The organism is Paraburkholderia lebeckiae (genome assembly GCF_050436225.1).
In the GTDB taxonomy this organism is placed as follows: domain Bacteria; phylum Pseudomonadota; class Gammaproteobacteria; order Burkholderiales; family Burkholderiaceae; genus Paraburkholderia; species Paraburkholderia tuberum.
Map to the genome: position 1 here is coordinate 518,413 of NZ_JBNDLU010000001.1, position 230,686 is coordinate 749,098.

A 230,686-nucleotide genomic window follows, 5' to 3' on the forward strand; every position below is an offset into this window, starting at 1 on the left:
GCGGTCGCGCGGATAGCGCGCGTTTTGCGTGTTTACACCGAGCGCCACGGAGAACCGTCGCGGGGAAGATGTGGACGAACCCACGCAGCGCGCAGCGTGCTACCGTGAAAGTAATCTTAAAAACAACAGGTATTGATATACTACATACGGAATATTGAAAAATGCGGCGTTGCAGCATATGATTGAGGGATCAATCTTCTCAATCATCCGGAGTTACACGTGGAATTCGTGCCTCTTGCGCTGTTCGCCATGGCCGTCGTTGGGTTGGGCTGTGCCGCCACCGTTCTGCTGACCGACTGGATTCCCGAATCGGTCGCTGCACCTGCATCGCAACATGGCCGCTTCGTGGGTCTGGGCGAGCGGCGCGGCAAAACGGCGGCGCCGAATCGCGCGCGTGTTCAAGCAGAGGCGATGAATGTCGTCAGAACTTCCAACTGAAACAGTGGCCACCCCGTTGACCCTGTCGTTGCAGCCAATCGGCGCGAGCGCGAGCTTGCGCGATCAGGCCTATGCGATGCTGCGTCAGGCAATCGCCGACGCGGATATCTACCAGAATCGCGAAGAAATCCGTCTCGACGAGCGCGTGCTCAGCGAATCGCTCGGCGTGAGCCGCACGCCGGTGCGCGAAGCAATGACGCTGCTCGAGCAGGAAGGCTTCCTGCGCATGGTGCCGCGGCGTGGCATCTACATCGTGCGCAAGAGCAAACGCGAAATCGTCGAGATGATCCAGATGTGGGCCGCGCTCGAAAGCATGGCCGCGCGGCTCGCCACGCTGCACGCGACCGACGAGGAAATCGGCCGCTTGCGCCATATGTTCGACAATTTCCGCGACACGACGCCGGCCGAGCATATCGCCGAGTATTCGGACGCGAACATCGCGTTTCATCAAGCGATCGTCGAGCTGTCGAAGTCGCAGATCATTCTCGACACGATCAAGAACATCTTCATCCACGTGCGCGCGATCCGGCGCATGACCATCTCGCAGAGCGACCGGGCCGCGCGCTCCATCGTCGATCATCTGCGCATCATCGAGGCGCTCGAAAAGCGCGATACCGAACTCGCCGAGCGGCTCACGCGCCAGCATTCGCTCGATCTCGCGGCGTTCGTCGAAGCCAATTGCGATTTCCTCGATTGATGGCGTCGTAGACGCTGCCTGGCTGCTGATTGCGAAAAGCCCGCGTGTGCAAGCACCGCGGGCTTTTTTGCGTGCGCGCACTTCGAACGATGCGCAGCTCGCGCGGCGGCGAACGGCAAACAAAACGAGGTCGCCGCCGCGCTGCGGGATAACCTTGCTTGACGGTCGTGAAAATATGGTATGTGATATATCAACGGTGACCGGTATAACGCATGACCTAGTGTTTTCCCTTGAAGTGACTGCCGCAGAGCCCTTGTAGATTCGGCGCAAAGCTGCGGCTAGCAAGCACGAGCAGCCCAAACTTCGCGCCGTCTATGTCTCGAAATTGGCCTTGAAGGAATGTGATATATCACATACGGTATCTTCGAAGCCGTGAGACGTCGGTGCAACCGGACGTATATCGAAGCGGACGCGTCCGTCGATAACCGTTGCACATCCGATTGATGAGGAGATGACCATGTCTGAAGTTGTTTCATCCCTGAGTCCAGCCACGGCCACCACGACCGCCGACGACACGCTCAAACAGAAGACCCGCGAAGCGGGCGTCGTGTCGGGCGGCCATCTGGTCGCAAAGGCGCTGAAAAACGAGGGGGTCGACACGATCTTCACGCTGTGCGGCGGCCACATCATCGATATCTACGACGGCTGCGTCGACGAAGGCATCCGCATCATCGACGTGCGCCACGAGCAGGTCGCCGCGCACGCGGCCGACGGCTACGCGCGCCAGACCGGCAAGCTCGGCTGCGTGGTGACGACCGCCGGCCCCGGTTGCACGAACGCGGTGACCGGCATCGCGACCGCGTTCCGCTCGGAAAGCCCGATCCTGCACATCGGCGGGCAGGGTGCACTGACGCAGCACAAGATGGGCTCGCTGCAGGACCTGCCGCACGTCGACATCATGGCGCCGATCACGAAGTTCGCCGCGAGCGTGTCGAGTACCGAGCGCGTCGCGGACATGATCTCGATGGCCGCGCGCGAATGCTTCAACGGCGCGCCCGGTCCCGCCTACCTGGAAATTCCGCGCGACGTGCTCGACCGCGAAGTCGACGCGACGCGCGCGGTCGTGCCGCAGCCGGGCCGCTATCGCGCGTCGACGAAATCGATCGGTGACCCGCGCGACATCGAGAAACTGGCGGACATTCTCGTCGATGCGGAACGCCCCGCGATCCTGTATGGCCAGCAGGTGTGGACCGCGCGCGGTCACGAGGAAGCGATCGCGCTGCTGCGCGGCATCGAGATTCCGGGCTATTTCAACGGAGCGAGCCGCGGGCTGCTGCCGCCGGGCGATCCGCATCATTTCGATCGCACGCGTTCGCAGGCGTTCGCGAACGCCGATGTGCTGATCGTGGTCGGCACGCCGTTCGATTTCCGCATGGGTTACGGCCGACGCATCAGCAAGGAATTGACGCTGGTGCAGATCGATATGGACTATCGAACCGTCGGCAAGAATCGCGATATCGATCTGGGCCTGGTCGGCGATCCGGGCGCGATCCTCGCCGCGGTACTGCAGGCCGCGAGCGGTCGCATCAAGGACGACAAGCGTCAGGCGCGCCGCAAATGGATGGCGCAGTTGCGCGACGCCGAAGCGAGCGCGACCGAAAAGCTGATGCCGCTGTTCCGCTCGAACAGCACGCCGATTCATCCGTATCGCGTCGCGTACGAACTCAACGAGTTCCTGTCCGACGACACCGTCTATATCGGCGACGGCGGCGACGTCGTGACGATCTCCGCGCAAGCGGTGCGCCCACGCCGCCCCGGACAGTGGATGGACCCCGGCGCGCTCGGCTCGCTCGGCGTCGGCACCGGCTTCGCGCTCGCGGCGAAGCTCGCCCATCCGCACAAGGAAGTGCTCTGCTATTACGGCGACGGCTCGTTCGGCATGACCGCGTTCGACATGGAAACCGCGAACCGCTTCGGCGCACCGTATCTCGCGGTGATCGGCAACAACTCGGCGATGAACCAGATCCGCTACGGCCAGCTTGCCAAATACGGCGAAGAACGCGGCAACGTCGGCAATCTGCTCGGCGACGTGCCGTTCAGCAAATTCGCCGAAATGCTCGGCGGCTATGGCGAGGAAGTGCGCGATCCCGCGCAGATCGCGAGCGCGCTACAGCGTGCGCGCGAAGCGATTCATCGCACCGGCCGCTCGGCGGTGGTCAACATCTGGGTCGACCCGCGCGAGTACGCACCGGGCACGAAGAACCAGACCATGTACAAATAACCCTCATCGTTCAGGAGATACGACATGGCCAAGGCACTCGACGGTGTGCGCATCCTCGATTTCACGCATGTGCAATCGGGGCCGACCTGCACGCAATTGCTCGCATGGTTCGGCGCGGACGTGATCAAGGTGGAACGGGCAGGCGCGGGCGACATCACGCGCGAGCAGCTGCGCGATATTCCCGACGTGGATAGCCTGTACTTCACGATGCTCAATCACAACAAGCGCTCGGTCACGATCGACACCAAGCATCCGGAAGGCAAGCAGGTGCTCGAATCGCTGATCCAAAAATGCGACGTACTGGTCGAAAACTTCGCACCGGGCGCGCTCGACCGGATGGGCTTTACGTGGGAGCGGATTCAGGAATTGAATCCGCGCATGATCGTCGCATCGGTGAAGGGTTTCGGCCCGGGACCTTACGAGGACTGCAAAGTCTATGAGAACGTCGCGCAATGCGCGGGCGGCGCGGCCTCGACCACCGGCTTCGACGACGGCCCGCCGGTCGTGACCGGCGCGCAGATCGGCGATAGCGGCACGGGGCTGCATCTCGCGCTCGGCATCGTCACTGCGCTCTATCAACGCACGCATACCGGACGCGGCCAGCGCGTGCTGGCGGCCATGCAGGACGGCGTGCTCAATCTGTGCCGCGTCAAACTGCGAGACCAGCAGCGGCTCGACCGTACGGGCGTGATGAAGGAGTATCCGCAATATCCGAACGGCACATTCGGCGAAGCGGTGCCGCGCGCGGGCAATGCGTCGGGCGGCGGCCAGCCGGGCTGGATTCTGAAATGCAAAGGGTGGGAGACCGACCCCAACGCCTATATCTACTTCATCACGCAGGCGCCCGTGTGGGCGAAGATCTGCAACGTGATCGGCAAGGAGGAGTGGGCCACGGACCCCGACTACGCGACGGCGCCCGCGCGCCTGCCGCGATTGAAGGAGATCTTCGCCGAAATCGAACGCTGGACGATGACGAAGACCAAGTTCGAGGCGATGCAGATCCTGAACGAATACGACATTCCGTGCGGCCCGATCCTGTCAATGAAGGAAATTGCCGAGGAGCCGTCGCTGCGCAAAACCGGCACGATCGTCGAAGTCGATCATCCGAAGCGCGGCAAGTATCTGACAGTGGGCAATCCCATCAAGATGTCCGACAGCCCGACCGACGTCAAACGCTCGCCGCTGCTTGGCGAACATACCGATGAAGTGATGGCCGAGCTCGGTTATTCGGCCGAGCAGATCACGGCGCTGCGCACGGCGGGCGCAATCTAGGAGCGAGGCATGCAGACGTGGATGCGGTTCATGTCGGGCGACGGCGGCATCGTGTTCGGCCGTGTCGAAGGCGCCTATCTGCACGAGTACGAAAGTCTCGCGCAGCCGGTGCCGACCGGCGCAGTGCTGTCGCTGCGCGCATTGACGCCGTTGGCGCCGTGCGCGCCCGGCAAGATCGTCGCGCTCTGGAATAACTATCACGCGCTCGCGGCGAAGCTCGACAAACCCGTGCCCACGCATCCGCTGTTTCTGCTGAAGCCGGCGGCGTCGGTGATCGGCGCGGGCGAGCCGATCCGCCGGCCGCGTCACTACGCGGGCAAGATCGTCTACGAAGGCGAACTCGGCATCGTGATCGGCCAGCGTTGCCGCGACGTGGATGCGCAGCAGGCGGAGGCGGCGATCTTCGGCTACACGCTCGTCAACGACGTCACCGCCGCCGATCTGCTTAACGAGAATCCGCATTTTCCGCAGTGGTGTCGCGCGAAGAGCTTCGATACCTTCTGTTGCCTGGGGCCGGCCATCGTCTCCGGTTTCGACTGGCGGGCGGCGCGCCTCCTGACCACGCTCGACGGCGCCGAGCGTCAGAACTATCCGCTCGCCGATATGGTCTTTTCGCCGGCCGAGCAGGTGAGTCTGATATCGCAGGATCTGACGCTCGAACCCGGCGACGTGATTGCGTGCGGCACCTCGGTGGGCGTGGGGTCGATCAAGGACGGTGCAACGGTCTCGATCACGATCGATGGGATAGGCACGCTGACCAATACCTTGAGCGCGGCGCAGCGCGACGAGCCGCGACGATCGGGCGATACCGCGAACGTCGGTTGACGAGGGCCGGGCCTCGCGGCTCTTGCTTTTCATCGCATCACGGAGGATCACGCATGCTGCAAGCCTGTGGGAGTGCCGTGTGGATGGACCTGTTGTTGCTGCTCGCCGTGGCTGTCACCGCTGCGTTGGTTGCGGGGCTGATGGTGGCGTTGGCCGCGCTTTCGCGAGGACAGTTCGGCCGACGTTCGGCGCAGCGGCATTCATGCGTGCGCGAACGCGATCTGACACGCAGGCCCCGGATGCTTGCATTGCTTGGCAGCGGCATCGGTTTGGCGGTCGCGTCGATAGGCTTTACGCGCTACCTGTTGGCAGCGGCGCGCGAGAACGCCGAACGCATCGAACTGTTTGCAGCCGTGTTGATCGGCGCGCTGCTCTTTGCGATCTCGGCGATTGCGTTCTGCAAGCTGCGCGGCGCATTGCAACTCAAGGCGGTCGCGCGGCCGGGACATCACGTCGTCAATCTGTTTGCGCTGTTTTTATGCGGATGGCTTGGTTACGGTTTCGTCACTGAACAGGCACAGCCATTCGGACTCGCCGCATTGCTCGCGACGGGCGCGCTGGCGTTGGCAATGGGCGTGCATCTGATGCTGAGCCGCGAGTACTCGGCCGATCCCGCTCACGCGGCGAATCGCGTCAGTTGCGCAGCGCGCATGTGTGCCTTCGCCGCGCGTAGCGATGGCCTGGCGATCGGCAAGCCGGGCCTGCTCGCGAACATCGAGTGGCATGACGGGGAAGAGCAGACGTGGGCGCTTCGCGATGTCACGCCGGCGATGATGCGCGTGCGTGCCTCTGCAGATAGTCGGGATGGACGTGACGGTAGACGCGGCAACGGCCGCCAGCGCGACTGTGCACGCCAATGCGCGCACAAGCGGCCGGTTCATTTCACTACACGTCGCTGATCAATGATGCATGCGCCGCGAGGAGACCAGATTGCCAATAGCAAAGACGGCGGGACGATGATCCCGCCGCCCGAGTCTTTTTCAATGCTTCTATTCGCCCGCGGCCGCGGCGAATTCGCTGTAGTACTGCGTCTTCCTATGCAGAATCAGTTGCGCGAGAAAGTCGGCATCGTACGCCCGATGCAGATGGCTGTGATAGCGCTCGATATAAGCGGTGATTCGCGCCAACTCGCCATTGAACTCTTTCAGCATGTCGAACGTCGCACGGTCCCAGCGAAACCGCAGCCCAAGTTCGCTGAACGCGGCATTGTAGGCGCTCAGATGCGCATCGTCGGATTGGTCTTCGTGATCCGCCGCCGCTGTGCGAGCGTTGCGTGTACTGATACGGGATTCAACCGGAGCGTGGTTCATGATCGGCCTCCTCGGCTCGCAAGTGAAAGAACTCGCTTGCAGCATAGAAGTCGCGATCGATCTGCAATAGTTAAAGTTTTATTGGCTTTCCATAGCCTACGGCTTATGTACGCTCAGTTCCTTCACGCGGGTGATCTTTTCGATCAGATTGGCGCCTTCCTCCATCAGGAAGCGTTTGAAGGCGACGGCAACCGGCGGCAGACGCTTGTTCTTCCGATGCACGACATACCAATTGAGCATGACCGGAAAGGTTTCGACGTCGAGCACGACCAGATGACCCAGTTGCAATTCGAGGCTGATCGTATGGGCGGACAGAAACGCGATGCCCATGCCGGCGATGACCGCCTGCTTGATCGTCTCGGTGCTCTTGATCTCCATCGCAATCTTCAGATTGGACAGCCGGCCGGCAAAACCTTCTTCCATCGAATTCCACGTGTCCGAGCCGCGTTCGCGCACGATGAACGCTTCGTTCGCGAGTTGACTGAAGCGGATATTGCGCTTGTGCGCAAGCGGATGAGTGGGCGCCGCGACGATCACGTACGGGTGCGGAGCGAACGGTTCATTGGTCGCGTCGGTTTCATGCGGCGGACGCACCATGACCGCGAGGTCGGTCTGATTGGTCGCCAGTTGATGAAGCAGTTCTTCGCGGTTGTGTACCGCGAGATTGAGATCCACACCCGAATAGCGACGCGTGAATTCGGCGAGAAGGCGCGGAAAGAAATAGTCGCCCGCGCTAATCACCGCAACATTCAGTTTGCCGCCGGAGACGCCCTTCAACTGGCTCATCGCTTCGTCGACTTCATGGAACTGCTGCATGATCGCGCGGCTGTAGTGGAGCATTTCCGTGCCGGCCGGCGTCAGATAGATCTTCTTGCCGAGTTGCTCGAACAGAGGCAGCCCCGCATGTTCCTCGAGTTGCCGGACCTGGGTGGAAACGGCCGGCTGAGTCAGATGCAATTCTTCCGCGGCGCGCGAAAAACTCAGGTGGCGCGCTACCGTTTCAAAGACCTTCAGTTGCCGCAGAGTTGCATTGCGCATCGTCATGGTCGATGTATAAGGAAACGTGAATCAACATAATAACAAACTTTAATTATGAGTAATTCAGCAATGACCCTAGCATGAAACCTATAAGAAGCCGAATAGCCGCTGTAATACGCGGGTTAACGCATAGATATGTGGTGTGGCGGACTCAATAGCGGGGAATAACCCGTAATGCTTACCGGCTGAAGCGTGGTTCTGGTCGGAATAAAGCAAGAATTTTATAGAAGACGAGTTCGGGGATCTGCGGAAACGCAAAAGCGTCAATTGAGATTTATCCCGAATAGCGAAAGTTCTCGGGCCATAACGATAAGGCGGGACACATCCAGCGCGGCGCGTAAGCCGGCTGCACTAAATAAATAGTGGAGACAAGGCTCATGAACGATATCACCCAGCAATCGACGACCCGTATGTCCTGGCGTAACCGATGGTGGCAACTCGTCATCGGCATGGTATGCATGGCGCTGGTGGCGAATCTGCAATATGCGTGGACGTTATTCGTGGCTCCTATGCATGCGCGGCATCACTGGAGCGAGGCGTCGATCCAGCTCGCGTTCTCGATCTTCATTCTGACCGAGACGTGGCTCGTGCCGTTCGAGGGCTGGCTCGTCGATCGATTCGGGCCGCGCCCGGTGGTGGCAGCCGGCGCGGTATGCGCGGGTTTGTCGTGGATTCTCAATTCGCATGCGACCACGCTCGGCATGTTGTATTTCGCCGCGGTGATTGGCGGGATAGGCGCGGGCGGTGTGTATGGAACATGCGTCGGCAACGCGCTCAAATGGTTTCCCGACCGGCGCGGTCTCGCCGCGGGTTTGACGGCCGCGGGCTTTGGCGCAGGCGCGGCGCTGACGGTGATTCCGATTGCGAACATGATTACGCGCCGCGGCTATGAAGAGACGTTCCTGTTCTTCGGCATCGTGCAAGGCGTCAGCATTCTGCTGCTCGCGCTGCTCCTGACGCGGCCGATCTTGCGTCAGCCAGGGGTACGCAAGAGCCGCTTCGCGGTGTCGAAGGTCGATTTCACCTCGCGCCAGATGATCAGAACGCCAGTGTTCTGGGTGATCTACGCGTCGTTCGTCGCGGTCGCGGCGGGCGGCTTGATGGCGACCGCGCAAATCGGCCCGATCGCGAAAGACTGGGGCATAGCGCGCATTCCGATGACGGTCTTCGGCGCGACGTTGCCGCTGCTGACCCTCACGCTGTCGATCGACAATATCTTCAACGGCTTGACGCGTCCGCTGTGCGGCTTCATCTCCGACAAGATCGGCCGTGAAAACACGATGTTCGTGATCTTCATCGGCGAGGGGCTCGCGTTGCTCGGCATGATGCAGTTCGGCAGCAATCCGTATGCGTTCATGGTCTTTGCCGCGCTGATCTTCCTGTTCTGGGGCGAGATCTTCTCGATCTTCCCGGCGACTTGCGCCGATACGTTCGGCAGCAAGTACGCGGCCGCCAATGCCGGCACGTTGTACACCGCGAAGGGCACGGCCTCGTTGCTGGTTCCGATCGCGTCCATACTCGCGGCGACGGGCGGCTGGAGCCTTGTCTTCGTCTTTGCCGCCGTCATCACGATCGCAGCCGGCATTTCGGCGAAGTTCATCCTCGAGCCGATGCGCGCGCGTTGGATCGAATCGCACAACGAACCTCAGGGCGCGCTGGCCGTCGCGGGTCCTGGCAATGGCAATGGCAATGGCAATGCGTCGCGAATGAGTCACTGGCCCGGACAGTCTGGCGAATAACGTGAGCGTCGCGCGCCCGGAACCGACGCCATGAATGTTTCGCTGCAGCAGCTCAAGGTGTTCGTCGCGGTCGCGCGCGAGCGGAGTTTCACGCGCGCGGCGCGCGAGTTCGATCTGACGCAGTCGGCCGTGAGCCGTTGCGTGCGTGAACTGGAAGATGCGGTCGAATTGAAGCTGTTCGATCGCACGACACGCCAGGTCGAACTGACGAATGCGGGCGCGAGTCTCGAGAGAAGAATTGGCCGGCTGCTCGACGAAATCGAGTTGACGCTGCTCGAAGAGCGCGCTGCTTTCGACGGACACACGGGCGTCGTCTTATTCGCGAGTAATCCGGTGTTGTCCTCGGGCTGGGTGCCGCAGGCTTTGGCGCAGTGCGCGTCGGTTTTTCCCGAGCTGGTCGTATCGGTCAAGGATCAGCCTCAAAGCAGCGTACTGGCCAGTGTCGAGCAGGGCGAGGTGGATTTCGGCGCGGTCTGCGTGACTGCACCTGTCGATAGTCCTCTACTGCACGCTCAGGTACTTTTCACTACGCCACTGCATGCGGTGTTTCCGTCCGCGCATCCGCTGGCGCGGCAAGACAGCATCGGATGGCACGCGTTGCGCGAATGTCCGCTGATAACGCTGAATGCCGATACTGGCGTGCGCGCCGCGCTCGCACCGGTACTCGCCGCGAACGGATCGAAGCGCCTGCCGTTGCAGGAACTCGGACACGTCGCGGCCGTAGCGCGCATGGTCGAATTGGGACTGGGTGTCGGCGTATTGCCTGTCGATGCGCATTGGCCTTCGCCGGGCGCTTCGTTGGTGAGTCGTCCGCTGGTCCCCGAAACGGCATTGACGACGGTACTCGTGCACCGTAGAAATCGCTCGCTGCGTCCCAATGCGGCTGTTGCGTGGGGGCAGTTTGTCGCGTCGACGACTGATCATTCGCCGATCGCGAACGAAGTGCCTGCCGCAGCCGCGACGCCAAGCTTCAACTGGCGGTCCGTGCGGCAAAGCCTGTTGCCGGAACCTTAGACAGGGGCCGACCGAAAAGCTTGCGCGACGCGCGGCATTCGATCGATGCGCCGTCAGTCAACCACATAACGTCCTACTCAAGGAGTTTCATGATGGAAATCCAGACCGATCTCAGGCACCATGATCTGCTGATCGACGGCAAGCGCATGCCGCCAGGCACCGGGGAATATTCCGTCGACATCAACCCCGCGACCGAGGAGCCGATCGCACTGGTGGCGCAAGGCAGCGCCGCCGACGTCGATGCCGCGGTGCGCGCCGCGCGCGGCGCATTGAAAGTATGGAATTCGATTCGGGCCGCCGAACGCGGGCGCATCCTGCAACGTCTCGCGGGCCTGATGCGCGAGAACATGGAAGAACTCGCCGCGCTCGAAAGTCTCGACGGCGGCAAGCCGATTGGCGCGGTGATGCGTCAGGACGTGCCCGCCGCGATCGATACCGTCGAATACTACGCAGGCTGGTGCGACAAGATCAACGGCCAGGTGGTGCCGACGCGTCCCGATGCATTGACCTATACGTTGCGCGAACCTGTCGGCGTGGTCGCCGCAATCGTGCCGTGGAATTTTCCGCTGATGATCGGCATGTGGAAGATCGCGCCCGCGCTCGCATGCGGTTGCACGCTGATCGTCAAGCCCGCCGAGATCACGCCGCTCACCGCGTTGCGCATCGGCGAGCTGGCGCTCGAAGCGGGCGTGCCGCCGGGCGTGCTCAACATCGTCACCGGCAAAGGCAGCGTGGTGGGCGACGCGATGGTCTCGCATCCCGGTATCGACAAGGTCACGTTCACCGGTTCGCCTTCGGTCGGACGAGGCATCCTGCAGGGCGCGGCGGGCAATTTCAAACGCGTGACGCTGGAACTCGGCGGCAAGTCGGCCAACGTGATTTTTGCCGACGCGAATCTCGACAATGCGGTGCGAGCCGCGGCGTCGGGCGTGTTCTTCAATACGGGGCAAGTGTGCTCCGCCGGGTCGCGGATACTCGCGCATCGCGACGTGTATGACGAAGTGGTCGAGCGTCTGGCCACGCGCGCGAAGTCGATCAAGGTCGGCGATCCCGCGCTGCGCGAAACGTCGATGGGACCGCTGATTTCGGCCGCGCAGATGAAGACCGTATTGAGCTATGTCGACACGGGACGCTCGGAAGGCGCATCGCTCGTGACGGGTGGCGCGCGCGTCGGCAATCGCGGCTTTTTCGTCGAGCCAACCGTGTTCGCGAATGTCGAGCACGAAATGCGCATTTCGCAGGAAGAAATCTTCGGGCCCGTGGCGAGCGTGATCCGTTTCAACGACGAAGCGGACGCGATCCGAATCGCCAATGGCACGTCGTACAGTCTCGCGGCAGGCGTGTGGAGCGCTGACTTGAGCCGCGTGCATCGCATGGCGCGCGACCTGAGGGCGGGCACGGTGTGGATCAACACCTACGGCTATACGGACGTGCGTTTGCCGTGGGGCGGTGCTGGCGACTCGGGCTTCGGTCGCGAGCATGGCGATGTCGCGATCGAGAACTTCACGGAACCGAAAGCGGTGTGGGTGGCGATAGATCAATAACGTCCAATATGAAAAAAGGATCGGATGCATCGCATCCGATCCTTCAGGTCGTGTTGCAAGACGAAAAGGAATTGACGAGTACCCGGTCAATTGCCCTGTAAAGCCATCTTCTCGCGCAATTTGATCAGTGCGAGCACGACGTCGATAGTGGGTGTCGGTTCGGCAACGAGTCGCCCCATTTCCTGCACGACGGTCAATAAAGGATCGATTTCCATCGGCCTGCGGTGCTCGAGATCGACGAGCGTCGATGTCTTGTGCGCACCGACCGCACCCGCGCCATCAATACGCCTTTCCACATCGACGCGAAAGTGCACGCCGAACTGATCCGCGATTCGCTTCGCTTCGAGCATCATCGTGCGTGAGACCGCGCGCGTGCCCGGGTCACTCGTGAGCACATCGAGCGTTGCATGCGTCAATGCGCTAATCGGGTTGAAGCACAGATTACCCCATAGCTTGAGCCAGATCTCGTCGCGAATGTTGTCGCGAATCGGCGCTTCGAAGCCGGCCGCCTGCATGATCTCGTGCAGTTGCTGAATGCGCGGGGTGCGCTCGCCACTGGGTTCGCCGATGGGAAACTTCTTGCCGTACACGTGCTTGATCACCCCCGGTTCGACGATCTCCGCCGCCGGATAGAGTACGCAGCCAATCGCGCGCTCGGGTCCGAGCTTGGTCCATTGCGAACCGTCGGGGTCGACGCTCGTCAGCCGAGTGCCGGCAAAGCGCCCGCCGTGCTGATAGAAGTACCAATATGGAATGCCGTTGACGCCGGTAACGATCGCGGTGTGCTTGCCGAGTAGCGGTTGCATGGAATCGACCACGCCAGGCAGCGAATGCGCCTTCAGCGTCACGATGACGAAGTCCTGGACGCCGAGTTCGCGTGGATCGGACGTGCAGCGCACCGGCGCGCTGAACGTTTCGCCATCCATGATGAGGCGCGCGCCGTGTTCACGCATCGCGGCCAGATGCGGGCCGCGCGCAATGAAGCTGACGTCCGCGCCGGCGCGTGCCAATTGCACGCCCATTAAACCGCCAATCGCTCCCGCTCCGAAGATGCAGATCTTCATGATGTCGCTCCGTGACGATGAAAAAGCCGTTCGCCCAATGCCGCATTGCAGTAATCCGCGGCCGGTCACGGTTCGAGCATAAGGTGGCGCGACGAATGCTGATAGTTAAAGTTTCTCCGTCGATGTATTAGTTATTCGTTATGACAAGACCGGCGACGTGAATGCTGCTTCGACTGTCGGAGAGCCTAGGGCCTGTTCACGCTAATAACGGGCTTGCGAATGTGCCTTTCCGCGCGCGTGAACAGGCCCTAGATACCTCAGCCGCGCCGAACCAGCAGAAAACTCACGCCGATTGCCGCGAGAAATCCCCCGCAGCAGCGATTGAACCAGCGGCGGATCTGCGCGCGCATCAGCCATTTGCCGAGATACATGCCGGCCCACGAATACAATGCAATCGCCACCCATTCGAGTACCAGAAAGCTCGCGCCGAGCGCGGCGAATTGCGGCAGTATCGGCTGCGCGACGTCGACGAATTGCGGCAGGAACGCGGTAAAGACCAGAATCGCCTTCGGATTGCCCGCCGCCACGAAAAACTCGTGTCGTGCGATGCGCGAGAGCGCAGCCTCCTGTGGTTGCGACGTATCGATTGCGGGTGCGTCGCTGCGCCACAACTGGATCGCGAGCCAGATCAGATAAGCGGCGCCCGCGAGTTTGATCGCCAGAAAGATCCACTCGGACGCATGCAGCACGACGGCGAGACCGGTCGCGGCGAGCGCGAGCATCATCGCGAAGGCGAGCAGCCGGCCGCTGCCGCCGACGAACGCTTTCATGAAGCCATGACGCGCGGCCACGTTGATCGAAAGCAGGTTGTTGGGCCCGGGTGCGAGGTTGATGGCAAAGCAGGCGGGTAAAAAGAATAGCCAGGCGGTAAGGGACATGACGGCTTGCATTCCGAACGGGAGATCACGATGCATCGCGCGGAGAATCGCGCGCGATGCGTTACCGGGATTGTAGCGAAACCGCGCCGCGCGTCGGCTGGCCGCGTGCTCAGTTCACCGCCTTGATAAAGCCTGGATCGCCAATCAATGTATCGACGCTGAGGTTGACCGTGTCTTCGATCGCGATCGTGTTGCTGGTGAATTTCGGCGACTTCTGCTTCACGGTGCGCGTGGTCGTGTACATGACTTTTTGGGTCGCCGCATCGATAACCACGTAATGCATCTTCAGCGTCCACAGCGCCGGCGAGCGCCTATCGTCCACCGTGAAGGTTTCGATGCTGCCGCTGAGCACGCGTTTGTTGTCGTCGATACGAAAACCGGCCACTCGCAGACTATTCGCGACGCCATTGCGCACCACGAGGCTGACGTCGTCCTTCAGCACGAGCCCGGTCATCCCGGTATTTTCGATGCGGTTCGGCGAGATATGACCGTCGCGCGCGGGCAGATACGCGAAGTCGCGTGCAGGGGCGACGCTGAGCGAGCCAGTGCCGTGGGTCTTCGTGTGCGTCGCGCTGGCGCTGCTGTTCAGGCCGAACCATGACCACGAGCACGCGGACAGCAGCGTGGGCAGCAGTACGGCGCTGCAGCCCTTGAGCACGACGGATCTCAACGGCGAACGCGCAGCAGCCATGCGGGAGAAAGCGGCGGTCGAAGTCAGAGGAGTTGCCCTTTTCAGTGGAGTCATCCCGGTGAAGAACAGCATGGTAGCAGCGAACTGGACCGTCGAACTTTCAAACGGGCTCCGGGCGCTCCCTGCCGATTCGGGCAGCAAGCCTCGCGTCGGGGTGGCAGCCCATCATAACGGGCCGCGCTAGCGATGGACACCGAGGCCGCGCCCGAAGGGTTTTCGCGATGTTTTCGGAATTGCCCGCGCCAGGCCCGGACCTGAGCCGTTCAAAAAAAGCCCGCCTTTCCTTGCGTGATATCGATCAGCGTCGCCTTGGCGTCGTCGAGTGCGTTGGCGGGCACGCGCATCGTCATTTTCACCAGCATGCCGTAGGCGCTGTCCACGAGCGCATAGCCTTCGGCGTCCATCCATCGACGGACTTTGGCTTCGTCGGCATAACTCACTTCGACGCCCAGCAACACCTGGGCAATCCTCTCGACGCGCGGCGCGTCGAGCAGCGCGGACGCGATCGCATCGGTGTACGCGCGCACCAGACCGCCCGCGCCGAGCTTCACTCCGCCGTAATAGCGCACGACGGCCGCAAGGACGCCATCCAGATCGTGATGCCGCAGCACTTCGAGAATCGGCCGACCGGCGGTGCCGGACGGTTCGCCGTCGTCGGACATGCCGGACTGGCCGCCCGCGAGCAGCGCCCAGCACACATGCGTCGCGGCAGGATGTTCGTCGCGCAGACGCTGCAATTCGGCCATCGCGGCATCGCGATCGGCGACCGGAATCGCATGCGCGATGAAGCGGCTCTTGCGAATCTCGAGTTCCGCGCTTAGTGGCGCGGGCAGGGTATAGGTGGGCAAGGCGGAAACGTCGGTGGATGAAACGAAGCACGCGGTAGGCGGCGCGATGTCCGTCATGGTAACGGATCGTCGGTGCCAGCGAGGCGCAAGGGCCGCTTCGCGGGTTCGTCTACAATGGTTCGCTGAGCACGCGCCCATCATTTAGACCCCGCGCGTCGCAAGGAGACGACATGCTTGACCTATCCACGTTGGGGACGTTCGTTGCCGTCGTGCTCGGGCTCTTTCTGATTCCAGGCCCGGCCGTGCTTCTAGTTTTGACGCGCACCATGCACGGCGGACGTAAAGCCGGGATTCTGACCGGTCTCGGTATCGCAGCTGGCGATTTCGTGCATACGCTGGGCGCCGCGGTTGGCCTCTCCGCGCTGCTGATGACGTCCGCGCTGACCTTCAATGCGGTGAAATTCGTCGGCGCCGCGTATCTCGTCTATCTGGGCATTCGTGCATTGCGCGAAAAGCAGGCGAGTGCGCACCTGCCGGTCGTCGCGCCGGTGTCGGGTTCGAAGGCGTTCTTGCAGGCGATCCCCGCCGAAGTGCTGAACCCGAAGACCGCGCTGTTTTTCCTTGCGTTTCTTCCGCAATTCGTGCGCCCCGAACATGGCTCGACGTTTCTGCAGTTCGCGACACTCGGGCTTATTTTCGTTGCCATGAGCGCGCTTTACACGACGCTGATCGTCCTGACGATGCGGCCGCTGGGCAAACTCGTGAAGCGTTTGACGTGGTTGACGCGCTGGCAGAACAAGCTCATCGGTGTGCTGTTCATTTCGCTCGGCCTGCGCGTGGCAGTGCAAACACGCTGAGTCCCGAAGCGCGAGTTCAGGACGACGCCAGCGGGATCAGCGACCCAACGACGCGACTATTAAGCATTGCAAGACCACGATGCCATGGCACGCGCGATTCAGGAGACAGCGATGAATGAAGACGCAACTTCGACGGCGCGCGCAATCGAGTTCTGGTTCGACTTCGGCAGCAACTACAGCTATCTCAGCATGATGCGGATCGAAGCGTTGGCGGCCGCGCGCAACGTGACGATCCTCTGGCGGCCGTTTCTGCTCGGTCCGGTATTTCGCCAGCTCGGTTTCGACAACTCGCCCTTCGTACTGCAGAAAGAAAAAGGCGCGTACGTGTGGAAAGACATGGAGCGTCAATGCCGCAAATACGGCATTGCGCTCACGCGCCCCAGCACGTTTCCGCGCGCGGCGCTTCTCGCGATGCGTGTCGCGCTGCTGGGTGCGAACGAGCCGTGGATCGGTGCCTGGTGCCGCAAGATCATGCAGTTGAATTTCGTCGACGACCGCGACATCGGTTCAATCGATGTCGTGAGTCACGCGCTCGACTCGCTTGGCTTACCGGCGCAGAGCGTGATCGACGCCGCGCAAAGCGACGCGAACAAGCTCCGCTTGCGCGAGCAGACCGAACGGGCCATCAACAAGGGGATTTTCGGTGCGCCGACGTTCTTTGTCGGCGAGGAGATGTTCTGGGGCAATGACAGGCTGGAGGACGCGTTGGACCACTGCGACGCGATCGCGGCGCGTCATTGAACGTCAGCGGGAGCGCTTAGTCAGCCTGCTGACAGAAGCGCCGACCCGGCACGTGAGAGACCACGGCCTGGGCGATTTCGAGCGGAGTACTTTCGGCGGGAACGACGCGACGGCTCGATTCGGGCGCGTGCTTCATCGTCCATTCGACGAGTCGGTATGAACGGCCCCAGGGCGGTTGCAGCGGATCGGAGACCTTGCAGGAATGAATCTGGCGAGTCCATTCATGGCCGGGCATCGCACGCAGGTGTTCGACTACCATCTCTTCAACCATGATTTACCTCCTTCTTCTTGCGCGTAACCGTTTTCGGTCGCGCTTCTGGCACCCCTCAAGAAAAAGCGCCGCCGATGTTCTGGCGGCTCAACAGGGGATGTGCCACATACTTGCAGGGAACAATTAAGCGAAACTTAAGAACCGCAATCATTACGCAAACGGATCTCACTGCGTGTAAGCGAGGGTAAGTGAATGCAAGCGAGAGCTGACAACAGTGGGCATGAACGCTCGCAAGCCGGCCGACAGGTCGCGAGCCTGCCCTCAAGACCTCGGCGGATCGGCCGTTATCAGTAGGGTTGGGGCGTCGACCCCGCTTAGCCTTCAGGGCCGCCTTGCTGATACCGTGACGAATCTCGCCCAAACGCCGCTTTCCGAGCGCCTTCGCGCGCTCGTCGACACCGTGCAGCACAATGAGCGCACGTTGCGCCGCTTCCAGAACGTCGAGTTGCGGTTGATCGGCGCGCAGGATTTCGCATCGTTTCTCGATACGTTGTTCAGCCATCTGCCGTAGGAGTTCTCGCTCGCGAACGTGGTGCTGTGGCTCGACGAGCGCGCGCCAATGCTGCTCGAACTGCTCGAGCCGGGCAACCTGCGCGCGCTCGATAATGCGCAGCTGAAGACGTCGCGCGAGGGCGGTCTCGTCGCGCAATCCTTGTGCGAAGACGATCGGCCGTGGCTTGGCCGCCCTGGCGAACTCGACGACGACACGCGCCACGCGTTCTTCGGTGCCGCGCCAGCTCACGTGCCGGCCAGCGCGATCCTGCTGCCGCTCGTCTCGGGCACGAGCGTCAGCGGCTACCTATGCCTCGGCAGCGACGACCCCGCGCGCTTCGGCGCCGGCATGGCCACCGACATTCTCGAGCGCTTCGCGAGCATCGTCACCGCGAGTCTCGACAACGTCGCGCATCGCGAGCGGCTCAAGCAGCTCGGCATGACCGACTCGCTGACCGGCCTCGCGAATCGCCGCTATTTCGACGAACGGCTGCGCGAGGAGTTGATGCGCGCGGCCCGTTATCGCGTGCCGGTCGCGTGTCTTTTCATCGATATCGACGGTTTCAAGCGCATCAACGATAGCCACGGCCATCAGGCCGGCGACCGCGCGCTCGCGGCGGTGGCCGCCTGCGTGCGACAGCAGGTGCGGCTTGGCGACACCGTCGCGCGCTATGGCGGCGAGGAGTTCGCCGCGCTGCTGCAAGGCGATCGCAGCGACGCGTTGACCGTCGCGGAACGCGTGCGGCGTGCGGTCGAGAATCTGGACGTGCGCGACGAGCACGGCGAGCTCATTGCATTGACCGTGTCGATCGGCGTGGCCGGGCGCGTGGTCGCCGGCAGCCCGGCCGAGGCGATGTCGCTCGGTCAGGCGATGATGGATGAGGCCGATCGCGCGATGTATCAGGCCAAGCGCAACGGCCGCAATCGTATCGAGGCGCAGGTCGATGCGTTCGATGGGCAGGGTTGATCGACCGTAACTAACACTAACTACGCGTCACACTCCTGCCGCATCCGGCGGCACCCCGAGCAGCTGCAACGCGCCGCCCATCACGCCGCTGAACACCGGTCCAGCGACCGTGCCGCCATAGAACGCCCTGCCAGCCGGATCGTCGATCATCACGGCGACGATCAGGCGCGGATCGCTCATCGGCGCCATGCCGACGAACAGCGCGCGGTAGCGGTTCTTCACGTAGCCCGCGCCGATCTGCTTGCGCGCCGTGCCGGTCTTGCCGCCGACGCGATAACCCGCCACGGTCGCGGCGCGTCCGGTGCCGCCGTTGCCCGTGGCCATTTCGAGCATGTTGCGGATCGCCCGCGCGGTGCCGGGCGTCGTGACCGATTCGCCGCGGTCGGCGAACGACGCGGGACCGTCCGCGTCGAGCGGCTCGCGCAGCAGGCTCACGCGCCTCAGCGCGCCGTCGCCCGCATAGGCGGTGTAGACCTGCGCGATTTGCAGCAGCGATACCGACAGCCCGTAGCCATACGCCATCGTGGCCTGTTCGATCGGGCGCCAGCGTTTATATGGCCGCAGCTTGCCGGCGGCCACGCCAGGGAAGGGCAGCTCGGGCTTCAGACCGAGCCCGTATTGCCGATACTTGGTCCAGATCGTCTCGGCCGGCAGATTCAGCGCGAGCTTTGCCAGCGCGATATTGCTCGACTTCTGCACCGCCTCGGCGACCGTCATCGCGCCGTGATTCGACGTGTCGTGAATTACGGCCGGGCCGATCCGATACCAGCCGGGCGCGGTATCGATGATGCTCTGCGGCCGCACCTTGCCTTCGTCGATCGACAGTGCGACGACCAGCGGCTTGATCGTCGAACCCGGTTCGAACGTGTCGATCACCGCGCGGTTGCGCAACTGCCGGCCGGACAGGCGCGTGCGGTCGTTCGGATCGAAGCTCGGGTAGTTGGCGAGCGCGAGGATCTCGCCGTTGCGCGCATCGAGCACGACCACGCTGCCCGCTTCGGCGCGGTGCTGCGCGATCGCGGCTTTGAGTTGTGTGTACGCGAGTTGCTGGATGCGCCGGTCGATCGTCAGCTGGATCGTGGCGCCGTTGCGCGCGGGCACGAGCGGCCGCGTCTCCGAGATCACGCGGCCGAGCCGGTCGCGGATCACCTCGCGGTGGCCGGGCGCGCCTTGCAACTGCGCGTTGGCGGCGAGTTCGACGCCTTCCTGGCCGTTGTCCTCGATGTCGGTGAAGCCGACCACGTGTGCGGCCGACTCGCCCTCGGGATAAAAGCGTTTGGTGTCTGCGATCTGCGTGATCCCGGCGAGCCCGAGGCGCGACAGATGCCCGGCAGTGTCGGCATCGACCTGGCGCTTGAGCAGCACGAAGCTGCGCTCGCCGTTCAGACGCCGACGCAGTTCCGCGAGCGGCAGATCGAGCAGCTTTGCCAGCGGCGCGAACGCGCTTTCGTCGACGAGCTTCGGCGTGGCCCAGATCTCGTAGGTCGCGAGACTGACCGCGAGCATCGAACCATTGCGATCGACGATCCGGCCGCGCGTCGCGTCGAGTTCGAGCAGGCGCTGATAGCGCTTCTGCCCTTGGTCGACGTAGAAGTCCTGATTCACGACCTGCACCCAGAACGCGCGGAGCGCGAGCGTCGCGAACGCGCCGAACACGAGCAGCACGACGAACTTCGAGCGCCACGCGGGTAGTCGCGCATCGAGCAGCGGGTTCTTCGCGGCTAAGGCATAGGGATCGGACGATGGCGGTTTTTTCTGGCGGATCATGGCGGCGGGCAGCGGACCTCACGTACTTTCGATTGAACGAGGCCGCCAAAGGCACGAGGCCCGGCGGCAAGGACTGTCGCCGGGCCGATTGTAAATAAAACGTAATTTAAATGCGAGGAATGTGAAAGGAGGTGCGTTCGAGCTGGAGCAAAGGCGAGCCGAGCCGAAGCTTGATAACGAAAAGCCGCGCGGACTTGCAAAATCCGCGCGGCTGATTCGTTCGATTGATGCGTCGACTCCGACGCGGCGTGTTGAATAGGCGCTCCCTGCCTGTGGGGCGCCTTCTTTTTTCGCGCCCGTTGCGGGCGCGGCGGGGCAAGCTCAGGCCGGCAACGCGAAACTCGCAATCGCGTCGCGCAACACGCCGACCTGGTCCTTCAGCGAATGCGCGGCGGCCGCGGCCTGTTCGACCAGTGCCGCATTCTGCTGCGTGACCTGATCCATCTCGCCGACCGCGCGGTTGACCTGTTCGATGCCCGCGCTCTGCTCGCGCGACGCGTGGCTGATTTCTTCGAGGATCTCGTTGACCCGCCGCACCGACTGCACGATCTCGCCCATCGTCGCGCCCGCGTTGGCGACCAGTGACGCGCCGGTCTCGACGGTATCGGTCGAGGTCTCGATCAGCGCCTTGATCTCCTTGGCGGCCGTCGCCGAGCGCTGCGCGAGGCTGCGCACTTCGGCCGCGACCACCGCGAAGCCACGACCCTGTTCGCCGGCGCGAGCCGCCTCGACGGCGGCATTCAGCGCGAGGATATTGGTTTGGAACGCGATGCCGTCGATCACGCCGATGATGTCGCCGATCTGCCGCGAGCTCGCGGTGATCTCGCTCATCGTGCGCACCACGTCGTCGACCACGCGGCTGCCGCGCGTCGCGACGTTCGCTGCGTCGCTCGCGAGTTGCGCGGCCTGGGTCGCGCTGTCCGCGTTCTGCTTCACGTTCACGGTCATCTGATCCATGCTCGACGCGGTTTGCACGAGCGCCGCCGCCTGCTCCTCGGTACGCTGCGACAGGTCGGTGTTGCCCGCCGCGATTTCGTTCGCGCCGACGTTGATGTTCTCAGTGCCCTTGCGCACGCGCGAGACCGTGTCGACGAGTCCCGCCTGCATCGTGCGCAGCGCATGCAGCAGGCTGCCGTTGTCGTGCGGCTCGATCGGCACCGGCGTCGCGAGGTTGCCTTGCGCCATCAACCGCGCGTGCTCGACGGCCACTTCGAGATCGCCGCCGAGCGAGCGGCGGATGCTGCGCAGCACGACCAGCATCACGACCGTAGAGAGCGCACCGAGCGTGATGGTGATCGCGAGCCAGCGCAGCAGGTTGCGGTAGAACGCGCTTTGCACGTCGTCCATGTACATGCCGGTCACGAGGTACCAGTCCCACGGCGCGAAGTGCATCGAGTAGCTGGTCTTCGCGACGGGATGCTCGCTGCCGGGCTTGGCCCACAAATAATCGACGAAGCCGCCGCCGTCGTGATTGCCCGCGTTGACGATATCGACGAACAGATGATTGCCGGCCGGATCGGTGAACTGCGCGAGGTTCTTGCCGATCAGTTCGGGCTTGATCGGATGCATCAACATGACCGGCTGCGAGTCGTTGATCGACAAGTAGCCGTCCTTGCCGTAGCGCATCGCGCCGAGCGTCGCGAGCGCCTGCTTTTTCGCGTCGTCCTCGGACAGCGCATGCTGCTGGGAGAGCGAGTAGTAGTGGCCGACGACGTGGTTTGCCTCTTCGATCAACGAGCGCAATTGCTCGCGTCGGTCCGAGATCATCGATGCGCGGTTCTGCCACGCGCCGAACGCGCCAATCAGGATCAGGCCGACCCACAGAACGGCGATCATGGACGCCAGTTTTCGGTTCAGAGTCATAGCGATGGGAATAGGCGTTTTGGCCAGTAGGGTCCATTGAATTGCGGTGGGATGCCGCTCGCTGTGTTTACGGCGCGAAATGGCGTTGATCGAGGCAGGGAAAACCCGCTGTTCGAAATCGCTATTCATCTGATTAATAGGCGGATTTATTGAGCGTTTTAAGCGGATTTCATGCGCCAATTCGAAAAAGACTTTTGTGCATGATTCGCGGATCTGAATTAACTGGCGATTATCGGTAAATCGCAGCAATTGAAAAAATGCGCGCGAAAATCGACATGAAAAATGCCGGTTCTGGTCTGCGTAAAATCTGCCGAGCCCAATCCAGGAAGGCTTGTACCAACATTCCACAAAACGCCAATCAAATCCAAAAATCCCGTTAAATGGTCACGCATGCAAAAAACAACACATTTTTCCACTTAAGCGCAACCACGAAAGACCGCTGAGACCTTCAAAGACTCGTCATAAAAAATTCCGCTATAGTCGCCCTTTTCCGATTGCCAGCCTGGCATCGAAGAACGCCAATAAGCCCGCCACCAGGAGTCCCGAAGAGTGAATGCACGCGATCCCGCTTTCGTTTCCCAGTCCCGCAGTGCGCGCCTGCGCCAGATGCTCGTCAGCAGCGAACTCGAATTCATGATGGAGGCGCATAACGGCCTGTCCGCGCGCATCGTTCGCGAAGCGGGGTTCAATGCGATCTGGGGCTCTGGCCTCGCGATCTCCGCGCAGTTCGGCGTGCGCGACAACAACGAGGCGAGCTGGACGCAGGTGGTCGATACGCTCGAATTCATGGCCGACGCGAGCGATCTGCCGATCCTGCTCGACGGCGACACCGGCTACGGCAACTTCAACAACGTGCGCCGCCTCGTGCGCAAGCTCGAACAGCGCGGCATCGCCGGCGTGTGCATCGAGGACAAGCAGTTTCCGAAGACCAACAGCTTCATCAACGGCGAGGCGCAGCCGCTTGCCGATATCGACGAATTCTGCGGCAAGATCAAGGCGGGCAAGGACTCGCAGAACGACGAGCATTTCTCGATCGTCGCGCGCGTCGAGGCGCTGATCGCGGGCTGGGGCATGGACGAGGCGCTGCGCCGCGCGCAAGCGTACGCGCAAGCTGGTGCCGATGCGATCCTGATTCACAGCAAGCTGTCGCGCCCCGACGAGATTCTCGAATTCGCGCGCGAATGGGCCGGGCGCGCGCCGCTCGTGATCGTGCCGACCAAGTACTACAGCACGCCGACCGAGGTGTTCCGCGAAGCGGGCATCAGCACCGTGATCTGGGCGAACCATCTGATCCGCGCGGCGACCTCGGCGATGCAGGCCGTCGCGAAGGAAATCCATTCGAGCGAGACGCTCGTCAACGTCGAGGACAGCATCGCGGCCGTCAACGAAATCTTCCGTTTGCAGGACGCCGACGAATATTCGGAAGCCGAAGACCGCTATCTGTCGAGCGGCCGCGCGGCCGGCTCGGCCGTCGTGCTCGCCGCGAGCCGCGGCAAAGGCCTTGAAGCGGTGACCGGGGACCGTCCGAAGGTGATGCTGCCGATCGCCGGCAAACCGCTGCTGCGCTGGCTCGTCGACGCGTTCAAGAAGCAGGGCGTCAACGACATCACCGTGGTCGGCGGCTATCGCGCCGACGCGATCGATACCGCGGGCATCCGCCTCGTGGTCAACGAGCAGCATGCGCAGACCGGCGAGCTTGCCTCGCTCGCGTGCGCACTCGACCACCTGACCGGCGACACGGTCATTTCGTACGGCGACCTGCTGTTTCGCAGCTACATCCTGCGCGATCTGGTGGAAAGCGGGGCCGCGTTCAACGTGGTCGTCGATTCGTCGCTAACCGATGCGGAGAACGCGAGCGTGCGCGATTTCGCGTGGTGCTCGGCCGCCGACGACCGCGGTCTGTTCGGCAACAAGATCGTGCTGCGGCATGTCGCGAGCGGGCGGGAGCAGTCGTCGGCGGCGGGCGTCGCCCCAGTGCCGCATGGCCGCTGGATGGGTCTGCTGAACGTGCGCGGCGCGGGTCGCGAGCGCCTGCGGGCGGTCATGCGCGAGTTGCGGACGCGCGACGATTTTGCGTCGCTCGACATGCCCGCGCTGCTGAACGCGTTGATCGAAGCGGGCGAGTCGATCGAGGTGCAATACGTGCACGGCCACTGGCGCGGCGTCAACGATCTCGACGATTTCCGCCGCGCGGGCGACTTCGCGCACGCGCAGGCGCCGTTCGCGACGGCCGTCGGCGGCGGGGCGACGACGAACGATGCGCACGGAGGCGCGCAATGATCGAAGCAGCACAGTTCGTCGAGGCGGCGCGCGAGCGCGGTTTCGACTGGTACGCGGGCGTGCCGTGCTCCTATCTGACGCCGTTCATCAACTACGTGCTGCAGGACGAATCGCTGCACTACGTGTCGGCGGCCAACGAGGGCGACGCGGTCGCGCTGATCGCCGGCGTTACGCTCGGCGCGAAAAACGGCCGGCGCGGCATCACGATGATGCAGAACTCCGGGCTCGGCAACGCGGTCAGCCCGCTGACGTCGCTGACGTGGACCTTCCGCCTGCCGCAACTGCTGATCGTCACGTGGCGCGGCCAGCCCGGCGTTGCCGACGAGCCGCAGCATGCGCTGATGGGCCCGATCACGCCGGCGATGCTCGACACGATGGAAATTCCGTGGGAGACATTCCCGACCGAGGCCGACGCGATCGGTCCGGCGCTCGATCGCGCGATCGCGCACATGGACGCAACCGGCCGTCCATACGCGCTCGTGATGCAGAAGGGCAGCGTTGCGCCGTATGAACTGAAGGACGGCGGCGCGCCCAGGCGGCGCACGCCGGTCGAGCCTCGCGCGCGGTTCCGCGACAGCGCCGCGGACGAACTCGCGACGCGCCACGACGCGCTGCAAAAGGTGATCGCGCATACGCCGCTCGACTCGACGGTGGTGCTCGCGTCGACCGGCTTTTGCGGCCGCGAACTCTATGCGATCGACGATCGCGCGAATCAGCTATACATGGTCGGCTCGATGGGCTGCGTGACGCCGTTCGCGCTCGGCCTAGCGCTCGCGCGCCCCGATCTGCGCGTGGTCGCGCTCGACGGTGACGGCGCCGCACTGATGCGCATGGGCGTGTTCGCGACACTTGGCGCGTACGGCCCGTCGAACCTCGCGCACGTGCTGCTCGATAACGGCGCGCACGACTCGACCGGTGGCCAGGCGACGGTATCGTCGCAGGTGTCGTTCGCGGGCGTGGCGGCCGCGTGCGGTTACGCGTCGGCGCTCGAGAGCGACGATCCTGCGATCATCGACGAGCTGTTCGCGGCGCCGCCGCTCGACGGGCCGCGCTTCGCGCGCCTGACGATCCGCCGCGGCACGCCCGGCGGCCTGCCGCGCCCGACCATTACGCCGCCCGATGTGAAGACGCGCCTGATGCGCCACATCGGCGCGATCTGAACCCGACGCCAACAGGAGCGCCCATGCTGCTGCTCAACCCCGGCCCGGTGACGCTCACCGAACGTGTCCGCAACAGCCTGTTGCAGACGGATCTGTGCCATCGCGAGAGCGAGTTTTTCGATCTCCAGGAAGAGGCGCGCACGCGTCTCGTCGACGTGTACGGGCTCGACCCGAACGAATGGCAGGCAGTGCTGATGACCGGTTCCGGAACGGCTGCCGTCGAAAGCATGACGGCCGCGCTGGTGCCGCACAACGGCAAACTGCTGGTCGTCGAAAACGGTGTGTACGGCGAGCGTATCGCGCAGATCGCCGCGCAATACGGCATCGCGCACGAAGCGCTGAAGCACGACTGGATGGACGCACCCGATCTGGCGAAGATCGCCGACCGTCTCGACGCCGACAAGTCGTTCACGCACGTCGCGGTGATTCATCACGAAACGACCACGGGCCGTCTGAACGACATCGCGGCGCTCGGCGCCTTGTGTCGCGAGCGCGGCCTGCGTCTGCTGGTGGACGGTGTCAGCAGCTTCGGCGCCGAAACGATCGATTTCGCGGACGCGAACCTCGACGCGCTCGCCGCGACCGCCAACAAGTGCCTGCATGGCGTGCCGGGCGCGTCGTTCGTGCTGGTGCGGCGCGCGGCGCTCGCGCGCGCGGCGAGCCGCACGTACTACCTCGATCTCGCGCGGCTCGCGCGTTTGCAGGATCAGCGCAACACGCCGTTTACGCCGTCGGTGCACGCGTATTACGCGCTGGTCGAGGCGTTGCGTGAGCTCGCCGAGGAAGGCGGCTGGCGCGCGCGTCACGCGCGCTATGCGGCGCTTGCCGAGCAGGTGCGCGCTGGGCTGGCGGCGCGCGGCATCGACAGTGTGTTGCCGGCCGGGCAGTCGTCGGTGGTGTTGCGCGCGTACCGCTTGCCCAACGGTATCGCGTATCCGCAACTGCACGACGCGCTGAAAGCGCGCGGCTTCGTGATCTATGCGGGGCAGGGCGGGCTGTCGGCGGAGCTGTTCCGCATCTCGACGATGGGCAACATTCACGCGGCCGATATCGACCGCCTGCTGCAGGGCTTCAGCGACTTGATGTGCTGACGCTGCGCCGAGCGGCGCGCCGCGACCGCGCCGCTCGCGGCTCCCTTACACCGGATCCTTGTCCGGCGGCCCGTCAGGCCGCTGCGGCTCCTCGACATGATGCCCCGGCGACGGCGGCACGAGCGGGTCGGCTTCCGGGTCGCGGTTCGGATCGGCGTTCGGGTCGGGAATCGGGCTGGTGTGCATTTCGTAGCTCATTGCGTCACCCTGCGGTTGAAATGCGCGGGTCCGGCGTAAGCGGCTTGATACCGTCGATGTGTGCCGCCACGTCGTCTATCTGTCTTCAAGCGTAGGCGCTCGCCGCGCTTCCTGCTCGCTCCTTTTAGCTATTTCTTCGCGCGTTTGCGGCCGGCGCTGAGCTGCCAGTAGCGCTCGATCGCGAACACGTCGTCGTAATTGCCGGCGCCGAACGCCCGCAACTGGCTGGCGTACGCGTTGACCGCTTCGCGTTTCAGATGCGCGCGGCGCTGTACGTCGATCGTGTGGCCCGCGCTCGGCGTTGCCGGCGTCGCGACGATGCCGCGCTGCGCGAGATCGGCGAGCCGCGCCTGCACCGCGCCCGGTGTGAGCCGGTGAATCGCTTCCTCGTAACCGAACCAGTCCAGATGCGTGAGCCGCGGCAGGATCTCGCAGCACGCTTCGAATACCCGCGCGTGATCGTCGTGATGCAGGCCAAGCGGCATCAGCAGCGTGTTCGCGGTCGTGCGGTAAATCGTTTCCTCCAGCGCCGCGGCCATCTGGCTGATCGACGGCGAGTCGGCGTACTGGCTGTCGCGAAACGGCATGCGCAGCGGGATCGCGTCGAGCACTTCGAGCGCGCGGTTGTCTTCGATCGTGCGTTCGCGGACCGCTTCATGGGCGTTCGTGAAGCCCGCTTTTTCGTCCCACTCCGTGTGCATGTCGTGTTCGGGCGGAGCGGCGAACACGGTGCAGACGGCGGCGTCGGGATGGGCGGCGAGCAAGGCGCCGCAACTGAAGACGGCGTCGTCGAAATGGGGCGAGACGATGAAAAGGCGTGGAGTGGTTTCGCTCATGGGCTTGCGTATGGGGATTCGAGGCGGGACGGATGAGGTATCGAGGCTACCGGTCGTCAAGGCGCCGCGTGCGCAAAAAACGTGGCGTCACCTCAGCTTAGGCGCAATTGGCGCGGCTTGCGCGCGAAACTTCCAGCGCGCAAAGCGCGTGCCTGACAGGCCGCGGATCGAACTCTCGATCCGTCCATCCAGTGACGGCCGTGGCTTTCCGGCTTGTCGCGCGCCGCTGTCAGGGGCCCTTGAAGCGCACGTTTTTTGTGTACTTTGCGAATTCTCCGAACACTGTCCTCCCGCCTCCCACGTTCAGGGGATGGTCCCTCCGTGCGACCGCGCCGATCATTTTCCCGATTCGGAAGACACCGCGGGACGAGCCGGGGAGTGAGTCGCGATCTCGACGGCTCAAGTACAACAAGGTTGAGATCGAAACGCGTCAGATCCCGGCTAGAGCGTGCGCAAATCGTCCGGCGTGTCCACGTCGCGCAGAATGCCGGGATCGTCAACGTCGATGCGCGTCAGCGCTTGTGACGTGAGCAGCGCTTTAGCGCCGGTGTCGCCGTCCAGCGCGAGTAGCGCGTCGCGATGCTCGCTGCCGAAGCCGACCGGATGGCCGCGCTGGCCGTCGTAGAACGGCGCGACGAGCGGCGCGCCGTTGTCGAGCGCGCGGGCTACCGCTTCGATCGTCGGAACCGCAATGCGCGGCATATCGGCAAGCGCGACGATCCAGCCCTCGGCGTCATCGCTCGCTTCGATACCGGCGGCGAGGCTCGCGCCCATGCCGCGCTCGGCGCTCGCCGCAAACACGACATCACAGCCGGCATCGTTCAGCGCGCGGGCGAGCGCGTCGGAGCCCGGCCGCACGACAGCGAGCACCCGCGTCACGACCCGCAGCAGCCGATGCGCGGCTTCATGCGCAACCGGCGTGCCGTCGGGCATACGTGCGAGCAGTTTGTTGTGCAGCCCGTGCGGATCGAAGCGCGAGCCGAAACCGGCGGCGAGCAACACGCCAGTGGCGAGCGAGGCGTAGGCCATCGGCGGATACCGGTAGACAGGAATGACCCCGATTGTGCGATGCAACGGGGCGCGAAGCAAGCGGCAAGCAAGCAATATGCAAGCCGGCCGCCGCTTTCGCTTTCACTCCAATTCCGGCACTGCCGCCGGTTCAGGTCCGCACCACCTTGTCCAGCGTGATCGGCAGATCGCGCACCCGCACGCCGGTCGCGTTGTACACCGCGTTCGCGATCGCGGCTACCACAGCCGTGATGCCGATCTCGCCGATACCGCGCACGCCGAGCGAGTTGATATAAGGATCGGGCCGGTCGATGAAAGTGATGTCGAGCGTGCCGATATCGGCATTCACCGGCACGTGATACTCGGCGAGGTTCGCGTTCGTGAAGCGTCCAAAGCGCGCATCGAGCGTGCTTTCCTCTTGCAGCGCCGCGCCGATGCCCCATACGATGCCGCCCATCATCTGGCTGCGCGCGGTCTTTTGGTTCAGCACGCGGCCGACGTCGTACACCGCGACCACGCGCGGCACGCGGATCGTGCCGAGCTCGGCATCGACGTGGACCTCGACGAACACCGCGCCGAACGAGTGGAACGAGTACTTCTGCTTCTCGTCGCCGGGCTTCACGGTCGCGCTCGCCTCGATCGGCTTGCCGCCCGCGCGCGCGATGATCGCCGCGGCCGGATCGCGCTTGCCCGGTTGCGAGCGGCTCACGACCCAGCCGCTTGCGACGGTGATGTCATCGAGCGGCAGGCCATGCACGGGCGACGCCGCATCGGCAAGCGCCAGCGCGATCAACTGGCTGCGCGCCTGGCTCGCCGCGTCGCGCACCGCGGGCGACACGCTGGCCGCCGACTGCGAGCCGCCCGAGACCGGCGCGCGCGGCAGCGACGAATCGCCGAGCGCGAAGTGGATCTGCTCGGGCGTGAAGCCGAGCGCATCGGCGGCGACCTGGGTCATCACCGTGTAGGTGCCGGTGCCGATGTCCTGGGTGCCCGATGCGACCATCGCGGTGCCGTCCGGCAGAATCTGCGCAAGCGCCGACGCCTCGCTTCGGTTGGCCGGATAGGTTGCGGTCGCCATGCCCATGCCGATCAGCGTGTTGCCGTCGCGTCTCGAACGTGGCGCGTGCGGGCGGCGCGACCAGCCGAACTTCTCGGCGCCGATCTGATAGCACTCGCGCAGCGACTTGCCCGACCACGGCTTGTGCTCCTGCGGATCGCTGTCCGCATAGTTCTTCAGGCGCAGCGCGAGCGGGTCCATCTTCAGCGCGACGGCGAGTTCGTCCATCGCCGATTCGAGCGCGAACGAGCCGGTGGTTTCTCCGGGTGCGCGCATGAAGGTCGGCGTGCCGACATTGAGTTGCACGAGCCGGTGCGTCGTTATCTGGTTGGGCACCGCGTACAGCATGCGCGTGACCATGCAGCAGGTCTCGGTCCAGTCTTCGATCATCGACGTGTTCGAGATGCTGTCGTGACGCATCGCGGTCAGGGTGCCGTCGTGCCGCGCGGCGATCACGAAGTGCTGCTCGGTGCGCGGACGTGCGCCGACCGGGCCGAACATCTGCGGGCGTTCGAGCGCGAGGCGGACGGGCCGCCCGGTTTGCCGCGCGGCCATCGCGCACAGCGACACGTGCGACCACGACGAGCCCTTGCAACCGAAGCCGCCGCCGATCAGCGGCGAGATCACGCGCACGTCGGACACAGGGATGGCGAACGTCTTCGAGAGCACCTGCGCGGCGCCGCTCACGCCCTGCGTCGAGTCGTAGACCGTCAACTGCGGGCCGTCCCATTGCGCCATCGTCGCGTGGGGCTCCATCGGGTTGTGGTGCTCGATCGGCGTCGTATAGGTCGCTTCGATATGCACGTCGCCGCTTTGCATGCCGTCCTCGAAGCTGCCGCGCTGCGTGTCGGTCTGACGGCCCTGCGGCTTGTCCGGCGCATGCGCGTGCGCCTTCGCCTGCTCGAAGTCGAGCGCCGCGGCGCCCGGCTGATAGGCGATGCGTAGCTGGCGAGCGGCATCGGCCGCCTGTTCGAGCGTATCGGCGACGACCACCGCGACCGGCTCGTTGCTGTAGTGCACTTCGTTATCCTGCAGAAGCGACAGATGCCGGCCGGCCGGCGGCGCGAGCGCGGGCCGGCCGCCATTCGGCAGGCGCGGCGCGTTCTGGTAGGTCATCACGAGCAGCACGCCGGGCACGGCCTCGGCGCGGCTCGCATCGATCGAGGCGATCGTGCCGGCCGCGATCGTGCTCGTCACGAGCACCGCATGCGCGAGGCGCGCCCCGGGGAATTCGGCTGCATAACGCGCGTCGCCGGTCACCTTGAGCAGACCGTCGACGCGATCGAGCGGTTGTCCGATCAGATTCATGCGACACCTCCCGCCTTACCGGCGGCCTGGTTGACCGCGCGCACGATCGCGCGTTGCGCGAGTTGCACCTTGAACGCGTTGTCGTGGCGCGGCTGCGCGCCACTCAACGCGGCCGCGGCGGCGTTCTTCAGCGTGGCCTGGCTGAGCGGCTGGCCGCTCAGCATCTGCTCGGCCACGTTCGCGCGCCATGGTTTGTGCGCGACACCGCCGAGCGCGATGCGCGCGCTCTGAACACGCTCGCCGTCCATCTGCAACGCGGCCGCGACCGATACGAGCGCGAACGCGTAGCTCGCGCGGTCACGCACCTTCAGATAGTGCGAATGCGCGCTGAAGAGCGGCGGCGGCAGATCGACCGCGGTGATCAGCTCGCCGGGCTGCAAGGTGGTATCGACATCGGGCCGGTCGCCCGGCAGCCGATGGAAATCGGCGAACGCGATCGTGCGCTCGCCCTTGGGACCGCTCACGCGCACCAGCGCATCGAGCGCGGCCAGCGCGACGCTCATATCCGACGGGTTGACCGCAATGCATTGCGGGCTCGCGCCGAGGATCGCATGCGCGCGGTTATGGCCGTCGAGCGCCGCGCAGCCGCTGCCGGGCAGGCGCTTGTTGCACTGTGTGAACGCGGTGTCGTAGAAATAGCCGCAGCGGGTGCGTTGCAGCAGGTTGCCGCCGACCGTCGCCATGTTGCGCAACTGCGCCGACGCGCCCGCGAGCAGCGCTTGCGACAGCAGCGGGTACTGCTCGCGCACTAGCGCGTGATTGGCCGCGTCGCTGTTGCGCACCAGCGCGCCGATGCGGATGCCGCCGCCGGGCAGCGTCGTCACCGAGTCGAGGCCGCCGATGTGCGTGATATCGATGAGCCGCACCGGCCGCGCGACGCCGCCCTTCATCAGATCGAGCAGATTCGTGCCGCCGCCGATGAATACCGCGCCCGGCTGTTGCGCGGCGCGCACCGCGCTGGCGACGTCGCCGGCGAATTCGTAGGAGATCGCATCCATGTCGGTCTCCGTCAGGCGATGTCGTGCGCGGCGCGGACCGCGGCGACAATGTTCACGTACGCGCCGCAGCGGCAGATGTTGCCGCTCATGCGTTCGCGGATTTCGTCGTCGGTGAGCGCGGCGGGACGCGCGCGCACGTCGGCGGTCACGGTGCTCGCCGTGCCGTTGCGGAATTCGCTGAGCAGGGCGGTCGCCGAGCACAACTGCCCGGGCGTACAGTAGCCGCACTGGAACGCATCGTGTTCGATGAACGCGGCCTGCACCGGACTCAACGCGCCGTTGCTCGCGAGTCCTTCGACGGTCGTGATGTTCTCGCCTTCATGCATGACCGCGAGCGTCAGACACGAGTTGATGCGGCGGCCGTCGACGAGCACCGTGCAGGCGCCGCATTGACCGCGGTCGCAGCCTTTCTTCGTGCCCATCAGTCCCGCGTATTCGCGCAACGCGTCGAGCAGCGTTACGCGCGGTTCGAGCTGCAGCGTGTACGCGCGGCCGTTGACGGTCAACGTGACGGGGCGCGGCGGCACCACGGGGTTGCTTTGCGGCGCGGGTGAGGCGGGCGCCGGCGCTTGCGTTTGCGCGCGCAGATGCGGCGCCGCACCGATCGTCGCGGCGGCCGCCGCGGATTGCAGGAAGCGGCGTCGCGACGGTTGGGAAGGCGTGCTGGTGGGCTCGGCGGTGGACTCTGACGCGGAGGTGTCCCCGCAATGCTGACATTCTGTAGGCGTAGCCATGACGATCTGTTGACTCCACTGAAAGGTCAATGCAGGCCGACGACGCGTCGATGTCCAACGCATCGCGCTGAAGCAAAACTATTGCGCAGCAATTTGAATGCCGTTGCAGCTACCACGGTATTAAAAACTCGCTGCAAGCGCAAAGCCGATCTGTGCAATAAACGCAGGCCAATACGCGCAATGATCGGGATGGAGCCCGGCTGGAGCCGCGCAAACACGGGCAAAAGTTGCACATTGCAACGGGGAAATGCGAGATCGACCTCCGGGCTCAACGCGCCCGGCAGGCGGCCAGGATGCCTCGCAGCAAATCGATCGGCGGCGGCGGACATCCGGGGATCGTCAGGCTCACGGGTAGCTTCGCTGCGGATGTCGACAGGTTTGAACTGGATGGGTAATGTCCGCTTTGCGGGTGATAAATTTGGAACGGGCCAACCGGGTCAAAATGGAGTCGGTGCTATGAGCAAAACCGATCGGGGATAACACCTGATTGCCGCGCGCATTCGCGGGCGACCGAGTATTGCGACGTCGCGGAGCAATAGGCGAGGGAGGTTGATCATGGCGAAGCTGCGCATTGCGACGTTCAACATCAACGGTATCCGCTCGCGGCAGGCGGCGCTATTGCAATGGCTCGAGCGCGAGGCGCCGGACGTCGTCTGCCTGCAGGAACTGAAGGCGGTGGATAACGCATTTCCAGTCGACGCATTGCGCGACGCCGGTTATGGCGCCGTGTGGCAAGGCCAGAGCGCATGGAACGGTGTGGCGATTCTGGCCAAAGGCGACGCACCGCTCGAACGTCGGCGCGGTCTACCCGGTCTCGAAGACGACACGCATAGCCGTTACATCGAGGCCGCGGTCGGCGGCGTGCTGATCGTGTGTCTGTACCTGCCGAACGGCAATCCGCAGCCCGGCCCCAAGTTCGACTACAAGCTCGCGTGGTTCGATCATCTGATCGCGCATGCGGCGCAGCTCTACCAGAGCGGCCACCCGGTCGTGATCGCTGGGGACTTCAACGTTGTGCCGACCGACGAAGACATCTACAACCCGCGCTCGTGGCTAAAGGACGCGCTGCTGCAGCCGGAGAGCCGCGAGCGTTATCGCAGGCTGCTCGCGCAAGGCTGGACCGATGCGCTGCGCACGCATTTCGGCGACGAACGCGTGTACACGTTCTGGGACTATTTCCGCCGTCATTGGGATACGAATTCGGGGCTGCGCATCGATCATCTGCTGCTGAGCGCCGACCTCGCGCCGCGCCTGCGCGATGCGGGCGTCGACCGTTGGGTGCGTGGCGAACCGCATGCCAGCGACCACGCGCCGACGTGGATCGAACTGGAAATGGGCGCCGGCCGCAAGAAGAAGAGCCGCTAGTGAAGCGGCGGGCGATCCGCTTGCGGCGGATCGCCCGCTTTGGCGCGACTGCTTCGCGCTGTTGATCGGCGCCTATGATCCGGCGCCGTGCCTGCTTCAGTCGTAGTCGCGACCGCCGCGCGACCACAGCGCGCCCATCACGAACCCGGCGAGAGCAACCACGGCCAGCGTCGTGAACGGGTTTTCGGCCGTCGCATCGCGCACGAGGCTCGTGGTATTCGCGCATAACTGCTGCGCCTTGCCGCTCAATTCGCGCGCCTTGCCCGCCACCTGCGCGCTGGTGTCGCCGACTGCATCGCCGACCGCGCTTTGCACCTTGCCCGCGACTTCCTTTACCGCGCCTGCCGCTGAATTCGTATCCATATGCATCGCTCCTGTTGTCATATTTACGTGCGGGTCCGCTGCAATTGCAACGCGCTCGCACAAGGGCGCCGCGCAAGCCGTGCCAGTGCGGCGTGGGCCTGCGTCAGTGACGAAAGGGGCGCAAGAAGTGCGCCCGGCGACGGGACGCCATGCATCCGGCCAAACGGGACGTGCTGGAACATCATCGTCGGCGCCCGAAATTGATGCCGACGAACACGGCCAGCAGCATCAGAAAACCGCCGAATAGCAGCGCGGCATTGACGAGCACCTGGTGCAGCCCGAGCGTTTCGACGTCGATGAACGGATACGGATAAAAATCCGACAGGCTGCCGCGCCAGAACGTGATGCCGAGATAGGCGAGCGGATAGACGAGCCATAGCGGAGCGTGGCGCAACCGCAGATGAAAACGCGGCACGAACAGCACCCAGTAGAGCGCGGCGAGCATCGGCAGCACGCTGTGCAGCGACTCGTTGAGCAGGCGGCGGTAGGGCGACAGCGGCCACAGTCCGCGCAACAGCAGGTTGTACGCGATGCCGACGAACACGATGTACGCGACCACCGCGGTCACGACGGTGGGCTGCCGGAAAAAGCGCACGAGCGGCGAGCGGTGCTTCCACAGCACGATGCAGGTGAAGCAGAGCGCACTGGCGAGCACCGTCAGATTGGTCAGGTAGCTGCTCATGCGCGCGAGCGCGTCGAACACGGTGAGCCCGCGCGCGAGCGATCGATCGATCGTCAGGTCGGCTTGCGCGAGGATCGCCATCCACGCGATCAGCGCAATGACCGCCGCCAACGTCAGCGACGACACACTGGGCGTATGCAGCGGCAGCTCGGGTTCGCGCTGCGGAACGAGGGTAGGGCGCATGCGCTCGATTCTACGCGCGGTGCGCGCGCGGCTGCATGGGCTTTCGCGTCCACGCGAGCCGGCGTTGGCAAAATACTACGGCGTACTACGCGAGCTACTGGCTGGCTGTAAAGCGGGTTGCAAAGCGGATTGCAAGCTCGCCGCCACGGCTGCAAGCGCCGCACTCACTGGCGGCGATTCATCGTGTGTTTCGACCCGTTATGATCGCGACTGCAGTCCTCGATGTTAACGACGCCGTGCGCGGCAAGCAGTCTCTGTCAGCGCCGGTTCAAGACTCGCAAAACGGAGAGAAAGCATGAAAGCCAGCACCGTTGCCGAACGGGAAGCGCGCGGCCGCGCCGCGCGCGAGCATTCGAAACGCTCGAGTCACCGGGCGGTCGGCGAGTTGCACCGCGATCCGATCGAGCTGCTGAAACAAAGCAGCGCGGAGCGCGTCGAGAGTCTGGTGCCGCTGCGCTATGGGCGCATGGCTGCCTCGCCGTTCTCGTTCTTTCGAGGCAGCGCGATTCTGCAGGCGCACGATCTGAGCAAGGTGCACGACACCGGCCTCACCATGCCGATCTGCGGCAACGGCCATCTGATGAATTTCGGCGGCTTCGCAACGCCCGAGCGGCAACTGGTCTTCGACCTGAGCGACTTCGACGAAGTCTCGATCGGCCCGTTCGAATGGGACCTGAAACGCTTGTGCGCGAGCCTCGTCGTGGCCGCGCGCCAGATGCGCCTGAGCCGCGGCACCGCCGAGAGTCTCGTGATGACCGCGGTCGGCTCGTATCGCGATCGCGTCGCGCAATACGCGCAGTTCGGCGCGCTCGACCTGTGGTACGACCGCATCACATTCGACCGCATGGCCGAGATCGCACTGACGCCCGAGCGCCGGCGCGCGGTGCGGCGCGGCATGGAGAAGGCCGCGAGCCGCACGCATGAAAGCCTGCTCGAAAAAATGGCCTCGTTCGACGGCAATCGCTGGACCATCCACGATGCGCCGCCCGCGCTGTTTCACGTGCATGGTGCGAACACGTTGTTGACGGCCGAGGAAACCGAAGCCTACCGGACCGGCAACGTCGACAAGATGGTCGAGCAGGTGTGGGACGAGTACCGCAAGACGATGTCGCACGATCGGCGCGAACTGCTGGATCACTTCACGAGGCACGACGTCGTGTTCAAGGCGGTCGGCGTCGGCAGCGTCGGCACGCGTTGTCTGGTCGTGCTGCTCGTCGATCACATGGGCAAGCCGTTGTTCCTGCAATTGAAGGAGGCGCGGCCGTCGGTCATTGCGCAGTTCTACAAGTCGCCGGCCGTCAAGCATCAGGGCGAGCGCGTCGTGCAAGGACAGCGGCTGCTGCAGGCCGCGAGCGACGTCTTCCTCGGCTGGGGGACCGGGCCGCTCGGGCGGCATTTCTATTTCCGCCAGCTGCGCGATATGAAGCTGTCCGCGAATATCGAGCTGTTCGACAGCGATCTGCTCGACGGCTATGCGCGGCTATGCGGCTGGATCATGGCGCGCGCGCATGCGAAGGCGAGCGGCCAGGCGATCGAGCTCAGCGCGTACATCGGCCGCGGCGATCAGTTCGGCGAAGCGCTGAGCGGCTACGCGAGCGCCTACGCGGATCAGGTCGAGCGCGACTACGACGTGTTCATCAAAGCGTGCCGCGGCGGCAAGCTCGAAGCGCGCACCGAAGAGGATATGGCGGCGGATTTCCGTGTGTAGCGCTGCGTGCGCGTGATGTCACTTCACGCGCACCGTCACGCATCGGCGCGCGCTTCGCGCAGCGTGACGAAACGCAGATGGCGCTCGCGTGCCGCTTCGATCACGCTCGGCAGCACCGCGAGAATCAGCGGCTGGCCTTCGATCGTCAGCGCGGCGTTGCCATCGTGCAGCAACAGGATGTCGCGCGCGGCGAGACCATCGAGCAGCCGCCGCGCAACCATGTGAGGGTCACGCTCGCGCGTATCGTAGCCACGCCGCGTCCAGGCCGCGAGACGCAGGTCGAGCTTGCGCAGCACCGGCTCCAGGAAGAGGTTGCGCAGGCCGGCGGGCGCGCGGAAAAACATCGGCCGCGCGCCGCTGACGGTTTCGAGCGTGCGTTGCGCGGCGGCGATCTCGCGCGTCAACGCGCGCGGAAACGCGACCGAAAACGTATGCACGTGCATCTGCGAGTGATTTTCGAGCCCATGCCCACGCGCGACGATCTCGCGCGCGAGTTGCGGATAACGCTCGACCTTCGCGCCGATGCAGAAGAACGTCGCGCGCACGTCGAACGCATCGAGCAGATCGAGCACTTGCGGCGTGACGACGGGATCGGGACCGTCGTCGATGGTCAGCGCGATTGCATCCGCGTTGCGCGGGTTCGCGGGCAGGCGGGTCCAGTTGGGCCCGAGCAGGGTGGTGCGCGGCAATAGTCCGGCGATCGTGAACAGCGCGTGATTCGCGCCGATCGCGGCGAGCCACCATGGCCACGCGGCCGGGGCGACAGCCACGCCGATCAGCACGATCACGTGCCAGCCGATCGTGCCGTTCAGCAGTGCGGAGTTGCGGCTACGCGGCCAGCGGCGAGGCGGGTTCGGGCATTCATTCATCGAACGTGTTTGCAGTACGCCTTCCTCCGTCCCGGGAAGGCCGTGAATCTTGCGCGATGCGCAACCGCGAACGATACCACTGTTGCGCTCGTCGACGTGCCGTTCGGCGGCCACGTATGCGGTGAAAGCGCGCTGAAAGACGTCGCGCGGTTTGCGATCGCCGATTCGCTGTTGTATGGTGCGGGGCGAAAAGCGCCGCGCGTGTCGATGGCGATCGGACCGATCGCCGCAACAAGCTCGCGTCGCTACCCAACACAACAGGAGATGCGTGATGTCGGAAACAGGAAACGGAAAAGTGGCGCTGGTGACGGGCGCGGGCAGCGGCATCGGTCGCGCGTGCGCACTGACGCTCGCGCAGCACGGCTATAGCGTGGTGCTCGCGGGACGCCGCCAGGCCGCGCTCGATGCGGTCGCGCAGGAAGCGCGGGCGCTGCCCGGCGACGCGCTCGCGGTATCGTGCGACGTGACCGACGCCGATAGCGTCGCCGCGCTTTTCGACACGATCCGCGCGCGCTTCGGCCGGCTCGACGTGCTGTTCAACAACGCGGGACGCAACGGCTCGCCCGTCGATCTCGACGAAGTCAGCATCGACGAATGGCGTTCCATCGTCGATACCAATCTGAACGGCGTGTTCCTGTGCACGCGCGCGGCGTTCGGCCTGATGAAGACGCAGAACCCGCGCGGTGGCCGCATCATCAACAACGGCTCGATCTCCGCGCATGCGCCGCGTCCGAACAGCGCCGCGTACACGGCGACCAAACACGCGATTACCGGACTCACGAAGGCGGTGTCGCTCGACGGCCGCAAATACGACATCGTGTGTGGTCAGATCGACATCGGCAACGCAGGGACCGAGATGGCCGCGCGAATGGCGCGCGGCGTGCCGCAAGCGAACGGCGAGATCGCGGTCGAGCCGCTGATGGACGTGCAGCACGTCGCCGACGCGGTGCTGCATATGGCGAGCCTGCCGCTGTCGGCGAACGTGCAGTTCATGACGATCATGGCGAGCAAGATGCCGTTCGTCGGGCGCGGCTGAGCGGCGCGCGGCACCAGCTCACAACGCCGGGGCGGGGAGCGGGGCGCGCGCGTTCAACTTATACTGGGCGCTCCGCCGTCTTTCCACGCAAAGCAAGCCGCCGTGCCCCGCGCCACATCCAGCGACGATCCGCCGCCGCAGCCGCCCGTGCGGCCCGATCTCGACGACTGCTGTCATAGCGGCTGCACGCAGTGTGTGTTCGATCTCTACGACGAAGCGCTAGAGCGCTACGAGCTCGCGCTGGCTGCGTGGCACAAGCGGCAGGCGCAGAAAGCGCGGCCAGCGCGGCGACCGGACACGCAGGGCGCGAAGCCGAAACCGCAAGCCGACGCGCGTCGCTCGACACCCACGCGCGGCAAACCGAGCCCTCGTCGCTGATTCGCGCACGATCGTCCACCGTCCCCGTTATGACCGACCTTCAGCTCACGCCGACCGAATCTCTCACCGATCCGCACACGCTCGACGATCTGCATCGTTTCGTGCAGCGTCATCCGCGCCTGTTCGTGCTGACCGGCGCGGGCATCAGCACTGACTCCGGCATCCCCGGCTACCGGGACGACAACGGCGCATGGAAGCGCTCGCCGCCGATCACGCTGCAGGAGTTCCTTGGCACGCTGGCGATGCGTCAGCGCTACTGGGCACGCAGCATGGTCGGCTGGCCGCTCGTCGCGCGCGCGCAGCCGAATGCCGCGCATGTCGCGCTCGCGCGGCTCGAAGCGGCCGGTCACGTGCCGACGCTGGTCACGCAGAACGTCGACGGCTTGCATCAGCGCGCGGGCAGCCGCGACGTGATCGAGCTGCATGGCGGCATCGACGGCGTCAGTTGTCTCGACTGCGGCATGGAGCACTCGCGCGCGGCGATCCAGCAGACGCTCGAAGCCGACAACCCCGCTCTGCTCGACGTCACGGCCGAAGCCGCCGCCGATGGCGACGCGCATCTCGAGTGGCACGATCTCGGCGGTTTTCGCGTGCCGGCATGCGCGAACTGCGGGGGGCTGCTGAAGCCGTCGGTGGTGTTCTTCGGCGAGAATGTGCCGAAGGCGCGCGTCGAAGCGGCGTCGCATGCGCTCGATGCGGCCGACGCGGTGCTCGTGGCCGGCTCGTCGCTGATGGTGTATTCCGGCTACCGCTTCTGCGTGTGGGCGCAGCGCCAGGCCAAGCCGATCGCGGCGATCAACCTCGGCCGCACGCGCGCCGATCCGCTGCTGTCGCTGAAGGTGGCCGCGCCGTGCGGCGATACCTTGAGCGCGCTTGCCGGTCTGCTGGCTGGCGATTGAGAATGAGTAGATCCCGCGGATCACCGTCAAAACCTGAGGAACACCCAGAGCCGATCATGACCGACTTCCGGCAACATTCGCCATCCGCCGAACGCAATCGCGAACCGATCCTCGCCGTGCTGCGCGAGGCGCTGCCGGCGAGCGGCCGCGTGCTCGAAATCGCGAGCGGCACCGGTGAGCACGCGATCTGCTTCGCCGGCGCGCTGCCCGGTCTAGACTGGCAGCCGAGCGATGCCGACGAAGAAGCACGCGAGTCGATTGCCGCGTGGACCGCGCACGCGGGGCTCGCGAACGTGCGCGCGCCGCTCGCGCTCGACGTGCATCAGTCGGACTGGGGCGTCGATGCGCTCGACGCCGTCGTCTGCATCAACATGATCCACATCTCGCCGTGGAGCGCGGCGCAGGCACTTTTCGACGGCGCGGGGCGGCGCCTCGTCGACGGCGGCGTGCTCTATCTATACGGTCCTTACCGGCGCGGCGGAGCGCACACGGCACCGAGCAACGAAGCGTTCGATCAATGGTTGAAGAGTCGCGATCCCGAATGGGGCGTGCGCGATATGGAAGCGGTCGTCGCACTCGGCGACACGGCGGGGCTCACCTGCGAGCGGGTGGTCCCGATGCCCGCGAACAACTTCAGCCTTGTGTTCACGAAGCGGGCAGGGTAGCGGGTGCACCGACAGGCCGCGCATTCGTCCACGCCTTCCGCCAAACCTCAGTGCGATCCCAAAGCGAACCCGCCGCGCAAACGCCGACGCGCGCACAATACCTTTCGTCACGCGCAAGCAGGAGCACGGCAGGAGCACGGGCAACTGGCGTGCTTGCCCCCTCCCAAGCGGCAAGCGCGCATTTCTTTTATCCTTTCACCCTCGACGCTGCGCCGCCGTTTTCATGGCGCGGCGCCACGACATTTTTTGGACTCTGGAGAATTCAAATGGGCAAACAGGCAATCGGCGTGGTGGGGCTGGCGGTCATGGGCCGCAATCTGGCGCTCAACATCGAGAGCCGCGGCCACGCGGTGTCGGTCTACAACCGTAGCCGCGCGAAAACCGACGAACTCATCGCCGAATTTCCGGACCGCAAACTGGTGCCGGCTTTCACGCTGGAAGAGTTCGTCGACTCGCTCGAAAAGCCGCGCCGCATTCTGATGATGGTCAAGGCCGGCGAGCCGACCGACGCAACCATTGCCTCGCTCAAGCCGCTGCTCGAAAAAGGCGACATCCTGATCGACGGCGGCAACACGCCTTTCACCGACACGATCCGCCGCAATCAGGAACTCGCAAAGGCCGGTCTGCATTTCATCGGCACCGGCGTCTCGGGCGGCGAGGAAGGCGCGCTGAAAGGCCCGTCGATCATGCCGGGCGGCCCGCGCGACGCGTACGACCTCGTCGCGCCGATCCTCACCGAGATCGCCGCGAAGGCGCCGGACGGCGAGCCCTGCGTCGCGTACATGGGACCGGACGGTGCGGGCCACTTCGTGAAGATGGTGCACAACGGCATCGAGTACGGCGACATGCAGCTGATCGCCGAAAGCTACGCGGTGCTCAAGCAGGTGGTCGGTTTGTCGAACGAGGAACTCGGCAAGGTCTATACCGAGTGGAACCAGGGCGAGCTCGACAGCTACCTGATCGAAATCACGTCGAAGATCTTCGGCAAGAAGGACGACGAAACCGGCAAGGACCTCGTCGACGTGATTCTCGACCGGGCCGCGCAGAAGGGGACCGGCAAGTGGACCAGCCAGAACGCGCTCGACCTCGGCGCGCCGCTGCCGCTGATCACCGAGGCGGTGTTTGCGCGCGTGCTGTCGTCGCTGAAGACGCAGCGCGTGGCCGCGAGCAAGGTGCTGGAAGGTCCGCAGGCCAGGCCGCCCGAAGGCGCGAAGGACGCGTTCATCGAATCGGTACGCCGCGCGTTGTATTTCAGCAAGGTGATCTCGTACGCGCAAGGCTTCGCGCAGTTGCGCGCCGCGTCGGAAGAGTACAAGTGGGATCTCGACTACGGAACGATCGCGAAGATTTTCCGCGCGGGCTGCATCATCCGCGCGCGCTTCCTGCAGAAGATCACCGACGCCTATTCGAAGGACAAGGCGCTCGCGAACCTGCTGCTCGACCCGTACTTCCGCGACATCGCGAAGAACTACCAGGCGGCGCTGCGCGAAGTCGTGGTGGCCGCGGTCAACGCGGGTGTGCCGGTGCCGGCATTCGCGTCGGCGATCGCGTATTTCGACGCCTACCGCTCGGAGCGTCTGCCCGCGAACCTCGTGCAAGCGCAGCGCGACTTCTTCGGCGCGCATACGTTCGAACGCATCGACAAGCCGGGCAGCTTCCACGCGCAGTGGAGCTGAGCGGTTGAAAAAAATGGCCCGGCGGCCCATGGCGATAGGGCGCGCCGGGCCGTTGCTCCGTTTGGATCGGCAACGAAACACCGCATTATTACCAGATATCTCGCGGGCTAAACGCTGACTCAAATGATTATTGCGGCGGCAGCAATATAGTTTCACTGGTTTAAGGGTTTACCCTAGATCGAGACACCTCTAAACTTGTTTTCAATCGCTGAGGGATAAGCAGAAACCCCGAAGCGCACCACAACAAGTCCTTTGGAGGTTAATCATGAAGACCCTGATTTCCGCAGTTGCTATCGCCGCCGCCCTCTTTGTTCCGGTCGCGTCGTTCGCTCAAGCGAATCAGCCGGTGACCCGTGCTCAGGTTCGCGCTGAACTGATTCAACTCGAAAAGGCCGGCTACAGCCCGAGCGCCAACGACGTGAACTACCCGTCCGACATCCAGGCAGCGCAAGCACGCGTCGATGCGCAACGCGGCACGGCCATCGCGGCCAACCCCGCAGACACCAGCGGCTACGGCGCTCCGGCTGCCGGCACGTCGCAAGCTGGCCACGCTGTCATCCCGGCGAAGGCCAACCGTGACTCGGTGTACTTCGGCAACTGATCGCAGTAGAAGTCCGCAGGTGTAGTGGGTAGTTGTAGTGCGCTGTAGACGCCGCTTCGTGGAATAGCGCGAACGCGGCGGGCAAGAAAAAACGCCATCCAGTTCGATCGGATGGCGTTTTGTCGTTTACGGCGCCGTGCTGCGACGGTTCCCGTCAATGCAGCGTTCGCTGTCGCCGGCCGATGTCATCGAACAGCGCGCGGCTCGGCTCCAGCGCTAGCAGCCACGATTCGTCGTAGTCGCTGAGGTTGTCGAGCGCCTCGCGCAGCCGTTCGAGCGCCACCGCCGGCAGCTCGACGCTCGCCTCGACCCCGCTCGATAGCCTCGCGATGCTCGCCAGTTGCACGAGCGCATCGGCGGCCTCGGCGACGTCGGCGGCGAAGATCAGATGCGTGTTCAGCAGTTCGACGAGGCCGGCAGACGCCCCCACATCGTCGACGTTGAGTTGCACGGCCAGAAAGGTGGCTTTGTTCATCCTCGATTCCTCCCAGAATCCCAACGTTGTCGTGAGCTGCTCCGCGCGGCTTGACTGAGTATAGGCGATGGTCGATCACCTGCAATTATCGGACGGAACGGCCGTGGCGGCTTGCTCGCCCAGACGCGCGGGCCACGCGACCTATAATAGGGCCAGCCGCGCGAGCGCCGTCGCCGTGGGCGGACGGCGCCGCCCGCCGGGCTTGCGCGCTTGCCAATTGCTCATCGACCATGAAGATCATCCGCAGCAGAAGCTTCACCGCGTCGCGTGCCTGGGGCGCGCTCGACATCGCGAACATGAACGGCATCACCACGCGTCTGCATTGGACCGACCAGCCGTACAAGTGGCACGTGAACGACGGCGAGGAGGTATTCGCCGTGCTCGACGGCCGCGTCGAAATGCGCTATCGCGAAGACGGCGTCGAACGCACGACAGTTCTCGAAACCGGCGACGTGTTCCATGCGTCGGTCGGCACCGAGCACGTCGCGCATCCGCTCGGCGCGGCACGCGTGCTCGTCGTCGAAGCGCAGGGCAGCGTCTGAAGAACACGGCAGTTGGATGGCGCACGCTTGCGCGGCGCGCGTGTGGCGGTCGCGCATAATATCCAGGCGGCAGCGGACAGCCGCGAGCTTGTGCAAGCGTGACGGCACGGCAATTGCTACGGCGTCGATTGAACCGGATTGAGACACACGTCGAGGAAAATCAGATGACACAAGAATGGCAACCGACGGCGATCCGCCTGCTGACGGCGGCAGCGCTCGGCGTGGCGATCGCCGGCTGCACGACGATGCCGTGGGAAAGCACGCCGTTCTACAGCAACGCGCCGTCGAGCACGACCAGCCTCGCGACCGTCCAGGTGCCCGCCGGCTACTATCGCGTCAATCCGGGCGATACGCTGTCCGGCATCGCTTCGGCCTATGGACGAAGGCCACAGGAAATCGCGGCCTGGAACGGCTTGCCGGTCAACGCGGCGGTCGCGCCCGGCCAGGTGCTGCGCGTTTCGCCGCCGCTGGCCTCGGGCAGCGTGGTCACGCCGCCGGTCGCGGTGGCGCCGGGTGCGCCGGGCGCGACGGCGAACCTGCCGCCGGGCGCCGTACCCGGTGCGCCGGCGCTTGCCGCCGTGCCGCAGCAGGGCGTGCTGCAATGGCCGTTGCGCGGACCGATCCTGCGCGCGTTCGCGCCGGGCAAATCCAACGGCATCGTCATCGGCGGCCAAGCCGGTGATCCGGTCAAGGCCGCGGCGACCGGCCGCGTGGTGTACGCGGGCACCGGCATCGAAGCCTACGGCCCACTCATCATCATCAAGCACAACGATTCGCTGATCACCGCGTACGGCCAGAACAGCCAGCTACTCGTCAAGGAAGGCGACGCGGTGGCGCAAGGGCAGACGATCGGCGAGGTCGGTGTCGATAGCCGCGGCGTCGCGTCGATCCAGTTCGAAGTGCGCGAGAACGGCCAGCCGGTCGATCCGCTCCAGTGGTTGCCGAAGCCTGGCGGCTGAGTGTCCCCGTCGCGTCTGTTGGATCATCGCAGCGGGATCGGCGCGCTTCTCCGGAATGCGCCGATTTTCAGCGTCGTCTGAATTGAATACACTGTATGGCTCGTTTGCCGGCGCGCGCGTTCCTCCCGGAATGCACGGGCGGCCGGTTGCCGTAGCCTGTCATTCATGGACACACAGGAACACACAATGATCGATTTGCGCAGCGATACCGTTACCCGTCCGACTCCGCCGATGCTCGCGGCGATGTCGGCGGCTGAAGTCGGCGACGACGTCTGGGGCGACGACCCCACCGTGCTGCGGCTGCAGGCCACGCTGGCCGAGCGCACCGGCAAGGAAGCGGGGCTGTTCTTCCCGAGCGGCACGCAAAGCAACCTCGCCGCGTTGATGGCGCACTGCGCGCGCGGCGACGAGTACATCGTCGGCCAGCTCGCGCACACCTACAAATATGAGGGCGGCGGCGCGGCCGTGCTCGGCAGCATCCAGCCCCAACCGCTCGAAAACGCCGCCGACGGTTCGATCCCGCTCGACAAGATCGCCGCCGCGATCAAGCCGATCGACGATCACTTCGCGCGTACGCGGTTGCTCGCGTTGGAAAACACGATCGGTGGCAAGGTGCTGCCGGCGCAGTACGTCGCCGACGCGACGCGGCTCGCGCGCGAGCGCGGCCTCGCGACCCACCTCGACGGCGCGCGCGTGTTCAACGCGGCGGTCGCGGCGGGCAAGCCGGTCGCGGCGCTGGCCGAGCCGTTCGATTCGGTGTCGATATGCTTTTCGAAGGGGCTGGGCGCGCCGGTCGGCTCGGTGCTGGTCGGCAGCCGCGCGCTGATCGACGTCGCGCATCGCTGGCGCAAGGTGCTCGGCGGCGGCATGCGCCAGGTTGGCGTGCTCGCGGCGGCGTGCCTGTACGCGCTCGATCACAACGTCGAGCGGCTCGCCGACGACCACGCGAACGCCGCGCATCTGGCGGCGGGGCTGGAGACGATCGAGCAGGTGAAGATGCAGTCGGTCGCGACGAACATGGTGTTCGCGCAGTTTCCGCAGCAGCATTGCGCGCCGCTCGAGGCGTGGCTCAAGGAGCGCGGCATCCTCACGCAGATGCTGTATGCGTCGCGCTTCGTCACGCACATGGATGTGTCGCGCGACGATATCGACACGTTCGTTGCCGCGGTGAAGGGGTATTTCGCGGCACGTTGATCGCGCCGCATGGGTCGTAAGCGAGGCGGCTCGCGTGGTTGCCGCCTCGTCTTCCCGCACAGGCTTCAACTCGTGCGCGCTCGTTCGAGGCGCGCTTCATTCAGGCTTCATCCCTGCCTCTCGCGTCGTCCGGCGCATATCTCACTTGACCGCTGCCTTCGCCTGCACGCCCGCGCGATGCGACGGCGCGAGCAGCCGCAAGCCGCTCGCCAGGCTCGCCGCGCCGGCGAAGAACGCGCCGAGGCCGAGCGCGAGCGTCGGCCCATGCTGGCGGCCGGCAATGCCGAAGCACAGCGCAACCAACGCCGCGCCGGTCGCCTGTCCGAGCAGCCGCGCGGTCGCCACGATGCCGCTCGCGCCGCCGCTGCGCTCCGGCGGCGCGCTCGCCATCAGCGCCTTCAGGTTCGGCGACTGGAAAAAGCCGAAACCCGCGCCGCAGATCGCCATACGGATGCCGATGTCGAGCACGTGCGGATGGGCGGGCAGCATCGCCAGCGAGGCCATCCCCGCCGACAGCACCGCGAGCCCGATCGCGCCGAGCAGCCCCGGCGGGTAGCGGTCCGACAGGCCGCCCGCGAGCGGCGCGGCGAGCGCGACCACGACGGGCCACGGCGTCATCAGGAAGCCGGTTTCGACCTGGCTGCGCAGCAGCACGTCCTCGAAATAGAACGGCAGCGACACGAACGCGAGGCCCTGCGCGGCGAACGAGCACACGGCCGTCACCGCCGACAGCGCGAACACCGGCCGCTTGAACAGATCGACAGGCAGCATCGGCGCGGGGTGGCCGGCCTCGCGGCGGATCAGCAGCAGCCCGAACACGCCGGCGATCGCCGCGGCGCTGAGCACGATCTGCAGCGACGCGCGTTGCGCCGCCTCGCCGAGCGCGAAGATCAGCGCGGCGAACGTGACCACGTTGAGCAGCGCCGCCACCGGATCGAGCGGGTGCCGGCTCTGCGCGGTATGCGGCAGCGCCGGCATCGCGAAACTCAGCGCGAGTACACCGAGCGGCACGTTGACCGCGAACAGCCACGGCCACGTCGCGACCGACAGAATCAGCGACGCCACCGTCGGTCCGACCGCGAACGACACGCCGACGATCAGCGCATTGGTGCCAAGCCCGCGACCGAGCCGATGCGGCGGGTACAGATAGCGGATCAGCGCGGTGTTGACGCTCATGATCGCGCTGGCGCCCAAGCCCTGTACGATGCGCGCGGCGGCGAGCAGCGGCAGCGTCGGCGCCATCGCGCAGCCGAGCGAACTCAGCGTGAACAGCGCGATGCCGCCGATATAGATGCGCCGATGTCCGACGATATCGCCGAGCGCGGCGAGCGGCAGCAGCGTCGCGACCATCGCGAGCTGATATGCGTTGATGATCCAGACCGAGGCGGCCGGCGCCGCGTGCAGGTCGCCGGCGATCGCGGGCAGCGCGGTGTTGGCGATCGCGGTATCCAGCGTGGCGAGCGCGACGGCGAGCATGATCGCGGCCATCGCGCGGCGGTTGGCGGCCGACATCGGGCCGTCGGCGGGGAGAGTCGGCGTGGGGACGCCGACGGCGGGGCTGAGCTTATCGGACAAGGCGTGGCTCGCGGGGTTGGGCATGCCGGTGTCGGTCGCTTCCGGGGAGGCGACGCGCTCGGGCGGCGGTTTCGTCGTGGGTGAGGCGCGCGCGGTCGGTCCACGGCGGATCAGTGTGGCGGCTTGTGCGGCGCAACCTCGCGATTGTTGCAGAGACGGCACGATCGTGCAGGGAGGCGGGCAGGGACCGGGAGGCGGCTTGAAGATGAGGCGCTTTGATCTCAACGAAACGCAACTAACCGTCAGTCCCGCCCGCCACCTCCAAATCGGCGCGCGCACACCGCGTCAAATCCAACACGCATACGACAGAACCGCCCGGCAAAACGGGCCGCCCGATTCGATCACAAAATCAGGGTATTCGGGGTTTCATCCGCCCGTCACGCATCGGAAAAATAATCGATGTGCGGCTCGCAGATGCTTCGGGCGTACGCCTAACCTGCTTTCGTCACCCGACTCACGCGCGCCGATGCCCACCCAGAGTGCCGCTGCCATGCAGCTTTGCACCGCGTCCGGGCGCCCGCCGCGGCTCGGTCGCGCGGCAGCGGGCGCGCACGCCGGGCACGCCGTATGCGTCATCGTCCTCTCGCGCGCCAGTGTGCGCGATCCCCAAAATGTCCTACTCTGTTTTTTTAAACCGCTCCGACAGGCACGCGCCTCCCGTCCGTCTCCCGTGCGGTTCGCGTTTGCCATGTCGACCTTCCCGGAGGCTTCGATGACAGCCGTCGATCTGGAATTCGACCAGCTCAACAGTACCGTCGACGCGCTACGGCGCTCAATTTCGAATCGCATGATGTACGGCGTCGGCAAGGACGCTGTCACCGCTCACCCGCACGACTGGCTGCACGCGGCCGCGCTGGCCGTGCGCGACCGGCTCGTCGCACGCTGGATGAAGACCACGCGCCTGCAATACGAGCAGGACGTGAAGCGGGTCTACTACCTGTCGATGGAGTTTCTGATCGGCAGGACCTTTACCAACGCGCTACTCGCGCTCGGCATTCACGATCAGATGAAGGAGGCGCTCGCGAGCCTCGGCGTCGACATGGACGCACTGATCGATCTCGAACCCGACGCAGCGCTCGGCAACGGCGGCCTCGGCCGGCTCGCGGCGTGCTTTCTCGACTCGATGGCGACGCTCGGCATTCCGGGCTTCGGCTACGGCATCCGTTACCAGTACGGCATGTTCCGTCAGGAAATCGTCAACGGCGAGCAGGTCGAGGCGCCCGACTATTGGCTGCGTGCCGGCAATCCATGGGAGTTTCCGCGACCCGAAATCAAGTACATGGTGCACTTCGGCGGCCGCACCGTGCAGCGCGGCGACAAGACCGAATGGATCGACACCGAGCATGTGAACGCGACCGCGTACGACACCGTGATCCCCGGCTACGCGACCGACGCGACCAACACGCTGCGCCTGTGGTCCGCGCGCGCGACCGAGGAACTCGACCTCGGCGCTTTCAACCGCGGCGACTACCGCAACGCGGTCGACACCAAGAACATGTCGGAAAACGTGTCGCGGCTGCTCTATCCGGACGACTCGACGCCGGCTGGCCGCGAGTTGCGGCTGCGCCAGGAGTACTTCTTCGTGTCGGCGACGATGCAGGATCTGATCCGCCGTTATCAGCGCACGCACAGCACGTTCGGGCGCTTCTCGGAGAAGGTCGCGGTGCATCTGAACGACACGCACCCGGTGCTCGCGATTCCCGAGCTGATGCGCCTGCTCGTCGACGAGCATCATGTGCCGTGGGACAAGGCGTGGAAACACGTGACGCAGATCTTCTCGTACACGAATCACACGCTGATGCCCGAGGCGCTCGAAACCTGGGATGTCGAAATGTTGTCACGCCTGCTGCCGCGGCATCTCGAGATCATCTTCGAAATCAACGCGCAGTTTCTGAAACACGTCAGCGAGCACTCGGGCCACGACGCCGAGATGATCCGCCGAATTTCGCTCGTCGATGAATATGGGCAGCGGCGCGTGCGCATGGCGTATCTGGCGATCGTCGCGAGTCACAAGGTGAACGGCGTGTCGAAGCTGCATTCGCAGCTGATGACGCGCGACATCTTCGCCGACTTCGCGCGCATCTATCCGGACCGCTTCACCAACGTGACCAACGGCATTACGCCGCGCCGCTGGCTCGCGCAGGCGAGTCCGTCGCTGTCGTCGCTGATCGACGCGCGCATCGGCACACACTGGCGCAGCAATCTGTTCGAGCTCGAGCAGCTGCGTAATCTGCGCAAAGACGACGAGTTCGTCGAAGCGTTCCGCGAGGCCAAACGACAGAGCAAGCTGCGGCTCGTGCACCGGCTCGCGCATCACACGAAGCTGCACTTCGATCCGGACGCGCTGTTCGATCTGCAGGTCAAGCGCATTCACGAATATAAGCGCCAGTTGCTGAACTTGCTGCACGTGATCGTACGCTACAACGAGATTCGCGCGAATCCGGAGCGCGACTGGGTGCCGCGCGTGGTGCTATTCGCGGGCAAAGCCGCGTCCGCGTACCGGATGGCCAAGACGATCATCAAGCTGATCGGCGACGTCAGCGAGAAGGTCAATCTTGATCCGCTGATCGGCGACAGGCTGAAGGTCGTGTTCGTGCCGAACTACGGCGTCAGCGTGGCCGAGCTGATCATTCCGGCGGCCGATCTGTCGGAGCAGATCTCGATGGCCGGCACCGAGGCGTCGGGCACCGGCAACATGAAGCTCGCGCTCAATGGCGCATTGACGATCGGCACGATGGACGGCGCGAACATCGAGATCTGCGACGCGGTGGGGCGCGAGAACATCTTCATCTTCGGTCACTCCGCCGACGAGGTGGACGACCTGCGCGCAAGCGGCTATCGGCCGCGGCGGATTTACGAGGAAAACGAAGCACTGCGCACCGCGCTCGATCAGATTCGCACGGGCTTCTTTTCGCCGGACGATCCGCTGCGCTTCTCGGATATCTTTCACACGCTGGTCGACTGGGGCGATCACTATATGGTGCTCGCCGATTTCGACGCGTTCGCGAAGGCGCAAAACGAAGTGGATGCGCGTTTCGTCGACAAGCACGCGTGGGCCAAAAGCGCGATCGAGAACGTCGCGGGGATGGGGCAGTTCTCGTCGGATCGAACGATCGGCGAGTATGCGCGCAATATCTGGCGCGTGAGTCCGCTCAGTCTCGGCTGAGCGCGAGATGACGGCAACGTAGTCGTTGCTTGCGGGAAAGCGGATCGAAAGCCGTGCGAGGCTGGTGCTGATCAGTCGCGCACGGCTTCGTCATGTTCGATCGTCGCTCCGCGTCAAGCCTTCGGCGCGGCAGCCGCGGCCTTCGTCCGATGCACTGCCTCACCGACACGTTCGACGAACTCGCGATCCGTACTCATCAGCGCTTCGCGCTCGCCGTCGGCCGTCTTGACCATCAGCCGATGCGTGATGTCCTGGGTCACCCAGGTAAGCCAACCGACCACGATCAGCATCGCCCCGCATACGAGTCCCGGCGCCGAGTGCAGCACGCCCCCGACGATTGCGCCGATCAGCCCGGCCACCGAGATCACGAGCGGCACGACCTTGTTCTTCTGCACGGTCACGACCCGCACGTCGACGATATCGCGCAGCGGGAAGACCTGACCTGCGGATGAGAGGGCGTTGCGCGTGACCGACACGCCGCGATCGTTGAAAGGCGTTTCCATCGTTTCAATGCGAGGGTGGTGTAGCGCGCAGCGTAGCAGACTTCCTTCAAATTCCTAAAGTTACGGACTTTTACATCCTCTCTCGGGCGCTTGCAGCAAGGAAGCACGACATCGATGACTAAAAAAATCAGTTGCGGGATTTTCTGACTAATTTATGGTGGAGCGCTTCAAAGACATGTTGCGGTAGCCTGCCTAGCATACCCGTTAAGCAACTGAGCAGGTCGTTGTTTGCAGCTGGTTTGCATTGTATGGCCGTCAATCCCGTCGGTGTGACGTCTACGTTAGCATCAGGCGGGTCCTCGGCCATTGCAGACGCTCAGCTACCGACCCTCATCGGGCGGCTGCACGGTATTAACCGGCCGTTCGCCCGAGCCGGCTCCGGAGCGACGACTCTCACATCGGCGAACGCGTACTTACGACCCCTTGCAGACCTTCGGGTCTTCGTGCCCCCAACGTCCGTTCTAAAAGTCCAGCCGCCATTCGTTGACGCCTAACGCCTTCCGCTCAAAGTCTGCCGCTCTGCCGCGAGCCCCTTCTTGCCTTCGTCAAACTTGATTTGGCCATCGATGCAGTCCAGATAGCGAGTACCGATTCGGCCATGCTGAAGCGGACGTAGCGGATGCACCTGTCGTGATTTGCCATTGGACTCTCCAGATGCCCCAGTATAGGTCCACGTGACCGCTTGCTCTGTCGGGTAGGGACGCGGCATCAAACCCAACCGGTGGCTGGGCTTCATTAAATCAGGCTGTGGAGAGATGGCGGTCCGTCGCAAGCGGCCCGCCGGATCCAATGTGGACGTCCCGATCTCCGTCATCGTTCACTGCGTGCAAGGCGACCTGCACGCGTCTTGCGTAACGTACGGATTACAGCGCCGGAATCCCGCTCGGGAACTCCAGATGGCTCTCCACGCGCCTGACGCCAGGCACGCCCTCGGCCGCAACGCGGATCGCGCTCTTTTCCTCCTCGGATTCGATCACGCCCCAAAGATGCGCGACGCCGTCCTTGACGAGCACGCCCTGTTTTGACAGCCCCCAGCGCTTTCCGTGCATTTCCAGAACGATCGCGTCGCGCAAGCTCGCATCGTCGTGTGGAGAGGAGTCCGCCGCCGGCGCGACGCTCGCGAGTGCGCGCATCAGATTCGACCGGCTCACGATGCCGACCAGCTTGCCGTCTTTCAGCACCGGCACGCGTTTCAGATGCCGGCGCTCCATGAGGTCCGCGACCGCCTGGAGCGGCATGTCTTCGGAAATTGAAATCACCTTTTCGCACATCACGTCGCCGACAACGTGTCCGTGCTCCCTCACGTACCTCGCGGCCTGCTCGCGGGGCGACGACAATAGGAATTCGAGCCACCACGAACGCTTCCCGTGGCTGGTTTCGTTCTCCACGCGGTGAAGCAGGTCGCTGTCGCTGATCATACCGACGACCTGTCCGTTTGCGTCGACGACCGGCATGCCGCTGATCTGATTGTTGACGAACAGTCTTGCCGCGTCGTGGATGGTCATATCCGGCGTGGCGGTGACGACGGATGGAGTCATGATGTCGAGTGCGCGCATGGTCGCCCCTCAGCGTAAAGCGATGGGTCCCCATCTGCTGCACCCCTCGCAGAATTTCGGCAGACGCACCGGCAGCAATCCGCGCGGTGCTGAGACGACTGAATCCTGTACTCCAAAAACGCTCGCGCCCTCAGCGATTCACGCGCATGGCGGACGAAGCTCTCTTCGCTGCGCAAGGCGATGGTGGCGGCAAATCCGCGCCCGCCGTGCCTCGACAACGTCTGAAATCCGCATGAACATGCCCCTCGGGGACACGGCCGATCTTGTTGCGAAATGCGTTACGCACTGAGTTTAGGTTAACTCTGCCGAAGGTGCGCTAGGTGCGCAGTGCTCCGAGAGAGATGCAATTCGCCACCAATGAGTCCACCATCTTCTACGGCAGGCGGCGAATGAAAGTTCACAATTGCGTCACCTCCGGCTTGCGAATGAACGTCAAATGTCCGAGGCATGACGCAGTGTCCGAAAACCCAGTAGAAGGATGAATATGGGGTCGAGCCGTCGGACTAGTGCCCAGAGGCTTAGGCCGCGGCCGTCGGCACCGATCGCGGGTCGAGAGAGTATCCGACCCGGTTCAATGCAGGCATTAGCCGAGCCGCTTGCGTAGCTCGTCCGGCAGGTTCCAGAGTAATGCAGCCGTTCTAATGGCAGCATCTCCTGCTCGGCGAACGGCGGGTGGTGGCCGAACCCGGTCCGATGTTCCGCGCAGAAACAACTACATCGCATAGTCAGAATTGTCGCGGCAAGCACTGACCCATGCCACCGGCCGAGATGCGCAACATGTCGGCCGTCGGTCGCGGTACTGCCGGAGCTGTCGCTGGTCCTGCTACGGCCTTGTTGTTTCGCTAGCCGTTGGTCTCGATCGAGCGCATGCGGCGTTCCAAGTCGCATATATCGACCGAGGACTCGAGGTATGCGTCACGGCGGCTATGTTCAGCGCGTTCAAGCAAGTTGCGGAACGTCTTGGCAAGGAATGCAAGCATGGTCTACTCCAGTAGCTCGGTTCCGGTCTCGGTGGCGGCTGCCGCAGACTTCGGGTAACTACACAATTTGACCGCCGAACTTCCGCATCGACCATGCGGCTCTTTTCAAAACCTTAGCTGATGGCCGTGTTGGCCTTTTCTGACGATGCGAGGGAAAAGTGTCGTCTGTTCACTCACGCTTTTTAGCAATAGTTCGGGCACCACAGACAGAACGTGTCGCCTGTTTGCGTGGCCGATCGGCGCCGTTAATCCCGTTCGGAGCCATTCGAACGGTCGGCACATACGGTAAGGCCGTTCGCGACGACAGCGCGGCATCACTTCCGGTCGATCACCACCTCGAGGTACTCGCTCGGCAGCACCAACGTACCGTCGCCCGAACGATTGTGGCTTTCCATGAGAGTCAGCAAGTCCTGGGTGAAGCCAGCTTGCCTCTCGGCATCGAGCGCGCCGAATGTCTTGTTCAACGGGCCGTAGTAGGCGCGGAACACTTCGCTCCAGTGTGCCGGCGAGAGGTAGCGAAAGGCGAACTCGCGGCGGGTCGTGCGGATTTCCTGCGCGGTTTCGCCGAAGAGTTCTTCGAGTCTTGCCTTCGTGCCCCACAGTGCCGGCGATTTGACGCCCGGCGCGGGGGGCACGTACTTGCCGATCGTCTTGAACAGTTGTCCGATGAAGCTCTCCGGCGTCCAGTTCGCAAGGCCGATCCTGCCACCGGGCTTGCACACGCGCGCGAGTTCGCCGGCGGCTTTGTCCTGGTCCGGAGTGAACATCACACCGAAGGTGGACATCACGACATTGAACGACGCGTCGGGAAACGGCAAGTTTTCGGCGTCAGCCTCCTGGAACTGGATCGTGTGGCCTTCGGCCTCCGCGCGCATCCGCCCGGATTCGAGCAGTGAGGACACGTAGTCGGTGGAGGTCACGTCGCACCAGCGACGCGCGGCGGCGAGGGTGGCATTGCCGTTACCGGCCGCGACATCGAGCACGCGGCTGCCTGCGCGCAGATCGAGTGCTTCGCACAACTGCTCACCGACGATCTGCAGGGTGGTTCCCACGACAGCATAGTTGCCTGTGGACCAGGCGGCTTGCTGGCGGGTCTTGACTGCGGCGAGATCGACAGCGGGTGAGGAAATGGATGCGAGTGCGGACATGACTGTACTCCTGGTGGTTTTGGACGGGAACCTGCTTTTCGTACGGCAGCGCGGTACCTTTGTCTGTCTTGCTGGCTATGGCCTGCAAAGAAGAGCCGGCAGGACGGCGACTGAGGCCGCTCGGATAATGGCGCTTGATGCGTCAAATGGGCTATTCGGCTGCCGTGACGCGAGCCACCCATTTCTTTCGAAACGTCCTTCATCTTCGGCAGGCCGTCCTTCATTCGAAGTTTCGTCTGCTGATAGTGGACATGGACGCCGGCGTCGTAAGGGAAGTCTGGAATAGCCGCTGCATAGATGTCCGTTGACAGGTCCCGCCGTCCAGCTCCGATATGAACCGCAATGGCAATAGCCCAGTGGGGCTGGCTCACCAATGACCGTGAATCGAACCGCGCCAGAAAAGCAACCGCCTTTGTAAGTGCTCTCGTTACTCATGATGTGTCGTCTTGGTGGTTTGCACTGAATCTTCCGCTTCCGTCGTCGAAACCCTGAAAGGCGTTTGTTATGCGATCACGTGGGTGCTAGTATCAGCTCGTAGGTCATATCGATGAATGACCAGGCGTCCAGATCTCTTGTGTAGGACGCCGGGATTAGCGGACGCTGTTAATGGATGCCCTTTCCGACGTCCTTCGGGTTGTGCGGCTAAGCGGTGCCGTGTACCTCAACGGAGACTTCACTACACCTTGGTGCCTGTTTGGCCAGGCGGATGCGGCCCTCTGCGCCGCCTTCCTGCCAGGATCAGAACGCGTGGTTTCGTACCATCTGATCACCGAAGGCAGTTGTTCAGCACGACTGGCAGACGACCCCGGCTCGGCTATTCACCTCAATGCTGGCGAACTGCTGGTGGTGCCACAGGGCGAACCACATATTTTCGGAAGCGCATTACACCTTTCTCCTACGCTCGCGGGCCCACTTCTGGCCATTCAGTTGGAGACGGCACCAGGCCAGGTGATGACACTCTCCTATGGCGGGGGCGGGCCACCAACGCGTGTGGTGTGCGGCTTTCTTGCCTGCGACGGTACGTTGGGGAACCCGTTGCTGTCCTCGCTGCCGCGGCTCTTCAAGATCGATATGCGCAACGATCCTCAATCGGCATGGCTTGAATCATCACTTCGATTTGCTGTCGCCGAAGCGGCGCAGCGGCGCGCTGGCAGTGCGATTGTCCTTGCCAGGTTATCCGAACTACTCTTTGTCGAGGCGGTGCGCCGCTGTATCGATACGTTGCCCGCAGACCGGAAGGGATGGCTAGCGGGCGTGCGCGATCGCTTTGTCGGGCCTGCGCTATCGATGCTTCACGCTCAGCCAGCACACTCCTGGACCGTTGATGAACTCGCGCGAAAAGTGGGGTTATCACGCTCGGCGTTAGCGAAACGGTTCACTGACCTGTTAGGACAGCCCCCAATGCAGTACGTGGCGCGGTGGCGCCTGCAACTCGCCTCGCATGAACTCCTGATCGGAAGCAAGTCGCTTGCCGCGCTAGCGGAGCAGGTCGGCTACGAGTCGGAGCCGGCGTTCAATCGGGCATTCAAGCGCGAATTCGGGATGCCGCCGGCTGCATGGCGAAAGAGTCATATGGCGCAAATCGATACCGCGTCCGCGAATACGGCGGGACCCATTGGCGAGATGACGTCTGTTTAGCTCACGAAAATTCGGGCCATTCGTGTGCGCTGGCAGCCGTCAACGCGTGAGAGAGAATAGGCGATATGCGCCAATGACCGCTTCGCTCGCCTTAAGACTTACATTCCGCACGTCGAGGACACAATTTGGCGCGAATTTCGCCGCTAGATCATACCGACGCGAACGTCCGTTACCTGGAGAGTATCGACGTTCGAATGACTAGACCCAATCGCACGCCAGTGGCCGCAGTTGGCCGATGGACTAAACCGCTCGCGCGGTAGGGGCTACGGTCAGACGCCGGTGGTCAGAGAGAGGCCGGCATCGCGGTTCCGTATGTTGGCGAATGAGGCAATCCGCCTCGTTCTCCAGCCGGAGCCGAATCATGACCTCCTCACAGTCAAACGTCAGTCCGCTGCGCCAGCGCATGAGCGACGACATGCGCATGCGCCAGCTTGCCCCCAAGACGCAGGACATCTATCTGCACATCGTGCGTGAGTTCGCCCGGTTTCTCGGGCGCTCACCTGACACGGCCACCGTCGAGGACCTGCGGCGCTACCAGCTCTATCTGGTCGACCACGGCACATCGGCCGTGTCGCTGAACCATGCGATCACCGGCCTGAAGTTCTTCTTCACAGTCACGCTCGACCGGCCCGAGCTGATGGTCAGGATGCAACCCGTGCGCGTGCCCCGCGTATTACCCGTCGTGCTCAGCCCCGATGAAGTGCGGCGGCTCATCGAGGCCGCCGGCAACCTGAAGCACCAGACCGCGCTGTCGGTCGCGTACGGCGCGGGGCTACGCGCCAGCGAAGTGGTGGCGCTGAAGGTCACCGACGTCGACAGCGAACGCATGACACTGCGTATCGAGCAGGGCAAGGGCCGCCGTGACCGCTACGCCATGCTCTCGCCGGTGCTGCTCGAGCGTCTGCGTGTGTGGTGGCGCGTGGCCCGTGCGCAGGGCAGGATGCTCGATGGTGGGTGGCTGTTTCCCGGGCTCGATCCGCTCGATCCGTTAAGCACGCGACAGTTGAACCGTGCCATTCATGCCGCCGCCGAGGCTGCGAACATCGACAAGCGCGTGTCCATGCACACGCTACGGCATAGCTTCGCGACACACCTCCTTGAACAGAAGGTGGACATCCGCGTGATCCAGGTGCTGCTCGGCCATGCGAAGCTGGAGAACACCGCGCTCTATGTCCAGGTGGCCACCGACCTGCTGCACGAGGTCACCAGTCCGCTGGACCGGCTGCCCTCCGAGTAGGCCCGCGCGCCGTAGCGCCTCAATGCTGGAGGTTGCGGACATCTTCCGCAGTCACGGGCCAGCGTGGCGAGCCACGACACACCTGAGCCTGGGGCAGCTGAAGGTCATGTCGGCCATCGAACGGTGCCGCACGGCGGCACTGGGCGGACATGTGCTGCGCTGTTCAGGCTGCGCAAGGACAGAGGTGTCCTTCAACTCGTGCCGGGACCGGCATTGCCCGAAGTGCCAGGCCAGCGCCGCACACCGCTGGCTGGAAGCACGCCAGGCCGATCTGCTACCCGTCGAATACTTCCACGTCGTCTTCACGCTCCCCGCGCCCGTCAGTGCGATCGCCTGGTACAACAAACGGATCATCTACGGCCTGCTGCTCGACATCGCCGCCGACACGCTGCGCACGATCGCCGCAGATCCCCGACACCTCGGCGCCCAGATCGGCGCCACGCTCGTGCTGCACACCTGGGGCTCAGCGCTCACGCATCATCCACACGTGCACGGCATCGTCCCCGGCGGTGGCCTGTCACCTGACGGTGAGCGCTGGATCGCCTGCCGGCCCGGCTTCTTCCTGCCGGTGCGCGTGCTCTCACGCCTGTTCCGCCGGCGCTTCCTCGACGCACTCGAAGTGACCCACCAGCATGGCCAGTTGCAGTTCTTCGGCGAGTACACCGAACTCGCTGATCCCGCCACCTTTGCCCGGTGGCTTGCGCCGCTGCGTACCTGCGAATGGGTGGTCTACGCCAAGCGCCCGTTCGCCGGACCAAAGGCAGTGCTCGAGTACCTCTCACGCTACACGCACCGCGTTGCCATCTCCAACCAGCGCCTCGTCGCCTTCGATGAGCGTGGCGTGACGTTCCGCTGGAAGGATTACCGGGCGAAGGGACGCACCCGCTACAAGACCATGACGCTGGAGGCTGGCGAATTCATGCGCCGCTTCCTGCTCCATGTGCTGCCCGGTGGTTTCCACCGGATCCGTCACTACGGCCTGCTCGCCAACCCGGTACGCCGCGCCAGTCTCGCGAAGGTGCGCGATCTGCTGCACGTCGCACCCGGAATCAGCCCGTCACCGGACGAGGCCATCGTCGCAACCCGCCCCGTCTTCATCTGCCGGCACTGCGGCGCACCGATGATCGTCGTCGACATCCTCGCGCGCAGCGCCCCGATCCGCGCACCGCCGATGTGCCGGGCTCAGACATGAGCACAACGTTTCCCCGATATCTGAACCGACCGTCGGCTTTGCGGCAACGCGGCCCACGAGCGGACGTTCGCGCCTGGCGCTTCGAAAGGCGCCTCCCGCGTGCGCATCACCATCGTCATTGCACGACAGCGCCGCTTCGCTACGGCGTCAGCGCCCGTCCGGCATCCCGCCTGGCCGCACCGCATCCGACATCGCTGAACATCCCGACCTATCAATCGCCATAGCGGCGAGTTCCGACCACAGCGGAGCACTCCGCGGTTTCCTCCATCGGGCTTATTCGACGCCTGCCGGCACGCGCGGAGGCATTCACATTCCTGCGGGCGACGGCAGGCATCGAATAAGCCTTAACGAACTGTGACGGTCGCAGCTGGTGGGATGGTCCGAAGTAGCCTGCTGGCCAGCAGGCTGCCTTCGTCTGTTCCGCATCCGGCGCAGGCGCGCACGCGATCATCTGCTGCGCGCGCAATAGTGGCGTAGCGCAAGCGGTGTCACCACCACCATGGAAGCAACGCACCGCCATCTTTGCGATCGGTGCGATCACCGGGGCGCCCCGCATCGCCGCCGTCGCGGTCCTCATCACGTTCTTCGCAGCGGCGCCCGGCTTTCGGCAGGCCGCTTACCTTGCGAATGTACCCGGAGCCAGCGAAGAACAGATCGCCCTCGGGTCCAAACGCGAGCCCCCTGGGACCGCCTATGCTAGCTTGAGTGGCAAGGCCGCCGTCGCCGCCGTAGGAGTCCTGCCCGTTGCCGGCAATGGTTGTGACGATGCCGGTTTGCCTATTCACCTGACGCACACGGGCGTTGAAGGTATCGCTGATCGTCAGATTACCCGCGCAGTCAAACGCAATGTGCGTTGGGATGTTCAAGAAAGCATCGGTCGCCGCAATGCCATCTCCGTTATAGCACCCGGACGCCATCAAGCCCGCCCCCGAGCAAAGGGGCGACTTCCCGGCTACCGTGGTGATAGTGCCTGTTCTTTTGTCCACCCGGACGACCGTTGCCGGAGAGGGATCGACTATGTAGAGGTCGCCGTGCGGGCCAAAGGCGATAGCCAGGATGTAACTGGACGCAAGCTTGACGGCGGTCGTGATGATTCCCGTTTCGTGGTCCACGCGCCGGATGCGTGCTGCCGCCGAATCGGCGATGTACAGATCACCTTCCCGGTTCAGGGCCACGTCGGTTGGGAACAGCGCGGCCTGAGTGGCCGGCCCCCCGTCGCCGCGGTTGGCGCTGCCAACGCCCGGACCTGCAACAGAAGTAATGATCCCCGTTTTTCGATCCACCCTTCGCACGACTCCGATGTATGGATCCGCAACGAACACATTGCCTGCTCGGTCAACCACCACCCCTGACGGATAGTCGAGACTGGCGTTCGTCGCTGGGCCGCCGTCGCCGCTGTAGCCTTCTTGCCCGTTGCCGGCAACGGTCGTGACAATTCCGCTCTCGTGATCGATGCGGCGAACGACGCGAAATGACGGTTCGGCAGTGTATATGTTTCCCCATCGGTCCAGCGCGATGGCTTCTGCGGCGATTCCGGCCGCACCTACGCCGCCCTGACCGGGGCCCGCGACGGTGCTGATGATCTGCGCGGCGGCGGGGTTTGCCGTCGCAATTAGCAGCAGTGCGTAAAGGGCCCGCAACATGACAGCGATGCTCGGACAGAGCTGTGTTCCGTGCGACATACATCCTCCTGTTCGGAGTCACCGAATTGTCACGACTATTCAAGGAAAAGTCGTTGTCGCGGAACGCAGGATGTTGTGACCAGGGAAAGCAAGCCCGAAAGCCCCCAAACCGCCCAACACTTCATCTTAGTAGTGCGTTTCGAAAAGCAAATAAATTTTTAGGCTCCTCCCTTCGGGACGGACGCAATTTGCCGTGCTGTTGGGAAACGGAAATAGCTGGGCTCCGGCAAGCTCAGCCAGAGCCGAACGCACGGAACACGCTGGACTGCGCCGCCGAGATGCGTTCTTATGGCGGCTGGTTTGAGCATTGAAGATTCGGTGGCCAAAAGTGCTGAACCATCAGGCTTCGCGCCGTGCCATGGCGCTGCCTGACGACCGCGACCGGCTGCACTCGACCCACTGCCGTCCTTCGAACCGGAGCGGCCCAGACGGCCGCTTGTAAGGTAGAACAGGATTCCAAATGCACGTGTGAATTGCCGGTCGAGCGTCTCAACCTGCCCCAATCTATCCGGGGTAGACCCATTACGACTGTTGACGCCGACACGATATCGACCCACATTCCGACATCGGACTGACCAGGTCTGTTAATTAGATAAAGGTTTCAGCAGCAACGCGATTCGCGGCCCACTCTGGGGGGCAGCCGAATTTCCACATCCCTACTGCATCAGGAGCTCCGCGCACGTAGGTCGCCGTCCAGCACGACCAGATCAGGCATAGATCCGCGCTCGAGACCAATCGGGGCGTAGTCGGCGCATCGCGCCTCGGCGGTGGTAGCCAGGTCGGCAAGACGACGCGCGACACCATCGCGAAACATACCCAAACCAGTCGGAGCGACGAAAAGGACAAGCGTAAGTTCAGGTTGTTTTCCCACGAACGTTTGATCGATCGTATCCGCGACTCACCTGGCCCTTGTGTCGTCGGATGGCTTGGTCGCAGTCTTGACATACCCACATCCCGCTCATTACGCACGTAGATCGAGGGCAAACCCGATCGCCTCCAGTAGCGTCATGGATCTCCCCTGCCTATTCGCGTCCGCGATGGCTTCGGCTTTGAGGCCCGAGCCTGCCTGCTGCAACGTGCGGTCGAGCTCGGCGCGCCAAGCCGGCGGCGCGGGGGCACCTATCTGCTCGCGCACGGCCTGCGCTGCAGCGGCAATGGTGATGGCGCACACGGCCCAGCCCTGCGCGGCAGCCAGATTCGCGAATCCCTCCAGGACGAAGGCGATCCCGCGCCGATCCCCCATTTCGCGGAGGATCGCCAGACTATCGTGCAACAGGGCAGCCGCGCGGTCGAACTCGCCGGCGTCGCGCGCGAGCGCCGCCAGCGTCCCCAGCACGTTGGCCTGGTTCTGTCTGTCGCCAATCTCGCGCCATACCGCGAGCGCTTGGTCAAGACGCGAGCGGGCAAGGTCGCGCTGCCCGCCGGAGCGAGCCACGATCCCCAAGGCCGTGAGCGCCCACCCTTTCCCAATGGGATCACCCAGCTTCTGCCACAACTCAAGGCTCGCCTGGAGCTGCACCTCGGCGGCACCCGCATCGCCTTCATCCCGCGCGATAAGCCCCAGGTTACCGAGCGCCACCGCCACACCTTCACTGTCGCCCGCCTGCCGAAGCTGCGGCAGGCTCTCGTCGAGGAGCTTGCAGGCGCGGACGTAGTCGGCCTGGTAGCGGGCGACAAAGGCCAGATCAACGAGCGCCCAGCCGATTCCGCGCGGGTCAGCGAGCGCACGATACATGTCGAGGCTTTCATCAAAGAGGGTGCGGGCCTCGGCGTAGTCGCCTTGTTCGCGGGCGAGCCAGCCCGCCGCGTGCAGCGCCTTGGCGCGCGACTTGTTGCGACGTCCCGCGGTGGGTAGCGCCAGCAGCGTGGCGAGCCGCTGACGCGCCTCGGTGACGTAGCTGTGGGCGCGCCAGAAACGCGCCAGCGCCGCCGCCAGCCGCAGCCCATGCTCGGCCGGCCCGTGCTCGACGAACCATCGCAAGGCAGCGCGCAGGTTGTCGTGCTCCTGTTGCAGACGGTCGAGCCAGACGCCCTGCCGCGGTCCGATGAGGCCGGGCTCCGCCTGTTCCGCCAGCGTTAGGTACCAGTCGGCGTGTCGCACGCGGAGCGTGTCGCTCTCGCCGGCCTCAGCGAGACGCTCCAGCGCATACTCACGAAGGGTTTCGAGCATGGCGAAACGCGGCTCGTCGTCCTCACCCCGCTCGTCCTGCCGCAGGAGACTCTTATCGATGAGGGAGGCCAAGCCCGTAAGCACGTCGGCAACCGATCCGCAGGCGCAATCCGCCGAGCCGACCACGACCTCAGCCGCGGTCAGCGTACAACCTCCGACGAACACAGCCAAGCGACGGAACAGCCGCTGCTCCTCTGTGCTCAGGAGCTCATGGCTCCAGGTGATCGCCTGCCGCAGCGTTTGTTGGCGCAGCGCCACATCCCTTGGACCGCCCGTGAGCACCGCCATGCGCTGGCCCAGCCGCGCGAGGATTGCAGCGGGCGAAAACATCTTCACGCGGGCGGCGGCCAACTCGATAGCCAGGGGCAGGCCGTCGAGGCGATGGCAGATTTCCGCCACGGTGCTCGCGTTCGCCGCGCAGAGTTCGAAGTTGGGCTTTACGGTCTTTGCCCGCTCCACGATTAGCCGGATGGATTCATAGCGCGACATCTCGTCGACGGACTGCGAGCGCAACAGATCAGGCAGGGCCAGGGGTGGAACGCACAATTGCTGCTCGCCGCTCAGGTGCAGGACCTCGCGGCTCGTGACGAGCGCCTTCACTCGTGGGCACCCCGCAAGCAGGTCAGCCACGTGGGGAGCAGCCGCCAGAAGGTGCTCGAAGTTGTCTAGCACGAGGAGCAGTTGCTTGTCACAAAGGTATTCCTGCAAGGCCTCGGCGAGCGGCCGGCTGGGGGTCTCGTGCAAGCCGAGAACCTTTGCCAAGGTCGGCACCACGAGTTCGGGGGACGGCACGGGCGCGAACTCTACGAAGAAAACGCCGTCGACGTACTCGTCGAGCGCGTCTGCCGCAACGTGCAGGCTCAGCCGCGTTTTCCCGACCCCGCCGGGCCCGGTCAAGGTGAGGAGCCGCGTATATGGCCGTCGGAGCAGATCACGGGCGGCTGCGATCTCCCGCTCACGCCCGATGAACGTTGTTGGCTCCACGGGCAGGTTGTTGCGACGCTCTCCGAGAGTGCGGAGCGGCGGGAAGTCGGCGGCGAGGCCGCAGGCCATGAGCTGGAAGATTCGCTCCGGCCGCAGCAGGTCCTTGAGTCGATACTCTCCGAGGTCGAGGAGAACTGCGCCGGCCGGCAAGCCGTCGCGCACGAGCGCCGCGGTCGCAGAGGAGACCACCGTCTGCCCCCCGTGAGCAGTGCTGGTGAGGCGAGCGCAGCGGTGCAGCGGAGCACCGAAGTATTGATCCCCCTGTAGCTCAACCTCGCCCGTATGCAGGCCCATCCGAACCTTCAGCGCGCCCAGCACTCCCCAGTCCGACGCTTGGAGGTCGTGCTGCCCGCGCAGCGCAGCCGCCACCGCGTCGGTTGCCGCCGGGAACGCCGCGCAGACGGCATCGCCGACTGTCTCGAACACGCACCCGCCGTGAGCCTCCACGACCTCACGGAGCATGGCGTAGTGGCGGGCTATAGCGGTCACGTACACCTCGGGATATCGCTCGAGGAGGCGCGTCGAGCCCTCGACGTCGGTGAAGAGGAAAGTGACTGTGCCAGCAGGTAACCCGGCCATGTCCCGCTCCACTCGCTCCCTCACCCGATTCGCCGCATGCGTTCGTCGACTTCCGCCCAGATGTCTTCGGGTAGTGGGAACGTTGCGGCGCTGACGTTCTCCTCGATCTCCCGCGGCGAACTGGCGCCAACGAGAACGCTGCTCACGCCCATGTGACGTATGGCAAATTGCAGCGCCACGGCCTGCAGCGACACGCCGCGCTCCTGCGCCCATCGCCACCAGTCCAGCGCTGCGGCTGCGTCAGGATGGGCGGCTAGGCGCGCGCTCACCATGGGATTAGGACCGGCAAGAAGACCGGTCATCAGCGCTCGCCCCACGAGCACTCCCATGCCCGCGGCGGCGGCCTCCGCGATCACGCAGGCATCGCTGCTTCGGATCAACGAGAAATCGTCGTGGATGAGAATGGCATCGAAGCGGCCAGAAGCGATTGCCTGGCGATGATAGCTGGCTCCCCGGATCGCGAAGGCGATGGCGCGGACTTTACCTTCGTCGCGCATGCGTTCGAGTTCGCCGACGGCGCCGTGTGGCCCCAGAACGGCGGCCATGTCGATGGCATCGGTCGCATGCACCTGCACGAGATCAACTGAATCGAGGCCGAGGATCTTGAGGCTCTCCTCTACAGACCAGCGGGTGGCGCCCGCCGAGTAATCGCCGTGTCGGGCGGGGTGCATGCCGACCTTTGTGCACACGTGGAGCCCGCTGGGGCGCCCGCCGATCGCGGCTAGCGCTTTGGCAAACCGCTGCTCGCACACGCCGTAGAAAGGGGAGCCTTCAATGTAGTTGACACCGAGGTCAATCGCGCGAAGCACCGTCTGGACCGCCGCGTCCTCCGGCACGGGGCCGTAGCGGCCGCCGAGGCCGGCTCCGCCAAGCGTCAGCGTGGTCACCTCGAACCCGGCGCGCCCCAGCGGCCGGCGGGTCAGGATGGGAAGGAACGCGTGTGGCATTTTTGTCTCCGATCCCTCTTCGTCTTCACATAAGGCTCGGGTGCCAGATGAGACGAAAAAACATCAATCTTTCATCAATAACTCACCCGATAGCGGCAAGGTCGTTGAATACCGTGCGCGGGTGTCTTTGTGGTTCAAGTACGAAGGCTGAACCGATGACAAACGCAAAGGGTATCTGCTTCCCGCCTGTTGTAATTGTTTTTGCTCAACGCTTGCCTGGCGACTCCAAGCGGTGCACCATCCGCACTCCGGTTCAGACGCCGTACCTTGCCCAATCCGCTCTGTGGGATCTTCCTGATTAACGTGCTCAGGCCGGTCTGGACGAACCTGGCAAGCAGTGTGTGCGTGAGGAGCAGCCGCTGAGGCCGGTTACGTACCTGCCAATCCGGTCGCTGAACTCACGCGCTGCCAGTCGCCAGCCGAAGTTACTTACTTCAGGTGAATGAGGACTGATCCCTCCGATACTTCCGGCCCGGTCGCGCCGGTGTCTCCGGCGTTTTTAGCGATCCAGTCCTTCGCCTTTTGCACGCTTTCATCAATGCCTGCCTTGTCCTGGCAAACAGTCACCGAGAATCCGCCATCGCCGCTGCGTGCAAGGGTGTAGCCGACAAAGCCTTTGACCGAACGCATCAGTTCTTCGACGTCAGTCGTTCGCTTCTCCAGCAGATCGAATAACTCCTTTGCACCCTTTCCGGAATACCGCCTTATAACAGTCTGCATGATTGGGTCCTCCTGTTGATGGACCAACGAGACGAGTTACGCCGCACAAACAATGTGCGCAGGCTCTAACTGCTCTTTCCGAAAGCGTGGAGTGCGCGCAACTCATTGAGAAGACCGCGCACCGGATATCCGCGACCTTACCAACCTTACCAAGTGTAGTAACTTTGCCGTCGTAGTAAACCGGGCAAGCCGTGCAAAATCCTGGTGCCTTCAGCCAACGTCCGTGTCGAAAACACCCGCCGCGAAGCTCACCCGGATGCTGATGACGGTGTTGACGGCCTCCACCCATGAGCGAGCGGCGGCTATAAAGGCCAATGAAGCAACGATCAACATCGCGAATTGAATGGCCGCTTCCTAGGTGGAACCGACGCCTGAATGTCCGTGCGATCGAGCCGGCGAATGACGCTTCGTGGCCGCTATCTGTCAACGGTTGATTCCTGCAAGCGTCGATGCAATTTCTCGGTCTAGGAAAGACCACTCGTCCCCCGTACTAAGCACCTGAAACCTGGGCCAACCGGTTGACCCGCCCGGGAAAGCGCGCGCCTTGCAGGTTGCCTCGGCGTTCGAACGGACTCGACGAACACTGCAAGGCTTTACCCGACTTGGCGGCGCAACAGCGCACGTCGCAGCGGATGCTGGCCGATGCGTTGCTCGCCAAACATGGCTGGAAGACGATGGACACGACGCAGGGCGCTACATCGGCCGACTAGGCCACGTCTGTGGCGACGCCGCGCCTGCGTCAAATGGAAAAGGCCGTCGCGGCCCTTAGGGAAACACTGATTTATCAGGCTCGGCCGTCATCGCTGAGGTGTCCGAGTGCGTTGTAGAAGGAAGCTCACGGAACGGACCCATAGTGATGAAGCGGCAGATCAGCTTTGCAGAAGCGGAAAGTGCGGGCAAGAAGCGGGTGACCAGGCGTCAGCGCTTCCTGACAGAGATGGAGAGGGTCGTCCCATGGCCGCGGTTGCTGTCGGCGATCGAGCCGTACTACCCGAAGGGTGAGCGTGGCCGTCCGCCGATTGGTCTGGAGCGGATGCTTCGAATCTACTTTCTGCAGCAGTGGTACGGCCTGTCGGACGAAGGTCTGGAAGACGCGATGTACGACAGCATCGCGATGCGAGCCTTCGCCGGCATCGATCTGGCGGTCGAGGACGTTCCGGACGCGACCACGCTGTTGAAGTTCCGGCGCCTGCTGGTCGAATATGACCTGACGCGGAAGCTGTTCGACGAGATCGGCATTTCGCTGTGCGAACGCGGATTGATGATGAAGGAAGGCACGCTGGTCGACGCGACGATCATCGAAGCGCCGTCGTCGACCAAGAACGCCGGGAAGAGTCGCGATCCGGAAATGCATCAAACGAAGAAAGGTAACGAGTGGCACTTCGGCATGAAGGCGCACATCGGCGTCGATGCCGATTCGGGACTGGTTCACAGCGTGGTCGGCACGTCCGCCAACGTGTCGGATGTCTCGCAAGCCTATGCGCTGCTGCACGGGCATGAAGAGGAAGCGTTCGGCGACGCGGGCTACATCGGCGTAGACAAACGCGACGAAATGAAGGGCAAGTCGGTGAAGTGGCGCGTGGCGGCCAAGCGCGGAAAGATCAAGGCGATGCAGGACGGTCCGCTGAAGGACCTGGTGGTTGCGGTCGAGCGAACCAAGGCGCAGATTCGCGCACGGGTCGAGCATCCGTTTCATATCGTCAAGAACCTGTTCCGTCATCGCAAGGTGCGCTACAAGGGACTGGCCAAGAACACGGCGCAACTGTTCAGTCTGTTCGCCCTGGCGAACCTGGTGATCGCGCGAAACCGGTTGCGGTCGGTTCATGGGAGCAGTCCGTCATGCGTGTGAAAAATGCGAGAAATGAGGCGCATCCTCAGGTCAAAACTCACCAGAATTGCCAACGCTTCATTTCGGCATCCGGAAATTCCGAACCAGCGCCGCCGACAACCTCGCGGGATGGCCTATTAATCAGCGATTCCTTAGTTCATCGAGTTTGTCCTCTCATCGTTGTGACAGGACGGTATAGGTCTGAACCAGGAGGCCAGACGAGCGACACTTTAAGCTTTTTGCGCACCGTACGTGACCGAGGCTGGATTTTCGAGACTCGGTCTATCTCGTCGTCGAGCGGCGCAACAAGCGTGGGCGCCTGCCAACATCAACAAGCGATGTGTCTGACTCAAACCACCATCCCATTCTTTTCTCCTCGGCGCGGCGCAAGCTCGGAACAGAACAACCTCCGCACGCAAAGCCCGCAAATTCAGTCGGTTAGCCTAGAACTCGCCGGTGCACCGCGCGATTGGCCCGATCTGTGCATTTAGCCGCTACGGAGAGTCAGTCGCTGTCTGCTCTTGGCTGCGAAGACGGGCATCGTATAGCTCACGCGAGTAGCCGAAGCGCATGGCCGGACTTGAGGCGGTAAAGCTGGTGCCTCCTGTACGGTCGGGGCAATGCGAGGCACTGCTCGTCACTCAAGTTATCGAAGGAGGCCGTGATGAATATTAAACCGGTGCTGTGTGCTGTCGCTCTTGCGGCGATTGCGAATGTCGGATACACCGAGTGGAGGTATCCACATGCCGACGCGGCGAACACCGGCTTCGTCAAGGTCATCACGGCCCCCGCTACCGAGATGCTACGCGCGGCGACGATTGGCCCTCTGGCATCAGGCGCGGGTCCAGTCGTAGGTCCGGACGGGACGGTCTACATCGGCAATCTCAACGGACAGGTGCTCGCATTCCATGCCGATGGAACACCCTCATGGAGCCGTCAGCTTCCCACCGGGCAATGGGTGACGTCCTCGCCCGTGGTCGGTGTGGATGGATCGGTGTATGTAGTCGCCGAGACACGCGTTCTCGTCGCGGGAGAGACGAGCGTCTATCGATACGAGTCCACGCTGCACAAATTCTCTGCAGGTGGCGGATGGCTTTATCAAGCGCCATTTCCACAGCGCTGGGGCAATACCAAATACAGCAGCCGTGGTGACGCCAACGCTGCGCCGAACATCTGGAGCAGCAACGGCGTCGAAACCATCATCGTGCCGGCGGTCTACAGCATACCGGCGTACACCTCTCTGCGACTGGTCGCGTTCGCCACCAGCGGCGCCGTGCTGGGCGACGTCCTGGTATCGGAACCGTCGCCCGGAACGGTGACAGGCGACTGGCTGCCGCCATGGTCGTTCGACGTTCCCTCGGAGCCTCCATCGTGCACGGACTTCTCCGTTTGCCTGCCCACCGACACGGGTTGGCCGCTATCCGACGTCGCAATCTGGCAGAGCGACAAGGGGGAGCCGCCGACCGTGATGGTCTCCGACGCACTGCAGGATGTAGTCGGCTACACATTCGAACCGGCACAGGGATTCACTGAGCGATTCCGCGTGCATGACGCGAATCGTCGAGTATCCTCGGGCCCGCTCATCCTGCCCGATGGTCATACGGTCGTAGCCGCAACCAGCGACAAATCGAACCGGCTCACGTTTGCCGGCCCGAATTTTACGCCGGCGGCCGATTCTACGGGCAATCTCGGCGTCGTAGCCGCCGTTCCAACGCGGTTGCCGGATGGCAGGCTAGTCGCCGTCGAATACAAAGGCGGCCTAGCAGGATTTTCCAATGCTAATGCGCTCAACAGCCATCTCGGCTTGCCCGGCCAGTCCATCGTTCCGGCCGCCGCATCATGCAACCTCGTGTATGTCGCAACAGCGGGCGCTTTGACCACGCTGAACATCGCAACATTGCAGCCCGTAGCGACGTTGAAGTGGCATGGCGGCGGACGCTCGGCACCGGTCATCAGTTCGTCGGGATATGTGTACGCGACGGCCGCAACCAGCAGCGACTCGACAAACTTCATGTTCGTCTTTCCGCCGCTCAGTCCGCCTGCGACCAGTTTTCATGGCACCGCGTGCGACACAAACAAGACGACGTCGGGTGGCCTTTCCGCGAGGTAGGACCGGTGACGCAGCTTTAGGAAGACGGCTGGCCGGCTTTACCCGGTCAGCTCGCCGATTTCGTGCACGCTCGACACCGGCCTTCGGTCCGGCCCAACCTGCATCACTTGATTGTCGCTGAGGTCGAATACTTACGCACTTCGTTTGTCAGCTTTCGGAGTGATGCAGGCCCCACATCGGCAGAGACTTCTACCCGTCGAATAACAGGTGATGACCGAACCCGGTCCGGCATAGAACGACCGGCGCGGTCGGCCGTCGGCCGGCCGAACCGGGCAGCAGTCGACCCCGAAGAGACATTCAGCTAGCTCGTAAGCGGTCGTTCACCTCGTACAAACGATGGGGTTACAGGCGTACAACCCGTCATATATCCGAAGAAGCACAAAGGGCGACGAGCGCTCGATTTGAGCCTTGCTACGGAACTGCCTCCAGCCAGCCCGGATGGCTTTAACCGTTCGCGATGTTGAACCGCACTCAGCCTGCAACCAGTCGAAAAGTGCGGCTCGAATAAGTGCACGTTGCATCTGTGCAAAGAGCCCAGGCGTCTCAGCGCTCTCGTCAAAGCGGAACCGTTGACGATGCAAGCGCCGCCTTGCGATGCCCACCGACTGTCCACGCAATCGCGGTCCCGATTGCGAGAGCTAACAGGCATGCAGTCGGAACAAGCATTGGTGCGACATGGCTATTACTAACTTTGCCGACGTACGGCATCAGGTTCTGTGCGAAGAACCCTCCGAGATTGCCGATGCAGTTGATGGCGGCGACACTTGCCGCGGCTCGAGCGCCGGAAAAGAAGCGCGGGGGAAGCGACCAGAAACAAGGGTACAGCAGAGGAATACAGGCGCCACCCACACACAGGGCGATGAAGCGCAACGAGACCGTCGGCAATACGAGACTGGAGGCAAAACATACAACGCCGATGCCTGCGACCACGACCATTGCTTTTAATACCACCTGTTCACGTTTGAGCTTCCCGGGAAGCCAAAGCAGAAGAAGTGTCGCGAGTGCCCACGGAATCATGTTAAGCAGGCCGTTGACGCTCGACGAAACGCCCCAGCTCTTAACCAACGTGGGCAGCCAGTACGTAACGCCGTAGAGCGACGTCGACATCAGCATGTAGGTTGCTGCGAACATGAGAACCTTCGGGTCAAGCAATGCCGCCCATGGCCGGGACTCCTTTGCTTCCGGGGACGCATCGCGCACAAGCGCTGCGACCACAATGTCCTTCTCGTCCTGGGAAAGGAAGTTCGCTTCCCTGACGGAGCTCGGTAGATATTTAAGCGCTACGAAGGCAATCAGTATTGCCGGAAGACCGGTGGCAAGGAAGACCCATTGCCAACCCGCCAGTCCCAGTGTTCCGCCCAAGGAAAGGAGCAGCCCTCCGACCAGCGCGCCAAGCATGTTTGCCAGCGAACTGCCGAGGGTAAACAGGCCAAGCACACGTGTCCGGTAGCTTTGAGGAAACCACTGCGTCAGGTAGTAAATGACGCCTGGATAAAAGCCGGCTTCAGCAACGCCCAGCGCAAACCGGAACGAGTAAAAAGCTGGCAGGGACTTGGTGAACGCCATTAGCACTGTAACGACGCCCCACGTAATCATGATGCGAGCGAGCCACGTCCGGGCTCCAAAACGATGAAGCGCCAGTGTGCTGGGCACCTCGAACAGCAGGTAGCCAATGAAAAACAGCGATGCTCCAAGGCCATACGCGGCTTCCGTCATGCCGAGTGCCTGAACCATTTCCAGTTTCGCGAAGCCGACGTTCTGCCGGTCGATGAATGCGATGAGAAACATGACAATCAGCAGCGGCATCAGCCGCCATGCCATTTTCTTCATTACCTGCTGCTCACGTGTTACGGACGTAGACATGTTCGCTCCAGTTCCATGCCCGCTGCCGCTCGACTGGCGTTTCGAAAACGGTCAGTCAGACGAAAACAAGCAGATTGATATAGTCATATATATGTTTGTATGTTTGAGGTCGGGCTGCAATGAGGTATAACCCGGACGAGCGCACGCAAGCGAGCTGCGGCCGCAGCTGGCGACCAGTGATGTATTCGGCGAACGAGGTGTAGAGCCTGAAAGTCGCGGGAAAATGCGACTTGCCGGGTGACAGAGAGTCAGTTCGCGTTGTCGGTCCCTATGACGGCACCGAACGCGGCGAGGGAGTCGCGTTGTCAGCGAATATCGACCTGATACTGGAACGCTGCAGCAGCACCACGCGTGGTGCGCCATTCAATAGGTGTCCCGGCGAAATCGGATGCCACACGGTGCACAAGGATTACCGGGCTGCCAACGTCGATATGCAAGAGCGCTGCATCAGCGTCCGTCGCCTGTTCGACGTTGAGAATCTCGGTTGCGGATGCGACGATCTGGCGGCAAAGCCGCTCATAGAGTGGATAAAGCAAATCCTCGAAGCCACCAAGGGGCAGAGTCGCCAGCGCGTCGAAACGGCTTCGAGGTAGCCATATTTCTTCCGACAAAACGGGTTGTCCCTCAATCAGTCGTACCCGCGAGAGATGAACAGCCTTCTCCGTCGCCTTCATCTGCAAGGTTGAGCGAATCGTCTCGTTTGGCTTGACGACCTCGCGGCTCAGCACCTTCGCCGTCGGTCGGACCGGCTTGCCGTCAGCTGACTTGAACCGGAAGAAGCGGAACAACGACGAATCAAAGCGCGGGCGCCGGACAAAGGTCCCCTTTCCCTGGGTGCGGGTGAGCACCCCGTCGGCCACCAGCAAATCAATGGCTTTCCGAAGGGTGCCGGTCGACACGTTATAAAACAGGCTGAGCTCCGCCTCTGTGTCGATTGCCTTTTCTGGCGCCCACTCGCCCTCCGCGATGCGACGCACCAGGTCGTCGCGCAGCTGCTGGTATCGGGGCAATCGACCGTCTGGCTTGGCCGAGAACGATTGCATATCCAGATTCATATAGTTGTTCACAGGAATAGTCACTGTACAACATCTGCACGAACAAGGGTAAATCCCCAATGACTTCTTCGCCGAGGCGCCTAAACTAAACATATAGTCATATACATGAATATATGAATTACCTGGAGACGGCGATGTTCACCTGGTACAAGCAAGGCACACCTCTCGAACGGAACACCTTCTGGGGATGTTTCGCGGGTTGGGGCCTCGATGCCCTCGATGTGCAGATGTTTACCCTGGCAATCCCCGCAATCATCGCAGCGTACGGCATCGACCACACGCAGGCGGGCGCAATCAGCGGCGTGACGCTGGTGTCATCGGCGATGGGCGGCTGGTTGGCGGGCGCCTTGTCCGACAGGGTTGGTCGGGTGCGGACGCTGCAGATCACGATTCTCTGGTTTGCAGGATTCACCTTCCTTTGTGCCTTCGCCCAGAGTTTTCCTCAACTACTGGTCCTGAAGGCCCTGCAAGGATTCGGGTTCGGCGGAGAGTGGGCTGCAGGCGCCGTGTTGATGGCTGAGACCATCCGGACGGAACACCGCGGCAAGGCCATGGGCGCGGTACAGAGCGCCTGGGCTGTCGGCTGGGCCGGCGCAGTGCTGTTGTATGCCGCAGCTTTTTCGTGGTTGCCGTCAGACACGGCGTGGCGTGTCATGTTCGGTGTCGGCCTGCTGCCCGCGCTTCTCGTCCTTTACGTCCGCCGCAATCTCCGCGAACCTGTGCGCGTTGAGCCGTCTCGCGCTGAACCAGCTGTTTCTGTGTGGGCGCAAATCGCGCAGGTGTTTCAGCCGCGCGTCATCAAGACCACCGTTATCGGCGCGGTTCTGGGCACAGGCGCACACGGTGGGTACTACGCCATCATGACCTGGCTGCCGACCTTCCTCTCCAAGGAAAGACATCTGTCGGTCCTCAACACCGGCGGGTATCTGGCGGTTGTTATCGCGGCTTTCTGGTGCGGCTGTATGGCGAGCGCTTACCTGCTCGACCGTATCGGACGCCGGCGCAACATCGCATTCTTTGCATTTTCTTGCATCGTCACCGTGCTCGCCTACGTGATGCTTCCATTGAGCAACACGCAGATGCTTGTTCTGGGCTTCCCGCTAGGCTTTTTCGCCGCCGGCATCCCGGCCAGCCTGGGCGCACTTTTCAACGAACTCTATCCTGCGGACATGCGCGGAACAGGCGTCGGCTTTTGCTACAACTTCGGTCGCATCGCCTCGGCGGGTTTCCCTGTGCTGGTCGGATATATGAGTCATTCGATGTCGCTGGGAGCAGCGATTGGTATCGATGCCGCAATTGCGTACGGGCTGGCGATGGTTGCCGTGTTGCTGCTTCCCGAAACGCGCGGCAAGCGCTTGCGGCCGGCCGGCGTCGAGCAGGCTTCACAACCGGTCGCCGACGCCGAATTAGCGCTTGACCATCCCCGGAGCCAGCGATGACCCAGGCACCATCCATCGCGCGGCCACGGCTGCCGCGCGTTGACACGCACGCGCACGTGTTTGCCAGGACGCTGCCGCTCGCCGACGGACGGCGCTACGCACCCGACTACGACGCAACCCTGAACGCCTACCGGAAGCTTCTGGACGAGAACGATATTGGCAATGCCGTCCTTGTCCAGCCCAGCTTTCTCGGCACCGATAACAGCCATCTTTTACAGGCGCTGACCAGAGACATAAGCCGGCTGCGCGGTGTGGCAGTCGTGTCCCCCGAAATTTCAGAAGACGACCTGGTGCGGCTGAACTGCCAGGGTGTGACGGGCGTGCGTCTGAACCTTGTCGGGCAGACGCTCCCCAAGCTGGGCTCGGCGCCATATGTAACGCTTTGGCGGCAGTTATCAAAACTAGGCTGGCATGTTGAGTTGCATAGGGAGGCGTCGGACCTGGCGCCGCTCGTCAGCACTTTGCTGGATGTGGGCTTGCCAGTCGTCGTTGACCATTTTGGCCGCCCTGACCCGGACAGCGGCACTCGCGACCCGGGGTTTCACGACCTGTTGGAGTTTGGCCCATCTGGCCGCGTGTGGGTCAAGCTTTCGGGTGCCTATCGGTGCTCGGAGCCGGACTCGAGTTTCATGCGCGATGCCACGGACCAGCTCATAGACGCATTTGGCGCCGAGCGTCTGATGTGGGGTAGCGACTGGCCACACACGCAGTTTGAACATGCGACGGCCTACAGCCAGACGCTTGGCGCGTTGCTGGACTTACATCTTGCGCCCGCGATTGTCGAGGCAATCCTGTGCTCAACCCCGCACTCGTTTTACGGGTTCGACAAAGACCCCGTGAGGGATATTGTCCCGACGACACCGACTTCCCAACTCACTTCCTGAGGTCATCATGCAAGTCACCGGTATGTTGCACGGCGCCAGATTGCTGCAGTTCGTGGGCTTTCCGACGCCCGAGATTCTGGGTCCGGACGCCAGCGAAGAGCAGATTCGAGCGATGCTGAAAAAGCACGGGATGATTTTCATCAAGCCGGTTTTCAAGGGCGGCGTTGGCAAAAAGGGCAAGGCCGGTCTGATTGGCCGTGCAACTGACCTGACGACCGCCTTGAAGGAGAAGGAGCGCCTTTACTTCGTCGAGCATCACGTCGCCAACACCGTTTCAAAAGCCAACGGCGTGACGTTTGAGGCGGGAGTGCCTGCCGAGTATGAGGTCTACTTCTCGATTACCGACTCGACACATTTCCGCGCGCCCACCATGACGCTTACGCACCACGGTGGCGTCGACATCGAGGAACTGGACAAGTCGCAAGTTGTGCAGATTCCGTTTGACCCGCTCACCGGGCTCAAGGCGTTCGTCGTGGCGAACGCGCTTTCGACGCTGGGCGCACCCAAACAGATTATCTCGCCGCTTGTACAGCACCTCCCCAAGTTGTGGGAGCTCTACCACGGGTTCGGAATGACGACCCTTGAACTCAATCCAATCCGGATGCGCGAGGATAGCAAGGGAAGGCTGACACCCATCGCCTGTGACTTCAAATGCGGTTTCGACCGTGACGACCCGCGCTGGCAGCGCCTTGACCTGCCCGCGCATCTCTTCGCAGTCGACTATTCAGACTTCGAACAGGAAATCAACCAGCTTCGCACGTATCAGGGGCAGAGCGACGTCTACGTCATTAACGCGAAGGGCAGCATTCTCGCTCCGACGTTCGGTGGCGGCGCGAACTCCCTTGTCACGCAAATGCTCGGAGACGACGCCATCATCTCGTCAGACTTCGGCGGCAACCCACCCTACGAAAAGATGAAGGAAGTCGCCCGCATCTGCTTCAAGCACTGGATTGAGCAGAGCAATGTGCTGTTCATCATTGGTGGAAAGTCGAACAACACGGATATTTTCGAAACATTTCGCGCAATGGCCGACGCGTTACGCGAGCACTTCAGTCTGCACGGCCCGACGCCGCTCTATGTGGTGGTCGGCCGTGGCGGTCCGAATCTGGTTCGCGGAATGGGAGCGTTGCGCGACACGCTCGATTCGCTGGGATTGCCGTACACCTTCTTCGGCTTTGACTCGGACATGAGCGAGGTGGTCCTGTACGCGAAAGAGGTGGACCAATGGATGAAAGCAGGCGGCCGTGAGCAGATTGCCGCGAAGCTGGGAATCTCGTTCAAACAGACTGCCTGAGCGTCTCATCGACTGAGGAGTATCACTATGTACAAGCAGGGCATTGGCGATTTTAAATACTTCGTAGGAATTAGTTCGTTATCCCAAGTTGCAACAAAGGACGACCGCGTTTGCGTGCTCAACATTCTGGGCGGCGAGTCGAGCGATGTCACGCCCGTCGGTCATGCCTATTCCGGTGGCAATGTGGTATTTGGCACGGCTCCGGGAAAGCGCGGCCAGGTACTGGAAACGGCACTTGGAAGCGTGCCGGTCTACAACAACGTTCTCGAAGGACTGAACGATGGCCACAGGTTCAACTGCGGCGTCATCTACCTCCCTCCTTCCGCTGCACGAGATGGCGTGGCCGAGCTTATCCGCGTCAACCCGGAACTGACGAAGATTTTCATCGTCACCGAAAAGCTGGCCGTCAGTGACTCCCGCGAAATCCGCGCGATGGGTCAGTCCAACGGCATCGACATTTTTGGCGGCAACAGCCTCGGCGTAGCTGACGCCTGGAACCAGGTGCGTATCGGCGGAGCGCTGGGCGGCGACAATCCTGAAGAGGCATTGCGACGCGGCTCAATTGCATTGTTCTCGAACTCGGGCAACTTCACAACGACCATTGCAACCTACCTGCGGATGGCCGGATGGGGTACGACAACAGCCATTTCAAGTGGCAAAGACGTCTACATTCAATTCGCGGCGCCCGAGTTCGCTGCGGCCCTGGCAAACGACGCGCGAAGCAAGGCGGCCGTTCTTTATGTCGAACCGGGCGGATACTATGAGCTCGACGCCAACTTCACAAAACCGGTGGTTGCGTGCGTCGTGGGGCGCTGGAAGGCGAAGCTGACCCGCGCAGTGGGACACGCGGGTGCCATGTCTGGTGGTGCAGACGACGCTGCATCAAAAGAACAGTGGTTTCTCGATAAATTCGGGGTATCGAGCGTGTTCACACCGGACAATCCGGTCGTGTCGGCAAAGGGCGCTCTTGTCACGAACATCGCGCACATACCCGCCGCTCTGACGGCTGTGATGCGTGAAAACGCCTGTCGGCCCGATTTCGAGCCTGAGGGCAACCTTGCTTTGAAGCCGTGGTTTAGCAGTCACCGCGGATTGAGCCTGCCGCAGGCGCTCGATTTGCCTGTCGTGCAGGCCACAGCCCCATACGATGCCCAGATTGCCGCGCTCGACAAACAGGTTGGAGCTGTACCACCGCGACAGTCGATGAAGGACGCTTCTGGCGCGTCGCAGATGGACCCGAAGTCGCAGGTGACCAGTCTGTACGGTGTTTCGATGCTTGATGCGGCGCAGTACCCCCTTGAGACAAACGTAAGCCTTGCGCTGCTGCACGAACCCGGCGGGATGAACGACCGCGCGCTAATCAATGTCGCTGTGAGTGTGTTCCTGAACCTGTATGGCCATCCTGCGCTCGCGGCGGCGCAGGCTGCACGGGATGCCGGTAATGCACCGAACACTGTTCTTGCCGCCGCTGCGAGCATTATCGGGCCGCGCGGGCAAGTCGGGCCCCGCCAGGCGGTCCGCGCTCTAATCGACGCCTTCGCTGCGGTGAGGCTTGAGAACGCGACGGACGAAAATTTCGACTTTTCTCGCGCCCAAGTCAGCGACTTAAGCCTGTTCGTCGGCAGCGAACCTGATTTGCGGGCTCGCGCAATCCTGGACGGACTCAACGCCCGCGACGTGAAGTCGACGTTCGTGCGATATATCGAAAGCCTGCCTGGCGAACCGACTACTGACGCCGTACTGGCGGCCATTTGCGCGACGCTCGCATGGGGACCGCTAATGCGCAAACGCATTTCGCGCCTTTCGGCCGAGAGCCTTCCCTGGTGGATACAGCTGTTCGGTTCTTTAATCGGAGCGTCGGTGCCGTCGGATCAGCACTGCCCGGACAGCTTCTGCGGCGTCGAAACGAAAGCAATCCTGGAGCAGCGGTCGCTTGGTGAAACCGCCTTCAGCGCGTTGTTTGGATTGTCGCCAGGCACGAGCGACTTGTTTTCCTTCCAATTGCTGGTCGGTCTGCTGCTGTCAAATGGACCCGGAACGATTTCCGCGCAGGGTGCAAAAGGTGCGGTCTCTGCTGACGGTCCCGAAGACCCCGAACGCGTCCAGCTCAACAAGGCGTTAATCGGCTTCCTGACGCACAGCGGTTATACACACGGCGGAAATGGATTCGAGGGAATTGCATTTTTGCTCGACCAGTTCAGGGATAGTGGACTGACTGACCCGGGCGACCCGGCTCACGGGCTCGATCTGAAAGCACTGGCGATGATGTACGTGGAAAGTTATGCCAAATACAAATCGAGCAAAAAAACGAGCGGCAGCCTCGACATTCAGAAGATTCCCGGCGTGAATCATCCGGTGTTTAAGGACAAGCCGGTCAACCACGATCCACGTGAAGTGTTCGTTCGGCAGTTGTTCGCCGAGCGTGACGAATATAACATCTTCCACGACTTCTATCGGACGTTGGTGCAAAGTCTGTTCGACGCCGGGGTTTCGCGAAACGTCTACTGCGTCAACGTCGACGCGGTGATTGCCGCGTTGCTGCTCAAGATGCTCTGGCAGCCATATCGTGACGGAACCTATTCCCGCAACGCCTTGGAGACGGCCGCCTTCACTATATTTCTATACCCCCGCATGCTCGGCTGCGCGGCTGAAATCGACGACCATATGAACCGCGGAAGGAACATGGATACGCGGACACCCGCGTCGGAGTGCCGTTTCGTCGCGTAGGGGGATGACCCGGCAGCGCTAGACGTCCTTCTACGCTGCCGGGCTTACGCTCACATCTGTCTGACGTCCCTAAGTTGCGGCGGTCAAACCGGTTCACTGCCTCTGATGTGTGCTGTACCCGGACCAAGGACATGCGCAAATCCGAACGGCAGGTTTAACGCGAACAGTCAGCAATTTCATCATTGACGTCTTCTGCCTGGCGGAAAGGAAGCAGCGTCAGGACCATCGTCTCGGCTCGTCGATTGTTGACGATCCAGGTCTTGTTAGCGAATGACCGAATGTGGCCGGCAGTACGCATTCGCGCAAGTCGCCGGAAAGCTGCCTTTGAGGATTCCGACGTCGGCTCTGTAAAACGTTCATCGAACAGGTCCTATCGGCCAAGAGGCGACGTTCGTCCGCGACTTCGCTCGGTCACTCAGATGTCTGCTCCGCCCAGACAAGAGACCTTCGTGTGCGCACTTTGTCAGTCGTGTCCTCGGCGGAACCAGCCTTCGCACGGCGGAGTTCCCCACAGCAGGTCGGCTGCCGCACTACGAAGTCGTACAATCGGGTACGCGCACGTGCTGGCCGCTCGCCCGCGTCTACCGCACATTTTCGCCGCTCTGCGTTCACCCGTACTGCGCGTCGGTCTGATTCCGGACCCCGTACGCGTTATTGTGGCCGGCGTATCGCGACTACGCCGTAGACTACGAGGAGCGGAGAGCGCGTGGAACCCTTTGTTCGAGATGCGGGGTGAAATGATGCAGACCACGAAGTATGTGAAATCTGAGGGCGTGTCGATCGCCTATCGCATTTCAGGCGAAGCGGGGCCCACGTTGCTGCACGTCCCTGGCGCCATCTCAAACCTTGCTCTCGAGGAGACGATCCCGAACCGCGTCCGATACATCGAGCAGATGTCGCGGTTCTGTCGCGCAGTCCGCTTCGACAAACGCGCAACCGGTCTTTCAGACCGCAGTGCGGCGCCGCCGACGTTTGCCCAGCAGGTGCCCGATGTGGAGGCGGTACGCCAGGCTTCGGGCGCTGAGCAACTGGCGCTCCTGGGGCTCTCGCAAGGCGCCGCCGTGGCAATCCTTTATGCGTTGAAGTTCCCGGAACGCGTGACCCATCTGATTCTAGTTGACGGTGTCTGTTGCGACGCGCGGGATCCATACCTTCCGATGTCTGACACCAACACGCTCGATGACTGGCCTCGATTCTTCGGTCTTATGCAGGACGACTTCGAAGCGTTCACGTTCAGGTTCGCGTCGATCTGCTTTCCCGGCGCAACAGCGGCCGCGCATAAGTCCTTCGCCGAGTTCCTTAAGGCGACGGCTAATCCGTCAGCCTTTGAAGCCCTGTGGCGAGGTGTCGTCGCGATCGATCTACGGCCGGTACTGAAGGAGATCGCGTGTCCGACGCTGGTGGTGCACGCCCGGGGCGACCAGCATCACCCCGTTGTGCACGGGCGATATCTTGCGGAGCACATCCGCCGAGCACGCTACCTCGAGCTCGACACGGCATTTCATGTACCCACCGTCGATCAGGCGATCTCCGATCAAGTGGCCACCGCCATTGAGGAGTTCCTCACTGGCGACATCCACCATACCGCAGAGCGTCGCTTTGCGACGCTGTTGTTCACGGACATCGTGGATTCGACCGCGCAGCAGCGCGCGCGTGGGGATCGAGAATGGCGCGCCACACTCGAGGCGCATGAGGCGACGACGCGCCGGCTGGTGGAGCAGTTCGGTGGACACGTGATCGCAGTCGAAGGAGACGGCGTGGTGGCGGAGTTTCCCGCCGCAGGGGAGTCGCTGCGAGCAGCCCGCCTGATTGTTGCCGCGGCTCGCGAGCAGAACGTCCCGATCCGCGCTGGTCTCCATGCAGGCGAGCTCTACGAGGCCGGCGGCCAGCGGTTCGGCATCTGTATCAGCATAGCCGCGCGAGTAGCGGCGCAAGCGGGCGCCGATGAGGTGCTCGCCACCGAACTGGTGCAGGGCCTCGTGGAGGGTTCCGATCTCTCGTTCACACCGCGCGGCGAATTCAACCTGAAGGGTGTTGGATTGCGCCGGCTTGTACAGCTCGTCTAGTGGTATCAGGTGGATTCGATTGCGTAGCGGCAGAGGCGACGGTGGCACTTGCTGTGCCGATGGCCGCTGATAAGAAGATTGAACAGTCGAGGTGTGGACAGGACATGAGTCATTTGCGTGAGGCTGCACGCGGCCGAGGCCGTGTGAAAACGCGCTCCGCACGAAGCCTTCTCAAAAGTCGACCCTTCAGATCGCCGCGTATCGGCCTGATGGCGACTCGGGAAGGGTAAAGCGACACCCGAAAACCGAGTACTTTTCCGTTTTCACACGGCCTCGGCCATTTTGAGACATTCGCGTCGACCGCTTACATTGGTGACAATCGTCGATCCCCGTTGACTGTAATCTTTTAGAGATGCAATATGTCTGCATGAACTCCGACACTCTCAAATCCATGATGTGCACCATGACTGCCGACGGCGAGTCGTGGGAATCGTGACGTTCATACATCACATATAGACTTCCTCAACGGCCCCGCCAGTCATGACGGGGCCGAGTCTTTTTAGTCGCTCCGAATGCATTGGCGCAGATAGGAGTGATTGCATGCATTACAAGATACGTGTTGCCGTCTATCAGGGCTACGCCCGCGTGTCGACTTGTTTGTTCGAGCCGAGGGGCGTGGCATGGTGACGATACGAAAAGCGAATTGCCATGACGTCTGCGACGCTTGGGATATCCGCAAAACCTCGGTGCATGCCGCGTGCGCCGAGTATTATCCCGAGGCGACCCTTTCTGAATGGGTCGATGGCACGCTCACCGATAAATGGGCCAGCGTTGTCGAAAACGACTTTTACGTTGCCGTCGATGAAGAAATAGTCGTTGGCACGGGAATGCTTACGGTCGCAAACGGGCAAGTCGACGCAATCTTTGTGAGGCCATCTCATATGGGACTTGGCATTGGACGCAAGATGCTGCAATTTCTCGAGGCGTTGGCCGGCGTTCATGGTGTTGCCTCAATGCGTCTCGATGCAACGCTAAACGCGGCAGCGTTCTATCGCCGTTGTGGTTGGGCCGGAAATTCGGTATCGACCTACCATAGCCCGCGTGGACTGGAATTGGCTTGCGTGCCAATGACGAAGCATCTGACCTTCGGAGCGTAGGTTGCTACGGCCGACGATTGCCAGCCCATCCGGCGATAGTCGGCCACGAGGAGCCGTCCGGTCGCCCCGTCGTCACGACGTTCAGGCGGCGGTTCCGCTCTGACAACGGCCGTTCGATTGTCAGTGATGCAAGTCGCATAATTGGCCATTCCGGCCCCTCGCGACCGATCAGAACGGCCATGACCGCGAGTCTCCCTTCGAGCCCCGCGCCGACGAAAGTCAACACGTTTGTGTCGCCGAAACGCGTGCGACGGAGCATTAAGCATTCGCTAAAGTTCTGATTTTCGGAGGCAGGATCGGGTAAACTGCAATTCTTCACGATACAACTACCGCTGCGCCCGATAAAAATGATTTTCGACACGAATATCAAAAGTTTTCTTGATGGGGCTGCAGCGTCTTCGTCGCTTCCGATCGTGGGAGTCTATTGCTTCCTGATAGGTATTGAGCTCACTTTGAAGCGGGCTCTGCAGAGCTATGGAGGCCATGACGTCCCGAGCCTCCTGACAAGTTTAGTAAATCGCCCTGGGGTTAGTAGTGCGGTCCGCGGAGCGGGAAAAACCCACGCGCAACGTCTAAGAACATGCCTTGGCTCAATCGCAACTCAGTCCCATTCTGGCACGCCGACGAAATGTCCGTCAGACAGTTACCCTTACATACGATACTCGCTCCTCGCGGTTGACGGCTGTGCTGCGCCAAATGTTTCGCGCGAACTTGCGACACTCTATGTTCAGGTCCGTGCCATCTTGCAGTTTTTCAAAGACAATCAAGTGGAGCTGTCATTGTGACGACTCTCTCAGGTTTTATCTCCGCAGTGAAGCAGCAGTATGGCGATAAGATGCGCGCCATATTTCTTCACCCCACTTTGTATCTTATCGTTCGTGATGAGCAGTTCAATGCGCTCTCCGATGTCGCGAGGAGAGAGGTTCTTTGCCAACGAGCAGGCGTCCCGCCTGTAGAACTTGATCGCCTACAGCGGCTGGTTTCGCTGTCGCTAAATCTTCTCGATGAAAACGATGCGGACAGCGTTGAGTTTTTGGGCTCCGGCAGCGGATCGCACTGGCTCCCGTGGTTCGGAAACGATACGCAGCCTAGTCTGGAGCATCAGCAACTAGCAGAACAAGAAGCGAACACCCCACGAGTCATTCACTTCTACGGATACAAGGGGGGGCAGGGGCGTTCTACGCTGTTGGCACTTCTTGCAAAAAGCCTCGCGAACGATGGGTATCGAGTTCTTGTCCTCGATGCAGATCTTGAGGCTCCCTCGCTCGACAGCCTGTTCGCTGTCGCCTGCGACAATCCTGAATCGACGTTCATGGGCCTCTGTGGATGGACAGAGACGTGGCAGCCGATCGCTGGCGTCTACGTGGGCACACCAAAGGGAGGCAGTGTTGATTTGGTCGCAGCCCGCCCAAGGTCGCCAGCGTATGACATGGACTACGCAGCGTTCTTGCTTGGTGCGTCTCTTGATTCGCAATCGCTTGAAAGCGGAGTAAGAAACCTACTTGGACTAGCACAGACGACGGGTGATGGATCTGGTTATGATGTAGTGCTCGTTGATCATCGAACAGGCCTGTCGACATCTGTTTTGCCAATTATGCAGTCCGCTCCGGGTCCGGTTGTAATCTTCGCGCGGCCTGATTCGATGACCAGTCGCATGGAGATGTCGTTGATCGACACTCTACTGACACAGGACTTAGAATGTCCCGGCGTATTTGTTAACTTTTCATTAGATCCGTCCTATGACGGTGAGTCCCGCAGCAGTTCTAGTAAATTCGCTCAGACCTTGCTTGAACGCCTGTCAATTGCACTCGGTCGCCTTGACCCAAGTGCTGACGCGATTGATCCAGTCGAGCTCGACGAATACTGGATTCATTGGTATCACGACTCGCTTCTTTTAAGGGACGTATTACCCAGTCCCAGCGAAATACATCCTCGAAACGCCCAGTCAATCCGTAGGTTGCGGGAACTTCTTGTCTTGGACGAAGCACGGCAAACCACAGTGGTAACCGCCACTCCGAAGCTAACGCTAAGCGGAGGAACGGATGAGGGCTGGTTTATCCTTACACCCGAGTTGGCGCGCCTTTTCAAGCCCGACAATCCGTATCTTTATATTTTTGGAAGAAAGGGAACCGGTAAGTCACGCTTGCTCAGGGAGTTGCATGCAAGAGGACTCGGTGAAGCCTTGTTCGTAGCCTCAGACTATCAAGGAGGCGGTGTAACTAGCAATGGCCTTACAGCGACCTCCTTATTAGCTGCATGCGGTAATGACGCAGAATGCTTTTGGTGGTCATTGCTGCATGCAGCCACTGACACGTCCATTTTGACAAACGTCCCTTTGAAGAAGCGAGTCGATTCGCTGATTGCAGACGGAGCTGACTTCAAGAGCTACGGCACTCCGTACGAACTGGCAAAATCATTGTCCGGGAATCCAACGAAAAGAGTGTTTTTGATCGACGGCATAGAGACTGCCGTCGGCGGTGTGCGCTTAAAACCCTTCGTTGAGGCGCTCTTTCGGGTACTCGGTACTATCCAGTTTGAGCCTGACCTCTCGCCGCTGACTGCGCGTCTTTTTTTGCGCTCTGATTTGGCTCAATCTGCTACGCAAAATGTTGAACAGCAAACCGAGGGACGAAGCTTCGAGCTGCGATGGGATCGCCGCGCCATCTTGAACTTCGCGGTGGCTCGGATAGCCAGTCTCGCATGGTTTGTAGACAACTTTTCAGAGACCTGCGAAGGTATTGAGGCCAAGCGTGATCAAATTTCGCAAGGGTTATTGTCTGAGGACGAAGCTGAGCAATTCTTGCTTCAAGTATTCCCTGCGTCATTAGAGCGCAATCGTCTAAGAGCACAAACGTTTTTCGCCACTTATTTCTCCGATGCTGGGGGTGACGACGAAAAGAGAGCATCCTTCTACCCACGCCTCTTTGACGCATTCCTGCGACTTGTAGCGGAAGACGCGATCAAACCGGCAGCGGCTGACAAACAAGAAATCATCGTGAATGGTCGATTGGCGAGTCGCTTCATTATGGACGCGTATGACCGCGCCTCGGGGACCTTCATCCGCGAAGTGCAAACAGAGCTGTACACTCTTTTGGATCTTGAGCAAAGCGACGTTGGGCGCTTACTGGATGCGTTCACTGGAGCAAAGACCCCGTTCGTGGTGGAGGAAATGATTGGTCTTCTCTCGGAGGGTACGGACCTTGAGGGAAAGAATATCCGCGAAAGCCTGCTTCGGATGAAGGCCTTAGGTATGTTCGAGGATAGACCAGGCTATGCCGGTCAATGGCGGACAGGGCGAGTTTACAAAGCTGGTCTTAAGATGAAATATGTCCGTTGATCATGCTACGGTTTGCCCTCGATCAAAACGATTCGAGGCGTCCGGCGTGAGTAACGTCTAAGCGAAGTTGCCTTGTTACGTTTTTCAATTGCTGGCGCTCGCTGTCGTTAGTGGGGCAGTTGCCTCAACGTTCGCAGTTTCCGATAAGCGGCATGTGACGTGGAGAGGACGAATGGCCCGTTCCGAGTTGAGAACGGCCGTTGCCAGCGCGGCTACCCGAACGACGGAAGTGGGTCGCAAGTACTCGTTCGCTTTCCGCGGGACGAGTCATTCGCGACCACCGACCTGTGAATGACAGGAAAGCGCCCCATACCCGTCTGACCGGCACCGATGCTCGAATGACGGCTCAGGCCGAGGAACGGACGGAGGCGGAAGTAGGGCGGCCACCTAGCGAGGGGCGTCCATCCAAGTCGCAAGACAGACGTTGCCCTGTCGTTTCAGCGACGGGTTAAGCTTTGTTCGGAAAACTCCCCTCGACGAACGCGCGCGCCTCGGCCTGACCGGTGCGCGCATAGGCCGCCGTCGTCTGCACCGACGCGTGGCCCAGCAGCGCCTGGGCGACCGGCAGCGGCACCCCATGGTCGACCACCAGCGTGCGCGCATAGCCGTGGCGCAGCCAGTGCGTCGAGGCCCGTTCGAGGGCCGCGCGCATCGCACGGTCTTCCGTCGGCGCGCGCATGGCGGCCAGCGCAAACACCGCCCGCACTTCGTCGTAGAGGCCGCTCGGGCCGAGCGCCGGGCCGCGCTCACTGTGGATCAGCGGCAGGCGTTCCTCGGCCGGCGGGTCGGCCGGCAGTCCGACGGCACGCCGGTATGCGCGCAGCGGGGGCAGGCAGGCGCTGGGTAGCGGGATCGCGCGCAGCCGCTGGCCCTTGCCCAGCACGTGCAGCGTCCACTGCCGGGCTTCGTCGACTTCAACGTGCGGCAGCGCGAGTGCCTCATTCCAGACGAGTTCCGCGAGCCGCACGCCGGCGAAGCGGTACAGCGTCCAGATCGCCCGGCGTCGGGCCCAGACCGTGGACGGTACGTTCGTCGGCGCGTCGCCGGCGGCGACCGCGTCGCAGTGGGCGAGCGCGGTGGCGGGCAGGAACCGCACCGGGGTCCAGGTCATGCGTGCGCGGCGTCCGGCGGCCAGTCCTTCGGCTGGATTGACGGTGAGGTAGCCCGTGCGGTGCCACCAGGCGAACAGGCTCGAGACCGCGGCGAGCGCCCGGGACACGCTCGCCGGCGACGCGCGCCGGACCTTGCCTGCGTCGTCGGTACCCGGCGCCTGCAGCGCGTCGCGGTACGCGATCAGGTCGCGGCGCGTCAGATCAGAAAACGGTCCCAGGCGTTCGCGTGTGCACCAGGCCGCGAGCCGCCGCAACTCCGTCACGTAGGCACGCAGCGTATGAGGCGAGTGCGAAGCCCGCTCGCGCAGAAAAAGCCGCACCGCCTGCGTATCATCGGCGACCCCGAGGGTGTTGGTTAGCGCCACCGGATTGGCAAAGCGGCCCGCGCGGGCGACCCACGTCGCCCCGACGTCGGCAGGCAGCAGCGCCGCGTCCGGCGTGATGACGGTGGAACCCCGCGCGCTGTCTGCCGCCGCGTCAGTCGCGGCCTGACGGAAGCGCCGCCGGTGCTGCCGCAGGACGCGTTCGAGCACGGTAGTCGCGGAGGGCGCCGCGGCTTCAGGAACGACGCGCAGGCGCCCGCGCTCCCAGTACTCGATCGCGGTGTCGTGCTCGAGCAGCAGCGCGAACACGGCGGGGTGCTCGCGCTTCGCGTCGGCCAGCGACGGGCAGCCGCGCTTGAGCGCCGTGAGCGTCCATCGGCAATACAGCGGGTGGCCGAGCGCGTGGGCCAGGTACCCGAGCGCGGCCTCGACGGAACCGGGCAGACGCTGTGGGGGACGGCAGCCCGTATCGTGCCAGTCGGAGGGATTCATCGCGCTCTCCTTGACGACGTGCTGGCGGCCGCCGGTGTCGTTCGGGTCGCGCCGCGCGCTGGCCGCCGGCCGCCGGCAGCTTGCTTCTTTGCCGTCGCCGTGCCGACGAGCGCCAGCGTCTGCCGCTGCTGCTCCACCACGGTGGCGAGTGCGGCCGCCTCCGCCGCGGCGTGCTGCCGCGAATTTCGCTCCTCCGCCAGTTCGTTGAGCAGCCGGTCGCGCAGCGACTCGAAGGCCGCGAGGCGCTCCGCCGCGCGAGCGAGTTCCGTTTCGAGGCGCACGCGTTCGGTCTGGAAGGTTTCGCGCTGGTGCGCCGTTTCCCGCAGCAACTGCTTCGAGAGGCCGTCATAGCGTGCCCGTTCGGCCGCCAGTCCGCTGGCATGCCGACGGGCGGACTCGGCCGTCGCTGTCTCAGCGTTCTTCAGCTGCGTCTGCAGCTGTCCCAGGGTGTTCTCGACAACAGCGGCACGTTTCTCGGCCGCCTCGAACGCGGCGCGGGCGACGGCCAGTTCCGCGTCGCGCGCACTGAGCTGGCTGCGCACGTCAGTGAGTTCGACCCGCAGCAGTTCGACCTTCAGCCCGGCGTTGCGCTGCGCCTCGGTGGCGGTTTCCACCATCGCTTCGGTCTCGCGGCGCAGCTGGACAATGCCCTCGAGTTGCGTCGCGACTGCGGCTTCCCACAGGGCACGCATCTGCGCAGCGATCGCCGGCGGCACGTCCGGCACGGCGAAGCCGGCGAGGCCTGCGTGGACGAGTTCGGCCTCGATGGCGTTCAGGTGCCGCGAAAGCGTGGCGGGGTCACCGGCGCCCAGGCGCGCGCGCAGCTTGCGGACCGACACGATCCGGCGGAAGCGGGCGTCGGACGCGGGGGCGGGGTCGCCCGCCTCGGCGAGCATCGCGAGCACGGTGGTACGGATCGCATCGGGGGTGACGGCGGCGGGGCGGGACATGGGGATCTCCGGCAGCGGAGTCCAGCGCGAGGCGGGAAGGTCGGAAAAAGCCGGCCGCGCGAAGCGCAGGGCGGGATTTCCCCATTAGATTACGCACAGATCTGACGCAAGACAACCCGGTTTGGCGCGGTTAAAAAAGCCGTCGCCGCGATAAACGCCCTTATCACCGGAAAACGCGGACGGGTCACCAAGCCGATGGACACGTTCGCGGCCCTGCGAAGGACGCCTGGTACCTAGCGGTGTGAGGATGGCGGAGCACACTGTCGAACTTCAGCGGCGCATGCCGCCGGCTGATATCGGGGAAGCGTCACTGCGTTGTGGAGCGCGAGGCTTTCCTCGGTGCGGTGGCGGTCTTTGACGTGGCAGCGCGCTGTCGTTTCGGCCTTGCCTTTCGGCGTCGGGCTTTTGCAATCCGACCTTCCAGATCGGCGAGCAGATCGCTGGGTGCACAACTGAGGGCAGTGGCGAGCGAGAACAGCATGGTGAGCGTGGGCTGGTGCTGGCCGAGTTCGAGCATGCTGACGTAGTTCCGGCGGATTGACGCCTCAAATGCAAGCTGTTCCTGCGTCAGTCCGGCCGCAAGACGTCGTTCCCGCAACAGCACGCCAAAAACTGCCCGTACCTCTTCCAAATCCTGCTCCCAGTGAAATGGGAGCACTCTCAGTTTCCCGCTATAATTTGTCTTCCCAGTACACTGGGAGTTAGGCGTCATCAATCGACCGGAAATGCTTGCGGGGCGAGGGAAGGACGGCTTTTTAAAACGTGTCGGTCATGGATTGCATATTCGTGGTACCGGGGTCTGCCGCACTTGGGTTGATGTGCGCTTTCCGCCGGGGTGTGTGCACTGGAGCGCTTGTTTGTGCGTCTGCAGGCTCCAGGAAATTCCGATTCGACTGGATGCCATTTCACGCGTGCCGATCCGTTGCTTCGAGCGGTGTGTTGGCAAGTTCGCTGTTTTGAGAGTGATCGTATGTTTTTGACTTCTGACCAGAATCGTCTGCCGGCATGGCCCGGAGTGACGTTGTCGGCCGTTGCCGAGATGGCGGGTTGTGGTGATGTGCTCATCCTGCAATTTGCCGCCAGCAAACGCGACCGGCCCCGGGTTGCCATGGTGGAATTCGCGTCGGGTGCCGCGAAGACGCTGCTGCAACTGGCGGCGGATGGCCAGACGGTGCGGGGCGCCGCAGTGCTGAGCGCGAAACCGGACAGGGACTCGGCACAATGGAATCTCGAGCCGCTGAGCGAGATTCACATCGGCGCAACCGCCGCCTATGACGAGAACCATCCGCTGGTGGCGTTTGCGCGATTCACGACAGCAGCGGGGGAGGAGTTCTCGATGCCGATCGGTATCGTGGAGAAACACTCTCCCGGAAAGCGCATTTACCCGTCCACGCCGGCGCGTTCGTCAAAGGCTGGCCGCCGGAAACCGGCGGTTGATGTCGCGGGTACGAGCTGACGGCATGCGTATCCAGATCGCCTCGGATCTGCATCTGGAGATCGTGCACCAGACTTTTCCGGGTCACAACCCCGTCAGGCTGACGAATGCGGACGTGCTGGTGCTCGCGGGTGACATCGCGAAAGGGGCCGATGCGGTTGAGCCGTTTGCGCGCTGGCCGGTGCCCGTCATCTACGTGCATGGCAACCATGAAGCGTATGGCACGGAGTACGACACGCTTGCCAACTCCATCCGTATGCGCGCGGCCGGTACTGCGGTTCATTACCTTGAGCGCGACACGTTTGTCATGGGTGATGTGCGGTTTCTCGGTTGTTGCCTCTGGACAGACTATGCGCTCAGTGGCGTGCGCGACCGGAGCATGGCGCTGGCCGGGCGGATGCTGCATGACCATCGTGTGATCCGCGTCGGCGACGGCACACGTTTTCGGCCGGAGCACGCGCTGGCGGAGCACGAAAAGACAGTGAGGTGGCTGCGCACCGAGCTGGCAAAGCCCTTCGACGGGCGCACGGTCGTCGTGACCCATCACGGCGTTGCTCCGCGGTCGGTTCATCCGCGCTATGCGAACGACCCGGTCAACGCTGCATTCGTGAGTGACCTGCGACCTGTGCTCGAGCTGGCCGACGTGTGGATTCACGGTCACGTGCATGACTCGTTCGATTATCGCGTTGGCCAGTCGCGGGTGATTGCCAACCCGCGCGGCTATGCGACGAACCGTCTGATGGCGGGTGCGCCGACCGACCTGGAATGGGAAAATCCGGCGTTTGATCCGGCGCTGGTGATCGAGTTGTGAGCAGCTGTGCCGTGGCGCGCTGAGGCGGCGCAAACGTTCTGGCGATGCGCATGGGCGCTGCCGCGAGGAGATCGCCTGCAAAAGAATGGTTGACCCCCAGGACTACGGACTCGAGGGAGCATCTCGACATGGAGCACGCTTGACCAGGGCGAACCGGCGAAAAAGGCGGCGACAATCATTGCCGCCTGACGGGAGCAGCGCACAGTTGCGCGCGCGCCTGAAGACCTTTGCGCTCGCCACGCGTAAAACAGGAACAGCGATGACTACAGCCCGCTACAGTCTTCAGGTTCAGCGGGAAGACACGATCCTGAAAATACTGGCCGAGGGCGAGTGGATCGGGGCAGACACCGTTCCCGCGGACGTAGCCGGATGGCAGCAACGCGGCTGGATCTTTGGCGTGGAAGCTGGAGGTCAGCGGTACTTTGCCCGATACCAGTTCGATGATCGTGATCAGCCGCTGCCGGTCATCCGGGAAATTCTGGCAGAGCTCGGACCCGCCACGGACCCGTGGACAATTGCCGCCTGGTTTCACTTTCCCAACGGCTGGATTGTGGAGGAGGGTTGTACCGCCCCGATCGCGCCCAAGGATGCGCTTGATCACCACGTTGCGGTCGTTGATGCCGCACGCCGGTTCCGCGGAACATTCGGAGCATAACGTCCAGTGACGTGATCATCTTCTTACCGAGTCAATCCTCGTTGTCGCCTGATTGCCGTAAACAAGGTCCCCGCCCACCTCCAGGCAATAGAAAGGAATTTTTCGATGCTGATGACAATTACAGCATGGGCCGATCCCACCCGACCGCCCCTGGCTGGGTCGCAACAGGCGTGGAAGTATGTTGCCTGGACCTGTGGGACGGTGAATTTCTGGGTGATCCGATCGGATGTCCGAACGCGCGACCGCCGCGTGGCAGAAAGAGGCTTATGTCATTGACGGCGCGGATTGCGTCCAGTATCTGAAGCGACTGCCCGTGACACGTGGCGCGTCGGCTAAACGCTCGGAAAAGGAACAGCGGTTGATGAGCAGCAGGGATCACATCCGGTATCAGGCGAAAGAGGGCGGTCAGCCCGGCTGGGATCTTTACGCCGAGATTTTTGAGCCAGAGGACGTCGTGTATCTGGAACTTGACGGTGTAGCCGCTGAAGTCACGATGCTCGGGAACCTGGAGCGCGGGCCGGGCACGGTGCTGTTGCGCCTGCCGGTCGCCACCGCGAAGCAGCTCGGTCTCGTGCCTCCGGGCTGGAAAAAGTCGGGCTGGGAAAGGGAGTAGGTCATGCGCGAATACCGTGACAGGATGGTGCAGGAGATCGCCGCTTGCACATGCGACCGCTGCAGCCAGCGCATGTCGCCCGATGATGACCAGGGGGAGTGGTATGAAAAAGTGTCGCTCGACTGGCGCGGCGGCTTTGGCTCGGTTTTTGGCGACGGTGCCCATCTGAGCATTGACCTTTGTCAGCAGTGTCTCCGCGATACGCTCGGGTCATGGCTGCGGGTCGATCCGCCGTCCGCAACGGATAACGTGATTGAAGCCTTGAAGGGCGTCGTTTCCCGACCGGACGTGCGGGTAACTGTGGACCAGATGAATCCACTGCTGTTCGGCGAGCAAGACGAGTCCCGTGGCACGTTACTCCTTGCGACACGTCTCGCGAAAATAGTCGCGCAGGCGATAGCCGTCTTCCGGGAGCAGGATCAGGCGATCCGGTGGCTGGTCATGCCGCACAAGCAGTTTGCCGGCCGAACTGCGCTCGAAATGGCGAAGACCGAGGATGACGCACGACTGGTTGAGGAAGCGCTGGTGCGGATTGACGAAGGGTACGGATAGCAGAAGGCCGGACTTTGGGGGCGCGACTGAAGAACTTGTTGTCCGATTGCGCATCCGCACATCGCCTAAAGCCGGCGATCATCCGATGCGATAACTTGTATGTTGTCGCTGGGCATCCCCTTGAGCAAGCCTTTTTGCCGCGCAGTTTCGGACGCAACCGGAAAAACGGTCTTGAGCCCCGACATCTGGCTGACCGGTGCGCTCGGGGTTGCGCTCACTGAGCTATCAAGCCACGAAGCGGCCGGTGGCATCGTGCGAGCCTGCGAATGGCGGATCAAGGTTCCGTCGCTGAACGCGTACAGTCGGCCAAGAGCCACCGGTCGCCATCGCCGTCACACGGCCATTCGAGCGGCTGCTCCACATCATGCAGCGGACCGTCATGCTCGGAACTGCGCGAAGGAAAGGCTTACCTTTCCAAATCAACCCGGCGAGGTAGCGAGCGTGGCGGGAGGGGGACGCCTGCCACGGACCGAATTGCAATGTTCGTTGGAGTAGCCGACTATCGCCTGATGCGCCCAGCGTTTGCCAGGCGCTGCTGCATGGTGAAGAAACGGACGTGTACGCGGACGCCGGATATCAGGGTATCGTCGCCGCAGGAGGCCACGGGGAAGGCCGAGATGCTCGCGTTGAGCATCGGGCGGGTTTCGGCTGCGGATTCAGAGTTAAAGTCAAATGTGGTGTACGGGCGGCTGGCATGATTAGGCGGCCAGCGGCTGCTGAGCCGGTGTGCTGTCGGTCACCGGTACGCCATCTTTAAAGGGGATTCCCTCAAGCAGCGAGGCGATCTTCTCCGGCGCGCGAATGCGCCGCCACGATTGCTCGGCCGACTCTATCAGCTTGAATGCCAGACCGAGGAAGCTCGCCCGCGAAACACAATTGCGCGAGCGCGTCGTGCGATGCCGGACGGTCGCGAACGTCGACTCTATGGGGTTGGTGGTCCGCAGGTGCTGCCAGTGCTCAGCAGGAAAGTCGTAGAAGGCCAACAATTCATCGCGATCGTTTGTCAACTTCCCGGCGGCCTTCGGATATTTGGCCGAATAGACGTCGACGAAACGGTTGAAGGCCACGAGCGCGTCGTCGCGTGTGGCAGCCTGCCAGATTTGCTGTAGTGCTTCTTTGGCCCGGCCGTGCTGCGATTTCGGCAAAGCGTTGGTACGTTGCCGGTCTTGTGAAACTTATTCCGACATCGGGATAAGTTCCACAAGATGGGCAACGTCCTGAACATGCTGCCGAAGTCGCAGCAAGGCAGGGCTAAAGCAGATCTGCAGGCGATCTGGACGGCCGCCACGCGCGCCGACGCGTATGCCGCGTTTGATCGTTTCGTGACGGTCTACGCGGCGAAATATCCGAAGGCAACGGAAACGTTGAAGAAGGACCGGGAAAGCCTGCTGGCGTTTTACGACTTCCCGGCCGAGCACTGGCAGCATTTGCGGACCACGAATGCGATTGAGTCGACGTTCGCGACGGTGCGACACCGTACGACGCGCACGCGCAACTGTGTGTCGCGACCAACCTTCCTTGGTCTGGCATTCAAGCTGATCGAGGAAGCCGAGAAAACCTGGCGCCGCGTCAACTGGCCCGAAAAGATCAAGCTGTTGCTGGAAGGCATTGCCTTCAGGGATGGCGAACCGGTGAAAGACGATGCCAACTGTCGTAATCTTCATGATGGGCGCTCCCCTCGTTCAGGTGGTGGCTTTGACACTTCCATTTGGCACATCGATGCCGTTTCGGGTGGGGGCGTCCATTCCATTAGTCTTGACGCTAGATGCGCGATTCCTTGGGGAACGACGATCCCGAACTCGCCGAGCAGACCGCGGATCTGGTTGGCCTGGGCCGTGCGGGCCCGCACGAAACCCTGGCGCACCGAAGCGACGAAACGAGCTGCAGGCTCGCGAGCGTGCCTGGCATAGGACCGCTTACCGCCAGCGCGCTTTGCCCGGCGCCATTACATGCCGCCGCATCGCCGGGGGGCCCGATGCGGTTAGCGATATCACGACGGACTGCAAGAGGAAAGCCTCAACTGAACTGCTTGGAGACTAACTGACTAAATTACGGCGTTGGCGCCGTCATCTGCCTCGTCTGACGCATCACTGCGTGGTGTGCAGTGTCACCGCATTCAACGCCATGCGCGCGGCCGCGGTACGGGTTTCTACACCAAGCTTTTCGAAAACGTGTTCCAGGTGTTTGTTGGCGGTGCGCGGGCTCATGCCCAGGATATCGGCGATATCGCGATTGGTTTTGCCCACCGCGACCCAATACAGCACATCGGCCTCGCGAGGCGTCAACGCAAATGCCTGCATCAACGCGGCGGGTCCGGGCGAGCCGGCCTTGCATTGGATCAGTAGCAATTCTTCACCCTGAGCGCCGCCACGCAGTCGGCTGACGATAAGTTGTTCACTCGCGGCCAGCAATTCGAACGCCCTGACCTCGCGAGCCTCGAGCGCGTCATGAAGCCAACTGCACAATGCCACCGGCAAGCGACCGTGGTCATCGAGCGAGCTGCGCAGCCACGATTGGGCAAGCGGCGTCAGCCACAGCACTTTGCCGCTGGGGTCGACTGCGACCACACCCTGGCCGGCGGCATCCATCGCCGCGCGGGTCTGCACTACCTGGCGCGAATTGCGCAGGTGGGAAGCGATGCGCGCTATCACTTCGGCGGGACGAATCGGCTTGGTGATGTAATCGACGCCGCCAGCCTGGAAGCCCTGCAGAACATGCTCAGTCTCGGCCAGACCGGTCATGAACATCACCGGTATCGGACGGGTCTGGAGATCGTCCTTGAGTCGTCGGCAGGTCTCAAAGCCGTCTATGCCGGGCATCACCGCATCGAGCAGGATCAGGTCCGGCGGCAAGCGGCGTGCGCGATCCAATGCTTCCGCGCCGTCGGTTGCCACCAGCACCGTATAGCCCGACTTGTCGAGCAGGGTATGCAGAATAGAGAGGTTTTCGGGTGTGTCGTCAACAATCAGGACGACATCGCGAAGCGGATCAGGACGTAGCATCGGAGTTGGCCTGCATGGTTCGGTCAAGGTATCGCGCATCATCCTGTCAGGCATTGAGACGATGCATATGATCAGGAAAGTCCAGATGAAGGACAGCGGCGTCCCCCGAACCGCCGCCGATCAGTTCTATTCGTTGGTGGCGTAAGGACTCCTTGTCATTGCAGAACTTTATTGCCTTGCCAATCTTATCGCGACACAACCCTGGCAATAGCCCCAGACGCAGGAGTTGCGCCAGATGGGCTGCATCGGTGAAGTCCGCCGCTGTATTTCAGGCCCTCGTACTGCCTGATTGCCGCTGGGTTCGCCAGATGGACCTGATAGCCATCCTCCATTAACTCATCCACCAGCCAGTACCAGTTGAACGTCGCTTCGATGATCACCCCGACCAGTTCGGGCCGGTACGGTGCCAGAGCGGCCCGAATCTGGAGCGCATCGTTCGGTAACCGCCGCTGGTAGACAACCCGGTCCGTTTCATCGCTGACCTCTCGAACGGCTGACGTAGAGTCGGAGGTGCGAACACCGACGTGACACACAGGAGGCCGGCATGAACAAGTTTAGTGGAATCGACCTGCACTCGAACAACAGTGTGGTCGTGGAACGGAGGGGGCCGGCTATATGATTACCAGTGTCATGAGAACAGAAGCTTCCCAATCAATGAACTGATTGACGCACATCAACCACGATCGTTGAAGGTCTGTGTAGTATTCATGCAGCTTCGTGAGCAACTGCGGGGTCGTGCGGCCGCTACCATGCGGTCCGACACGTCCACGGTTCCCGACCTATGTCGCTTGGAAGTCGGTGCGCGAGCCCCCACACAGTTTGCCTGTGGGTTTAACCAGAATGTTACTTTCTCGGTATCAGTAAGCGAGGAATGAATGACGTGAGTACTGGCTGCTAGAAAGCCTCCGAGCGGCGCGGACCGGAGGTTTCTGTCGCCATAACAATTGTAGGTGGAGCAAAGCACGGTATGAGTAGGATTGCTTACGCCTCCAACGAAAGAATCGGTCGGCGAATGTTTGTCGGGTGCCGATGCCCTTTAAACTGTCCCTTGGAGATCATGTGGGCCACCTCGATGCCGCCGAGTAGGATGCGTGCGCACCGGAAACTCTTGAACCGGAACATGGGACGGGTGCATCGCTTGATCACGCGGTGGTCCTGCTCAGTTATATTGTTCAGGTACGTAGCCTGCCGGACCTTCAGGCGCCGCTTCTGTCGATCCAGGTTCGCCATTCAGGAATATCTATTTTTCGAAATTCCGCCGTGCCGCAGTCTTGTCCCGATGGGCATGCAACAGAAAGTCGATCGTGTTGCCGGCCTTGTCGGCGGCGCGATACAGGTATTTCCATTGGCCGTTGACCACGATGTAGGTTTTGTCGACACGCAAGCTCTTGCCAACGGAGCGTTTGCGGGAAAACGCTTTTTCCAGCATCGGCAGCAGTTTGATGGCCCAACGATGTACGGTTGAATGTTCCGCTGAGACGCCTTGCTCCATCATTGTTTCTTTCAGGTGCCGAAGCCTCCACGGATAGGTGGCGTACCAACGCACAATAGGATCACATCAAATGGGTGGTGCAACCGTTTAGAAACTCGCATGAAGTTCGATTTCACTATTGGCATCGTCAATTACGTCATCGATCTTTACTCTTCTAATTTAGAATATAAGCCTTACTGCGACAGAACCCCAGGATGGCAAGAAGGACGGAGACACGAACCGTTGAGAGGAAGATTCGATGAGATTTGAAGGAGCGCAAATGCTTGAAGAGGAGCGCTCCGGTTCCGCTCGTTATCCGACGTAGACCCCCTATTTTTTACTGCAGTCTCCTAGCTTTGATCGGAAATTTTGGCATTGTCATGATTCGGGTGGCGAGACTCGATTAACCAATTCTGTCCAACCATACATTCGACATGTCCAGCAGATATTACGAGCCCACCACCATTATCCCGATCGGCTCACCAAGTGATCGAATTCCGAAGGCTTCACAAAATATCGCACTTTCGCAGGCGGAGCGCTTTATCGATGCATACCGGCGAATTGGCTATCGTATTGCAGGCATTGACCCACTTGGGCACCGTTCTCATCCGGACTTGTCGCAGTTGACGGCCAAGTTCCATGGACTCAGAGGAACTGACCTTCTAGGCGTACCCTATGTGGGATTCGAAGCGGATAAGACTGTTGGGGAACTTGAACAGCGCCTCAAAAGGATTTACTGCGGAGCGATCGGACTGGATTGCAGCGGTGTTCGCGATGGGACAAGACAGCGCTGGCTCTTTGAATATATGGAGTCACTGCCGGAGGACTTTGAGTTAGCCATCGAGCAGCGCCGTGCTGTGTTCTCTCGGCTCCTCTCTGCGGAGATGTGGGAACTACACGTTGCCGAAATCTTCGGTGACGCGAAACGATTTTCGCTAGAGGGATGTGAGAGCCTGATTCCTCTGCTTGATGCCTTGATTGAAAGTGCCGGTCGCCACGCAGTGAGCCAGGTGTTTTTCGGAATGTCCCACCGAGGCAGGCTGAATGCGTTCGTAAATGTAATGGACTTCCCGCCCGGAAAAGTCCTCACGTATCTAGACCCGGACTCTAATTTCGCTTTGCGGCAGACGGATCTACCGTACCATCAGGGCGCCATCGCCCTCAAAAAAACGCCGTACGGTGACGTGTCGGTGCAGCTTGCACCCAACCCTTCTCATCTGGAAAGCGTGTATCCGGTAGTCAGTGGGATGGCGCGTGCATATCAGGACGACCATCCAGAGAGTGGTTGCGTCCTGGTCGTCGTCCACGGTGACGCGGCTTTCGCGGGGCAGGGTGTCGTCATGGAAACGCTGATTCTCACGCGGAAAAAGGGATACTCGCTGAACGGGACGATCCACGTCATCGTTAATAATCAGATCGGCGGCACCACACCAAATCAGATCAACGTAGAGGCGAATGCGTATTGCACGGACGTCTCGAGAGTCGCCGATGTGCCTGTACTGCACGTCAACGCTGACCACCCCGATGCTGTCGTGACGGCTGCGAAGCTCGCGCTCGAATACCGGATGACATTCAATTCGGACATTGTCATCGACTTGATCGGCTACCGCCGGCTCGGCCACTTCGAGCAAGACATCCCGGCAATCACCCAGCCGGCTCGGCAGCGCGCTATCGACTCTCATCCGACAGTAACAGAGCTGTATCACGGATTGTTCGAGGAGATCCCGCCAATCGATCTCCTGCGCAAGGAAGCGCTTCATCAGTTTGGTCGTGGAAAGGAGGCAATCGATTCCAGCGTCGCACCTCGATTTGATCGGAACCTCGATGCGACGATTTCGATTCGGGGGCTTTCCCTCGAAAGGCTTCAGTCGCTAACCCAGGCGCTTACACGAGTACCACAAGGGGTTGCGATTCATAGGTTCGTGGACAAGCTGCTCTCGACGTGGGGCGATGCTCTATCAGGTGAGGGAAATCAGGTAAGCTGGATCCTCGCGGAGAATCTCGCATATGCTTCGCTGCTCGACGATGGATATAACGTCCGGATATCAGGAATGGATGTAGGGCGAGGTACCTTCATGCACCGGCACGCTGTATGGCACCTCCAGGGTGATCAGAAGGAGGCTGGTGGCGTTCACATCCCGCTGACCAGTGTCTCTGCAGGTCAGGGCAAGTTTGATATTGTTAACTCGCCCTTGACAGAGGAGGCGGTGCTCGGTTTCGAGTATGGATATAGCGTCGAATCCCCCTCGCGCCTAACGATATGGGAGGCGCAATTGGGTGACTTCGCAAACAGCGCGCAAGTCATCATCGATCAATATATCGCGGCTGGCGAATACAAATGGGGTTATCAGTCAAGGCTGGTCGTTCTGTTGCCGCACGGTCACGAAGGAGACGGTTCGGAGCACTCGAACGGGTTTCTGGGCCGGTTCCTTCAACTTTGTGCAAGCGACAATTTGCGCGTCGTTTGTCCGTCGACGTCTGCTCAGTGGTTCCATATCTTGCGCCAGCAGGCCACGGCACGGCATCCCAAGCCACTCATCGTGATGGCACCAAAAACGCAACTTTACTCCGATATTCGGTCGCACTCGGTAGTATCGACATTCCTCGGAGGGGCGTTCTCTCCGGTGATCCGGGATAGCTCGATCTCTGACGCGAACCGTGTGAGGAGAGTCGTACTGTCTAGTGGGAAGTTTCACTATGCACTGCAAGGGGTCAGAGGTGATGCCGTTGATTCGGCTACCGCTTTGATACGGGTCGAGCAGCTCTATCCGTTTCCCCAACTCGAGCTTGCCTGCATTCTGGCTGAATTTAGTAACCTGCGGGAGGTTGTCTGGGCACAGGAAGAGGACGCAAACCAGGGGGCCTGGCGGTTTGTTCGCGACGAACTCGAGACCATCTTGCCGTCCGGATCTGTTCTTACGCCAGTCTGTCGCACCTCTACGGCATCGGGTGCACATTCGTCAGTTCGCGCACATCTCACCGAACAGCATCGCCTGGTGACCGAGGCGTTGGGGTGAAGTGGACCTCCTGATTCTTCCAGTGTTAGCACTCATGGGGAAGATGGCGTATCGGACAAGCCGGAAGCATCTACCAAGTGACGAACTAAACGGCTCGCTCTGCACCGAACTCGGCCTGATGTCATCTATGGCCGGAACCTGTCCGGTGGCCATCGAACTCAACAACCTCGTAAGGCCGCGTAACTGCTGGCGTGGTCGCCCGTCGATACACGGCAGCCCTTTAAGGTGCGAGGCGCGGGCAGCGCCTGCTGCCGTGCCGAAGCCGCTCAAAAATTCCACCGTTACGCGCGCTGACACCGACCGGATAGCGCGGTTTGAGTTGACCCGGCTCGACGGATAGACTTGCAGTTGAGTTTAATGCGGTGCACGCCCGAACAGGTCACCTCGGTGAGCATTGACATGTCGCCGGCGTTCATCAAGGGCGTGGGCGTACATCTGCCCAATCCGCGGCTGACATTCGACAAGTTTCACGTCGTCGCCCACGCGTCCAAGGCGCTCGATACGGTCCGCCGCCAGCAGCAGAAAGCCGACACGGAACTCAAGGGGATGGGCTGGACGCTGCTCAAGGACGTGAACAAACTGAATCTGGGCAATTGACCGACCTCGAGGCGCTGGTCAGGCAGTGCGCCACCAAACGCACCGCCCGCGCCTGGCTGTATCGCGAGCAACTGCGCGAGATTCTCGAGCGCAAGCAAATCCATGTTGTTTCCGCGATGTTGCGGCAGTGGTGCACTAACGTCATGCGCTCGAAAGTCGAGCCGATGAAGGACGTGGCACGTCTGATTTGCCGGCACTTCGATGGCATCGTCGCCTGGACTCAGACCCGCCAGACCAACGGCTTCATCGAGGCCATCAACGGCTTGATTCAAGCTGCAAGCGCAAGGCTCGCGGTTACACGCGCTTCACGACGATGCGCACCGTCCTCTTTCTCATCGCCGGCAAGCTGGATTTCTCCAGCTTCAACCCGCACGCTCCGTGAGCCCCGTTACCCACAGCATTTTGAAGAAGATGCCAAGTTTCCGAGGATGGCATCGAGGTTCCGCGGGTCGATGAGCAACCTCCGCCCGGGATAAGTGCTTGCGAAAATCGAGGCAGGGGCGGCCTGCTGATCGTCTTCGGACCGTAGCTGCGATAGAGCGAGCTGCCGGGACAATTGACCGCGTCGTACTGACCACTGAGCTGCAACGTCAGCAATCTTCGAACGGCGACGTAGCGAAAAGTGTTTCGTCGACTGACGGCGACAGACCAGTCCTGGTCAGTAACAAACCATCGCACCACACACGTTCGACGCGTCCCCACGCACAGGCTGAAGCAGCGTCCGGGAAGAAACCTCGTCCGTGATAGTTGGCGCTCGTGTTGCAGAGCAACGGAATACCCGTCAGCTTTTCGTATTCGACCAGAAGTTGCGCCACCGGATGCTTGGAAGTTCTTGAAATGGTCTGCAATCGGGCAGATCCGTCGAGATGCACGACGGCAGGGATTTTTTCTCGCCATTCCGCGCGCGTCTGATGATCGAACAACATATAGGGATCAGGGCTCCCCGGGCTAAAAATAGTCGGCGCACAATCCTCAAGGCAAATTGGCGCCACGGGACGGAAGTGCTCTCGAAACTTGATGTCGTTGAGATGATCCTTCATTGTGGGCGAAGTCGCGGCGGCCAGAATGCTTCTGCCCCCCAATGCTCGTGGTCCGAGCTCGGCCCGGCCGGCAAGGAAAATGACGGGCTCACTATTGGCGAGTATGCTGGCGAGTTCTGCAATGGAGCAAGTAGACGCCGTCCATCCGGGCGGTACTTGGCAACCTTTTAAGGCCGGTCCGCTATATACCGACCACTCCAGCGGCACGAAGCCCTTCTCGACTGCCAGCGCGCAACAAGCGGCGCCAATCGCAGACCCGCTATCATTGGGAAACGGCGGCACCCAGATTGCGTCGAACAAACCGCTCGCGCGCAGGGCGCTGTTCCATTTGATATTGAGTCCGCATCCGCCAGCGATGCACAAATTTTTCGGCCCCGCAATCGAATGGCGCTGCAGCGCGATACCCATTTCATGAACGAGAAGACGCTCGAGGAATACATGGAACGAGGCGAGTACGTCTTCGGGCGGCTTGGCTTCCAGTCGCAGCGCGCTTGCTTCGAAGAACTCTCCTACAGCCGCTAGTGACGCGTCCGCGCTGTGGATGTTCTCGCGATAAGCTTGCGCACACTCCGTGTCGCCAGCAAAGCGTGCCTGATAAAGCTCGCGAAATACCTCAACGATATCTTCGTCAACGGAGCCCAGCGCGATGTAAGCCATCAGCTTGCCGGCCACACCCAGATCCCACCGGGCGCCGCCCGGCTTCTTATAAGGACCAAAGTGATGACCCGCCGCAGCGTAGATGTGACCTATCACGGGGAACAGGCAGTCAACATGGCGGGCGTGGTGGCGTTCTACATGGTAGAGGCGTGGGACGATGCCACCATCCCACACCAAACAGAATGCAGGTTGCCCGCTTTGGGCAAAGGGACTGGTGCAATACGCGGAGGCCACATGGCCTGACACGTGAGGATAGCTTTTATAAGGAAAGGACTGGCCGCCGACAAGCAGTCCGGAGCCGTCGAGCGAAGCGAGAAGATCATCGGCTCGGCGTTCGGCATAAGGAGCTCCTTTCAGGCTGACGGGAATCGACCCACTGAGGACGCGAAACTGCGACTCGACTACTCCGTCCCAGCCGTCGATGACAAACTGGTCGATATCGTGCGCATCGAAACCATGCTCGGCCAATGCGATCGCGATCGCGTCGAGGTCGTCGATCGCCTGATACCGCGGATTGTTGTCTCGCTTTTCCTGCTCCACGCAAAAAACCAGTTTTCCATCCTCGACAAGGGCGATCGCTCCGTCGTGCGTCAGTTTGATCCCACAGATGCGCATAATATCTCCCGGCCTAACGCTGATAAGTTGGTCCACACGAAGGCGAAGCGGCGTTTCGAAAACAGGCTAGCAGACAGTCTTCATTCAACGACTGACCGACGCACCTCAAACGATCGATTTCAACCAGCTCTTCTTCCAGGATGGCTATGACCGTCTCGGCTCCGGCAATGTGGCCCCATCGCCGGCAATTGGCGTCATGTGCCGATCCGAAAACCAGCTGTCCACCGGGCGCAAGCATCCGTGCTAAATTGCGGACAGCCGCACGCACCTCTGCGCTGCCGTCGAGGTAATAGAGAACCTCCGCCACCACGACCAGATCGAACTGTTGCTCAGTCGAAAAATGCTGGACATCGGAGACGATCCAATTGATGTGTGGTGGGTCCATCATCCGTTCGCGTGTCCTGGCAATTGCGCGTGGCACGATATCGATCACGGTGAGCCGTTGGCAGTGCGGTGCCAATTTTTCCGTGAAGGCTCCGCCTGCGCATCCGACTTCGAGCGCATTTGTGACGGATCCCTGCGAAAGTGCCATCCGAAGCATTTGCCTGTGGCGCTCGTGCTCAAAGGGATTGCTGTCGAGCCGCCATGGATCGTCTGCGTCCAATTCCCGGCGCAGCAATTCGAAGTTCGTTTGATGTGTCAATTCCGCCTACCTTTATGGTGCGCCGCTGCAAGTGTCCGGACCTTGGGCCGGGACTGGTGCTCCGTTGGACACCGGCGTGTTGGTACAAGAACTGCGCGGCGGCCAAACGCTATTGTTTAACGTTCTAGAAAAATAGCTCGCGAGCGCTGTTACCTAGTTTCAGATCTTCAGCCACTCATTGGAAGGGCGTCGTTACCGTGACAACGCCCGTGAGGGATGTAGCCGAACCCGACGCTGTTCCCACAATCCGCGGAGCTCATTGACGAGGGCTTCACGTCGAGTCTGCTCAGGCGTAATCGTATCGAGAAGATGTCCGAGCACGGCTTCGCCTTCGATCCGCATCAGCAGATCGAACAACTCATGTGAAATACGCACACTGTCACAGTTGGAGCCGCCGGTGCGAATTTCGCACACCGTCTCCTGACGATCCCGCGCTGTGTGAGCGCGGACTCGATAGAGCGATGCATAGGGCGGCAGTGAAACCGCGAGCGCAGTCCAATGTTCCTGCGTTGCGGGCCGCTTTTTGACGAGGAACGGCCCGACCACAAGTCCATCCAGCTCTGTCGTCAGAAATGTGGCAATCGCGTCTGCAACCGAATCTACGATCGGCTCAGCGTTGTTATTAAAGGAAGTATTGAGCAGAATTGGGATTCCTGTCCGCTTCTTGAACGCATTAATAACCTCCCAGTAGGCGGGATTGGTCTTGCGCGATACTGTTTGCAGCCGCGCTGTACCGTCAATGTGCGTGATGGCGCCGAGCAAGGCACGCTTGGAGTCGCGCACGCGAACTACAAAATTCATAAAAGGGAATTCGCGGGTGCCCTCTGGGAGGTCAAAAAATTCGCGCGCATCGTCCTCGAGCACTGATGGCGCGAACGGTCGGTAACCCTCGCGCTTCTTGACCATGGCGTTGATCCGGTCCTTGTTTGCGGCCGGCCGGGGATCGGCAAGAATGCTGCGGTTGCCAAGCGCGCGTGGCCCGAACTCCGAACGACCCTGCACCCAGCCGATCACGGCGCCATTGGCCATCCAGTCGGCTGCTCTGCCTGCCACGTCATCACTGCGTTCAACGTCGAGGTGTCCGGCCCACGCATTCAATTCTTGCTCCACGACTAGATCGCGCCCAATATCGGGCCCCCAATAAACCTCCTGCAATCGCTCACGCGGCGGGGGCCGACCGAAGTCGTTTGACATCATAAGGGCAGCGCCTAGTGCGCAACCGGCGTCGTGCGCTGCGGGCTGCACGAAGATGTCTTCGAAAAGTCCCGAATACAGCAGCTTACCGTTCATGGTGCAGTTATGAGCTACTCCTCCGGCTATACACAGCCGCTTCATACCGGTGACCTCGCGATGATGGCGGAGAATGTGAAACACGATGCGCTCAAGCGCTTCCTGCAATGAAGCACCCACATCTCGATGCTGCTGTGTGAATGGCATTCCCTTTCGCCGGACCTGGATGCTGCGGAGCAACGTCGGGCCGATGCGGTCCAGGTATACGCGGTACTCACCGTTGGCGGACAGTTGATAGAATTGCTCGAAGAGCCCGCGATAGGGAGCGGGATCCCCATAAGGTGCAAGCCCCATGACCTTGTATTCGTCGAACAAGCCGTAACCGAGATACCGGATTGTTTCGAGATAAAACAGCCCTAGAGAATTATGCTCTGCGAAAGTCGCGAGTTGCGTAATTTCGGTTCCAGATCCGAGCGCCAAGAGCCCCGAGAGGAAATCACCGCCGCCATCGACCGCGAGGATCAGACTTTGCTCGAATCCAGACATCGCAAACGCGCTCACGGCATGCGCCAGATGGTGACTCACGAATGAGACTCGCGAAGGATCGACCTCGGTACCGAATTCCTGCATTAGTAAGTTGCGCAGAAACAGCTTGGCATCCACCGGAATGGAGATGTTCGGCTGGGACAGGAACAGGCGTTCGAGCATGACGTTGCAATAGGCCTCGGTAGCGTAAAACGCGATGTGGTCGATATCGCTGAGCTGAATCCCTGCGGATGCGAGGCAGTATTGAATTGAACTGCTCGGGAACTTGTTAGAGTGCTTGATCCGGTTGAGGCGCTCCTCTTCGACGGCGGCTATTACGCGTCCGTCCCGGACAAGCACCGCAGCGCCGTCGTGCAGAAATGTGTTCGGCAGTGCGAGTGGATTTTCATGAACTTTGTCTAGCCCGCCACTCACTCCTAAGCACAGCATGTCTCTCTCCTTCATCGTGGTAGGAAGGCCCTATTGGCAAGACTCGAATCCCTACCACCTAAGTAAGGCAGGGTATCGCTCGCCGCTGGGAACACCGGTCAGACGTCACCAGCCCCAAAGAATCTCGCCGCAATTCATGAAAATTCTGTACCGGTTGGTCCAGGGATTGCGTTTCTTGGCGCTGAAGGATGGCGCGACCAGAAAGCTGAAGCGCTGGAACCCCGAGGAAATCTCCAATCTCTGCGAAACATGCGGCAGGTTCGCGAGGAGGCTCCCGATGCATGTGATTGATCGACAACTGCGGCAACGTGATTTCCTCGGCTTCGCTCAGTTCTACGACACACTTCATCCACTACCTCGGCACCACGAAGGCGCCAGCAGGTTTGTGAAATTGAAATGGATCTACCAGGAACACTATCCTCTATGTCGTACAATTCGTAAAATCGATTGTTTTGATGGAACACATCTACATTATGGATAACTTGGGATCATGCGTTTCAAGGGCCTCGATCTAAATCTCCTCGTCGCGCTCGATGCTCTGATGACCGAGCGTAATCTCACCGCGGCGGCACGCAGCATCAACCTGAGCCAGCCGGCCATGAGCGCGGCCGTCGCCCGGCTACGCACCTATTTTTGCGACGAACTATTTACGATGAGGGGCCGGGAATTTGTCCCAACACCGCGTGCAGAAGGGCTCGCTGCGCCAATCCGCGAGGCTCTGGTGCACATCCAGCTCTCCGTTATTTCCCGGGACGTCTTCAACCCAGCCAAATCGGATCGCCGCTTCAGGATCATCCTTTCCGATTTCATGGCAGTCGTATTTTTTCGAAAGATTGTGGAGCGTATTGCACGGGAAGCCCCCGCCGTCAGCTTCGAATTGCTGCCACTTGCCGATGACCCCGATGAGGTTCTCCGGCGCGGCGAAGCCGATTTTCTTATCTTGCCGGAAATGTTCATGTCGAGCACGCACCCTAAAGCGAAGCTGTTCGAGGAGACGCTCGTGTGCGTAGGCTGCCGCACGAACAAGCAGCTATCAGGGCAGCTCACATTCGAGAGATATATGTCGATGGGGCACGTTATGGTCAAGTTCGGACGTACGCGGCAGCCCTCCATCGAGGAATGGTTTTTGCTTGAGCACGGTCTCAAGAGACGGGACGAGGTCATCGTGCCGAGCTTTAGCCTGATCCCGCCTATGCTAATAAACACTGACCGTATAGCAACGATGCCCTTAAGGCTGGTCAAGTATTTCGAAAAAACGATGCCTCTGCGGATCGTCGAACTTCCGCTGCCACTTCCCGCATTTACCGAGGCCGTCCAATGGTCTGCCCTTCACAACAGTGATCCGGCAAGCAATTGGATGCGGGAGATAATATTGCAGGAGGCGTCGCGCATGATTGCTCCGCGTAAGATCACGCGAAGACCAATCCAGCCAAGTTAGGAAATGGGATCTTTCAGCAAGGTTTTTGCGGCATGAATTCGTGGGGTTTCGAGGGTTTTGTGGCGATATAACGTGTATCGCCACGCCAGGCCTCATTCGGCACGGTGACGGCGAACGCCTGATCGATCAGGTTCGGCGCGACCGGCAAGCCGTGTGTCAATCTGGTTGTTGCCTTGATTTGCGTTTCCGGTTGCAACGCAACCCCTGCTTGCGACGCAGTCTCTTTATCGGATGTTCGCCGAATTGTCGGCACCGCTGGGCTACCGGTTTCCACGGCTCGCTGAAAAAACGTCCACGGCATGGCGCGCGCGCCCGCGCGAAGTGTGCGGTGAGCGTCGGCTTTGACTACTGAAACGATCGCCATGAACTGCAATGGAGTTCTGCCATAGCCAAGCCGGGGACATATTGTCGATCTGTCACTTGATCTTCCGGCGGCGATTATCGGGACCCGGACTGTGCGAGCAAGGCTTCCACGACGTCCAAGCCTATGCAATCGATTGGGTCCAGCCTGCGCAGCTTGGCGATCAGCTTCAGTGCAACGGCGCGCTCACCGCGCCGCACGCTGATGAACGCGAGCGCCTTCAGGGTGAAGAGCCAGAAGCGGCCCGGACCAGGAATGGTGAAGTCGGTGTCGCCCGGCTGTACCGCACACCAGTCGCTGTCGAGCGACGCCTGCCGGGCGGCGACCGCCAAAGCCTTGGTCGCGACCTCCTGCGCCTCCCCAAGTTCACCCCGGTTCGCATGGAACTTATACAGCAGATAGTAGGAAGGCAGGCAGCGCGGGTACGACAGGACCGCAGTCCACAACGCGGCGGCCACATCGTCATTGCTGCCGCCGCGGGTTCTCTCGATCAGCTGTAGCACGGGGGAGGGAACGTTGCCGCCGAAGAGATCGGTCGATTCGATACCAGTAATGAGATTCATCAATTTGCTCTGATATGGTGAGTGGTGAGGCGTCCGGCCGCTTTTGCGGCGCTCGGAAGCCGATGTGACGATGGATGTGTTTGTCTACGCGAACCTGAACTGGATGCGATGCCCGCCGCGCGGACACGCTCATTCGAGGTTGTGATGGTCCGTGCACAGAATGCTGCAACTACGGGACAATGTTCAGCTCAGTGCAGTCGGCGGTGAGGCCGGTCAAGAGCGTCGTTGCGACAGATCCGGCGAGATCCCGGGCCATCGAGATTGCACCGAGCAGCAGAATCTCGGAGCGATACTGGTTGACCGGGTCGGTCAGCCCCTTCGTGAACGGTTCGTTGCGATAGCCGAGCGACACAGGGTCGTGAATCACGTACGCTTTGTCCGCGCCGAAACTGAACGCCTCACTGGCAAACTGCTCAAGCGGCTCGTCGGTACCGCCGAGCACGGCCACAGTGACACGACTGCCGAGTTTGTCGGCGGGCTTGCCCGCCTCACCGAGCAGCTTCCACGACACGCTATGCACGTGGCCGCGGTCGTGCTCGAGAAAGACCCAGACGCCCAGGTAGGCTTTCAGATCTTCGGGCAGATTGAGGTTACGGCCGGCGGCCCGTTTGACCGGCGCGGCCGGCTTCTTGTCCGAGGCAGCGGGCGAGTTCATGGGACCCTCTTCATCAACAGGTCCGCCTCCAATGTAGGATGGCGAGCGAATATCTTGTGCACGAGTTTCAGCGACACGTCGCGCAGGCTGGATGCTTTGAAGACCTTTTGCTCCGCGGGCGTGGATACAGCGACGTCGTTGTAGGCCTTCTGCAGTAGGCATCGATAGACGGCGAGCACGGCCGTCGCGTTGTTACGCGGCAGTTCTTTCTGTTGCTCGATATTCTGAAAGAAGCGCTTGAGGATGTGCAGGTGGCTCACGTTCACCACCTTATCGTCGAATGCGATGTCGAAGAATCGCAGGAAATCCTCGGCCGACGAGAGGTGACGCAGTTGTTCGATAACTTCTTGCATGTCGTTACTTCTATTGGACAAGTTTGGCCGCCGTAACCACACTCACGACACCTTCACCCGCGTGCTGTGGGCTTGGGTCAGGAAGCGGCGAAGATCGCTTGCATCCGGCGCCTGCTTGTACTGCGTGACGAAAGAGCGGATGCGCCCAAGCAGGAGCGGAATGAGCCGCTCCGACACCCTCAGGCCTAGAGCGTCGTAGGCCTCACGCACACTTTGAGATCCAGAATGTTTCCCGAGTATCGTCGACCGTTGCCGGCCGAGCTCTGCTGGATCGAATCCCTCGTAGGTCGTGGGGTGCTTCGCGAGGCCGTCGGTGTGAATGCCCGACTCGTGAGTAAAGATGCCCCTACCGATGATGCTCTTGTTGAAGGAAACTGCGCGGCCTGAGGCTTGTTCGACCAGCGACGAAATGTCGGGCAGCGCTCTGGTGTCGACGCCAGTGTCTCGTCGCAGCAGGTGCCGCGCGCCCATCACGACTTCTTCCAGCGCTGCAATGCCGGCGCGCTCACCCAACCCGTTGACGGTGGTGCTCGCATGGGTCGCGCCGGCCCCAAGGGCGGCCAGTGTGTTGGCTGTGGCGAGCCCGAGGTCGTCGTGCGCATGGATTTCGATCTCCAGATCGACGGCGACGCGCAGCGCTGCAATGGCGTAGAAGGTCTTAAAGGGGTCCAGGATACCGACAGTGTCGGCAAAGCGCACGCGCTGGGCCCCGTGCTGCTGCGCGCATTGAGCCACTTCTATGAGAAATGAGGGATCCGCGCGCGAGGCGTCTTCCATGCCGAGGGAAATCTTGGGATGGTTTTTCGCTGCCTCGTCGACGACGCGTGCGATCTGCGCCAGTACCCAACTGCGCGACTGCCGCAGCTTGTGTTGCAAATGAATATCCGAAACGGGAACCGAGAGATGAACGATATCGGCATCGCAGCGCAATGCCGCGGTGAGATCCTCGTCCGTGAGGCGCCCCCAAACCATCAGGCGGGCGTCGAGGTTCAGGTCGACGATTGCAGCGATGCACGCCATTTCGTCTTCGCCCATGGCAGGAATTCCGATTTCGAGTTCGGCCACGCCGGCTTGCGACAGTGCGGCGGCGATCGCGCATTTTTCCTCGGTGCGAAACGCGACGCCGGCGGTCTGCTCGCCGTCACGAAGTGTCGTGTCATTGATGATCGGATTGAGCATGTCAGGTCTCTTGAGTTGTCGGCGATGGATCGCAAGCGTTGTGCCAAGCGAGCATCTACAGTCGGAGCACAATTTGCGGGATGTTGACCGGCACAATGTCGGGTTATGGCGGTGCATCGTCCGATTGTTCGTGTCTCGAATGCTACGTTCCGGACAATGCGGCCGCGCTGGAGGTGGCTCGATCGGTTCCATCCGCTAGCGGACAGAATGTCGAACCGATGTCGGTGGCGTCCCGCAACGTTTTCGGAATTTCCGGTAGCTCGGCATCCCGATACGCGCCGCCGACAAGCGGGTCTGGCAATGCCAGCTTCTGGTTCTATGCCCGCAAGACCCGCCGCGATCAGGGCCGCAAAAGCGGGATACGGATTCAGCTCCGCACCGCCAATGCGGCACTCAACGCGGACGGCGTCCGAGCCTTCGCCGTAAAGGCGGAAACCGACCGTCCGATTGTCTTGGCTCCATGCGACCTTGGTCGGCGCGAACGTACCGAACTGGAATCGCCTGTAGGAGTTGATGTGGGGCGCCAGAAAGAGGGTGATGTCCTTCGAATATTTCTGCAGGCCCCCAAGGTAATGGTGCATCAGATTGAGACGTTTATATGCGGATGCGGTACGAACGCTTTGCCGCGCGGCAACGTTTCACAGGGGAATCTTCCTCTCCGTGCAAAATCTGGCGGTGGGCGAGTGCCGAGCTGCTTGCGGTAGGGCTCAGTAGCTCCCAGTTTTCACGGAGTCGACGGATGCACAAATCGTTAGTCGGTAAGGGATTTTAGAAACCAACTGCTAGATTCTCACCGGAAAGCACGATCGTCTCATAGCATCTAAGATAAGTGGCGTGCACGATTACTCGTCGCTACAAACGCCGTCATATGCCACCACCAACTTCAAAGAACCGCGTAAGATCCGCTCTGCGAAGCGCCATCGCAATACCGAAAATTCTGTAGCGTTCGGTCCCGTCTTCGGGTTTCCGGTGGCGGCCTGTTTCCACCCCCGTATGGTACGTTGGCAGCAGCGCTCCGTGACAGCCAATCACTATTGCTTAATGTACACAGCGCATAGGCTTTCAGGGGGAGCAAGAGAAAGAGGTTAATGGGTGTGTGAAGAGAAAAGCCAAGAAATCGAATCTGGCGAGCGCGAACCGATGCCACCCTACAGCGGATCATGGTCAATGATGCGATTATCAGGGCAGTCCACCACGGCACTGTCGCTGTCAATGCGAGCTGCGCGAGCCCCGCCAGAAGCGATAAGGCGAGAAATAGCGAGCCCAGATTCTGTCCGATCACGTCCAGCGTAAGGTAGCGATCTAGACAGGGCAGCAGGCGCAGCGAAAGCAACGTGTCCCGATAAGTACTGCGCGCCAAGCGCAGTTGTTGGCGCAGATACGCCCCCAGTCTGTCCGGAACGACTGTCGCCGCAATGGCGTCCGGAACGTACTCGGTCCGATAACCTGCCGTCAGCATGAGAATCGTGAGATGACAGTCCTCGCCGAAGCCGCTCGGCTTCCCGCGAAAAAGTTGCGTCTCGTACTGATCTAGCAGCAAAAGGAGCCCGGAGCGCATAAGACGAGACAGCGACAGTGCTAGTTGCGGCAAGCATGTTCATAGGGTGTCTGGTTTGTCCGGTTAGGTTGAGGAAGCGATCGGATTGCAAACCCCCGGTCATGCAATGCTGGAATCATGAGGGAAAGCGCCATGAGGGTCTGCTCGCGTCGACCAGCATGAGTGCGTCGTCTCAACTCATCGGGAGGGCATCCGTCGTGCAAGAGCACAATTGCACCCGGCCGGACAGAGGCCAGCACAGCGCTGACAATCGCGTCCACGCCGGGACGAGACCAGTCTCGCGGGTCTACCGACCAGTGGAGGGGCGCCAGACCAGCGCTCGCTGACGTAGTGAGCACTGCTTCGGTCCACATGCCATACGGGGCACGCATATACCGCAGCGAAGCATGGGGGCTCGCCATCCTGATGACCCTGCTTGCCGTTAGTATTTCCTGTTGTACTTCGGTGGGTTCGCATCTGGACAGGTCCGGATGAGTCATCGTGTGGTTTGCGACCTCGTGCCCTTCTGCAATTATCCGTCGGATCAGCTTCGGTTGGTCCGCTGCGAACGCACCGATGACGCAGAAAGTCGCTGGCACCCGGTGTTCCGCCAGCACATCGAGGACGTCCGGTGTGCAAAGTGGATTAGGGCCGTCGTCAAACGTCAAATAGACGTCGCGACGTCCGTTGGTGTCAGCGCACTCGCTGCGCGCTTCGGATAAGCAGTGCCTCACAGCTCTGGCCCGTTCCGATCAATTATCGTTCCGGTCGGCCAATCGCTCATTGACCGTCCAATCGGTAAGACGACAATGAGTACGTCCTCGATGCGCGTGGGCGGCGTGTCGAGATGCACTTCTCGAAGGGTCGACCTCACGCGAACTCCAGACACAATAGTCGCCAGACCGGGTCGGCCGAGCAGCCTTGCAATATGTTGCCGCAACGCGTGTCGAACCGTGCCGAAGCCAAATGGAACGCCTAGTTCCTGCAACACGGGATACATCACGCGCATTAATTGAGGGATTCCGAGTCCCTCAAGATCCGGACGTACCGCGTACAGTCCTAGTTCGGCCACTAGTAGATCGACTGCGCCAACCTTGATGAAACGACGCAGTGCGCCGATATGAGCCGCTACGCCGCGCGCGTCGTAGCCGATTGCACGGAACTCTGGCCTCGCACCAGCCCAACTGTGATTGCCCTCGAATGGTTTTGCATTAAACGCACCAGTCGGTCCGTAGGTCTTTCGGAAGAACTCGGACAGTTCGATGTGGTCGGCGAGTCGCAACTCATTCTCCCAAACCAGTCTCCACCGCACCTGAGAGCGCATGGAGAGAGGTTCTCTAGCTGTGGACACGGCCAAATTCACGACTGCCTCCTATGCGCCGTCCGGCCTTTGAGGGCGGACCTGACGGCGAAGGACTTGCTGAGAAAGCGGTTCGATTTCAAGAAATCATCTGCACTCTGGAACAGTTCTGGGATGAAGCCCGAAGAAGAGAGCATTTCCGTCAACGCTTCACGGACCGATCGAACCTCATCGACGATGGAGAGTACATCGAGTGCACGTGCCTTTCGTACCAGATCTACCAAAGACTTCCCCCGCATCTTCCGCACGATCTGACCGCGATTGACACGAGATCCGTTTGGCCGGGTCGCTGAAGCATTTGGCACCTGCAATCGGCTGCTCCCGATTCGTCGCGAAGCCAAGGCGAAGTCGAGGGTTGCCTCAACTGTACGAAGGTAAGCGGTCGATATGGAAAGGGTTTGGAGAACTATGCGAAGTTTTGCGGGTAGTAAGCTGCCAGACGCTTGTCGCGTCGTGTCGGCGCGATCCAGCTTGCCCACGCGGCCGAAGACCGTGGCCGCATTGGACATGTGCCTCGGTTGATGGTCGGCGTACACCTGAGGATTTTTCCCGGAGTCAGGGCAAAGACCGACAACCGTCTTGATATGCCCAAATTCTATTTCTCCGGCCCGACGTTTTGCTACAGTATTCATGAGAGCGTCCACGAGAAATTGACTTGAAATTTGGTGCCGTGTCCGCCGAGAAAGTTCAGCGAGTTCGGGATCTGCGTTTTCCTTCGTCCAGGTGATGAAGCGTCGCCAGTGGTGCTTCATGTGCCCACCGTTATGGCCGCCCACCGGGCCGGACACGCCGCTGTTGCGCCATGCGTGAGCGGGCGCTTGATCCTGTGTCCGAGCGGCGAGAGGGCCGCCGCTCGCGTGCGCGTGTCCCGATGCATGTGATTGATCGACAACTGCTGCAACGTCATTTCCTCGGCTTCGCTCAGTTCTACGACACACTTCATCCGCTACCCCGGCACGACGAAGGCGCCAGCAGGTTTGCGAAATTGAAATGGATTTACCAGGAACACTATCCTCCATGCCGTACATTTCGTAAAATCGATTGTTTTGATGGAACGCATCCACACTATGGATAAGTTGGGATCATGCGTTTCAAGGGCCTCGATCAAAATCTGCTCGTCATGCTCGATGCTCTGATGACCGAGCGTAATCTCACCGCGGCGGCACGCAGCAAGGCCCAACTCAACGTCGTTCGCTACGCCGATGACTTTATTGTGACCGGTATGTCGAAAGAAGTGCTCGAATTCGAGGTGCTTCCGGCGGTCAGGCAGTTTATGGCCGCTCAAGGTCTGGAGCGCTCGGAAGAGAAGACCCGGATCACGAACATTGCAGACGGTTTCGATTTCCTCGGCCAGAACGTGCGCAAGTACGACGGCTACTGGCCCAGCGCCTGCCCGCGTTGCCCGCTCAAGGAACGATGTCACCCAGCGACTACCGTCGCATTCGACGATGGGAACATGAGCATATAGTTGAGGCCATGCAGCGTCGGCTAGAGCGCAAGCCTGACGCAATGACCATCCGCAGAAGCACTGTCGAACAGGTCTTCGGCACGCTGAAGCACTGGATTGGGGGCCACACACTTCCTGACCCGAACGCTCGGACAGGTCAGCACCGAAATGAGTCTATAGGTGTTGGCCTACAACCTGAAGCGCGTCGTGAAGATACTTGGGGTTGCCAAAACAATAGAGGTAGTGAGGATGGCTGGCACCTAGAGCCCGGCGGGGCTTTTTTTGCACTTGAAACGTTGCGCTAACGCAGCCATGACTTACCAAACCAGATTAATCGGACCGATAGGCTCGGATCTGATGATCTGAAAACAGTTTCCATACGTCCTCGGCCAGTTCAAGACGGACATTTTGTCGCCCAACACGGAAGCGCTTCTTGTGCCAAATATCCCGCTGCGCCGGGCGGGCACGCCCGAAGAGGTCGCAAAAATAGATCATCTTCGTCCTATGCTCGGATGCGGCGAGTTATTTCACGGGCACCGAGGCAGCAATCAATGATGGACGACACCTGTAATCGGCTGCACCTGGAGTAGACAAATCGCAGTTGATTTGAGCGACATCAATGGAACTCGCGTTTTTAACGGAATCCACGCAGCGAAATCGCAAAAGCAGAAAATAAGTACATCAAGGCACTACAGTTTCACCGTCCTTCCATGAAAGGGCATTATCTTTTGAAGTCTGCCCGTGAAATTGGGCGCTAGATCGAGGATGATATGCAACACAATGCCCGCAAATCCGAACAAGGTGACGGGGAGCACGGTCCCAACAACGGGGACGTCGTCATGCTGCATATCGCTTCCGTGCGCGAAAGGCCTAGCTCAAAGTCCGAGGCGGACCACGCGGTCCCTATTGTGCAGTGGCACGAGAGCGTGCTTACCGGCATCTTCGAAATATCGAAGGTACTGACCGCCCCCTACCGGCTCGAAGTCACGTTGGCCAACGTCATCGATCTCCTGCAATCGTTTGTTCAGATGCGGCTCGGTATCGTCTCTCTCTTCGACGATGATGGCGTACCGGACATTACGGTTGGCGCGGACTGGAGCGAAGGCAGCGATGAGCACTACCGGACGCGCCTGCCGCAGAAGGCAATTGACCAGATCATGGCGACGGACAGGCCGCTCGTCGCCGAAAACATAGCGGTGCACTCGGGCTTCAGTGCCGCCGACATGGGCGTGCTCGGTGCCTCCGACAACATGCGAGTGTCGTTCATTGGCGTCCCTATTCGCATCGACGCGAAAGTCGTAGGCACGCTGACCATCGACCGCGTCCTGGACTATGGGTCGAACTTCCGGCTCGATTACGACGTGCGGCTGCTTACCATAGTCGCCAACCTGGTGGGGCAGACGGTGAAGCTGCATCGCTTTTTCAAGAGCGACCGCGAGCGACTGATGGCGGGGAAGGACGGGCTGCAAAAGCCATTGTCCGAGCTCAAGCGCCCTGCAGGAGAGCGTAAGAAGTTTCAGATCGAGGGGGTCATTGGCGACAGCCCGGCGCTGCGCGGGCTGCTCGCGAAGATTGCGGTGGTAGCCGAATCGAACAGCACGGTTCTGTTGCGCGGCGAATCCGGTACCGGGAAGGAGCTGGTCGCCAAGGCCGTTCACGGGCTGTCACCGCGCGCCAAGCGGCCCTTCATCAAGCTCAATTGCGCGGCGCTCCCGGAGACGGTGCTGGAATCCGAATTGTTCGGTCATGAGAAGGGTGCCTTTACCAGCGCCTTCAATTCGCGCAAGGGGCGCTTCGAGCTCGCCGACAAGGGGACGCTGTTTCTGGACGAGATCGGCGAGATCTCGGCCTCGTTCCAGGCAAAGCTGCTGCGCGTCCTGCAGGAGCAAGAATTCGAGCGCGTCGGCAGCAACCAGACCATTAAGGTCGATGTTCGCGTGATTGCCGCCACGAATAAAAACCTGGAAGAGGCGGTGGCGAGGAACGAGTTCCGCGCCGACCTTTATTATCGCCTCTGCGTGGTTCCCTTGCTGTTGCCGCCGTTGCGTGAAAGGCGCAGTGATATTCCGCTCCTCGCCGTTGAGTTTCTCAAGAATTTCAACAGCGAGAACGGCCGTACGCTGACCTTCGATGCGAGCGCGATTGAAGTATTGATGAACTGCGGTTTTCCCGGCAATGTCCGCGAGCTCGAGAATTGCGTGCAGCGGAGCGCGACCCTGGCGCCGGGACCAGCGATCGTGAGAAACGACTTTGCCTGCTGCCACGGCCAGTGCCTGTCCGCGATGCTGTGGAAGAGCCGATCGGACGAAATTGCGCTGCAGCCTGGGCGAATCGTACCAGTGCCCGTGAAGCCGGCTACGCCGCGGGCTGAGGCTGCTACGTCGGGCGCAGTTGCTGCAGTCCAGCCTGTCGGCAGCGAGCGGGCTCCGTTATCGGCTGGCGGCGCAGTCCTCGGAAGTGATGCGAAGATGACCAACCGCGAGCGTCTCATCGCCGCCATGGAAAAATCCGGCTGGGTGCAGGCAAAAGCGGCGCGGCTGCTTGGACTGACGCCGCGCCAGATTGGCTACGCGCTGAGGAAATACGGTGTCGAGATCAAGCGTCTCTGAGAGGACTGTCGAACTTGCGGCATGTCGGGGCCGCGACATCGCGACTGAGGCGAATGGCTCGGAGAAGTCAAATCTGGATTTGGCGCGGACCTTGGCACGATCACGATCGGAAGCGGCCCCCGTGTAGGTGCTAATTCGGTAAGCGTCGAGAACAGCACGTCCGACCTTAGGGGGCGGTCCGTATCTCGACTAAGGTGGTGCGAACGCGGCGCTGTCATCGCCGGTTCGTTGGCCATGTCGCGCTCAGCGCACGGTCGATTGCTGCCACGCCGCCGGCTGCCAGATTGTCGTCGGCCAACGATGCGATGGCGGGCCGTTTGGACATCGTGTGTCTCCTCAGACGGACCGTTGCAGCAACGCTTCCACTACGAGCCGAGGCAGCCCGAATACGTGATCGCGACGGTATCGGGCGCCTGGCGTTTCTGCTGTTCCGCCCAGAAGGCCTTCAGCAGCGCGGTCGAGCCCTTGTCGCCCGGCGCCCCGCGGATGCGGCGGCGGCCGGTTCTCGGTGCAAGCAAACACATGTCGTTCTGGTCTGGCAATGACGATGTTCCTCAACCGAACTTGAACAGGATGCCGTGACCACCGCGCGGGTAGTCCCACTCGATATTTTGGTGGTCGGTACAGAGGATGCGGCAACTGCCGCATTCGAGGCAGCCGTCGGTGATCAGCGTCACCGCGCCGTTGCCTTCGGCCTTGTAGCACGAGGCCGGGCAGACGAAGGTGCAACTCTTCGCGCTGCATTCGCTCTGGCAGACGTCGGCATCCTTGATGTGGACGTGCGGCCGTCCTGCATCGACGCGATAACGGTTCTGGAACAGCTTTTCCTCTACGTTGACGGGTAGGGTGCTCATCGGAAGGCCCTCAGGAGTTTGTAGGCGTCACCCACAATGCCGGAAAGCGAACGGGCTGTGCGGAAGCTCGAAAAAATCTCGCGCTCCTTGCTTTTCTTGTCCTTACCGTCGACCGTTATCATTGTGCGCGCGGCGCGTGCCATGAGGTCGGGGTAGGTCGTGAAGAACTGCGGATTCTGGTGCAGCACGGCCGGCATGTCGCGGTACTTGTGCAGGTCTTTCATCACGAAGCTCTGATCGAGCGCGGCCTTGTAGGCCTTGAGCGTGCCGGCGCGGTAGCCTTGGCCCGCGGCTTTCGCGTGGATCACCGTTTCGGCGGCGAGGCGTCCCGTGGTCATCGCAAGGTTCGATCCTTCTCGGTGCGCGGCGTTCACGAAACCGCCTGAATCGCCAACGATCATCCAGCCGTTGCCGTAGACCTGCGGGATTGCGTGAAAACCGCCTTCGGGAATCAGATGCGCGCAATACTCCTTCATCTCGCCGCCCGCAATCAGCGGTGCGATCGACGGGTGCTGCTTCATCTTTTCGAGGAGCACGTAGGGGCTCGTGCGGTTGGGGTTTTTCTTGAAGTCGCTCAGCATGCAGCCCACGCCTATGGTAAGCGATTCCTTGTTGGTATAGAGGAAGCCAGTGCCCATCATGCCGTCGGTGATCCTGCCGACCATCTCGATCACGACGCCGTCGTCCTCGCCGACGTTGAAGCGCTGGCGGATCGTCTCCTCTGGCATGAAGAGAATCTCCTTGACGGCGAGCGCAACGTTGCCGGCCCCGATCTCTCCATGAAAGCCCGCCTTGCGCGCGAGCGTCGAATTCACGCCGTCGGCGAGCACCACCACGTCGGCATAGACATCGCCGTGCTCGCGGTCGCACTGCACGCCGACCACGCGGTCGCCGTCCATGATCAGTTCCTTCACCGTGGTCTCGCAGAGCAGCAGTGCGCCGGCTTCGCGCACTTTCGATGAAAACCACTTGTCGAACTGCGCGCGGATGATCGTGTAGCGGTTATAGGGCGGCTTGTTGTAATCCTCGCTGCGCACATGTGTACCGACAAACGACGTATCGTCGAGCATCCACATCCGCTGCTCGATGATGTGGCGCTCCAGCGGCGCATCGTCGCGGAAGTCCGGGATGATCTCTTCGAGCGCCTTCGCGTACAGGATCGCACCCTGAACGTTTTTGCTGCCCGGATATTCGCCCCGCTCGATCTGCAGCACTTCCAGACCTGCCTTGGCCATCGTGTAAGCGGCAGCGTTGCCGGACGGACCGGCGCCGACCACAATCACATCGAACTGTGAAGGTTTTCTCATCGTGATTCTCCTCAGGCAGCCTGCTCGCGGCGCCGGGTCAAATGCTCCACAAAAGCCTGCTTCAGCGCGGGCAACACTTGCAACGCATTGCCGACAATCCCGTAGTGTGCAAAATCGAAGATGGGTGCGTTCGGATCGGTGTTGATCGCCACTATCACGTCTGCGCTTTCCATGCCCACGCGGTGCTGGATCGCGCCGGATATGCCGGCGGCGATGTAGAGCTTGGGCCGCACCGTCTTGCCGGTCTGTCCCACCTGGCGCTCCCCCTCCACCCAGCCGGCCTGCACGCATGGCCGGGTCGCACCCACTTCGCCGCCGAGCACGTTCGCCAGTTCGAACGCCAGCTGGAAGTTTTCCGGGTTCTTCAACCCCTTGCCGCCGCTCACGATCACATCGGCATAGGGCAGGTTGATCCGGTTGCTGCTCGCATCCGGGATAAAGTCGAGCAGCCTCGTGACGATGTCCGTCTCGATCATCCCCAGCGTTCCATGGACGATATTGCCGGTGCGTTCGGCGTCGCGCAGCGGCATCGGCATCACGCGCGGGCGCACCGTCGCCATCTGCGGACGGTACGCGAGCGTCATGATCGTGCACAACAGCGAGCCGCCGAAGGTGGGGCGCGTCGCCGCCAGCGCCCGCGACGCGGGATCGATGTTGAGTTCGGTGCAATCGGCGGTCAGCCCGGTCAGCAGGGTCGTCGCTACGGAGCCGGCGAGGTCGCGGCCCATCGACGTCGCGCCCAGCAGCAGGATCTCAGGCTGATGCCGGTTGACGAGGTCGGTCAGCCCTTTCGTGAACGGCTCGTTGCGATAGCCTTGCAAGACCGGGTCGTGGACGATGTACGCATCGTCCGCGCCGTAAGTGAAGGCTTCTGCGGCGAACTGTTCGAGCGGTTCATTCGCGCCGCCGAGCACCGCGATGCCCACTCGGCTGCCGAGCGTGTCGGCCAATTTGCGCGCTTCACCGAGCAGTTCCCACGAGACGCTGTGCACGTGTCCACGGTCGTGCTCGATAAAGACCCAGACGCCTTTGTAGGCCTTCAGGTGTTCCGGCAGTTCGAGGTTGCGTCCTGCGCGGCCGGCGGGTTTCTTCGCGGGGGCGGCGGGTGCGTTCATGAACCCTCCTTCATCAGCAGGTCAGCTTCCAGGGTAGGATGGCGCGTGAAGATCTTTTGCAGCAGGTTTACCGACACGTCGCAAAGACTCGATGCGTCGAGGTCGAGCATCTCCGCTTTCTCGCTGCGCGGCGTCGGTCCAAAGACTTTGCTGACCACTGTCGGCGAGCCCTTCAGGCCGATCTTGCTGAGATCTTCGATGCCGGCCTGTTCGCGGTTCCATTTGTGCACCGGATAGCCGGCCGCATGAATCATCGCGGGCAGCGTCGCAAAGCGCAGTTCGTTGGTGTTCTCCAGCATTGTGATCAGGCACGGCAGCGCAGTCCTCAGCACCTGCACGCCGCCCTCGGCGCGGCGCTCGACGGTGATCGTGCGCGCATCAAGAGCGGTCTCGACGATGCGCGACACGTAGGTCAGCAGTTGCAGCCCGAGGCGTTTGGCGATACCGGGGCCGACTTGCGCGGTGTCGCCGTCGATCGTCTGCTTGCCAGCGAACACGATGTCCACGGCCTGCTCCTTCGCGATCTGCTGGATACCCGCTGCCAGCGCGTACGACGTAGCGAGCGTATCCGCGCCAGCGAATGCACGATCGGTGAGCAGCACGGCGTCGTCCGCGCCGAAGCTGATGCACTTGCGCAGCGCTTCCTCGGCCTGCGGCGGGCCCATGCAAAGCAACGTGACCTTGCCGCCGAAGCGGTCCTTCAGTCGCAGCGCCTCTTCGAGTGAAAACAGGTCATACGGGTTGACGATCGCCGGAACACCCTGGCGCATGATCGTGTTGGTGACCGGATGAACGCGGATCTGCGTCGAGTCCGGGACCTGCTTGATGCAGACGACAATGTGCATGGTCTTAACGATGTGCATGGTCTTGCTCCACCTATCAGGCAAGGGTGCGCGCGGGCAGCGACGCGCGCAGACTGTCGAGTGAAACGTGCTGCCGCCCATTTGTGTCCTGGAACACCTTGAACACTTTTTCCTGCGCCGGCGTGGAGGTGACGAAGTCGCCGTAAGCCTTCAGCAGCAGCGCGTGATATGACGCGAACAGGGCGGGTTCGTCGCCTTCCGGCAGCGCGTCCTGTTGCTGGATGTACTGAAGGAAGCGCTTGAGGATGTGCAGTCGACTCACGTTGACGACCTTCTGGTCGAACGGAATGCCGAAGAACTGCAGGAAGTCCTCGGCTGAGGACAGCGCCTTGAGTTGCTGGACAAAGCTTTCCATCGCGTTTACTCCTTGCAAGCGGATGAGGATAGGTATGGACAGCGCGTCGGCGCGGCGAAGTACTTGTCGCAGGCGCCGCTGGTGGCGCACGGCGTCGTCGTGCCCGACTGTTCGGGTCGCGCGACGCACTTCGTGAAGCCGACCACAACGCCGCTCATGACAATTCTCCGACGGTGTAGCGCAACTCGATCAGGAAGCGATACAGGTCGGCTGCGCTGGGCGTTTGTTTGTGCTCGGTGGCATGGTGGCGGATACGGGTCAGCAGCAGCACGAGCAGCTTTTCACTGACGGCCAGGCCGAGCGCGTCATAAGCCCGGCGCACGCTTTGCGAACCCGAATGCTTGCCGAGCACGACCGAGCGTTCGCGACCGAGTTCGGCGGGATCGAAGCTCTTGTAGGTCGATGCATTCTTCGCAAGCCCGTCTGTGTGGATGCCGGACTCGTGCGTGAATACGCTGGCGCCGACAATGCTTTTGTTAAGCGCGACCGGGCGTCCTGAAGCCCGTTCGACAAGTCGCGAGATGCTCAATAGCGCGGTCGTGTCGACGCCGGTGTTGCGACCCATGATATGGCGCACGCCCATCACGATCTCCTCCAGCGCGGCACTTCCGGCACGTTCGCCGAGACCATTGACAGTGGTATTGGAGTGGGTTGCGCCGGCGCGCAGTGCGGCAAGGGTATTCGCGCTCGCGAGCCCGAGGTCGTTGTGCGCGTGGATTTGGATTTCCAGATCGACCGCGTCGTGCAATCGCGCAATCGCTTCATAGGTCGAAAAAGGATCGAGGACGCCGAGCGTGTCCGCAAAGCGGATGCGTTGCGCACCGCACTGTTGCGCGTGCCGCGCCACGTCGGCAAGGAACGAGGGGTCCGCACGCGAGGCATCCTCCGCGCCCAGCGAAACCTTGCGGCCGCTCTTGACGGCGGCGCTGATCACGCGATTCACCTGCGCGAGCACCCACGAGCGCGGCTGGCGCAATTTGTGTTGAAGGTGGATATCGGACACGGGAATCGACAGGTGAATGATGTCGGGATTGCAGCACAAGGCCGACGCCAGGTCCGCGTCGGTAAGACGGCCCCAGACCATCAGATCGGCGTCGAGATTCAGCGCGACGATGGTCTGGATGCAATCGATTCCCTCGGCACCCATCGCGGGGATACCGATTTCCAGTTCGGGTACGCCGGCGCTTGAGAGCGCCTCGGCAATCGCGCATTTTTCGGCAACCATGAGTGCGACGCCAGCGGTCTGTTCGCCGTCGCGCAGTGTGGTGTCGTTGATGATCGGATTCGACACGGGAAGTTGTCCTTTAGGCATTTGATCATACGGTTCGCAAGTACTGCGCCATGCACGGTTAGTGCGAATAGCCGCTTGCTGCGGGGCTTTCCGGTGTTCGCTGGCGCTGTGATGAAGCGGTTCCAACGAAGACCTGTCGCGAATGTCCTCTTTCGAACAGCCAGGTGTAGCGATGAACACGGCGCTGCAGAAAGCGATGCGCGATGCGATGGGCGTGGTCAGCCAGGATGTGCGGATGCGGTCGGCGCGATGCAAACGCTGTAGGGATTGTCTATCCATAGCGACGGCGGTGCGGGAAGATAAACACAGGCGGCGGCTATCAGCGCGGCTATGCGCTCGCGGCGATGACCGCTATGGCCCTTGAAGAGGCCGCACAGCGCTAAGGACGCATGTCCTCAACGCTCACGCGCGAGCTCGCGCGTATGTGGCGGCAGTTCGATCGTCACGTCGGCGTCGCGCAGCTTCACGCAGCACGCGCGACGCGATTGCACGTCAAGGCCCCACGCATTGTCGAACTGGTTGTTCTCCTCGTCGTCGGGAGGCGCCAGTCAGTGAGATTTCATGATTGCCTCACACGGAAAACGAACTGCCGCAGCCACAGGTGCTCTGCGCATTGGGGTTGTGAATGACGAAGCGCGAACCTTCCAGGCCGTCTTCGTAGTCGACGCGCGCGCCGGGCAGGTATTGCTGGCTCATCGAATCGACCAGCAGCGTGACGCCGTCCGTGACGGTCTGCATGTCGTCGTCCGCCACCTGGTCGTCGAACGCGAAGCCGTACTGCAAGCCCGAACAGCCGCCGCCGGACACGTACAGCCGCAGCTTCAGGTTGGGATTGCCTTCTTCCTCGATCAGCGAGGCCACTTTCGCAGCGGCCTGAGGCGTGAATTCGAGTAGGTCGGGCATGACGCCGGGTGTGGCGGAAGCCGGTTGGGTGAGCGTTTCCATGGAGGTTCCTCTCAGGCTTGAATGGACTCACTTCGGGTTAGACGAGCAGGTCGGTTGCTCGGCGAGTTACAGTCGTCGGCTGCTGCGCCTCGAATCGTCTGGTGCGAGCGAAAGTCAGACACGGCCGCCTTGATCGCGTCCTCGGCGAGAATCGAGCAGTGGATCTCGACCGGCGGCAATGGCAGTTCCTCGACGATCTGATGCGTGCACAACGTCCCCAAGCGCATGCTGCGTTCCTGAACGCCGCCGTGCATTTGGCACGCGATCCGCATGCGCGGCCGGAGCCCCACGAGGTCCAGACAATCTCGTGCGGGTCCCCGTTGACGAGCGAACTGACCTGCTCGCGGGCGAGTTCCACTGCTTCTTCGCCGACCCAGCCATAGGCATGCGAACGGCTGGCGGGATTGCCGTACATCTCGGTCAGGTAAGGCAGCATGCGTCTGATCACGCGCGGATCGACCGGCGTGGTGGCGGCATGACCCAGATGCACCGGGTTGGCGCCGCGCGGATGGAGGCCGGTACTGACGCGTTGGAAATCCGACATCGCAGGCTCCTGAAAGCGGGTAATGCGACCTTCAGGGCAACTTCCATGCCAATGGATTTTCACGCTCTAGTGGCCTCTTTCAGCTGGGCCCCTGTTGTTTCGCTGTTGTTTTTGTGTCGATGCGCCCGACGAGTGAGGATTGCCGCCGTTCTCTTTGTCGGATTTGTCGTTACGCGCGCGGGATTGACATGCGCGATGACTGAATCGTCAGGCGTAGGAATGCGCTTACTTCAAACGCTGTGTCTTTGGGTCGATCGTGCGCCTTGCGCTGGTACATCGAAAGCGCGCAGCGCACGAAGGGGAAGTCGCTGGTGAACATTCAGGCAAGCGTTGCCGGGCAAGGTTCGTGAACTGGAGAACTGTGTCGAACGGACGGCGACCATGACACGTGACGGCGTGATCGACCGTTTCAAGTTCCTGTGTCCGGAGGACCATTGTCTGACGAAGGTGCTGCACTACGTCGAGCGCGAGGATGTGGTTCGTCCCGCGCCTCTGGGCGAAATACCGATCGCTGAAGTGCCGTCGTCGCAGCCGCCGTACGGGCATCATGATCCGGATATGGCGTCGGCACCGCCTGTCTGGTCTGGCAGCGCGGCCACTGAGGCTGCCGCTGATCCGCATCCAGTGGCGGACGACCACACGTTCGCGACATCGCAAGCCGGGGAAGCCAGAGGGTGAACGCGAACGATTGATCTGGCGATGGAACGCTGCGGCTCGGTCCAGGAAGGCGGCGCGCTTGCTAGGGATCACACCCCGGCAGATGGGCTATGCGCTGCATAAATGCTCTGTTGAGGTTCGCCGGATCTGGCCAGGATAGAGAATGCTTCGCCTGCCCACTTTGTGCGGGTCCCTCTCGCTGGTTCAGAACATGCTGTCCGGGTCGTGTGAGATTTGTCGCAACACCGACACGACGCAACGAAATTGTAGGGATACGTCGCGCGCCGGGATCAAACAGAACTGCGAAATATATCCTAACCCGTTGATTCCTGGCGTTCTTGTCGAGTGGCATGGATCTGGCTCTATGGCTTGCGCGCGGCCGCCGTTGGTTGCGAGGAGATATCCATGCAAGCGAGTTCAAATGCGAGCGACTTGCCCGCAGCGGCCTATATCAGCATCGGGCAGATTAAACCGCTCGGCGTGAAGATCGAAGACCCGTCCACCGGTGGCGGCTGCGGCACGCACGGTGGCGAGGGTAGGGCCAGCTGCGGCGCGTCGGGTAGTCTCGACGACATGCCGCCGGACATCTGGGAGAAGGTCAAGAATCACCCATGCTACTCGGAAGAAGCCCATCATCACTATGCGCGCATGCATGTGGCGGTGGCGCCGGCTTGCAACGTCCAGTGCAACTACTGCAACCGCAAATACGACTGCGCGAACGAGTCGCGTCCCGGCGTGGTCTCTCAGAAGCTAACGCCGCAACAGGCAGTGAAGAAGGTCGTGGCGGTCGCAAGCGAGATTCCACAGATGACGGTGCTTGGCATCGCCGGTCCCGGTGATTCGCTGGCGAGCCCGAAGAAGACCTTCGAGACGTTCCGGATGCTGCAGGAACAGGCGCCGGACATCAAGCTGTGCCTGTCGACCAATGGCTTGGCGTTGCCCGACCTCGTGGACGAAATCTGCAAGTACAACATCGACCACGTGACAATCACCATCAACATGGTCGACCCGGCGGTGGGCGAGAAAATCTATCCGTGGATTTTCTGGAAGCACAAGCGCGTGACCGGTTACGAAGCAGCCCGCATCCTTCATGAGCGGCAGATGAAGGGTCTCGAGATGCTCACCGCACGCGGCGTGCTGACCAAGATCAACTCGGTGCTGATTCCCGGCATCAACGAGGAGCACCTGATTGACGTCAACCGCGACGTCAAGAAACGCGGCGCGTTCCTGCATAACATCATGCCGCTGATCTCGGAGCCCGAGCACGGCACTCACTTTGGCCTGAGTGGCCAGCGCGGACCGACTGCGCAGGAACTCAAGGCCGTGCAGGACGCCTGCATGGGCGGCGCCAACCTGATGCGTCACTGCCGCCAGTGCCGCGCGGATGCGGTTGGCCTGCTGGGCGAGGACCGCAGCGAGGATTTCACGCTCGACAAGATCGAGCAGATGGAAGTGGTCTACGATCTCGACCGCCGCCGTGAATACCAGCAGCGCGTCGAAGCCGAGCGTCAGGCGCAGCACGACGCGAAGCAAGAAGCGCTGGCTGTCTCTCGTGAGATCGACGTCGCCGACGACATGAAGGTGCTGGTCGCGGTCGCAACGAAGGGCGGCGGCCGGGTCAACGAGCACTTCGGCCACGTCACGGAGTTTCAGATCTTCGAGGTCTCGGCAGCCGAAGCGCTGTTCGTCGGCCATCGCCGGGTGGACCTGTATTGCATGGGCGGTTACGGCGACGACGAGCAACTTCCGTCGGTCGTGCGCGCGCTCCACGACTGCCATGCGGTGCTGGTCGCGAAGATCGGCGCCTGCCCGAAAGACGAACTGGCGCAAGCGGGCATCGAGCCGGTCGATCAGTACGTCGGCGAATTTATCGAAAAAGCGGTGCTTGCTTGGTTCAACGACTACCGCAGTCGCATCGCCAGCAGCGCCATCGTGCACCGGGACCGCGGCGATGCTTCGATCCGCCAGGGTGCTTACACCTCGTCAGCCTCAGCGGCGTGACACCCCACACCCTTCCAGACAGGACAACAGGAGAGCCTCCATGCCTCTGAAGATTATTGCGTCCACCTGTACGGGATGCTCGGCCTGCGAACCGGAATGCCCCAATGTCGCGATCAGCGAGAAAGGCGGCGTGTTCGCGATCGACCCCAAGAAATGCACCGAATGCGAAGGCCACTTCGACGACCCGCAGTGCGTCGCCGTGTGTCCCGTGGACGGCTGCATCGTTCAGGTTTGAGTCTGGCTCGTGGCCGGCCCGGCCATTCATCCTTCAGGAGACTACGCATCATGCTGTGCAACGTAACTGTTACGAGTGCCGCCGAGAAGTTCATGCGTCGTATCGTGCGCTTTTCGGGCCTGCCGATTGGCGCCGGCTTTCGTTTGGTGGTGAGCGCCGGCGGCTGTTCCGGCTATACCGCGGAATTCACCGCCGAGCCGGCGCTGCGACGAGGCGAACAGGAACTCGACATCAACGGCCTGCGCGTATTCCTGCCGGCTGAGAGCCGGCTGATGCTCGAAGGCATAACGATCGATTTCGCCGACACGCCAACCCAGTTTGGCTTGATCTTCTTCAATCCGAACCAGGCCGCTTGTGGTTGCAGCAGCAGTGCGGAGTCGGCGCCGTCGGGCGTGGCGACCATCGATGTCAGCGCGATTGGCCGCGGGCGGCCGCCGCTGCCGCGTCAGATCTCCTGAAGAGGAGCGATGGCGATGGAGTCTGGCGACCGTGCCCTCGACGACGCAATGACCGCGTTTGCGCAGAGCGCGATCGGCGGCGGCTTGCCGTCGGGCGTCAATGCATTGATCGCCGAGGCGGGTCGGTTGCGCGAGCGCCCCGACGAGGCGCTCGCGCTGTTGCAACGCGCCCGCGCCGCCGCGCCGCACCATCCGGGGCCGTTGATCGCGCTGTACCGCTTTTACTTCTACGGCCATCAATTGGCGCAGGCGCGTGCGATCGGCGAAGACGCGCTGGCGGTCGCCCGCACCGCGCTGGGCTCAGATCTCGGCGACGAACCGCTTGCGGCCGCGATCGTGACCACGCGTTATGACGCGGCCGCGCGTTTTTATCTGTTCACGCTGAAGGGCCTCGCGTACCTCAACATGCGTCTCCGCGACTTTGAAGAAGCGCGCGTGCTATTGCGCGAATTGCGCCGGCTCGATCCCGAAGACCGGGTGGGGGGCGCGCTGCTCTCGCAAGTCTTGGATCGTCATGAGACCGGCGTAGGGTCCGACGATGCAATGGATGCGCTGAGTGCGTATCCGACGCGCGGCTGGACGGGGACGCAACCATGAGCGTACAGAACGCGCGCGTACCAGGCGGCGACATTGCACCGCGCCACTGGCAGGGCGGCCCGCTCGACTGCGCCGGCTGCGGGTACGTGCAGTTCCGCGAGTTGCCGGCGGAGCACGGTTGCAGGCCAGCGAGTCACGCCGGTGTGTTTTGTCTGCCGGCATTGCTCGGCGACCCGGACGAGATGGTCCGGCTGCAGCTCGCGTTGCGATTGCCGCAGGCGCAACTGGCGCGCCTGATCCACGATCCGCATCGCGAGGTGCGGATTCGCGTGGCGCAGCGCCTGTCGCCTGCTGCATTGGTCGGCATGCGGGGCGATTCCGACTACGGCGTGCGCGAATGGGTGGCGCAGCGTCTGCCGCTCGCGCGGCTGCCGCAGATGATCGGCGACCCTGATCGCGTAGTCCGGATGCGACTGGCCGAGCGTCTTGAGATGCCCGCGCTGCTGCGTGTTGCCGACGACAGCGAGGTCGAGGTACGCCGCATCGTCGCCGAGCGTCTGCCCGCGACGCTGCTATCGCGCCTCGCGTTCGATCCCGATTGGCGAGTGCGCTGGGAAGTCGCGCGGCTCGCCGCTGGCGAAATCGTGGCGTCGCTGGTGGATGACGCGGACGAAGAGGTGCGCGCGCTCGCGCGGCAGCGCCGGCCGTCGGGCGAAGTCGCGAACCTGATGACCACCGGACAGACGCAACGATCAGCAGGAGTGAAGCATGGCTGACATCAACCGCGACGACGACCTGATCGAGGTCGCGTTTCCCCCGCGCTTCAACTACGGCGAGCGCGTGATCGCACGCGCGGTGATCCGCAACGACGGCACCTACAACGGCAAGGACATCGGCGAAGTGCTGGTGAACAAGGGCGAGATCGGCTACGTCACCAGCATCGACACGTTCCTTCAGCAGTTCTATGTCTACGCGGTGGATTTCGTCGAGAGCGGCCACCGTGTCGGCATGCGCGCGAAAGAGCTATGCACGCTCGACAACCTGCCGGACGACGTGCTGCAAGGCTTGGGCGAGCGGGCCGAAGCGCTGCACAAGATCGGCACGCGGGTCCAGCCGGAAACGTCGCAACCGCAGGAGCCGTCAGCATGAGTATCGAACCGGTTCAGCCTGCTTATCAGTGGGGCATGCGCGTGATCGCGCTGGATGACCTGTGCAACGACGGCAGCTTTCCGGAGCGCGGCCAGGACGATTGTCTGGCCGAGGCGGGTACGGTCGGCGAAATCGTCAACGTCGGCCAGGTGGTTGAGAGCGGCGAGCCGGTCTATCTGGTGGAGTTCGGCAACTGTGTCGTCGGATGCACGGAGAATGAAATTGCGCCCGCACCCGCCGGGCTGCTACCCGAAGAAGGAGGCATGTCATGACGGTTCAGGCGAGCGCGCCAGAAGCGGCGGCGCCGCGCGACGGTTTGCGCGCGGGCCACCCCTTCGACCTGACCCAGCGCCAGATCGAGCAAGCGTTGCGCGAGCGTACCCGCTACCGCTATGTGCTGCCGCGCGTGCTGCGCGATGGGCAGGGGTTCCGTGTCGAGAGCCCGTGCTGCTCCCGCAATGTCGACGCGAATGGCGGGCTGATCGACATAGCCTGGCTCACGCGCGATGAAGACGGTATATGGCACCTGAGCGCGCGCGATCATGCGTCGCACCGATGGATGCCCCAGCATGAGAGCACCGACCTGGCCGAGCTGCTGGACATGCTGTGCATCGATCGCGAATGCGTGTTCTGGCCGTGAAGCAAACTAACGGAGCCGGGCGACGATCTATCCCGACCACAACGCGACCATGCCGCCAGCCTCCGCCGTGGCAGGCGATGCTGTCCATCCTGACGGATGTGTGGGGCAACGCGTCGTCGCAGCATGCCGTCGGGCAGCAGGCGAAGGGCACGCTCGCTGCGGCCCGCGCGACGATCGCGCGAGCGCTCGGTTGCAAGCCCGCAGAGTTGATCTTCGCCAGCGGCGCCACCGAAAAGCCAATCACCTGGCCGTGTGCGGGCTGCACGCGGCGTTTGCTTCGTCCACTGCTGGAGGAAGCAGCGCATCCCGCTTGAACCTGGTTTGAACCTGTCATCAATCTCCGGAGTCCGCAACCATGAAAGTCATGATCCGCAAGGACAGCAAGGGCGCGCTGAGCGCCTACGTGCCAAAGAAGGACGTGGAAGAGCCCATTGTCGCGATGGCGCAGCCCGGGATGTGGGGCGGTCTCGTCACGCTCGCGAACGGCTGGCAACTCGAATTGCCCGCGATGGCCGACGATACGCCGCTGCCCATCACGGTCGAAGCGCGACGCATTGCTGGCGTGGAGGAGTGAGATGAGCCTGAACGCCGAGCAATTGGACTTCGCGGCGGACCTGCTCCGCACGGCACCGACGCTACGCGACGCCGCCGCGCAATGGCACGAACGTTATCCCGAGGTGCGCACAATGCATGTCAGCGCAACGGTGATGCGCGACGAGACAGCAGCGCTCCGGTTCGGTGTGCGCAGTATCTATTTCGCGATATCGGCCGGGTATTACAGGACCATCACGCAGCGGCCTGAAGAGGCCGATGCGTTGATCCTGACCGAGGACAAGGCGCATGGAAATCGATGAGATCGCGTTGAGCGAACCGGCTTGCGCGGCGCGCGAGATCGATCTCGTCAACGCGGTGCTGCAATCCTCGCGTTGGAGCGACGGGCCGATGCTTGATTCGTTCGAGCGCGCGTTTGCGGGCTGGGTTGGCCGGGAGTATGCGGTCGCGGTCGCGAGCGGCACGCTCGCCACCTGGATTGCGTTGCGCGCGACGGGGATCGGCCCGGGAGACGAGGTGGTCTGCGCGTCGCACACCTGGCATCAGGTGGCGCAGGCGATCACGCTGGCGGGAGCCGTGCCGGTGTTCGCCGACATCGACTACTGGAGCGGTTGTCTGAGCGCCGAAAAAGCCGCGCAGAAGATCGGCCCTCGCACGCGCGCGATCCTCGCCGGCAATACCAACGGCCACCCGGCCGCGTGGGCGCTGCTGCGCGAACTGGCCGACGCGCAGCGCTTGCGGCTGATCGAAGACAGTACTGAGGCGTTGGGCTCGCGCTACCGGGGCCGCAACGTCGGCTGTTTCGGCGACGTATCAGTGTTCGACTTCTCCAGCCCGTCCGCGCTGTGCACAGGAGCGGGCGGCATGCTCGTCACCGACGATGACGAACTCGTCCATGAACTGCGCTATCTGCGCGAGCGGCGCGTCACGGACCGCGCGTCCGTCTCGGTCGGCTCGTGGGTGCCGCTGCAGGCGGGCATCAGTGATCTGACCGCCGCGCTCGGTCTCGCGCAACTGGCCGAACTCGACACGCGCCTCGCGCAGCGAAAGCAGGTCGAGACCTGGTATCACGAAGAGATGCAAAGCTTCGAAGGGATCAAGCCGGCCTACGTGGCCGACGACGTCGAAGAAGTGCACTGGATGCTCTATGTTGTGCATTTGGGCAAGCGTTTTACGCAGAGCGCGCGCGCCCAGATGATCGACGACATGAAATCTTGCGGCATTGAGACGGTGGCCTACAGCCATCCGCTGCATCAGCAGTTTCACTACATGAACGCGGGCGATGCGATCGGCCGCAAGAGCGGCCTGTTGCCCGACACCGAGCGCATCGGCGATCGCGCGCTGGCGCTGCCGCTGCACACGCTGCTCGACACCGACCAGGTCAAGTACATCGTCAAGACGCTGAAAGACACCGCGACCAACGTGGGCGCCGGCGCCGCCATTTATCTGTGAGGCGCACTGCATGACCGTTTCAGTCCAGACCATCGCCGAACGCCTGTGTGCGGGCGGCGTCATACCGTACCTAGGACCAGCGCTGCTCGCGCTGTGCCCCGATACGGGCGTCCCTGCCACGCCGCTCGGGCTCGCCGAAATCATCACGGCCAAGGTCAGCATGCTGCACAAGATCCGCACCCGGCTGACCCAGGCGGCGCAGTTCATCGAAAACTTCAAGCATCGCAAGTCGCTGGTGAGCGTCATGAATGAGGCCTTCGCCATGATGCCGACGCCGTCGGCACTGCATTGCGCGCTGGCGGCGATCGGCACCGGAGCTGGTTGTCGACAGCTGGTACGACGACACCTTCGCCTGCGCGCTGGTGGTGGCGCAGGCGCGGCCGCAGGGCGGCTCGGCGCAGTTGCAGGGGCTGTCGCAGGCCGAGCATTTCGGCCATTGGTTCGCGGCCTATAGCGCAGACGGCGCGTTGCTGGATGACGTGCCGGCCTCGGCCGCGCTGCTCTACAAGCCGATTGGCGGCCATGCGCAGGCCTCTAACTACCTGGTCTCTGACAGCGACTTCGTCGAAGTCATGACCGAGATCGATATCCAGACGCCCATTCCGCCCGTCGTGCAGGCGTGGCGCAGCGGTCGCAGTTTTTTGTTTCTGGGCTGCCGTTTCGATGACCAGATTACACGCAGTTTCGCGCGCCAGATCATGAAGCGCTCCTCCGAGATGCACTGGGCCGTGCTGCCCGACGAACCGACGCGTATGGAGGCGCTTTCTCGACGAGCAGGGCATCATGTGCATCGCGATGCCACTGGGCGGGTTCGCCGAAGCGTTGGTGGATGCCTTGCAACCCGCACTGGCCGCGTGAAGCGTAGCCGCTATCCATCGTTCTTTATCGGTAGCCCTTTATCAAGATCGCCGTCATGACCACATTGACCGTACTGCCTTCGGGCAAGACCTACGACGTTGCCGCCGGCGCGACCCTGCTGCAGGCAATTCGGCCTCGCGCTGGCGCGCGTACTGCATGCGCAGGACGTTTCCGTCGTGGTCATCGAAGCGCGCGAGCGCGAGGGCGGCCGTGCTGACGCAATGTTGCGAAGCCAAGCGTCGAGATACGGGCAGATGCCCTCCGCGCGTTCCAGCAGGCCGTCAGCGGTGGCCTGAACCAGCGTGCCGGCCACGAAGACGGTGAGACTGAGTGCCATCCCGTAGGCGCCCTCGAGGTTCATATACATCGACAGCGCGATTCCCCGTTGGGCTCAGCGCAGCAGCTTGCGGCGCTCGGCCGGCGAATAGTTGCTGAGATGCCCTTCGCGCGCCGCCTGACGCCGCGCGCGGGAGATGATCGCGCGGCTCTTGCCGGGCGAGGCCGGCGCGCTGACCTGCTTGTCCAGCGCGGTGCCGCCGCATTGCGGGCAGAAGGGCGTGTGGCCGGCGCGAACCAGCGTTTCGAATGCGTGGCCGCAGGCCGCGCAGCGGTAGTCGTACAGGGGCATAGTGACCAGATCTCCGTTTCAGGTGGATGGGGCGGAGCGATCGCCCGTTGGTGCGAGCTGTGGTCTGTCATTGCGCGCTCGCTAAAACTTCATCCCGACGCCTATTCCCAGTACCAGTGGGTCGATGTCCAGCCGGCCCAACGAACTATCGCCGACCGAGGCGTCCGTGTGCATCCAGATCTTCTTGATATCCGCGTTGAGAAAGACGGTCTTTGTGATCTGCACGTCGACGCCAGCCTGCACCGCCGGACCGAAGCTGCTGCGTGACACCTGGATACCTTCGGAGCCCGCGCTCAGGCCGTCGTTGTAGAAGTACGTGTAGTTGACCCCCGCGCCGATATACGGTCGGATCATGCCAGCATGGTTGAAGTGATATTGCAGCAGCAGCGTCGGTGGCAGCACGTTCACGCCACCGAGATCGCCGAGGCCAGACGTCACGTGGTGCCGCGAGGTGGCGAGAATCAGCTCGATGCCGATCGCGTCGCGGATCATATAGGTCAGGTCCAACTCCGGCACGAGTGCGTTATTGACACCCACGCCGAGCGACGACAACGTGCCGCTGGTGTGTACTTCGGGCTCGATCGAGATGGCACGCAGACGCACGAGCACGTCACCGGCGTGGATTCCATCCGCCCGCACCTCGCCTGCCATCGTGCTTCCGTTCGCGCTTACGTCATCCGCGTATGCCGGCACTTCGAACAAACCGGTAGCGCACAGGCTTGCCACGATCATGACGGCCTTAATCATGTGCTTCATCGCTTTCCCCTTGTTGATGTATGCGGGGAATTGTCGACGCGCAAATCAGGATGGCCCTTGCGCAAGATCAAGCAGTCCCGAGCCCGAAGTCAAGTTGCGACATCGGGTCACGCGTAGGAATGTCGAGATAGCGGGAGCCTTGAGGACGGACTATGGGCCTTCAACCGCATTGACTGGTACCCAAGATGTTTCTCGCACCCGGAGACACCTATTTCGCAGCCATTGCCGGACTGGCTGCAGCCGCCGAACGGCACAGCCATGCGCGATGCTTCGCAGTTGAGATCAATCTGGCGGGTGCGAACATCAACACGAGCTCGCAGGGGCGTGCCGGCCCGTTGCCCGGTCGCAGGCACGTAATTTCAGGCGGCCGCCTTCGCGAGATTGCGCGCCTGAGCGTAGCGCTATTCCAGAACGAACGTCATGAACACGTCCCGCGCCTCGCCTCTCACCTACACAGGACTATCGCGCTAACGACACCTCGTATTGACACAGATCAGAGCTTTCCGGGCTCCATGCAGGACAATCGGGGCAACTGTGTTCGCCGCGCTGTCCGCGCGGAAGGTTCTGGAGATGGGGATGAAGAAACGAATACACCGCGAAGCAGATTATCAGCCGAAGCAGCGCACGCGGATGCGGGAAGCGGCATCCCGAACGCCTGACAGTCCGGAGATTCCCGCGGAGGTGGTTCGCCACTTCGACCGTTCGGGGCCTCGCTATACCTCATATCCCACCGCAGATCGATTTCACCCCGGGTTCGAGGAGCGGGCATACGAACGTCAGCTTGCCGCTCGTGCTACTGCCGAGAATAATCCGCCGCTCTCGCTATATGTTCATTTGCCGTTTTGCAGATCACTCTGCTACTTCTGCGCATGCAACAAGGTCATCACGCACGACCATGGCTGCAGCGCTAGATATCTGAGCTACCTCGTTCGTGAGATGGACCTGGTCGCGTCACATCTCGGACCTGACCGGCGAACCGTGCAGCTGCATCTGGGAGGCGGAACGCCGACCTTCTTTCCTGTTGCCGAGCTCGAAGAGCTTGTCCAGCAACTGCAGAACCGCTTCGCGTTCGCGATCGACTCAGAACTCGCCATCGAAATTGATCCGCGAACCGTCAGCACCAAAACGCTTTCACCACTCGCGCGCCTCGGCTTCAACCGAGCGAGCTTCGGCGTACAAGACTTTGCTACCGACGTCCAGCAGGCTGTCAATCGCATCCAGCCACTCGATGTGGTGGAACGCGCACTCAGCGGCGCACGCGATGCGGGATTTCTCTCAATTAACGTCGACCTGATCTACGGTTTGCCGCAGCAGACTGTCGCCAGCTTTGCCCACACACTAGACGAGGTGATCCGGCTGGCGCCCGATCGCGTCGCGCTCTACAACTACGCGCACCTACCAGACCGCTTCAAGGCCCAGCGATTAATTGACGCAGCCCAATTGCCATCGACCGAGGAGCGCCTGCGCATATTTATGCTCTCGGCCCAGCGCTTTCTCGATGCCGGATACATCTATATCGGTCTCGACCATTTCGCCAGACCCGACGACGAGCTGAGCATTGCGTTGCGCAACGGTAGCCTCCATCGTAATTTCCAAGGCTACACGACGTACGCGGAGTGCGATCTGGTCGGCTTCGGTGTGTCGGCCATCGGCAAGATCGGCAGCGCGTACAGCCAGTCGACGAGCTCGTTGCAAAGCTACTACCGATCGCTCGACGAAGGCCGGCTTCCGGTCGAACGCGGAATTTGCCTATCGCCTGACGATGCGTTGCGTCGGGAGGTGATCATGACGCTCATGTGCAGCGTGCCGCTGAATTTCGCGGCGATCTCGCTAGCGCATCAGATCGACTTCGTCCGCTATTTCTCAAGTGAGCTTACCGCCCTGGAACCATACCGGGAGGCGGGACTGGTGAGCATCGATGGAAACGGCATCTCGATTCCCCCAAAAGGCCGGTTCTTCGTGCGCGCAGTGGCCATGGTGTTCGACGGTTATCTGGAGCGCCCCTCGAGCTCGTCCTGGTCAAAACTGATCTAGCGGCACGACCGCCGGCGGCTGGCGCAAACAACGCGACGAGACATGTTCGTCGAACTCCGAAATAGCAACGCCAAGGTGCGTATTCGCTGATCCGGATCAGATTGTCCCGCGCATCGAGAATGCTGCGAGCGTCCGCGCACTGCGTCAGTGCACCGCACCCCGCCGCTTTGTTCATCCTTGATCGACATCAATCACAAAGCTGGCCGGTTGTCGGACCATGACGCTGCGAGTGTGATGCCGCATGCGTCAAGCGAGCTTCAGGTCAAAAGTGCCACAACCCGGACTTAACCACTATGACAGACAGAAAAGCCTTAAGGAAACGGTCGATAGCCATCGTCACGACATTGAGCGCCTGTCTATCGGGATGTGATCTGACTGTGCTTGATCCAAAAGGGAGCGTCGGCGCGGCCGAGAAGTCGCTGATCGCCACCGCCACGTGGGCGATGCTGATCGTCGTGATCCCGGTGATCCTGCTGACGCTGTTCTTCGCGTGGCGCTACCGTGCGTCGAACCGTCACGCGGTCTATGCGCCCAAATGGGCGCACTCGACGGCGATCGAGATCGTCTGCTGGACGATCCCCGCCCTGATCATCCTGTACCTCGGTATCCTGACGTGGCGCACCACGCATGAGCTCGACCCGTACCGGCCGCTGCAGTCGAGCGTGAAGCCGATCGACGTCGAGGTGGTCGCGCTCGACTGGAAGTGGCTCTTCATCTACCCGGACCTCGGCATTGCGTCGGTGAACCAGCTCGCCGTGCCAGTCGATACGCCGGTGAATTTCCGGATCACGTCGGACTCGGTGATGAACTCATTCTTCATCCCGCAACTCGGCACCCAGGTGTATGCAATGGTCGGCATGCAGACCCGTCTGCACCTGATCGCGGATGCACCGGGAAATCTCGAAGGCATGTCCGCCAACTTCAGCGGCAAGGGATTCGCCGACATGAAGTTCCGCACGCTCGCGACGAGCGCCACCGACTTCGACGCATGGGTGCGGAAGGTCAAGGCTTCGCCGGACCGCCTGAGCATGGACGAATACGCCGAAGTCGCGAAGCCGAGCGAGAAGCAGTCGGTACGCTACTTCTCATCGATCGACCAGCACCTGTTCCGCAACATCGTTGCCCGATACAACAACGGCAACGTCACGGCCTTCCGCGACGCCGCCTGTCGCACGCAGACCACGGAGTAAGCCATGTTTGGAAAACTCACGCCCGGCGCGATTCCGTTCGATCAGCCGATCATCATGGGCGCGGCCGCGTTCATGGCGCTCATCGTGCTGGTGGTCATCGTCACGCTCACGAAGCTCGGCCGCTGGAAGTGGCTCTGGACCGAGTGGCTGACAAGCGTCGATCACAAGAAGATCGGCATCATGTACATCATCGTCGCGGTGCTGATGCTCATGCGCGGTTTTGCCGACGCCGTAATGATGCGGCTTCAGCTCGCGATCGCGTTTCACGGCCCCGGCTACCTGCCGCCGCACCACTACGACCAGATATTCACCGCGCACGGTGTCATCATGATTTTCTTCATGGCGATGGCGCTGATGGTCGGCCTCTTCAATCTTGTCGTGCCGCTGCAGATCGGCGCGCGCGACGTCGCCTTTCCGTTCCTGAATTCGCTGAGCTTCTGGATGACGGCGATCAGCGCGATCCTGATCAATCTGTCGCTCGTGATCGGCGAGTTCGCGCAGGTCGGCTGGCTCGCGTATCCACCGCTGTCGGAGCTGCAGTTCAGTCCCGGCGTCGGGGTCGACTACTACATCTGGAGTCTGCAGCTCTCCGGCGTCGGTACGCTGATTACCGCGATCAACTTTTTCGTGACGATAGTGAAGCTGCGCGCGCCCGGCATGACGCTGATGAAGATGCCGGTGTTCACGTGGACCGCGCTGTGCTCGAACGTGCTGATCATGGCAACGTTCCCGATCCTAACCGTGACGCTCGCACTGCTCGGCCTCGACCGCTACGCAGGCATGCACTTTTTCACAAATGAGCTCGGCGGCAACGCGATGCTGTACCTGAACCTGATCTGGGCGTGGGGCCACCCGGAGGTGTACATCCTCGTGCTGCCCGCGTTCGGCATCTACTCGGAAGTGATCGCGACCTTCGCGAAGAAACCGCTGTTTGGCTATAGAACGATGGTCTACGCGTCGTGCGCGATCACGGTGCTCGCATTCCTCGTGTGGGCGCACCACTTCTTCACGATGGGTTCCGGCGCGGACGTCAACGCGTTCTTCGGCATTATGACGATGGTCATCGCGATCCCCACGGGCGTGAAAATCTTCAACTGGCTGTTCACGATGTACCGCGGTCGCATCGAGTTCACCGCACCCGTGCTGTGGACGATCGGCTTCATGGTCACGTTCACGATCGGCGGCATGACGGGCGTGATGATGGCGATCCCGGGCGTGGACTTCGTGCTGCACAACAGCCTGTTCCTGATCGCGCACTTTCACAACGCGATCATAGGTGGCGTCGTGTTCGGCTATCTCGCCGGCTTCCATTACTGGTTCCCGAAGGCGTTCGGCTTCAAGCTTAACGAGAAGCTCGGCAAGCGGGCGTTCTGGTGCTGGTTCGTCGGCTTCTACGTGTCGTTCGTGCCGCTCTACGTGCTCGGCTTCATGGGCATGACCCGGCGCCTGAATCACTACGACAACCCGGCCTGGCATCCCTGGCTGGTCGTCGCCGCATGCGGCGTGGTGCTGATCGCACTCGGTGTCGTGCACCAGATCGCCCAGGTCGTCGTGAGCGTAATCCATCGCAACGAGCCGGAATACGGCGACCTGACGGGCGACCCGTGGAACGGCCGCACGCTCGAATGGGCCACCTCGTCGCCGCCCGCTGTCTACAACTTCGCGCGCATACCGGTCGTCCACCAGCTCGACGCGTTCGCGCACATGAAGGAAAGCGGCGCAGCAAATGCCGCACTGGCGCATTACGAGGACATCCACCTACCGTCGAACACCGCGGACGGGTTCCTGATCGGCGCATTCAGCCTCGTGCTCGGCTTCGCCGGCGTCTGGCACATCACGTGGCTCGCCGTGCTGGCCTTCGTCGCGATCGTCGCCGCGCTGATCGCGCGTAGCTTCCGCGACGACCATGGCTACGTGATTCCGGCCTCGCGCGTGCGCGAAATCGAAGCACGACGCGGCTGCGCACCCACCCCGGCCGCCCTTGAATTACCCGAATCCGCGGAGACCTGATCCATGACGCAATCTGCATTACTCGTCCATCACGGCAGGTCGAGCGTTGACCACGGCCCAACGCCCACCGTGTTCGGCTTCTGGCTGTACCTGATGACCGACTGCGTGCTGTTCGCGTCGCTTTTCGCCGTGTTCGCCGTAATGGCGCACCAGTTCGCGGGTGGTGCGTCCGGACGGGACCTGTTCGACATCCCGGGTGTCGCACTTGAAACCGGCGCGCTGCTGCTGAGCAGCACCACCTACGGCTTCGCGATGCTCGGCGCGCAGCGCCAGGGGCGTGGTGCCGTGATCGGCTGGCTCCTCGTGACGTTCGTGCTTGGCGCGCTGTTCCTCGCGTTAGAGCTGCGCGAGTTCTCGCACCTGGTCGCCGACGGTGCTGGGCCCAGTCGCAGCGCCTTCCTGTCGTCGTTCTTCACGCTGGTTGGCACCCACGGCCTGCACGTGACAGCCGGCCTCGTCTGGATGGCCGTGCTCGTCGTGCATGTCGTCCGCTCGCCTGAACTGTCCGGTCGCGACCTCACGAGTCTGACGTGCCTGAGCCTCTTCTGGCACTTCCTCGACATCGTGTGGATCTGCGTGTTTTCGTTTGTCTATCTCGGGAGCGTGCTCTAAATGGTCCATTCACACTCGACGTCCACGACCGCCTCGCGTGGTGACGTCGCCGGTTATATCACCGGTTTCGTGCTTGCCGTGGCGCTGACTGCTGGCTCATTCTCGATCGTCACGCAACGGTTGCTGCCGTCCGGCTCCGCGATTATGGCGCTCGCGTTGCTGGCGTTCGTGCAGATCGTCGTGCATCTGGTGACGTTCCTGCATCTCGACCTGTCGCGCGGCCAGCGCTGGAACGTGCTGGCGTTATGCTACACCGCGCTCGCCGCGCTGTTCCTGATCTTCGGCACGATCTGGGTGATGCACAATGTCAGCATGAACATGATGTCGCGCTGACTCGCCACCAGCGCGAAACGGTCTGGTCACATCATCGCGGACACGGCATGCAGCCGTCGACCGCGTACGTAGTGTTTTGCTGCACCGCTCTACCGGTCATTCTTCATGAACAGTCCGAATCACCCCGTTCCCGCCAATGAGCCATTGCCCCATCGCAAGGTCATCCGCTCGTGGCTGACACCGTTCGCCGAACGCCGCACCGCCTACGCGCTTCTGCTGCTCGTGTTCGACTACGTTTTGCTATTGTGTGCGCTCGCCGCGAGCGTGTTCGCGCACGGGTTCGTGCTGAAGACCGTATTCGGATGCATGGCGGGCTTCGTCATCGGACGGCTCTTCGTCATCGGTCACGACGCATGTCATGAGAGCCTGACCCGGCACCGCACGCTCAACCGCTGGTTGGGCCGGATCGCCTTCCTGCCGTCGCTCACGCCGTACAGCCTGTGGCAAGTGGGTCACAACGTAGTGCATCACGGCTACACGAACCTGAAAGGCGTCGATTTTGTGTGGGCACCGCTGACGATCCAGGAATATCGCGCCTTGAGTGGGCCACGGCGCGCACTGGAACGTATCTATCGCAGCGGCTGGGCGCCTGGTCTCTACTACATGATCGAAATTTGGTGGACGAAGATGCTTTTCCCGTCGCGGGCCGCAATGCCGACGCGGCGCCCCGTGTTCTTCCGTGACTGCACGCTGGTATCGGTGTTCGCACTGCTGTGGATTGGCGCGCTCGCGTGGATCGCTCGCGCGACGCAGCGGGGGGTGGTCCCGTCAATCGCATGCGGGTTCGGGGTGCCGTTCCTGTTCTGGTGCGCGATGGTGGGTTTCGTCGTGTACGCGCACCACACGCATCCGCAAATCCGCTGGTACGACGATCGCGCGAAATGGGGGCGTTCAGATCCGTTCGTATCCACGACGGTGCACTTGACCTTTCGCTGGCGTTTTGGCGCGCTGTTTCATCACATCATGGAGCACACCGCGCATCACGTCGACATGAGTCTCCCTCTATACGGGCTCGTCGGTGCTCAGCGAACCCTCGAAGCGATGCTTCCGGAACGGATCGTCGTGCAGCGGTTTTCGTGGCGTTGGTACTTCGACACCGCACGAGGCTGCAAACTATACGATTTTTCGACTGATCAGTGGACCGATTTCGCTGGTCGCGCGACGCACGTCCTTCTTAAGACTCGCTAACAAAGCCTGTCATCCGAAAGCAAGCAGCAGTTGCAGCCCGAGGTCGGCTGCCATGTCGAGCGCGCTGCGGCCATCCGGTGCGCACAGTTCTGCGTTCGCCCCATGCGCAAGCAGCATCTGCAGGACGTCGAGGCGACCGCTCGCGGCTGCCTGCATCGGGCATGTGATGTCGTCGTCGTTCACATGGTCGATCGGCGCGCCGGCGTCGATCAGCCGCAGGATCGTCGCGGGGCCGCCGTGCAGGCACGCGAACCAGAGCGCATGGTTGCCGTCGTCATCGAGCGCGTCGGCGCGTGCGCCGAGTGCGAGCAACGCTTCGACGACCGCGTCCTCGCCATGCTGCGCGGCGCGCATCAACGGGGTTTCGCCGTTCACGCAGCGCGAATGCGGATCAGGGAAGCCGTGGTACGCCAGCCAAGTGGAAAGTGCGGCGGGCACGATCGTTTCGAGTTGTGGATCGGCGTTCCGGACAACGCGCGAGGCCAGGCGTTCGCGGAGGACGAAAGCTGTGTCGGTGTGCATGATTATGGTCGCGTTCAAGTGCAAGGGAACATCGGTTGGCGCAGCCGTGCGGGCGGCAGCCGTCGGTACCCGCGCCTCAGACAGGCCGGTTCTCGTTGGGGTTGCGCACTGGCCCCATCAATTCAAGTCCTTCGCTGTAGGTGATCGTGTCGAAGGTCACGTCGAACTTGATGGCCGCGTCCGCTACCGCATCCAGCTTGCCGCCTGAGTCCTTTTTCTTCAATTCGTTCTTCTCGAGGTACAGCAGTTCGAGCATCTCGTTGTAGACGGTGGACTCGAGAATCGGCAGCACATAGAACATCGCGCCCTTGTACGGCACCTGATATCGCTTGCTCAGGTCGATGTTGTCGCAAAACAGAAAGTACTTGCCATCCGCCGAGAGCGTGTCGCTGAGCACCTCGGCCACGTCCTTCAGATGCTCGAAGCTCAACAGATACCCGGCGAAGAACGGCAGGTGCTTATGGCCGATCGTCGCGCATGCCATCACCTGATCGCAGGTCAGCTCCGGCGGCCGCGCTTCGTCGGCGAGCTTCGGGGCAAACCGCAGCGCAAGTTCGCCGCGGAAGCCGACCCGGTCGAGCCTGTTCGTCAGCCCCTTGAGAACCGGGTTGAGCAGACGGCCTTCATGTTCGAGACGGGCGAACGCGGTGTCGTCGATCTCCTTGTGCGCGAGCGTTTCGGTCATCACAGATCCTTGGGTTAAACAGCGTTGAAGAGGGATTCACGTCTGCGTATTGCGCATCCGGTCGGCGATTTTGAAAAAGGCCTGCATCAGTTCATCGCGTAGCACCGAATCGACACCCGTCTCGTCGAACGCGGCGCGCATGCAAGCTAGCCACGCATCCCGTTCGGCGGTGCCGATCGCGAATGCGGCATGACGCGTGCGCAGCCGTGGTTGGCCGCGCTGTGCCGAGTACCGCTTGTCGGCGCCGAGCCATTCGCACAGATACAGCACCAGCACGGCCTTCGTCGAAGACAGGTCCGGGTGATGCATCGCGCGAATGCGCTGCGCGTCGGCCCGCGTATCCATGTGCCGATAGAACGCATCGACCAGGCGGATGACGGCGGTCTCGCCGCCTAGACGGTCGAAGTGCGTCTCGCGCGGCACGGGTCGCGAAGGTTGGGTGGCTGGTGTGTCCATGGCGCGATCAATGCAATAACCGAACCAGGCCGCAACCCGGCGATTGTCCGGCTGAACGCATGCCAATGCGACAGAAATCGCACGACAAACGCGCCCGAATGGTTTCATTGGCGACGAAGTTCGCGTGGTTTGTCGCGAAATCGACAAGACAGAAGAGGAGTCCGCAAAAGTCCCGAACCAACCGCCGCAGCGCGGCGGGGCGGACGCGACGCAGTACCGCTGGTGACGTGGCACAGAAGCTGCATTTGGAGTCCAGCGCGGACACAGGTCCGGCCGATGCGTGACTCGATATAAGAAGACCCATACAGGCACGACAGGCTGACATGGTCGCGGTTACGCAACCCTGATTTCAACCCTTCTTCCTGAATGGAGAAATGCAATGTCTAAACTTCGGCAAATCGCGTTCTACGGTAAAGGCGGTATCGGCAAGTCGACCACCTCGCAGAACACGCTGGCAGCCCTGACCGAACTCGGGCAGAAAATCCTGATCGTCGGCTGCGATCCCAAGGCGGACTCTACCCGCCTGATCCTGCATGCAAAGGCGCAGGACACCATCCTGTCGCTAGCGGCCGAAGCCGGCTCGGTGGAGGACCTCGAACTCGAGGACGTGATGAAGATCGGTTACCGCAACATCCGTTGCGTGGAGTCCGGTGGTCCGGAACCGGGCGTCGGCTGCGCGGGCCGTGGCGTCATCACGTCGATCAACTTCCTCGAAGAAAACGGCGCCTATGACGGCGTGGACTACGTGTCGTATGACGTGCTCGGCGACGTGGTGTGCGGCGGTTTCGCAATGCCGATTCGTGAGAACAAGGCACAGGAAATCTACATTGTGATGTCCGGTGAAATGATGGCCATGTATGCGGCCAACAACATTTCAAAGGGCATTCTGAAGTACGCGAACAGCGGCGGCGTGCGGATCGGCGGGCTCGTGTGCAACGAGCGTCAGACCGACAAGGAACTCGAACTCGCCGAAGCGCTGGCGAAGATGCTCGGTTCGAAGCTGATCCACTTCGTGCCGCGCGATAACATCGTGCAGCACGCCGAGCTGCGCCGCATGACGGTGATCGAGTTCGCGCCCGAATCCAAACAGGCGGAAGAGTATCGCCAGCTCGCCACCAAGGTGCACAACAACGCGGGCAACGGCACGATCCCGACGCCGATCACGATGGATCAACTGGAAGACCTGTTAATGGAGCACGGAATCATGACGTCCATCGACGAATCGCAAGTCGGCAAGCCTGCAGCGGAACTGACCGCCTAAGCGAGCGCCGCTGCGCGCGGCCCGGGGTTCTTCTTCACGCGATGAACCGGGCCATGCCGGCTACCCGCTGCCAGGCTTGATACTCACCCTATGGAGCTTTCCCCCATGAGCGTCACTGTTGAAGAGCGCAAGGCCGCGAACAAGGCCCTGATCGATGAAGTGCTGAAGGCCTATCCGGAGAAGATGGCCAAACGGCGCGCCAAGCATTTGGGCACCTTCGAGGACGGCAAGCCCGACTGTGGCGTGAAATCAAACATCAAGTCATTGCCGGGCGTGATGACGATTCGCGGTTGCGCGTACGCCGGCTCGAAGGGCGTGGTGTGGGGGCCCATCAAGGATATGATCCACATCAGTCATGGTCCGGTCGGTTGCGGCCAGTACTCGTGGGCCGCGCGTCGCAACTACTACATCGGCACTACCGGTATCGACACCTTCGTGACGATGCAGTTCACGTCGGACTTCCAGGAAAAGGACATTGTCTTCGGCGGCGACAAGAAGCTCGACAAGATCATCGACGAGATTCAGGAACTGTTTCCGCTGAACAAGGGCATCTCGATCCAGAGTGAATGCCCGATCGGCCTGATCGGCGACGACATCGAGGCCGTCTCGAAGAAGAAGAGTGCGCAGTATGAAGGGCACACCATTTTGCCGGTGCGCTGCGAAGGTTTTCGCGGCGTCAGCCAGTCGCTGGGCCACCATCTGGCTAACGATGCGATTCGAGACTGGATATTCGACAAGGCCGATCCGGACAAGCGGCCCGAATTTGTTTCGACGCCCTATGATGTTGCGATCATCGGCGATTACAACATCGGCGGCGATGCCTGGTCGAGCCGGATTCTGCTCGAAGAGATCGGCCTGCGCGTGATCGCGCAATGGTCGGGCGACGGCTCGATCGCCGAGCTCGAGAACACGCCCAAAGCCAAGCTCAATTTGCTGCATTGCTACCGCTCGATGAACTATATCAGCCGGCACATGGAAGAGAAGTACTGCATTCCGTGGGCGGAATACAACTTCTTCGGCCCGTCGATGATCGAGAAGAGCCTGCGCGAGATCGCCAGCCACTTCGACGACACCATCAAAGCCAACGCGGAGAGGGTGATCGCCAAGTATCGTCCCCTGGTCGATGCGGTGAACGCGAAGTTCAGAGCGCGCCTGCAGGATAAGACCGTGATGCTATTCGTTGGCGGCCTGCGTCCGCGCCACGTGATCGGCGCCTACGAAGACCTCGGCATGAAAGTGGTCGGCACCGGCTACGAATTCGGCCACAACGACGACTATCAGCGCACCACGCACTACGTGAAGGACGGCACACTGATTTACGACGACGTGACCGGCTACGAGTTTGAGAGGTTTGTCGAACAGGTCCAGCCCGATCTGGTCGGTTCCGGAATCAAGGAAAAGTACGTGTTCCAGAAGATGGGCGTGCCGTTTCGCCAGATGCACAGCTGGGACTATTCCGGTCCATATCACGGCTACGACGGCTACGCCATTTTCGCGCGCGACATGGACATGGCCATTTCCAGCCCGGTGTGGGGGCTCGCCAAGGCGCCCTGGAAGAAAAACCCCTAAACGCCGACCACCGCACCGATCACCGCACTGATCACCGGCCGGCAGGCCATTGAATTGAATATCAGGAGCATCCCGTGCCCCAATCCGCAGACCAGATTCTCGATCAGGAACTTCTGTTCCGCGAGCCCGAGTACCAGAAAATTTTCCGCGCGAAAAAGAAAAATTTCGAGTTCAACCATTCAGACGAGCGGGTCAAGCAGATCGTCGAGTGGACCAAGAGCGAAGACTACCGGCAAAAGAACTTTGCACGCGACTCGCTCACCATCAACCCGGCCAAGGCCTGCCAGCCGCTCGGCGCAGTGTACGTGGCCAACGGCTTTCACAAGACGCTCAGTTTTGTGCATGGTTCGCAGGGCTGTGTAGCGTTTTACCGCTCGCACTTCTCGCGTCACTTCAAGGAGCCGACCTCGTGCGTCAGCTCGTCGATGACCGAGGACGCGGCGGTGTTCGGCGGCATGAACAACATGATCGACGGCCTCGCAAATGCGTACAACCTGTACAAGCCCGACATGATCGCGGTCTCCACGACCTGCATGGCGGAAGTGATCGGCGATGACCTCGACGCGCTCATCAAGAGCAGCAAGCAGAAGGGCAGCGTGCCGGAAGACTACGACGTGCCGTTCGCGCATACGCCGGCCTTCGTCGGCAGCCACGTGACCGGCTACGACAACGCGCTCCTCGGCATCCTCAAACACTTCTGGGACGGCAAGGCCGGCACAGCGACGCCGCTTGAGCGCGTGCCCGACGACAGCGTCAACTTCATCGGCGGCTTCGACGGCTACGTGGTCGGCAACATGAAGGAAATTCGCCGCATCTTCGATCTGTTCGGCGTGACGGTGAACATCATCTGCGACCCTTCCGAAACATGGAATACGCCGACCGACGGCGAGTTCCGAATGTACGAAGGCGGCACAACCAAGGAGGAGGTCGAGCGCGCGTTGAACGCGAAGGCGACCTTCGTGTTCCAGGAATACTGCTGCGAGAAGACCAGCAAGTTCATTGGCGAGCATGGCCAGGAAGTGGTGGTGCTGAACTCGCCGGTTGGCGTCGCGGGCACCGATCAGTTCCTGATGGAAATCTCGCGCGTGACCGGCAAGCCGATTCCGGCGCAACTGGAGAAGGAGCGAGGCCAGCTCGTCGATGCGATGGCCGACAGCCAGGCTCACCTGCACGGCAAGCGCTTTGCGCTCTTCGGCGACCCGGACCAGATGCTGGGCTACACGCAGTTCCTGCTGGAACTCGGCGCCGAGCCGGCTCACGTGCTGGCGACCAATGGCAACGAAACCTGGGCTGCGAAGGTGCAGGCGCTGTTCGACGCGTCGCCCTACGGCGCCGGCTGCAAGGTGTATCCGAAACGCGATCTGTGGCACATGCGCTCACTGCTGTTTACCGAGCCGGTGGATTTCCTGATCGGCAACACCTACGGCAAATATCTCGAGCGCGATACCAAAACGCCGCTGATACGCATGGTGTTCCCGATCTTCGATCGCCACCATTACCATCGCTTCCCGACCTGGGGCTATGAAGGTGCGTTGCGGGTGCTGGTCACGCTGCTGGACGAGTTCTTCGAAGCGCTCGACGCCAACACGATCGACGTGGCGAAGACCGACTACAGCTACGACATCATTCGCTGACGAGGAGAGCGCGGCCATGGCAGACACAGCAGATGCATCGGGCGCGGCAGATGCAGTTCTGGTCAAGATGACGCAGGACGGCCGTAACGTCGAGGTCATCAGCGGCTAGGTTTGCCTGGCCGGTGTGGGCGAGGCCGACCACCTCGTCCCGCTGCTCGAACACCCGAACCGGCAGATGATCGCCCAAGTGCTGCCCGGGGCCCCGCGCATGTGGCCGGCCGGTTGCCATTGACGCACGAGGAGATTGCGATTGCACAGGGTGCGATGTCGGCGGCTCGGTGGCAGTTCGACGCGAGCCCGGCGGGTATCGCGCCGCGGTTACCTCGCGCGGTGTGGGCGAAGATTGCGGCGGAGGATGTCGAGTAGCGGGGCACCGCTGAAAACGAAATTGCTGCGCTGTGTGTAGCTAGCCTGCGTGACGAACCTCAGCGAGGGAGCGGGGCATGATCTATGTAGTCGCGCAGTCTGACTCCGTGCCGCTGCGTGCCCTGGTTCGCAACCAGTTGATGGTAGAGATCGCCAAACTGGCTGGCCGGATAGCGTGGATTTGCGACGACGTTGGAACGCCGTGGGATGTTCAGGATCGCAAGCAAGCTGTGACGAAACTGCTCAGTCTGAATATGGGCGGCGAGATCGGCAAGCAGAGTGGAAAGAGACATGGGGCCAACGAAGATCAAAAAGATCCTCATTGGCCGCAGCCCTGCTGGCGTCTAAAAAGACGCCAGCAGGGCTGCGGCCGCGCGAAGCTGGCTTCACGTCAAGTGTTTTTTTAACTTGATTGAGTTCCGGCGCGGCAGACGCGCTTAACTTGGGTGGATTGAGGTGCTGCCGGGTGCCGGATATCGATTGCGCGAAAACCATACCCGTTTTCCGGATCAGTGCCGCAGGCGTCAACGAAGTTGCGCGCGTACAGGCTCATCGGTCGTCAGATGGATCCCATATTCCAGGTTCCGTGTTGCTGGATTATATAAAAAGCATACCTAATTAAACTACCAAGGTGAAACGCATGACCAGCAAATTAACCAGCCGTCAGCCTTATGCCAGCCCGTTGGAGCGAATACAGAAGCGCGTGAGGAACAAGCGCGCTTCTATTCCGCGGCGAAGCGCAACCTGTCTTGCGGCCCTTGCATATATCGCGGCCATTCCTTCATTGTCTTTCGCGAATTGCACGACATCGAATAACTCGACGACGTGCGACACGAGCGCCCCGTCGCCATGGTCAAGCACGATCGGAACCGGCCCGACCACCGCTTCAGGCTCTACTGTGACAGTAGGAGCAAACGCACAGATCGTGGTGGGCGATGCGACAGCGATCGCGCTTGCCGACAACGCCACCATCGTCGTTCAGTCAGGCGCGCAAGTAAAAAACAGCGCGCTGACGGGTAACGGCACGTACGGCACCGGGGCCGATACGATCGCCTTCCGGAACAACAGCACGCTGACAGTGGAACAGGGCGCGGCCGTCACCTCTGGCGGGACGGAAGGCAACGCCGAAGCCGTCAATCCGTTGGGTACAGGCAATACCATCATCAACAACGGGACGATCCAGGGCGTCCATAGCGCTGCGATCTGGTTCCAGAATACGTCCGGCTCGAATACCGTCATCAACAACGCGACCGGCGTGATCGAGGCGCCGGGAAGCGTGATGGGCGCGTCCGGCAACGGCGCGGTCGACTTCACCAACCGCGGACAGGTGATCGGTAATCTGGTCTTTGCCGGTGGCAACGATACGTTGCGCCTTTACACCGGTTCGTCGGTGAGCGGAACCATCAACGGAGGCGGCGGCAACAACCTGTTGACGCTGAACGGCACCGGAACGGACACGCTGCCGACCGGCATCACGAACTTCCAGACGCTACAGAAGCAGGACACCGGTACCTGGACAGTCGCGAGCTCGATGGGCGCGATGGGGGTCACGTCGGCCGAGGTGCAGCAGGGAACGCTCGCGCTGACCGGCAACAACACGCAGTACACTGGCACGATGCTGGTCGATCAGGCGGGCATCCTTCAGGGATCGTCGCAGAGCCTGCCAGGCGCGATCACCGATAACGGTCTGGTGCAGTTCGCGCAGGCCGCCAACGGCACTTATGCGGGGCTCATCAGCGGTACCGGCTCGGCGGAGAAAGACGGTGCCGGCACGCTTACGCTTGCGCCCACCGCTGCGGGCGGCAATACGTATACCGGGGGTACCGTACTGAAGCAGGGCGTACTCTCGGTGTCCGCAGATAACGCACTCGGCGGCACGGCAGGCGGCGTGACGTTCGACGGGGGAACGCTGCAGCTCGGCAGCAGTTTCGACCTCGCCAGTACGCGCGCGTTATCGGTTGCCGCGGGCGGCGGCACCATCGATACACAGGGCTTCCAGTCGACGATCTCGCAAAACGTGACGGGTACGGGCTCGTTCTTCAAGACCGGCTCGGGCACGTTGACGATCGACGGCTCGCTCGTCGGCCCGATCGCCGCGGAGGTGCAAGAGGGCACGCTCGTGCTCAACGGCAGCGGCGCACAGCATACGGGCAGCGTGACGGTTGATCTGCTCGGCACGTTGCAGGCGAGCGCCCAAAGCCTGCCGTCGACCGTTACCAACAACGGTCTCGTGCAATTCGAACAGAACGTCGACGGGACATATGCCGGGTTGATCAGCGGGACCGGCGTCGTGGAGAAAGACGGACTTGGCACGTTGACGCTCGCGCCGGGCGCGGTGGGCGGCAATACGTATACCGGCGGCACGGTGCTGAAACAGGGTGCGCTGTCGGTGAGCGCCGACAGCGCGCTGGGCGGCGCGACCGGTGGCGTGGCCTTCGATGGCGGCACGCTGCAGTTCGGCAGCAGCTTCGACCCGGCCAGCACGCGTGCAATCTCGATTGCGGCAGGCGGCGGCACGATCGATACGCAGGCGTTTCAGTCGACCCTCACACAGAACATCACCGGCACCGGTGCCTTGACAAAGGTCGGTGCGGGGACGCTGGTGCTCGATGGGGCGAATACGTGGTCGGGCGGCACGACGGTAAGCGCCGGCACGCTCGCGGTCGGCGATGCGTCGACGTCCGCCGCGTCGATGACCGGCGCGACGAGCGTCGCTGCGGGAGCGACGCTCGGCGGCTACGGCACTGTCAACGGCGACGTGACCAACAACGGCACCGTCGCGGTGGCCAATGCGTTGGCGCAGTTTGCCGGCGGCGCACAGGGCAATTTCACGATCAACGGCAAGTTGACGAACGCGAATCTCGTGCAGATTGGCGGCGGCAAGAGCGCCGGCAATTCACTCGTCGTCAATAGCTACGTCGGAAACAATGGGGCCATTGCATTGAATACCGTTCTCGCGGGTGACAACGCGTCTTCGGACAAGCTCGTTGTGAACGGCGGCACGGCAACCGGTGCGACCACGCTGAAGGTGACGAACGTGGGCGGCCAGGGCGCGGCGATCACGTCGAACGGCATCCAGGTCGTCGCCGCGACGAACGGCGCCACGACTGATGCCGGTGCATTTTCGCTCGCAGGCGGAACGACGAAAGCCGGCGCATACGAGTACTACCTCGTCAAAGGCGGCGTGATGGCCGGCACGTCGCAGAGCTGGTACCTGCGCAACACCGTGCCCGCTGCGCAGAGTGCGCCGGCCGACACGAGCGGCAGCGGCACGACAGCCGTGACCAGCACCCCCGCGCCGGGCACACCCGCACTTCCCGCCGCGAGTGCTGATCCGATTACGCTTTACCGCCCTGAAGCGGCCCTTTACGCGGAGCTTCCTGCCGTTGCCCGGCAGCTCGGCATGATGCAGATCGACAACTTCCATCTGCGCCAGGGCGAGCAGTCGTTGCTGAGCGAGAACGGCAGCCTGCCAGCGGCGTGGGGACGTGTGTGGGGCGGACACAGCACGCTGTCGCAAAGCGGCGACGTCGCGCCCGGGTTTTCCGGCTCGATGACGGGAGCGCAGGTCGGTCAGGACCTGTACGCGAGTACGACGGCGAGCGGTCACCGCGACCACTACGGGCTCTTCCTCGGCTTTGGACGGGCCACGGGTGATGTCAGCGGCTTTGCAGTCGGCGTGCCGAATGCCGCGGCCGGCCATCTTGGAATTAGCGCATACAGCATCGGCGGCTACTGGACCCACATCGGACCGAGCGGGTGGTACACAGATGCGGTGGTTTCGGGCAGCTCACTGGTGATCGATTCGTCGTCGCGCGACGGGGTTAGCGCCACGACTCACGGAAATGCGGTGACCGGTTCGCTTGAAGGCGGTTTGCCGTTCGCGATCGGACACTCGCTCACGCTCGAACCGCAAGCCCAGCTGATCTGGCAACACCAGACGATCAAGGATCTGAACGACGGAATCTCGAACGTCACGTTCAGCAACGGTAATACGATGGTCGGCCGTCTTGGCGTGCGGCTCGCCGGCGTCTACGAGGCGGCACGCGTGACCTGGCAGCCTTATCTGCGGCTCAACCTGTTGCGTTCGTTCGGCAGCACGGACAAAGCGACGTTTGGCGGCGTGACGCCGATCAGCACGTCGGTTGGCCAGACCACCGGGCAGATCGACGCGGGGATGGTGGCGAAGCTGACGAAGCATGGAAGCGCGTTTGCGACTGTCAGCCTCGGCACGAACCTTGGGGGCGAACACCAACGCGTTGTCACTGGAAACGTCGGCGCGCGCTGGACCTGGTAGCACAATTTACCAGGTTCGCAGGAAGACCTTGAACTGTCAAGCTTCGGACGGATCTTCCCCACGGTAAATTTGTTCTAGCCCGACACGGGCGCGGAAGGTCGGGTGGAGTTCTGCGTCATTCGCAGATAGTCGAAGACCTGTCGTCAACTGGTTGCGAGTTTCGGTTGAAGCGATCTGGCGGCGGTCAACGGAATGGGCAAGCGGGCGAGACCAGCCGCGTCGAGGAGGGGGACGAGGCAGTTTTGTGTTGTCACGGATGTATTTCCGCAGGATGAGGACGAACGGGATCACGGCGCGCTGCGCCGGACATGAAGCATGGACCTCAACTGTCAGATCAACTACCGCAATGGTGTCGTAGATTGATCATCGTGTAGGCCATGATCTTGAATGCGTAGTGCAACTGACTGATACGATCGAAGCGAAGTAGCAGGCGACGAAACTTATCTTCCCATGCGAACACGCGCTCGATCGTTCGGAATCGCTCTTTAAAAATGGCCAGATCGAACAGCGCCTTGCGACCTCGCTTTGTGCGTTTCCTGCCGCGCGGGTTCGGATTGATGTTGGGCACCATCCCGCGGTTGAAGATCGCCTTGCGGTTGGCGCGACAATCGTAGACGCCGTCCAGGCTGACCACGGTGTCACGCAGGTCCAGCCTGGCTTCACGGGCAATCCGCATCACCTGCGGCAACGCGTCTCGCAGCAGTGGCGATTCGTTGCGATTGCCTGGCGCCGACACGAACGGGGCGATCACATTGCAGTTCCGGTCACAGAAGGCCACTACCTTGTCACCCTTCATGTGCTTGTGGCCGCTGAAGCCAATATTGTCGCCGCCTTTTTTCGCCGCCGTCGTGGTGCCGTCGCCATGGATGACGCTGGTGTCCAACAACTGGTCGTGGCTAAGCCGCACCACTGACGCGAGGAAGACAGCGTCGAAACATTCGCATGCCTGCCAGCGCCGAAAGGCCCGATAGATGCTCGTGTAGTGAATCTCCGGCTTGCCGTGCCGATCCATTGCAATCGGCAGCGCCTTCCATTGGCAACCGAGGTAAAGCAGTTTCAGGATGTAGTTGAAGATCGTGTGCGCGGTCAGTTTGGATGCCGGTCCCCGGCTTCCTGCCGTAAGGTGCGGCAAGACAAATTGCTCGAACTGTTCGAGGCTTAATTCCGTTGGAATCAGTTGCCATTGCTGGCTTTGCGCCATTATCGACCGCCAAAGATCGGGAATTCTAACGAGGCTCCGCCTCAGACCGACGAGTGGTATTGGTGACTGCGTGGCGCGGGGGGTGTAGGGTGGCTCCGGTCGACCCGGCTGGGACAAGCCCAGCGATGTACGAGCTCGAAGCTCAATGGGTCCGAAGACCCGTGGACGACCAGAGCCTGTCATGACGTTATCACAGAGTGTGTGCGAAGTTCTGCGCGCTCACGTCGTGCTCGAGAGCGAGTGCATCGACCGGATGTACCTGAACGTGTACGTGCCACAGTTGCAGCGCGTGGGCGGCGTGGTGTGGTACCTGCGCGGGCATCTAGGTCAGCGCTTCGCCTCGACCGCGACCGTGGCGCCCAAGACCGTGGCCTTCGTGGCAAGCATCGAGAAGTTTGTCGCCGAGCAGGGTGTGGATCTGGTGAGCTTCGGCAAGCACGAGCGCAAGGACGACATCACCCAGCAGTATCTGCAGCGGTTCGACGCTGACGAAGGGATTCTGTACGTCGGCCGCGCCCAGGAGAAGGCGCGCGTGGTGCGCACCGAGCGGCGCCGTTCTGCACGCACCGGCATGAGCTATCCGTGGGTGGTCGATGGCAGCGCGATGGTGAACCACTACTACTTCTACTGCGTGGACGACGACTTCGGCCCGTTCTTCCTGAAGTTCTGTTCCTACTTTCCGTACAACGCCAAGCCGTGTATCAACGGCAACGAGTACGCCAAGTGCCAGTTGCGCAAGCGCGGCATCGCCTTCGAGGCGCTGGACAACGGCATCCTCTCGTGCGAAGACCCCAAGGCGCTGCAGCGAATCTGCGATGGGCTCGACGAGCGCAAGAGTGATCGGCTGCTGCGCAAGTGGATGGCACGGCTGCCGCATCCGTTCGAGCGTCATGATCGAGCCGCGGGCTACCGCTACGCGCTGTCGATCCTGCAGGCCGAGTTCGCGCTGACCCAGGTGCTCGATCGACCGGTGACAGGCCGCATCCTCTTCGAGCAGATCATCCGCGAGAACCTGGACATCGGACGCCCGGGCCAGGTGCAACTGATCTTCGATCGCCGCGTTAATCGGCGCACCCCGGGGCGCTTTCGCACCCGGGTGATCACTGAAGGGGTCACCCCTTCGCTGCATGTGGACTACAAACGTTCACGCATCAAGCAGTACCACAAGGAGGGTCAGGCGCTGCGTACCGAGACCACCATCAACGACACCCGCGACTTCGGCGTGGGACGGCTGCTGTGCAACTTGCCCGAGCTACGCCGCATCGGCTTTGCAGCGAACCGGCGCATGCTCGAAATTGAGCAGATCAGCCACGACTGTGCATTGGGCGAAGACGCGTTTCAGGACCTGCAGCGTCCGCGCCATGTTCACGGGCAGCGCGCACCGGTGCTGCGCTTTGCCGACCCGAACGTCCAGGCGCTGCTGCATGCGCTGGTGATGTTCGTCTTCGTCGCACGCGGCTTTACCAATTAAGACCTGCGGCAAGCCTACGCCGTGCTGATGGGCCTGCGTCCCGGCGAAATCGGCCCGGGGCGCATGAGCTACGAGCTGCGACGCCTGCGCTTGCATGGCCTGATCGAGCGAGTGCCCAGGACCCACCGCTATCGGCTCACAAACCTTGGGCTGCAAACGGCACTCTTCTACACACGTGTGTACTCGCGCATCTTGCGCCCGGGCCTTGCATTGGTTAGCCCTCAGGCGCCTGCGGAGTCGCCAGCGTCTTTGCAGCGCAGCTTCCGCACCGCCGAGCAGGCCGTCAACATCTGGTGCGATCAGGTCAAAATCGCCGCGTAGAAAACTTGACTCGACTGCTACAAGATCAATTCAGTCAAGGAATCTAGCGGATCCGGCGGAAATCGGCGAAAGTCATACCCACAAAGGCCTTCAGGCAAATTTAGCAGCCTTGAGAAACCCGCAACCAGTTGTCGCCTACGACGACTTTGAGCGCGAGGTGGCGGCGTCCGACCCGTTGAGCCTCGCGGAGATCAATGACGAGGTAACGCCGCGCGAACTGCTCGCTCTGGTCGACGACGTTTCCGATGCGAACGGACGGGCAGAGTACCTGTCGATCTGTGCGGTGGGACTACGCGAAAGCTCCACGGATGCGCCACGCGCTGACTGCTTACCTGGCGGTTCGCGACCCCTTGGGGCCGGATGCGTTGCTGGAGGCGCGCGCGAATGCGATCGCACGGTTCCTGCTCCATACGGAACGGCAAGGCAGGCAGTGAACGTGTGTTGTGGTTCTCTGTGTCGCGAACCGTCTGTCGCAGACCGTTCAAACCCGCCATTGCGATGCGCGCGAGCGACTGCTTCAGCGCCAATTGGCACGTTTTCAAGGCGTTTCCCGGTGGTATGGAACTTGCCACTAGAGAAACGTCCATCCATCAGGAGCACGTCATGTCTGCTTCGCTCAATGCCCAAATCGCCGAAGTTTTCGACGAGCCGGGTTGCGACAAGAATCAAGGCAAGAGCGAGAAGGAGCGCAAAAGGGGCTGCACGAAGCAGCTTTCGCCGGGTTCGGCCGCAGGCGGGTGCGCGTTCGACGGCGCGAAGATCGCTTTGCAGCCGGTGGTGGACGTCGCACACCTCGTGCACGGGCCAATTGCCTGTGAAGGTAACTCGTGGGACAACCGGCACGCCGCTTCGTCCGGTTCGCAACTCTATCGCACCGGCTTCACCACCGATATCAACGAACTCGACGTGGTGTACGGCGGCGAGAAGCGCCTGTTCAGGAGCGTGCGCGAAATCATCGAGAAATACGATCCGCCCGCAGTGTTCGTCTACCAGACCTGCGTCACTGCGCTGATCGGCGACGACATCGAGGCAGTCTGCAAGCGCGCCACCGAACAATTTGGCAAGCCGGTGATTCCGGTCATTTCCCCCGGTTTCGCCGGGCCGAAGAATCTGGGCAACAAGCTTGGCGGCGAGGCGATCCTCAACTATGTGATCGGCACGCGCGAGCCCGAGTACACGACGCCGTATGACATCAACGTCATTGGCGAATACAACCTGTCGGGCGAACTCTGGCAGACCAAGCCGCTGCTCGACGCGCTGGGCATCCGTATCCTCTCGTGCATCTCCGGCGACGGGCGCTACAACGAGATCGCAAGTTCGCATCGCGCCAAGGTCAACATGATGGTCTGCTCGAAGTCGATGATCAACTTCGCGACAAAGATGCAGCGGCGCTACGGCATCCCTTACTTCGAGGGCTCGTTCTATGGGATCGGCGACATGAGCGACACGCTGCGCCATATTGCCAACCTGCTCGTGCAGCAGGGCGCGCCGGACGATCTGCTCGAGCGGACCGAGCGCCTGATCGCCGCCGAGGAAGCGCGCGCGTGGGAGCGCATCGCGCACTACAAAGCGCGCCTTACCGGCAAGCGGGTGTTGCTCATCACAGGTGGCGTGAAGTCTTGGTCGGTGGTTTCCGCGCTGCAGGAAGCAGGGCTCGAAATCGTCGGCACCAGCGTCAAGAAGAGCACTAAGGAAGACAAGGACAAGATCAAGGAGATCATGGGTGACGACGCCCACATGATCGACGGTATGACGCCGCGCGAGATGTACGCGATGCTCAGGGACGCGCGGGCCGACATCATGCTGTCGGGTGGCCGCTCACAGTTCGTCGCACTGAAGGCCCGCATACCGTGGCTCGACATCAATCAGGAACGTCACCACCCTTATGGCGGCTACGAAGGGATCGTCGAGCTGGTGCATGAGATCGACCGCGCGATCTACAACCCGGTGTGGCAACAGGTGCGGATCCCTGCTCCGTGGGGCGACGACGGGGGAGCGCTGGGTGTGGTCCAAGCGCAAGCCGCGCGCCCGCTGTCGAGCGCCGCGCACGGGGGAGCGCTCGGTGTGGTCCAAGCGCAAGCCGCGCGCCCGCCGTCGAGTGCCCCGGGGTGGGGGCGATGAGCCTCGAACCCGGTATACCGACCTGACGCCCCCGAACTCGAGAACATGCCATGGCCGATGTCGTCGAATCTATGAAAGCCTGTGCGGTCAATCCGCTCAAGATGAGCCAGCCGCTGGGCGCGAGCCTCGCGTTCCTTGGGCTCGATGCCTGCATGCCCGTGATGCACGGCTCGCAGGGCTGCACGTCGTTCGGCCTCGTGCTGCTGGTGCGCCACTTCAGGGAGGCGATCCCGCTGCAGACGACAGCCATGGACGAAGTCACCGCGGTGCTCGGCGGCTACGAGAACATCGAGGCCGCGCTGCTCAACATCCGCAAGCGCGCTGCGCCGAAGGTCATCGCGATCTGTTCAACAGGTCTCACCGAGACCGAGGGCGACGACGTGGACGGCTATCTCGTTACCGTGCGCAAGCGCAAGCCCGAACTCAACGACACTGAGATCGTCTATGTGTCGACCCCCGACTATGTCGGCGCATTCGAAGACGGCTACCGGCATGCGATTACCGGCATCGTCAACGCGCTGGTCAAGGCGTTGCCAACGGTGGCCAATCAGGTGACGCTGCTGCCCGGCAGCCATCTGTCGCCTGGCGACATCGACGAACTGCGCGAGATCATCGAAGCGTTCGGCTTCGATGTCATTGTGCTGCCCGACATTTCCGGCTCGCTCGACGGCCATATCGCGCCGGACTGGCGCGGCACCACACTGGGCGGTACCACGCTCGCGGAGATCCGGGCCGCGGGTGCATCGGCGTTTACGATCGGCGTGGGCGAGCAGACGCGCGACGGCGCGGAGGCATTGCATGCTATCGCCGGCACACCGTTCGAAGTGTTCGGGCGGCTCACCGGACTGGAACCCAACGATCGTCTGCTGCAATTGCTCGCGCAGCGCTCCGGACGACCCGTTCCCGCGAAATACCGGCATCAGCGCAGCCAATTGCTCGATGCGATGCTAGACGGCCATTTCTACACTGGAGGCATCAAGGTCGCGATCGGCGCAGAGCCCGATCTGCTGTTCGCGGTCGGCAGCATGCTGCACGAGATGGGCGCGCAGTTGCACTGCTGCATCAGCACGACGCGATCGCCCGCGCACGCGTTGCTGCCCGCTGATCAGGTCGTGATCGGCGATCTCGAAGACATGGAGCGCGCCGCGGCGGACTGCGACCTGCTGATCACCCATTCGCACGGCAGGCAGATGGCCGAGCACCTGCAAAAGCCGCTCTTCCGGATCGGTTTTCCGGTCTTTGACCGGGTTGGAAACGCACATCGACGCTACGTCGGCTACCGCGGCACGATGAACCTGATCTTTGAGATCGCCAACCTGATGATCGAGCAGATTCCGCATCACGATCCGGGCGACTGGCCGCTGCCGCAGGCCGCTATCGATCTGGCCGCGCGCGATCCGGCGCGGGAAGCGAACATTCCTGTCGTCGCGGCCGGTGCTTGACCCACCTAAAGGAGCACACAGCATGAAGATCGCGTTCGCCACCCAGGACAGGCAGTTCGTCGATGCGCATTTTGGCTGGGCGAGGAGCATCGTCACCTACAACGTCACACCGGACGGCTACCAGTTCGTCGAGGCGTTCGACTTTGGTGGCAAGCTCGAAGAGGACGGCGACGAGGACAAGCTCGTGCCCAAGCTCGAAGCCGTCAAGGATTGCGCGATCCTGTACGTCGCCGCAATCGGCGGCTCGGCCGCGGCGCGAGTGGTTGCGCTGAAGATTCACCCGATCAAGGTGCCGCGGCCCGAGTCCATCGGGGAGATTCTCGGCAAGTTGCAACAGGTGCTGAAGGGCACGCCGCCGCCGTGGCTGCGCAAGGCACTGGCGAAGGATGGCGAACGTGTATACGACTTTGAAGACGATGAGGTATCCCATGACTGAATCATCCGCAATTCCGTCCAAGGCCAGCGACGAAATGCTGCTGGTCGCACCGTTCGTGCAACAGCTCGTCAGGCAGTTGCGCGCGCAGGACACCCACGGCGTGTGGGACGGAAAGACCGACCTGCAACTGCTCAAGCCGTACATCCACACGCCGGAGGAACGCCGCGCGATTCCGATCATGGGCGACCCCGACCCCGAAACGCTGTGGCGGCTCGAGCTTTTCTATAGCGCGATTGCGGTGGCGATCGAGCGTGAGACCGGCCAAATGGTTTCGCCGATGATGAAGATGAGCCACGAGGGCTTCGGCCGCATGGTTTTGCTCGCGGGGCGGCTCGTTGTCGTCAACAAGCAGTTGCGGGACGTACACCGGTTCGGCTTCGCTTCGCTGGAGAAGCTCGCCGAGGCGGGCGCAAAGCTTCTCGACGAAGCGGTCGAGGTGATCCGGACGTACCCCGCCGTCGCACAGTACGGCGCCTGAAGGAATCGTGAGGGGACCGAGACGATGAGCACCGATGCCGATGAACTCAAGGCGCACCTGAAGAAACTCAACGCGCAAGCGACCCAGGCGAAGTTGGACCTGCACGACCTCTCAGAGGAACTCCCGACCAACTGGGAGAACATTCTCGCTGTCGCCCAGCGCTGCCATGACGCCCACGCCGCGCTGATGGCAGCCCGCAAGGCTGCCGCTGCGGCAGCGGCCTGAACCAGCGAAGCCACGGAGCCACATCATGAGCGATACCTTCAGCGTTACGCTGCCGAGCGGCGCCACCTGGACGCCGACCTTCGTCAACAGGCTCGACGAAGAAAAATGCATTGGTTGCGGACGTTGTTTCCGTGTCTGTCCGCGTGGCGTGCTGCAACTCGTCGGGCTTAACGAGGACGGCGCGCACATCGCACTGGACGGCGACGACGAAGACGAAGACGACGACGAGTACGAGAAGAAGGTGATGATTATCGTGCATCGGGAACTGTGCGTCGGCTGCACCGCGTGCGCGAAGATCTGCCCGAAAAAGTGCTACACGCACGCGGCGGTCGTTCTCTGAGCGATGCCGCGATGGACGCCTATGCAACCCTGATGGCGTGTGCGGTGGATGCGGGCGATCCCACCGTGCTGGCACTGGCTGGCGTGCTGTCGAGCGGGTTCGAGCACCACGGCGTCGAGGTGCTGCCGATGCCCGGACTGGACGCCGACCAGACGCGCCGGATGCTCGCGCGCTGGTTCCCGGGTGCCGGCTCGGCGCTCGGTCTTACGTGCGTCTTGTCGCCAGCCACGATGCCGCGTGGCGACGAACTGGAAGACCTGGTGGCGTTGCTCAATCACCATGCCGATCCGCGCGCCGGCCCGGCAGACGAGGCGAACTGCGTGGCCCATGCATTGGCCTGCGCGAGCCTCGGGCAAAACCACCTTTGGCAAGACCTGCTTCTGCCGTCGCGGCGCGAGTTGTCCGCATTGATCAGCCACTGGTTTCCGCGGCTGGCCGCGAAGAATACGCATGACATGAAGTGGAAGAAGTTCTTCTACAAGCAACTGTGCGAGCGCGAGGGCCTGTTCATCTGCAAGGCGCCGAGTTGTGGCGTCTGTTCTGACCATGCGCTTTGCTTTAGAGCGGAGTAGGCAGCACGCGTCGGTCACCGCTTCGATTGTGTCGCGTCGCGGGTGGCCGACTTCGTGGTCGAGTCCTGCGGCGGGCTGCTGTATTACGGCGAGCGGCGTGCGCATCTGCAGGCGGGCTTTCGGGCCGCCGTTGCTGTTTGACGAAGAGGGCCGCGAACCTTGGTTGATTCAACTTTGGCACGCGTTCGACGGCGTCGGTTTCCCGCCCGCGCTGCGCGCCGACTTCTGGGGTTGGGCGAAGCCGCTGTCCGAGCATCGGCTGGCGCCGCACGCGCGTCATGCCGGCCGGACGCGCTACACGTACGACACGGTGCGTAGCTGGTTTCTCACTCCGGCCGCGGGCGAACGGCTTGCGGGCCATGCCACGAGGCGCTCGCCATGAGACCCATGCCGCCTGCCGTTGCCGTAACGGTGCGATCCTAAGCGCAGCCCGTCATGAATCAGAACCGCGGCACATGATGCCTTCCCGACAGCAGTGCGAGCCTGTCGCTGGAGCGCGCGCGGGCACATGTCGCGAGCATGCAGCACGAGTTGTTCGCGGTTGAGCAGGCGCTGCTCGACGACCGCGCATTGACGCGCGCATTGAGCGGGCGTCGATGGGTTTATGTGGGCGGGCGGCCAAGCATCAACGCCGTGCTCCGTGCGCTGGTGGAGGCGGCCGGAGGCGAGTTCGTTCAACACACCGGGACCGTCGACGACGATAGCCGTGCCGAAGGCTTCGAGGCTTTGCTGTCAGGCGCCTGCCGGGTGCTTTGCCCATCGGATCTGATCGACACGGATTTGCTGGTCGCGCTGCGGCGGTTGTGCGCGCGTCACCGCGCGCCGTGGTCCGCTTTGCGTTCGTCGAGCGCGACGAGCTTCATCGCGGGCGTGTTGCGGGCTCGGCCTGCCCAGCCGCGCGGCGTGGTCGCAGCGTCGCGCTTCTGCCTGAGGCATGGCTGACGTCGTCATGACTTTACGTACCGCGAGATGTGAGCGCAAAACTTGCCTTTGACGTGGTCTTTCCACGAGAGGGCCTGCAATGTCCGATTCCGCACAACGCTACGGCCTTTTTCCGCACAACGCTACGTCCTTTTCCTCAACGTCGAGAACCCCGCCGGCGACGCGCGCGATGCGCTGACGCAAACCGTGCGTAACGCGCCGGCCGCCCAAACGTTCGGCTGCCACGAGGTGTAGGTCGCCGACCTTCACTACAGGTCGTACGCGATCAGCAGCGCGCTGACGCCGCTGTTTGCCCACATCGCGACTCGTTTCCGGTGCTATCTCGGGCTGCCGGGATACCGTCGGCGGATGAGGCGCGTGCGCGGATGCACGAAGCGTTCGCGTTGATACGACATGGTGTTTTGCCTGGTCACTCGTACTGGCCATAGCTGGCATTAAGACATGAGGCGTCGACGTAACAGCGCCACCGACAGGAAGAACGGCAACACCGTGCAAACGCAGAGAGCGCCAATATGCAGGGCAACACTGCTCACCGGGCGTCCGAGCATCGCGGGACGGATAAGGTCGACTGAATGTGCCAGCGGCAAGAAGCGCGCTACGTCGCAAAAAACGGCAGGTAGCTTACTGATGGGGAAGATCACGCCGCTCAGGAGCACCATGGGCGTGAGAACGAGCGTTTGATAGAACACGAAGTAATCGTGACTTGGTGCAAGCGCCGCGAGGATCATCGCCAGACTCGCGAAGGCGAGGCCAGTCAGGGCGATGGCAGGCGATGCGTAGAGAATGGATGACCACGCTGAATAACCCAGCACGGTGGCTACCACCATGACGGCGATGCCGGCAAAAAAGGCCTTAGTGGCGGCCCATGCCAGTTCGCCGAGAACGATATCGCCGAGCGTGAGCTGTGTACACAGGATCGCTTCCCACATGCGCTGAACATGCATGCGAGAGAAAGCTGCGTAAATCGTTTCGAAGGTCGCGGAGGTCATCGCGCTCGTGGCGACCATACCCGCCGCGAGAAACGCGATATAAGATGCGCCGTCGACGCGACCTACCATTATCCCGAAACCAAAGCCGAGGCCGAACAGATAAATCACAGGATCGGCAAGGTTACCGAGAATCGAGGCAAACGCGACTTTTTTCCATGCCAGATAGTTGTGGCGCCACACTGCAACCCAGTTCCACACGTTCGCGGGCAGGGCCGCTGCATAAAACTCTCTCATCGTTCACTCCTTCATCCCGCGCCCGGTTAACTGCAAAAAGACATCCTCGAGATTTGCTGGACGCTGTAAAAGGCGCAGCGCCTCGCGCCCGCGCAACTGTACACACACCCGTTCCGGATCGGACACATAGCAGAAGAGGGTCCCACCACTGACCTCGGTACGCTGCGCGTGCGGCGCGATCAATGTGCGCAGCTCATGCGGATTGCCGCCGCGGATCTCGACCACGTGGCTCCCGATCTGTTCTGCGATCAGTGCCCGAGGCCCGCCTTCGGCGATCTTTCGCCCCTCCTCCAGCACACACAGTCGATCGCACAACCGCTCGGCCTCTTCCATGAAATGGGTGGTCAAGAGGATCGTCTTGCCGCGCGCCAACAGGGAACGCAGGCGTTCCCAGATCAGGTGGCGCGCATGCGGGTCGAGACCCGTTGTAGGCTCGTCCATGACCAACAACTGTGGATCGTTGATCAGCGCGCGTGCCAGCATCAGCCGCCGCTTCATGCCACCGGATAGTTCGGTGACGCGCGCATCGACCTTGCTTTCGAGGCGGGCAAATTCGAGCAGCGACGGCACGATCGCTTCAATTTCACGTGTGCTCATGCCGAAGTAGCGCCCAAACACCAGAAGGTTCTCGCGCACGGTGAACCCGGGCTCGAGGTTGTCGAATTGCGGCACCACGCCAATGCTCATACGTGCCGAGCGAGCGCGCGCCGGCACTGGCTCCCCGAGCACGATGATCTTGCCTGCGTCGGGCGGCGCCATGCCGAGAACCATACGCACCGTCGTGCTCTTGCCCGCGCCATTTGGCCCTAGCAGACCGAAGCACTCTCCAGGCGCGACGCTGAACGACAATCCGTCGACTACGATCTTGTCGCCATATGACTTCCTTACGCCGGTGAAGCTGATTGCTGCTTTGGACATGGAGATAAGAAGGAAAATTACGCACTCGTCTCAGAGAAAAAGAAGCCGTTCTGCTGCCGCGGCCCGATTGAAAACGCCCTGGTCGATAGAAGATCCTTGCCTGCCAAGCGCGAGAGTTACTGACAATGGAGTACCAGGATTTCAATGAATGCACTGGCGTTGGGAAGACGACAATCGAGCCTTTGCGTGAGACGATCGCACTCAAGCGGACCAGTGCCGATGGTAGGCGGTTCTGGGTTGGCGCAATACTCGATATCTATATGTACGATTAACTAATCGCCATCGAATGCTTCGTCAGACGTCGCTAATGTTGAAGATTCACACGCGTGATCCTGCCGACGGTGCGGAGTCGCAGATCTTGACGCTAAAGTCGCGTCCGGCTTTGTAACCGGTTTCGGAGTATCGACCTGTTTTTCACGAACGTTCGATACGTTCCCTGCAGAGCCACGGGACAGCCAATCGCTATTGCTCAATGTACACAGCGCATAGACTTTCAGGGGGAGCAAGAGAAAGAGGTTAATGGGTGTGTGAAGAGAAAAGCCAAGAAATCGAATCTGGCGAGCGCGAACCGATGCCACGCTACAGCGGATCATGGTCGATGATGCGATTATCAGGGCAGTCCACCACGGCACTGTCGCTGTCAATGCGAGCTGCGCCAGCCCCGCCAGAAGCGATAAGGCGAGAAATAGCGAGCCCAGATTCAGTCCGATCACGTCCAGCGTAAGGTAACGATCGAGACAGGGCAGCAGGCGCAGCGAAAGCAACGTGTCCCGATAAGTACTGCGCGCCCAGCGCAGTTGTTGGCGCAGATACGCCCCCAGTCTGTCCGGAACGACTGTCGCCGCAATGGCGTCCGGAACGTACTCGGTCCGATAACCTGCCGTCAGCATGAGAATCGTTAGATGACGGTCCTCGCCGAAGTCGCTCGGCTTCCCGCGAAAAAGTTGCGTCTCGTACTGATCTAGCAGCAAAAGGAGCGCGGACCGGCGGTACATGGCACAGGGACCGCAGCAACACATAACAGCGCCGAAGCGAGCCTGTGCGGCGCGTTCTTCATTGCAAGCCAGCCAGTACTCCATATCGATCAGACGGGTCAACCAGGTGTCGCTGCGGTTGCTGGCCGTCAACTGCCCCATGGCGGCGCCTATCGTCGCGTCTCGCATTGTCAATACGAGCTTCTTGACGACATCGGGCGCCAGCGTCGTGTCCGAGTCGACGTTGAGTACCAGTTCCCCGGATGAACAGCGTATCGCGGCGATCTGTGCCTTGCGCTTTCCCATATTTTGGGGAAGCGTAATGAAGTTGAATCTCGGGTCGCGCGTGTATGCATCGTATACCGGCCTCACGGCGTCGAGATTGGCAGAACCATCATCGACCACATAGACGCGCAGTTTTCCGGCGTAGTCCTGGTTTGCGATGGAATCCAGGCATGCCGAGAGCGTGCGCGGGTCCTCATTGAAGCAGGGAACGATGACATCCACGCCCGGCAGAGTGTCGGAGTCGATCAGGCCGTCCGACAGCGATGACACGTTTGTCGGCTGAGCATAAAGCGTCTGGGTGCTTTTATAGACAGTCGAGAGCAGCGCATAAAACGAGACAGCGACAGTGCTAGTTGCGGCAAGCATGTTCATAGGGTGTCTGGTTCGTCTGGTGAGGTTGAGGAAGCGATCGGATTGCAACCCCCCGGTCATGCAATGCTGGAATCATGAGGGAAAGCGCCATGAGGGTCTGCTCGCGTCGACCAGCGTGAGTGCATCGTCCCAACTCATCGGGAGGGCATCCGTCGTGCAAGAGCACAATTGCACCCGGCCGGACAGAGGCCAGCACTGCGCTGACAATCGCGTCCACGCCGGGACGAGACCAGTCTCGCGGGTCTACCGACCAGTGGAGGGGCGCCAGACCAGCGCTCGCTGACGTAGTGAGCACTGCTTCGGTCCACATGCCATACGGGGCACGCATGTACGTGCCCGAGTAAATTCGGTATGAAAAAGGAATTGGTACTGTCGTCAAAGGTTAAGTAGACGTCGCGACGTCCGGCGCGACTGTGGCACTCGTCGCGCGCCTCGAATACGCAATTGAGGACCTTCACAGCTCCGGACCGTTTCGTCCAATTATCGAGCCAGTAGGCCGATCCACGGTCGATAGTCCCAACCGAAAGGCTGCGACGGGCACGGTTCCGGTAAGCTTAGGTGGCGCGTCGAGAGATACATCTAAAAGTATGGTCATCATGGAGACACGTCTAAACATTGTCGTACTACTTATAAATTTGAAGTATTCGATCAATCAACTTCGATTCCAATTTCCGCAACGAGAGGCTTTACTGTGCAACACAAAAATTGATTTGTAAAATCGATTGCGTTGATGCCTTGCATCTATAGCGTGGATATGTTGAGAAATGGGTTTTAAGGGTTTCGATCTAAATCTGCTCGTTGCGCTCGAGCGTATAGATCAATCCGCTGGCGTTAAGGTAGCTCCGTTTTTGGAGCGACCGACGATGCCGGCTCATCGAACAACCATGCGCAAAATCAAGGAAGTACTCCGCCTGAAGTGGGCATGCGATCTCACGCACCGCCAGCGTGCAGGGCGCCCTCAGCGTCGGTCTGGGGACGATCACGCAGTATCTTCAGCTTGCCACAGCGGCAGGACTGGGCTGGGCGTCGGTCGAACATCTGGAAGAAGACGAGCTTGAGCGGCGCGTCCTGTCGCTCGCGTCGTCTCCTTTGCGGTACTCGACTGCGAAAGTCATATCAGTATCTGGTCGTGGTCATGCGCAGATTGCTCTGTCACAAAGGATCATTTAGGCGCGACACGACAGGTAGAGCACACTTGCAATAATTATGACCGTTCCGAGTGCTACCTGTAGAGAAATGACCTCCCCCCAAATCAAATAGTCGAAAATGATTGCCCATACAATGCTGAGGTAACCAAATGAGGCGACGATTGGGGTGGCGACAGTAACGACTGCGATCGTTAGCAGAAGTTGCGCTACACCTGCAGTCAGCCCAAATAGAACCATGTACCCGAAATCCCCTAGATCCGGCGTTACCCAAGCGACGGGAAGTGACAATCCGCTAACAATCGTCGCTATGATTGTGTAATAGAAGACGATTGTCGCTGGCTCGTCAGTTCGCGAGAGCCTCTTGACTTGGATGACTGAACCGGCGCTAAACATAGCACTCAGCAGAATTAGAATCATTGCGCGCAGCGACGCACCATTGGCGCTAAATGGTGAGGTAGCCACCGCGACTCCCGCGAATCCGGACATCGACGCTATCGCCGTAGGTAGACGAAAACGCTCACGCAATAACACGATGCCGAAAAAGCAGACAAAGATTGCTTCTGTCTCCTTCAGCGTTACAGCGGTTGATAAAGGCAGATATGGCACGCCGGCAATGAAAAATCCTACTGCGGCAAGCCCTGTGACGGCTCTGATGAAATGACCGCCTAAGTGATAAATCGTTAGTTCCTTCCATTGAATGCGACGAGTCCCGAACACGAACGCGGCGGGAATTAATCCGGATAGCATCCGAAAGAACATCATCTCGTTCGCCGGATATCTTGCCGGAATGAGCCTTGCAACCGCATTGCTTATTGCAAAGAGCAGAATCGCGTAGAACATGAACGCAATCCCGCGCAGCTTTCTAAATCGTGTGCGAAAAAGCCGATTTTCGGTTGCCAACTTGTAGCCAGACTGCTCCGATGTCTCAAAAGAATCGTGACTTATATGAGGATTCCCTAACGTAACACAATTCAAACCGACATACCGCAGAAGGCAGAATTTCGTTGTGCGCGTCATCACGATAAGTTTTCTCATGTTGCGAAAGTCCAGCGAAAAAAGAGTGCCAGCGCGATCGCGTGTGGTAACGAAGCCCACACGACGCATACCGGCTAACTGTCGGGACCATTTCAGTGTGGACGGAATTGAGCTGCGTTACGGGACGTCGCGGTTTGTCGAAATATCCCAGGTCGGATAGCTGTCTGCATGCAGCTTTCGCACCATGTCGGCCTGAAAGCTCGAAATCCCCGGTGAACGAACTTTTGGCGCATTCGCGAAATTGCCTCGGCTGATATGGCCGACGTCGGATTCCCGACAAACGGCGCGCGGTTTGTCGCAAGCGGTGCCTTCGTGTCCCGTCCTGGCGCGCGATTGGGTCTGTAACACTTCACGACGGATGACCCAGTCGCGCAGCGTCGGCTACTACGCGACGACAAATGGAATGGACGCCCCTACGTACAGAGTGGGTGGCTCTATTGGAGGTGTTCGCGGGCCTACGGCACTAGGGCGCCCAATTGAAGATCATTGAGATGTATCCGTCACGGAACTCGTGTTGTAAGAAGCTCGCACCAACATACCTACGCGATCCGGGTGGGGTGCCAAAACACGGTTTTGGCCTTATAACCTTTCCGCGCAGATGATTGTTCAGCGGTGGTTAATACGCATCGCCTTACAAGCACGTCGAGATTCGGACAGATCTAACTCAAGATGCTTGATTTGTAACGTTCGCGACATGATCTGCACTGGACGAGGAATCGCGTCTTGTTCTGCTCACCACATTAACCGGTATATGAGCCGTTTAAAGAGGTGGCCTCGTTCCGCGGTGGCACGTTCGTTGCGTGCCGTCGTCGTGCTAGCGCACAACTACTGATCGGCGTTCAGCCTTGCCTGACGTCGCAATATTGGGTGGCGTCACAGAAAATTTCTGTTTGTTTATGCGGAGAGGACATGTCATTAAGGTTTCCAATTTCAATCATCGGCGCCGGAAATTGTGGATGCGCTTTCGCGGCCGACTTGGCTAGTCGTGGATTCGAGGTTCTCCTTTACGGGAATCCAGATCATCGTCGTAATATTGATGCGATCCGAGCGAACGGTCGCTTGTTGGCTAGCATGGCTATCACGGGTGAGTTTTATCCGACTGTAACGACTGATATGGATAAGGCCGTAAACTTCTCGCGTTTTCTCGTGATTGCTGTTCCAGCATACGCGCATGACGATCTCATTGGTGATCTAAAAGGTTTCGATTTGAGTCGACATGTCATCATAGTCAATAATGCCAATTTTTTTTCCCCAATGGGTTCAAGAGAGCTAAACCCGCAGGCAGTTCTAGAGACAAACTCCTCGCCCTATGCGTCGTCGGTCAGGGACGGCGAAGTCCGGATCACCGGTATTAAGAATTGTTTGCCGATTGCTGCTTTTTCGAACGCCATGGATGAGAAACAGTTATCGCAAATCACCGCAATCTTTCCGGAAAGGCTCTTGTGGTGGGATAACATTTTCGCAATTGGAATGCAGTCGAATAATGGTGTCATCCATCCTGTCGGGGGTATTTTAAATACGGGATGGATAGAAAGCACAAAAGGAGATTTTTTCTTCTATCGTGACGGGATCTCACCCTCTGTCGGAAGGGTCATAGAGGCGTTGGACAATGAACGATTGAAAATCGGAGAGGCTTTCGGTTTTCGACTGCCGACAGTCCTCGAGGAAATGATCGGCTTTTACGGCGGAGATTGTGCCAACTTCTCCGATTTCGCTTTCCAATCCAAAACTCATAACTCCACGAAGGTCAAAACGCCTGATCGTATGCAACATAGATATATATGTGAGGATATTCCATATATCTTGGTCCCGTGGTACGAACTCGGCGCCAGAGTGGGCATAGAGTCTCGGGCAATCAAAGCCGTGATCGAAATCGCTTCTTCCATCAACGGCGTTAACTATTTTCAAACTGGCCGTAATCTGAAGCGCCTCGGTGTAGACCACATGTCGAAGGCGGAGCTTTTGCGATTCGTAGATAGCGCGACTTTCCGATTGCCGTTAGCTTCGGCTACTAAGAAGTGACCGGATCCATCGGGTAAATTGGATCGCCTTCGGAATCCTGGAGGCCGCTTGGTTTAAGTCGATACCGGCTGCAACAGTATTATTGAATTGCCAGTCGTAGTTTGCTTCAGCATCGTCAGGCGGGGCGGGATATGGTTGAGCCGTTTCATCACCCTATGGCAGTTGGGCGCCGAAGAAAGGGCCGACGCAGGCACGCGCTGATGCGACGAACGCGCGCCTACATGTGCAAGCGCAAACATCACTCGCAGGAGATCATCGCGGAGGGCCGGCACGTGGGTGCGCTGGTGAGGACGCTCTCCGCTTCTGTAGGAACTGGGCTGGCGCAAGGCGCCGCCCAACATGTTCGCTCGGAACGTGGACGAACGTCAATCGAGCGATATCTGGCCCGGTTTAGAATTTATGACGCAGGCCGACGCGTGCAACCACCTGATTGCGATTCGACGATACGTCATCGGCCACCGGGACAAAGGCGAAGTCGAGGGCGCTGCCAGTACGGTCACCACCGACGTGCTGATACGCACTCTGTACATAGACGTCCGTGCGCTTTGACAGTGAGTAATCAGCCATCAGCCCCGCAGTTTCGTAATTCGGCTTTAGCTTTCCAGTGGTGGCGTTGAAACCGCTCAGGGTGTACGTATACATCGCCCCGACGAAGAAGGCTGGCGTGAACTGGTACTTGCCGTTGATTTCGAAATTCTGGTAACGCAGGTTGGAAAGCGTGCCCGAGGCTGGCGTAATCTTGCCGACGTATCCCGAAGACACCGGATTGGCGACGAAGGTATTCGAATACGAGATGCCCACGTTGGCCGAACCAAACGTGTAGGTTGCCCCCGCGCCGAAGATGCGCAGCTTGTTCCCCAGAAAATTTTCATCCGCAGCGGGATTGTTCCCGATTGCACCACCGGCGGTGGACGACTGGTTGTTCGCCTGCAGATAGGCGGCTTCCAGCAGCAGGCCGCCTATGACGTATTGGACGCCCATGCTGTACGCGCGATTGTTGGCGAAGTTGGTGTCGTTGCTAAAGCTGTACGTGCCGCCAAATTTAAAGCCAGCAATCTCGGGGCTTGTGTACTTGACAGTATTGTTGACACGGAAGGTGTTGTCCGTGTTGTCGTTGTCGTACGGATGGGAGAACATGCCCCCGCCCCATGTGCCATTCGCCGTCGTTTGAGCCAGATAGTTGACGACGGAGTCGTACTGTCGACCGAGAGTAACCGTCCCGTATTGGTTGGATGCGACGCCGACCCACGCCTGTCGCCCAAACATCAGGCCACCCTGACCGAGCTTACCATTATTGACATTAAAGCCGCTCTCCAACTGGAAAACTGCCTTGAGACCACCGCCGAGATCCTCCGCTCCCTTCAAGCCCCAACGACTCCCTTGGACCGTACCGCTCTGGAGCTCGAACAGCTTGTCGCCACCGACGTTATTCGTATAGTTGATTCCTTCATCGATCAGACCGTAGAGCGTCATCGTACTTTGGGCCATTGCGGGAGCTGCGGCGGCTGACATCACGAAAACTACAAGAAGTTTGATTTTCATTGAGGTCTCCAAACCTTATATTGTGTGTCTCGATGCTTTTTTATGCGCAACCCTGGGTCGGGCACGCGGTCTGTTCTGCTGGGCAGTTGACGTCGATTAACCGCCGTAAATGTCGAACGTGAAGTACTTCTTTGCAATTTGGTCATACGTCCCGTCCTTGCGGAGACTGTCGATCGCACCGTTGATTGCTTCGAGCACGGCTCTGTCACGCTTTCTCACACCGATGCTGACGCCGGGACCGAAGATGGCGGCGTCGTGCACGGCCGGACCTCGCACGAAACCGAAATCACGACCCTGCGCAGTATTCAGGAATCCCGACTCAGCCGTCGGCCCCGAAACCAGCGCCGCATCGAGCCGCCCACCCGCGAGGTCATTCCACACCTGGTCTTGCGAAGGGTAGGGCACAATGTCAACTCCATTCGTCCAATGCTTCCGTGCATAGGCTTCCTGTGTGCTTCCCTGCAAGACTCCGATATGCTTTTCGTTGAGCGATTCGGGCATTGCCACCAGAGCCGACCCGCCCCTTACAACCAGCGCTTCGAAGTTGGCGTATATCTTGTCGCTGAAATCGATTGCCTTCGCGCGCTTCCCGGTCTGCGACATCGACGAATTGATCGCGTCGAACTTGCGCGCCTGCAACGCGGGAATCATGCCGTCGAACGAGTTTTCAACCCAGACGCACTTCACCTTGAGCTTCGCGCAAATTGCATTACCCAGATCGATGTCAAATCCAACGAGCTCGCCCCTCGGGGTTTTCGACTCAAATGGCGGGTAAGCGCTGTCGACTCCGAACTTAAGTTCCTTTCCATCGTACGCGAATGCCGCAAATGGAATGGACGTTGCGCACAGGGTGACTAGTAGCGTTTTAATCTTCATTTTGGTTTCTCATAAACTCCAAGTCTGGATTTGCGGCATAGTACTTCTGCTTTTATTGCATCGGTGGCGTCGGACTCGGACGCCCATCGAGCGCCGCGCCGGATGTAATGGCATCTAGGTTGGAACGGCATAACCGTCGACCACAAGCCTCTTGAGGGTGTCGATTTGAAGCGGTCCAATCTCGGGAAGAATGTCGTTGTCCGCCACAAAGTCCCGACCGTAACAAGCGCCGAGAATTACCACGCCGCCCTCGTGCAAGGGTGCTCTCACCCCAGCCAGCTCGGCGAGTCGAAGCGTCGGTACCAACCCGAACGGCACGTCTTCGAGTACGTAGCGTGTGGCGATGTCTCTCGGGCCGAGCGGATCACTCCCTTGCCGGACAAGTTGCTCCGATATTGCCGAAAGTGAGTCACCAACCACGCCAAAAGACAGCCTGCAATGATCAAAGGTCGTTTTCACTGACTTTCCGAATGCTGCTGCGATGGTAAGTCTCTCTTGGTCCAGAGCCTCAAGGAGCCTCCCGACTGTTGGTGTCAGATTGGAGTTTTGGCTCCAGCTTTCGCCCTTCTCAATACGGGTCAAGTTGGCTAGCGCAATACCCATGTGATCTTGCGGATTAACGTTGCTGAGCGTCAGCGTCAGCATGTCGTCCTTCAGTGCGAACCGGTCTCCGAAGAGTGAAACGCAAGTGGTATGAATCCGGTGGATGTGGCGGGTTGGAAATGCGGCCATGTCGACCTTGGCGCGGATCGTGCCTACCGTGATAGCTCTCGCAGACTGAGTCTTGCACGTTAGCACCGTGGTGCTCCAAGCTGCTATGGGGATGACGAGCCCCCGCGCCGCAAGGCGCTGGGAAATGTAGAGAGCGGCAAATGAAAGATGAGCGCTGATGATTACGCTATGGTGTGCGCGGATATGAGGGATGATGCTGTCGAGGACGAATCGGTATCCGTAGGCCGGCAATGCCAAAATAATGACATCGGCGTCGCCAACATCTTCCGCTTTCCCGCAGACTTCTAAGTAGAACTCTCCCTCGACCGCTCCCTTCACGTGAAGGGGAAGTCCAGCAACGAAGTCTGCAGTCCGGGCTCCCGATGGAGACCAAACTTTCGGTTTATGTCCATTCTGTATGAGATATGCCGCATAACCCAAAGCGATTGCGCCGGCTCCCACGATTGTCACTTGCATGTGCCTTATACCTTGAAATAGTTTACTGGCCGTGCACGACCTAGGCGGTTATGTACTAAGTTTCTCAGCCACGCCAAAACCCATCGCTTTTTGGAGAGGGCAAACGAAACGTCACCTACACGTTCTTCGCATATGAGATAGCATCGAACTGAAAAACGGCTCTTTTGAAAACGGAGTGGGTGACGGGGCTCAGCGGGCGTTTTCATTGAAACGTGAGAAGTCGAGCTTTCCAGCGATGAGGAAGAGGACCGTGCGCATGGTTTCGAAGCGAGCGTATCCGCGTGCTTTGCGCTTGGCGGCCTGAAACAGGCCGTTGATAGCCTCAATAAATCCGTTGGTCTGACGCGTCTGAGTCCAGGCAACGATTCCGTCGAAATGTCGGCGAATCAATCTCACCACGTCCTTCATCGGTTCGACCTTCGAGCGCATGACGTTGGTGCACCACTGCTGCAACATCCCGGACACAACATTGATTTGCTTGCGTTCGAGAATGTCGCGCAGTTGCTCGCGGTACAGCCATGCCCGGGCCGTACGCCTGGTGGTGTACTGACTGACGAGCGCCTCGAGGTCGGTCAGTTGGGCGAGATTCAATTTGTCCGCGTCTTTGAGCAGCGTCCAGCGCATGCCTTTGAGTTGCGGGTCGACCTTCTGTTGTTGCCGGCGTACTGTGTCGAGCGCTTTGGACGCGTGAGCGACGACGTGAAACTTGTCGAAAGTCACCCGCGCATCGGGCAGATGTTCATTGACGCCCTTGATGAAAGCCGGCGACATGTCGATGCTGACCGAGCCGAGCTGCTCGGGCGTGCCACCATGTTCGCCCAGATAGGCCGCAAAGCGTTCAATCGTGCTGGCGTCCTTGCCGGTCGTGACGAACACGACCCGGCGCGCCTGCATGTCGGCGACCAGCGTCAGATACTCATGACCGCTCCGGTACGAAGTTTCGTCAATCGCCACCGCCGTCACATCCGACAGGTCAGCCGCCGCGAGTGCCAACTCTACATAGCGCGAACAGATAGCATGTACCCGATGCCACGACAGGTTGACAGCACGCGCGACAGCGGCGAACGGCATCTGTTGGGCGAGCATCAGTACGAGTGCCTCGAACAGCAGCGTGAAGCCGCTGAGTTGACCGACCCAATCAGGTTCGACCAACCGTACGGAGCCATCGGGCAAGCGCACACGCGGCACCCGAACCTCCAGGAAGCACTCGTGTTGAAAGAAATTCAGGTGACGCAGACGTTTGATTTGCGTGTCGTGCACGGGGTGCTCACCGGCAACTCCCGTATAGGCAAACCGGCTGCCCGCGACAAAGTCCACGGCAATGGTGAGTTGACGCTGAGCGGCATCAAAGTCAACGGCTTGCACGTACCAAGGCGCGGATATACCGAGAGCGGATTCGAACAGTTGATTCGTCATCGTTGTTTTGTCTTGTATGGCTGGTTGCCGCATTCTGCCGCAACCAGCCCCGGCTCAGCGTATCAATTCTGGGCGCCTCAAGGGTTCGCTGCGCCGGGCTTACGCCCGCCCTTGACCCGCCAAGCCACCCACTGGGAATTCAAAAGAGGCTGAAAAACTACATTGAGTGTGGTGGGTTTTTGTGCTCAATGCGATGCTCTTACGTGCGAAAACACTATCGGTTGCAAGACAAGCGTTTTTCCTTGTAAAGGCTTTTATTGGGCTGCATCAAACTGCGGCAGAAAAGGCACGTTCCGTCTTATCCAGTGAGAAGCAAAGCTAATGGGGCTCAGAATAGAGAGGCAAAAATCTCGTGTCAAAGTCCGGTTTGATCGTGGATGTATTCTTGGAGGTTATGGGTGCGAAGTTGCCTTTAGGGAAGCGAGCAGCTCAGGCGGTTCACTTCGCACCTTTGCTCCAGGCCATTTTCTTCATCGTTTCAGCAACGTCTGCAGCTGCGTGAGCTCCCGCGCTGGACGTCGAGCGCAGTGCATCATTCGGTACGCGGCGCGTGGATAGGGGCTTCGGTCCCGGACAAAAGCGGATCCTGCCCGTAGTGTGATGTTCCGCGTATGGTCCAGCTCTTTTCCTTTCGCGCCCAGATCCGGTCATTGTGCAACGACATATCCCCGTCTGTTTCTGGCGTTTATGCAGAGACGATGTAGTCGCCAATAGACCCTGCATTTCGTTAAATGCTCGGGATAAAACAATGCAGCGCTATAACCTTCTGGAATGTTGACGTTTGAAAATCAGACTTTGATTTTTCGACGAGACGCGCCTAACATGTCTCGTCACTCTAGTGAGCGTCGGGAGGGTTGGCAGTAGCATCAGCGCACAATTGTTACTAAGGACGGTCGGGCGTCGCAGATCGGCGTAGATGTTGCCAGAGGTGGTCGGGTTCGGGTTACTTGCGAAAAGCGGCATTCCGATTTTTCACGGCAAGTACTCGCATGCTCATTGACAAAGCTTCGAGTCCCCTTGGAGACGGACGTTGCGACTTGTCCGTCGTATCCGTGGCGACAATCAGGGACTTCCATCGGATCCCTGGGCGGTCGCGCGCGGTGCAATCATTTTGAACATAGATTTGTGCGTTACGCACGTTTGGTCGGTCACATAATTCTGGAACGTCATGAACAATCCCCCGCCTGATGACGAGCTTTCTCTGCAGCAAAGCACGATTCATCGTATTGCATCTTATGTCGTCGAAGCTCGCGGTAGGCGGGTGTCCGGGGTTGCCAGGGAATCTGCGCTAAAACGCATCCTCGACCTCTTATGCGCGGTGGGGGCAGGGGCTAGCGAGCCAGGTGCTGTCGCAATTCGCGCGACAGCATGTAAATATCTGGGATCGGGCGATATACCGATGTGGTTCACGGGAACGGGCAGTTCGGTCGTCGGTGCTGCGTGGGCGAATAGCGCGGCTGCGTCGATGCTAGATCTCGACGACGGGCATCGACGCGCGCGCGGGCACCCGGGCGCGGCGGTCATTCCGGTGGCCTTTGCGGTTGCGGCTGAAATGGGAGCCGGGCTGGAGGATTTGATCGCGTCAATCGTCATCGGTTATGAAGTCGGCGTATCAATCGCTGCGGCCCGTACAACATACGGTACGACAGGTACGTGGTCATCCTACGCAGTTGTCGCAACAGCCGCGGCCTTGAGGTGTGCCTCGTGTAGTGTAGTCGAGCATGCGTTGGCTATCGCAGGCGAAAGCGCGCCCAATTCGTTGTTCATGAGCGCGCCACCGCTCTCCTTCCCAACACCGGAGAGCAGCGACATTAAGGAGGGCATACCATGGTCCGTAGTGACCGGGATGCTCGCGCTCGATCTCGCAGAAGGCGGGTTCACCGGTCCCCGGAACATACTTGACAGCGGTCTGCTCTATAGGTTTGCCGACGTATCGCCCCTCGGGGAGTCTCTGCATATCTGCAATGCCTACTACAAGCTCTATTGCTGCTGTCGGCACGTTCACCCGCCCTTGGAAGCCACCCTGAGGCTGATCGAGCAATATCGACTCGACGCGAAGGCGATTGAGGCGATCGACATCGAGACGTACGGCGGGGCGCTGCGCATCGCGAATCAGACCTGCCCAGCTACCCTTGTTGACGTTCAGTACAGCATCCCTTATTGCGTGGCCCTCGCCGCCCTCGCGGGACGAGAGTCGCTTTTGCCCCTCACGATAGACTGCTTAACTTACGAGGGAGTAAGCGCACTCGCCAACAAGGTCTCGCTAACGGTCGACGCCGAAATTGATAAACAATTCCCTGCCAGAACACTCGCGCGAGTCACAATCGTGTGCGGGGGACGTCTGTATGTATCGGAGGTTACCGAGCCACGCGGCGAAGCCGGTGACTCCCTCTCTTGGGAAGAACTCAAGGCAAAGTACGTTGCGGCGACGCGGCTTCACGCCACTGTTGCGCAGCAGGAGCAACTGCTCGCCGCGGTTGAAGAACTGCGCTCAAAAGCCGACTTGGAGCCGTTAAAGGCCTGTATGAGTACTTCGTACGCAAATAGTATTGCGCGTGCCAATGCCTAAGAAGCTCTAAAATATGATTTTTGGGGGGGATAACTTCAAGGATTGAGGTTAGCCTCATCACCGTTTCGGTGATGAAATGCGTGCGAATCGGCGAGGACATCCGGGAGAAGCTCGACTACGCACCGGGTGTATTTACATTAGAGGGACATATCGGGGGCAACTGGTATGCCGCCTCGGCTACAGCCGTGCGAGCTTCATGCGCTTTGCCGCCGGCGAAGACGCGCGTATCGGCCGGTGGCTTACTACGCTTCGCGCAACTCAATAGGCAAGACCCGCACGCAATTTCAAGGACATCCTCACGCGCCTGCCCACGAGGGCCAGCCCATCGCCGCGTTATTGCCGCATCGCTTGCAGCCCGAGGCAAGCCAGCGCCTACCTCGCCCGTCAAGAGATCATTGGTCGCTTATGACATTGGTAGTCAAATTGCGGGCGCCCTGCTGATCGGCCGAAGGCAAACGAAAACCTTGGAACAATTTCGACCCTCAAGCGATCGTTAAATTGGATCGAAGAGTAAAAGGGGCTCGATCACGGAAGGTTCTGTGATGTGTTGGCGCCTGGGGACGGCCATTTTCGAAGGGTGCGGCGGTCTCCTTGACATCAGAATGCTCGGATTGCGTACGCGGTGCAAATTGTGCCAAATCCAGAACGGGCACGCGACCGAAGTCTGGGGCGCAACCTCAACATGCGCTCGTGCGACCCGCAAACGTGCCCGATGTAACGCAAGGAAGGTATAACCCGGAGGAATACCATCGTGTCTCAACTCGACTTTGACACCCAATTTGGGCATACGTATTCTGAGCTTATCCGCAATCGCTGGGCGCTAAGACGGGCGTAAATCGAGCGAACGACCGGCGGCCGCCTTTTTTCGTCCGTCGAGTGTGCTTGGCGCTTACATCGCGTTCATTGCAGGTCCGAAAGCGCAAGGCAGTACAACGTTTAATGAATATCTATAACGATAATCCTTCTCAGGTTGACGTAAATGTCAAACCTGAGATGTTCAGTCATGAGGAGATGAGATGAAGGTGGTTAATGCACTTCGATCGGCGTACCAATCTGCGAGTTACGCCTTGTCAATGACCCCAGAGGCGGGCGGGACCACGATCGGCATGGTGGGCCATAAAACACCGGCTCTCGTAGCCGATGGCATATACAAAAGTTACGGCGTTCACGAAGTGCTCAAAGGGGTCTCGCTTCAGGCTGAGCGGGGCGACGTGATCTCGTTAATTGGCAGTTCTGGGTCGGGAAAAAGTACGTTTTTGCGGTGCATGAATCTCCTTGAGGTCCCTACCAAAGGCCGCATCGCGGTGGGGCAGCGGGAGATCAGCGTGGACACCGACGCAACCGGTCGCGTCGTCGGGATGGATCGCAAGAAAGTTGACCAGATGCGCACGCAACTCGGTATGGTCTTCCAGGGCTTCAATTTGTGGTCCCATATGACCGTGCTGCAAAATGTGATGGAAGGGCCATTCCATGTGCTGAAGCTGCCAAAGAACGAAGCGCGCGATAGGGCAATGGATTTCCTTGGGAAAGTTGGCGTTGCGGACAAGCACGCGTGTTACCCATCCGAGTTGTCTGGTGGGCAGCAGCAACGAGTAAGCATCGCGCGTGCGCTCGCGATGCAACCGGCTGCGCTCCTTTTCGACGAGCCGACCTCCGCACTCGATCCCGAATTAGTGGGAGAAGTGCTAAAAGTCATCAGGAAGTTGGCGGAAGAGGGGCGCACGATGATAGTCGTGACTCATGAGATGGGTTTTGCTCGTGATGTCTCCAACAAGATGATCTTTCTTGAAAGGGGACGCATTGAGGAAGAAGGGACGCCAGAAGAGGTTTTCAAAAATCCAGCATCGCCGAGATGTCGTGAATTTCTCTCGCGTGTACTTTGACTGACTTAAAACGCGATATTGAAATTCCGAGAATCGTAAAACGAAGAAGATAGGACATAGTCCAGGAGATGCTCATGAAGTTCCTAAAAATCGGCCTGCTTATTGGAATGCTGTCTGCTGCATTGATGCTCAGCGACCCTGTTATGGCCAAGGAGTACAAGAGAATCACGATTGGTACCGAAGCTTCGTATGCTCCGTATGCCTTCAAGGACAAGAGCGGCAAGATGGTTGGCTTTGAGATCGATGTAGCTAGCGACTTGTGCCGACGGATGGGATTGCACTGCGAAATCGTCGATCAGGCCTATGACAGCCTAATTCCCTCTCTCTTGTCCGGTCGGTTCGATTCAATTATGGCTGCAATAGGGATCACACCCGCCCGAGAAAAGGTTATCTCATTTTCCAGGCCGTACGTAACCACTCCGATGGTTTTCGTCACCACATCGGCGAGCGATCTAACCGCCCTCAAAATATCGCCATCAAATCTGAATTTGGACAAATTTGATGCTGATGAGGAGTCAGCGATAAAAAAAATCACCTCCGCTCTAAAGGGAAAAACCGTTGGGGTACAGGTGGGCAGCAACTTCGAGACATTCATGAAGAAGTTCATGCCGACCGTGAGAGTTTCGACATATGACACCACGGATAACATGATGCTCGACTTGACGGCGGGGAGAATTGATGCGGGAATGGTTTCGTTCAATTTCCTCAAGCCGTTGATGGACAAGCCCGACGGCAAGAACCTGCGGACATTTGGCCCTAGTATGACGAACGGGCCGTTCGGCAGCCGAGTGGCCGCTGGATTTCGCAAAAATGACGATCAACTACGTGCGATGTTCGACAAGGCGATCGGGGAAGCAATTTCGGATGGCAGCCTGCGCAGACTTGCCATCAAGTGGTTCGGCTTCGACAATTCGCCGAAGGAATAGGTAAGTGAATACGGTCGTTTATGCATAGCCGAACTCAATTTGATGGGGAATGAAAGTGAATATTTCAGTGCTCGCATGGGGAAGCACAGCGTGGGTTGATGAATTTGCGCGTGGCACCCTTATGACCGTCGCCGTCGCGGTGTGTTCATTTCCCGTCGGCATTTTGCTCGGCTCGGTTTTTGCCGCGGCAAAACTCTCTCGCTTCAGTTTGCTGCGTTTTCTAGCTGACGTCTATACGACGGTCGTACGCGGAATTCCCGAGTTGCTGATAATTTTTCTGGTGTTCTTTGGTGGGGATACGTTGCTCCGCTATGTCGCGAACGCTGTTTTCGGCTTCGAAGGTTATATAGAACTGCCCGTGTTTGCAGTCGGTGTGCTCTGCATCGGCATCAGTGCCGGCGCCTATGCGACAGAGGTCATACGGGCCGCGGTCATAGCCATTCCAACAGGACAAATTGAAGCGGCAGTGGCAATGGGATTGGAGCGGGCAGTGCTACTTCGTCGGATTCTTATCCCACAGGCCGCGAGATTCGCCTTGCCCGGTCTGGGGAATGTCTGGCAACTGGCGTTAAAGGATACCTCGCTCATTTCCGTTGTTGGGTTGGTTGAAATCATGCGCACAGCTGCCATCGGAGCTGGATCTTTCAAAGAACCGTTTACGTTTTATCTGGTCGCCTTCGTGATTTTCCTTTTGCTTTCTTCGATTTCTAACCAGGGATTTCTGAGAGCAGAGAAGTGGGCTAACCGCGGCGTAAGGAGTCGGTGATGGATTTTCAGCTGATATATGAGTCGTTTCCCAAGCTTCTTGCGGCGGTTCCTGCGACCGTCGCATTGGCTTCCGTGTCGCTTTTTGTTGGTTTCCTGCTTGCGGTCCCAGTTGCATTGGCTCGGCTTTCACACAGTAGAATTTTGGCTTCTCTCGGTTATGGTTACGTATACGTAGTGCGGTCCACGCCGCTTCTGGTGCAAATGTTCCTGATTTATTACGGATCGGGGCAGTTTAGAATTGTCTTGGAACACCTCGGCCTGTGGGCGCTATTTCGCGATGCATGGTTTTGTGCGATTTTAGCTCTGTCGCTGAACACTGCGGCATACACCAGCGAAATCATTCGTGGTGGTGTTCAGTCAGTACCATGGGGACAAATTGAAGCGGCGCGGTCAATTGGCATGTCGAGCGTCCTTTTATTCCGCAGAATTGTCTTCCCGATTGCAATGCGGCAAGCACTCCCAGCTTATGGAAGTGAACTTATGATTATGATCAAGTCAACGTCACTTGCGTCGACAATCACCATAGTCGAAGTGACAGGAGTGGCTAAGCAAATCATCTCTGAAAGCTACCGCCCCCTAGAGGTATTTCTGATAGCTGGCTGCATATATCTCAGCATGAACTTTCTTATCAGCAGAGTTATATTCATGATCGAAAGGCGGATTAGTCCGAAGAGACGCGATCGCGGCACGTTCGGATCTTCTGCTGCAGCGGCCATGCATTAAGCACTTCGGTACGGTGTCCGTCGTCCATGAACGCATCAACAGTTCGACGACATAGAAGTGGCCTGACGGCACGAACCGACATTGTCCCGTTACGGGCGGCTCCGTCCGGGTACACGAAGGTAGTTGGCCCTTGTGTACGGCTTTTTTCTCACGGCCGACGGCTTGATGTTTGAAGAGTGCCCGGCTGCGTCGATTATGGCAGGCCGACAGCAAAACGGGATCGTGGGTGGACATCGCGGTGTTGCGCATTAAAGTGTCACTTGCAGCCAACTATCAAGTTCGAAATGTTCAATTGATGTTATCGAGGCACCATGACGACTAATGTAATCGAGGACGAGCGTTATCCCCAAGGCGGGATCGTCCGAAAATTTTCCGCTTATATCGTGGAGGCGCGGGAAAATCGAGCTCCAGAAGAGTCTCTGGAATTTGCGCTCAAATGTATCCTGGATCTGCTCAGTGCTGTTGGCGCTGGAGTTGGGCAGGCGGCGGCCCTTGCGATCCGAAAGACGGCTCACGAAACGCGACCTCCTGGCGACATTCCTATTTGGTTCACGGGAGAGACCAGTTCCGTCATTGGAGCTGCTTGGGCAAACAGTGCCGCCGGTTCTGCGCTAGACCTCGACGATGACACGCCGGCATCTCGGGGCCATCCTGGAGCCGCCGTCATTCCAACAGCCATTGCCGTTGCCAAAGAGACGAAAGCTACCTTTGGAGAGCTATTAAATGCGATTGTCATCGGTTATGAAGTGGGTACAGCGATTAGCGCTGCGCGCGCCTACGGAAGTAGTGGTACGTGGGCGCCTTATGCGGTCGTCGCAACGGCTGCGGCGCTTCGCCGGTCCTCCCGCGAGGTGATTGAACACGCTTTGGCGATTGCTGGGGAAAGTGCACCCAATCAGTCGTTGGCGAGCGCTCCCGCTCCCCGAAAACCGCATCCCGAGCCAAACCATGTCAAGGAAGGCATCACGTGGGCTGTCGTGACCGGCTTGGAGTCGCTTGCATCAGCGCAGAACGGATTTCACGGCGCCCGCAATATCTTGGACGCAACGCGTTACTACAATTTTCCGAACGATCTAGACCTCGGTTCTTACCAGTACATTCGCACGACGGGCTTTAAGCCGTATTGCTGTTGCAGGCATCTACACGGTGCGCTTGATGCATTAATCGAGCTGATCAATGAACATCGGTTAGTGGGTCGAAATATCGACAGGATTGAGGTCGAAACATACGGGCCGGCCTTACGCATTTCGAACTGGAAAGAACCTCGAGATATAATGGATGTTCAGTATAGTCATCCATACTGTCTCGCGTTGGTCGCGCACTACGGTCACGAGGCTCTGTTGCCACTGACTGGCGATGTCCTAAACAATCCCTCTGTCACTGCGCTTTCACACAAGGTGGAACTTTCGCTAAGTCCGGAGCTGGACAAGATCTATGCGGAAAGCGGCATGCTGCCGGCCCGTGTCACGGTCACATGCGGGGATCAGCGCTTTGTTTCACCTGTAACCTTCCCGAAGGATAACGGTCTTCCGTGGGATAAACTCGAGGATAAGTTTCGACAGGCCACGCGTTTCGTTGCCACTCCCGAGCAGCAGAACATTGTGGTCGGGGCCATTTCGGACGCCAGACGAGGCGACATGCGTGGTTTGACGGAAAGCTTGTCGGAGATCCAGTTCGTTTAAGAACGGTATTTTTGTAGCCCGCGTAGTTCGGAAACTCATCAGTCATCGATGTAAGAAATGACAAAAATGTCTCCGCTTGTTGAGGATCGTCCGCAAGCTGTGGCTACCGTTGCATACAGCGAGCGAGTTGCATTGTCTACCCGGCATCCAAGGAGCTGAAAATGGGTTGCATATGGAAGTGACTGCTAGCAGGGACGCTCAGCGGTGCTGGGTAAACGCTGCGACCGTCAGAACTTCTGCATGCCGAACGGGCGGCACATTAATCAGCATTTTCCTAGTCTAGGAATGACATTAGAAAAAGCAGCGGCATATGAAAAGACAACTTCAACTACGGCAGATAGAGGCATTTAAAGCTCTCATCGAGCAAGGCACGGTGAGTCGAGCGGCCGAGGTTCTTCACGTGACCCAACCTGCCGTGAGCAAACTGCTAGTCCACCTTGAGGAGGAGACAGGTCTTCTACTGTTCGAACGAGTTAAAGGCCGACTAACTGCGACGGCACAAGGCATGCGCTTGTACGGCGAAGTCGATCGAGTATTTGCGGGTCTAAGACAGATTGAAGAGGCGATCGCAATCATCCGGCGGAAGGACATGAGTCACTTTGCTATCGGAGTGCTTCCGGAATTATCCGGATCATTCATCAGGCGGGCGACGATGATGTTCCTCTCTCGGTGTCCAGACGTTCGTCCGACGATCCATATGCGAGCGTCCAACATTGTGTCGGATCGCGTCGCCACGCGTCAGATGGACGTTGGATTCACAACGAGCTTGATGAGCAGCCCAAATTCGGTGGTGACGCCTATCATGGAGAGCCCGTTAGTTTGCATCATGCCAAAAGGACACCCGCTGAGCCAACTTGAATTTATCACCCCCGAGCATATTGAGGGAATCCCTTTTATCGGATATGCGGCAGATAACCGGACGACCAGTGCTTTCAATGACGCTATCCGTTCCTACGGCGTCGACCTCAACGTCGTGTTAGAAAGCGAAACTACGCCCACTCTGTGTGAATTCGTCTCGGCGGGACTGGGGATTTCCTTGGTACATCCCCTATCTGTCATCGACATGAGCTGTCGCTTAGATATCAGGCGGTTCAAGCCCGATATTCCCGAGTATTTTCATTTCTGTCATGCGAGATTGGCGAAAAACATCGAGCGTGTTCAGGAGTATGAACGATGCGCTAAACAGGTTGCGGAAGAGGCGTGGACGGAGATATTCGGTGAGTCGGCGACAAAGCAAACCTAGCAGAACGCTGAAATTGATCATCGTACTGATGAGTGCACCAAATAGTGCGGGATGCCTTATGCGGGCATGAAGACGAAGCGTTCGCGAGAAGAGACGGATTGAGGGCGCTCAGACCTGGCAAACATGACCGCCGGCCGGGCAGTGGCTGATTGAATCATGACCTTGCCCCTGTTTGGCGAATCCCATAGCTGAGAGATTTGCGCGGCTCGCCCCTCTTGGGCGGCGAACCAGTTTTTCTCGAACGTCATGCGGCTGACGTACTCGAGCGTCGAGTGTGGTCGGCGCGAATTATACAACGCCGTACGCTTGCATTCGACTTTGGGGTATCTGTCGCCCGTTGCCTACGAGGCGAAACCGACAGTGAAAGAACCTATCTGCCTGTTGTCGCCCCCCAAGTTTCGTTGGCTGACTAAATTCGCGGTCAGCTACGGCCGCGCAACACAGTCCATTGATCGTATCGCCGTGGCAATGAAGTTATGCGTTGCGACCAATCATGGAGTGTGGCGTCTCGTTGCTGGGTTTGCGGCTTTTGCGAGCGCCCGTGCTGCCGAGATTGTTGTCGTGATGGAAGCAGTCGTCGCACTCTATTCTCGTATTCCATGGGCACGCGTGGTTTAGCGTGTCGTCCGCGCTGGTTTGTTTGCCTGAGAGTCGGCCCGTGCGCTCAGCGATGGCTACCGCCTCGTTGAAGAATCTGGTGAGCGAGCGTTGCTCGAGAAATCGCTCGCGGTTTTTTCGTGGAGCTCTATCGCCTACCGGGGGCGCCCACGTTTTGGACCATAACCGCTGAGAATACCTCGTACTTGAAATTCGACTTTGACGCCTTGCTGTGACGATCATAGAGTTAACCAAAATCATTCCGGAAAAGAGGCGGGCTTGATACGCGAAAACCATGACGTCATCATAGTTGGCGGCGGTGTTGTCGGCTGCGCATTGGCGCACGGGATGCTGGGGCGAGGGAAGCGTGCGCTTGTGCTCGACGGGGGTGATTGCGACCCGCGCGCGTCGAAAGCGAATTTCGGTCTTGTCGGCGCATACGGGAAGGGATATGGCGCGCCCCGCTACCAGCAGCTGTCACGCGAGAGCGTCGCACTTTGGTCCGTTTTCGCAACAGCGCTGCACGATGAAACTGGCATTGATGTCGAGTATGAAAACGATGGCTGCTTGCGCTTTTGCCTAAGCGAAGCGGATTTTGAAGAGGAAGCCGAATTCCTCGCGAGCTGGAATGCGCAAAGCCCGAAAATCGACCCGTGTTCGCGCATGATCGATCGATCGGCATTAGAAAGGCTGCTGCCTGGTACACGGCTCGGGCGGGAAGTGGTGGGGGCTGGAATTGGCGTTGCCGATGGCCATTGCAATCCGCTTAAGCTGTTGCGGGCGCTGCAGCAAGCCATTGAGTTACGTGGCGGCACTCTAGCTGGCAATCACACGGTGTCGAAGATTGAGCCATGTCCTGACGGTAGTTTTCGTGTTCATGTGCAAACCTCGACAGGTCCGCGTTGTTTCGAAACGGGACAGTTGATCATTGCGGCCGGGCTTGGTTCCACAGCCCTGGGGGCAATGGTGGCGCTCGACGTCCCGTTGCGTCCCCTGCGTGGCCAGTTGCTGGTCACTGAACGGCTCGAGCCAATTCTGCGCCTCCCCGCTAGCGGCATTCGCCAGACTCGCGACGGTACAGTAATGATAGGTGTAAGTCATGAGGAAGTCGGTATGGATCTCGGTACTACTACCTTCACCGCTGCCAAGATGACAAAGCGAGCCCTACGAATTTTGCCGGACCTTGCTATGGCTCGCCTTGTTAGGCATTGGGCATGTCTGCGCATCATCACCCCGGACGAGCATCCGGTGTACGCACAATCTTCAACGTATCCTGGTGCTTGGATCGCGCTCTGTCATTCCGGCATCACCCTCGCGGCGGTTCATGCTGGACCAGTTGCGGATGCTCTCGCGCGCAACGTACTGCCAGAAAACTTCGAGTTCTTCCATCATAGGCGCTTTGATGTTTCGCAAGTTATCTAGTCCCGCCGAGGACGCCGTGGTCACGGTATCGATCGACGGCAGGCGTGTGAACGCCGAGCGAGGCGACTCCGTGGCGGCTGTCCTCGTGCGCGAGGACAACCCCGTCGCTCGCACCACGCCGCGAAGCGGCAGTCCACGCGGACCTTTTTGCATGATGGGTGTGTGCTTCGAATGTCTTGCTGTCGTCGATGGCGTAGCGTCCACGCAGACCTGTCTGACGATCGTGCGCGACGGGATGCGCATCCAACGCCAACACGGTCGCCGCAATCTCAGTGAGGCGATCGCTGAGTCAGACGACGGTGGTGGCGATCTTCCTGGTGGTGAGGTGCATTCGTGATGCGAAGGTTCGATATTCTGATTGTAGGTGCAGGACCTGCCGGCATGAGTGCCGCAATACGTTCTGCTCGTCTTGGAATGACCACGATCCTCGTAGACGAACAGCCAGCACCGGGCGGTCAGATATGGCGCGCCATCGAAGAAAACGTCCGACGTGGTGTTCATCAAGGGTTAGGCGCTGCGTACAGCGCAGGCGCGGCAGTGGTACAGAACTTTCGCGAATGCGGTGCGCACTACCTGCCGGAGACCCGTGTATGGCAGATCGAGCGAGCGCCTAGCCCAGGGAAACCGGCCGGTTCCGGGGAGTGGATTGTCTTTTTGAGCCGCGCGGATGGCGCCGAAAGTATTCGCGCGCGCCATGTGTTACTAGCGACGGGCGCACAGGAACGGCCCATGCCTTTCCCAGGTTGGACGCTTCCGGGTGTAATGACAGTCGGCGCCGCGCAGATTCTGCATAAAAGCGCTCACCAGATACCCGATCAACCCGTCTGGATAGCCGGTAGTGGTCCATTGCCACTGCTCTACATGACCCAGCTGCTCGACGCCGGCGGTAGGATTGCAGGTTGGCTTGACACGACTCCCCGCGGCGCCCTCCGTCGGGGCCTTCCGACTCTACGTGGTGCAGTTGACGGCTGGCATGATCTCCTTAAGGGGCTACTGTGGTCGGCAAGATTGCGCGGGAGGGGGTTCCCCATTGTTCGAAACGTCAGTAGCCTTCGCGCTTTCGGTATCGGCCGTCTTGAACAGATTGTCTATCGCACCGAGAACGGGCTGTCGGGCGATGTGGCTGCCGACATTCTTCTGGTTCATGAAGGCGTCGTGCCGTCTATCCACTTCACTCAGGCGATGGGATGCAGCCATCGATGGAACGAAGCACAACTTTGCTTTGAGCCGGAAGTTGATACGTGGGGTGAAACCAGCGTGACTGGTCTCTATGTCGCAGGCGACGGCGCTGGCATCGGCGGCGCGAAAGCCGCGTGCACACGCGGTGAACTTGCTGCTACCGGCGTCGCGCTTTCCTCGGGCGCACTCTCAGTCGGGCGCGCAAGCGAGCTTGCAGCGCCGCTGCATCGGCGGCTCGGACATGAACTGGCGATGCGGCCTCTGCTTGATTCGATCTATCGGCCGCGTACGGAGATTTTCACGCCGCCCGATGAGACGATTGTCTGTCGCTGCGAAGAGGTAACCGCTGGCGATGTACGGCTGGCCGCGCAGCTCGGCCAGCCGGGGCCGAACCAGCTAAAAGCGTTCACGCGCGCGGGCATGGGCCCGTGTCAGGGTCGTCAATGCGGCTACACCGTTGCTAATTTGCTTGCATCTGCGCAATGTCGCTCCGTTGCTGCGGTTGGTTTCCAACGCGTGCGGCCTCCACTAAAGCCGATAACGCTCGCGGAGCTCAGTGCACTTGAAGAGTCGTCATGAGGGCGTGTGGGCATGCCTCGGAGGTCACGCCATGGCAATAAGAGAGTGTGGTTGCGGATGTTTCAGGTCCCGGAAAGGTGGAGCGTGTCGCGAGGGTAATCGGATTTCCCCCTTTCTGAGAAGCGTGCGCCGCTGCGCACGGCGCTCGTCGTCGAAGTTGCCGTAATGTCGCACATTGGACGTGAGCCGCAAGCAATCATTCCATCAAGCTTTCGCGTTTATGATCTGATGGGGAGGGCTTGCTGTTATTCCCCGACGGGCACTAATAGCGGCCCAATAGTTCTCCGGGATCATTCATAACGAATCTCCTGAAAGATTGATGTGGGCATGATGGTTCGTCGTCCAGTTGTACAGGCCAGATGCGCTTTGCCGATCGCTGTTGTCCGGCGTGGATTTCTGGCTGGTTGTACGACTCCGGATCAAGGAGAAAGTGTCTCATTAACGGACATCCAGATCGGCGGTGCCGCCTGCTTGTACTACCAGGTGTCTGACATGATCGGCACAGCCCCGTTGCCTTTGCAGCACGGCGCACGCACCCTCGACTTACAAGAGAACTGCCTGCTGCAAAAGTTCCAGCGCCTTCAATTCGTCCAGTCGACCCGTCCGTGCCTTACCTGCCAGCGTCTTGATCAATGCTTCGGCGATTGGCGCGATGCCGTGAAGATTGTCCAGGCTTGTCGCGGAAGCGGGTTGCGTCGCCGGATCTCGCTGCGACGTCGCGGCGACTGGCAGCGGCTCACTTTTTGCCGCTGGGACGGACGGTAGCCCACTATCGCCGTTGGCGGCATTGCGACCGGCTGGCTCGTCGGAGGCATCGCCTGAATGAATTCGCTGGCTGACACTCATCCCGTTCGCTTCTACGGAATCTGCGGAAACAGGTGAGGCGCTTTCCAGAGCGCTCGCGACACCCGTGCGCGGGCGTGGGCCGCGCACCTTTGCCTTCGCATCTGCCGCCTTTTCCCGCAGGCTTTCGCTGGATGCGTTGGCGAGCGGCTCCTGTCGTTCAACAGGCTCGCGACCGCGCGAAGCAGGGGTCAGCAAACGCGACACCGATTCCGGAATCTCCGCTTCGGATCGCGGCGTATCCAGCCAGCCAGCGGGCAGGCCAAGCCGCTCAGTGAAACGGTTTGCTTCAACACTGTCCATGCGCTTCTTGCCATAAAGTCGATGGGCCATGTTCGATCCGCTCATGGACATCACCACACCCAACCTTGCTTTCGATCCGTTGCGACCCGTGAGAACGTGGAGGTTATCCCGTCGAACTTTTGCGACCGTGGCCTCGTCTTCCAGCGCCAGCGGTTGCTGCTGGATTGCTTCGGACGCTGCTTTCTGTTTCGATCGCGAAGCTTTGTGCGGTATAGCGGCGTCGAGCTGCAGGGTCGTTTCGCGTCTACTGCTCCTGGCGTTCCCCGGTGACCCGCCAGTTGCTTTCTTCGGCATTTCCGTTTCCTTGGACAGGTTATCTTCAGTAGATGATGGTTGGCCGCCGTCCGGTGCAAGCACCGTGTTGGATTCTTCAGTCACGATTTCCCGCTCATCATCCAGGCTCGCGAAATCAAGCGGCGACTTCAGGCGCGCTATGGTTTCGACCGAGAGAACCGGATGGGGCTGGTCAAAGAAGCCGTGCGGTAGCCCAAGCGTGGTTTCCATGTGAAATGCGGTCTCGGGCGTGAACCGTTCACCTTTTGTCAGTTCAGCCACTCGCGTCATGCTGGATTGAAGTCCTAACGCGATGTTCTCAACTCCCACAGCATCGACGAGGAACTGGAAGGAACGTGTTTTGAAAATCGAAGCGGTTTGTGCGGAGTCTCGAGGCGGCGCTTTCGCGTACGGTTGCCCCTGCCGGTTGGCTGGAGATTTTTTCACGTGACGGGGCTGACGTTGCGCGCTGTCCCGAACTCCCGCATATCGTCCGCGGGTTTGACTCATAAAGTGGGGCTCCGTGCGGTCGTTGATGTTTGACTTCCGGATTATAGGCGAGGCAATGATGACATCATGCGTCCGTAATTTCGTCAGCAGCTCTCGTCATTTCTCCTCGTGCACGCCGATTTGATCTGACTGTTTTTGAACCGGTAGGCACCTGTTTGCTGGAAGCTTTTGTCGACTTCCTGGCGACCTTTGGTGCGTTCTTCTGAGCGGCGGGAACGTTCACGCGCGTCTTGATAGCAGTCGGTGTTTTTTTCTTGGACCGACGAGCTTTTTTCAGCTTCCGTTCTACCTCGGCGAGTAGCTCGGCGGGCGAGCATTTCAAAGCGGTTGCCAGTGCGAACAGCATCGTTAGCGTTGGCTGGTGCTGGCCGAGTTCCAGCATGCTGACGTAGTTGCGACGTATATTGGCCTCGAAGGCGAGCTGTTCCTGCGTTAGCTCGGCGTGAATACGGCGCTCGCGCAGAAGGGCGCCAAAGACTTCGGCCAACTCCAAATTTCTCTCCCAGTGAAATGGGAGTACTGTCCAATCGGCGCTATAATTTGTCTTCCCAGTACACTGGGAATTAGATGGTTGGTATGTTGGCGAAGTCCTTATCCAGTAAGGATGTGCGAATTTTTTGATGTCAGCGTACGTGCGCGAAGCGATGGTGCTCCCGAAGAAAGCGCACGTCGGCATCAGGTGGTTGATTTATCGCGAAAGCGTTTGAGGTCGTGGTTGAATGTTTGTGACTAATGAAAAGAACCGTTTGCCTTCGTCGGCAGTGCCGTTTGAGCCTGAGGGCGCAGGGGTGTGGGGGGTTATCTCGCAATTGATCCCGCGGGATGTACTGATCCTCCGGGTCTCGCCGCGGGGTTCGCGGGCCGTGCCGACGATTGTGATGATGGATCTGACCGGAAGCGCGCAGTCGCTTGACCAGTTCGCGGGCGGGGATGTCGTGCTGCGCGACGCGGCCGTGCTGAGCACGAAGCTGGCACGGGAGGTCGGCCAGTGGACGCTCGAACCACTGAGCGAGATCCGGGTGAGGGCAACCGAGCCCGAACAGTACAGCCGGGGCGAGCGATTGGTGACGGTGACCCGGTTCACGACGTCGGCAGGACGCACGTTCTCCGTGCCGTACGCGCTGGCGACGCGCCCTGCGCGCGGCAGGCGGTTATGGCGGGCGAAGGCGCCAGCCGTCGCCCGTCGCTGACCGGGGCTGGCAGTGGATGCACATCCGGAGGTGGGGTGATAATCCGCCTTATCGCGGCCAGTGCACCACCGGCGCATCGGCTGCGGCTTCAGAAAGGGATCGGTATGAGCAGACGCAGGCGGGCGATCGGGCTTCCAGACGAAACCGCCGAAGCACTGCGCGCGCGGCTGCGACGCTTCGTGCGTGCGACCCGCGACGAGGCGACCGGGGCGACCGGGGCCGTCCCGATCCCGTTTCCCACACACGTGACGGTGCTCGCCGGGCCGCTGCGGCGGATCCGCGGCGCGCGCGAACACCGCATGGTGCCGGTGCCGGAGGTGCGGGCCGGGTTAGCCGCGCGCAGGGAGGACGGCGACGAACCCTGATCAGCCTCGGGCGGGTTCGCGCTGGATGACACGGGGCGAGCCGACGGCCAAATGACGAAGTAACGGACATGACGGATACACACTTTCACGGCGCCATGCGGTGGCCCCTGCCGGCTGAACCCGAGCCGCAGGCCGGCTGGAACAACCGGTATTTCCTCGACACGGAATTCACCGACTTCCGGCAGTGCCAGCTACTCAGTCTCGCCCTCGTGGGCGAGAACGGGTCCGAGTTCTACGGCGAGCGGACCGATTTCGATCCGGCGCTGTGCAGCGACTTTGTCCGCGCCGTGGTACTGCCGCAGCTCGGCCAGTTCGAGGGGCGCGCGATGCCGTTTGCAGCGCTGCGCGAGGCACTGCGCGCATGGCTCGTGGCGGTGCCGGGCGACTCCGGGCCGGTGCTGTGCTACGACTACGAGACGGACCTGGCCCTGTTGCGGTTCCTGCTGGGCGGCCCGCTGCCGCGTGGCTGGCGGCTCGAGAACATCGCCGGCACGCGCAACCCGGAGCGACGCGCCGTCTACTACGCGCGCCATGGCGGCGAGCACCATGCGCTGCATGACGCGCGCGCCAATGCCTATGCGTGTACCGGTTGAAGCCGGGCGGCTGCCGGCCGGGCCGTCGTCCGGTCTGCGGACGTGCGGACGCATTTCTTCGCTCAAACAGAAACAGCCTCATGAAGGGGATCAGGATGGCCGGGATGCGTGTGTGGATTCCACGATCCGACGTACCGCGGATTGCACAGCGCCTGCGGGACCGACGCAAGGCGTCAGGGATGACACAGGGCGATCTCGCGGTCAGGGTGGGAGTGGCAAGAGTGACCCTGGTGCGCAGGGAGAAGGGAAGGTGGCCGCGCACCGTCGCAGCCGCCACCGTGAACGCGCTGGAGGCGGCCCTGCAGGTGCCGCCGGGTTGGCTGCTCGGTCCCGGGACGCAACCGTTGCCGGACCCCGGGTCGCCTGCGGCGGATGCCGCCGCCCGCGCAGACGGCGATCCCCAGTCACGGATCCCCGCCGCCCGGTGCCGCGAGATCGGCCCTCACGCGCGGCGGCTGCGCAGTGAACTGGGCCTGTGCGTTGCGGAGGTGGCGCGCGCCTTCCACGTGTCCCATCCCACGTTGTTGCAGTGGGAACAGGGGACGTTCCCGAAGGCGCTCACCGTGGCGCGCCTTCGCACCTGGGAGCGCGCCCTGCTGCTCGCGCCCGGGCAACTGCTGGCGCCGCCGGCGTCGCATCCCGGGGTAGGCGATGGCCGCTGGCGCGTGACGATCGGCACTGAAACGCTCGAGGCTGCCATCCATCGCGTCGCGGCGTGCCTCGCCAGCCGCGGACGCAACCTGCTCCAACCGGAGCAGCCGCTCGATGCAAAGGCCGCGCGCGATGCCGACCTGCTGGCCCACCGCTATGGGGTGGGCGCGCATCGGCGGCCACTGGTCGACGTGGCCGTCTCATACGGGATCGATCCGTCGCACGCACGCCAGACCGTCGCGCGCATGGTCGCGCGCGCAGCCGGATTCGCCTTCAGGATTCCGGTGCTGGATGCGATGCTGGCGGTGGGCGCGGCGGGCTTTTCGTTCACGACCGCCGTTGCCGATGGTCGCATGCGTGACCTGCTGGGGCCCTCGCTGTCCATGGAATGCGCTGCGGCATTCGCCGGCGAAATACTGTCCCGGCGGATCACCGGTGCGGATCCTGGCAAGGCGGTGGCCGGCACCCGCAGGCCGGCGAAAGCGGCCAACCCTTCGCTGGCCGCGGACGTCGTCTGTGTGGCGAAGGAACATCGCCCCGACCGGTCGTAAGCGGCGCAACGGGGCGTAGCCCGCGTCGCGCCCGGGCGGCAGGGCGGGGTCTCGCGGAAGGAGCACGCGCAAGCCATCGAAAGCGACAACGCCTGCGTGGCGCAGCAGGGGCTTCCACGCGACGGCTACTGGAAGTTCTGAGGGGGCGTTCAGCTGTCCGGGCGGAGCCACCGGGACGGCCTGATTTGCTGGGGGGCAGGCGATCGCGGCGCAGGTCCGGGTCCTCGACCCGATGCGCGTCCGCGCAACGGCGGTACCGGATGACAAGATCACAAGGAAAGGCGAATGCTTCGAATCACCATTGAATTGCTGCCCGGTGGACGGGAAGACGGAAAGCGGGTCATCGCGACGGCGGACATCGCGCGCGTGAGTGGCGGCGCACTCGCGGACTACAGGGTGGCCCTGGACGATGCGGTGCTCCGGCAGGTTGGCGCGCGGGCCACGGTGCGCGGCTATCCGAGATGGGCGGGCAGCGTATGGGATCTCGTTGCGCGCTGTGTTGCCGCTGCGCTGAATCAGGGCCGCGAAGCCCTGCCACCGCGACCCGCGCCACCGCAGGTGACGGTTCACGTGAATGACGCAGGCTACCGTTACGTGCGTCTGGATGAGATTCCCGAGCCGGCCAGAACGTACTTCGACAGGAAACTGGCCGGTTCGGGCATTCCGGACCACGGCTGTGCTTTCGCGCACGACTGGTTCGACTTTCTCAACGGCCAGCGCTGATGCCAGAGCGGTACGCCGTGCTTTGTAGCAGGTTGCAGCCTCGCGCACAACATGTCGATCAGATCGAACCAGCCGTCGCCGCACTCGAAACCCGACAGGGAGAAAACCGTTGGGATGGCATCCAGATCGTCAGCGACTGTCGGGTTGACGTCGAAGATGAGCGGGTATTTTGCCCGCAGGATGCCTGACAGTTCTCACGCACCGTTCTCTCGCTCCCATTCCTGGACCGCCATTGCAGCAACGGGGTCGATTGTCCCGTAGTGAAAGGCTCTCCGGAACCCGAGTGCGGTGCACGGTCAGTGATGAGCGATGATGGCGTTCTGGAATGCGCTGTAAATTTTATGAGCGTCAGGCAGCGCGGCCGCCCGGCCAACCTGCTTCTCGCCATACACCCTTACGCCGGGCATCGGAGATTGCGACAATGGCGCTCCCTGGAGCATATTGCGGTTATCGACTCGAGTCTGTCATGGCCGCATTCAGATCGGCTGCTCCATCGGGAAGAAGGAATAAGGCCGGAGCACCTCGCGAACCTTTCTGGCCAACCGGGATCGCATGATGAACAGTGAAATGAGCGGCGGCTGTCAGTGACGCCGCGGACCGCATCCAGTATCTGCAGCGATTGGCCGCCGACAATCAGGGCATCGGCTAAACGCTCGCAAAAGGGACTGGGATTCACGAGTACCAAGGAACCACATCAGGTATCAGGCGAAAGAGGGTGATCGGCCCGGCTGGGATCTCTACACCGAGATTCTTGAGCCGGAGGACGTCGTGTATCTCGAGCTCGACGGAGTAGCCGCTGAAGTCACGATGCTCGGGAACATGGAGCGCGGCCCGGGCACGGTGCTGTTGCGCCTGCCGGTCGACACTGCGAAGCAGCTTGGTCTCGTGCCGCCGGACTGGGAAAATTCGGACTGGGCAAAAGGATAGGTCATGCGCGAATACCGGGACAGGACGGTGCAGGAGGTCGCGGCCTGCACATGCGACCGCTGCGGCCGGCGCATGACGCCCGTTGACGATCAGTGGGAGTGGCACGAAAAGATGTCGCTCGACTGGCGTGGCGGCTTTGGCTCGATTTTCGGCGACGGCGCCCATGTGAGCCTTGACCTTTGCCAGCAGTGTGTCCGCGATACGCTGGGGCGTTGGCTTCGCGTCGATCCGCCGTCCGTACCGGATGGCTCAATGCAAGCCCTGAAGGGCGTCGTGCCCCGACCCAATGCGCCGGTATCTGTCGACAGGATGAATCCCTGGGAATTTCACGAGCGCGACTAGAGGGCTTACCGCCCCATGCGGGTCCGCGCGTCGCTCAGACTGCCGATCATGGATTGCCGTTTCTCATGGGGCATCCCGAACTCACCGTCGCGACACTCAGGCGGCTCGTTACCTTCGGTTGAACAAGTTAGCCTTATCGCTGAACGAGTCTTGTCGACCGCATCGCCGCCGGTGCGACGTTGGGAGTTCAAGCGCAGGTAACAAGATGGACCGGTCGTTCATGACGGCGCCTCAGAGGCAGCAGCTCGGCCATTGCCGACATTGGCGCGGCCTGGGGTCTACGTCGGCAATGTGGCGGACTGCTGACGGTGGCGGCATCGAGCAACCCTACGGCAGCTTTCCGCATCAGCGAACTCACACTCTCGACCCGTTCCTGCCCCTCAGTAAATGCTCCGAATGTCACCACCGCGCTCCGAAGCGGCCGTTCTGCCCCACGCCGTCGGGTCGAACTTAACTGGAGGTTGCCGGCGACTCGTGTGCGCTGGGCGAGCGCACTGGCTCCGGCATAGGGAGAGCCGGAGGCGAGGAATAGCCGCCGTCCGACCATGCGCGAAGAAAGCGCTACTGGCGGACCATGCCAACTTTTGACATTCCGTGTTGCTCGACAAATCCCTGTGCCCGTATAGCGAGGCGGATGACGTCACGGCGTGAAGCACGGATCGAGGGAAGCATAGTGCGAGGGGTGCTTCGATCGCACTCGTGCACATGCCCCAAAAGAACATGCATGTGGCGCACGACCGTGGATCTTTCGCGTCCCCTACTATTAACTGCTGCATTAATGATGAAGTCGCGTTGGCGTTAACCCTGTTGGCATTTTGGCTGGCAATACTCCGTCCCGGCCTATGCGGTTGCGCGCCAGAAGGCGCAGCAAGCACCGGCGAATTTCGAAGGATCGGCCCCGACCTGTCGGCGGCGATCCGTCCATGAATGATCGAGGAGTCAAGCAATGAAGCAGGCAGCGGCCGTCATCAACGGTGAGTCGATTGAGACACGCGACACGGTAGCGGTGCTGGATCCGTCCAGCGGCGAAGTGATCGGCCAGACCCCGGACTGCGGTCCTGCAGAAATCGATCTTGCGGTTAGCGCGGCCCGGCGCGCATCGCATCGGTGGCGCAGGGTGGCGGTTGCCGAGCGCGCGCGCATTCTGCGCCGCATCGCCCAACTGGTCGAACGTGACCGCGATGAACTGGCGGAGCTCGAAGCACTGCAAACGGGGAAGCCTTTGCGGCAAGCGAAGCGCGATGCTGAAATTACCAGCCGCTACTTTGACTTTTACGCCAGCGCGCTCGAGACACACTATGGGTCTTCCATTCCGTTGAACGCGGATACGATGATTTTTACGCAATGGGAACCGCATGGTGTTACCGCGCACGTGATTCCGTGGAATTACCCGATGCAGATCTTCGCGCGCACCATCGCCCCCGCACTGGCGATGGGCAACTGCTGTGTCTTGAAGCCTGCAGAAGAAGCGCCGTTGACCGCGTTGAGACTGGCATTGCTCGCGCTTGAAGCGGGCTTGCCTGCCGGCGCGCTGAACGTAGTGACTGGCTATGGCGAGACGGCCGGTGCAGCGTTGACGAGCCATGGCGACATCGACCATATCTCGTTCACCGGCTCAGTCGAAGTAGGACGCATCATCGCCCACGCCGCGGCCAACCGTGTAATTCCGGCAACGATGGAATTGGGCGGCAAGTCGCCCAATATCGTGTTCGCCGATGCGGACCTCGAACGTGCCGTACCGGGCGTCGTCAACGCCATTCTGCAAAATGCAGGGCAAACCTGCTCAGCCGGTTCGCGGCTGCTGGTTCACGAAAGCGTGCACGACGTGCTGGTGGAGCGCATCCAGCAGGCCTTTGCCAACGTGACGATCGGTCCTGCTCTGACTGACCCCGTTCTTGGGCCGCTCATTTCGCAGACGCAGCGCAGTCGCGTCATGTCGTTCCTCGAGCAGGCGCGCGGCAACGGCGCGAAGATCGTTGCCGGCGGCAACGCGCTGAACGGCGGCGTGTTCGGTAAGGGCTTCTTCCTGCAGCCAACGTTGATTGACGATGTCGACCCCGCGAGCCCGATGGGCCAGGACGAAGTCTTCGGACCGGTGCTGGGCGTGACGCGGTTCCGCAATCTCGAGGAAGCGGTCCAACTGGCCAATGGCACCGACTATGGACTGGTTGCTGGCGTGTGGACGCGCGATCTGACCACCGCGCATCGAATGATCCGGGAGGTGTTGGCCGGGCAGGTCTTCGTCAACACATACGGCGCCTCGGGTGGGGTTGAACTGCCGTTCGGCGGCTTCAAGCGCTCCGGGTACGGACGCGAGAAAGGCGCGGAGGGGTTGCGCAGTTTTGCGCAGATCAAGACCGGTGTGGTCGCGCTGTAAGCCAGTCCAACTCATCCCAAGGTCCGAGGAATTATGTCGAGCATGACACGTACAACAACAGATCCCAGTGAGCCTGAGTTCCACGGTGAGTCGCGCACCGCAACGCCTGGGCCAATCGAGTCCCTGTGCACCCCTGCGCTGTTGCTCGACGAGAGCCGCATGATGCGCAACATCGCGCGTCTGCGGGTACGTCTCGCGGAACGCAGCGTCAAGTTGCGCCCGCACCTGAAGACACCGAAGTCGATCGAAGTGGCGCGTCGCGTGATGGATGGTCCGGCCGGACCGGCGACGGTATCGACCCTTCAGGAAGCGGAGCAGTTCGCCGCCGGCGGCGTGCGCGACATTCTCTACGGTGTCGGCGTTGTGCCCAGCAAACTCGACCGCGTGAGTGCACTACGCCGGCAGGGCATCGACCTGTCGGTCGTGGTGGACAACGTCGACGCTGCGCGAGCGGTTGCCGAGCAGTCGCGGCGCACGAATGACCGCATTCCAACGCTGATCGAGATCGATTCGGACGGTCATCGCGCCGGTGTGCGGCCCGATGACACCGTCAACCTTCTTGCAATCGGCAACACACTGCATGATGGCGGTGCCGAATTGCGCGGGGTCATGACTCATGCGGGCGAATCGTACGCTTGCCGGAGCATCGACGAGATCGCGACGATTGCCGAACGCGAACGCGCAGCGGCAGTCGATTCCGCTGCCGTGTTGCGCGTTGCAGGATTGCCAGCCCCCGTCGTCAGTGTGGGCTCGACGCCGACGGCCCATTTCGCAGGCGACCTGACCGGCGTCACGGAGGTGCGTGCGGGTGTGTTCGTGTTTTTCGATCTCGTGATGACCGGTCTTGATGTGTGCACCGTCGACGATATCGCTGTCAGCGTGCTTGCCACCGTCATCGGTCACCAGGTCGACAAGGGATGGATTCTCGTCGATGCAGGCTGGATGGCGATGTCGCGTGATCGCGGTACGGCGTCGCAGAGAATCGACCGAGGTTATGGCGTGGTATGCAGTGTCGACGGCGTGCCCTACCCCGACCTGATCATGGTCCAGGCGAACCAGGAGCAGGGAATCATCGCCGTGCGCAGCGGTAGTGAGGCGTCGCTGCCGCAGTTACCCATCGGCTCTCTTGTGCGCATTCTCCCGAATCACGTTTGCGCGACGGCCGCCCAGCATGCCTGCTACGAGCTGATTCGCACCGGCTCACGTGAAATCGTAGCGCGATGGCCACGCTTTCGGGGCTGGTAATAATTAGCGACGAGTCCCTCGCCTGCTGCTAAGACAACGACACGGCTACTTTATGTCAGCTTGTCGAGTAGCGCGAAGCATTGCATGTCAGACCAGCTCGTCATGCGATATAGCTTCGAGAAAAAGAAGGAATCCGAAATTAACGTGGATAATTGGTTGCACTTTTGCGTCGCGCCGAGGGTGCTCGGGATAGGCGAGTCGACGTCATCTTTCCGGGCTGGAGAAATAACATGAAGATTCGCTTTAGTGCGGCCCGTTTCCTTTCGTGGCTGGCGGTGAGTTACGGTGCTTTGACTTTGGGAATGTCCGCTGCGCACGCCGATGAAGATCACCTGAGCACGGTGGTCAAACGCGGCACGCTGTTGTGCGGCACGGACAATGCAACACCAGGCTTCGGCTATCTGAACACAAAGACCGGCAAGATGGAGGGCATGGATGTCGACCTTTGCAGGGCTACCGCTGCCGCCGTGTTGGGTGACCCGAACAAGGTGCAGTACGTGATCGTCACGGACCGCAGCCGTTTTAACGCGCTTCGCACGGGGCAGGCCGACGTCGTTTTCGCACACAGTACGGTCACGCCGACGCGCGAGTCGGCAGCGCTCAGCATTTCCTTCCTGCCCACCAATTTTTATGACGGTACCGGTGTTCTCGTCAAGACCGCGCTGAAGGTCAAGCACATCAGCGACCTGAACGGTGCGACATTCTGCACGACGCAGGGTTCGGAAACGGAGCAGATGCTGGCGGGTTACTTCAAGGCTCACAACTGGAAAACGTCCACCAAGGCGCTGACCTATCAGGACACGAACAAACTGTTTGACGCCCTGAACTCCGGACGTTGTGACGCGATGGTGACGGACAAGTCGGCTCTGGCGGGCTGGCGCGGCAACGCGAGCAATCCGGCTGCTTTCCAGATTCTCCCTGAGGCGTTCGACAAATCGCCGCTCGCAGGGTTTGTGTCAGAGGACGACGCTCGCTGGCACGCTGCGTTGACATGGGTGATCTATGCGACCTTCGAAGCCGAAGAGCACGGCATCACCTCGAAGAATCTGCCGACCTTCGTCAAGACGACGGACCCGTACCTGCAAAAGTTCCTGGGTGTGAACGGTACGCTCGGCAAGGACTTCGGGCTGCAACCTGATTTTGTGCAGAAGGTCATCGCATCGGTCGGCAATTACGGTGAGATCTACGACCGCAATATTGGCCCACGGACACCCTACGCAATCGAACGCAAGGGTTCTCTGAACGCGGCATGGAATGACGGCGGCATGATGTATTCGCCGCCCTGGTATTAAGCAGCGCAAGTCGCACTGCAGCCGGCGGCCTGCAACCTGCCGCCGGCTTCAGCAGAGTCCGGATATGAAACCAGATCAACTGTCCGGCCGCATTGGAAATTCTGACGTCAGTGGAGAAGGAAGCGTGTCGCAACTAAAGCTGTCCAGCACGGAAAATCGACCGTTCGGACCTCCGCCTCCACCTGCTTCGCAGTCGGAGTTGAAGCGGCGGCGCCAGGCACGCACGCGCGCAGCGGCGATCCAGACGCTGATCCTTGCGGCCATTCTTGCGGTCGTGTTGGCCTTCTTCGCGACGGTATGGGGGGGGCTTCAACGCCATGGCATCGGATTTAGCCTCGATTTTCTCAAGCAGCCTGCAGGCTTCGACATCAGTGAGGGCCTGACGGTAGCGAAAGGTCCGCACGGTCTGTCGCTGGTGCCGTTCAATTCCCAGCAGACCTACGCCCAAGCGCTGATTACGGGTCTTTACAACACCCTCGTAGTCACGCTCATCTCGATCGTGCTCGCCACCGTTGTTGGCGTGATGGTCGGCACCGGGCGGATGTCGAGGAATTGGGTCGTCAAAAACTGGGCGTGGGCGTTTGTCGAACTCATCCGCAATACGCCGCTACTCATCCAGATCATCTTCTGGTATTTCGCTGTGCTGTTGCAACTGCCGAGCCTGTCAGATGCGACGCTGCTGCATGGTGCGTTGATCGCAAGCCGGCAAGGTGTGTTCATTCCATGGCTGGTTGCTACCCCGGCGGCGTCGCGCTACGCGTGGGTTGCAGGACTGGCCATGGCCGTGTTTGCCGTGGGTGTGCTGGTGGGGAGGCGAGGCCAGCGTCGCTTAGCCTTCGCGGTGAGTGCCGGGATATTGGCGCTAGGCGTTGCGGTCGCGGGGCGGCCGTTCAGCATCGACATGCCGCAGGCCAGCGCTTTTTCGGTGTCGGGTGGCGCGGGCTTGTCTCCGGAGATGGCCGCCCTGATCATCGCGCTCGGCGTGAACTTCGCCGCGTACGTTGCGGAAGTGGTGCGCGGTTCGGTGCAATCGATCGACCGAGGGCAGTGGGAGGCAGCCGCTGCATTAGGTCTCGGCCATCGTGAATCCCTATGGGTCGTCGTCTTGCCGCAAGCGGTGCGCGTCATCCTGCCTTCCCTTGGCAACCTGTACGTCACCATCGCGAAGAGCACTTCCTTTGCGATTGCGATCGGCTTTCCCGATATGTTCAGTGTGTATGGGACGGTCGCCAACCAGACCGGCCGTGCACTGGAGGGCATCATCATTGTCATGGTCGTCTACATGCTCATCAGCTTGTCCATTAGTGCGATCGCGAACCTGTACAACCGGCGTGTCATGAACAAAGGAGCTCGGTAATGGCAATGACTATCGGTCGGTGGGCGCGGCACAACCTGTTCTCGACTTCATCCAGTTCGCTGCTCTCGCTGGTGTCGATTCCGCTGACGCTTTATATTGCAGTCCTTGCCGCGCGCTGGGTCTTGTTCACCGCGCATTGGTCGGTCGTGGTGGACAACCTGACCGTATTGCTGGTCGGGACGTTCCCGGCAGACCAGATCTGGCGTGCGCTCGTCACTGGCGCCGGACTGAGCGCGCTGTTCGGCATGACGATCGGCCTTGTATTGATAGCGAAGCGCTGGAAGCGCCATGTCGTGAGCGGCGCAGTTCTGGCGGTGGCCGTGGCGGTGACGTATGGGATTCAATTTTATTGGCTCGCCGGTGTGTTCGGCTGTCTTTCCATCGCGCTGGTTGCATGCGCCGCTACGAGCCGCTGGCCCCAGATCGGCCGCGGCATAGGCCTGTTGTGGCTGCTGGGCGTTGGCATCATCTGCGCATTGCTGGCACCGGCCGGCGTCGACCGATGGGGTGGATTGCTCCTGAGTGTCCTCGTCACGGTGATTGCCACCTTGCTCAGCCTGCCGTTAGGCATCCTGCTCGCGTTCGGCAGGAATAGCCGGTTTTCGAGCCTGCGACTGGCGTGTTCGGGGTACATCGAATTGATGCGTTCCGTGCCGCTTGTCTGTACTGTTTACTGGTCATGGATCATTATTCCGCTGGTGTTTCCCCCTCAGGTTCACATTCCCGACCTTGCTCGGGGCATCGCGGGTTTCGTGCTGTTCTACGCGGCCTATACCGCCGAGTATGTGCGCGCGGGTATCCAGAGCGTGCCGCGGGGGCAATCGGAGGCGGCCCAGTCTTTGGGCTTCAGCAAGCGGGACGAGAGTTTCGTCATCGTTCTTCCGCAGGCATTGAAGGCCGTGATTCCCGCGCTCGTGGGGAACGTGCTTGATCTGTTCAACAACGTACCCGCGCTGTTCATTATCGGGCTTACCGATTTTCTGAAGGCAGGACAAACCGTGCTCGCCAATCCGCAGTACAGCGGCTCGCAAGACGAGGTTTATGCCTTTCTGTTCGCTGCTTACCTCGCGATCGGCTCGCTCATATCGTACGGTGCTCGCCGGATTGAACTGAAAATGAGCGAGGGTGCGCGCTAGCCGGCGCCTCGAAAAGATGGATGGCCAGCTTCTTTGCTGGGTGAAGATATTTTTTTGACAAAGGAGTGGACATGTCCGCGATTGTCCAAATGCACAAGCTGAATAAATCGTACGGTGCATTTCACGTGTTGAAAGACATAGATCTGCAAGTGCAGAGCGGCGAGGTGGTGGTCATTATCGGTGCGAGCGGCTCCGGCAAGTCGACCCTGATTCGTTGCGTCAACGGGCTGGAGAATTTCCGCGATGGCCAACTGATTGTCGATGGAATCGAGCTGGCGCCGTCGGAGGATGGGGTCGGCACTTCAAGGAAGGAACTGGCGGATATCCGTAAGGAAGTCGGCATGGTCTTCCAGCACTTCAATCTGTTTCCGCACAAGACCGTTCTGGAAAACGTGATGCTCGCACCGATCCGCGTACGCAGATGGCCGCGTGCGCGCGCCGAGACGATTGCCCGCAAGCTGCTTGAGCGCGTTGGACTACGAGACCATGTCAACAAGTACCCATCCCAGCTTTCCGGCGGACAGCAGCAGCGAGTCGCTATTGCGCGTTCGCTGGCGATGGAGCCGCGGGTGATGCTGTTTGACGAGCCGACCTCGGCGCTTGATCCGGAAATGGTAGGCGAGGTGCTTGAAGTGATGCGCGAGCTCGCCAGTTCTGGAATGACGATGATGATCGTTACCCATGAAATGGGCTTCGCGCGCGAGGTGGCGGACCGGGTTATCTACATGGACCACGGCAAGGTGCTTGAACAAGGGGAGCCGGCCGCCATCTTCGACAATCCCATGCACGACCGTACGCGTACGTTCCTGTCACGGGTACTCAAGCATTGATGCCGCGGCGACGCTCGCCGAGCCACGAACCCGTCCAGCCGGCGCACGCGTGGGGCAGGACAGAGAGGGCCGGCGCCGAGATGAGTTGAGCTGACGCGCGAAGAGGCGTCCGACCGGGCTAAACGGTTGACCCGAAGAAGCCCGATTTTCAATAGAAAACTTTAGGAAGTCAAACGATGAAACTGCTTCGTTATGGGCCAAGAGGGCATGAAAAACCAGGCTTGCTGGATAGTGACGGCAAGATTCGTGATCTGTCTGCTGTCGTGGACGACATCGCTGGTGACGTGCTAACAGACGCAGGGCTTGCACGGTTGCGCGCCATCGGTCCTGCGTCGTTGCCCGTCGTGCAGGGCGAACCGCGCATCGGACCATGCGTTGGCAACATCGGTAAGTTTGTCTGTATCGGCCTGAACTACGTCGACCATGCGGCCGAATCGAATTTGCCAGTGCCGACGGAGCCGATCGTTTTCAACAAGTGGACGAGCGCCGTCTGCGGCCCGAATGACGGCATTGAAATCCCGCGCGGCTCCGTGAAGACCGACTGGGAAGTCGAACTCGGCGTTGTCATCGGCAAGTCTTGCAAGTACGTCGACGAAGTAGATGCGCTCGAGTACGTAGCGGGCTATTGCGTGATCAACGATCTGTCGGAGCGCGAGTGGCAGATTGAACGCGGCGGCACGTGGGACAAGGGAAAGGGCTGCGACACATTCGGACCAATCGGCCCCTGGCTCGTGACTCGCGACGAAGTGGCCGATCCGCAGGCACTCGATCTGTGGCTCGAGGTCGACGGGCATCGCTACCAAAACGGCAATACGCGCACGATGGTGTTCCGCGTCGCGAAGCTGGTTTCGTATTTGTCCCAGTGCATGAGCCTGCAGCCGGGTGACGTGATCTCTACCGGTACGCCGCCGGGAGTCGGCATGGGGGTGAAACCGTCGCCGGTGTTTCTGAAGCCGGGGCAGACGATACGGCTTGGTATTGATGGTCTTGGCGAACAGCAGCAGACCACGTACGCGGCCGAATAACACGCTCGCCGCATGCATTTCGGCGAACAATGGGGCGGCGAGGTTGTTTTCGTGAAGTGGCCGCACCCTAAGTCATATCAGAGGCCGTGCGCAATTGAGCCCGGACACCGGCTCGCGCGCTCTGCAGTCACTCGCGCGAATGTGTCGGGTGCGGGTCGATGGTCTTGCGGAACTCGCGTGATTGAGGGTCGGCCGGGCTGAGCGGACATCATCGTTATGAATCCGCAGACGAATTGTGCAGGCGGATCGCAGGGAATCTCTCGTGTCAAACGCAAATAGCAATGGCGGTCAAAAAACCCGCAGACTACCATCCTCGGATTGTTGCGCTCACACTCAAGTCAATGATCTCGACCGAGGACCTGCACTTTTTCATTATGCTTACGAACGCGGCGTCACTCGCTGACGCCGCGCGCAAGCTCGACGTCACGCCGCCCGCGGTCACGCAGCGACTGCGTCTTCTTGAAGCGCGCTTGGGCATGCGGTTAATCGACCGATCGGGGCGGCGCATGGTGCTCACCGATGAGGGCGAACTGCTTGCGAGCAATGCGCGCCGGATCTGCGATGACATCGGCAATCTGGCGGACACGCTGGCATCGCGACGCGGCTCGGTGGCTGGACATCTGCGGGTGATCGCGCCGCTCGGTTTCGGGCAGCGTTATGTCGCGCCTGCCATTGCTGAATTTCGCACCCTTTACCCGGAAGTCAACGCAAGCCTCATGCTATCCGATCGTCCCGCGAGCATCTCAGACGATATGTGGGACCTAATGGTACATATCGGCGAATTGCGCGATTCGTCGCTTGTCAGCCGGCGCCTTGCACCTAACCGCCGCATCCTGTGCGCCGCGCCCTGCTATCTGGCCCGGCGCGGCGAACTGCGGTATCCGGACGATCTGCGCGCGCATGACTGTATCGCGCTGCGTGAAAACGATGAAGACGTGACGATGTGGCGCTTCACGCCGAAAGATCATGGTGCACCGGCGAACGTCCGTATCGAACCGGTCATGACGAGCAATGATGGTGGCACCGTGCGCGATTGGGCACTGGCCGGACTCGGGATCATTTCACGTTCCGAGTGGGATGTCGCCGAACACCTGAACGCGGGGCGGCTTGTCCCACTGCTCGGTGCATGGACGCAACCGGACGCGGATATCGTCGCGCTGATCAGTTCGCGGCATGGGCGCTCGCTGCGCGCAACTCGTTTTCTTGAGCTTCTCCATGCCTCGGTGTTGCAACAGCCTTGGCTCCCGCGAAATGGCAGCGAGCATCCCGAGCGCGGCAAGTGTGCAAAGGACCCGCGTGCCGATGGCTCAGGCGCTCGCGCGACTGCCGTCTGACGGGATGTGACCGCAACGGTATGCCGTCACTCTCAAACACCATGACTCAGGTTAGTCCCGGTAGTCAGGTTCCAGCTTATCGAGCCTGCGTTTGATGCTCTCAAGATGTAGCTGACTGGCTTCCTCGGCGCCGGACTCCATTTGTTCGAAGGTCAATCGCGCGATCTGTGGATCGACCGGTTTCAGAGGCACGCCCGTTGACAGCGCGAGGCGTTCCACTTCGCAAACCCGTTCGAGATAGTAGAGGTCGTCCCAGGCTTGCGCGATGCTTCGGGCAGCGACCATGACGCCATGATTTTTCAAAAAGATCACGTTCGCGCTCCCGAGTGCGGCTGCGATGCGTTCGCCTTCACGGTTGTCCAACGCGAGGCCGCCGAAACGCTCCTCCACCGCGAGCCGGCCGTAAAACCTCAGTGATGTCTGACCCGCCCATCGCAACGGCGGCCCTTCGAGCATCGACAGGGCGGTTGCGTTCGGCATGTGCGTATGAAAGCATGCAACGGCATGTGGATGGTGCAGATGCACCTGCCCATGAATATGAAAAGCCGTGCTTTCGGGCTCCCCTTTTCCAGCGAGAACCTCACCGTCAAAATTGCAGATCAGCAGGCTGGAAGCGGTGATTTCATCGAATGCGTAACCGAGCGGGTTGACCAGAAAGAGCCTCGGGTGTCCCGGCACGAGCGCGGAGAAGTGGTTGCAAATGCCTTCATGAAGGCCGAGCCGCGCGGCCATGCGAAAGCACGCAGCGAGATCGAGACGCGCCTGCTGGATGGCAGGAGATTTCAATTCATCAGACGTGTGGCGTGAATTTGAACCTATCGCGGAATGTGTGGAAGTCACGTCATCCATATTCTTTACCCGGACGTCTCTTGGTTGCGACGCGTGCAATTGAGTCGTATGGCTGGCTCAACGACATTGCGTAAGCGTTCGACGTACCGCTCCTTTGGAAAGTTGAGTGTGGCCGCCTAACCGTCTTCTCCATCAACGAACTGATCGACCCGATCGGTGCTGGACTTGGTCTGACGGCCTGTGCTTGTGGTCTGTGACCCAATGATATTACCAGGGCCACGCCAACGACGTTGCCGTGCTTGTTTCGCAGGCGCGCTGATGAAGCAGGCGTGCCACCGTCAGGTCCTGCAGGGCAATACCTGTCATGTCGAATAGCGTGATGTCGTCCGCTTGCCGGTTTGTCTGGACCCGGCCGGTGATCACATCGCCGATCTCGATAGATACGGTGCCCGGCGCCCATTGAGTCTCGCCGATTTCTCGCGCCTGGGTCCGGTCGTCGACGAAAACGCGACTGCACATCAGCAAGCCTTCGGGAAGTTCACGTTTGCCTTTCGTGTCGGCACCGACGCAGTTGAGGTGAGTCCCGGGTCGTACCGCCGCCGCGTCGAAGAGCGGCCCGAAGCCTGGAGTCGCGGTGATCACCACATCGCTTTCGGCAACTGCGGCGTTAGGATCGGTCGCATGCGAGACTTCGCAGTGTCCGGTGAAATGCGCTTCAAACGAAGCATCGCGTTGAGCGTCCGCGGTGATATAGCGAATGGAGGAAAGCTGCTTTAGCACACGCAGCGCGAATGTGACCTGAACTCGCGCCTGTACGCCCGTGCCAAAAACGCACAGGCCGGCGCTGTCCGCACGCGCGAAGAGTGTCAAACCCAAGCCACCTGCCGCACCCGTGCGCATGGTCGTGATTGCGTTGCCGTCGATCACGCATACAGGCCGGCCGGTCTTGGGATCGATCAACATGATGGTGGCCTGGTGAGGTTCGCCGCCCACGCCGCGGTTTGCAGGCCAGAACCCCGCAGCCTTAAAGCCGAGCAGGCCTTGCGACTGTACGTCGCCCGATTTGATTCCAAATACGCCACCCGTCACGAGCGCCTCCCTGACAACAGGAAAGACACGCCCTTCGCCCGCGCTGTGCAGAGCAAACGCCTCCCGTACCGCGTCGACGACATCGTCAGGCTCTAACAACCCCTCGACTTGGTTTTTGTCGAGAAGAATCAGCTTGCCATCATTTCGCATCGTATTACACCTTTGTTTGTGAATAGTTCGATCCTGCGAGCGTTTCGCACGTGCGCTAACCAACGTGTGCCAGTCGAAGAGTCGGAGCGCGGCCGGGCTCAAGGAGTACTGCGCCGGGGTGCGGCTGCTAGAGGGGCCGCCGCGCGGTTGGCGTTCCTCGAACATAACTGTGTTACCGAGACGCACATCAGCGCGGCAACACCGAACATCGGAACGCGATCGGAGCCGGTAAGGCTGTGCAGCCAGCCCGTTGCGTAAGGTCCGCAGATGCCGGCCAGCGTGCGGATGATTTTGACGAGCCCGATGCCGGACGCAGCGGCCACGTTGTTCAGATACCGAGGAGTCAACTGCCAGAACGATGCATGTGGGGCATAGACGCCAACCGCCCTAGGGTGAAAGCGGCCATCACCTCATAAGGCGACGAAAGATACAGCGCTGCAGCGAACGACAAGCCGCCCAACGCCGTTGGAATTGCGACGTGCCAGGCGCTGAACGAGGAAGGTCGGGCATATTGTCCCCCCAACAGAATCATCACTGCCGATACCGCAAATGGAAATGCGGTGATCAGCCGGACTCGGAACACTGAATACTTCCCAGCGAACACGGGCGCAACTCGGTTCGACGCGATCGCGAAACCAAGAGTGCCGATGCGCAGACTTTTCATCAAGTACTCCTCATTCCTGCGTCACCCTCAATGGCATCGAAGGCGTATCTGCCCAACGGGGTATCAACGGGCAATGGCGTTACTTTCTGCGGCTCGGCGGTAGACTGCCGGCGTGCGTGACGGCAGGTGTGTTCGCCTGCCGTTTGAAAATTATTAGTTGTCAAAAAGCCGTTGGGGTTAAGGCAGTCTGACTGATTAGTTAACTTGTGGATTAATTACGTCTCAAGCGAGTAGCCGGTCCGGCGTACGTCGCAGGGCAACCTGATGGACATCCAAGTCAAAGGAGCATCGTCAGGACCAGCGCGGCTTGCTCTGCTACCCACACGTCAATGCGCCTAGGCCGGACTTGCCGGTCAGGCGCATCGTCGGTGCCGTTCACTTCTTGCCGATCTGACGCTGCCCTACGGACAAGTGCTGCACGACTACAACCGATAACACGCATTGCCGTTCCGTCGATCTCTGTAGTGTGGATGGCCGGTATGGGTCCGGCGAGCAGCCATTCGCCGTCACGACGCGAACGACCTATCATGGCCGAGAGCACCAGTTCAATGAAGGTCCTGTAGAGCGACCGTTGAAAATCGTCGACGGCCGCTTTCGGGCGGCTTCTGTGGATGAGTACTGTCGGCCATCAAGCGACGTTCACGAACCTGCTACCAAGGACCGGAAGTTCCTCTGAAGCGGACAGCCACGTTGGTAATCTGAACGGACTTGCTGGGTGCCGCCTCTATGGCTTTGACGCTGTGATCAACTCCTCTTCACGTTAGCAGCGCGGTACAAGTACACTATCGGTCTAAGCAAATCCGGATTATCCAATCCGCGCGCATGCGCCGAGTTTTCGCGGGCAAGGCGTTGCGCGGGTTCCGGTCCTTACTTCGTGAAGTCCGTTGTGGAACGCTCGATTCGCGTCAGAAATGCCATGGATTATTTTGCCGCAGTACGGGCCTTCGTTTGCGCAGCGGAACTGCAGAGCTTTAGCAAGACGGCCGTTGAAATGGCAGTCAAGACGTCGACCATCTCGCGCTACGTCAGTGCGCTAGAAAACGATTTGGGCATAGCCCTGTTTAACCGGTCGACGCGGGGGCTCGTCCTGACGGAGGGCGGCAGGCTGTTTCGTGAGCACGCCATGGTTGCCCTAAAGGCGCTCGATGACGCGCGGCAGGTTACGTCGTCACTAAATCGCACACCGCAAGGCGTGCTGCGCGTCACGATGCCGTCGGCATTCGGGCGCCGACACATCGTGCCGCATCTGCCGGCGTTCATGACGCGCTATCCCGACATCGACCTCGATATCGTATCGACCGACGAAACGCTCAATATGATCGAAGTCGGCATCGACCTGGCGATCCGTATCGGTGCGCTGTCCGATTCGTCGTTGATGGCAAAACGCATTGCTCCGCATCGTCGTATCGTGTGCGGCAGCCCGGCGTATTTGGAGCGTAGCGGCACGCCGAATGTCCCTGAAGATCTGTCCACGCACGATACGCTTCGTCTGTCGCTGTTGCCGGACGACACCTGGTCTTTCACGCGCAGGGCCAATGCAAAGAGGTCGTCGGAGCAGACGCAAGTGCCGGTGAAGCTGCAGGGGCGCTTGCGCGCAGACGACTCCGAAGCTGTGCTGGAACTGGCCGTGGCCGGCTGCGGCCTTGCGCTTCTGCCGACGTGGCTCGCGTCCACGGCTCTGCGCGAAGGGCGTCTGCTGCACGTGCTGCCTGAATGGGACGCGCGCACGGGACGCGCCGAGCCTGCGATCTGGGCAGTCTATCCGCCGAAGAAAATCGTCTCGTCGAAGGTGCGCGCGTTCGTGGCTTACTACGCCGAGGTGATTGGCGAGCCGCCGTACTGGGACGACGGACTCGCACTGGAGCTTCAGACCTAACGCGCGAAGCGGATGTCAAGCGTGCGCAGCCATGTCTGCAAGCCGGCATCCTGGATCGGAATCACATAGGCGTTTTCATTTGTTTCATTGAAGTGCGCGTGCCAGTAGCCCGGCGGCGTAACGAATGCCATCCCGGTTTCCCAATCGACGCGTGTCGGATTGGCGATGTTGCCGTTCTCATCCAGTTCCGTGCCGACCAGCGTGTAGACGCCTGGATTGCCACCAGCGATGAAGTCGAGCGCAATCGATTGATGGCGGTGCGGCTTCTGCACGGAGTGGGGCGGCACGATACCGAACATCGCCCACAATACATGCGTGACCGTACGCGTCTGCGGGAAGTTGATGTTGCCCAGCAGCACGCTGATGCGGTTTCGGAGCCCCGCGTTGGCTTCTTCCGAGACCTTGCGCAATTCCGCCTGTGCCCGCGCGGCGGGGTAGAGCGTTGGGGCAAAGCGCGGCCGGACGCCCGTTGTACCGAGATAGGTGAGCAGCGGAGCGTCGTTCACGTAATAGAGCGTGGCGGTCGCGTCGGCGGTGAACACTGCAGCATCGCCGCCAGGCAGCGTGAAGAAATCGCCCTGCGCAAACGAAAAGCGGTTCTCGCCTTGAGCCACGCTGCCGGTTCCGCTGATGACGTAGCAGACCTGGGAGGTCGCATTCGGCGCGAGCGTCAATGCCTCTGCCGCGTTGATGCGCAGGAAACTGGCGCTCAACCCAGGACCCGTCGCGGGACCGGGGCAGCCCAACTCAGCGGAAAGGTCGAGTGGGACGATGCGGGTCGCGCCGTCCGCATAGAGCGAAGGCTGGAAAATGCGGAAAGGCACGCGCGAAATGAGCTTCGCGCCGATCGGATTGGCGGACGACGTGTATTCGAAGTATTGCGCGTCCGAAGTGGCGGCAGCGAGTTCGGCGGGAAGCGTCGGGGACGTGCTTGTCAACATAGTCAGCTCCTGTTGATGGGGGATGCTTCGTGCGGGCCTCTGAAGTTGGGGCTGGCGTCCGAAAGCTGAGCTGACTATAGGTGTGGAGCGCCGGCCTCAGAAGTGCCGGATATCGAAATCACCTTTGCACAAAAGGGCACGCTGTGAGTCCGCTTCGGGAGGGCCGCTGGTTGTTCGCGGTCGGCCACGGTTTGCTTGGGCACATTCAACAACTCCGCGTTGAACGGCATAGATTTCAGCGACAGCGGACGATTAATGTCCGACCACAATCGTCCGCTCAGGTTCGGAAGTGTAAGTTCGCTGATGCAGGAAGCTGCCGCCCGGCGGCCCGATGTCGCCACCGTCGGCAATCCGTTCCACTGCCGACGTAGGACACAGTCCTCTCCAACGTCGGGAATGGCCGAATTTTTGTCATTGAGCGAGAGTACCGGGTGACTGCCGGACTCTGATGCCCGGCGTCTGGCCTCTCGCGTCGCGACCGGCGGCGGTGGGTCCGGCGCCCGCCTGATCAGTCCGGAGAAGAGGAGGATACCCGCGTCGTACCTGCGTACCGGCGCCTCAAAAGAAAAAGCCCGCGCGCGGCGGGCCGGAATCCATGCGGAGACATGGAGGAGACGGCTTAGGGTATGAACCCTGGCTTGATCTTCTGCACGCCCGAGGGTGAAAGACCGTGTCACGGACCCGGCCCCCACGCCACGGCCGGGGAGGGCGCGCCGCGCCGGGGACGGGGAGTGTCTGTGCGCCCCGGCAGGCCGGCGAGGGCGGGGACGGGCTGGCCGCGATAAGCGGCGTTATCGTGGCAAACTCGCTATGCCAGTCTCATGAGGAGCGAGTGAGATCACTGGTTCTGCTAGCGATTTCGCGATTTAAGCGCCTAGTCCGTTGGACCAATGAAATTGCACCGATCTAAAGGTGCATGGGAAAAATGAATCTGAGTGAAGCCGAGCGCGAAGAACTGCTGTCGATGCAGCGGAGCCGAACGATGGCCGTTGGCCAGGTAAGGCGAGCGCGGTTGATCCTGCTGCTCGACGAAGGAGCCTCGCGCGGGGCGATCATGAACGAGTTGCGATGCGATTCGCGTTTCATCACGACGTGGCAAAACCGCTTCGTCAGTGAGCGTCTGGCAGGCCTGTATGGCAGGCACCCAGGTCGTGCGCCGCGCCGCGACCCGGCGCGTCTTGAGGCGAGAGTGCTCGACTACACGCTGCGGCGCAAACCGGCAGACGGCTCGACGCACTGGAGCAGCCGCAAGTTGGCCGCGCAGCTGGGCGTGCCCTTCATGACGGTTCAACGTATCTGGCGCAAGCACGACATTCGGCCACATCGTCTCGATACCCACATGGTGTCGAACGATCCCGACTTTGAGGCCAAGGCAGCCGATGTGATCGGCCTGTACCTGAACCCGCCGTTGCATGCGGCGGTGTTCTGCGTGGATGAGAGAACGGCTATTCAGGCGCTTGATCGCAAAGACCGGATGCTGCCGCTCTCGCCGGGGCGCGCCGACAGTCACGGCTTCGAATACAAACGCAACGGCACCCTGAGCCTGTTTGCAGCGCTGAATGTCGCCACCGGCGAAGTGCTGGGCAAGACTGCACCACGCCATACCAGTGCCCAGTTCGTCGCGTTCCTCACCGAGGTGGTATCGGCGCAGCCAGCCAGAAAGGAAATTCACGTGATCTGCGACAACGTGAGCAGCCACAAAACCGAGGCTGTTCAAACCTTTCTGTCTGACCATACGAATGTCTCGATCCATTACACCCCCACGTATTCGTCATGGTTGAACCAGGTCGAGAACTGGTTTGCTCGCATCCAGCGCGACGTCATCGCGCGCGGGGTATTCACCAGCACCAGGGACCTCGACAAAAAACTCATGCGCTACATCCGCCAATACAACAAGCAGGCCGCCCCGTTGAAATGGAAGTACTCCGATCCAACTCGGCGCATCCGGTGCAATTCATCCGGTTCAATGGACTAGTTCCCTTTTTCGACCAGATCACCGAGAACGCGTCTGATCAGCTCCGAAGACGCCTTGTTGTTCCGTATATGCGCACAGGACGCAATTGCCGTGACGGTCATCGGACCGTCCCGCACCTGGAGTTCGTGAGCTGCCCATAAGATACGGCGGTGCCGCAGTTCGCCCCTCGCGTGCTGTATCTCAACCTGAAATCTTGGGTCATGTCTTAAGGCCTTTTTTGCGTTGTCGTAGCCAAGTCGGGCGCGCGCGGCTAGCTCAGTGACAGTGAGGGGGGCGGGGTACCCCTCTTCCAGCAGTGCGGCGCGGAAGGCGTCCCGGAGGGCCCGCACGTGCTTGACCGTCATCGGTGGAGGCGCTCGCCGGGTGGATTTCCTCGATTTATCCGATGTGATACGGTCGCGGGGACGGTGCGACCATGCAATGTCGGGGCACTCGTTACGTAACCACGACTGATCACGCACTTGTGCGCGCAGGAAGGCCGCGCTTCGGACGAGCAGCGTTCGCTGGTCTGTCCGTACCTCCTTGCGCCTCCGTTTGCCGGCCATGTATTGTTTGATCCAAGCCCGGTCCTCGCTGATCGATGGCGGCGCAGGTACAGCCTTCTTTCCTCGAAAATGACGCGTCAACCAGTTTGGGTCAAGGAGCCTGAGGACCCAGTAGTGGATGCCGGTTCCACGTGACGGACGCGCGCCAGGGAAGAGCCGAGCATGCCGCAACATGAATACTCGCGCGCGGCCCACAGTTGGCACCTGCGGCCAACGTTCAGCAAGGTCAGCTTCCTTGGGATTTGGAAGGTCGAGCGCCGCGAGCAACGCACAGAGATTGACCGCGCGGGCTTCGCACATCGCCCGGTAGTGGGGAAACCACACCCAGCGAACATTGGATACCAATTCCTTTTCGGCTCCGCTGGACCTTGTTGCGTAGCCTCCGTAGGCCTCCGCAACGATCTGTTTTTGTCTGGCAATACCTGCCTTCGATAGAAGAAAACCGTGAAGTCGTGACCGGTCGTACGTGGGCACGCCGCTTCTTAGGGCATCAACACTGACTTTTACCAGCTTCACACGTACTTCATCGAGGCCGGACGGTCTAATGGCTGCAGACAGGTCATAGCCGCAGATGCATGTTAACCAAGGCAAAAGAAGCCGACTCCCGAGTTGTGGCGCGCAACTTCTGCCGCACCGTACACAGCTTGAGAGGAGGCAAACCTGGTGCTCGGGACAAACTGTTACGTTTGGCAGTTGATGCACCCGATGCCAGTAGGGCTCGCCAACAGCACGGATGTCCGAGGTGAGACACACCGGGCAATACCGTATCCCGACCTGGGAGCGGTAATGCTTGATGATATGCCGGGGATTTTGTATCAACTGTCCATTCTGCCCGTAGAGGAGGGGGAGATTTTCAGTACCCGACAAAATGCCTTGCTCTGGTGGAGCAGCGTCGAACGCGAGCCAATAGGGTAAGGTTGTTAGGTTCAGGAGAACGTGCTCGTAACACGGCGCACCCAATGCCTTGACCAGTGCCACCAACCCTGGCGAATAGTCAGGAATATCGAAAACCTTAGGCGCATTAAGACCAGTGTCTAGCTCCCGTAGGAGACCGAGCCAGGCACCTCTTCCATTGTGCAATTCGTTGCGCGCCAGCCATGAACCGAGAATTTCGTCCGGGTATGGCGGCAATGTGAAAGGGAGCTGCATCGAATCTGAACTGACCTCCGATGTTCATGTTGTCGCTTAACGGCCTGGAGAAACAGACGTAGCGCGATTTTGGCGTATGTCCTCTGCACGTCCTGCTTTACCTGGCTCGCGGGCGCCTTCGCTACCGAAGGCCGTACACTGAGTCGGATATCAGAGTCACGTTCCGTGTTTCTCGAAGTGATTGCTGTTTCTTTCCATTCATCGAACACCCTGACGGCCGTCCTCGTGGCGGGCATTGAACGGCATCTTCCTTGCACATCTGATTTCCAGTGCAAGGGCGCGGTCCTTCAGAAGCGTACTTCTTGCCATCGGCAGTGTAATGCCCGCCAGCGCCGCGAGCCTGGCAACCGTCACCGGCACGCGCGAGCCGTCGTGGAGTGTCGCTTTTAATGCAACGCGTAAAACCCTCGCGTGATGAGCGAGAGCCGTCGTGCTTGTCAACGGTCTCGGGAGTGCCGTCTGGTCGCGCGGACGCACAAGGGAATCTGCACGGAGGTTGAAATACTCACAACGCTGCTTTTCAAACCAGGTGCAGTCTCTCACAGCCGCCCTTCGTCCGGCCACGCTCTGCGCAATCAGCCGCCAGCGATATGTCCTTGTTCTGTCATCCGTGGCACCGGCAGTGGCGGACCGGGAAATCCGGTCGCGGTCGGCCTGCACCGAAGGAACTGGGGTAAAACGGGTTTGCGGAAATTGACGGCGAAGCCAGTCGGCGTCGAGCAGGCGCAGCACCCAGTAGTTCTGGCTGTTTGCTGACGCGCGCTCACCCGGACAGTTTCGTGCGCGCGCCAGCATTGCGCCACGCGCATTTTCGACAGACGGAACGGCGCGCGGCCTGCCGCAATCCTCACGCTCCCGCTGGACCTCGTCCTTGGTTGCAGCGGAGCGTTGGGCGACCGAAAAACTGATGTCCATCGCGGCCAGTAGCGCGCAGCAGTCCGGTGCGCGCAGTTGGGAAAACCGATGTGAAAGCGGGAGCCATAACCGGTCGACATAATCCCGAACAGACTGCGGGAAGCTGCGCGAGAGAGCGGATGGGCCGTACGCGTTCTCAATCAAGTGCTCTAACTCACCGGAATGGATGCGCGACCGGAAGAAATCGCGCATCTGTGAGCGGCTGCAGAGAGAGGTGCCCACAAGCAGTGCATCGCGGCTGACTACGGCCAGCTTGTACCGGATGTCGGTTTCGGTGACCGGATCGCCCGGTCGGCCGAGATCGCAGCCGCATTCGCATTGCATTTTCGGTAGAGGGATGGAACCGGTTTCGCCAGCTATGTAGACGCGGGCGCAGCGCGGGCAGCAATTCAGAAGGCGGATCCGATGGCCCGGGCAGCATGTCACGTTCGGCAACTGATGCGTCCGGTGCCAGTAAGGCTCGCCGAAGCAACGGACGTCGTCCTCCAGACACTGGGGACAAAAGCGGATGCCGGCCCGTGCCCGATAACGCCGCGCCATAGCTGACATATTCCGCACTATCCCTTTTCGTGTGCCAAGCAAGACATTCAACGTCGTACCAGACAGCTGACCATCTTCGGGTGGCGCGGCATCAAAAGCGAGCCAGTAGGGCAAGGTCGTGAGATCGGTCAATGCTTGCTCCTCGCCAGCCATGCCGATGCTCCGAAGAAGCGTATCCAATCCGGGTGAAAGGCGCGGAATGTCGAACGCGTTTTCGTCCGACCGCGGTCCATAACCGGCATCGCACAAGGCGGCACGCCACCATCCGTGGCCATTGTGAAGCCGAAGCCGTGAGAGCCACGAGCCGAGAACTTCATCGGGACAGCGCGCAAGACCGAACGGTGGAGCAGGCATAATAGCTACGCTTCCAGGAATGACAGCGCCGGTGTCGTCATCGGGAAAGAATACGACGCCTTTATTCGTATCTCAGCAAAGGATCTTCAATAGGAAAGTTGAAGTCGCCGTCTTTGGCTTGCGCTTTTTTTCCGTTTTTCTTGGACTCGGATTGCCGACTTTCCTGTTCGGCTCCAGTGACTTCATTGAATTCTTCCCTCGTGGTTGGCTCCGCGGCAGGTTCCGTCTTGATCCGGTGCATCAGATCCCAGTAGTCCTTGCCGAAAAGCAGGTCGTCGAACCGCTGAAGTGCCGCTATTTTCCTGCTCCGCAATGCCGCAATAGCGGGTTGCAGGATTGCCATGTTTGTAGCCATGGTACGTTGGAATCCCTGCTCATTGACCTCCTCAATGGTCCCGCCGATTGCATTCTGTTGTGTCAGCATGAACGCCAGAACCGCGAACGCCGTGTCGCCCGCCGAGGCGTCCCACCATGCATTCCGTATACTGTCGGTCAGCCGCTTCTTTCTCTTGACGAACGTATAGTCCCAATAGGCCTCGGTGAAGTCTTTCCAAAGGTCGCTGTTTTTAGCCATCGGCAGCATGGGCACACATCCGGATGATGCCGACTTCCGTGTATTCCTGACTATGTTGATCAGTGCCTTGTCGATGGCGGGTGTCGATAGGAGGAATAGGGATATTCCAAGGCGTTCGAGAATTTCGCTGAAGAGATTGAGCAAATACTCGGCAGTAGAGCCTTGGGCCGCGCGAAGGTTCTGCACGTCGTCAATCACGATTATCCCGAGTGAGACGGTTGTCGCGACCGTGTGCATGAGTTGGACCATGAGTGCGATCGTGCGCACCGACCGGGCGACCTTACTGTACTCGGTGTTGCCAAGGATCCGATCTATCTCTTCGAAGAACTGGATGCAGAGGCCCTTCAGGGTGGCATCGTGCGGCACACTGAGGACGATGTAGACAATCTGCAGCACAGCCAGCGGATGATCGCCGTATGCAGTGTGTTCGATGAGCTGTGGATAACGAAGTGAAAAAGCATTCCAGAACGTGCTTTTACCCATCCCAGTGATCGCCACGATGATATGCCCCTGGGCGGATGACTTCCAGTCAGACGGGAAAGGCAGGCCGTCGGCAGAGTTACTGGCCAGTGCATGCCGTCTCTGGATGTCGATGGCGTTGAGGGGGTTCCGGGCGACATACGATTCGCGGATAATCTTGGTCAGGTCAACCGCACTCTCGCCATAGTCTGGAAGCGGATAGACGACGTCCGCCAAGGTCGAGAGCTCCATTATCCGGATGAGTTCGGAGGCTTGCCGAACGCTTCTGGTAGGCGGATCGGGATAGTTGGCTAGTTGCAGCAGAAGCAACTCCTTTGTTTCCGGGATCGTAGGAAGGGCCTCGATGAACGGGTGACCGTCGAAACGACGCACGCCGGTAGGAACATAGCGTGCCGGCACGCGTGTAACCGATTTCATTTCGACTTCCTTTGCTTTCGGATGGCAGCCAGTGTCTTCCGCTGCTCTTCCCGATGAACTGACTGCCAGTCTACTCCCCGGCCTGAAGAACTGTCAGCGCTTTCGTGACGGGGCCGGCTGGAAGGATTGTTAGTTAAAAACTGTTTGATATCCGCTGTCTCGCGCTCGCGCGAATCTTTTGTTTGGCGTTGTGGCTGCGGGGGAGGTTTACTCTTGACGGTTGACTGGCCTGCTTCCGATGAAAGACCTTGGACCCGCTTTACACGCGCTGTCGTGTCGGCTTCTGCCCACAAAAGCGAACCCGTCTCGGATAGCGCTTCTTCCTCATCAAGTGACAGGCCGCGTAACTCCTCGGCCGACTCTGCCGTCATTTCGAACTTCGCCCACTCCGGAGCGGTCGTAGGAATATAGACTACGTCAGGGAATGTCCTGTCGTAACGTACGCTTGTTTTCTTCATGTGCTTGGTTGATCGCCCTGCAATGACCAACGCTTCCGGATTGACAGGACGATAGGAGCGCTTCAAGAACTCGCAAATGCCGTTTCCAATGAGTCCCGTGCCCGATGCCAGCAGCAACCGTTGATAGTCCATGTCTGTGAGGGGCGGGGGGTGTGCTCCTCCAATTTCGCGTAGTCCCCAAAGGTACGCCTCCTTCGGCGTTGGTAAAACTCCCGCCTGAGCCAATATTTTCCGTCTTTCCAATGCGGGATGTGGCCGATCATTGTGTTGCACGACCTCATCTATCAAAATCCGGTAAAGGTCCGCGAGTGTGTGTGCGGCTGCAGTCTGGGCCCGCCGTGCAACTCGCTTCGTTTTCGGGTCGAGCGGCCGATCCTTGTACGATCCCTTTAGTCTTCGATTGGCAGTGCGCCTCTTGAGAACGCCAATGACGCGCTCAATAATGGCTTTGCCATCGGGACACAATGGAGGCAGATAGTCTAATTCAATGCGCAGGTCATCGGCAGCTGCCTGTTTGGTTGAGTCCGAGAGGAATTCAGAACCCCGGTCAAATGTCATGACGGCGGTCAATTGCCCGGCCGGCCACTCTTTATCTGTGATGTTGACGTTCATCCAGCGAAAACGATGTTCTCTCGAAGTCATGCAAACAAGCAACAGGTAGCGTAACTCATCGTAGGAGGGGGGCTTCAGGGAGGCGTAGACCCCGGTTATGAACCGGCTCCACCGGTCAATCGCGAGATATATTGTCGGTTTGAGGGACTTGCCTGGCTTACCTCTTATTGCGAGGAAGATTCTTCCGCCGGTGGGATCTACTTCTGTTATCTGTCCAGGCGCGTTAGCCTGCAACGTCCCCTTGCTCTCGAGCCGACGCTCTGCCCGCTTCGATTGAGTCAAGTCGTCAGGAGTTCTTGCCTCCTTCGTGTAGTAGCGGAATTGTCTAAGCGTAACAGGCTCTGAGCGTTGACCATATATATAGGCGGCGTATTCATCCGGGTGGTTGCGCCGAAAGCAGGTCGCCAGATATTGTTCGTGTGCATACGCTACGGTGCTGGTGCCGCGCAGACAATATTTCGAGTGGGTGCGAACCATGTCCTCAATGTCAGATGCTGAAACGACAAAATCATTGGCACCGTATGTTGCAGCGTTGATCGACTGCCGCCCGCGCCTGTGCTTCGGTGCGATGTCGCTTTCTTGACGTTGGTTAGGCTTGCTTCCAGGTGGAAGCGGAAGTAGCGCGAATTTGGTGCCTCCGAAGTAATAAAACCGTAGGACCAGACGTTTGAGCGTTGTCGCGCTGCACGACATAAGCTTAGCGTGTTGAGCGATCAAGGTGGTAAATCTCAGCCGGCTAAGGTTATAGGGGACACGAAATTTGACTATCAAAGGTTTGATTAACTGCCAAAGGTGTTCCAGTGTTCTCGAGGCATTTGAGTCTTTGTTCGGGACGGCAAGTAGGGCAGGCGGGAGGTTGAGACGACCCCAGGTTGCGTTGCGCTTTTTCATCAACCCATCAAGCTCGCTGAGCGTGAATCTCCGGGGACGTCGCGCGGTTCGTGCTTCATTGGGCTCTCCGACCCACATCGCGTAGACACACTCGTCGAAGACGTGAGTGAGGCGCAGAAAGCATGAATGACCGTTCTTGGTCACACGCAAGACCATTCCGGGTCGTGGTTCTAAGATCGGGCTGGGTTGAAAGTCAGTCATTATTGACAGCGCGCAAAATGACCGGGCAGTTTTTTGCGATCCGCCCTGTCAGAGCGACGGGAATGAGGCGGCACCACGCGCAATAGCGAAAGAGGTCGAGCGCAGTGTCCGGTCGAATCCGCAGACTTTTTCGTACAAGTTCGACCAATTCGCCGAGAACGAGATTGTTCTGGTAGTGGTCCATGAAAAGCCTGGCAAACTTTAGGGCGATCTCAGGATCCGGTACCAACCTGTGGCGATACCAGCCACGGATGAAGCGCAGTGAATCGAGCACCGTTCTGTCGAGCGCGGAGGTCTCCACCAGACTCCAATCTATTCCGCGGTCGTTGCACCACTGTTGTGCCACTTGTTTCAGTCGCTGATCCCTCACGGTCATCCGAGCGGGGTTTCTCACCAGCGCGACGGCTCGAAATTTCAGGCCCTCCGGTCCCCTCTCGCTTATGAGGAAATCGACACAGATCGGCTCGGGAAAAATATCGTGCTGGGGATGGTTGACGCGGAATTTACTGCATAGTTGCAGCGTGCCGTTGATGTCGAGGATCGGCCACGCTTCCCTAATGTCAGTGATCTCTTGTATCCGTTCCAACAGAAAAAAATAGGTTCGAGCCCGTTCGTCGAGGATTTCATAGCGCCTTCCGACTCGTATTCCCTTAACGCAACTGGCAGTGCCCTTAACGCCGGAATTATTTATATTTCGCCAAGCATTGTAAGCGGCAAGCGAACCCACGCCCAAGCCTCGCCGTATGCGGGGACGCAAATACGGCGGGTACAGGGCGGGGTCGCGTGCCCATTCCATAATGGTTTGACCATAGTCAATAGCAGCAAAAAGTCCAGATATTTGGCAGAAAACCCCGGAATATTAGGAAGCTGACGACTTCGTCGCCAGGCAGCGGCGCGACTTCACGGGCCGATTGCAGTGCGTCAAGGAAAATCATACTTTGCCTGGACGGATTGGCTAAGATGTCGCAGGGTCGCGCGCGCTCCGGATGATTACAAAGCCTTGCCGCATCCCGATGCGCCGCGGCGTCGCGCCGGGAAAACAGAAAACGTCGTCACGCTCCCGCTCGGAGGCCATTCATGACTATTGGCGTATATGCCACGCTGGTCGCGACGTCGCTCGTGCTGCTGCTCGGCGAAAAGCTCGTGCAGTGGATCGGCGTGCTAAGGACCTATTCGATTCCGGCGCCGGTGGCAGGCGGGCTCATCGTCGCGATCTGCGTGCTGATCACGCGCCTCACCACCCACGTGCAGGTCAGGTTCGATTCGACGATGCAGGCGCCGCTGATGCTCGCATTCTTCTCGACGATCGGTCTGAATGCGCATCTATCGAGTTTGAAGGCGGGCGGCCCGGTGTTGATCCGCTTTCTGGCGCTGGTCAGCGGGCTGCTGATCCTGCAGAACACGGTCGGCTTGCTGCTCGCGTTCGCCCTCGGCGTCGATCCGCTGCTTGGGATTCTCGGCGGCTCGGTCACGTTGTCGGGCGGCCACGGTACTGGCGCCGCGTGGAGCCAGGTCTTTACCGAGCGTCACGGACTGGAGTCGGCGACCGAGATCGCGATCGGCTGCGCGACGTTTGGACTCGTGATGGGCGGCGTGCTCGGCGGTCCGATCGCACGGCTGCTGATGCGGCGGATCAGCGCCGACGAGTTGCTGCGCGTCAAACAGCTAAAGGACGAAACGCTGGTCTTCGAAGAACCGAAGGCGCAGCAGGCCACCACGCCCGCCGCGATCATCACGACGCTCGCGCTGATCTCGATCTGCCTCGCGGGCGGCGAAATGTTTGCCGACTGGATCGCGGACACCGCGTTCGAATTGCCGACGTTTGTCTGCACACTGTTCATCGGCGTGATCCTCAACAACGTGCTCACGCTCGTGCGTGTGCGGATCGACCAGCACGCGGTCGCGCTTGTCGGCAACGTCGCGCTCGCGCTCTTTCTCGCGATGGCGCTGATGCGGCTCGACCTATGGGGGCTTGCCGCGCTCGCGGTGCCGATCATCTCGATCCTCGCGGCGCAGACGCTGCTGATGGCGCTCTACGCGGTATTCGTCACGTTCCCCGCGATGGGCCGTAACTACGACGCGGTCGTGTTGTGCGCGGCGCAATGCGGGCTCGGACTTGGCGCCACGCCGACCGCGATCGCGAACATGCAGGCGATCACGAACCGCTTCGGCCATTCCCATCTCGCGTTCCTGATCGTGCCCATGACGGGCGCGTTTTTCATGGACATCGTCAACGCGATCGTCATCAAACTGTTTCTCGCGCTGCCGTTTCTCCATTGAGCCGCGGTGGCATTGGCACATCAACCCAAGCGGGCAAATACCATGAGCGATCAACGACACATCGCACCCGACAGTACCGCCGCGCGCGTCGCGTTATGGCGTGCGCTGCACGTGCAGGCCGACGCGCCGCCGCACGTGCTCGAAGACGAAGTCGGCTTGCAGTTGCTGGCACCCGCCGAAGACTGGCGCAGCCGTGGCGACATGGACCCGCGGTTCACGCGGCCGTTTCGCGCGTCGATCGTCGCGCGCGCACGCTTTATCGAGGATCTGGTCGTCGAGCAGACCGGGCGCGGTGTGGATCAATACGTGATTCTGGGCGCCGGTCTCGACAGCTTCGCGCAACGCCGGCCCGACATTGCGTCGCGGCTCACCGTGTTCGAGGTCGACCCGCCGGGACCGCAAACGTGGAAGCGTCAGCGGCTCGGCGAGCTTGGTTTCGGCTTGCCGGACTGGCTGCGTTTCGTGCCGGTCGACTTCGAAGCGGGCGATAGCTGGCGGCAGCGTCTCGTCGCCGAAGGCTTCGACGAAAGCAGGCCGGCCGTCGTCGTGTCGACCGGCGTCAGCATGTATCTGACGAACGAGGCGAATGCGGCGACGCTGCGCGAAGTGGCCGGGCTGGCGCGCGGCTCGACGTTCGCGATGACGTTCCTGTTGCCGCTGGAGATGGCGGACCCGGACGTGCGCCCCGGACTCGAAATGGCAGAGAAGGGCGCGCGTGCGAGCGGTACACCGTTCATCAGCTTCTTCATGCCGCAGCAGATGATCGCCATGGCGCGCGAAGCCGGATTTGACGAGGCGCGGCACGTGTCCGCGGCCGATCTGACGCAGCGCTACTTCGCGGCTCGGACGGATGGGCTGCGACCGCCGGGCAATGCGGAGGAATTGCTGGTGGCGAACACCTAGGCGCCTCTGAACTGTGTTTTGCGGCGACGATGCCAACCGAAGTTACCAACCCAGCATGTGAGTGATGAATACGCAATCGCTTTCCCCGCACCGCTATAATCGCGCTCGAACATGGCCTCCGAAGTCTACTCATGAAAAAGATCGCTGCCCTCGCACTCGTCGCATGTGCACTCGCCGCCTGCTCGTCCCCGGAAAAGCAGACGCAACGCGCCCAGCAGGAGATCCTTCATAGCGAGCCGAACCTCCGCGCCGCGCAACGCGACGCGGTGATCGACTGCACACCGGCGAATTGCGATGCCGCGTGGGCGGCGACGAAACGCTATATCGAACAGCATTCCGACACGCACGTGATCCGCGCGGACGCGGTCGCGATCGATACCGACGTGCCCGACGATTCGGGCAAAGCCGCTTTCTCGGCGACCCGCGCGAACAAGAGCACGGGCGGCGCGACGCTGTCGCTGTTCGCGCAGTGCCGCGGCATGTATGGGCCCGACAGCGCGAAGGGCGACGACTATGACGCCTGCGCCGAGAAGATCCTGAAGATTCAGAACGGCTACGTGCCATATCTGCGCTCGCACGCATCGGCGCAATAGGCGGCAAGCTACCGGAACCACGGGGCCCCGAACGCGGCACTCGCGTAGCGATTCGCTGAACCCTCGCCACGATGCGGCGGGAGGCGCTATGCTGATGCGTCTTCGCCTCGCGGAACCCTCTCATGCAAGCTGCTGGCGCAACCGTACCGATCTCGCTCGTCAACGGGTTCCTCGGCAGCGTCGGGACGCGGCCGGATATCGTGGACCGGCATCTGTCGGCCGCGCACATCCCGCGCGCGCTTCTGGACCAGCCTGGAGCGCGCGTCACCGAGGAACAGTTCTCCACGCTCTACCGCTCGCTCGCGATCGAACTCGACGATGAGATGCCCGGCGTTTTCTCGCGCCCCCTGCGCAGCGGCGCGCTCAAGTTTCTCTGCCTGAGCCTGCTGGATGCGCCGAATCTCGAAACCGCGATGCGCCGGTTCGGCCAGTTCTTCCATCTCGTGCTGGACGACTTCCGCTTCGAGTCGCGCCGCGGCGACCTCGTCGCGAGCCTGGCGCTGCGTCCGGGAAGCGCGGGAGCGCAACCCGGCATGCTGGGCCAGGAGCTGATGCTGAAGCTCGCGCATGGGATCGCGTCCTGGCTGATCGGTCAGCGGATTGCGTTGTTGCAGGTGCAGTTTGCATTTCCCCGTCCCGCTCACGCGCTCGAGTATCTTTATCTGTTTCCCGGACCGGCGAAGTTCGACTGCGCTCAGACCTCGATGCAGTTCAGCAGCAGCTATTTCGACCTGCCCGTGCGTCAGCGCAAGGCGAACCTGCGCAGGTTTCTCGCTCGCGCGCCGGAAGACTGGATCTTCGTTTCGTTCAACGAGCAGCTGTTCAGTCATCGCGTGCGGGAACATCTTGCGTCCCGGCTGCCCGACGTCCCGTCCATCGAAGAGGCGGCGGAAGGCCTGCACTGCTCGGTCAGAACGCTGTGCCGTCATCTTGCCGCCGAGGGCACGGCGTTCCAGGTGCTCAAGGACGAATTGCGCCGCGACATCGCGATCCAGCGCCTGACAGGCACGCGCGAGCCCATCGCCATCATCGCGGGCGACGTCGGCTTCGGCGACCCAACCGCATTCCACAGAGCGTTCCGTCACTGGACCGGCAGCACCCCGGCGGCCTATCGCCGGGGTGGCTGATCGCGTCATATCGATGCGTCGGCAACCCCCGCCGACGCAGTTCCCACGGGGCGCTTACTCCCTCCGACGTGGCCAGAGATGTCAATAGATCGTCCGGTTTGGACAACCGGGCAGGGCCTGTCCGACGCTACGATTCAGCCATACGTTACCCCGGCCGCATCGGTGCCAGACGGGTGACTTTCCCTACGGACTATCTGATCGGAAGAATGGTAATGAGCTACGTCGCGCCTCTCAAAGAAATGTTGTTTGCACTCACGGAACTGGCAGGAATCGACCAACTGGCGGGCTTGCCCGGCTGCGAGGACGCAACCGCCGACACCGCTCGCGCGGTGCTCGAAGAGGCCGCGCGGCTGCACGAAGGGGTGCTCGCGCCGCTGAACGTCGACGGCGACCGCAGCCCGAGCACCTGGAAGGACGGCGTGGTGACCGCCACGGCCGGTTTCAAGGACGCGTTTCGCCAGTTCAGCGAAGGCGGCTGGCAGGGTTTGCAACATCCGTCTGAATACGGCGGTCAGGATCTGCCCAAGCTGCTGTCGACGCCCTGCATCGAAATGCTCAACGCCGCCAACCTGTCGCTGGGGCTGTGCCCGCTCCTGACCGACGGCGCGATCGAAGCGCTGCTGACGGCGGGTAGCGAGGAGCTGAAGCAGCGCTACGTGCCGAAGATGATATCCGGTGAATGGACCGGCACGATGAATCTGACCGAGCCGCAAGCCGGCTCCGACCTCTCGCTCGTGCGCACCCGCGCCGAGCCGCAGGGCGACGGCTCGTACCGGATCTTCGGCACGAAGATTTTCATCACCTGGGGCGAGCACGACATGACGGAAAACATCGTGCATCTGGTGCTCGCACGCACGCCGGGCGCGCCCGAAGGCGTGAAAGGCATTTCGCTGTTCGTCGTGCCGAAGTTCCTCGTCAACGAAGACGGTTCGCTCGGCGAGCGCAACGACGCGCACTGCGTATCGATCGAACACAAGCTCGGCATCAAGGCGAGCCCGACCGCCGTGCTGCAGTTCGGCGATCACGGCGGCGCGATCGGGCAGCTCGTCGGCGAGGAGAACCGCGGTCTGGAGTACATGTTCATCATGATGAACGCCGCGCGCTTCGCCGTGGGGGTACAGGGCGTGGCGATCGCGGATCGCGCGTACCAGCACGCCGTCGCGTATGCGAAGGAGCGCGTGCAGAGCCGTCCCGTGGATGGCTCCGCGAAGCAGTCGGTCGCGATCATCCAGCATCCCGACGTGCGGCGCATGCTCTCGACGATGCGCGCACTGACCGAAGGCGCACGCGCTCTGGCCTATGTGTCGGCGTCGCACTGCGATCTCGCGCATCGTCATCCGGACGGCGCGACGCGTGCGAATCATCAGGCGATCTACGAATACCTGGTGCCGATCGTGAAGGGCTGGAGCACGGAGATGTCGCTGGAGGTGACGAGTCTCGGCGTGCAGGTGCACGGCGGCATGGGCTTCATCGAGGAAACCGGCGCCGCGCAGTACTACCGCGATGCGCGCATTCTGCCGATCTACGAAGGCACGACGGCGATCCAGGCCAACGACCTCGTCGGCCGCAAGACCATGCGCGACAACGGCGAGGTGGCCGGGATACTGCTCGCGCAGATCGACGCGACCCTGGCCGCGGTGCAAGCGCACCCCTCGTATGGTTCGAGCGCGGCTTTTCAGGCGATGTATCGTCATCTGTCCGCCGGCCGCGAGGCGTTGTACAGCGCGGTGCGCTACGTGGTCGAGAACGTCAAAAGCGATCCGAATGCGGTGTTCGCCGGCAGTGTGTCCTATCTGATGCTCGCGGGTATCGTGCTCGCGGGCTGGCAAGTCGCACGGTCGCTCGTGCTGGCGGCCGACAAGCGCGACGAAGATCCGTCCTTCCATGACGCGAAGATCGCGACCGCGCATAGCTACGCGACGCAGGTGCTGCCTCGTGCAATCGCGCTCGAAGCGGCGGTTCGCGGTGCTCGCGATGGCGAAGGCGCGCTGGCGCTGCGCGAAGACCAGTTCTGATCGATCAACGGACGTAATGTGTCATTCAAAGCGGTAGGGCTCGGCCCTATCGGTGTGGGAAGGAGAGAGTCGTGAGAGTTCTTGTAGCAGTCAAGCGAGTGGTCGACTACAACGTGAAGGTCCGCGTGAAATCGGACGGTACGGGCGTTGATATCGCGAACGTGAAAATGTCGATGAACCCGTTCGACGAGATCGCGGTTGAAGAAGCCGTGCGTCTGAAGGAAGCGGGCGTCGCGACCGAAGTGATCGCCGTGTCGGCCGGTGTGGTTCAGGCGCAGGAAACGCTGCGCACCGCGCTCGCCATCGGCGCGGATCGCGCGATCCTGATCGAATCGAACGAAGATCTGCAGCCGCTCGCAGTCGCGAAGCTGCTCAAGGCGCTCGTCGACAGGGAGCAGCCGCAACTGGTGATCCTCGGCAAGCAGGCGATCGACGACGACTCCAATCAGACCGGTCAGATGCTCGCCGCGCTCGCGAATCTGCCGCAGGCGACGTTCGCGTCGAAGGTCGTCGTGGCGGACGGCAAGGCGACGGTGTCGCGTGAAGTGGACGGCGGCGCGGAAACGCTGTCGCTGACGCTGCCGGCCGTGGTCACGACCGATCTGCGCCTGAACGAGCCGCGTTACGTAACGCTGCCGAACATCATGAAGGCGAAGAAAAAGCCGCTGGAAACGGTCAAGCCCGAAGATCTCGGTGTCGATGTCACGCCGCGTCTGAAGACGCTGAAAGTCGCCGAGCCGCCGAAGCGCTCGGCCGGCGTGAAGGTGCCGGACGTGAAGACGCTGGTCGAGAAGCTGAAGACCGAAGCGAAGGTGCTTTAAGTAGAACGCGGAGACAGAGCAAATGACGAATCTGGTAATAGCAGAACACGATAACGCGTCGATCAAGGCCGCGACGCTGAACACGATCGCAGCGGCACAGAGGATCGGCGGTGATATTCACGTGCTGGTCGCGGGACATAACGCGCAGGGCGCGGCCGATGCCGCCGCGAAGATTGCGGGTGTCAGCAAGGTGCTGCTCGCCGATGCGCCGCAACTGGCCGCAGGCCTCGCGGAAAACGTCGAAGCGACGGTCCTGACGCTTGTGCAAGATGCGGCGAAGCACTACACGCACATCCTCGCGCCGGCTACCGCCTACGGCAAGAACATCGCGCCGCGTATCGCCGCGAAGCTCGACGTCGCGCAGATCAGCGACATCACGGCAGTGGATAGCGCCGACACCTTCGAGCGTCCGATCTACGCCGGCAACGCCATCGCGATCGTGCAATCGGCTGATCCGATCAAGGTCATCACCGTGCGTTCGACCGGTTTTGATGCCGTCGCGGCCGAAGGCGGCAGCGCAGCGGTCGAGAAGATCGAAGCGGCAGCCGACGCAGGCCTCTCGCAGTTCGTGAGCCGCGAAGTGACGAAGCTCGATCGTCCGGAACTGACGAGCGCGAAGATCATCGTGTCGGGTGGCCGTGGTCTGGGCAACGCCGAGAACTACACGAAGGTTCTGGAGCCGCTGGCGGACAAGCTCGGCGCGGCACTGGGCGCCTCGCGCGCAGCGGTCGACGCGGGCTTCGTGCCGAACGACTATCAGGTCGGCCAGACCGGCA

The 230,686-nt window shown here is 61.2% G+C and carries 195 protein-coding genes and 20 pseudogenes (1 of these 215 cut by a window edge); 124 read left to right on the forward strand and 91 right to left on the reverse strand.

What is annotated here, in order from left to right; all coding sequences use genetic code 11:
• Positions 1–219: 219 nt before the first annotated feature.
• The 6 genes from OKW45_RS02415 to OKW45_RS02440 all read left to right on the forward strand — a co-directional run bounded on the left by OKW45_RS02415 (position 220) and on the right by OKW45_RS02440 (position 6,352).
• Entirely contained in the window at positions 220–438 is a 219-nt protein-coding gene (locus OKW45_RS02415; RefSeq protein WP_429465680.1) for a hypothetical protein, read from the forward strand.
• Positions 416–1,135 carry a GntR family transcriptional regulator gene (locus tag OKW45_RS02420; RefSeq protein WP_013091210.1) on the forward strand — a complete coding sequence of 240 codons (720 nt, stop codon included), beginning with the start codon at positions 416–418 and terminating at the stop codon, positions 1,133–1,135. The genes OKW45_RS02415 and OKW45_RS02420 overlap by 23 nt, the downstream gene beginning before the upstream one ends.
• Positions 1,136–1,592: 457 nt before the next feature.
• Positions 1,593–3,356, forward strand: coding sequence for a thiamine pyrophosphate-binding protein (locus OKW45_RS02425; RefSeq protein ID WP_429465682.1), 1,764 nt, complete (start codon positions 1,593–1,595; stop codon positions 3,354–3,356).
• A 24-nt stretch (positions 3,357–3,380) separates the two neighbouring features.
• Entirely contained in the window at positions 3,381–4,628 is a 1,248-nt protein-coding gene (gene frc / locus OKW45_RS02430; protein ID WP_429465684.1) for a formyl-CoA transferase, read from the forward strand.
• A gap of 9 nt (positions 4,629–4,637) precedes the next feature.
• Positions 4,638–5,453, forward strand: a complete 816-nt coding sequence (locus tag OKW45_RS02435; RefSeq protein ID WP_187613597.1) for a fumarylacetoacetate hydrolase family protein — start codon at positions 4,638–4,640, stop codon at positions 5,451–5,453.
• 53 nt (positions 5,454–5,506) lie between these two features.
• Positions 5,507–6,352 carry an NAD(P)(+) transhydrogenase (Re/Si-specific) subunit beta gene (locus tag OKW45_RS02440; protein WP_429465687.1) on the forward strand — a complete coding sequence of 282 codons (846 nt, stop codon included), beginning with the start codon at positions 5,507–5,509 and terminating at the stop codon, positions 6,350–6,352.
• Positions 6,353–6,442: 90 nt separating this feature from the next.
• Here the strand turns inward: OKW45_RS02440 and OKW45_RS02445 are convergent, their stop codons facing one another.
• Both OKW45_RS02445 and OKW45_RS02450 read right to left on the reverse strand, forming a co-directional pair.
• A complete protein-coding gene (locus OKW45_RS02445) occupies positions 6,443–6,763 on the reverse strand; it encodes an HAD family hydrolase (protein ID WP_429465689.1) in 321 nt (106 codons plus the stop codon).
• A gap of 96 nt (positions 6,764–6,859) precedes the next feature.
• Positions 6,860–7,807, reverse strand: a complete 948-nt coding sequence (locus tag OKW45_RS02450; protein WP_018424728.1) for a LysR family transcriptional regulator — start codon at positions 7,805–7,807, stop codon at positions 6,860–6,862.
• 371 nt (positions 7,808–8,178) lie between these two features.
• On the opposite strand from OKW45_RS02450, the gene oxlT reads away from it, so the two are divergent.
• From oxlT to OKW45_RS02465, 3 genes are all read left to right on the forward strand, one after another.
• On the forward strand, positions 8,179–9,540 hold the full coding sequence (gene oxlT / locus OKW45_RS02455) for an oxalate/formate MFS antiporter (protein ID WP_429465691.1): 1,362 nt from the start codon (positions 8,179–8,181) through the stop codon (positions 9,538–9,540).
• A 30-nt stretch (positions 9,541–9,570) separates the two neighbouring features.
• The gene (locus tag OKW45_RS02460) at positions 9,571–10,554 is read left to right on the forward strand and encodes a LysR family transcriptional regulator (protein ID WP_429465693.1); all 984 of its coding nucleotides are present in this window, start codon (positions 9,571–9,573) and stop codon (positions 10,552–10,554) included.
• 92 nt (positions 10,555–10,646) lie between these two features.
• Entirely contained in the window at positions 10,647–12,098 is a 1,452-nt protein-coding gene (locus OKW45_RS02465; protein WP_018424731.1) for an aldehyde dehydrogenase family protein, read from the forward strand.
• 86 nt (positions 12,099–12,184) lie between these two features.
• Here the strand turns inward: OKW45_RS02465 and OKW45_RS02470 are convergent, their stop codons facing one another.
• From OKW45_RS02470 to OKW45_RS02485, 4 genes are all read right to left on the reverse strand, one after another.
• Complete coding sequence (locus OKW45_RS02470) at positions 12,185–13,162, reverse strand: 2-dehydropantoate 2-reductase (RefSeq protein WP_018424732.1); 978 nt, start codon at positions 13,160–13,162, stop codon at positions 12,185–12,187.
• A 257-nt stretch (positions 13,163–13,419) separates the two neighbouring features.
• Positions 13,420–14,040: a LysE family translocator gene (locus tag OKW45_RS02475; protein WP_026226576.1), complete on the reverse strand. Its 621-nt coding sequence runs from the start codon at positions 14,038–14,040 to the stop codon at positions 13,420–13,422.
• Between the two features lie 109 nt (positions 14,041–14,149).
• The gene (locus OKW45_RS02480) at positions 14,150–14,731 is read right to left on the reverse strand and encodes a hypothetical protein (RefSeq protein WP_018424734.1); all 582 of its coding nucleotides are present in this window, start codon (positions 14,729–14,731) and stop codon (positions 14,150–14,152) included.
• 263 nt (positions 14,732–14,994) lie between these two features.
• On the reverse strand, positions 14,995–15,579 hold the full coding sequence (locus OKW45_RS02485) for an IMPACT family protein (RefSeq protein WP_187613627.1): 585 nt from the start codon (positions 15,577–15,579) through the stop codon (positions 14,995–14,997).
• 170 nt (positions 15,580–15,749) lie between these two features.
• Here OKW45_RS02485 and OKW45_RS02490 point away from each other — a divergent pair, with 170 nt between their 5' ends.
• A complete protein-coding gene (locus tag OKW45_RS02490; RefSeq protein WP_429465697.1) occupies positions 15,750–16,376 on the forward strand; it encodes a LysE family translocator in 627 nt (208 codons plus the stop codon).
• 111 nt (positions 16,377–16,487) lie between these two features.
• Positions 16,488–17,117 carry a 2-hydroxychromene-2-carboxylate isomerase gene (locus OKW45_RS02495; RefSeq protein ID WP_429465699.1) on the forward strand — a complete coding sequence of 210 codons (630 nt, stop codon included), beginning with the start codon at positions 16,488–16,490 and terminating at the stop codon, positions 17,115–17,117.
• Between the two features lie 16 nt (positions 17,118–17,133).
• Here OKW45_RS02495 and OKW45_RS02500 read toward each other — a convergent pair whose 3' ends face one another.
• On the reverse strand, positions 17,134–17,388 hold the full coding sequence (locus OKW45_RS02500) for a DUF2866 domain-containing protein (protein ID WP_018424737.1): 255 nt from the start codon (positions 17,386–17,388) through the stop codon (positions 17,134–17,136).
• A gap of 343 nt (positions 17,389–17,731) precedes the next feature.
• Here OKW45_RS02500 and OKW45_RS02505 point away from each other — a divergent pair.
• Positions 17,732–18,847 (forward strand): annotated as a pseudogene (locus OKW45_RS02505) (GGDEF domain-containing protein).
• 27 nt (positions 18,848–18,874) lie between these two features.
• Here the strand turns inward: OKW45_RS02505 and OKW45_RS02510 are convergent.
• Positions 18,875–20,614 carry a peptidoglycan D,D-transpeptidase FtsI family protein gene (locus tag OKW45_RS02510; RefSeq protein WP_429465701.1) on the reverse strand — a complete coding sequence of 580 codons (1,740 nt, stop codon included), beginning with the start codon at positions 20,612–20,614 and terminating at the stop codon, positions 18,875–18,877.
• A gap of 321 nt (positions 20,615–20,935) precedes the next feature.
• Positions 20,936–22,477 carry a methyl-accepting chemotaxis protein gene (locus OKW45_RS02515; protein WP_429465703.1) on the reverse strand — a complete coding sequence of 514 codons (1,542 nt, stop codon included), beginning with the start codon at positions 22,475–22,477 and terminating at the stop codon, positions 20,936–20,938.
• A 549-nt stretch (positions 22,478–23,026) separates the two neighbouring features.
• Here OKW45_RS02515 and aepX point away from each other — a divergent pair.
• The 3 genes from aepX to OKW45_RS02530 are packed head-to-tail and all read left to right on the forward strand — an operon-like array spanning position 23,027 to position 27,008.
• The gene (aepX, locus tag OKW45_RS02520) at positions 23,027–24,757 is read left to right on the forward strand and encodes a phosphoenolpyruvate mutase (RefSeq protein ID WP_429465705.1); all 1,731 of its coding nucleotides are present in this window, start codon (positions 23,027–23,029) and stop codon (positions 24,755–24,757) included.
• Positions 24,754–25,917 carry a phosphonopyruvate decarboxylase gene (aepY, locus tag OKW45_RS02525; protein WP_429465707.1) on the forward strand — a complete coding sequence of 388 codons (1,164 nt, stop codon included), beginning with the start codon at positions 24,754–24,756 and terminating at the stop codon, positions 25,915–25,917. The genes aepX and aepY overlap by 4 nt, the downstream gene beginning before the upstream one ends.
• Before the next feature lie 23 nt (positions 25,918–25,940).
• The gene (locus tag OKW45_RS02530; protein WP_429465709.1) at positions 25,941–27,008 is read left to right on the forward strand and encodes a 2-aminoethylphosphonate aminotransferase; all 1,068 of its coding nucleotides are present in this window, start codon (positions 25,941–25,943) and stop codon (positions 27,006–27,008) included.
• A gap of 45 nt (positions 27,009–27,053) precedes the next feature.
• On the opposite strand, the gene OKW45_RS02535 is transcribed toward OKW45_RS02530, so the two are convergent.
• The 7 genes and pseudogenes from OKW45_RS02535 to OKW45_RS02565 all read right to left on the reverse strand — a co-directional run.
• A complete protein-coding gene (locus OKW45_RS02535; RefSeq protein WP_018424744.1) occupies positions 27,054–27,206 on the reverse strand; it encodes a hypothetical protein in 153 nt (50 codons plus the stop codon).
• A gap of 128 nt (positions 27,207–27,334) precedes the next feature.
• Positions 27,335–28,042 carry a PIG-L deacetylase family protein gene (locus OKW45_RS02540; RefSeq protein ID WP_018424745.1) on the reverse strand — a complete coding sequence of 236 codons (708 nt, stop codon included), beginning with the start codon at positions 28,040–28,042 and terminating at the stop codon, positions 27,335–27,337.
• 441 nt (positions 28,043–28,483) lie between these two features.
• Positions 28,484–29,071: a nucleotidyltransferase family protein gene (locus tag OKW45_RS02545; protein WP_429465711.1), complete on the reverse strand. Its 588-nt coding sequence runs from the start codon at positions 29,069–29,071 to the stop codon at positions 28,484–28,486.
• Positions 29,072–29,201: 130 nt separating this feature from the next.
• Positions 29,202–31,415 carry a xanthine dehydrogenase family protein molybdopterin-binding subunit gene (locus OKW45_RS02550; protein WP_429465713.1) on the reverse strand — a complete coding sequence of 738 codons (2,214 nt, stop codon included), beginning with the start codon at positions 31,413–31,415 and terminating at the stop codon, positions 29,202–29,204.
• The gene (locus tag OKW45_RS02555) at positions 31,412–32,413 is read right to left on the reverse strand and encodes an FAD binding domain-containing protein (protein WP_429465715.1); all 1,002 of its coding nucleotides are present in this window, start codon (positions 32,411–32,413) and stop codon (positions 31,412–31,414) included. Before OKW45_RS02555 ends, OKW45_RS02550 begins: the two co-directional genes overlap by 4 nt.
• 11 nt (positions 32,414–32,424) lie before the next feature.
• Entirely contained in the window at positions 32,425–33,147 is a 723-nt protein-coding gene (locus OKW45_RS02560; protein WP_429465717.1) for a (2Fe-2S)-binding protein, read from the reverse strand.
• 268 nt (positions 33,148–33,415) lie between these two features.
• Positions 33,416–33,502, reverse strand: a pseudogene (locus OKW45_RS02565) (formate hydrogenlyase); the annotation flags it as partial.
• A 200-nt stretch (positions 33,503–33,702) separates the two neighbouring features.
• Here OKW45_RS02565 and xth point away from each other — a divergent pair.
• The gene (gene xth, locus OKW45_RS02570) at positions 33,703–34,512 is read left to right on the forward strand and encodes an exodeoxyribonuclease III (RefSeq protein WP_429465719.1); all 810 of its coding nucleotides are present in this window, start codon (positions 33,703–33,705) and stop codon (positions 34,510–34,512) included.
• A 96-nt stretch (positions 34,513–34,608) separates the two neighbouring features.
• Here xth and OKW45_RS02575 read toward each other — a convergent pair whose 3' ends face one another.
• On the reverse strand, positions 34,609–34,875 hold the full coding sequence (locus tag OKW45_RS02575; RefSeq protein WP_018424751.1) for a CsbD family protein: 267 nt from the start codon (positions 34,873–34,875) through the stop codon (positions 34,609–34,611).
• 181 nt (positions 34,876–35,056) lie between these two features.
• Positions 35,057–35,740, reverse strand: a complete 684-nt coding sequence (locus OKW45_RS02580; protein ID WP_429465721.1) for a Pr6Pr family membrane protein — start codon at positions 35,738–35,740, stop codon at positions 35,057–35,059.
• Between the two features lie 295 nt (positions 35,741–36,035).
• On the opposite strand from OKW45_RS02580, the gene OKW45_RS02585 reads away from it, so the two are divergent.
• Positions 36,036–37,448 (forward strand): DUF2252 domain-containing protein, encoded by a 1,413-nt coding sequence (locus OKW45_RS02585; RefSeq protein WP_429465723.1) that lies wholly within the window; start codon positions 36,036–36,038, stop codon positions 37,446–37,448.
• 35 nt (positions 37,449–37,483) lie between these two features.
• Here OKW45_RS02585 and OKW45_RS02590 read toward each other — a convergent pair whose 3' ends face one another.
• Positions 37,484–38,317 (reverse strand): polysaccharide deacetylase family protein, encoded by an 834-nt coding sequence (locus OKW45_RS02590; protein ID WP_429465725.1) that lies wholly within the window; start codon positions 38,315–38,317, stop codon positions 37,484–37,486.
• A gap of 271 nt (positions 38,318–38,588) precedes the next feature.
• Between OKW45_RS02590 and OKW45_RS02595 the strand changes: the two genes are divergently transcribed.
• The 6 genes from OKW45_RS02595 (at position 38,589) to OKW45_RS02620 (ending at position 43,572) form a co-directional block, all read left to right on the forward strand.
• Entirely contained in the window at positions 38,589–39,353 is a 765-nt protein-coding gene (locus OKW45_RS02595; RefSeq protein WP_429465727.1) for an SDR family oxidoreductase, read from the forward strand.
• Positions 39,354–39,455: 102 nt separating this feature from the next.
• Positions 39,456–39,731: an oxidoreductase-like domain-containing protein gene (locus OKW45_RS02600; RefSeq protein WP_429465729.1), complete on the forward strand. Its 276-nt coding sequence runs from the start codon at positions 39,456–39,458 to the stop codon at positions 39,729–39,731.
• 29 nt (positions 39,732–39,760) lie between these two features.
• The gene (locus tag OKW45_RS02605) at positions 39,761–40,630 is read left to right on the forward strand and encodes an NAD-dependent protein deacetylase (protein ID WP_429465731.1); all 870 of its coding nucleotides are present in this window, start codon (positions 39,761–39,763) and stop codon (positions 40,628–40,630) included.
• 56 nt (positions 40,631–40,686) lie between these two features.
• Positions 40,687–41,295 carry a DUF938 domain-containing protein gene (locus OKW45_RS02610; RefSeq protein WP_429465733.1) on the forward strand — a complete coding sequence of 203 codons (609 nt, stop codon included), beginning with the start codon at positions 40,687–40,689 and terminating at the stop codon, positions 41,293–41,295.
• Positions 41,296–41,561: 266 nt separating this feature from the next.
• Complete coding sequence (gnd, locus tag OKW45_RS02615) at positions 41,562–42,971, forward strand: NADP-dependent phosphogluconate dehydrogenase (protein ID WP_429465734.1); 1,410 nt, start codon at positions 41,562–41,564, stop codon at positions 42,969–42,971.
• A gap of 265 nt (positions 42,972–43,236) precedes the next feature.
• Positions 43,237–43,572 (forward strand): DUF4148 domain-containing protein, encoded by a 336-nt coding sequence (locus OKW45_RS02620; protein WP_429465736.1) that lies wholly within the window; start codon positions 43,237–43,239, stop codon positions 43,570–43,572.
• Between the two features lie 154 nt (positions 43,573–43,726).
• On the opposite strand, the gene OKW45_RS02625 is transcribed toward OKW45_RS02620, so the two are convergent.
• Positions 43,727–44,047: a hypothetical protein gene (locus OKW45_RS02625; protein WP_018424761.1), complete on the reverse strand. Its 321-nt coding sequence runs from the start codon at positions 44,045–44,047 to the stop codon at positions 43,727–43,729.
• Between the two features lie 230 nt (positions 44,048–44,277).
• On the opposite strand from OKW45_RS02625, the gene OKW45_RS02630 reads away from it, so the two are divergent.
• From OKW45_RS02630 to ltaE, 3 genes are all read left to right on the forward strand, one after another.
• Positions 44,278–44,589: a cupin domain-containing protein gene (locus tag OKW45_RS02630; RefSeq protein WP_018424762.1), complete on the forward strand. Its 312-nt coding sequence runs from the start codon at positions 44,278–44,280 to the stop codon at positions 44,587–44,589.
• 164 nt (positions 44,590–44,753) lie between these two features.
• Positions 44,754–45,548 (forward strand): peptidoglycan DD-metalloendopeptidase family protein, encoded by a 795-nt coding sequence (locus tag OKW45_RS02635; protein ID WP_429465738.1) that lies wholly within the window; start codon positions 44,754–44,756, stop codon positions 45,546–45,548.
• Between the two features lie 186 nt (positions 45,549–45,734).
• Positions 45,735–46,742, forward strand: a complete 1,008-nt coding sequence (gene ltaE, locus OKW45_RS02640) for a low-specificity L-threonine aldolase (RefSeq protein WP_429465740.1) — start codon at positions 45,735–45,737, stop codon at positions 46,740–46,742.
• A 141-nt stretch (positions 46,743–46,883) separates the two neighbouring features.
• On the opposite strand, the gene OKW45_RS02645 is transcribed toward ltaE, so the two are convergent.
• Positions 46,884–48,254 carry an MFS transporter gene (locus OKW45_RS02645; RefSeq protein WP_026226583.1) on the reverse strand — a complete coding sequence of 457 codons (1,371 nt, stop codon included), beginning with the start codon at positions 48,252–48,254 and terminating at the stop codon, positions 46,884–46,886.
• Between the two features lie 775 nt (positions 48,255–49,029).
• Here OKW45_RS02645 and OKW45_RS02650 point away from each other — a divergent pair.
• Positions 49,030–51,483, forward strand: coding sequence for a glycogen/starch/alpha-glucan phosphorylase (locus tag OKW45_RS02650; protein ID WP_026226584.1), 2,454 nt, complete (start codon positions 49,030–49,032; stop codon positions 51,481–51,483).
• A 113-nt stretch (positions 51,484–51,596) separates the two neighbouring features.
• On the opposite strand, the gene OKW45_RS02655 is transcribed toward OKW45_RS02650, so the two are convergent.
• The 4 genes from OKW45_RS02655 to OKW45_RS02670 all read right to left on the reverse strand — a co-directional run bounded on the left by OKW45_RS02655 (position 51,597) and on the right by OKW45_RS02670 (position 55,670).
• Positions 51,597–51,986: a DUF6232 family protein gene (locus OKW45_RS02655; RefSeq protein WP_018424767.1), complete on the reverse strand. Its 390-nt coding sequence runs from the start codon at positions 51,984–51,986 to the stop codon at positions 51,597–51,599.
• 863 nt (positions 51,987–52,849) lie between these two features.
• A complete protein-coding gene (locus OKW45_RS02660) occupies positions 52,850–53,542 on the reverse strand; it encodes a CBS domain-containing protein (protein WP_128592478.1) in 693 nt (230 codons plus the stop codon).
• An 842-nt stretch (positions 53,543–54,384) separates the two neighbouring features.
• A complete protein-coding gene (locus OKW45_RS02665; RefSeq protein WP_429444182.1) occupies positions 54,385–54,522 on the reverse strand; it encodes a DUF3563 family protein in 138 nt (45 codons plus the stop codon).
• 314 nt (positions 54,523–54,836) lie between these two features.
• Complete coding sequence (locus tag OKW45_RS02670; protein WP_429465742.1) at positions 54,837–55,670, reverse strand: class I SAM-dependent methyltransferase; 834 nt, start codon at positions 55,668–55,670, stop codon at positions 54,837–54,839.
• 606 nt (positions 55,671–56,276) lie between these two features.
• On the opposite strand from OKW45_RS02670, the gene OKW45_RS02675 reads away from it, so the two are divergent.
• The 3 genes from OKW45_RS02675 to OKW45_RS02685 all read left to right on the forward strand — a co-directional run bounded on the left by OKW45_RS02675 (position 56,277) and on the right by OKW45_RS02685 (position 59,737).
• Positions 56,277–57,308, forward strand: coding sequence for an AraC family transcriptional regulator (locus OKW45_RS02675; RefSeq protein ID WP_429465744.1), 1,032 nt, complete (start codon positions 56,277–56,279; stop codon positions 57,306–57,308).
• Positions 57,309–57,669: 361 nt separating this feature from the next.
• Entirely contained in the window at positions 57,670–58,545 is an 876-nt protein-coding gene (locus OKW45_RS02680; RefSeq protein ID WP_429465746.1) for a site-specific integrase, read from the forward strand.
• Positions 58,546–58,567: 22 nt separating this feature from the next.
• A complete protein-coding gene (locus OKW45_RS02685; protein ID WP_429465748.1) occupies positions 58,568–59,737 on the forward strand; it encodes an IS91 family transposase in 1,170 nt (389 codons plus the stop codon).
• A 488-nt stretch (positions 59,738–60,225) separates the two neighbouring features.
• Here the strand turns inward: OKW45_RS02685 and OKW45_RS02690 are convergent, their stop codons facing one another.
• The 4 genes from OKW45_RS02690 to OKW45_RS02705 all read right to left on the reverse strand — a co-directional run bounded on the left by OKW45_RS02690 (position 60,226) and on the right by OKW45_RS02705 (position 66,819).
• Positions 60,226–61,419: an NHL domain-containing protein gene (locus OKW45_RS02690; RefSeq protein ID WP_018422966.1), complete on the reverse strand. Its 1,194-nt coding sequence runs from the start codon at positions 61,417–61,419 to the stop codon at positions 60,226–60,228.
• A gap of 961 nt (positions 61,420–62,380) precedes the next feature.
• The gene (locus tag OKW45_RS02695; RefSeq protein ID WP_429465750.1) at positions 62,381–65,152 is read right to left on the reverse strand and encodes a tetratricopeptide repeat protein; all 2,772 of its coding nucleotides are present in this window, start codon (positions 65,150–65,152) and stop codon (positions 62,381–62,383) included.
• A 20-nt stretch (positions 65,153–65,172) separates the two neighbouring features.
• On the reverse strand, positions 65,173–66,099 hold the full coding sequence (locus OKW45_RS02700; RefSeq protein WP_429465752.1) for an aldo/keto reductase: 927 nt from the start codon (positions 66,097–66,099) through the stop codon (positions 65,173–65,175).
• 429 nt (positions 66,100–66,528) lie between these two features.
• Positions 66,529–66,819 carry a hypothetical protein gene (locus tag OKW45_RS02705; RefSeq protein ID WP_429465754.1) on the reverse strand — a complete coding sequence of 97 codons (291 nt, stop codon included), beginning with the start codon at positions 66,817–66,819 and terminating at the stop codon, positions 66,529–66,531.
• Positions 66,820–67,675: 856 nt separating this feature from the next.
• On the opposite strand from OKW45_RS02705, the gene OKW45_RS02710 reads away from it, so the two are divergent.
• Both OKW45_RS02710 and OKW45_RS02715 read left to right on the forward strand, forming a co-directional pair.
• Positions 67,676–68,668 carry an IS5 family transposase gene (locus OKW45_RS02710; RefSeq protein WP_018422560.1) on the forward strand — a complete coding sequence of 331 codons (993 nt, stop codon included), beginning with the start codon at positions 67,676–67,678 and terminating at the stop codon, positions 68,666–68,668.
• Positions 68,669–69,311: 643 nt separating this feature from the next.
• The gene (locus OKW45_RS02715; RefSeq protein WP_018422284.1) at positions 69,312–70,757 is read left to right on the forward strand and encodes a PQQ-binding-like beta-propeller repeat protein; all 1,446 of its coding nucleotides are present in this window, start codon (positions 69,312–69,314) and stop codon (positions 70,755–70,757) included.
• A 555-nt stretch (positions 70,758–71,312) separates the two neighbouring features.
• Here the strand turns inward: OKW45_RS02715 and OKW45_RS02720 are convergent.
• Positions 71,313–72,620: an MFS transporter gene (locus OKW45_RS02720; RefSeq protein ID WP_429465757.1), complete on the reverse strand. Its 1,308-nt coding sequence runs from the start codon at positions 72,618–72,620 to the stop codon at positions 71,313–71,315.
• A 305-nt stretch (positions 72,621–72,925) separates the two neighbouring features.
• Positions 72,926–73,663, reverse strand: a complete 738-nt coding sequence (locus tag OKW45_RS02725; RefSeq protein ID WP_429469207.1) for a GntR family transcriptional regulator — start codon at positions 73,661–73,663, stop codon at positions 72,926–72,928.
• Positions 73,664–73,809: 146 nt separating this feature from the next.
• Between OKW45_RS02725 and OKW45_RS02730 the strand changes: the two genes are divergently transcribed.
• The 7 genes from OKW45_RS02730 (at position 73,810) to OKW45_RS02760 (ending at position 86,519) form a co-directional block, all read left to right on the forward strand.
• Positions 73,810–75,114 carry an MFS transporter gene (locus OKW45_RS02730; protein WP_429465759.1) on the forward strand — a complete coding sequence of 435 codons (1,305 nt, stop codon included), beginning with the start codon at positions 73,810–73,812 and terminating at the stop codon, positions 75,112–75,114.
• A complete protein-coding gene (locus tag OKW45_RS02735) occupies positions 75,111–75,998 on the forward strand; it encodes an amidohydrolase family protein (RefSeq protein ID WP_429465761.1) in 888 nt (295 codons plus the stop codon). The genes OKW45_RS02730 and OKW45_RS02735 overlap by 4 nt, the downstream gene beginning before the upstream one ends.
• A gap of 7 nt (positions 75,999–76,005) precedes the next feature.
• On the forward strand, positions 76,006–77,292 hold the full coding sequence (locus OKW45_RS02740) for an ATP citrate lyase citrate-binding domain-containing protein (RefSeq protein WP_184024357.1): 1,287 nt from the start codon (positions 76,006–76,008) through the stop codon (positions 77,290–77,292).
• A gap of 27 nt (positions 77,293–77,319) precedes the next feature.
• A complete protein-coding gene (locus tag OKW45_RS02745; protein ID WP_429465763.1) occupies positions 77,320–80,019 on the forward strand; it encodes a CoA-binding protein in 2,700 nt (899 codons plus the stop codon).
• Positions 80,020–80,756: 737 nt separating this feature from the next.
• Complete coding sequence (locus OKW45_RS02750) at positions 80,757–82,085, forward strand: adenylate/guanylate cyclase domain-containing protein (protein ID WP_429465765.1); 1,329 nt, start codon at positions 80,757–80,759, stop codon at positions 82,083–82,085.
• 620 nt (positions 82,086–82,705) lie between these two features.
• Positions 82,706–83,182: a GNAT family N-acetyltransferase gene (locus OKW45_RS02755; RefSeq protein ID WP_429465767.1), complete on the forward strand. Its 477-nt coding sequence runs from the start codon at positions 82,706–82,708 to the stop codon at positions 83,180–83,182.
• A gap of 781 nt (positions 83,183–83,963) precedes the next feature.
• Entirely contained in the window at positions 83,964–86,519 is a 2,556-nt protein-coding gene (locus tag OKW45_RS02760; protein ID WP_429465769.1) for a MinD/ParA family ATP-binding protein, read from the forward strand.
• A 448-nt stretch (positions 86,520–86,967) separates the two neighbouring features.
• On the opposite strand, the gene OKW45_RS02765 is transcribed toward OKW45_RS02760, so the two are convergent.
• The 3 genes from OKW45_RS02765 to OKW45_RS02775 all read right to left on the reverse strand — a co-directional run bounded on the left by OKW45_RS02765 (position 86,968) and on the right by OKW45_RS02775 (position 90,054).
• Positions 86,968–88,446, reverse strand: coding sequence for a tyrosine-type recombinase/integrase (locus OKW45_RS02765; RefSeq protein WP_429465771.1), 1,479 nt, complete (start codon positions 88,444–88,446; stop codon positions 86,968–86,970).
• On the reverse strand, positions 88,443–89,396 hold the full coding sequence (locus OKW45_RS02770) for a DNA-binding protein (RefSeq protein ID WP_429465773.1): 954 nt from the start codon (positions 89,394–89,396) through the stop codon (positions 88,443–88,445). Before OKW45_RS02770 ends, OKW45_RS02765 begins: the two co-directional genes overlap by 4 nt.
• Before the next feature lie 307 nt (positions 89,397–89,703).
• On the reverse strand, positions 89,704–90,054 hold the full coding sequence (locus OKW45_RS02775) for a helix-turn-helix domain-containing protein (RefSeq protein WP_429465775.1): 351 nt from the start codon (positions 90,052–90,054) through the stop codon (positions 89,704–89,706).
• Between the two features lie 312 nt (positions 90,055–90,366).
• Between OKW45_RS02775 and OKW45_RS02780 the strand changes: the two genes are divergently transcribed.
• The 5 genes from OKW45_RS02780 to OKW45_RS02800 all read left to right on the forward strand — a co-directional run bounded on the left by OKW45_RS02780 (position 90,367) and on the right by OKW45_RS02800 (position 93,462).
• The gene (locus OKW45_RS02780; RefSeq protein ID WP_429465778.1) at positions 90,367–90,852 is read left to right on the forward strand and encodes a hypothetical protein; all 486 of its coding nucleotides are present in this window, start codon (positions 90,367–90,369) and stop codon (positions 90,850–90,852) included.
• 4 nt (positions 90,853–90,856) lie between these two features.
• The gene (locus OKW45_RS02785; RefSeq protein ID WP_429465781.1) at positions 90,857–91,642 is read left to right on the forward strand and encodes a metallophosphoesterase; all 786 of its coding nucleotides are present in this window, start codon (positions 90,857–90,859) and stop codon (positions 91,640–91,642) included.
• A 259-nt stretch (positions 91,643–91,901) separates the two neighbouring features.
• Entirely contained in the window at positions 91,902–92,297 is a 396-nt protein-coding gene (locus OKW45_RS02790) for a hypothetical protein (protein ID WP_429465783.1), read from the forward strand.
• A 361-nt stretch (positions 92,298–92,658) separates the two neighbouring features.
• Complete coding sequence (locus OKW45_RS02795; protein ID WP_121319892.1) at positions 92,659–92,910, forward strand: hypothetical protein; 252 nt, start codon at positions 92,659–92,661, stop codon at positions 92,908–92,910.
• 3 nt (positions 92,911–92,913) lie between these two features.
• On the forward strand, positions 92,914–93,462 hold the full coding sequence (locus tag OKW45_RS02800) for an MbcA/ParS/Xre antitoxin family protein (protein WP_184055960.1): 549 nt from the start codon (positions 92,914–92,916) through the stop codon (positions 93,460–93,462).
• Positions 93,463–94,160: 698 nt separating this feature from the next.
• Here OKW45_RS02800 and OKW45_RS02805 read toward each other — a convergent pair.
• Positions 94,161–94,633 (reverse strand): annotated as a pseudogene (locus OKW45_RS02805) (transposase); the annotation flags it as partial.
• Between the two features lie 25 nt (positions 94,634–94,658).
• Between OKW45_RS02805 and OKW45_RS02810 the strand changes: the two are divergent.
• Positions 94,659–95,102: pseudogene (locus OKW45_RS02810) on the forward strand (transposase); the annotation flags it as partial.
• A gap of 104 nt (positions 95,103–95,206) precedes the next feature.
• On the opposite strand, the pseudogene OKW45_RS02815 reads toward OKW45_RS02810, so the two are convergent.
• A pseudogene (locus OKW45_RS02815) lies at positions 95,207–95,323 on the reverse strand (IS110 family transposase); the annotation flags it as partial.
• Positions 95,324–95,549: 226 nt separating this feature from the next.
• Entirely contained in the window at positions 95,550–96,464 is a 915-nt protein-coding gene (locus OKW45_RS02820) for a response regulator (RefSeq protein WP_429465785.1), read from the reverse strand.
• Positions 96,465–96,489: 25 nt separating this feature from the next.
• Here OKW45_RS02820 and OKW45_RS02825 point away from each other — a divergent pair.
• A pseudogene (locus OKW45_RS02825) lies at positions 96,490–96,609 on the forward strand (IS6 family transposase); the annotation flags it as partial.
• 57 nt (positions 96,610–96,666) lie between these two features.
• Here the strand turns inward: OKW45_RS02825 and OKW45_RS02830 are convergent.
• Together OKW45_RS02830 and OKW45_RS02835 are read right to left on the reverse strand one after the other, a co-directional pair.
• Positions 96,667–96,997 (reverse strand): annotated as a pseudogene (locus OKW45_RS02830) (IS110 family RNA-guided transposase); the annotation flags it as partial.
• Positions 96,998–97,445: 448 nt separating this feature from the next.
• A pseudogene (locus OKW45_RS02835) lies at positions 97,446–98,081 on the reverse strand (IS6 family transposase).
• A 288-nt stretch (positions 98,082–98,369) separates the two neighbouring features.
• Here OKW45_RS02835 and OKW45_RS02840 point away from each other — a divergent pair.
• A complete protein-coding gene (locus tag OKW45_RS02840) occupies positions 98,370–100,952 on the forward strand; it encodes a 2-oxoglutarate dehydrogenase E1 component (protein ID WP_429465787.1) in 2,583 nt (860 codons plus the stop codon).
• A gap of 369 nt (positions 100,953–101,321) precedes the next feature.
• A pseudogene (locus tag OKW45_RS02845) lies at positions 101,322–101,931 on the forward strand (transposase); the annotation flags it as partial.
• 208 nt (positions 101,932–102,139) lie between these two features.
• On the opposite strand, the gene nodU reads toward OKW45_RS02845, so the two are convergent.
• The 3 genes from nodU to OKW45_RS02860 form a co-directional block, all read right to left on the reverse strand.
• Complete coding sequence (gene nodU / locus OKW45_RS02850) at positions 102,140–103,861, reverse strand: nodulation protein NodU (RefSeq protein ID WP_429465790.1); 1,722 nt, start codon at positions 103,859–103,861, stop codon at positions 102,140–102,142.
• Between the two features lie 13 nt (positions 103,862–103,874).
• Positions 103,875–104,504, reverse strand: coding sequence for a nodulation methyltransferase NodS (gene nodS / locus OKW45_RS02855; protein ID WP_429465792.1), 630 nt, complete (start codon positions 104,502–104,504; stop codon positions 103,875–103,877).
• 192 nt (positions 104,505–104,696) lie between these two features.
• Positions 104,697–106,709, reverse strand: a complete 2,013-nt coding sequence (locus OKW45_RS02860; RefSeq protein WP_429465794.1) for a carbamoyltransferase family protein — start codon at positions 106,707–106,709, stop codon at positions 104,697–104,699.
• 490 nt (positions 106,710–107,199) lie between these two features.
• Between OKW45_RS02860 and OKW45_RS02865 the strand changes: the two genes are divergently transcribed.
• Positions 107,200–108,147, forward strand: coding sequence for a LysR family transcriptional regulator (locus OKW45_RS02865; RefSeq protein ID WP_429465796.1), 948 nt, complete (start codon positions 107,200–107,202; stop codon positions 108,145–108,147).
• Between the two features lie 58 nt (positions 108,148–108,205).
• On the opposite strand, the pseudogene OKW45_RS02870 reads toward OKW45_RS02865, so the two are convergent.
• The 10 genes and pseudogenes from OKW45_RS02870 to OKW45_RS02915 all read right to left on the reverse strand — a co-directional run.
• A pseudogene (locus OKW45_RS02870) lies at positions 108,206–108,387 on the reverse strand (IS3-like element ISBvi4 family transposase); the annotation flags it as partial.
• A 198-nt stretch (positions 108,388–108,585) separates the two neighbouring features.
• Positions 108,586–109,071 (reverse strand): hypothetical protein, encoded by a 486-nt coding sequence (locus OKW45_RS02875; RefSeq protein ID WP_429465798.1) that lies wholly within the window; start codon positions 109,069–109,071, stop codon positions 108,586–108,588.
• Positions 109,072–109,243: 172 nt separating this feature from the next.
• A pseudogene (locus tag OKW45_RS02880) lies at positions 109,244–109,726 on the reverse strand (electron transfer flavoprotein subunit alpha/FixB family protein); the annotation flags it as partial.
• Positions 109,723–110,079: a nitrogenase-stabilizing/protective protein NifW gene (gene nifW, locus OKW45_RS02885; protein ID WP_429465800.1), complete on the reverse strand. Its 357-nt coding sequence runs from the start codon at positions 110,077–110,079 to the stop codon at positions 109,723–109,725. The gene nifW (OKW45_RS02885) and the pseudogene OKW45_RS02880, both read right to left, overlap by 4 nt.
• A gap of 42 nt (positions 110,080–110,121) precedes the next feature.
• Positions 110,122–111,258, reverse strand: coding sequence for a homocitrate synthase (nifV, locus tag OKW45_RS02890; RefSeq protein ID WP_429465802.1), 1,137 nt, complete (start codon positions 111,256–111,258; stop codon positions 110,122–110,124).
• A 359-nt stretch (positions 111,259–111,617) separates the two neighbouring features.
• Positions 111,618–111,839 (reverse strand): annotated as a pseudogene (locus tag OKW45_RS02895) (glutamine synthetase); the annotation flags it as partial.
• Positions 111,840–112,141: 302 nt separating this feature from the next.
• Positions 112,142–112,816, reverse strand: a complete 675-nt coding sequence (locus OKW45_RS02900; RefSeq protein ID WP_429469210.1) for a glycosyltransferase family 2 protein — start codon at positions 112,814–112,816, stop codon at positions 112,142–112,144.
• Positions 112,817–112,836: 20 nt separating this feature from the next.
• Complete coding sequence (gene nodB / locus OKW45_RS02905) at positions 112,837–113,529, reverse strand: chitooligosaccharide deacetylase NodB (RefSeq protein WP_429465804.1); 693 nt, start codon at positions 113,527–113,529, stop codon at positions 112,837–112,839.
• The gene (locus OKW45_RS02910) at positions 113,526–114,158 is read right to left on the reverse strand and encodes a NodA family N-acyltransferase (protein WP_429465806.1); all 633 of its coding nucleotides are present in this window, start codon (positions 114,156–114,158) and stop codon (positions 113,526–113,528) included. Before OKW45_RS02910 ends, nodB begins: the two co-directional genes overlap by 4 nt.
• Positions 114,155–114,907, reverse strand: a complete 753-nt coding sequence (locus tag OKW45_RS02915; protein WP_429465808.1) for a response regulator — start codon at positions 114,905–114,907, stop codon at positions 114,155–114,157. Before OKW45_RS02915 ends, OKW45_RS02910 begins: the two co-directional genes overlap by 4 nt.
• A gap of 428 nt (positions 114,908–115,335) precedes the next feature.
• On the opposite strand from OKW45_RS02915, the pseudogene OKW45_RS02920 reads away from it, so the two are divergent.
• Positions 115,336–115,866, forward strand: a pseudogene (locus OKW45_RS02920) (transposase); the annotation flags it as partial.
• Between the two features lie 506 nt (positions 115,867–116,372).
• Entirely contained in the window at positions 116,373–118,211 is a 1,839-nt protein-coding gene (gene nifA, locus OKW45_RS02925) for a nif-specific transcriptional activator NifA (protein WP_429465810.1), read from the forward strand.
• Between the two features lie 365 nt (positions 118,212–118,576).
• Here nifA and OKW45_RS02930 read toward each other — a convergent pair whose 3' ends face one another.
• From OKW45_RS02930 to OKW45_RS02985, 12 genes and pseudogenes are all read right to left on the reverse strand, one after another.
• Positions 118,577–118,729, reverse strand: a complete 153-nt coding sequence (locus tag OKW45_RS02930) for a hypothetical protein (RefSeq protein WP_429465812.1) — start codon at positions 118,727–118,729, stop codon at positions 118,577–118,579.
• A 36-nt stretch (positions 118,730–118,765) separates the two neighbouring features.
• On the reverse strand, positions 118,766–119,065 hold the full coding sequence (locus OKW45_RS02935; RefSeq protein ID WP_018423212.1) for a ferredoxin family protein: 300 nt from the start codon (positions 119,063–119,065) through the stop codon (positions 118,766–118,768).
• A complete protein-coding gene (locus OKW45_RS02940; RefSeq protein ID WP_429465814.1) occupies positions 119,062–120,372 on the reverse strand; it encodes an FAD-dependent oxidoreductase in 1,311 nt (436 codons plus the stop codon). The genes OKW45_RS02935 and OKW45_RS02940 overlap by 4 nt, the downstream gene beginning before the upstream one ends.
• A gap of 11 nt (positions 120,373–120,383) precedes the next feature.
• On the reverse strand, positions 120,384–121,487 hold the full coding sequence (locus OKW45_RS02945; RefSeq protein WP_429465816.1) for an electron transfer flavoprotein subunit alpha/FixB family protein: 1,104 nt from the start codon (positions 121,485–121,487) through the stop codon (positions 120,384–120,386).
• Positions 121,484–122,332, reverse strand: a complete 849-nt coding sequence (locus OKW45_RS02950) for an electron transfer flavoprotein subunit beta/FixA family protein (RefSeq protein WP_429469213.1) — start codon at positions 122,330–122,332, stop codon at positions 121,484–121,486. The genes OKW45_RS02945 and OKW45_RS02950 overlap by 4 nt, the downstream gene beginning before the upstream one ends.
• A 34-nt stretch (positions 122,333–122,366) precedes the next feature.
• The gene (gene nifW / locus OKW45_RS02955) at positions 122,367–122,705 is read right to left on the reverse strand and encodes a nitrogenase stabilizing/protective protein NifW (protein ID WP_429465818.1); all 339 of its coding nucleotides are present in this window, start codon (positions 122,703–122,705) and stop codon (positions 122,367–122,369) included.
• 5 nt (positions 122,706–122,710) lie between these two features.
• Positions 122,711–122,863, reverse strand: a complete 153-nt coding sequence (locus tag OKW45_RS02960) for a hypothetical protein (RefSeq protein ID WP_429465820.1) — start codon at positions 122,861–122,863, stop codon at positions 122,711–122,713.
• Positions 122,860–123,996, reverse strand: coding sequence for a homocitrate synthase (nifV, locus tag OKW45_RS02965; protein ID WP_429465822.1), 1,137 nt, complete (start codon positions 123,994–123,996; stop codon positions 122,860–122,862). The genes OKW45_RS02960 and nifV (OKW45_RS02965) overlap by 4 nt, the downstream gene beginning before the upstream one ends.
• A gap of 395 nt (positions 123,997–124,391) precedes the next feature.
• Positions 124,392–124,544 (reverse strand): annotated as a pseudogene (locus tag OKW45_RS02970) (2Fe-2S iron-sulfur cluster-binding family protein); the annotation flags it as partial.
• 22 nt (positions 124,545–124,566) lie between these two features.
• Positions 124,567–124,941 (reverse strand): iron-sulfur cluster insertion protein ErpA, encoded by a 375-nt coding sequence (gene erpA / locus OKW45_RS02975; RefSeq protein ID WP_429465824.1) that lies wholly within the window; start codon positions 124,939–124,941, stop codon positions 124,567–124,569.
• A gap of 11 nt (positions 124,942–124,952) precedes the next feature.
• Positions 124,953–125,141: pseudogene (locus OKW45_RS02980) on the reverse strand (iron-sulfur cluster assembly scaffold protein); the annotation flags it as partial.
• An 89-nt stretch (positions 125,142–125,230) separates the two neighbouring features.
• A pseudogene (locus tag OKW45_RS02985) lies at positions 125,231–125,485 on the reverse strand (aminotransferase class V-fold PLP-dependent enzyme); the annotation flags it as partial.
• A 333-nt stretch (positions 125,486–125,818) separates the two neighbouring features.
• Here OKW45_RS02985 and OKW45_RS02990 point away from each other — a divergent pair.
• The 14 genes and pseudogenes from OKW45_RS02990 to OKW45_RS03055 form a co-directional block, all read left to right on the forward strand.
• A pseudogene (locus tag OKW45_RS02990) lies at positions 125,819–126,302 on the forward strand (helix-turn-helix domain-containing protein); the annotation flags it as partial.
• A 245-nt stretch (positions 126,303–126,547) separates the two neighbouring features.
• Positions 126,548–128,143 carry a nitrogenase cofactor biosynthesis protein NifB gene (gene nifB / locus OKW45_RS02995; RefSeq protein ID WP_429465826.1) on the forward strand — a complete coding sequence of 532 codons (1,596 nt, stop codon included), beginning with the start codon at positions 126,548–126,550 and terminating at the stop codon, positions 128,141–128,143.
• A gap of 40 nt (positions 128,144–128,183) precedes the next feature.
• Positions 128,184–128,378 (forward strand): 4Fe-4S binding protein, encoded by a 195-nt coding sequence (locus OKW45_RS03000; protein WP_026226294.1) that lies wholly within the window; start codon positions 128,184–128,186, stop codon positions 128,376–128,378.
• 50 nt (positions 128,379–128,428) lie between these two features.
• The gene (locus tag OKW45_RS03005) at positions 128,429–128,836 is read left to right on the forward strand and encodes a HesB/IscA family protein (protein WP_429465827.1); all 408 of its coding nucleotides are present in this window, start codon (positions 128,429–128,431) and stop codon (positions 128,834–128,836) included.
• A 15-nt stretch (positions 128,837–128,851) separates the two neighbouring features.
• Positions 128,852–129,433, forward strand: coding sequence for a tetratricopeptide repeat protein (locus tag OKW45_RS03010; protein ID WP_429465829.1), 582 nt, complete (start codon positions 128,852–128,854; stop codon positions 129,431–129,433).
• Positions 129,430–130,149, forward strand: a complete 720-nt coding sequence (locus tag OKW45_RS03015) for a 4Fe4S-binding leucine-rich repeat protein (RefSeq protein ID WP_429465831.1) — start codon at positions 129,430–129,432, stop codon at positions 130,147–130,149. Before OKW45_RS03010 ends, OKW45_RS03015 begins: the two co-directional genes overlap by 4 nt.
• Positions 130,142–130,522 (forward strand): nitrogen fixation protein NifZ, encoded by a 381-nt coding sequence (locus OKW45_RS03020; protein ID WP_133667158.1) that lies wholly within the window; start codon positions 130,142–130,144, stop codon positions 130,520–130,522. The genes OKW45_RS03015 and OKW45_RS03020 overlap by 8 nt, the downstream gene beginning before the upstream one ends.
• On the forward strand, positions 130,519–130,794 hold the full coding sequence (locus OKW45_RS03025; protein ID WP_429465833.1) for a nitrogen fixation protein NifZ: 276 nt from the start codon (positions 130,519–130,521) through the stop codon (positions 130,792–130,794). Before OKW45_RS03020 ends, OKW45_RS03025 begins: the two co-directional genes overlap by 4 nt.
• Complete coding sequence (locus OKW45_RS03030; protein ID WP_429465835.1) at positions 130,791–131,162, forward strand: DUF3024 domain-containing protein; 372 nt, start codon at positions 130,791–130,793, stop codon at positions 131,160–131,162. The genes OKW45_RS03025 and OKW45_RS03030 overlap by 4 nt, the downstream gene beginning before the upstream one ends.
• 77 nt (positions 131,163–131,239) lie before the next feature.
• Positions 131,240–131,476: an aminotransferase class V-fold PLP-dependent enzyme gene (locus OKW45_RS03035; RefSeq protein ID WP_429465837.1), complete on the forward strand. Its 237-nt coding sequence runs from the start codon at positions 131,240–131,242 to the stop codon at positions 131,474–131,476.
• 41 nt (positions 131,477–131,517) lie between these two features.
• Complete coding sequence (gene nifT / locus OKW45_RS03040) at positions 131,518–131,736, forward strand: putative nitrogen fixation protein NifT (protein ID WP_429465839.1); 219 nt, start codon at positions 131,518–131,520, stop codon at positions 131,734–131,736.
• A gap of 1 nt (position 131,737) precedes the next feature.
• Positions 131,738–132,016 (forward strand): hypothetical protein, encoded by a 279-nt coding sequence (locus OKW45_RS03045; RefSeq protein ID WP_187613728.1) that lies wholly within the window; start codon positions 131,738–131,740, stop codon positions 132,014–132,016.
• The gene (locus OKW45_RS03050) at positions 132,003–133,166 is read left to right on the forward strand and encodes a DegT/DnrJ/EryC1/StrS family aminotransferase (protein ID WP_429465841.1); all 1,164 of its coding nucleotides are present in this window, start codon (positions 132,003–132,005) and stop codon (positions 133,164–133,166) included. The genes OKW45_RS03045 and OKW45_RS03050 overlap by 14 nt, the downstream gene beginning before the upstream one ends.
• 10 nt (positions 133,167–133,176) lie before the next feature.
• A pseudogene (locus tag OKW45_RS03055) lies at positions 133,177–134,024 on the forward strand (SIR2 family protein).
• Positions 134,025–134,034: 10 nt separating this feature from the next.
• On the opposite strand, the gene OKW45_RS03060 reads toward OKW45_RS03055, so the two are convergent.
• The 3 genes from OKW45_RS03060 to OKW45_RS03070 all read right to left on the reverse strand — a co-directional run bounded on the left by OKW45_RS03060 (position 134,035) and on the right by OKW45_RS03070 (position 135,408).
• The gene (locus tag OKW45_RS03060; protein WP_429465842.1) at positions 134,035–134,391 is read right to left on the reverse strand and encodes a hypothetical protein; all 357 of its coding nucleotides are present in this window, start codon (positions 134,389–134,391) and stop codon (positions 134,035–134,037) included.
• Between the two features lie 24 nt (positions 134,392–134,415).
• Entirely contained in the window at positions 134,416–134,652 is a 237-nt protein-coding gene (locus OKW45_RS03065) for an FmdB family zinc ribbon protein (RefSeq protein WP_429465844.1), read from the reverse strand.
• Positions 134,653–134,733: 81 nt separating this feature from the next.
• Positions 134,734–135,408 carry an OmpW/AlkL family protein gene (locus tag OKW45_RS03070; protein ID WP_429465846.1) on the reverse strand — a complete coding sequence of 225 codons (675 nt, stop codon included), beginning with the start codon at positions 135,406–135,408 and terminating at the stop codon, positions 134,734–134,736.
• A 630-nt stretch (positions 135,409–136,038) separates the two neighbouring features.
• Between OKW45_RS03070 and hemN the strand changes: the two genes are divergently transcribed.
• The 6 genes from hemN (at position 136,039) to OKW45_RS03100 (ending at position 142,775) form a co-directional block, all read left to right on the forward strand.
• On the forward strand, positions 136,039–137,442 hold the full coding sequence (hemN, locus tag OKW45_RS03075; protein ID WP_429469215.1) for an oxygen-independent coproporphyrinogen III oxidase: 1,404 nt from the start codon (positions 136,039–136,041) through the stop codon (positions 137,440–137,442).
• Between the two features lie 293 nt (positions 137,443–137,735).
• Complete coding sequence (gene cyoA / locus OKW45_RS03080; protein WP_429465848.1) at positions 137,736–138,632, forward strand: ubiquinol oxidase subunit II; 897 nt, start codon at positions 137,736–137,738, stop codon at positions 138,630–138,632.
• Between the two features lie 3 nt (positions 138,633–138,635).
• On the forward strand, positions 138,636–140,642 hold the full coding sequence (gene cyoB / locus OKW45_RS03085; protein WP_429465849.1) for a cytochrome o ubiquinol oxidase subunit I: 2,007 nt from the start codon (positions 138,636–138,638) through the stop codon (positions 140,640–140,642).
• Between the two features lie 3 nt (positions 140,643–140,645).
• Complete coding sequence (gene cyoC, locus OKW45_RS03090) at positions 140,646–141,254, forward strand: cytochrome o ubiquinol oxidase subunit III (protein WP_429465851.1); 609 nt, start codon at positions 140,646–140,648, stop codon at positions 141,252–141,254.
• Positions 141,255–141,587: a cytochrome o ubiquinol oxidase subunit IV gene (gene cyoD / locus OKW45_RS03095; RefSeq protein WP_090811308.1), complete on the forward strand. Its 333-nt coding sequence runs from the start codon at positions 141,255–141,257 to the stop codon at positions 141,585–141,587.
• Between the two features lie 105 nt (positions 141,588–141,692).
• Complete coding sequence (locus OKW45_RS03100; protein ID WP_429465853.1) at positions 141,693–142,775, forward strand: fatty acid desaturase; 1,083 nt, start codon at positions 141,693–141,695, stop codon at positions 142,773–142,775.
• A 9-nt stretch (positions 142,776–142,784) separates the two neighbouring features.
• Here the strand turns inward: OKW45_RS03100 and OKW45_RS03105 are convergent, their stop codons facing one another.
• The 3 genes from OKW45_RS03105 to OKW45_RS03115 all read right to left on the reverse strand — a co-directional run bounded on the left by OKW45_RS03105 (position 142,785) and on the right by OKW45_RS03115 (position 144,438).
• A complete protein-coding gene (locus OKW45_RS03105; protein ID WP_429465855.1) occupies positions 142,785–143,297 on the reverse strand; it encodes an ankyrin repeat domain-containing protein in 513 nt (170 codons plus the stop codon).
• Between the two features lie 76 nt (positions 143,298–143,373).
• Positions 143,374–143,982: a hypothetical protein gene (locus tag OKW45_RS03110; protein WP_342961016.1), complete on the reverse strand. Its 609-nt coding sequence runs from the start codon at positions 143,980–143,982 to the stop codon at positions 143,374–143,376.
• 36 nt (positions 143,983–144,018) lie between these two features.
• Positions 144,019–144,438 carry a group II truncated hemoglobin gene (locus tag OKW45_RS03115; protein ID WP_429465858.1) on the reverse strand — a complete coding sequence of 140 codons (420 nt, stop codon included), beginning with the start codon at positions 144,436–144,438 and terminating at the stop codon, positions 144,019–144,021.
• A 379-nt stretch (positions 144,439–144,817) separates the two neighbouring features.
• Between OKW45_RS03115 and nifH the strand changes: the two genes are divergently transcribed.
• The 6 genes and pseudogenes from nifH (at position 144,818) to OKW45_RS03145 (ending at position 153,565) form a co-directional block, all read left to right on the forward strand.
• Positions 144,818–145,699, forward strand: coding sequence for a nitrogenase iron protein (gene nifH / locus OKW45_RS03120; protein ID WP_018423167.1), 882 nt, complete (start codon positions 144,818–144,820; stop codon positions 145,697–145,699).
• A gap of 105 nt (positions 145,700–145,804) precedes the next feature.
• Positions 145,805–147,268 (forward strand): nitrogenase molybdenum-iron protein alpha chain, encoded by a 1,464-nt coding sequence (gene nifD, locus OKW45_RS03125; protein ID WP_429465860.1) that lies wholly within the window; start codon positions 145,805–145,807, stop codon positions 147,266–147,268.
• Between the two features lie 74 nt (positions 147,269–147,342).
• On the forward strand, positions 147,343–148,902 hold the full coding sequence (nifK, locus tag OKW45_RS03130; protein WP_429465862.1) for a nitrogenase molybdenum-iron protein subunit beta: 1,560 nt from the start codon (positions 147,343–147,345) through the stop codon (positions 148,900–148,902).
• A gap of 16 nt (positions 148,903–148,918) precedes the next feature.
• Positions 148,919–149,268: pseudogene (locus OKW45_RS03135) on the forward strand (hypothetical protein).
• A gap of 77 nt (positions 149,269–149,345) precedes the next feature.
• On the forward strand, positions 149,346–149,675 hold the full coding sequence (locus OKW45_RS03140; protein ID WP_429465864.1) for a hypothetical protein: 330 nt from the start codon (positions 149,346–149,348) through the stop codon (positions 149,673–149,675).
• 491 nt (positions 149,676–150,166) lie between these two features.
• On the forward strand, positions 150,167–153,565 hold the full coding sequence (locus OKW45_RS03145; protein WP_429465866.1) for an autotransporter outer membrane beta-barrel domain-containing protein: 3,399 nt from the start codon (positions 150,167–150,169) through the stop codon (positions 153,563–153,565).
• Positions 153,566–153,899: 334 nt separating this feature from the next.
• Here the strand turns inward: OKW45_RS03145 and OKW45_RS03150 are convergent, their stop codons facing one another.
• A complete protein-coding gene (locus OKW45_RS03150) occupies positions 153,900–154,766 on the reverse strand; it encodes a transposase (RefSeq protein ID WP_429465868.1) in 867 nt (288 codons plus the stop codon).
• A 181-nt stretch (positions 154,767–154,947) separates the two neighbouring features.
• On the opposite strand from OKW45_RS03150, the gene OKW45_RS03155 reads away from it, so the two are divergent.
• From OKW45_RS03155 to OKW45_RS03205, 11 genes are all read left to right on the forward strand, one after another.
• Positions 154,948–156,237, forward strand: a complete 1,290-nt coding sequence (locus tag OKW45_RS03155; RefSeq protein ID WP_429465870.1) for a hypothetical protein — start codon at positions 154,948–154,950, stop codon at positions 156,235–156,237.
• Between the two features lie 63 nt (positions 156,238–156,300).
• On the forward strand, positions 156,301–156,558 hold the full coding sequence (locus OKW45_RS03160; protein ID WP_429465872.1) for a hypothetical protein: 258 nt from the start codon (positions 156,301–156,303) through the stop codon (positions 156,556–156,558).
• A gap of 603 nt (positions 156,559–157,161) precedes the next feature.
• Complete coding sequence (gene nifE / locus OKW45_RS03165) at positions 157,162–158,679, forward strand: nitrogenase iron-molybdenum cofactor biosynthesis protein NifE (RefSeq protein WP_429465874.1); 1,518 nt, start codon at positions 157,162–157,164, stop codon at positions 158,677–158,679.
• A 50-nt stretch (positions 158,680–158,729) separates the two neighbouring features.
• Positions 158,730–160,121 (forward strand): nitrogenase iron-molybdenum cofactor biosynthesis protein NifN, encoded by a 1,392-nt coding sequence (gene nifN, locus OKW45_RS03170; RefSeq protein ID WP_429465876.1) that lies wholly within the window; start codon positions 158,730–158,732, stop codon positions 160,119–160,121.
• 22 nt (positions 160,122–160,143) lie between these two features.
• Positions 160,144–160,557, forward strand: a complete 414-nt coding sequence (nifX, locus tag OKW45_RS03175; protein ID WP_429465878.1) for a nitrogen fixation protein NifX — start codon at positions 160,144–160,146, stop codon at positions 160,555–160,557.
• On the forward strand, positions 160,550–161,035 hold the full coding sequence (locus OKW45_RS03180) for a NifX-associated nitrogen fixation protein (protein WP_429465880.1): 486 nt from the start codon (positions 160,550–160,552) through the stop codon (positions 161,033–161,035). The genes nifX and OKW45_RS03180 overlap by 8 nt, the downstream gene beginning before the upstream one ends.
• Before the next feature lie 24 nt (positions 161,036–161,059).
• The gene (locus tag OKW45_RS03185) at positions 161,060–161,260 is read left to right on the forward strand and encodes a CCE_0567 family metalloprotein (protein ID WP_121325245.1); all 201 of its coding nucleotides are present in this window, start codon (positions 161,060–161,062) and stop codon (positions 161,258–161,260) included.
• Positions 161,261–161,285: 25 nt separating this feature from the next.
• Complete coding sequence (gene fdxB, locus OKW45_RS03190) at positions 161,286–161,600, forward strand: ferredoxin III, nif-specific (protein WP_429465882.1); 315 nt, start codon at positions 161,286–161,288, stop codon at positions 161,598–161,600.
• Positions 161,601–161,611: 11 nt separating this feature from the next.
• Entirely contained in the window at positions 161,612–162,172 is a 561-nt protein-coding gene (locus OKW45_RS03195) for a nitrogen fixation protein NifQ (RefSeq protein ID WP_090811277.1), read from the forward strand.
• A 163-nt stretch (positions 162,173–162,335) separates the two neighbouring features.
• On the forward strand, positions 162,336–162,554 hold the full coding sequence (locus OKW45_RS03200) for a hypothetical protein (RefSeq protein ID WP_429465884.1): 219 nt from the start codon (positions 162,336–162,338) through the stop codon (positions 162,552–162,554).
• A 137-nt stretch (positions 162,555–162,691) separates the two neighbouring features.
• The gene (locus tag OKW45_RS03205; protein WP_429465886.1) at positions 162,692–163,114 is read left to right on the forward strand and encodes a hypothetical protein; all 423 of its coding nucleotides are present in this window, start codon (positions 162,692–162,694) and stop codon (positions 163,112–163,114) included.
• A gap of 434 nt (positions 163,115–163,548) precedes the next feature.
• Here the strand turns inward: OKW45_RS03205 and OKW45_RS03210 are convergent, their stop codons facing one another.
• From OKW45_RS03210 to OKW45_RS03225, 4 genes are all read right to left on the reverse strand, one after another.
• Entirely contained in the window at positions 163,549–164,337 is a 789-nt protein-coding gene (locus tag OKW45_RS03210) for an ABC transporter permease (protein ID WP_429465888.1), read from the reverse strand.
• Positions 164,338–164,340: 3 nt separating this feature from the next.
• On the reverse strand, positions 164,341–165,255 hold the full coding sequence (gene nodI / locus OKW45_RS03215; protein WP_429465890.1) for a nodulation factor ABC transporter ATP-binding protein NodI: 915 nt from the start codon (positions 165,253–165,255) through the stop codon (positions 164,341–164,343).
• A 272-nt stretch (positions 165,256–165,527) separates the two neighbouring features.
• Complete coding sequence (gene nodC, locus OKW45_RS03220; protein WP_429465892.1) at positions 165,528–166,886, reverse strand: chitooligosaccharide synthase NodC; 1,359 nt, start codon at positions 166,884–166,886, stop codon at positions 165,528–165,530.
• A 1,166-nt stretch (positions 166,887–168,052) separates the two neighbouring features.
• The gene (locus OKW45_RS03225; protein WP_429469219.1) at positions 168,053–168,934 is read right to left on the reverse strand and encodes a DMT family transporter; all 882 of its coding nucleotides are present in this window, start codon (positions 168,932–168,934) and stop codon (positions 168,053–168,055) included.
• A 1,044-nt stretch (positions 168,935–169,978) separates the two neighbouring features.
• Here OKW45_RS03225 and OKW45_RS03230 point away from each other — a divergent pair.
• Complete coding sequence (locus OKW45_RS03230) at positions 169,979–171,091, forward strand: NAD/NADP octopine/nopaline dehydrogenase family protein (RefSeq protein WP_429465894.1); 1,113 nt, start codon at positions 169,979–169,981, stop codon at positions 171,089–171,091.
• A gap of 390 nt (positions 171,092–171,481) precedes the next feature.
• On the opposite strand, the gene OKW45_RS03235 is transcribed toward OKW45_RS03230, so the two are convergent.
• From OKW45_RS03235 to OKW45_RS03250, 4 genes are all read right to left on the reverse strand, one after another.
• Complete coding sequence (locus OKW45_RS03235; protein WP_429465896.1) at positions 171,482–172,633, reverse strand: porin; 1,152 nt, start codon at positions 172,631–172,633, stop codon at positions 171,482–171,484.
• A gap of 96 nt (positions 172,634–172,729) precedes the next feature.
• Complete coding sequence (locus OKW45_RS03240; RefSeq protein WP_429465898.1) at positions 172,730–173,509, reverse strand: ABC transporter substrate-binding protein; 780 nt, start codon at positions 173,507–173,509, stop codon at positions 172,730–172,732.
• Between the two features lie 114 nt (positions 173,510–173,623).
• Positions 173,624–174,697, reverse strand: a complete 1,074-nt coding sequence (locus tag OKW45_RS03245; protein WP_429465900.1) for an NAD/NADP octopine/nopaline dehydrogenase family protein — start codon at positions 174,695–174,697, stop codon at positions 173,624–173,626.
• 189 nt (positions 174,698–174,886) lie between these two features.
• Complete coding sequence (locus OKW45_RS03250) at positions 174,887–176,113, reverse strand: ISL3 family transposase (protein ID WP_429465902.1); 1,227 nt, start codon at positions 176,111–176,113, stop codon at positions 174,887–174,889.
• 1,168 nt (positions 176,114–177,281) lie between these two features.
• Here OKW45_RS03250 and OKW45_RS03255 point away from each other — a divergent pair.
• The 11 genes from OKW45_RS03255 (at position 177,282) to OKW45_RS03305 (ending at position 189,684) form a co-directional block, all read left to right on the forward strand.
• Entirely contained in the window at positions 177,282–178,682 is a 1,401-nt protein-coding gene (locus tag OKW45_RS03255; protein ID WP_429465904.1) for an MmgE/PrpD family protein, read from the forward strand.
• Positions 178,683–179,788: 1,106 nt separating this feature from the next.
• Positions 179,789–180,565 (forward strand): ABC transporter ATP-binding protein, encoded by a 777-nt coding sequence (locus OKW45_RS03260; protein WP_429469222.1) that lies wholly within the window; start codon positions 179,789–179,791, stop codon positions 180,563–180,565.
• 74 nt (positions 180,566–180,639) lie between these two features.
• Positions 180,640–181,491 carry a transporter substrate-binding domain-containing protein gene (locus OKW45_RS03265; RefSeq protein ID WP_429465906.1) on the forward strand — a complete coding sequence of 284 codons (852 nt, stop codon included), beginning with the start codon at positions 180,640–180,642 and terminating at the stop codon, positions 181,489–181,491.
• A 49-nt stretch (positions 181,492–181,540) separates the two neighbouring features.
• On the forward strand, positions 181,541–182,257 hold the full coding sequence (locus OKW45_RS03270; protein WP_222945121.1) for an ABC transporter permease: 717 nt from the start codon (positions 181,541–181,543) through the stop codon (positions 182,255–182,257).
• A complete protein-coding gene (locus tag OKW45_RS03275; RefSeq protein ID WP_187614243.1) occupies positions 182,257–182,982 on the forward strand; it encodes an ABC transporter permease in 726 nt (241 codons plus the stop codon). The genes OKW45_RS03270 and OKW45_RS03275 overlap by 1 nt, the downstream gene beginning before the upstream one ends.
• Before the next feature lie 311 nt (positions 182,983–183,293).
• Positions 183,294–184,664 carry an MmgE/PrpD family protein gene (locus tag OKW45_RS03280; RefSeq protein WP_429465909.1) on the forward strand — a complete coding sequence of 457 codons (1,371 nt, stop codon included), beginning with the start codon at positions 183,294–183,296 and terminating at the stop codon, positions 184,662–184,664.
• Between the two features lie 310 nt (positions 184,665–184,974).
• Complete coding sequence (locus OKW45_RS03285; protein WP_184072381.1) at positions 184,975–185,907, forward strand: LysR substrate-binding domain-containing protein; 933 nt, start codon at positions 184,975–184,977, stop codon at positions 185,905–185,907.
• A gap of 360 nt (positions 185,908–186,267) precedes the next feature.
• Positions 186,268–186,525 (forward strand): hypothetical protein, encoded by a 258-nt coding sequence (locus OKW45_RS03290; RefSeq protein WP_429465912.1) that lies wholly within the window; start codon positions 186,268–186,270, stop codon positions 186,523–186,525.
• A gap of 258 nt (positions 186,526–186,783) precedes the next feature.
• Complete coding sequence (locus tag OKW45_RS03295) at positions 186,784–187,926, forward strand: NAD(P)/FAD-dependent oxidoreductase (RefSeq protein WP_429465914.1); 1,143 nt, start codon at positions 186,784–186,786, stop codon at positions 187,924–187,926.
• A complete protein-coding gene (locus OKW45_RS03300; protein WP_429469225.1) occupies positions 187,907–188,263 on the forward strand; it encodes a (2Fe-2S)-binding protein in 357 nt (118 codons plus the stop codon). The genes OKW45_RS03295 and OKW45_RS03300 overlap by 20 nt, the downstream gene beginning before the upstream one ends.
• On the forward strand, positions 188,263–189,684 hold the full coding sequence (locus tag OKW45_RS03305) for an FAD-dependent oxidoreductase (protein ID WP_429465916.1): 1,422 nt from the start codon (positions 188,263–188,265) through the stop codon (positions 189,682–189,684). Before OKW45_RS03300 ends, OKW45_RS03305 begins: the two co-directional genes overlap by 1 nt.
• A gap of 543 nt (positions 189,685–190,227) precedes the next feature.
• On the opposite strand, the gene OKW45_RS03310 is transcribed toward OKW45_RS03305, so the two are convergent.
• Complete coding sequence (locus tag OKW45_RS03310; protein WP_429465918.1) at positions 190,228–191,613, reverse strand: hypothetical protein; 1,386 nt, start codon at positions 191,611–191,613, stop codon at positions 190,228–190,230.
• A 64-nt stretch (positions 191,614–191,677) separates the two neighbouring features.
• Complete coding sequence (locus tag OKW45_RS03315) at positions 191,678–192,106, reverse strand: helix-turn-helix domain-containing protein (protein ID WP_429465920.1); 429 nt, start codon at positions 192,104–192,106, stop codon at positions 191,678–191,680.
• Positions 192,107–192,332: 226 nt separating this feature from the next.
• Here OKW45_RS03315 and OKW45_RS03320 point away from each other — a divergent pair, with 226 nt between their 5' ends.
• The 15 genes from OKW45_RS03320 to OKW45_RS03390 all read left to right on the forward strand — a co-directional run bounded on the left by OKW45_RS03320 (position 192,333) and on the right by OKW45_RS03390 (position 207,551).
• Positions 192,333–192,803, forward strand: a complete 471-nt coding sequence (locus OKW45_RS03320; protein WP_429465922.1) for a hypothetical protein — start codon at positions 192,333–192,335, stop codon at positions 192,801–192,803.
• Positions 192,804–192,907: 104 nt separating this feature from the next.
• Positions 192,908–193,168: a hypothetical protein gene (locus OKW45_RS03325; RefSeq protein WP_429465924.1), complete on the forward strand. Its 261-nt coding sequence runs from the start codon at positions 192,908–192,910 to the stop codon at positions 193,166–193,168.
• Positions 193,169–193,236: 68 nt separating this feature from the next.
• A complete protein-coding gene (locus OKW45_RS03330) occupies positions 193,237–193,761 on the forward strand; it encodes a 3'-5' exonuclease family protein (protein WP_429465926.1) in 525 nt (174 codons plus the stop codon).
• Between the two features lie 104 nt (positions 193,762–193,865).
• The gene (locus OKW45_RS03335; RefSeq protein ID WP_429469227.1) at positions 193,866–194,963 is read left to right on the forward strand and encodes a helix-turn-helix domain-containing protein; all 1,098 of its coding nucleotides are present in this window, start codon (positions 193,866–193,868) and stop codon (positions 194,961–194,963) included.
• A gap of 285 nt (positions 194,964–195,248) precedes the next feature.
• On the forward strand, positions 195,249–195,686 hold the full coding sequence (locus tag OKW45_RS03340; protein WP_429465928.1) for a hypothetical protein: 438 nt from the start codon (positions 195,249–195,251) through the stop codon (positions 195,684–195,686).
• Between the two features lie 768 nt (positions 195,687–196,454).
• Positions 196,455–196,613: a hypothetical protein gene (locus OKW45_RS03345; RefSeq protein WP_429465930.1), complete on the forward strand. Its 159-nt coding sequence runs from the start codon at positions 196,455–196,457 to the stop codon at positions 196,611–196,613.
• A gap of 3 nt (positions 196,614–196,616) precedes the next feature.
• Positions 196,617–196,955 (forward strand): hypothetical protein, encoded by a 339-nt coding sequence (locus tag OKW45_RS03350; RefSeq protein ID WP_429465932.1) that lies wholly within the window; start codon positions 196,617–196,619, stop codon positions 196,953–196,955.
• A gap of 946 nt (positions 196,956–197,901) precedes the next feature.
• Positions 197,902–199,332: an aldehyde dehydrogenase family protein gene (locus OKW45_RS03355; protein WP_429465934.1), complete on the forward strand. Its 1,431-nt coding sequence runs from the start codon at positions 197,902–197,904 to the stop codon at positions 199,330–199,332.
• A 159-nt stretch (positions 199,333–199,491) separates the two neighbouring features.
• Complete coding sequence (locus OKW45_RS03360; protein WP_429465936.1) at positions 199,492–200,577, forward strand: alanine racemase; 1,086 nt, start codon at positions 199,492–199,494, stop codon at positions 200,575–200,577.
• Between the two features lie 230 nt (positions 200,578–200,807).
• A complete protein-coding gene (locus OKW45_RS03365) occupies positions 200,808–201,869 on the forward strand; it encodes a transporter substrate-binding domain-containing protein (RefSeq protein ID WP_429465938.1) in 1,062 nt (353 codons plus the stop codon).
• A 64-nt stretch (positions 201,870–201,933) separates the two neighbouring features.
• Complete coding sequence (locus OKW45_RS03370) at positions 201,934–203,226, forward strand: amino acid ABC transporter permease (protein WP_429465940.1); 1,293 nt, start codon at positions 201,934–201,936, stop codon at positions 203,224–203,226.
• A complete protein-coding gene (locus OKW45_RS03375; protein WP_429465942.1) occupies positions 203,226–204,362 on the forward strand; it encodes an amino acid ABC transporter permease in 1,137 nt (378 codons plus the stop codon). The genes OKW45_RS03370 and OKW45_RS03375 overlap by 1 nt, the downstream gene beginning before the upstream one ends.
• 71 nt (positions 204,363–204,433) lie before the next feature.
• Entirely contained in the window at positions 204,434–205,192 is a 759-nt protein-coding gene (locus OKW45_RS03380) for an amino acid ABC transporter ATP-binding protein (protein WP_429465944.1), read from the forward strand.
• A gap of 176 nt (positions 205,193–205,368) precedes the next feature.
• Positions 205,369–206,217, forward strand: a complete 849-nt coding sequence (locus OKW45_RS03385) for an ureidoglycolate lyase (RefSeq protein ID WP_429465946.1) — start codon at positions 205,369–205,371, stop codon at positions 206,215–206,217.
• Positions 206,218–206,558: 341 nt separating this feature from the next.
• Complete coding sequence (locus tag OKW45_RS03390; protein ID WP_429465948.1) at positions 206,559–207,551, forward strand: LysR family transcriptional regulator; 993 nt, start codon at positions 206,559–206,561, stop codon at positions 207,549–207,551.
• A gap of 51 nt (positions 207,552–207,602) precedes the next feature.
• Here OKW45_RS03390 and OKW45_RS03395 read toward each other — a convergent pair whose 3' ends face one another.
• The 3 genes from OKW45_RS03395 to OKW45_RS03405 form a co-directional block, all read right to left on the reverse strand.
• The gene (locus OKW45_RS03395; RefSeq protein WP_429469230.1) at positions 207,603–208,391 is read right to left on the reverse strand and encodes an aldolase; all 789 of its coding nucleotides are present in this window, start codon (positions 208,389–208,391) and stop codon (positions 207,603–207,605) included.
• A gap of 216 nt (positions 208,392–208,607) precedes the next feature.
• Positions 208,608–209,579: an ornithine cyclodeaminase family protein gene (locus OKW45_RS03400; RefSeq protein WP_429465950.1), complete on the reverse strand. Its 972-nt coding sequence runs from the start codon at positions 209,577–209,579 to the stop codon at positions 208,608–208,610.
• Between the two features lie 343 nt (positions 209,580–209,922).
• Positions 209,923–210,243, reverse strand: a complete 321-nt coding sequence (locus tag OKW45_RS03405) for a hypothetical protein (protein ID WP_429465952.1) — start codon at positions 210,241–210,243, stop codon at positions 209,923–209,925.
• A gap of 916 nt (positions 210,244–211,159) precedes the next feature.
• Between OKW45_RS03405 and OKW45_RS03410 the strand changes: the two genes are divergently transcribed.
• Positions 211,160–212,119 carry a LysR family transcriptional regulator gene (locus tag OKW45_RS03410; protein WP_429465954.1) on the forward strand — a complete coding sequence of 320 codons (960 nt, stop codon included), beginning with the start codon at positions 211,160–211,162 and terminating at the stop codon, positions 212,117–212,119.
• Here OKW45_RS03410 and OKW45_RS03415 read toward each other — a convergent pair.
• Complete coding sequence (locus OKW45_RS03415) at positions 212,116–213,060, reverse strand: cupin domain-containing protein (RefSeq protein ID WP_429465956.1); 945 nt, start codon at positions 213,058–213,060, stop codon at positions 212,116–212,118. The genes OKW45_RS03410 and OKW45_RS03415 overlap by 4 nt on opposite strands.
• 916 nt (positions 213,061–213,976) lie before the next feature.
• Between OKW45_RS03415 and OKW45_RS03420 the strand changes: the two genes are divergently transcribed.
• Positions 213,977–215,035 carry an IS630 family transposase gene (locus OKW45_RS03420; RefSeq protein ID WP_429465958.1) on the forward strand — a complete coding sequence of 353 codons (1,059 nt, stop codon included), beginning with the start codon at positions 213,977–213,979 and terminating at the stop codon, positions 215,033–215,035.
• Here OKW45_RS03420 and OKW45_RS03425 read toward each other — a convergent pair.
• The 6 genes and pseudogenes from OKW45_RS03425 to OKW45_RS03450 form a co-directional block, all read right to left on the reverse strand.
• Positions 215,032–216,096, reverse strand: a complete 1,065-nt coding sequence (locus tag OKW45_RS03425) for a hypothetical protein (RefSeq protein WP_429469407.1) — start codon at positions 216,094–216,096, stop codon at positions 215,032–215,034. The two genes, OKW45_RS03420 and OKW45_RS03425, sit on opposite strands and share 4 nt — an antisense overlap.
• A 147-nt stretch (positions 216,097–216,243) precedes the next feature.
• Positions 216,244–216,729 (reverse strand): annotated as a pseudogene (locus OKW45_RS03430) (TniQ family protein); the annotation flags it as partial.
• Positions 216,730–216,927: 198 nt separating this feature from the next.
• Positions 216,928–218,538 (reverse strand): TniQ family protein, encoded by a 1,611-nt coding sequence (locus OKW45_RS03435; RefSeq protein ID WP_429465959.1) that lies wholly within the window; start codon positions 218,536–218,538, stop codon positions 216,928–216,930.
• Positions 218,539–218,599: 61 nt separating this feature from the next.
• On the reverse strand, positions 218,600–220,009 hold the full coding sequence (locus OKW45_RS03440; RefSeq protein WP_429465961.1) for an ATP-binding protein: 1,410 nt from the start codon (positions 220,007–220,009) through the stop codon (positions 218,600–218,602).
• Positions 220,006–221,970 (reverse strand): TnsB C-terminal domain-containing protein, encoded by a 1,965-nt coding sequence (locus OKW45_RS03445; RefSeq protein WP_429465963.1) that lies wholly within the window; start codon positions 221,968–221,970, stop codon positions 220,006–220,008. Before OKW45_RS03445 ends, OKW45_RS03440 begins: the two co-directional genes overlap by 4 nt.
• 193 nt (positions 221,971–222,163) lie before the next feature.
• On the reverse strand, positions 222,164–222,898 hold the full coding sequence (locus OKW45_RS03450; protein WP_429465965.1) for a PDDEXK family nuclease: 735 nt from the start codon (positions 222,896–222,898) through the stop codon (positions 222,164–222,166).
• A gap of 350 nt (positions 222,899–223,248) precedes the next feature.
• Here OKW45_RS03450 and gltS point away from each other — a divergent pair, with 350 nt between their 5' ends.
• From gltS to OKW45_RS03485, 7 genes are all read left to right on the forward strand, one after another.
• Entirely contained in the window at positions 223,249–224,451 is a 1,203-nt protein-coding gene (gltS, locus tag OKW45_RS03455) for a sodium/glutamate symporter (protein ID WP_429465967.1), read from the forward strand.
• Between the two features lie 42 nt (positions 224,452–224,493).
• Complete coding sequence (locus OKW45_RS03460; protein ID WP_429465969.1) at positions 224,494–225,354, forward strand: class I SAM-dependent methyltransferase; 861 nt, start codon at positions 224,494–224,496, stop codon at positions 225,352–225,354.
• Positions 225,355–225,485: 131 nt separating this feature from the next.
• Positions 225,486–225,947, forward strand: a complete 462-nt coding sequence (locus tag OKW45_RS03465; protein WP_018424770.1) for a hypothetical protein — start codon at positions 225,486–225,488, stop codon at positions 225,945–225,947.
• 122 nt (positions 225,948–226,069) lie between these two features.
• Positions 226,070–227,074 (forward strand): AraC family transcriptional regulator, encoded by a 1,005-nt coding sequence (locus OKW45_RS03470; RefSeq protein WP_429465971.1) that lies wholly within the window; start codon positions 226,070–226,072, stop codon positions 227,072–227,074.
• 212 nt (positions 227,075–227,286) lie between these two features.
• The gene (locus OKW45_RS03475) at positions 227,287–229,089 is read left to right on the forward strand and encodes an acyl-CoA dehydrogenase (RefSeq protein ID WP_018424772.1); all 1,803 of its coding nucleotides are present in this window, start codon (positions 227,287–227,289) and stop codon (positions 229,087–229,089) included.
• Positions 229,090–229,160: 71 nt separating this feature from the next.
• Positions 229,161–229,910 (forward strand): electron transfer flavoprotein subunit beta/FixA family protein, encoded by a 750-nt coding sequence (locus tag OKW45_RS03480; protein ID WP_429465973.1) that lies wholly within the window; start codon positions 229,161–229,163, stop codon positions 229,908–229,910.
• Positions 229,911–229,932: 22 nt separating this feature from the next.
• Positions 229,933–230,686: the 5' portion of an electron transfer flavoprotein subunit alpha/FixB family protein gene (locus OKW45_RS03485; protein ID WP_429465975.1), read on the forward strand. The gene runs 194 nt beyond the window's last position; only the first 754 of its 948 coding nucleotides appear in the window; it begins with the start codon at positions 229,933–229,935; the stop codon falls past the right edge of the window.

Excerpts from the sequence above, each read along its gene's own strand:
- OKW45_RS02420 (WP_013091210.1), top strand. The coding sequence starts at position 416 with ATGTCGTCAGAACTTCCAACTGAAACAGTGGCCACCCCGTTGACCCTG.
- OKW45_RS02425 (WP_429465682.1), top strand. The coding sequence starts at position 1,593 with ATGTCTGAAGTTGTTTCATCCCTGAGTCCAGCCACGGCCACCACGACC.
- frc (WP_429465684.1), top strand. The coding sequence starts at position 3,381 with ATGGCCAAGGCACTCGACGGTGTGCGCATCCTCGATTTCACGCATGTG.
- OKW45_RS02435 (WP_187613597.1), top strand. The coding sequence starts at position 4,638 with ATGCAGACGTGGATGCGGTTCATGTCGGGCGACGGCGGCATCGTGTTC.
- OKW45_RS02440 (WP_429465687.1), top strand. The coding sequence starts at position 5,507 with ATGCTGCAAGCCTGTGGGAGTGCCGTGTGGATGGACCTGTTGTTGCTG.
- OKW45_RS02445 (WP_429465689.1), bottom strand. The coding sequence starts at position 6,763 with ATGAACCACGCTCCGGTTGAATCCCGTATCAGTACACGCAACGCTCGC.
- OKW45_RS02450 (WP_018424728.1), bottom strand. The coding sequence starts at position 7,807 with ATGACGATGCGCAATGCAACTCTGCGGCAACTGAAGGTCTTTGAAACG.
- oxlT (WP_429465691.1), top strand. The coding sequence starts at position 8,179 with ATGAACGATATCACCCAGCAATCGACGACCCGTATGTCCTGGCGTAAC.
- OKW45_RS02460 (WP_429465693.1), top strand. The coding sequence starts at position 9,571 with ATGAATGTTTCGCTGCAGCAGCTCAAGGTGTTCGTCGCGGTCGCGCGC.
- OKW45_RS02465 (WP_018424731.1), top strand. The coding sequence starts at position 10,647 with ATGGAAATCCAGACCGATCTCAGGCACCATGATCTGCTGATCGACGGC.
- OKW45_RS02470 (WP_018424732.1), bottom strand. The coding sequence starts at position 13,162 with ATGAAGATCTGCATCTTCGGAGCGGGAGCGATTGGCGGTTTAATGGGC.
- OKW45_RS02475 (WP_026226576.1), bottom strand. The coding sequence starts at position 14,040 with ATGTCCCTTACCGCCTGGCTATTCTTTTTACCCGCCTGCTTTGCCATC.
- OKW45_RS02480 (WP_018424734.1), bottom strand. The coding sequence starts at position 14,731 with ATGGCTGCTGCGCGTTCGCCGTTGAGATCCGTCGTGCTCAAGGGCTGC.
- OKW45_RS02490 (WP_429465697.1), top strand. The coding sequence starts at position 15,750 with ATGCTTGACCTATCCACGTTGGGGACGTTCGTTGCCGTCGTGCTCGGG.
- OKW45_RS02495 (WP_429465699.1), top strand. The coding sequence starts at position 16,488 with ATGAATGAAGACGCAACTTCGACGGCGCGCGCAATCGAGTTCTGGTTC.
- OKW45_RS02500 (WP_018424737.1), bottom strand. The coding sequence starts at position 17,388 with ATGGTTGAAGAGATGGTAGTCGAACACCTGCGTGCGATGCCCGGCCAT.
- OKW45_RS02510 (WP_429465701.1), bottom strand. The coding sequence starts at position 20,614 with ATGATCCGCCAGAAAAAACCGCCATCGTCCGATCCCTATGCCTTAGCC.
- OKW45_RS02515 (WP_429465703.1), bottom strand. The coding sequence starts at position 22,477 with ATGACTCTGAACCGAAAACTGGCGTCCATGATCGCCGTTCTGTGGGTC.
- aepY (WP_429465707.1), top strand. The coding sequence starts at position 24,754 with ATGATCGAAGCAGCACAGTTCGTCGAGGCGGCGCGCGAGCGCGGTTTC.
- OKW45_RS02530 (WP_429465709.1), top strand. The coding sequence starts at position 25,941 with ATGCTGCTGCTCAACCCCGGCCCGGTGACGCTCACCGAACGTGTCCGC.
- OKW45_RS02535 (WP_018424744.1), bottom strand. The coding sequence starts at position 27,206 with ATGAGCTACGAAATGCACACCAGCCCGATTCCCGACCCGAACGCCGAT.
- OKW45_RS02540 (WP_018424745.1), bottom strand. The coding sequence starts at position 28,042 with ATGAGCGAAACCACTCCACGCCTTTTCATCGTCTCGCCCCATTTCGAC.
- OKW45_RS02545 (WP_429465711.1), bottom strand. The coding sequence starts at position 29,071 with ATGGCCTACGCCTCGCTCGCCACTGGCGTGTTGCTCGCCGCCGGTTTC.
- OKW45_RS02550 (WP_429465713.1), bottom strand. The coding sequence starts at position 31,415 with ATGAATCTGATCGGACAACCGCTCGATCGCGTCGACGGTCTGCTCAAG.
- OKW45_RS02555 (WP_429465715.1), bottom strand. The coding sequence starts at position 32,413 with ATGGATGCGATCTCCTACGAATTCGCCGGCGACGTCGCCAGCGCGGTG.
- OKW45_RS02560 (WP_429465717.1), bottom strand. The coding sequence starts at position 33,147 with ATGGCTACGCCTACAGAATGTCAGCATTGCGGGGACACCTCCGCGTCA.
- xth (WP_429465719.1), top strand. The coding sequence starts at position 33,703 with ATGGCGAAGCTGCGCATTGCGACGTTCAACATCAACGGTATCCGCTCG.
- OKW45_RS02575 (WP_018424751.1), bottom strand. The coding sequence starts at position 34,875 with ATGGATACGAATTCAGCGGCAGGCGCGGTAAAGGAAGTCGCGGGCAAG.
- OKW45_RS02580 (WP_429465721.1), bottom strand. The coding sequence starts at position 35,740 with ATGCGCCCTACCCTCGTTCCGCAGCGCGAACCCGAGCTGCCGCTGCAT.
- OKW45_RS02585 (WP_429465723.1), top strand. The coding sequence starts at position 36,036 with ATGAAAGCCAGCACCGTTGCCGAACGGGAAGCGCGCGGCCGCGCCGCG.
- OKW45_RS02590 (WP_429465725.1), bottom strand. The coding sequence starts at position 38,317 with ATGAATGAATGCCCGAACCCGCCTCGCCGCTGGCCGCGTAGCCGCAAC.
- OKW45_RS02595 (WP_429465727.1), top strand. The coding sequence starts at position 38,589 with ATGTCGGAAACAGGAAACGGAAAAGTGGCGCTGGTGACGGGCGCGGGC.
- OKW45_RS02605 (WP_429465731.1), top strand. The coding sequence starts at position 39,761 with ATGACCGACCTTCAGCTCACGCCGACCGAATCTCTCACCGATCCGCAC.
- OKW45_RS02610 (WP_429465733.1), top strand. The coding sequence starts at position 40,687 with ATGACCGACTTCCGGCAACATTCGCCATCCGCCGAACGCAATCGCGAA.
- gnd (WP_429465734.1), top strand. The coding sequence starts at position 41,562 with ATGGGCAAACAGGCAATCGGCGTGGTGGGGCTGGCGGTCATGGGCCGC.
- OKW45_RS02620 (WP_429465736.1), top strand. The coding sequence starts at position 43,237 with ATGAAGACCCTGATTTCCGCAGTTGCTATCGCCGCCGCCCTCTTTGTT.
- OKW45_RS02625 (WP_018424761.1), bottom strand. The coding sequence starts at position 44,047 with ATGAACAAAGCCACCTTTCTGGCCGTGCAACTCAACGTCGACGATGTG.
- OKW45_RS02630 (WP_018424762.1), top strand. The coding sequence starts at position 44,278 with ATGAAGATCATCCGCAGCAGAAGCTTCACCGCGTCGCGTGCCTGGGGC.
- OKW45_RS02635 (WP_429465738.1), top strand. The coding sequence starts at position 44,754 with ATGACACAAGAATGGCAACCGACGGCGATCCGCCTGCTGACGGCGGCA.
- ltaE (WP_429465740.1), top strand. The coding sequence starts at position 45,735 with ATGATCGATTTGCGCAGCGATACCGTTACCCGTCCGACTCCGCCGATG.
- OKW45_RS02645 (WP_026226583.1), bottom strand. The coding sequence starts at position 48,254 with ATGTCGGCCGCCAACCGCCGCGCGATGGCCGCGATCATGCTCGCCGTC.
- OKW45_RS02650 (WP_026226584.1), top strand. The coding sequence starts at position 49,030 with ATGACAGCCGTCGATCTGGAATTCGACCAGCTCAACAGTACCGTCGAC.
- OKW45_RS02655 (WP_018424767.1), bottom strand. The coding sequence starts at position 51,986 with ATGGAAACGCCTTTCAACGATCGCGGCGTGTCGGTCACGCGCAACGCC.
- OKW45_RS02660 (WP_128592478.1), bottom strand. The coding sequence starts at position 53,542 with ATGCGCGCACTCGACATCATGACTCCATCCGTCGTCACCGCCACGCCG.
- OKW45_RS02665 (WP_429444182.1), bottom strand. The coding sequence starts at position 54,522 with ATGCTTGCATTCCTTGCCAAGACGTTCCGCAACTTGCTTGAACGCGCT.
- OKW45_RS02670 (WP_429465742.1), bottom strand. The coding sequence starts at position 55,670 with ATGTCCGCACTCGCATCCATTTCCTCACCCGCTGTCGATCTCGCCGCA.
- OKW45_RS02675 (WP_429465744.1), top strand. The coding sequence starts at position 56,277 with ATGGATGCCCTTTCCGACGTCCTTCGGGTTGTGCGGCTAAGCGGTGCC.
- OKW45_RS02680 (WP_429465746.1), top strand. The coding sequence starts at position 57,670 with ATGACCTCCTCACAGTCAAACGTCAGTCCGCTGCGCCAGCGCATGAGC.
- OKW45_RS02685 (WP_429465748.1), top strand. The coding sequence starts at position 58,568 with ATGCTGGAGGTTGCGGACATCTTCCGCAGTCACGGGCCAGCGTGGCGA.
- OKW45_RS02690 (WP_018422966.1), bottom strand. The coding sequence starts at position 61,419 with ATGTCGCACGGAACACAGCTCTGTCCGAGCATCGCTGTCATGTTGCGG.
- OKW45_RS02695 (WP_429465750.1), bottom strand. The coding sequence starts at position 65,152 with ATGGCCGGGTTACCTGCTGGCACAGTCACTTTCCTCTTCACCGACGTC.
- OKW45_RS02700 (WP_429465752.1), bottom strand. The coding sequence starts at position 66,099 with ATGCCACACGCGTTCCTTCCCATCCTGACCCGCCGGCCGCTGGGGCGC.
- OKW45_RS02705 (WP_429465754.1), bottom strand. The coding sequence starts at position 66,819 with ATGCAGACTGTTATAAGGCGGTATTCCGGAAAGGGTGCAAAGGAGTTA.
- OKW45_RS02710 (WP_018422560.1), top strand. The coding sequence starts at position 67,676 with ATGAAGCGGCAGATCAGCTTTGCAGAAGCGGAAAGTGCGGGCAAGAAG.
- OKW45_RS02715 (WP_018422284.1), top strand. The coding sequence starts at position 69,312 with ATGAATATTAAACCGGTGCTGTGTGCTGTCGCTCTTGCGGCGATTGCG.
- OKW45_RS02720 (WP_429465757.1), bottom strand. The coding sequence starts at position 72,620 with ATGTCTACGTCCGTAACACGTGAGCAGCAGGTAATGAAGAAAATGGCA.
- OKW45_RS02725 (WP_429469207.1), bottom strand. The coding sequence starts at position 73,663 with ATGCAATCGTTCTCGGCCAAGCCAGACGGTCGATTGCCCCGATACCAG.
- OKW45_RS02730 (WP_429465759.1), top strand. The coding sequence starts at position 73,810 with ATGTTCACCTGGTACAAGCAAGGCACACCTCTCGAACGGAACACCTTC.
- OKW45_RS02735 (WP_429465761.1), top strand. The coding sequence starts at position 75,111 with ATGACCCAGGCACCATCCATCGCGCGGCCACGGCTGCCGCGCGTTGAC.
- OKW45_RS02740 (WP_184024357.1), top strand. The coding sequence starts at position 76,006 with ATGCAAGTCACCGGTATGTTGCACGGCGCCAGATTGCTGCAGTTCGTG.
- OKW45_RS02745 (WP_429465763.1), top strand. The coding sequence starts at position 77,320 with ATGTACAAGCAGGGCATTGGCGATTTTAAATACTTCGTAGGAATTAGT.
- OKW45_RS02750 (WP_429465765.1), top strand. The coding sequence starts at position 80,757 with ATGATGCAGACCACGAAGTATGTGAAATCTGAGGGCGTGTCGATCGCC.
- OKW45_RS02755 (WP_429465767.1), top strand. The coding sequence starts at position 82,706 with ATGGTGACGATACGAAAAGCGAATTGCCATGACGTCTGCGACGCTTGG.
- OKW45_RS02765 (WP_429465771.1), bottom strand. The coding sequence starts at position 88,446 with ATGAATCCCTCCGACTGGCACGATACGGGCTGCCGTCCCCCACAGCGT.
- OKW45_RS02770 (WP_429465773.1), bottom strand. The coding sequence starts at position 89,396 with ATGTCCCGCCCCGCCGCCGTCACCCCCGATGCGATCCGTACCACCGTG.
- OKW45_RS02780 (WP_429465778.1), top strand. The coding sequence starts at position 90,367 with ATGTTTTTGACTTCTGACCAGAATCGTCTGCCGGCATGGCCCGGAGTG.
- OKW45_RS02785 (WP_429465781.1), top strand. The coding sequence starts at position 90,857 with ATGCGTATCCAGATCGCCTCGGATCTGCATCTGGAGATCGTGCACCAG.
- OKW45_RS02790 (WP_429465783.1), top strand. The coding sequence starts at position 91,902 with ATGACTACAGCCCGCTACAGTCTTCAGGTTCAGCGGGAAGACACGATC.
- OKW45_RS02795 (WP_121319892.1), top strand. The coding sequence starts at position 92,659 with ATGAGCAGCAGGGATCACATCCGGTATCAGGCGAAAGAGGGCGGTCAG.
- OKW45_RS02800 (WP_184055960.1), top strand. The coding sequence starts at position 92,914 with ATGCGCGAATACCGTGACAGGATGGTGCAGGAGATCGCCGCTTGCACA.
- OKW45_RS02820 (WP_429465785.1), bottom strand. The coding sequence starts at position 96,464 with ATGCTACGTCCTGATCCGCTTCGCGATGTCGTCCTGATTGTTGACGAC.
- OKW45_RS02840 (WP_429465787.1), top strand. The coding sequence starts at position 98,370 with ATGTCCAGCAGATATTACGAGCCCACCACCATTATCCCGATCGGCTCA.
- nodU (WP_429465790.1), bottom strand. The coding sequence starts at position 103,861 with ATGCGCATCTGTGGGATCAAACTGACGCACGACGGAGCGATCGCCCTT.
- OKW45_RS02860 (WP_429465794.1), bottom strand. The coding sequence starts at position 106,709 with ATGCTGTGCTTAGGAGTGAGTGGCGGGCTAGACAAAGTTCATGAAAAT.
- OKW45_RS02865 (WP_429465796.1), top strand. The coding sequence starts at position 107,200 with ATGCGTTTCAAGGGCCTCGATCTAAATCTCCTCGTCGCGCTCGATGCT.
- OKW45_RS02875 (WP_429465798.1), bottom strand. The coding sequence starts at position 109,071 with ATGAATCTCATTACTGGTATCGAATCGACCGATCTCTTCGGCGGCAAC.
- nifW (WP_429465800.1), bottom strand. The coding sequence starts at position 110,079 with ATGCAAGAAGTTATCGAACAACTGCGTCACCTCTCGTCGGCCGAGGAT.
- nifV (WP_429465802.1), bottom strand. The coding sequence starts at position 111,258 with ATGCTCAATCCGATCATCAATGACACGACACTTCGTGACGGCGAGCAG.
- OKW45_RS02900 (WP_429469210.1), bottom strand. The coding sequence starts at position 112,816 with ATGCGCTCCGGGCTCCTTTTGCTGCTAGATCAGTACGAGACGCAACTT.
- OKW45_RS02915 (WP_429465808.1), bottom strand. The coding sequence starts at position 114,907 with ATGAAGCACCACTGGCGACGCTTCATCACCTGGACGAAGGAAAACGCA.
- nifA (WP_429465810.1), top strand. The coding sequence starts at position 116,373 with ATGCAACACAATGCCCGCAAATCCGAACAAGGTGACGGGGAGCACGGT.
- OKW45_RS02935 (WP_018423212.1), bottom strand. The coding sequence starts at position 119,065 with ATGAGCACCCTACCCGTCAACGTAGAGGAAAAGCTGTTCCAGAACCGT.
- OKW45_RS02940 (WP_429465814.1), bottom strand. The coding sequence starts at position 120,372 with ATGAGAAAACCTTCACAGTTCGATGTGATTGTGGTCGGCGCCGGTCCG.
- OKW45_RS02945 (WP_429465816.1), bottom strand. The coding sequence starts at position 121,487 with ATGAACGCACCCGCCGCCCCCGCGAAGAAACCCGCCGGCCGCGCAGGA.
- OKW45_RS02950 (WP_429469213.1), bottom strand. The coding sequence starts at position 122,332 with ATGCACATTGTCGTCTGCATCAAGCAGGTCCCGGACTCGACGCAGATC.
- nifW (WP_429465818.1), bottom strand. The coding sequence starts at position 122,705 with ATGGAAAGCTTTGTCCAGCAACTCAAGGCGCTGTCCTCAGCCGAGGAC.
- OKW45_RS02960 (WP_429465820.1), bottom strand. The coding sequence starts at position 122,863 with ATGAGCGGCGTTGTGGTCGGCTTCACGAAGTGCGTCGCGCGACCCGAA.
- erpA (WP_429465824.1), bottom strand. The coding sequence starts at position 124,941 with ATGGAAACGCTCACCCAACCGGCTTCCGCCACACCCGGCGTCATGCCC.
- nifB (WP_429465826.1), top strand. The coding sequence starts at position 126,548 with ATGCAAGCGAGTTCAAATGCGAGCGACTTGCCCGCAGCGGCCTATATC.
- OKW45_RS03000 (WP_026226294.1), top strand. The coding sequence starts at position 128,184 with ATGCCTCTGAAGATTATTGCGTCCACCTGTACGGGATGCTCGGCCTGC.
- OKW45_RS03005 (WP_429465827.1), top strand. The coding sequence starts at position 128,429 with ATGCTGTGCAACGTAACTGTTACGAGTGCCGCCGAGAAGTTCATGCGT.
- OKW45_RS03010 (WP_429465829.1), top strand. The coding sequence starts at position 128,852 with ATGGAGTCTGGCGACCGTGCCCTCGACGACGCAATGACCGCGTTTGCG.
- OKW45_RS03015 (WP_429465831.1), top strand. The coding sequence starts at position 129,430 with ATGAGCGTACAGAACGCGCGCGTACCAGGCGGCGACATTGCACCGCGC.
- OKW45_RS03020 (WP_133667158.1), top strand. The coding sequence starts at position 130,142 with ATGGCTGACATCAACCGCGACGACGACCTGATCGAGGTCGCGTTTCCC.
- OKW45_RS03025 (WP_429465833.1), top strand. The coding sequence starts at position 130,519 with ATGAGTATCGAACCGGTTCAGCCTGCTTATCAGTGGGGCATGCGCGTG.
- OKW45_RS03030 (WP_429465835.1), top strand. The coding sequence starts at position 130,791 with ATGACGGTTCAGGCGAGCGCGCCAGAAGCGGCGGCGCCGCGCGACGGT.
- OKW45_RS03035 (WP_429465837.1), top strand. The coding sequence starts at position 131,240 with ATGCTGTCCATCCTGACGGATGTGTGGGGCAACGCGTCGTCGCAGCAT.
- nifT (WP_429465839.1), top strand. The coding sequence starts at position 131,518 with ATGAAAGTCATGATCCGCAAGGACAGCAAGGGCGCGCTGAGCGCCTAC.
- OKW45_RS03045 (WP_187613728.1), top strand. The coding sequence starts at position 131,738 with ATGAGCCTGAACGCCGAGCAATTGGACTTCGCGGCGGACCTGCTCCGC.
- OKW45_RS03050 (WP_429465841.1), top strand. The coding sequence starts at position 132,003 with ATGGAAATCGATGAGATCGCGTTGAGCGAACCGGCTTGCGCGGCGCGC.
- OKW45_RS03060 (WP_429465842.1), bottom strand. The coding sequence starts at position 134,391 with ATGTATATGAACCTCGAGGGCGCCTACGGGATGGCACTCAGTCTCACC.
- OKW45_RS03065 (WP_429465844.1), bottom strand. The coding sequence starts at position 134,652 with ATGCCCCTGTACGACTACCGCTGCGCGGCCTGCGGCCACGCATTCGAA.
- OKW45_RS03070 (WP_429465846.1), bottom strand. The coding sequence starts at position 135,408 with ATGAAGCACATGATTAAGGCCGTCATGATCGTGGCAAGCCTGTGCGCT.
- hemN (WP_429469215.1), top strand. The coding sequence starts at position 136,039 with ATGCGGGAAGCGGCATCCCGAACGCCTGACAGTCCGGAGATTCCCGCG.
- cyoA (WP_429465848.1), top strand. The coding sequence starts at position 137,736 with ATGACAGACAGAAAAGCCTTAAGGAAACGGTCGATAGCCATCGTCACG.
- cyoB (WP_429465849.1), top strand. The coding sequence starts at position 138,636 with ATGTTTGGAAAACTCACGCCCGGCGCGATTCCGTTCGATCAGCCGATC.
- cyoC (WP_429465851.1), top strand. The coding sequence starts at position 140,646 with ATGACGCAATCTGCATTACTCGTCCATCACGGCAGGTCGAGCGTTGAC.
- cyoD (WP_090811308.1), top strand. The coding sequence starts at position 141,255 with ATGGTCCATTCACACTCGACGTCCACGACCGCCTCGCGTGGTGACGTC.
- OKW45_RS03100 (WP_429465853.1), top strand. The coding sequence starts at position 141,693 with ATGAACAGTCCGAATCACCCCGTTCCCGCCAATGAGCCATTGCCCCAT.
- OKW45_RS03105 (WP_429465855.1), bottom strand. The coding sequence starts at position 143,297 with ATGCACACCGACACAGCTTTCGTCCTCCGCGAACGCCTGGCCTCGCGC.
- OKW45_RS03110 (WP_342961016.1), bottom strand. The coding sequence starts at position 143,982 with ATGACCGAAACGCTCGCGCACAAGGAGATCGACGACACCGCGTTCGCC.
- OKW45_RS03115 (WP_429465858.1), bottom strand. The coding sequence starts at position 144,438 with ATGGACACACCAGCCACCCAACCTTCGCGACCCGTGCCGCGCGAGACG.
- nifH (WP_018423167.1), top strand. The coding sequence starts at position 144,818 with ATGTCTAAACTTCGGCAAATCGCGTTCTACGGTAAAGGCGGTATCGGC.
- nifD (WP_429465860.1), top strand. The coding sequence starts at position 145,805 with ATGAGCGTCACTGTTGAAGAGCGCAAGGCCGCGAACAAGGCCCTGATC.
- OKW45_RS03140 (WP_429465864.1), top strand. The coding sequence starts at position 149,346 with ATGATCTATGTAGTCGCGCAGTCTGACTCCGTGCCGCTGCGTGCCCTG.
- OKW45_RS03150 (WP_429465868.1), bottom strand. The coding sequence starts at position 154,766 with ATGGCGCAAAGCCAGCAATGGCAACTGATTCCAACGGAATTAAGCCTC.
- OKW45_RS03155 (WP_429465870.1), top strand. The coding sequence starts at position 154,948 with ATGACGTTATCACAGAGTGTGTGCGAAGTTCTGCGCGCTCACGTCGTG.
- OKW45_RS03160 (WP_429465872.1), top strand. The coding sequence starts at position 156,301 with ATGAGCTACGAGCTGCGACGCCTGCGCTTGCATGGCCTGATCGAGCGA.
- nifE (WP_429465874.1), top strand. The coding sequence starts at position 157,162 with ATGTCTGCTTCGCTCAATGCCCAAATCGCCGAAGTTTTCGACGAGCCG.
- nifN (WP_429465876.1), top strand. The coding sequence starts at position 158,730 with ATGGCCGATGTCGTCGAATCTATGAAAGCCTGTGCGGTCAATCCGCTC.
- nifX (WP_429465878.1), top strand. The coding sequence starts at position 160,144 with ATGAAGATCGCGTTCGCCACCCAGGACAGGCAGTTCGTCGATGCGCAT.
- OKW45_RS03180 (WP_429465880.1), top strand. The coding sequence starts at position 160,550 with ATGACTGAATCATCCGCAATTCCGTCCAAGGCCAGCGACGAAATGCTG.
- OKW45_RS03185 (WP_121325245.1), top strand. The coding sequence starts at position 161,060 with ATGAGCACCGATGCCGATGAACTCAAGGCGCACCTGAAGAAACTCAAC.
- fdxB (WP_429465882.1), top strand. The coding sequence starts at position 161,286 with ATGAGCGATACCTTCAGCGTTACGCTGCCGAGCGGCGCCACCTGGACG.
- OKW45_RS03195 (WP_090811277.1), top strand. The coding sequence starts at position 161,612 with ATGGACGCCTATGCAACCCTGATGGCGTGTGCGGTGGATGCGGGCGAT.
- OKW45_RS03205 (WP_429465886.1), top strand. The coding sequence starts at position 162,692 with ATGCAGCACGAGTTGTTCGCGGTTGAGCAGGCGCTGCTCGACGACCGC.
- OKW45_RS03210 (WP_429465888.1), bottom strand. The coding sequence starts at position 164,337 with ATGAGAGAGTTTTATGCAGCGGCCCTGCCCGCGAACGTGTGGAACTGG.
- nodI (WP_429465890.1), bottom strand. The coding sequence starts at position 165,255 with ATGTCCAAAGCAGCAATCAGCTTCACCGGCGTAAGGAAGTCATATGGC.
- nodC (WP_429465892.1), bottom strand. The coding sequence starts at position 166,886 with ATGAACATGCTTGCCGCAACTAGCACTGTCGCTGTCTCGTTTTATGCG.
- OKW45_RS03230 (WP_429465894.1), top strand. The coding sequence starts at position 169,979 with ATGTCATTAAGGTTTCCAATTTCAATCATCGGCGCCGGAAATTGTGGA.
- OKW45_RS03235 (WP_429465896.1), bottom strand. The coding sequence starts at position 172,633 with ATGAAAATCAAACTTCTTGTAGTTTTCGTGATGTCAGCCGCCGCAGCT.
- OKW45_RS03240 (WP_429465898.1), bottom strand. The coding sequence starts at position 173,509 with ATGAAGATTAAAACGCTACTAGTCACCCTGTGCGCAACGTCCATTCCA.
- OKW45_RS03245 (WP_429465900.1), bottom strand. The coding sequence starts at position 174,697 with ATGCAAGTGACAATCGTGGGAGCCGGCGCAATCGCTTTGGGTTATGCG.
- OKW45_RS03250 (WP_429465902.1), bottom strand. The coding sequence starts at position 176,113 with ATGACGAATCAACTGTTCGAATCCGCTCTCGGTATATCCGCGCCTTGG.
- OKW45_RS03255 (WP_429465904.1), top strand. The coding sequence starts at position 177,282 with ATGAACAATCCCCCGCCTGATGACGAGCTTTCTCTGCAGCAAAGCACG.
- OKW45_RS03260 (WP_429469222.1), top strand. The coding sequence starts at position 179,789 with ATGGTGGGCCATAAAACACCGGCTCTCGTAGCCGATGGCATATACAAA.
- OKW45_RS03265 (WP_429465906.1), top strand. The coding sequence starts at position 180,640 with ATGAAGTTCCTAAAAATCGGCCTGCTTATTGGAATGCTGTCTGCTGCA.
- OKW45_RS03270 (WP_222945121.1), top strand. The coding sequence starts at position 181,541 with ATGAAAGTGAATATTTCAGTGCTCGCATGGGGAAGCACAGCGTGGGTT.
- OKW45_RS03275 (WP_187614243.1), top strand. The coding sequence starts at position 182,257 with ATGGATTTTCAGCTGATATATGAGTCGTTTCCCAAGCTTCTTGCGGCG.
- OKW45_RS03280 (WP_429465909.1), top strand. The coding sequence starts at position 183,294 with ATGACGACTAATGTAATCGAGGACGAGCGTTATCCCCAAGGCGGGATC.
- OKW45_RS03285 (WP_184072381.1), top strand. The coding sequence starts at position 184,975 with ATGAAAAGACAACTTCAACTACGGCAGATAGAGGCATTTAAAGCTCTC.
- OKW45_RS03300 (WP_429469225.1), top strand. The coding sequence starts at position 187,907 with ATGTTTCGCAAGTTATCTAGTCCCGCCGAGGACGCCGTGGTCACGGTA.
- OKW45_RS03305 (WP_429465916.1), top strand. The coding sequence starts at position 188,263 with ATGCGAAGGTTCGATATTCTGATTGTAGGTGCAGGACCTGCCGGCATG.
- OKW45_RS03310 (WP_429465918.1), bottom strand. The coding sequence starts at position 191,613 with ATGAGTCAAACCCGCGGACGATATGCGGGAGTTCGGGACAGCGCGCAA.
- OKW45_RS03320 (WP_429465922.1), top strand. The coding sequence starts at position 192,333 with ATGTTTGTGACTAATGAAAAGAACCGTTTGCCTTCGTCGGCAGTGCCG.
- OKW45_RS03325 (WP_429465924.1), top strand. The coding sequence starts at position 192,908 with ATGAGCAGACGCAGGCGGGCGATCGGGCTTCCAGACGAAACCGCCGAA.
- OKW45_RS03330 (WP_429465926.1), top strand. The coding sequence starts at position 193,237 with ATGACGGATACACACTTTCACGGCGCCATGCGGTGGCCCCTGCCGGCT.
- OKW45_RS03335 (WP_429469227.1), top strand. The coding sequence starts at position 193,866 with ATGCGTGTGTGGATTCCACGATCCGACGTACCGCGGATTGCACAGCGC.
- OKW45_RS03340 (WP_429465928.1), top strand. The coding sequence starts at position 195,249 with ATGCTTCGAATCACCATTGAATTGCTGCCCGGTGGACGGGAAGACGGA.
- OKW45_RS03350 (WP_429465932.1), top strand. The coding sequence starts at position 196,617 with ATGCGCGAATACCGGGACAGGACGGTGCAGGAGGTCGCGGCCTGCACA.
- OKW45_RS03355 (WP_429465934.1), top strand. The coding sequence starts at position 197,902 with ATGAAGCAGGCAGCGGCCGTCATCAACGGTGAGTCGATTGAGACACGC.
- OKW45_RS03360 (WP_429465936.1), top strand. The coding sequence starts at position 199,492 with ATGATGCGCAACATCGCGCGTCTGCGGGTACGTCTCGCGGAACGCAGC.
- OKW45_RS03365 (WP_429465938.1), top strand. The coding sequence starts at position 200,808 with ATGAAGATTCGCTTTAGTGCGGCCCGTTTCCTTTCGTGGCTGGCGGTG.
- OKW45_RS03370 (WP_429465940.1), top strand. The coding sequence starts at position 201,934 with ATGAAACCAGATCAACTGTCCGGCCGCATTGGAAATTCTGACGTCAGT.
- OKW45_RS03375 (WP_429465942.1), top strand. The coding sequence starts at position 203,226 with ATGGCAATGACTATCGGTCGGTGGGCGCGGCACAACCTGTTCTCGACT.
- OKW45_RS03380 (WP_429465944.1), top strand. The coding sequence starts at position 204,434 with ATGTCCGCGATTGTCCAAATGCACAAGCTGAATAAATCGTACGGTGCA.
- OKW45_RS03385 (WP_429465946.1), top strand. The coding sequence starts at position 205,369 with ATGAAACTGCTTCGTTATGGGCCAAGAGGGCATGAAAAACCAGGCTTG.
- OKW45_RS03390 (WP_429465948.1), top strand. The coding sequence starts at position 206,559 with ATGATCTCGACCGAGGACCTGCACTTTTTCATTATGCTTACGAACGCG.
- OKW45_RS03400 (WP_429465950.1), bottom strand. The coding sequence starts at position 209,579 with ATGCGAAATGATGGCAAGCTGATTCTTCTCGACAAAAACCAAGTCGAG.
- OKW45_RS03405 (WP_429465952.1), bottom strand. The coding sequence starts at position 210,243 with ATGAAAAGTCTGCGCATCGGCACTCTTGGTTTCGCGATCGCGTCGAAC.
- OKW45_RS03410 (WP_429465954.1), top strand. The coding sequence starts at position 211,160 with ATGGATTATTTTGCCGCAGTACGGGCCTTCGTTTGCGCAGCGGAACTG.
- OKW45_RS03415 (WP_429465956.1), bottom strand. The coding sequence starts at position 213,060 with ATGTTGACAAGCACGTCCCCGACGCTTCCCGCCGAACTCGCTGCCGCC.
- OKW45_RS03420 (WP_429465958.1), top strand. The coding sequence starts at position 213,977 with ATGGGAAAAATGAATCTGAGTGAAGCCGAGCGCGAAGAACTGCTGTCG.
- OKW45_RS03435 (WP_429465959.1), bottom strand. The coding sequence starts at position 218,538 with ATGCCTGCTCCACCGTTCGGTCTTGCGCGCTGTCCCGATGAAGTTCTC.
- OKW45_RS03440 (WP_429465961.1), bottom strand. The coding sequence starts at position 220,009 with ATGAAATCGGTTACACGCGTGCCGGCACGCTATGTTCCTACCGGCGTG.
- OKW45_RS03445 (WP_429465963.1), bottom strand. The coding sequence starts at position 221,970 with ATGAAAAAGCGCAACGCAACCTGGGGTCGTCTCAACCTCCCGCCTGCC.
- gltS (WP_429465967.1), top strand. The coding sequence starts at position 223,249 with ATGACTATTGGCGTATATGCCACGCTGGTCGCGACGTCGCTCGTGCTG.
- OKW45_RS03460 (WP_429465969.1), top strand. The coding sequence starts at position 224,494 with ATGAGCGATCAACGACACATCGCACCCGACAGTACCGCCGCGCGCGTC.
- OKW45_RS03465 (WP_018424770.1), top strand. The coding sequence starts at position 225,486 with ATGAAAAAGATCGCTGCCCTCGCACTCGTCGCATGTGCACTCGCCGCC.
- OKW45_RS03470 (WP_429465971.1), top strand. The coding sequence starts at position 226,070 with ATGCAAGCTGCTGGCGCAACCGTACCGATCTCGCTCGTCAACGGGTTC.
- OKW45_RS03475 (WP_018424772.1), top strand. The coding sequence starts at position 227,287 with ATGAGCTACGTCGCGCCTCTCAAAGAAATGTTGTTTGCACTCACGGAA.